At 32.6% G+C, this 230,686-nt stretch carries 210 protein-coding genes, 3 tRNA genes and 20 pseudogenes (2 of these 233 only partly in view); 104 read left to right on the top strand and 129 right to left on the bottom strand.

Annotated elements, in window-relative coordinates; translation table 11 throughout:
• Positions 1 to 1,055, top strand: partial view of a hypothetical protein gene (locus tag ACN1AG_RS05705; RefSeq protein ID WP_417904655.1) — the 3' portion only. 16 nt of this gene lie to the left of the window's left edge; the window shows 1,055 of its 1,071 coding nt (coding positions 17-1,071); its start codon lies off the left edge, out of view; its stop codon occupies positions 1,053 to 1,055.
• A 102-nt stretch (positions 1,056 to 1,157) separates the two neighbouring features.
• Here ACN1AG_RS05705 and ACN1AG_RS05700 read toward each other — a convergent pair.
• The 6 genes and pseudogenes from ACN1AG_RS05700 to ACN1AG_RS05675 form a co-directional block, all read right to left on the bottom strand.
• A pseudogene (locus ACN1AG_RS05700) lies at positions 1,158 to 1,613 on the bottom strand (transposase); the annotation flags it as partial.
• Positions 1,614 to 1,777: 164 nt separating this feature from the next.
• Positions 1,778 to 2,260, bottom strand: a pseudogene (locus ACN1AG_RS05695) (IS110 family transposase); the annotation flags it as partial.
• 618 nt (positions 2,261 to 2,878) lie between these two features.
• Complete coding sequence (recF, locus tag ACN1AG_RS05690; protein ID WP_417904654.1) at positions 2,879 to 3,961, bottom strand: DNA replication/repair protein RecF; 1,083 nt, start codon at positions 3,959 to 3,961, stop codon at positions 2,879 to 2,881.
• A gap of 393 nt (positions 3,962 to 4,354) precedes the next feature.
• Positions 4,355 to 5,692 (bottom strand): DNA repair protein RadA, encoded by a 1,338-nt coding sequence (gene radA, locus ACN1AG_RS05685; RefSeq protein ID WP_417904653.1) that lies wholly within the window; start codon positions 5,690 to 5,692, stop codon positions 4,355 to 4,357.
• 496 nt (positions 5,693 to 6,188) lie between these two features.
• Positions 6,189 to 9,569, bottom strand: a complete 3,381-nt coding sequence (gene mfd, locus ACN1AG_RS05680) for a transcription-repair coupling factor (RefSeq protein WP_417904652.1) — start codon at positions 9,567 to 9,569, stop codon at positions 6,189 to 6,191.
• Between the two features lie 12 nt (positions 9,570 to 9,581).
• Positions 9,582 to 9,851 (bottom strand): succinate dehydrogenase assembly factor 2, encoded by a 270-nt coding sequence (locus tag ACN1AG_RS05675; protein ID WP_417904651.1) that lies wholly within the window; start codon positions 9,849 to 9,851, stop codon positions 9,582 to 9,584.
• Positions 9,852 to 10,022: 171 nt separating this feature from the next.
• Between ACN1AG_RS05675 and ACN1AG_RS05670 the strand changes: the two genes are divergently transcribed.
• The 4 genes from ACN1AG_RS05670 (at position 10,023) to ACN1AG_RS05655 (ending at position 14,387) form a co-directional block, all read left to right on the top strand.
• The gene (locus ACN1AG_RS05670) at positions 10,023 to 10,406 is read left to right on the top strand and encodes a rhodanese-like domain-containing protein (protein WP_417905601.1); all 384 of its coding nucleotides are present in this window, start codon (positions 10,023 to 10,025) and stop codon (positions 10,404 to 10,406) included.
• Complete coding sequence (gene dnaA / locus ACN1AG_RS05665) at positions 10,391 to 11,800, top strand: chromosomal replication initiator protein DnaA (RefSeq protein WP_417904650.1); 1,410 nt, start codon at positions 10,391 to 10,393, stop codon at positions 11,798 to 11,800. The genes ACN1AG_RS05670 and dnaA overlap by 16 nt, the downstream gene beginning before the upstream one ends.
• Before the next feature lie 540 nt (positions 11,801 to 12,340).
• A complete protein-coding gene (gene clpX, locus ACN1AG_RS05660) occupies positions 12,341 to 13,603 on the top strand; it encodes an ATP-dependent Clp protease ATP-binding subunit ClpX (RefSeq protein ID WP_417904649.1) in 1,263 nt (420 codons plus the stop codon).
• Positions 13,604 to 14,114: 511 nt separating this feature from the next.
• The gene (locus ACN1AG_RS05655) at positions 14,115 to 14,387 is read left to right on the top strand and encodes a hypothetical protein (RefSeq protein WP_417904648.1); all 273 of its coding nucleotides are present in this window, start codon (positions 14,115 to 14,117) and stop codon (positions 14,385 to 14,387) included.
• 62 nt (positions 14,388 to 14,449) lie between these two features.
• Here ACN1AG_RS05655 and ACN1AG_RS05650 read toward each other — a convergent pair whose 3' ends face one another.
• From ACN1AG_RS05650 to mutS, 3 genes are all read right to left on the bottom strand, one after another.
• Complete coding sequence (locus tag ACN1AG_RS05650) at positions 14,450 to 15,805, bottom strand: class I SAM-dependent methyltransferase (protein WP_417904647.1); 1,356 nt, start codon at positions 15,803 to 15,805, stop codon at positions 14,450 to 14,452.
• Between the two features lie 66 nt (positions 15,806 to 15,871).
• A complete protein-coding gene (gene recJ, locus ACN1AG_RS05645) occupies positions 15,872 to 17,686 on the bottom strand; it encodes a single-stranded-DNA-specific exonuclease RecJ (protein WP_417904646.1) in 1,815 nt (604 codons plus the stop codon).
• 15 nt (positions 17,687 to 17,701) lie between these two features.
• Entirely contained in the window at positions 17,702 to 20,365 is a 2,664-nt protein-coding gene (gene mutS / locus ACN1AG_RS05640; RefSeq protein WP_417904645.1) for a DNA mismatch repair protein MutS, read from the bottom strand.
• Positions 20,366 to 21,028: 663 nt separating this feature from the next.
• Between mutS and ACN1AG_RS05635 the strand changes: the two genes are divergently transcribed.
• Entirely contained in the window at positions 21,029 to 21,310 is a 282-nt protein-coding gene (locus ACN1AG_RS05635) for a hypothetical protein (protein ID WP_417904644.1), read from the top strand.
• 206 nt (positions 21,311 to 21,516) lie between these two features.
• On the opposite strand, the gene ACN1AG_RS05630 is transcribed toward ACN1AG_RS05635, so the two are convergent.
• The 5 genes from ACN1AG_RS05630 to ACN1AG_RS05610 form a co-directional block, all read right to left on the bottom strand.
• Positions 21,517 to 21,744 (bottom strand): HU family DNA-binding protein, encoded by a 228-nt coding sequence (locus ACN1AG_RS05630; RefSeq protein WP_341753631.1) that lies wholly within the window; start codon positions 21,742 to 21,744, stop codon positions 21,517 to 21,519.
• Positions 21,745 to 21,747: 3 nt separating this feature from the next.
• On the bottom strand, positions 21,748 to 22,662 hold the full coding sequence (gene sppA, locus ACN1AG_RS05625; protein ID WP_417904643.1) for a signal peptide peptidase SppA: 915 nt from the start codon (positions 22,660 to 22,662) through the stop codon (positions 21,748 to 21,750).
• Between the two features lie 175 nt (positions 22,663 to 22,837).
• Positions 22,838 to 23,296 carry an SsrA-binding protein SmpB gene (gene smpB, locus ACN1AG_RS05620; RefSeq protein ID WP_341758213.1) on the bottom strand — a complete coding sequence of 153 codons (459 nt, stop codon included), beginning with the start codon at positions 23,294 to 23,296 and terminating at the stop codon, positions 22,838 to 22,840.
• The gene (gene dapA, locus ACN1AG_RS05615; protein WP_417904642.1) at positions 23,283 to 24,164 is read right to left on the bottom strand and encodes a 4-hydroxy-tetrahydrodipicolinate synthase; all 882 of its coding nucleotides are present in this window, start codon (positions 24,162 to 24,164) and stop codon (positions 23,283 to 23,285) included. Before dapA ends, smpB begins: the two co-directional genes overlap by 14 nt.
• A gap of 27 nt (positions 24,165 to 24,191) precedes the next feature.
• Entirely contained in the window at positions 24,192 to 25,094 is a 903-nt protein-coding gene (locus ACN1AG_RS05610) for a branched-chain amino acid transaminase (protein WP_417904641.1), read from the bottom strand.
• 53 nt (positions 25,095 to 25,147) lie between these two features.
• On the opposite strand from ACN1AG_RS05610, the gene ACN1AG_RS05605 reads away from it, so the two are divergent.
• The 8 genes from ACN1AG_RS05605 to ACN1AG_RS05570 all read left to right on the top strand — a co-directional run bounded on the left by ACN1AG_RS05605 (position 25,148) and on the right by ACN1AG_RS05570 (position 33,705).
• Complete coding sequence (locus ACN1AG_RS05605) at positions 25,148 to 25,828, top strand: response regulator transcription factor (RefSeq protein ID WP_341758210.1); 681 nt, start codon at positions 25,148 to 25,150, stop codon at positions 25,826 to 25,828.
• Positions 25,812 to 27,110 (top strand): ATP-binding protein, encoded by a 1,299-nt coding sequence (locus ACN1AG_RS05600; RefSeq protein ID WP_341753637.1) that lies wholly within the window; start codon positions 25,812 to 25,814, stop codon positions 27,108 to 27,110. Before ACN1AG_RS05605 ends, ACN1AG_RS05600 begins: the two co-directional genes overlap by 17 nt.
• Positions 27,111 to 27,182: 72 nt before the next feature.
• Positions 27,183 to 27,299: a nuclease gene (locus ACN1AG_RS05595; RefSeq protein WP_417904640.1), complete on the top strand. Its 117-nt coding sequence runs from the start codon at positions 27,183 to 27,185 to the stop codon at positions 27,297 to 27,299.
• A 66-nt stretch (positions 27,300 to 27,365) separates the two neighbouring features.
• On the top strand, positions 27,366 to 29,246 hold the full coding sequence (locus ACN1AG_RS05590; protein WP_417904639.1) for an LTA synthase family protein: 1,881 nt from the start codon (positions 27,366 to 27,368) through the stop codon (positions 29,244 to 29,246).
• A 59-nt stretch (positions 29,247 to 29,305) separates the two neighbouring features.
• The gene (locus ACN1AG_RS05585; protein ID WP_417904638.1) at positions 29,306 to 31,321 is read left to right on the top strand and encodes a ComEC/Rec2 family competence protein; all 2,016 of its coding nucleotides are present in this window, start codon (positions 29,306 to 29,308) and stop codon (positions 31,319 to 31,321) included.
• A gap of 191 nt (positions 31,322 to 31,512) precedes the next feature.
• Complete coding sequence (locus ACN1AG_RS05580; protein ID WP_417904637.1) at positions 31,513 to 32,385, top strand: hypothetical protein; 873 nt, start codon at positions 31,513 to 31,515, stop codon at positions 32,383 to 32,385.
• A 153-nt stretch (positions 32,386 to 32,538) separates the two neighbouring features.
• Positions 32,539 to 33,129, top strand: coding sequence for a ribonuclease HII (locus tag ACN1AG_RS05575; RefSeq protein WP_417904636.1), 591 nt, complete (start codon positions 32,539 to 32,541; stop codon positions 33,127 to 33,129).
• 207 nt (positions 33,130 to 33,336) lie between these two features.
• Entirely contained in the window at positions 33,337 to 33,705 is a 369-nt protein-coding gene (locus tag ACN1AG_RS05570) for a M15 family metallopeptidase (protein ID WP_417904635.1), read from the top strand.
• Between the two features lie 248 nt (positions 33,706 to 33,953).
• Here the strand turns inward: ACN1AG_RS05570 and ACN1AG_RS05565 are convergent, their stop codons facing one another.
• The 3 genes from ACN1AG_RS05565 to greA form a co-directional block, all read right to left on the bottom strand.
• Positions 33,954 to 35,282: a DUF2748 family protein gene (locus ACN1AG_RS05565; protein WP_417904634.1), complete on the bottom strand. Its 1,329-nt coding sequence runs from the start codon at positions 35,280 to 35,282 to the stop codon at positions 33,954 to 33,956.
• 168 nt (positions 35,283 to 35,450) lie between these two features.
• Positions 35,451 to 36,074 (bottom strand): lipoyl(octanoyl) transferase LipB, encoded by a 624-nt coding sequence (gene lipB / locus ACN1AG_RS05560; RefSeq protein WP_341754851.1) that lies wholly within the window; start codon positions 36,072 to 36,074, stop codon positions 35,451 to 35,453.
• Positions 36,075 to 36,465: 391 nt separating this feature from the next.
• The gene (gene greA / locus ACN1AG_RS05555; RefSeq protein WP_341754850.1) at positions 36,466 to 36,957 is read right to left on the bottom strand and encodes a transcription elongation factor GreA; all 492 of its coding nucleotides are present in this window, start codon (positions 36,955 to 36,957) and stop codon (positions 36,466 to 36,468) included.
• Positions 36,958 to 37,033: 76 nt separating this feature from the next.
• On the opposite strand from greA, the gene ACN1AG_RS05550 reads away from it, so the two are divergent.
• The 3 genes from ACN1AG_RS05550 to rpoD are packed head-to-tail and all read left to right on the top strand — an operon-like array spanning position 37,034 to position 41,357.
• Positions 37,034 to 37,654, top strand: coding sequence for a diacylglycerol/polyprenol kinase family protein (locus ACN1AG_RS05550; RefSeq protein WP_367364171.1), 621 nt, complete (start codon positions 37,034 to 37,036; stop codon positions 37,652 to 37,654).
• Positions 37,651 to 39,423 carry a DNA primase gene (gene dnaG / locus ACN1AG_RS05545; protein ID WP_417904633.1) on the top strand — a complete coding sequence of 591 codons (1,773 nt, stop codon included), beginning with the start codon at positions 37,651 to 37,653 and terminating at the stop codon, positions 39,421 to 39,423. The genes ACN1AG_RS05550 and dnaG overlap by 4 nt, the downstream gene beginning before the upstream one ends.
• Before the next feature lie 17 nt (positions 39,424 to 39,440).
• On the top strand, positions 39,441 to 41,357 hold the full coding sequence (gene rpoD / locus ACN1AG_RS05540; RefSeq protein WP_417904632.1) for an RNA polymerase sigma factor RpoD: 1,917 nt from the start codon (positions 39,441 to 39,443) through the stop codon (positions 41,355 to 41,357).
• A 374-nt stretch (positions 41,358 to 41,731) separates the two neighbouring features.
• On the opposite strand, the gene ACN1AG_RS05535 is transcribed toward rpoD, so the two are convergent.
• Positions 41,732 to 42,205: a transposase gene (locus tag ACN1AG_RS05535; RefSeq protein ID WP_417904631.1), complete on the bottom strand. Its 474-nt coding sequence runs from the start codon at positions 42,203 to 42,205 to the stop codon at positions 41,732 to 41,734.
• Positions 42,206 to 42,269: 64 nt separating this feature from the next.
• On the opposite strand from ACN1AG_RS05535, the gene ACN1AG_RS05530 reads away from it, so the two are divergent.
• Positions 42,270 to 43,307, top strand: coding sequence for an IS630 family transposase (locus tag ACN1AG_RS05530; RefSeq protein WP_417904474.1), 1,038 nt, complete (start codon positions 42,270 to 42,272; stop codon positions 43,305 to 43,307).
• Positions 43,308 to 43,312: 5 nt separating this feature from the next.
• On the opposite strand, the pseudogene ACN1AG_RS05525 reads toward ACN1AG_RS05530, so the two are convergent.
• The 7 genes and pseudogenes from ACN1AG_RS05525 to ACN1AG_RS05495 form a co-directional block, all read right to left on the bottom strand.
• A pseudogene (locus ACN1AG_RS05525) lies at positions 43,313 to 43,513 on the bottom strand (transposase); the annotation flags it as partial.
• Positions 43,514 to 43,656: 143 nt separating this feature from the next.
• Positions 43,657 to 44,097, bottom strand: a complete 441-nt coding sequence (locus ACN1AG_RS05520) for an IS110 family transposase (protein WP_417904630.1) — start codon at positions 44,095 to 44,097, stop codon at positions 43,657 to 43,659.
• A gap of 159 nt (positions 44,098 to 44,256) precedes the next feature.
• The gene (locus ACN1AG_RS05515) at positions 44,257 to 45,195 is read right to left on the bottom strand and encodes an IS110 family transposase (protein WP_417904629.1); all 939 of its coding nucleotides are present in this window, start codon (positions 45,193 to 45,195) and stop codon (positions 44,257 to 44,259) included.
• Between the two features lie 296 nt (positions 45,196 to 45,491).
• Positions 45,492 to 47,195, bottom strand: a complete 1,704-nt coding sequence (locus tag ACN1AG_RS05510) for a peptidoglycan D,D-transpeptidase FtsI family protein (protein WP_417904628.1) — start codon at positions 47,193 to 47,195, stop codon at positions 45,492 to 45,494.
• Between the two features lie 153 nt (positions 47,196 to 47,348).
• Complete coding sequence (ftsL, locus tag ACN1AG_RS05505) at positions 47,349 to 47,762, bottom strand: cell division protein FtsL (RefSeq protein WP_417904627.1); 414 nt, start codon at positions 47,760 to 47,762, stop codon at positions 47,349 to 47,351.
• The gene (gene rsmH / locus ACN1AG_RS05500; RefSeq protein WP_417904626.1) at positions 47,752 to 48,702 is read right to left on the bottom strand and encodes a 16S rRNA (cytosine(1402)-N(4))-methyltransferase RsmH; all 951 of its coding nucleotides are present in this window, start codon (positions 48,700 to 48,702) and stop codon (positions 47,752 to 47,754) included. Before rsmH ends, ftsL begins: the two co-directional genes overlap by 11 nt.
• The gene (locus tag ACN1AG_RS05495) at positions 48,699 to 49,160 is read right to left on the bottom strand and encodes a cell division/cell wall cluster transcriptional repressor MraZ (protein ID WP_341754196.1); all 462 of its coding nucleotides are present in this window, start codon (positions 49,158 to 49,160) and stop codon (positions 48,699 to 48,701) included. Before ACN1AG_RS05495 ends, rsmH begins: the two co-directional genes overlap by 4 nt.
• Positions 49,161 to 49,517: 357 nt before the next feature.
• On the opposite strand from ACN1AG_RS05495, the gene ACN1AG_RS05490 reads away from it, so the two are divergent.
• The 3 genes from ACN1AG_RS05490 to ACN1AG_RS05480 all read left to right on the top strand — a co-directional run bounded on the left by ACN1AG_RS05490 (position 49,518) and on the right by ACN1AG_RS05480 (position 51,657).
• Entirely contained in the window at positions 49,518 to 49,970 is a 453-nt protein-coding gene (locus tag ACN1AG_RS05490) for a hypothetical protein (RefSeq protein ID WP_417904625.1), read from the top strand.
• 75 nt (positions 49,971 to 50,045) lie between these two features.
• Positions 50,046 to 51,236 (top strand): fatty acid desaturase, encoded by a 1,191-nt coding sequence (locus ACN1AG_RS05485; RefSeq protein ID WP_417904624.1) that lies wholly within the window; start codon positions 50,046 to 50,048, stop codon positions 51,234 to 51,236.
• Positions 51,237 to 51,417: 181 nt separating this feature from the next.
• Positions 51,418 to 51,657 carry an exodeoxyribonuclease VII small subunit gene (locus tag ACN1AG_RS05480; protein ID WP_417904623.1) on the top strand — a complete coding sequence of 80 codons (240 nt, stop codon included), beginning with the start codon at positions 51,418 to 51,420 and terminating at the stop codon, positions 51,655 to 51,657.
• 47 nt (positions 51,658 to 51,704) lie between these two features.
• Here ACN1AG_RS05480 and ACN1AG_RS05475 read toward each other — a convergent pair whose 3' ends face one another.
• The 7 genes from ACN1AG_RS05475 to zapE all read right to left on the bottom strand — a co-directional run bounded on the left by ACN1AG_RS05475 (position 51,705) and on the right by zapE (position 58,783).
• Positions 51,705 to 51,926 (bottom strand): DUF6356 family protein, encoded by a 222-nt coding sequence (locus ACN1AG_RS05475; RefSeq protein ID WP_410520663.1) that lies wholly within the window; start codon positions 51,924 to 51,926, stop codon positions 51,705 to 51,707.
• A gap of 94 nt (positions 51,927 to 52,020) precedes the next feature.
• On the bottom strand, positions 52,021 to 52,893 hold the full coding sequence (locus ACN1AG_RS05470; protein ID WP_417904622.1) for a class I SAM-dependent methyltransferase: 873 nt from the start codon (positions 52,891 to 52,893) through the stop codon (positions 52,021 to 52,023).
• A 367-nt stretch (positions 52,894 to 53,260) separates the two neighbouring features.
• The gene (locus tag ACN1AG_RS05465) at positions 53,261 to 53,551 is read right to left on the bottom strand and encodes a hypothetical protein (RefSeq protein ID WP_367364280.1); all 291 of its coding nucleotides are present in this window, start codon (positions 53,549 to 53,551) and stop codon (positions 53,261 to 53,263) included.
• A gap of 21 nt (positions 53,552 to 53,572) precedes the next feature.
• Positions 53,573 to 53,944: a hypothetical protein gene (locus ACN1AG_RS05460; protein ID WP_367364279.1), complete on the bottom strand. Its 372-nt coding sequence runs from the start codon at positions 53,942 to 53,944 to the stop codon at positions 53,573 to 53,575.
• A 906-nt stretch (positions 53,945 to 54,850) separates the two neighbouring features.
• Positions 54,851 to 57,139: a 3-hydroxyacyl-CoA dehydrogenase/enoyl-CoA hydratase family protein gene (locus ACN1AG_RS05455; protein WP_417904621.1), complete on the bottom strand. Its 2,289-nt coding sequence runs from the start codon at positions 57,137 to 57,139 to the stop codon at positions 54,851 to 54,853.
• A gap of 5 nt (positions 57,140 to 57,144) precedes the next feature.
• Positions 57,145 to 57,768 carry a dTMP kinase gene (tmk, locus tag ACN1AG_RS05450; RefSeq protein WP_417905600.1) on the bottom strand — a complete coding sequence of 208 codons (624 nt, stop codon included), beginning with the start codon at positions 57,766 to 57,768 and terminating at the stop codon, positions 57,145 to 57,147.
• On the bottom strand, positions 57,752 to 58,783 hold the full coding sequence (zapE, locus tag ACN1AG_RS05445) for a cell division protein ZapE (RefSeq protein WP_417904620.1): 1,032 nt from the start codon (positions 58,781 to 58,783) through the stop codon (positions 57,752 to 57,754). The genes tmk and zapE overlap by 17 nt, the downstream gene beginning before the upstream one ends.
• A 124-nt stretch (positions 58,784 to 58,907) precedes the next feature.
• Between zapE and dacB the strand changes: the two genes are divergently transcribed.
• Together dacB and ACN1AG_RS05435 are read left to right on the top strand one after the other, a co-directional pair.
• Positions 58,908 to 60,272 (top strand): D-alanyl-D-alanine carboxypeptidase/D-alanyl-D-alanine-endopeptidase, encoded by a 1,365-nt coding sequence (gene dacB / locus ACN1AG_RS05440; RefSeq protein ID WP_417904619.1) that lies wholly within the window; start codon positions 58,908 to 58,910, stop codon positions 60,270 to 60,272.
• Between the two features lie 193 nt (positions 60,273 to 60,465).
• The gene (locus ACN1AG_RS05435) at positions 60,466 to 61,260 is read left to right on the top strand and encodes an HD domain-containing protein (protein ID WP_417904618.1); all 795 of its coding nucleotides are present in this window, start codon (positions 60,466 to 60,468) and stop codon (positions 61,258 to 61,260) included.
• Here the strand turns inward: ACN1AG_RS05435 and ACN1AG_RS05430 are convergent.
• The 4 genes and pseudogenes from ACN1AG_RS05430 to ACN1AG_RS05415 form a co-directional block, all read right to left on the bottom strand.
• Positions 61,226 to 62,329 (bottom strand): annotated as a pseudogene (locus ACN1AG_RS05430) (MFS transporter); the annotation flags it as partial. The gene ACN1AG_RS05435 and the pseudogene ACN1AG_RS05430 overlap by 35 nt on opposite strands.
• Positions 62,330 to 63,161: 832 nt before the next feature.
• Positions 63,162 to 63,359 carry a hypothetical protein gene (locus ACN1AG_RS05425; protein ID WP_417904617.1) on the bottom strand — a complete coding sequence of 66 codons (198 nt, stop codon included), beginning with the start codon at positions 63,357 to 63,359 and terminating at the stop codon, positions 63,162 to 63,164.
• Positions 63,360 to 63,438: 79 nt separating this feature from the next.
• Positions 63,439 to 64,314: an IS982 family transposase gene (locus ACN1AG_RS05420; RefSeq protein ID WP_417905599.1), complete on the bottom strand. Its 876-nt coding sequence runs from the start codon at positions 64,312 to 64,314 to the stop codon at positions 63,439 to 63,441.
• Positions 64,315 to 64,403: 89 nt separating this feature from the next.
• Positions 64,404 to 64,565 carry a winged helix-turn-helix domain-containing protein gene (locus ACN1AG_RS05415; RefSeq protein WP_417905598.1) on the bottom strand — a complete coding sequence of 54 codons (162 nt, stop codon included), beginning with the start codon at positions 64,563 to 64,565 and terminating at the stop codon, positions 64,404 to 64,406.
• Between the two features lie 45 nt (positions 64,566 to 64,610).
• On the opposite strand from ACN1AG_RS05415, the gene ACN1AG_RS05410 reads away from it, so the two are divergent.
• Positions 64,611 to 65,873, top strand: coding sequence for an IS256 family transposase (locus ACN1AG_RS05410; protein WP_417904616.1), 1,263 nt, complete (start codon positions 64,611 to 64,613; stop codon positions 65,871 to 65,873).
• A 25-nt stretch (positions 65,874 to 65,898) separates the two neighbouring features.
• Here the strand turns inward: ACN1AG_RS05410 and ACN1AG_RS05405 are convergent.
• Positions 65,899 to 66,434, bottom strand: a pseudogene (locus ACN1AG_RS05405) (transposase family protein); the annotation flags it as partial.
• 125 nt (positions 66,435 to 66,559) lie between these two features.
• Here ACN1AG_RS05405 and ACN1AG_RS05400 point away from each other — a divergent pair.
• A protein-coding gene (locus ACN1AG_RS05400; protein WP_417904615.1) for an IS5 family transposase occupies positions 66,560 to 67,323 on the top strand; the annotation gives its coding sequence in 2 pieces (ribosomal slippage) (positions 66,560 to 66,892 and positions 66,895 to 67,323; 762 coding nt in all).
• Between the two features lie 438 nt (positions 67,324 to 67,761).
• Here ACN1AG_RS05400 and ACN1AG_RS05395 read toward each other — a convergent pair.
• The 3 genes from ACN1AG_RS05395 to ACN1AG_RS05385 form a co-directional block, all read right to left on the bottom strand.
• Positions 67,762 to 67,959: a DnaA N-terminal domain-containing protein gene (locus tag ACN1AG_RS05395; RefSeq protein WP_417905597.1), complete on the bottom strand. Its 198-nt coding sequence runs from the start codon at positions 67,957 to 67,959 to the stop codon at positions 67,762 to 67,764.
• 191 nt (positions 67,960 to 68,150) lie between these two features.
• Positions 68,151 to 69,125, bottom strand: a complete 975-nt coding sequence (locus ACN1AG_RS05390; protein WP_417904614.1) for a hypothetical protein — start codon at positions 69,123 to 69,125, stop codon at positions 68,151 to 68,153.
• Positions 69,126 to 69,197: 72 nt separating this feature from the next.
• A complete protein-coding gene (locus ACN1AG_RS05385) occupies positions 69,198 to 69,677 on the bottom strand; it encodes a hypothetical protein (RefSeq protein WP_417904613.1) in 480 nt (159 codons plus the stop codon).
• Positions 69,678 to 69,789: 112 nt separating this feature from the next.
• On the opposite strand from ACN1AG_RS05385, the gene ACN1AG_RS05380 reads away from it, so the two are divergent.
• The 8 genes from ACN1AG_RS05380 (at position 69,790) to ACN1AG_RS05345 (ending at position 78,221) form a co-directional block, all read left to right on the top strand.
• Positions 69,790 to 70,553, top strand: a protein-coding gene (locus ACN1AG_RS05380) for an IS5 family transposase (RefSeq protein ID WP_417904533.1) whose coding sequence is annotated in 2 segments (ribosomal slippage) — positions 69,790 to 70,122 and positions 70,125 to 70,553 — 762 coding nt in all. Because the reading frame shifts where the segments join, the coding sequence is not laid out codon by codon here.
• A 348-nt stretch (positions 70,554 to 70,901) separates the two neighbouring features.
• Entirely contained in the window at positions 70,902 to 71,906 is a 1,005-nt protein-coding gene (obgE, locus tag ACN1AG_RS05375; RefSeq protein ID WP_417904612.1) for a GTPase ObgE, read from the top strand.
• A 433-nt stretch (positions 71,907 to 72,339) separates the two neighbouring features.
• Positions 72,340 to 74,241, top strand: coding sequence for a threonine--tRNA ligase (thrS, locus tag ACN1AG_RS05370; RefSeq protein WP_417904611.1), 1,902 nt, complete (start codon positions 72,340 to 72,342; stop codon positions 74,239 to 74,241).
• A 468-nt stretch (positions 74,242 to 74,709) separates the two neighbouring features.
• Positions 74,710 to 75,165: a translation initiation factor IF-3 gene (gene infC / locus ACN1AG_RS05365; protein ID WP_341753490.1), complete on the top strand. Its 456-nt coding sequence runs from the start codon at positions 74,710 to 74,712 to the stop codon at positions 75,163 to 75,165.
• Between the two features lie 8 nt (positions 75,166 to 75,173).
• Positions 75,174 to 76,421 carry a pyruvate dehydrogenase complex dihydrolipoamide acetyltransferase gene (locus ACN1AG_RS05360; protein ID WP_417904610.1) on the top strand — a complete coding sequence of 416 codons (1,248 nt, stop codon included), beginning with the start codon at positions 75,174 to 75,176 and terminating at the stop codon, positions 76,419 to 76,421.
• Positions 76,422 to 76,478: 57 nt separating this feature from the next.
• A complete protein-coding gene (gene prfA / locus ACN1AG_RS05355) occupies positions 76,479 to 77,546 on the top strand; it encodes a peptide chain release factor 1 (RefSeq protein WP_417904609.1) in 1,068 nt (355 codons plus the stop codon).
• Between the two features lie 10 nt (positions 77,547 to 77,556).
• Positions 77,557 to 78,042, top strand: coding sequence for a hypothetical protein (locus ACN1AG_RS05350; protein WP_417904608.1), 486 nt, complete (start codon positions 77,557 to 77,559; stop codon positions 78,040 to 78,042).
• A gap of 102 nt (positions 78,043 to 78,144) precedes the next feature.
• A tRNA-Ile gene (locus ACN1AG_RS05345) sits at positions 78,145 to 78,221 on the top strand.
• A 498-nt stretch (positions 78,222 to 78,719) separates the two neighbouring features.
• Here ACN1AG_RS05345 and uvrA read toward each other — a convergent pair.
• Positions 78,720 to 81,587: an excinuclease ABC subunit UvrA gene (gene uvrA, locus ACN1AG_RS05340; protein ID WP_417904607.1), complete on the bottom strand. Its 2,868-nt coding sequence runs from the start codon at positions 81,585 to 81,587 to the stop codon at positions 78,720 to 78,722.
• A gap of 100 nt (positions 81,588 to 81,687) precedes the next feature.
• On the opposite strand from uvrA, the gene ssb reads away from it, so the two are divergent.
• The 4 genes from ssb to ACN1AG_RS05320 all read left to right on the top strand — a co-directional run bounded on the left by ssb (position 81,688) and on the right by ACN1AG_RS05320 (position 84,284).
• Complete coding sequence (ssb, locus tag ACN1AG_RS05335) at positions 81,688 to 82,137, top strand: single-stranded DNA-binding protein (RefSeq protein ID WP_367364009.1); 450 nt, start codon at positions 81,688 to 81,690, stop codon at positions 82,135 to 82,137.
• Positions 82,118 to 82,966, top strand: coding sequence for an alpha/beta hydrolase (locus ACN1AG_RS05330; protein WP_417904606.1), 849 nt, complete (start codon positions 82,118 to 82,120; stop codon positions 82,964 to 82,966). The genes ssb and ACN1AG_RS05330 overlap by 20 nt, the downstream gene beginning before the upstream one ends.
• Positions 82,967 to 83,038: 72 nt before the next feature.
• Positions 83,039 to 83,743 (top strand): 7-cyano-7-deazaguanine synthase QueC, encoded by a 705-nt coding sequence (gene queC, locus ACN1AG_RS05325; protein WP_417904605.1) that lies wholly within the window; start codon positions 83,039 to 83,041, stop codon positions 83,741 to 83,743.
• Positions 83,736 to 84,284, top strand: coding sequence for a GNAT family N-acetyltransferase (locus ACN1AG_RS05320; RefSeq protein WP_417904604.1), 549 nt, complete (start codon positions 83,736 to 83,738; stop codon positions 84,282 to 84,284). The genes queC and ACN1AG_RS05320 overlap by 8 nt, the downstream gene beginning before the upstream one ends.
• Before the next feature lie 263 nt (positions 84,285 to 84,547).
• Here ACN1AG_RS05320 and ACN1AG_RS05315 read toward each other — a convergent pair whose 3' ends face one another.
• The 4 genes from ACN1AG_RS05315 to ACN1AG_RS05300 all read right to left on the bottom strand — a co-directional run bounded on the left by ACN1AG_RS05315 (position 84,548) and on the right by ACN1AG_RS05300 (position 89,045).
• The gene (locus tag ACN1AG_RS05315; RefSeq protein ID WP_417904603.1) at positions 84,548 to 85,309 is read right to left on the bottom strand and encodes a 3'(2'),5'-bisphosphate nucleotidase CysQ family protein; all 762 of its coding nucleotides are present in this window, start codon (positions 85,307 to 85,309) and stop codon (positions 84,548 to 84,550) included.
• Positions 85,310 to 85,319: 10 nt separating this feature from the next.
• Positions 85,320 to 86,153, bottom strand: a complete 834-nt coding sequence (locus ACN1AG_RS05310) for a DUF2608 domain-containing protein (RefSeq protein ID WP_417904602.1) — start codon at positions 86,151 to 86,153, stop codon at positions 85,320 to 85,322.
• The gene (locus tag ACN1AG_RS05305) at positions 86,137 to 87,033 is read right to left on the bottom strand and encodes a DUF2608 domain-containing protein (protein WP_417904601.1); all 897 of its coding nucleotides are present in this window, start codon (positions 87,031 to 87,033) and stop codon (positions 86,137 to 86,139) included. The genes ACN1AG_RS05310 and ACN1AG_RS05305 overlap by 17 nt, the downstream gene beginning before the upstream one ends.
• A 116-nt stretch (positions 87,034 to 87,149) precedes the next feature.
• Complete coding sequence (locus ACN1AG_RS05300) at positions 87,150 to 89,045, bottom strand: hypothetical protein (RefSeq protein WP_417904600.1); 1,896 nt, start codon at positions 89,043 to 89,045, stop codon at positions 87,150 to 87,152.
• 426 nt (positions 89,046 to 89,471) lie between these two features.
• Between ACN1AG_RS05300 and ACN1AG_RS05295 the strand changes: the two genes are divergently transcribed.
• A complete protein-coding gene (locus tag ACN1AG_RS05295) occupies positions 89,472 to 90,320 on the top strand; it encodes a DsbA family protein (protein ID WP_417904599.1) in 849 nt (282 codons plus the stop codon).
• Positions 90,321 to 90,962: 642 nt separating this feature from the next.
• Here the strand turns inward: ACN1AG_RS05295 and ACN1AG_RS05290 are convergent.
• The 5 genes from ACN1AG_RS05290 to ACN1AG_RS05270 form a co-directional block, all read right to left on the bottom strand.
• On the bottom strand, positions 90,963 to 92,480 hold the full coding sequence (locus tag ACN1AG_RS05290; RefSeq protein ID WP_417904598.1) for an HlyD family type I secretion periplasmic adaptor subunit: 1,518 nt from the start codon (positions 92,478 to 92,480) through the stop codon (positions 90,963 to 90,965).
• A 9-nt stretch (positions 92,481 to 92,489) separates the two neighbouring features.
• Positions 92,490 to 94,247: a type I secretion system permease/ATPase gene (locus ACN1AG_RS05285; protein WP_367364265.1), complete on the bottom strand. Its 1,758-nt coding sequence runs from the start codon at positions 94,245 to 94,247 to the stop codon at positions 92,490 to 92,492.
• Between the two features lie 299 nt (positions 94,248 to 94,546).
• The gene (asd, locus tag ACN1AG_RS05280; RefSeq protein WP_417904597.1) at positions 94,547 to 95,572 is read right to left on the bottom strand and encodes an aspartate-semialdehyde dehydrogenase; all 1,026 of its coding nucleotides are present in this window, start codon (positions 95,570 to 95,572) and stop codon (positions 94,547 to 94,549) included.
• 294 nt (positions 95,573 to 95,866) lie between these two features.
• Positions 95,867 to 96,217 (bottom strand): HIT domain-containing protein, encoded by a 351-nt coding sequence (locus ACN1AG_RS05275; RefSeq protein WP_417904596.1) that lies wholly within the window; start codon positions 96,215 to 96,217, stop codon positions 95,867 to 95,869.
• A 274-nt stretch (positions 96,218 to 96,491) separates the two neighbouring features.
• A complete protein-coding gene (locus ACN1AG_RS05270) occupies positions 96,492 to 96,857 on the bottom strand; it encodes a DUF2628 domain-containing protein (protein ID WP_367364268.1) in 366 nt (121 codons plus the stop codon).
• A 90-nt stretch (positions 96,858 to 96,947) separates the two neighbouring features.
• Here ACN1AG_RS05270 and hslV point away from each other — a divergent pair, with 90 nt between their 5' ends.
• Genes hslV through ACN1AG_RS05255 form a run of 3 tightly spaced genes read left to right on the top strand, consistent with a single transcriptional unit; the run spans position 96,948 to position 100,389 of the window.
• Positions 96,948 to 97,529, top strand: coding sequence for an ATP-dependent protease subunit HslV (gene hslV, locus ACN1AG_RS05265; protein ID WP_367364269.1), 582 nt, complete (start codon positions 96,948 to 96,950; stop codon positions 97,527 to 97,529).
• Positions 97,526 to 98,866: an ATP-dependent protease ATPase subunit HslU gene (gene hslU, locus ACN1AG_RS05260; protein WP_367364270.1), complete on the top strand. Its 1,341-nt coding sequence runs from the start codon at positions 97,526 to 97,528 to the stop codon at positions 98,864 to 98,866. The genes hslV and hslU overlap by 4 nt, the downstream gene beginning before the upstream one ends.
• A gap of 2 nt (positions 98,867 to 98,868) precedes the next feature.
• Positions 98,869 to 100,389 (top strand): YifB family Mg chelatase-like AAA ATPase, encoded by a 1,521-nt coding sequence (locus ACN1AG_RS05255; protein WP_367364271.1) that lies wholly within the window; start codon positions 98,869 to 98,871, stop codon positions 100,387 to 100,389.
• 453 nt (positions 100,390 to 100,842) lie between these two features.
• On the opposite strand, the gene ACN1AG_RS05250 is transcribed toward ACN1AG_RS05255, so the two are convergent.
• Both ACN1AG_RS05250 and ACN1AG_RS05245 read right to left on the bottom strand, forming a co-directional pair.
• Positions 100,843 to 101,097, bottom strand: coding sequence for a hypothetical protein (locus ACN1AG_RS05250; RefSeq protein WP_417904595.1), 255 nt, complete (start codon positions 101,095 to 101,097; stop codon positions 100,843 to 100,845).
• A 117-nt stretch (positions 101,098 to 101,214) separates the two neighbouring features.
• Entirely contained in the window at positions 101,215 to 101,370 is a 156-nt protein-coding gene (locus tag ACN1AG_RS05245; RefSeq protein WP_417904594.1) for a hypothetical protein, read from the bottom strand.
• Between the two features lie 390 nt (positions 101,371 to 101,760).
• Between ACN1AG_RS05245 and ACN1AG_RS05240 the strand changes: the two genes are divergently transcribed.
• Positions 101,761 to 102,240, top strand: a complete 480-nt coding sequence (locus ACN1AG_RS05240) for an HD domain-containing protein (protein ID WP_417904593.1) — start codon at positions 101,761 to 101,763, stop codon at positions 102,238 to 102,240.
• Between the two features lie 128 nt (positions 102,241 to 102,368).
• On the opposite strand, the gene ACN1AG_RS05235 is transcribed toward ACN1AG_RS05240, so the two are convergent.
• Entirely contained in the window at positions 102,369 to 102,614 is a 246-nt protein-coding gene (locus ACN1AG_RS05235) for a hypothetical protein (protein ID WP_417904592.1), read from the bottom strand.
• Between the two features lie 72 nt (positions 102,615 to 102,686).
• On the opposite strand from ACN1AG_RS05235, the gene ACN1AG_RS05230 reads away from it, so the two are divergent.
• A complete protein-coding gene (locus ACN1AG_RS05230; protein WP_417904510.1) occupies positions 102,687 to 103,049 on the top strand; it encodes a helix-turn-helix domain-containing protein in 363 nt (120 codons plus the stop codon).
• The gene (locus ACN1AG_RS05225; RefSeq protein ID WP_417904591.1) at positions 103,021 to 103,392 is read left to right on the top strand and encodes a transposase; all 372 of its coding nucleotides are present in this window, start codon (positions 103,021 to 103,023) and stop codon (positions 103,390 to 103,392) included. Before ACN1AG_RS05230 ends, ACN1AG_RS05225 begins: the two co-directional genes overlap by 29 nt.
• Here ACN1AG_RS05225 and ACN1AG_RS05220 read toward each other — a convergent pair.
• From ACN1AG_RS05220 to ACN1AG_RS05205, 4 genes are all read right to left on the bottom strand, one after another.
• Positions 103,359 to 104,122, bottom strand: a protein-coding gene (locus tag ACN1AG_RS05220; RefSeq protein ID WP_417904590.1) for an IS5 family transposase whose coding sequence is annotated in 2 segments (ribosomal slippage) — positions 103,359 to 103,787 and positions 103,790 to 104,122 — 762 coding nt in all. Because the reading frame shifts where the segments join, the coding sequence is not laid out codon by codon here. The two genes, ACN1AG_RS05225 and ACN1AG_RS05220, sit on opposite strands and share 34 nt — an antisense overlap.
• Before the next feature lie 222 nt (positions 104,123 to 104,344).
• Positions 104,345 to 106,567 (bottom strand): tetratricopeptide repeat protein, encoded by a 2,223-nt coding sequence (locus ACN1AG_RS05215; protein WP_417904589.1) that lies wholly within the window; start codon positions 106,565 to 106,567, stop codon positions 104,345 to 104,347.
• A complete protein-coding gene (locus ACN1AG_RS05210) occupies positions 106,564 to 107,916 on the bottom strand; it encodes a hypothetical protein (protein ID WP_417904588.1) in 1,353 nt (450 codons plus the stop codon). Before ACN1AG_RS05210 ends, ACN1AG_RS05215 begins: the two co-directional genes overlap by 4 nt.
• Before the next feature lie 378 nt (positions 107,917 to 108,294).
• Complete coding sequence (locus ACN1AG_RS05205; RefSeq protein WP_417904587.1) at positions 108,295 to 109,503, bottom strand: ISNCY family transposase; 1,209 nt, start codon at positions 109,501 to 109,503, stop codon at positions 108,295 to 108,297.
• Positions 109,504 to 109,633: 130 nt separating this feature from the next.
• Here ACN1AG_RS05205 and ACN1AG_RS05200 point away from each other — a divergent pair, with 130 nt between their 5' ends.
• Complete coding sequence (locus ACN1AG_RS05200; protein ID WP_367363772.1) at positions 109,634 to 110,524, top strand: IS982 family transposase; 891 nt, start codon at positions 109,634 to 109,636, stop codon at positions 110,522 to 110,524.
• A 47-nt stretch (positions 110,525 to 110,571) separates the two neighbouring features.
• Here the strand turns inward: ACN1AG_RS05200 and ACN1AG_RS05195 are convergent, their stop codons facing one another.
• Positions 110,572 to 111,462 carry an aminoglycoside phosphotransferase family protein gene (locus tag ACN1AG_RS05195; protein WP_417904586.1) on the bottom strand — a complete coding sequence of 297 codons (891 nt, stop codon included), beginning with the start codon at positions 111,460 to 111,462 and terminating at the stop codon, positions 110,572 to 110,574.
• Positions 111,463 to 111,555: 93 nt separating this feature from the next.
• Here ACN1AG_RS05195 and tatA point away from each other — a divergent pair, with 93 nt between their 5' ends.
• The gene (gene tatA, locus ACN1AG_RS05190; RefSeq protein ID WP_341747719.1) at positions 111,556 to 111,711 is read left to right on the top strand and encodes a twin-arginine translocase TatA; all 156 of its coding nucleotides are present in this window, start codon (positions 111,556 to 111,558) and stop codon (positions 111,709 to 111,711) included.
• Positions 111,712 to 112,072: 361 nt separating this feature from the next.
• Here the strand turns inward: tatA and ACN1AG_RS05185 are convergent, their stop codons facing one another.
• The 9 genes from ACN1AG_RS05185 to ACN1AG_RS05145 form a co-directional block, all read right to left on the bottom strand.
• The gene (locus ACN1AG_RS05185; protein ID WP_417904585.1) at positions 112,073 to 113,956 is read right to left on the bottom strand and encodes a DUF3857 domain-containing protein; all 1,884 of its coding nucleotides are present in this window, start codon (positions 113,954 to 113,956) and stop codon (positions 112,073 to 112,075) included.
• 77 nt (positions 113,957 to 114,033) lie between these two features.
• Positions 114,034 to 114,258 carry a DUF2674 domain-containing protein gene (locus tag ACN1AG_RS05180; RefSeq protein ID WP_341754271.1) on the bottom strand — a complete coding sequence of 75 codons (225 nt, stop codon included), beginning with the start codon at positions 114,256 to 114,258 and terminating at the stop codon, positions 114,034 to 114,036.
• Positions 114,259 to 114,561: 303 nt separating this feature from the next.
• Complete coding sequence (locus tag ACN1AG_RS05175) at positions 114,562 to 115,491, bottom strand: lipid A biosynthesis lauroyl acyltransferase (protein WP_367363985.1); 930 nt, start codon at positions 115,489 to 115,491, stop codon at positions 114,562 to 114,564.
• A complete protein-coding gene (lpxK, locus tag ACN1AG_RS05170) occupies positions 115,475 to 116,587 on the bottom strand; it encodes a tetraacyldisaccharide 4'-kinase (protein ID WP_367363984.1) in 1,113 nt (370 codons plus the stop codon). The genes ACN1AG_RS05175 and lpxK overlap by 17 nt, the downstream gene beginning before the upstream one ends.
• Before the next feature lie 4 nt (positions 116,588 to 116,591).
• Entirely contained in the window at positions 116,592 to 116,909 is a 318-nt protein-coding gene (locus ACN1AG_RS05165) for a DMT family transporter (RefSeq protein ID WP_367363983.1), read from the bottom strand.
• Between the two features lie 4 nt (positions 116,910 to 116,913).
• Positions 116,914 to 117,939: an RP853 family protein gene (locus ACN1AG_RS05160; RefSeq protein WP_417904584.1), complete on the bottom strand. Its 1,026-nt coding sequence runs from the start codon at positions 117,937 to 117,939 to the stop codon at positions 116,914 to 116,916.
• Between the two features lie 14 nt (positions 117,940 to 117,953).
• Entirely contained in the window at positions 117,954 to 119,435 is a 1,482-nt protein-coding gene (locus ACN1AG_RS05155) for a hypothetical protein (RefSeq protein WP_417904583.1), read from the bottom strand.
• 363 nt (positions 119,436 to 119,798) lie between these two features.
• Positions 119,799 to 120,440, bottom strand: a complete 642-nt coding sequence (locus ACN1AG_RS05150; RefSeq protein WP_417904582.1) for a hypothetical protein — start codon at positions 120,438 to 120,440, stop codon at positions 119,799 to 119,801.
• 3 nt (positions 120,441 to 120,443) lie between these two features.
• Positions 120,444 to 122,015, bottom strand: coding sequence for a hypothetical protein (locus ACN1AG_RS05145; protein ID WP_417904581.1), 1,572 nt, complete (start codon positions 122,013 to 122,015; stop codon positions 120,444 to 120,446).
• A gap of 765 nt (positions 122,016 to 122,780) precedes the next feature.
• Between ACN1AG_RS05145 and ACN1AG_RS05140 the strand changes: the two genes are divergently transcribed.
• From ACN1AG_RS05140 to pal, 4 genes are all read left to right on the top strand, one after another.
• Positions 122,781 to 123,923, top strand: a complete 1,143-nt coding sequence (locus ACN1AG_RS05140; RefSeq protein ID WP_417904580.1) for a hypothetical protein — start codon at positions 122,781 to 122,783, stop codon at positions 123,921 to 123,923.
• 493 nt (positions 123,924 to 124,416) lie between these two features.
• The gene (locus ACN1AG_RS05135; protein WP_417904579.1) at positions 124,417 to 125,613 is read left to right on the top strand and encodes a pyridoxal phosphate-dependent aminotransferase; all 1,197 of its coding nucleotides are present in this window, start codon (positions 124,417 to 124,419) and stop codon (positions 125,611 to 125,613) included.
• 127 nt (positions 125,614 to 125,740) lie between these two features.
• Complete coding sequence (gene alaS / locus ACN1AG_RS05130; RefSeq protein ID WP_417904578.1) at positions 125,741 to 128,383, top strand: alanine--tRNA ligase; 2,643 nt, start codon at positions 125,741 to 125,743, stop codon at positions 128,381 to 128,383.
• Between the two features lie 161 nt (positions 128,384 to 128,544).
• Complete coding sequence (pal, locus tag ACN1AG_RS05125) at positions 128,545 to 129,012, top strand: peptidoglycan-associated lipoprotein Pal (protein ID WP_417904577.1); 468 nt, start codon at positions 128,545 to 128,547, stop codon at positions 129,010 to 129,012.
• 467 nt (positions 129,013 to 129,479) lie between these two features.
• Here the strand turns inward: pal and ACN1AG_RS05120 are convergent, their stop codons facing one another.
• The 6 genes from ACN1AG_RS05120 to ACN1AG_RS05095 all read right to left on the bottom strand — a co-directional run bounded on the left by ACN1AG_RS05120 (position 129,480) and on the right by ACN1AG_RS05095 (position 135,919).
• A complete protein-coding gene (locus ACN1AG_RS05120) occupies positions 129,480 to 130,577 on the bottom strand; it encodes a glycoside hydrolase family 3 N-terminal domain-containing protein (protein WP_417904576.1) in 1,098 nt (365 codons plus the stop codon).
• A gap of 9 nt (positions 130,578 to 130,586) precedes the next feature.
• Positions 130,587 to 132,077 carry a replicative DNA helicase gene (locus ACN1AG_RS05115; RefSeq protein WP_417904575.1) on the bottom strand — a complete coding sequence of 497 codons (1,491 nt, stop codon included), beginning with the start codon at positions 132,075 to 132,077 and terminating at the stop codon, positions 130,587 to 130,589.
• Positions 132,078 to 132,087: 10 nt separating this feature from the next.
• On the bottom strand, positions 132,088 to 133,017 hold the full coding sequence (gene trxB, locus ACN1AG_RS05110) for a thioredoxin-disulfide reductase (protein WP_417904574.1): 930 nt from the start codon (positions 133,015 to 133,017) through the stop codon (positions 132,088 to 132,090).
• Positions 133,018 to 133,031: 14 nt separating this feature from the next.
• Positions 133,032 to 133,910, bottom strand: coding sequence for an alpha/beta fold hydrolase (locus ACN1AG_RS05105; protein WP_417904573.1), 879 nt, complete (start codon positions 133,908 to 133,910; stop codon positions 133,032 to 133,034).
• Positions 133,911 to 134,037: 127 nt separating this feature from the next.
• A complete protein-coding gene (locus ACN1AG_RS05100) occupies positions 134,038 to 134,967 on the bottom strand; it encodes an AEC family transporter (RefSeq protein ID WP_417904572.1) in 930 nt (309 codons plus the stop codon).
• 91 nt (positions 134,968 to 135,058) lie between these two features.
• Positions 135,059 to 135,919: a ribonuclease D gene (locus ACN1AG_RS05095; RefSeq protein ID WP_341754923.1), complete on the bottom strand. Its 861-nt coding sequence runs from the start codon at positions 135,917 to 135,919 to the stop codon at positions 135,059 to 135,061.
• Positions 135,920 to 136,159: 240 nt separating this feature from the next.
• On the opposite strand from ACN1AG_RS05095, the gene ACN1AG_RS05090 reads away from it, so the two are divergent.
• A complete protein-coding gene (locus ACN1AG_RS05090) occupies positions 136,160 to 136,411 on the top strand; it encodes a type II toxin-antitoxin system RelB/DinJ family antitoxin (protein ID WP_417904571.1) in 252 nt (83 codons plus the stop codon).
• Between the two features lie 460 nt (positions 136,412 to 136,871).
• On the opposite strand, the gene ACN1AG_RS05085 is transcribed toward ACN1AG_RS05090, so the two are convergent.
• From ACN1AG_RS05085 to ACN1AG_RS05060, 6 genes are all read right to left on the bottom strand, one after another.
• Complete coding sequence (locus ACN1AG_RS05085) at positions 136,872 to 137,513, bottom strand: hypothetical protein (protein WP_417904570.1); 642 nt, start codon at positions 137,511 to 137,513, stop codon at positions 136,872 to 136,874.
• Between the two features lie 243 nt (positions 137,514 to 137,756).
• Positions 137,757 to 138,548: an exodeoxyribonuclease III gene (xth, locus tag ACN1AG_RS05080; protein ID WP_417904569.1), complete on the bottom strand. Its 792-nt coding sequence runs from the start codon at positions 138,546 to 138,548 to the stop codon at positions 137,757 to 137,759.
• Positions 138,545 to 139,933, bottom strand: a complete 1,389-nt coding sequence (gene ubiB / locus ACN1AG_RS05075; protein WP_417904568.1) for a 2-polyprenylphenol 6-hydroxylase — start codon at positions 139,931 to 139,933, stop codon at positions 138,545 to 138,547. Before ubiB ends, xth begins: the two co-directional genes overlap by 4 nt.
• 70 nt (positions 139,934 to 140,003) lie before the next feature.
• A complete protein-coding gene (locus ACN1AG_RS05070) occupies positions 140,004 to 140,654 on the bottom strand; it encodes a dienelactone hydrolase family protein (protein ID WP_367363954.1) in 651 nt (216 codons plus the stop codon).
• Positions 140,655 to 140,720: 66 nt separating this feature from the next.
• The gene (locus ACN1AG_RS05065) at positions 140,721 to 141,458 is read right to left on the bottom strand and encodes a sugar phosphate nucleotidyltransferase (protein WP_417904567.1); all 738 of its coding nucleotides are present in this window, start codon (positions 141,456 to 141,458) and stop codon (positions 140,721 to 140,723) included.
• 1 nt (position 141,459) lies between these two features.
• A complete protein-coding gene (locus ACN1AG_RS05060; RefSeq protein ID WP_417904566.1) occupies positions 141,460 to 142,212 on the bottom strand; it encodes a YebC/PmpR family DNA-binding transcriptional regulator in 753 nt (250 codons plus the stop codon).
• Between the two features lie 177 nt (positions 142,213 to 142,389).
• On the opposite strand from ACN1AG_RS05060, the gene coxB reads away from it, so the two are divergent.
• From coxB to ACN1AG_RS05035, 5 genes are read left to right on the top strand one after another with little or no spacing between them, the layout of a single operon-like run.
• A complete protein-coding gene (gene coxB, locus ACN1AG_RS05055) occupies positions 142,390 to 143,199 on the top strand; it encodes a cytochrome c oxidase subunit II (RefSeq protein ID WP_417904565.1) in 810 nt (269 codons plus the stop codon).
• Between the two features lie 10 nt (positions 143,200 to 143,209).
• Complete coding sequence (locus ACN1AG_RS05050; RefSeq protein ID WP_417904564.1) at positions 143,210 to 143,827, top strand: CatB-related O-acetyltransferase; 618 nt, start codon at positions 143,210 to 143,212, stop codon at positions 143,825 to 143,827.
• 8 nt (positions 143,828 to 143,835) lie between these two features.
• Positions 143,836 to 145,440 (top strand): cytochrome c oxidase subunit I, encoded by a 1,605-nt coding sequence (gene ctaD, locus ACN1AG_RS05045; protein WP_417904563.1) that lies wholly within the window; start codon positions 143,836 to 143,838, stop codon positions 145,438 to 145,440.
• 4 nt (positions 145,441 to 145,444) lie between these two features.
• Positions 145,445 to 145,873 carry an RDD family protein gene (locus ACN1AG_RS05040; protein ID WP_417904562.1) on the top strand — a complete coding sequence of 143 codons (429 nt, stop codon included), beginning with the start codon at positions 145,445 to 145,447 and terminating at the stop codon, positions 145,871 to 145,873.
• A 10-nt stretch (positions 145,874 to 145,883) separates the two neighbouring features.
• Entirely contained in the window at positions 145,884 to 146,627 is a 744-nt protein-coding gene (locus ACN1AG_RS05035) for a gamma-glutamyl-gamma-aminobutyrate hydrolase family protein (protein ID WP_417905596.1), read from the top strand.
• Between the two features lie 351 nt (positions 146,628 to 146,978).
• Here the strand turns inward: ACN1AG_RS05035 and ACN1AG_RS05030 are convergent, their stop codons facing one another.
• Positions 146,979 to 147,605 carry a superoxide dismutase gene (locus ACN1AG_RS05030; protein WP_417904561.1) on the bottom strand — a complete coding sequence of 209 codons (627 nt, stop codon included), beginning with the start codon at positions 147,603 to 147,605 and terminating at the stop codon, positions 146,979 to 146,981.
• Between the two features lie 482 nt (positions 147,606 to 148,087).
• On the opposite strand from ACN1AG_RS05030, the gene ACN1AG_RS05025 reads away from it, so the two are divergent.
• From ACN1AG_RS05025 to recN, 4 genes and pseudogenes are all read left to right on the top strand, one after another.
• Complete coding sequence (locus tag ACN1AG_RS05025) at positions 148,088 to 148,867, top strand: outer membrane protein assembly factor BamD (protein WP_417904560.1); 780 nt, start codon at positions 148,088 to 148,090, stop codon at positions 148,865 to 148,867.
• A 234-nt stretch (positions 148,868 to 149,101) separates the two neighbouring features.
• On the top strand, positions 149,102 to 150,163 hold the full coding sequence (locus ACN1AG_RS05020; protein ID WP_417904559.1) for a hypothetical protein: 1,062 nt from the start codon (positions 149,102 to 149,104) through the stop codon (positions 150,161 to 150,163).
• A 186-nt stretch (positions 150,164 to 150,349) separates the two neighbouring features.
• Entirely contained in the window at positions 150,350 to 151,108 is a 759-nt protein-coding gene (locus ACN1AG_RS05015) for an outer membrane protein assembly factor BamD (protein WP_417904558.1), read from the top strand.
• Positions 151,109 to 151,312: 204 nt separating this feature from the next.
• A pseudogene (gene recN, locus ACN1AG_RS05010) lies at positions 151,313 to 153,024 on the top strand (DNA repair protein RecN).
• A gap of 13 nt (positions 153,025 to 153,037) precedes the next feature.
• Here the strand turns inward: recN and rplS are convergent.
• Together rplS and trmD are read right to left on the bottom strand one after the other, a co-directional pair.
• Entirely contained in the window at positions 153,038 to 153,463 is a 426-nt protein-coding gene (rplS, locus tag ACN1AG_RS05005) for a 50S ribosomal protein L19 (protein WP_341747533.1), read from the bottom strand.
• Positions 153,463 to 154,179 carry a tRNA (guanosine(37)-N1)-methyltransferase TrmD gene (gene trmD / locus ACN1AG_RS05000; RefSeq protein ID WP_417904557.1) on the bottom strand — a complete coding sequence of 239 codons (717 nt, stop codon included), beginning with the start codon at positions 154,177 to 154,179 and terminating at the stop codon, positions 153,463 to 153,465. The genes rplS and trmD overlap by 1 nt, the downstream gene beginning before the upstream one ends.
• A 117-nt stretch (positions 154,180 to 154,296) precedes the next feature.
• On the opposite strand from trmD, the gene ACN1AG_RS04995 reads away from it, so the two are divergent.
• A tRNA-Pro gene (locus tag ACN1AG_RS04995) sits at positions 154,297 to 154,373 on the top strand.
• Positions 154,374 to 154,969: 596 nt separating this feature from the next.
• Here the strand turns inward: ACN1AG_RS04995 and ACN1AG_RS04990 are convergent.
• Positions 154,970 to 156,070: an IS4 family transposase gene (locus ACN1AG_RS04990; RefSeq protein ID WP_417904556.1), complete on the bottom strand. Its 1,101-nt coding sequence runs from the start codon at positions 156,068 to 156,070 to the stop codon at positions 154,970 to 154,972.
• 473 nt (positions 156,071 to 156,543) lie between these two features.
• On the opposite strand from ACN1AG_RS04990, the gene ACN1AG_RS04985 reads away from it, so the two are divergent.
• The 7 genes from ACN1AG_RS04985 (at position 156,544) to ACN1AG_RS04955 (ending at position 166,092) form a co-directional block, all read left to right on the top strand.
• The gene (locus ACN1AG_RS04985; RefSeq protein WP_417904555.1) at positions 156,544 to 158,676 is read left to right on the top strand and encodes a hypothetical protein; all 2,133 of its coding nucleotides are present in this window, start codon (positions 156,544 to 156,546) and stop codon (positions 158,674 to 158,676) included.
• A 198-nt stretch (positions 158,677 to 158,874) separates the two neighbouring features.
• Complete coding sequence (locus tag ACN1AG_RS04980) at positions 158,875 to 161,046, top strand: Ulp1 family isopeptidase (RefSeq protein ID WP_417904554.1); 2,172 nt, start codon at positions 158,875 to 158,877, stop codon at positions 161,044 to 161,046.
• Positions 161,047 to 161,076: 30 nt separating this feature from the next.
• On the top strand, positions 161,077 to 163,482 hold the full coding sequence (locus tag ACN1AG_RS04975) for a hypothetical protein (RefSeq protein WP_417904553.1): 2,406 nt from the start codon (positions 161,077 to 161,079) through the stop codon (positions 163,480 to 163,482).
• 67 nt (positions 163,483 to 163,549) lie between these two features.
• Positions 163,550 to 164,044 carry a hypothetical protein gene (locus ACN1AG_RS04970; protein ID WP_417904552.1) on the top strand — a complete coding sequence of 165 codons (495 nt, stop codon included), beginning with the start codon at positions 163,550 to 163,552 and terminating at the stop codon, positions 164,042 to 164,044.
• On the top strand, positions 163,957 to 164,649 hold the full coding sequence (locus ACN1AG_RS04965; protein WP_417905595.1) for a transposase: 693 nt from the start codon (positions 163,957 to 163,959) through the stop codon (positions 164,647 to 164,649). The genes ACN1AG_RS04970 and ACN1AG_RS04965 overlap by 88 nt, the downstream gene beginning before the upstream one ends.
• 5 nt (positions 164,650 to 164,654) lie before the next feature.
• On the top strand, positions 164,655 to 165,725 hold the full coding sequence (locus ACN1AG_RS04960) for a tetratricopeptide repeat protein (protein WP_417904551.1): 1,071 nt from the start codon (positions 164,655 to 164,657) through the stop codon (positions 165,723 to 165,725).
• A gap of 100 nt (positions 165,726 to 165,825) precedes the next feature.
• Positions 165,826 to 166,092: a transposase gene (locus ACN1AG_RS04955; protein ID WP_417904550.1), complete on the top strand. Its 267-nt coding sequence runs from the start codon at positions 165,826 to 165,828 to the stop codon at positions 166,090 to 166,092.
• A gap of 521 nt (positions 166,093 to 166,613) precedes the next feature.
• On the opposite strand, the gene ACN1AG_RS04950 is transcribed toward ACN1AG_RS04955, so the two are convergent.
• Genes ACN1AG_RS04950 through ACN1AG_RS04940 form a run of 3 tightly spaced genes read right to left on the bottom strand, consistent with a single transcriptional unit; the run spans position 166,614 to position 169,653 of the window.
• Positions 166,614 to 166,775 carry a hypothetical protein gene (locus ACN1AG_RS04950; RefSeq protein WP_417904549.1) on the bottom strand — a complete coding sequence of 54 codons (162 nt, stop codon included), beginning with the start codon at positions 166,773 to 166,775 and terminating at the stop codon, positions 166,614 to 166,616.
• A complete protein-coding gene (locus ACN1AG_RS04945; protein ID WP_417904548.1) occupies positions 166,775 to 168,847 on the bottom strand; it encodes a LysM peptidoglycan-binding domain-containing protein in 2,073 nt (690 codons plus the stop codon). The genes ACN1AG_RS04950 and ACN1AG_RS04945 overlap by 1 nt, the downstream gene beginning before the upstream one ends.
• Positions 168,844 to 169,653 carry a hypothetical protein gene (locus ACN1AG_RS04940; protein WP_417904547.1) on the bottom strand — a complete coding sequence of 270 codons (810 nt, stop codon included), beginning with the start codon at positions 169,651 to 169,653 and terminating at the stop codon, positions 168,844 to 168,846. The genes ACN1AG_RS04945 and ACN1AG_RS04940 overlap by 4 nt, the downstream gene beginning before the upstream one ends.
• Positions 169,654 to 169,807: 154 nt before the next feature.
• On the opposite strand from ACN1AG_RS04940, the gene ACN1AG_RS04935 reads away from it, so the two are divergent.
• Entirely contained in the window at positions 169,808 to 170,062 is a 255-nt protein-coding gene (locus ACN1AG_RS04935) for a hypothetical protein (protein ID WP_417904546.1), read from the top strand.
• Here the strand turns inward: ACN1AG_RS04935 and ACN1AG_RS04930 are convergent.
• Positions 170,008 to 170,400: a hypothetical protein gene (locus tag ACN1AG_RS04930; RefSeq protein WP_417904545.1), complete on the bottom strand. Its 393-nt coding sequence runs from the start codon at positions 170,398 to 170,400 to the stop codon at positions 170,008 to 170,010. The two genes, ACN1AG_RS04935 and ACN1AG_RS04930, sit on opposite strands and share 55 nt — an antisense overlap.
• Positions 170,397 to 171,209: a hypothetical protein gene (locus ACN1AG_RS04925; RefSeq protein ID WP_417904544.1), complete on the bottom strand. Its 813-nt coding sequence runs from the start codon at positions 171,207 to 171,209 to the stop codon at positions 170,397 to 170,399. The genes ACN1AG_RS04930 and ACN1AG_RS04925 overlap by 4 nt, the downstream gene beginning before the upstream one ends.
• A 154-nt stretch (positions 171,210 to 171,363) precedes the next feature.
• Here ACN1AG_RS04925 and ACN1AG_RS04920 point away from each other — a divergent pair, with 154 nt between their 5' ends.
• A complete protein-coding gene (locus tag ACN1AG_RS04920) occupies positions 171,364 to 171,669 on the top strand; it encodes a hypothetical protein (RefSeq protein ID WP_417904543.1) in 306 nt (101 codons plus the stop codon).
• A 90-nt stretch (positions 171,670 to 171,759) separates the two neighbouring features.
• On the opposite strand, the gene ACN1AG_RS04915 is transcribed toward ACN1AG_RS04920, so the two are convergent.
• Positions 171,760 to 172,545: a transposase gene (locus tag ACN1AG_RS04915; RefSeq protein WP_417904542.1), complete on the bottom strand. Its 786-nt coding sequence runs from the start codon at positions 172,543 to 172,545 to the stop codon at positions 171,760 to 171,762.
• Positions 172,546 to 172,813: 268 nt separating this feature from the next.
• Here ACN1AG_RS04915 and ACN1AG_RS04910 point away from each other — a divergent pair, with 268 nt between their 5' ends.
• Positions 172,814 to 174,664 (top strand): AAA family ATPase, encoded by a 1,851-nt coding sequence (locus ACN1AG_RS04910; RefSeq protein ID WP_417904541.1) that lies wholly within the window; start codon positions 172,814 to 172,816, stop codon positions 174,662 to 174,664.
• Between the two features lie 184 nt (positions 174,665 to 174,848).
• Here ACN1AG_RS04910 and ACN1AG_RS04905 read toward each other — a convergent pair whose 3' ends face one another.
• On the bottom strand, positions 174,849 to 175,106 hold the full coding sequence (locus tag ACN1AG_RS04905; RefSeq protein WP_417904540.1) for a hypothetical protein: 258 nt from the start codon (positions 175,104 to 175,106) through the stop codon (positions 174,849 to 174,851).
• 146 nt (positions 175,107 to 175,252) lie between these two features.
• Entirely contained in the window at positions 175,253 to 175,546 is a 294-nt protein-coding gene (locus ACN1AG_RS04900) for a hypothetical protein (RefSeq protein ID WP_417904539.1), read from the bottom strand.
• A gap of 52 nt (positions 175,547 to 175,598) precedes the next feature.
• On the opposite strand from ACN1AG_RS04900, the gene ACN1AG_RS04895 reads away from it, so the two are divergent.
• Both ACN1AG_RS04895 and ACN1AG_RS04890 read left to right on the top strand, forming a co-directional pair.
• Entirely contained in the window at positions 175,599 to 176,489 is an 891-nt protein-coding gene (locus tag ACN1AG_RS04895) for an IS982 family transposase (RefSeq protein WP_367363772.1), read from the top strand.
• Between the two features lie 197 nt (positions 176,490 to 176,686).
• Complete coding sequence (locus ACN1AG_RS04890) at positions 176,687 to 178,231, top strand: recombinase family protein (RefSeq protein ID WP_417904538.1); 1,545 nt, start codon at positions 176,687 to 176,689, stop codon at positions 178,229 to 178,231.
• Here the strand turns inward: ACN1AG_RS04890 and ACN1AG_RS04885 are convergent.
• From ACN1AG_RS04885 to ACN1AG_RS04875, 3 genes and pseudogenes are all read right to left on the bottom strand, one after another.
• Positions 178,193 to 178,283: transfer RNA gene (locus ACN1AG_RS04885), tRNA-Ser, on the bottom strand. The genes ACN1AG_RS04890 and ACN1AG_RS04885 overlap by 39 nt on opposite strands.
• A 114-nt stretch (positions 178,284 to 178,397) precedes the next feature.
• A pseudogene (locus tag ACN1AG_RS04880) lies at positions 178,398 to 178,569 on the bottom strand (DDE-type integrase/transposase/recombinase); the annotation flags it as partial.
• A 193-nt stretch (positions 178,570 to 178,762) separates the two neighbouring features.
• Positions 178,763 to 179,353, bottom strand: a pseudogene (locus ACN1AG_RS04875) (IS982 family transposase); the annotation flags it as partial.
• 749 nt (positions 179,354 to 180,102) lie between these two features.
• On the opposite strand from ACN1AG_RS04875, the gene ACN1AG_RS04870 reads away from it, so the two are divergent.
• The gene (locus ACN1AG_RS04870) at positions 180,103 to 180,567 is read left to right on the top strand and encodes a conjugal transfer protein TraD (RefSeq protein ID WP_417905594.1); all 465 of its coding nucleotides are present in this window, start codon (positions 180,103 to 180,105) and stop codon (positions 180,565 to 180,567) included.
• Between the two features lie 409 nt (positions 180,568 to 180,976).
• Positions 180,977 to 181,549 (top strand): hypothetical protein, encoded by a 573-nt coding sequence (locus tag ACN1AG_RS04865; protein ID WP_417904537.1) that lies wholly within the window; start codon positions 180,977 to 180,979, stop codon positions 181,547 to 181,549.
• A 377-nt stretch (positions 181,550 to 181,926) separates the two neighbouring features.
• On the opposite strand, the gene ACN1AG_RS04860 is transcribed toward ACN1AG_RS04865, so the two are convergent.
• The 3 genes and pseudogenes from ACN1AG_RS04860 to ACN1AG_RS04850 all read right to left on the bottom strand — a co-directional run.
• Complete coding sequence (locus ACN1AG_RS04860) at positions 181,927 to 182,898, bottom strand: Rpn family recombination-promoting nuclease/putative transposase (protein WP_417904536.1); 972 nt, start codon at positions 182,896 to 182,898, stop codon at positions 181,927 to 181,929.
• A 36-nt stretch (positions 182,899 to 182,934) separates the two neighbouring features.
• A complete protein-coding gene (locus ACN1AG_RS04855; RefSeq protein WP_417904535.1) occupies positions 182,935 to 183,150 on the bottom strand; it encodes a hypothetical protein in 216 nt (71 codons plus the stop codon).
• Positions 183,151 to 183,309: 159 nt separating this feature from the next.
• Positions 183,310 to 184,426, bottom strand: a pseudogene (locus ACN1AG_RS04850) (toprim domain-containing protein); the annotation flags it as partial.
• Between the two features lie 95 nt (positions 184,427 to 184,521).
• Here ACN1AG_RS04850 and ACN1AG_RS04845 point away from each other — a divergent pair.
• Positions 184,522 to 185,031, top strand: a pseudogene (locus tag ACN1AG_RS04845) (transposase); the annotation flags it as partial.
• Between the two features lie 165 nt (positions 185,032 to 185,196).
• A pseudogene (locus ACN1AG_RS04840) lies at positions 185,197 to 185,577 on the top strand (transposase); the annotation flags it as partial.
• Here ACN1AG_RS04840 and ACN1AG_RS04835 read toward each other — a convergent pair.
• The gene (locus ACN1AG_RS04835) at positions 185,556 to 185,768 is read right to left on the bottom strand and encodes a hypothetical protein (protein WP_417904534.1); all 213 of its coding nucleotides are present in this window, start codon (positions 185,766 to 185,768) and stop codon (positions 185,556 to 185,558) included. The pseudogene ACN1AG_RS04840 and the gene ACN1AG_RS04835 overlap by 22 nt on opposite strands.
• Positions 185,740 to 185,871, bottom strand: a pseudogene (locus tag ACN1AG_RS04830) (IS982 family transposase); the annotation flags it as partial. The pseudogene ACN1AG_RS04830 and the gene ACN1AG_RS04835, both read right to left, overlap by 29 nt.
• 78 nt (positions 185,872 to 185,949) lie before the next feature.
• Between ACN1AG_RS04830 and ACN1AG_RS04825 the strand changes: the two are divergent.
• Positions 185,950 to 186,713 (top strand): IS5 family transposase gene (locus ACN1AG_RS04825; protein ID WP_417904533.1). Its coding sequence is split into 2 segments (ribosomal slippage): positions 185,950 to 186,282 and positions 186,285 to 186,713, totalling 762 coding nucleotides; the frame shifts between segments, so codons are not numbered across the junction.
• 8 nt (positions 186,714 to 186,721) lie between these two features.
• Here ACN1AG_RS04825 and ACN1AG_RS04820 read toward each other — a convergent pair.
• A pseudogene (locus ACN1AG_RS04820) lies at positions 186,722 to 187,483 on the bottom strand (IS982 family transposase); the annotation flags it as partial.
• A gap of 233 nt (positions 187,484 to 187,716) precedes the next feature.
• Here ACN1AG_RS04820 and ACN1AG_RS04815 point away from each other — a divergent pair.
• From ACN1AG_RS04815 to ACN1AG_RS04805, 3 genes are all read left to right on the top strand, one after another.
• Positions 187,717 to 188,379, top strand: a complete 663-nt coding sequence (locus tag ACN1AG_RS04815) for a CADD family putative folate metabolism protein (RefSeq protein ID WP_417904532.1) — start codon at positions 187,717 to 187,719, stop codon at positions 188,377 to 188,379.
• On the top strand, positions 188,360 to 189,121 hold the full coding sequence (locus tag ACN1AG_RS04810; protein WP_417904531.1) for a coenzyme F420-0:L-glutamate ligase: 762 nt from the start codon (positions 188,360 to 188,362) through the stop codon (positions 189,119 to 189,121). The genes ACN1AG_RS04815 and ACN1AG_RS04810 overlap by 20 nt, the downstream gene beginning before the upstream one ends.
• A gap of 568 nt (positions 189,122 to 189,689) precedes the next feature.
• Positions 189,690 to 190,238, top strand: coding sequence for a transposase (locus ACN1AG_RS04805; RefSeq protein ID WP_417904521.1), 549 nt, complete (start codon positions 189,690 to 189,692; stop codon positions 190,236 to 190,238).
• Between the two features lie 386 nt (positions 190,239 to 190,624).
• On the opposite strand, the gene ACN1AG_RS04800 is transcribed toward ACN1AG_RS04805, so the two are convergent.
• The 12 genes and pseudogenes from ACN1AG_RS04800 to ACN1AG_RS04745 all read right to left on the bottom strand — a co-directional run bounded on the left by ACN1AG_RS04800 (position 190,625) and on the right by ACN1AG_RS04745 (position 196,715).
• Positions 190,625 to 190,795, bottom strand: a complete 171-nt coding sequence (locus ACN1AG_RS04800) for a baseplate hub protein (RefSeq protein WP_417904530.1) — start codon at positions 190,793 to 190,795, stop codon at positions 190,625 to 190,627.
• A 145-nt stretch (positions 190,796 to 190,940) separates the two neighbouring features.
• The gene (locus ACN1AG_RS04795; RefSeq protein WP_417904529.1) at positions 190,941 to 191,564 is read right to left on the bottom strand and encodes a DUF2460 domain-containing protein; all 624 of its coding nucleotides are present in this window, start codon (positions 191,562 to 191,564) and stop codon (positions 190,941 to 190,943) included.
• A 6-nt stretch (positions 191,565 to 191,570) separates the two neighbouring features.
• Positions 191,571 to 191,864: a type II toxin-antitoxin system RelE family toxin gene (locus tag ACN1AG_RS04790; RefSeq protein ID WP_410520702.1), complete on the bottom strand. Its 294-nt coding sequence runs from the start codon at positions 191,862 to 191,864 to the stop codon at positions 191,571 to 191,573.
• Positions 191,865 to 191,877: 13 nt separating this feature from the next.
• Positions 191,878 to 192,069 (bottom strand): hypothetical protein, encoded by a 192-nt coding sequence (locus tag ACN1AG_RS04785; RefSeq protein WP_417905642.1) that lies wholly within the window; start codon positions 192,067 to 192,069, stop codon positions 191,878 to 191,880.
• Between the two features lies 1 nt (position 192,070).
• Positions 192,071 to 192,133, bottom strand: a pseudogene (locus ACN1AG_RS04780) (hypothetical protein); the annotation flags it as partial.
• A gap of 71 nt (positions 192,134 to 192,204) precedes the next feature.
• Positions 192,205 to 193,941, bottom strand: coding sequence for a hypothetical protein (locus ACN1AG_RS04775; protein ID WP_417904528.1), 1,737 nt, complete (start codon positions 193,939 to 193,941; stop codon positions 192,205 to 192,207).
• A complete protein-coding gene (locus tag ACN1AG_RS04770) occupies positions 193,942 to 194,076 on the bottom strand; it encodes a hypothetical protein (protein ID WP_417904527.1) in 135 nt (44 codons plus the stop codon).
• A gap of 23 nt (positions 194,077 to 194,099) precedes the next feature.
• On the bottom strand, positions 194,100 to 194,441 hold the full coding sequence (locus ACN1AG_RS04765) for a hypothetical protein (protein WP_417904526.1): 342 nt from the start codon (positions 194,439 to 194,441) through the stop codon (positions 194,100 to 194,102).
• A gap of 38 nt (positions 194,442 to 194,479) precedes the next feature.
• Positions 194,480 to 194,869 carry a phage tail tube protein gene (locus ACN1AG_RS04760; RefSeq protein ID WP_417904525.1) on the bottom strand — a complete coding sequence of 130 codons (390 nt, stop codon included), beginning with the start codon at positions 194,867 to 194,869 and terminating at the stop codon, positions 194,480 to 194,482.
• A 21-nt stretch (positions 194,870 to 194,890) separates the two neighbouring features.
• Complete coding sequence (locus tag ACN1AG_RS04755) at positions 194,891 to 195,334, bottom strand: hypothetical protein (RefSeq protein WP_417904524.1); 444 nt, start codon at positions 195,332 to 195,334, stop codon at positions 194,891 to 194,893.
• 1 nt (position 195,335) lies between these two features.
• The gene (locus tag ACN1AG_RS04750; protein WP_417904523.1) at positions 195,336 to 195,644 is read right to left on the bottom strand and encodes a head-tail joining protein; all 309 of its coding nucleotides are present in this window, start codon (positions 195,642 to 195,644) and stop codon (positions 195,336 to 195,338) included.
• Positions 195,645 to 195,674: 30 nt separating this feature from the next.
• Entirely contained in the window at positions 195,675 to 196,715 is a 1,041-nt protein-coding gene (locus tag ACN1AG_RS04745; RefSeq protein WP_417904522.1) for a phage major capsid protein, read from the bottom strand.
• A 237-nt stretch (positions 196,716 to 196,952) separates the two neighbouring features.
• Here ACN1AG_RS04745 and ACN1AG_RS04740 point away from each other — a divergent pair.
• The 3 genes and pseudogenes from ACN1AG_RS04740 to tnpB (ACN1AG_RS04730) all read left to right on the top strand — a co-directional run.
• Positions 196,953 to 197,126, top strand: a pseudogene (locus tag ACN1AG_RS04740) (IS982 family transposase); the annotation flags it as partial.
• Between the two features lie 61 nt (positions 197,127 to 197,187).
• Positions 197,188 to 197,619, top strand: coding sequence for a hypothetical protein (locus ACN1AG_RS04735; protein ID WP_417904493.1), 432 nt, complete (start codon positions 197,188 to 197,190; stop codon positions 197,617 to 197,619).
• Entirely contained in the window at positions 197,607 to 197,960 is a 354-nt protein-coding gene (gene tnpB, locus ACN1AG_RS04730) for an IS66 family insertion sequence element accessory protein TnpB (RefSeq protein ID WP_341757307.1), read from the top strand. The genes ACN1AG_RS04735 and tnpB (ACN1AG_RS04730) overlap by 13 nt, the downstream gene beginning before the upstream one ends.
• Here tnpB (ACN1AG_RS04730) and ACN1AG_RS04725 read toward each other — a convergent pair.
• The 5 genes and pseudogenes from ACN1AG_RS04725 to ACN1AG_RS04705 form a co-directional block, all read right to left on the bottom strand.
• Positions 197,957 to 199,066 carry an IS66 family transposase gene (locus tag ACN1AG_RS04725; RefSeq protein WP_417904515.1) on the bottom strand — a complete coding sequence of 370 codons (1,110 nt, stop codon included), beginning with the start codon at positions 199,064 to 199,066 and terminating at the stop codon, positions 197,957 to 197,959. The two genes, tnpB (ACN1AG_RS04730) and ACN1AG_RS04725, sit on opposite strands and share 4 nt — an antisense overlap.
• 302 nt (positions 199,067 to 199,368) lie before the next feature.
• Positions 199,369 to 199,602, bottom strand: coding sequence for a hypothetical protein (locus ACN1AG_RS04720; protein ID WP_417904495.1), 234 nt, complete (start codon positions 199,600 to 199,602; stop codon positions 199,369 to 199,371).
• An 801-nt stretch (positions 199,603 to 200,403) separates the two neighbouring features.
• A pseudogene (locus ACN1AG_RS04715) lies at positions 200,404 to 201,691 on the bottom strand (IS256 family transposase).
• A gap of 370 nt (positions 201,692 to 202,061) precedes the next feature.
• Positions 202,062 to 202,610, bottom strand: coding sequence for a transposase (locus ACN1AG_RS04710; protein WP_417904521.1), 549 nt, complete (start codon positions 202,608 to 202,610; stop codon positions 202,062 to 202,064).
• 568 nt (positions 202,611 to 203,178) lie between these two features.
• Positions 203,179 to 203,721, bottom strand: coding sequence for a coenzyme F420-0:L-glutamate ligase (locus ACN1AG_RS04705; RefSeq protein WP_417905593.1), 543 nt, complete (start codon positions 203,719 to 203,721; stop codon positions 203,179 to 203,181).
• Positions 203,722 to 204,310: 589 nt separating this feature from the next.
• Here ACN1AG_RS04705 and ACN1AG_RS04700 point away from each other — a divergent pair.
• The gene (locus ACN1AG_RS04700) at positions 204,311 to 205,318 is read left to right on the top strand and encodes an N-acetylmuramoyl-L-alanine amidase (protein ID WP_417904520.1); all 1,008 of its coding nucleotides are present in this window, start codon (positions 204,311 to 204,313) and stop codon (positions 205,316 to 205,318) included.
• A gap of 186 nt (positions 205,319 to 205,504) precedes the next feature.
• Here ACN1AG_RS04700 and pnp read toward each other — a convergent pair whose 3' ends face one another.
• The 3 genes from pnp to truB form a co-directional block, all read right to left on the bottom strand.
• Positions 205,505 to 207,754 (bottom strand): polyribonucleotide nucleotidyltransferase, encoded by a 2,250-nt coding sequence (gene pnp, locus ACN1AG_RS04695; protein WP_417904519.1) that lies wholly within the window; start codon positions 207,752 to 207,754, stop codon positions 205,505 to 205,507.
• A gap of 65 nt (positions 207,755 to 207,819) precedes the next feature.
• Positions 207,820 to 208,089, bottom strand: a complete 270-nt coding sequence (gene rpsO, locus ACN1AG_RS04690; protein WP_341758004.1) for a 30S ribosomal protein S15 — start codon at positions 208,087 to 208,089, stop codon at positions 207,820 to 207,822.
• A 2-nt stretch (positions 208,090 to 208,091) separates the two neighbouring features.
• The gene (gene truB / locus ACN1AG_RS04685) at positions 208,092 to 209,009 is read right to left on the bottom strand and encodes a tRNA pseudouridine(55) synthase TruB (RefSeq protein WP_417904518.1); all 918 of its coding nucleotides are present in this window, start codon (positions 209,007 to 209,009) and stop codon (positions 208,092 to 208,094) included.
• 481 nt (positions 209,010 to 209,490) lie between these two features.
• Between truB and ppdK the strand changes: the two genes are divergently transcribed.
• The 4 genes from ppdK to ACN1AG_RS04665 all read left to right on the top strand — a co-directional run bounded on the left by ppdK (position 209,491) and on the right by ACN1AG_RS04665 (position 214,686).
• Entirely contained in the window at positions 209,491 to 212,151 is a 2,661-nt protein-coding gene (gene ppdK / locus ACN1AG_RS04680; RefSeq protein WP_417904517.1) for a pyruvate, phosphate dikinase, read from the top strand.
• Positions 212,152 to 212,306: 155 nt separating this feature from the next.
• Positions 212,307 to 212,891, top strand: coding sequence for a hypothetical protein (locus ACN1AG_RS04675; protein ID WP_417904516.1), 585 nt, complete (start codon positions 212,307 to 212,309; stop codon positions 212,889 to 212,891).
• Positions 212,892 to 213,040: 149 nt separating this feature from the next.
• Positions 213,041 to 213,274, top strand: a complete 234-nt coding sequence (locus ACN1AG_RS04670; protein ID WP_417904495.1) for a hypothetical protein — start codon at positions 213,041 to 213,043, stop codon at positions 213,272 to 213,274.
• Between the two features lie 302 nt (positions 213,275 to 213,576).
• A complete protein-coding gene (locus ACN1AG_RS04665; RefSeq protein ID WP_417904515.1) occupies positions 213,577 to 214,686 on the top strand; it encodes an IS66 family transposase in 1,110 nt (369 codons plus the stop codon).
• Here ACN1AG_RS04665 and tnpB (ACN1AG_RS04660) read toward each other — a convergent pair.
• Positions 214,683 to 215,036, bottom strand: coding sequence for an IS66 family insertion sequence element accessory protein TnpB (gene tnpB, locus ACN1AG_RS04660; protein ID WP_341757307.1), 354 nt, complete (start codon positions 215,034 to 215,036; stop codon positions 214,683 to 214,685). The genes ACN1AG_RS04665 and tnpB (ACN1AG_RS04660) overlap by 4 nt on opposite strands.
• Positions 215,024 to 215,455 (bottom strand): hypothetical protein, encoded by a 432-nt coding sequence (locus ACN1AG_RS04655; RefSeq protein ID WP_417904493.1) that lies wholly within the window; start codon positions 215,453 to 215,455, stop codon positions 215,024 to 215,026. Before ACN1AG_RS04655 ends, tnpB (ACN1AG_RS04660) begins: the two co-directional genes overlap by 13 nt.
• Positions 215,456 to 215,468: 13 nt before the next feature.
• Here ACN1AG_RS04655 and ACN1AG_RS04650 point away from each other — a divergent pair, with 13 nt between their 5' ends.
• Both ACN1AG_RS04650 and ACN1AG_RS04645 read left to right on the top strand, forming a co-directional pair.
• The gene (locus tag ACN1AG_RS04650; protein WP_417904514.1) at positions 215,469 to 215,618 is read left to right on the top strand and encodes a hypothetical protein; all 150 of its coding nucleotides are present in this window, start codon (positions 215,469 to 215,471) and stop codon (positions 215,616 to 215,618) included.
• A gap of 81 nt (positions 215,619 to 215,699) precedes the next feature.
• Positions 215,700 to 216,221 carry a pyrimidine dimer DNA glycosylase/endonuclease V gene (locus ACN1AG_RS04645; RefSeq protein WP_367363737.1) on the top strand — a complete coding sequence of 174 codons (522 nt, stop codon included), beginning with the start codon at positions 215,700 to 215,702 and terminating at the stop codon, positions 216,219 to 216,221.
• A gap of 140 nt (positions 216,222 to 216,361) precedes the next feature.
• Here the strand turns inward: ACN1AG_RS04645 and ACN1AG_RS04640 are convergent.
• Positions 216,362 to 216,737: pseudogene (locus tag ACN1AG_RS04640) on the bottom strand (helix-turn-helix domain-containing protein).
• A 580-nt stretch (positions 216,738 to 217,317) separates the two neighbouring features.
• Entirely contained in the window at positions 217,318 to 219,549 is a 2,232-nt protein-coding gene (locus tag ACN1AG_RS04635) for a tetratricopeptide repeat protein (protein WP_417904513.1), read from the bottom strand.
• Positions 219,550 to 219,803: 254 nt separating this feature from the next.
• On the opposite strand from ACN1AG_RS04635, the gene ACN1AG_RS04630 reads away from it, so the two are divergent.
• Positions 219,804 to 219,986, top strand: coding sequence for a hypothetical protein (locus ACN1AG_RS04630; RefSeq protein WP_417904512.1), 183 nt, complete (start codon positions 219,804 to 219,806; stop codon positions 219,984 to 219,986).
• A 41-nt stretch (positions 219,987 to 220,027) separates the two neighbouring features.
• Entirely contained in the window at positions 220,028 to 220,222 is a 195-nt protein-coding gene (locus ACN1AG_RS04625; RefSeq protein WP_417904511.1) for a conjugal transfer protein TraD, read from the top strand.
• On the opposite strand, the gene ACN1AG_RS04620 is transcribed toward ACN1AG_RS04625, so the two are convergent.
• Together ACN1AG_RS04620 and ACN1AG_RS04615 are read right to left on the bottom strand one after the other, a co-directional pair.
• Positions 220,187 to 220,705 carry an IS630 family transposase gene (locus tag ACN1AG_RS04620; protein ID WP_367363849.1) on the bottom strand — a complete coding sequence of 173 codons (519 nt, stop codon included), beginning with the start codon at positions 220,703 to 220,705 and terminating at the stop codon, positions 220,187 to 220,189. The genes ACN1AG_RS04625 and ACN1AG_RS04620 overlap by 36 nt on opposite strands.
• Complete coding sequence (locus ACN1AG_RS04615; RefSeq protein WP_417904510.1) at positions 220,677 to 221,039, bottom strand: helix-turn-helix domain-containing protein; 363 nt, start codon at positions 221,037 to 221,039, stop codon at positions 220,677 to 220,679. Before ACN1AG_RS04615 ends, ACN1AG_RS04620 begins: the two co-directional genes overlap by 29 nt.
• Before the next feature lie 132 nt (positions 221,040 to 221,171).
• Between ACN1AG_RS04615 and ACN1AG_RS04610 the strand changes: the two genes are divergently transcribed.
• From ACN1AG_RS04610 to ACN1AG_RS04580, 7 genes and pseudogenes are all read left to right on the top strand, one after another.
• Positions 221,172 to 221,351, top strand: a complete 180-nt coding sequence (locus tag ACN1AG_RS04610) for a hypothetical protein (protein ID WP_417904509.1) — start codon at positions 221,172 to 221,174, stop codon at positions 221,349 to 221,351.
• Entirely contained in the window at positions 221,335 to 221,583 is a 249-nt protein-coding gene (locus ACN1AG_RS04605) for a hypothetical protein (RefSeq protein ID WP_417904508.1), read from the top strand. The genes ACN1AG_RS04610 and ACN1AG_RS04605 overlap by 17 nt, the downstream gene beginning before the upstream one ends.
• Before the next feature lie 33 nt (positions 221,584 to 221,616).
• Complete coding sequence (locus tag ACN1AG_RS04600; protein WP_417904507.1) at positions 221,617 to 221,784, top strand: hypothetical protein; 168 nt, start codon at positions 221,617 to 221,619, stop codon at positions 221,782 to 221,784.
• Between the two features lie 53 nt (positions 221,785 to 221,837).
• Positions 221,838 to 222,089 carry a type II toxin-antitoxin system prevent-host-death family antitoxin gene (locus ACN1AG_RS04595; protein WP_341761896.1) on the top strand — a complete coding sequence of 84 codons (252 nt, stop codon included), beginning with the start codon at positions 221,838 to 221,840 and terminating at the stop codon, positions 222,087 to 222,089.
• A gap of 5 nt (positions 222,090 to 222,094) precedes the next feature.
• Positions 222,095 to 222,502 carry a type II toxin-antitoxin system VapC family toxin gene (locus ACN1AG_RS04590; RefSeq protein WP_417904506.1) on the top strand — a complete coding sequence of 136 codons (408 nt, stop codon included), beginning with the start codon at positions 222,095 to 222,097 and terminating at the stop codon, positions 222,500 to 222,502.
• A gap of 116 nt (positions 222,503 to 222,618) precedes the next feature.
• Positions 222,619 to 223,611 (top strand): annotated as a pseudogene (gene traU, locus ACN1AG_RS04585) (conjugal transfer pilus assembly protein TraU).
• Positions 223,612 to 224,115: 504 nt separating this feature from the next.
• Positions 224,116 to 224,955, top strand: a complete 840-nt coding sequence (locus ACN1AG_RS04580) for a hypothetical protein (protein WP_417904505.1) — start codon at positions 224,116 to 224,118, stop codon at positions 224,953 to 224,955.
• Here ACN1AG_RS04580 and ACN1AG_RS04575 read toward each other — a convergent pair.
• Together ACN1AG_RS04575 and ACN1AG_RS04570 are read right to left on the bottom strand one after the other, a co-directional pair.
• Positions 224,923 to 225,813: an IS982 family transposase gene (locus ACN1AG_RS04575; RefSeq protein ID WP_367363772.1), complete on the bottom strand. Its 891-nt coding sequence runs from the start codon at positions 225,811 to 225,813 to the stop codon at positions 224,923 to 224,925. The genes ACN1AG_RS04580 and ACN1AG_RS04575 overlap by 33 nt on opposite strands.
• 103 nt (positions 225,814 to 225,916) lie before the next feature.
• A pseudogene (locus ACN1AG_RS04570) lies at positions 225,917 to 226,483 on the bottom strand (IS110 family transposase); the annotation flags it as partial.
• A gap of 551 nt (positions 226,484 to 227,034) precedes the next feature.
• Between ACN1AG_RS04570 and ACN1AG_RS04565 the strand changes: the two are divergent.
• From ACN1AG_RS04565 to ACN1AG_RS04550, 4 genes and pseudogenes are all read left to right on the top strand, one after another.
• Entirely contained in the window at positions 227,035 to 227,715 is a 681-nt protein-coding gene (locus tag ACN1AG_RS04565) for a GNAT family N-acetyltransferase (protein ID WP_417904504.1), read from the top strand.
• Positions 227,716 to 228,297: 582 nt separating this feature from the next.
• A complete protein-coding gene (locus ACN1AG_RS04560; RefSeq protein WP_417904503.1) occupies positions 228,298 to 228,450 on the top strand; it encodes a hypothetical protein in 153 nt (50 codons plus the stop codon).
• Positions 228,451 to 228,472: 22 nt separating this feature from the next.
• Positions 228,473 to 229,005 (top strand): annotated as a pseudogene (locus tag ACN1AG_RS04555) (transposase family protein); the annotation flags it as partial.
• Between the two features lie 194 nt (positions 229,006 to 229,199).
• Positions 229,200 to 229,963 (top strand): IS5 family transposase gene (locus ACN1AG_RS04550; RefSeq protein WP_417904502.1). Its coding sequence is split into 2 segments (ribosomal slippage): positions 229,200 to 229,532 and positions 229,535 to 229,963, totalling 762 coding nucleotides; the frame shifts between segments, so codons are not numbered across the junction.
• 9 nt (positions 229,964 to 229,972) lie between these two features.
• On the opposite strand, the gene ACN1AG_RS04545 is transcribed toward ACN1AG_RS04550, so the two are convergent.
• On the bottom strand, positions 229,973 to 230,686 hold the 3' portion of the coding sequence (locus ACN1AG_RS04545) for a reverse transcriptase domain-containing protein (protein ID WP_417904501.1). 615 nt of this gene lie beyond the right edge of the window; only the last 714 of its 1,329 coding nucleotides appear in the window; its start codon lies off the right edge, out of view; its stop codon occupies positions 229,973 to 229,975.

Genomic DNA, 230,686 nt, shown 5'->3' with positions numbered 1-230,686 from the left:
TATTATTAATCTCCTTCTATGTGATTCTACCATCCTTATTAACTATACATTTTGTATATGCCACCCCATTTAACCATCCAGAAACATGGAAAAAAGTTGATATCTCAAAATTGCTTAAAACATCTACAATACACCATATAGAACCTATGAGAAAATTTCTCACGGAGAAAGGTAAAAAAGTGGAATTCAATGGAGAAGTTTTTTTAGTTACTTTAGATGATCAGGTAAAAGCTGTTTTTAAAAAATTACCTGCAGATGATTTAGGAGATGCACAAGCTGAAGTAGCAGCATATCAAGCTTCTCTAATTTTAGGTTTCCCTCATATTCCTCCAACAGTAATGCGTAAAATTAATGGAATGACAGGATCCTTACAACTTTACATTGATACTAAAATTGATCCTTTAGTACCTGAAAAGTATGAAAAAGCTCTTCAAGAGGTTTCCATAGAAGATCAAATGAACCTACGAACTTTTTACTTTGTTTTTGGGCAGTGGGATTCTGGACCACATAATTTATTAATATTTAAAGATACTAATAAAACATATTTTATTGCAATAGATAATTCAGGCATTCGTAATCGCCAATATGTTAAGCTTGGTGAACTTCCTTTTGTTAGAGTACTGTATAGTGATAAATTAAATACCAATGATTATGATAAACCATTTCCTTTTAATAAAGCAGAGGTTATTGATCTCCCTAATGAAGAAAATCTAAAACAAAGATTTAAAAAACAAATACCTAATACCTTTTACAAAAATTTTCAGTCTTATAACTACCCTTTTCGGTTTGTTATTTATCAAAATAGCCTATGGATTCAGTATCATGCATTTGATAACAGTTTTATAATATCTTATCCAACACAATGTTATGACGACACTATAAAAGCTATAAAAAAATTAGACTTACCTATTCTTAGAAAGATTTTTACAGCAGCAAAAGGTTCTGATTTTTTAAATAATTCTTACCTTAATGCTATATTAGAACGCCGTGATCAAGTTTTAAGGCATTGCCTTAAAATTAACCGGAAGTTCGATGTAATTTACCTCAAGTATTGATGTAAGACATCGGTTTAATAGCCTAGGGACATATACGATGAAACAATGTCATTCCCGCGTAGGCGGGAATCTACCGTCTTGCTAGTCAAGAAAAAAAGTAGATTAGTATTCATAAATTTTATTATTTTTCACCATAGAATTTAAACAAATAATTACTTTACGCATAACGGCTACTAAAGCGACCTTTGCTTTTTTACCAGCATTAGTCATACGTTCATATAATGCCTTCATTTTGTCATTATGACGCATCGCTACTAAAGCAGCCATATACAAGCTTTTTCGAACAAAAAACCTGCCGCCTCTAATATGAGCCCCATTAGTTTTTTGACCGCTTTGGCTTGTTTTTGGGGCGAGTCCAACTAAGCTTGCAATTTCCTTATTGCTCAGCACACCAAGCTCTGGCAGTTCTATTAGCAAAACACTAGCTGTTTTTTCGCCTATACCTTTATAGCTTATCAGCAAATCATTTTTTGCCTTTAAACTCTTATCTTCCTTTATGGCAGCCTTTATATCTTTTCTAATTTCCTCAAGCTGTTTTTTGCCACACTTTATCATTTCACGTTAATTCGGGATAAGGATTAGTAAAAATAGCAGACATATATACACTACGAAGAGCAATTAATGTATGAATTCACAGAAATGCAATTTATACATATCCAAAATCTTGTATTAGTTATAGCTAAAGCATTTTTACTAATCCTTATCCCGAATTGACGTATTTCCTCGAGATATTTCTTGGCCTTCTCGGATGCAACTTTTGTTCTGCATTGATTAGCATGTATATCTTCTTCTATATTACGTTCTATGCTCCTTAGAGATTGTAATTCTTCTTGTATAACAGAAATTATTTGGTCTCCTTTCTCATCATTAGCAATAAAAGCTGCATATTTCTCAAGTAATAACGCATCCAATTTATCAGTCTTAGCAAAATGGTTACAGACCTTGGCAAAAGCGTGAACTCTATTAGGATGAGCTCTATGCACAGCAAGCCCGGCTTGTTGCAACATCCTCATAACCAAACGTTCATAACCGCCAGTAGATTCCAAAACAGTAAGCACAATATTTCGAGAAGCTATTTCTGATTTTATAAAATCAGAAATAGCTTTATCTGTATTTTTAATCTTACAATGAATATTGTTCATAGATATATCAAGCGTATTTTTTGAAACATCTATTCCCATAAATATCTTGCTTTTTTCAGTCATTTGCTTTACCTATAATTAGTGGTTGTTTTGCAAAGTTTTGATACATGATTGTAAATTCGATCTCTAAAGGATCATCCTACCGTTCGTATTATACTTTGCGATTCAAGGAAGGAGTGCACCAAGATTCCCTCGGTCTTTAAAGACCAATCTAAATTAAACGGCGTCACTCCTTCCGACCATATTAACTCCATATTGAGCTAATATTCAAGATACAATCTAAAGAAATAGACAAAAATGGTGCTTTAAACATTCTATATCCCAGCTTTCGCTGGGATGACATAATGGCGGTGACATCACCCCTAATGGGGATGATTACTTGAGCCTACTATTAATTTATTACATCAATATTTGAGGTTAACTTGTTACATCGAACTTGCGGGATACATATAATCCCAATTCGGGATAAGAATTAACTAATTCTTATCCCGAATTGGCTTTAATATAAGGAAAAATGCATTCTTAAAGCGGCTAACGCGAATGCATTTTAAACCTTTCTAAAGCTAAAAACATGATTTTAAAAGATTAAAATCATGTTTTTAGCAAAATATTAATTTAACAATCAGATGCAGAGCCGCTTCAAATCTGATTGTTAAATATTAAAATAAGAGAAATTTCATCCTATAATTTTATTAATTCTGCTTTTTTTGTTAAAGATTCTATGCCATTTAAGTCAGTTGCAGTCACCCATAGCTGTAATCCTAATTCTAGAAAGAAAGCAATTAAGTACTGCCTCCTTTTGTTATCAAGATGTACAAAAACCTCATCTAACAGTAAAATAGGCATAGCAATGTTTTCTTTAATAGAATAATTAACTTGGGCAAGTATTATGGCAATGAGCATAGCCTTCTGTTCACCGGTGGAACAGTATTTAACTAAGGCATTTTTTTCTCTATGAATAACTACAAAATCACTTTTATGCACTCCAAAATTAGTTCTATTAGATATCTTATCACGAACACGAGACACCATTAACTCATTTTTTATAAAATCAATATCTATTTCAGAATTTCTTAATATTATATCTTCTATAACCCCATTAATCGATAAAATAGCTTTAGGAAAATCATTATCCAAATCATTGATAGCTTTTTGCATATGCTCTAAAATTTTTAGCCTATTAATAGCGATCTCAATTGATAATTCCGCCATTTTTTCTTCAACCACTCTTAGCCAATTTGTATCCACTTGGTCTTGTGCTAGTATTTTGCTACGTTCATACATGTAATATTCGTATTTACTAACTATTCCTGCATGCGATGGATTAAAGTTATAAACAATCCTATCAAAGAATTTACGCCTATCGCTAATACCGGAAGAAAAAATACCTTCCATTTGGGGTGTAAGCCAAATCATAGCAGAGAACTTACTTAGTTCATTATTTTGTATTTTAACACCGTTAAATTCCGTAAAACGTCTATTAGATTCACGCTTTAAATTCGTTGAAATTTCAACTAAGCCAAGTTTACTGTGTAATAATGCATACGCTAAGCAATGATCTTCTCCCCTTTGACAAATATCATCTAATTTGGCTGATCTCAAACCTTTACCAGGTGAAAATAGTGATATTGATTCTAGAATGTTAGTTTTTCCACTACCATTCCCCCCTATTAGTATAACAGGATTATTACCAGCACTAATATCTAAATTCTGAAAATTACGATAATTTAGTAATTTTAATTTTTGTAGGTAAATATTATGCATAACTTATTTGAAATAGTGAGAGAAAAACCAAATCAACCCAATTAGTACTACAGTTGTAGTACTAACGTCAAAACGATGTCTTACATCAATACTTGAGGTTATATTATCTAAATTAACCATATAACCCTAATTCGGGATAAGAATTATAATTCTTATCCCGAATTAGCTGTGATATAAAGAAAAATGTACTCTTGAAGCGGCTGACGCGAGTACATTTTAACTTTTTTATCGTTCAATAGATGATTTTAATAATTAAAATCATCTATTGAACGCAAATGATATTTTAACAATCAGGTGTAGAACCGCTTCAAACCTGATTGTTTCTATATATACAGCCGAATTTGGGATAACTTGTTATCCCGAATTCGCGTATATACAGTATCTCTATTTTAACTATATCAACTCTTTCAATTCTTTTATATTACTAATTGGGCAAATTAGGTTATTACTTAACTTTTCAAGTTTGGAGCAAATTAATTTATTGAATCCTAATTTCGTTGCTTCTTTTATTCTCATTTCTGCTGCATTGACTTTTCTTATTTCACCAGATAAACCAATTTCTCCAAAAAAAACACTATGTTCTAGCACAGCTTTATTATTTGCTGCAGAAATTAAAGCAGCTGCAACAGCTAAGTCTGAAGCTGGTTCTGAAATTTTAAGCCCACCAGCAACAGTTAAATATACTTCCTTAGAAGTTAAGTTAAGACCAAACCGTACATTAAGTACAGCTATTATCATTGATAATCTATTTAAATCCCATCCTACAACCGAACGTCTTGGCATTGGCATATTGGAGGGAGCAATTAATGCCTGAATCTCAATTAATAACGGTCTAGACCCTTCAATTCCAGCAAATACCGTTGTTCCGCTAACATTTTTATCCCTTTTCATCATAAATAGCTCGGAAGGGCTAGAGACTTCCATAAGACCACTAGCAGTCATCTCAAAAACACCGATTTCCCCTATTCCACCAAATCGATTTTTAATAGAACGCAAAATACGAAAATGACTATTATGATCACCTTCAAAATATAGTACGGTATCAACAAGATGTTCGAGTAACTTAGGACCAGCTAATTGCCCATCTTTTGTCACATGACAGCTCAGTAAAATAATAATATTATTTTGCTTAGCATAGCTAACCAATTCATTAGCACAGGCCCGAATCTGCGAAATAGTACCAGGTGGTGATGATAGTGTGCGAGTTACCATTGTCTGAATTGAATCGATTACTACCAAATCAATATTGTTCTTATCAGCATCAATAGTTGAGATAATATCTTCGATATTAGTGGCAGCTAAGATAGATGTTGTTTCATTATTAAGGCCTAATCTTAAGGCTCTTAGCTTTATTTGGTCAATGGATTCCTCACCAGTTACATATAAGCAATTCATTCTAATTTTATCACAAAAAGAACTTGCCACTAAGTGTAATAATAAAGTTGATTTACCAATGCCAGGATCACCACCAATTAAAATTGCCGAAGAGGAAACCAACCCGCCACCCAACACCCTATTTAATTCATTTATAGGCGTAGGAGTACGTAATGATTCCACAACAACACCATCAAGTTTTTGTATTTGTTGTTTATTGCCTAACCTAACTTGTACTTGACTAATTACCTCTTCCTCAATCGCTCCCCATAAGCCACAATCAAAACATTGTCCTGCCCATTTTGATGTACTATTACCACAATTTGTACATATATATTGCTTTTTAATTTTACTCACTTTCCTAATTTTTATTCCTAGTTAACCTAGTACTACAGTTGTAGTACTAACGTCAAAATGATGTCATCCCAGCGAAAGCTGGTATCTAAAAATGTTTAAGCACCTAATCCTCGCTACTTCTTTAGACCCCTGCCTACGCAGGGGGGACATCCGAAAGGGCATGGATCACAACTTTCAACAGTTATGGACATTAACCCTAGCAGGGATGACATAATGACATCCTATATACCCCAATTCGGGATAAGAATTAGTTAATTCTTATCCCGAACTGGCTTTAATATAAGGAAAAATGCATTCTTAAAGCGGCTAACGCGAATGCATTTTAAACCTTTCCAAAGCTAAAAACATGATTTTAATCTTTTAAAATCATGTTTTTAGCAAAATATTAATTTAACAATCAGATGCAGAGCCGTCTCAAATCTGATTGTTTCCATAATTCCCCCGAATTTGGGATAAGAATTGACAAATTCTTATCCCGAATTCGCGTTATATGGTATTATGCCACCAATAATTGCTCCAACAGACTATTCGCTTCCTCTATAATATCCTTTCCTACCAATGTTTTGGTAAATACTAACTTAGTATCCGGTTTTATTTTGGTTTGCTGAGGATATTTTATAACAAAATTTCTAATCTTATCAGCTATATCTGATTCTTTATAAAATTTTAAAACAAATCCTCGATCACCAGAGTCTAAATTTTCAATATTAAGCTTACTGCATTTATGCTTTATTTTTACTATATTAAGTAGATTATTAAACTCTGATGGGATAGGACCAAAACGATCAACCATTTCGTCCTTAAAATTTTCAATATCTATATCATCAATTAAATTTCCAACTCTTCTGTACAAACTTAGTTTAAGAGCAGAATCTGCAATATAGTTATCGGAAATGAAAACAGGTAATCCCAAATTAATTATTGGAACAAAAGCTTTTGGCTGCTCAATAACTTCATCCTTAAGAATTGCTATTTGTTCATCTAACATCTCCTGATAAAGTTCTACTCCTACTTCTTTAATCTGTCCAGACTGCTCTTCTCCTACCAAATTGCCAAAACCACGTAAATCCATATCATGGCTGGCAATGGTAAAACCAGAACCAAGAGTACAGCTACTCTGCATTATTTCTAGACGTTTTATTGAATGTGCGGTCATTTTCTTATAATTAGCTAAGGTTAAATAGGCATAACCTCTGACTTTACTTCGTCCTATCCTACCCCTGAGCTGATATAACTGACTCAAACCAAGCATATCAGATTTATGAATAATCATTGTATTAGCTTCAGCAATATCTATACCTGACTCAATTATTGTGGTAGAAACGAGTATATCAAACTTACCATCACAAAATTCGCTCATAATCTCATCTACTTTGGCAGCTGGCATTTGACCATGAGCAACTTTGTATTTTAGTTCAGGTACAACCTCCTGTAAGTATTTCTCTATATCCGGGATGTCTTTAATTCTAGGCACTACACAGAAACTTCTACCGCCACGGAAACGTTCTCTAAGTAAAGCATCTCTAATAATCACCGGATCAAACGGCATAACTGTTGTCCGAACTTCTAGCCTATCAATTGGTGGTGTGGCAATGATACTAAGGTCTTTTAGCCCTACCATAGACATCTGCATTGTACGAGGAATTGGTGTTGCCGAAAGAGATAGAACATGCATTGTAGTTCTTAGTTTCTTTAAATGTTCCTTTTGAGCAACACCAAAATGTTGTTCTTCATCAATTATTAATAATCTGAGGTTACTAAATTCTATATTCTTACTCAGCAAGGCATGTGTACCAATTATTATATTAGCTGTACCATTTTTGATTTGTTCTTTAACAATTTTAGCCTCACTATTGGTAACTAGGCTAGATAATTGTACTATATTCAGCCCTAAATCCTTAAATCTTTTACGAAATCTTAAATAATGCTGCTTACCCAGAATAGTAGTTGGTACGACAATGGCTACTTGAGGAGGGACGTCACAGTTTGATTTAGCTACCATAAAAGTTGCTCTTATGGCCACTTCAGTTTTTCCAAAACCAACATCACCACAAATTAATCTATCTATTAAAAGACCTGAGTCAAAATCTTTTCTAATATCATTTATGGCATTTAATTGATCTTCAGTTTCGGTATATTTAAATCTCTGACAGAATTTGTCATATTCTTCATGATCAAACTCTATTGGATTAGTTACAGTTAATTTCCTCTTAGCGGCTATTGCTAATAATTGCTCGGCAATTTCTGTAATACGATTCTTGAGCTTAGCCTTACTTCTTTGCCAGCTACTGCTACCTAACTTGGCCAGCTGTGCTTCACTACTACCATATTTCTTAATTAGCTCTATATTCTCAACAGGAATATATAATTTATCATTATTCTCATATAAAATTTTTAGGAAATCATGAGCTTTGCCTTTAACATCTAGTGTTTCAACATTAAGAAATTGACCAATACCATGATCCTTATGAACAACTAACTCCCCTTCACCTAAATTATCTAATTCCATTAGAATGTTTTTAAGCTTACGTTTAGCACCTTGCTGGCGAACGTTTACCGCACTTTTCCCTAAAATATCGTGAGCTGCAATAAACAAATATTTATCACTATAAAATCCTTGACTAAGCTGGACATATGCAAGATTTATCACACCAATTTTTGCCTGTTGTAGATTGTCTATCTCGATATATTCTCGTGAGTAGCTATTTATCAAGTTCTTCAGTCTTTCCAAATTACTTTTAGACTGACAAAAAATAATTGGTATTTTAGTATTATTGTTCTCTATGATCTCAAATAGTTTATCAAAAACTGTCTTATCCTCAATAAAACTAGTTGCAATAATTTTTTCTAATGAATATGCATAAGATGAATCTTCAGGACTAATTAAAATATTCTTATCCTGTTCTAGTAAAGTTTGTATTTCCTGACCGGTAAAGTAAATCTGCTCAGGAGGCAATGCAGGATAGAATGTGTTTAATTTAATTTTATTAGACTCAATGCGGGATCTGTAAAGATCTGTATAATTATTCTCCTGCTCAAGAATTGATTGTAACGACAAATTATCATAAATAATAATAGGATCATCTAAATAATTAATTAAGCTACTGAAAGAATTATAGAATAAAGGAGATAAATGTTCATATCCTTGAAATTTTTTTCCTTCAATTACTGATTCATATAAAGGGCTATTCACGTAATTAACACCAAAAGCTTTTAGGTAATTATCTCTAAAATTCTTTATTGTTTCTAGATTTAATATTACCTCACTGGCAGAATTAATTATTAGCTCCGTGCAGCTATTAGTAGAAATTTGGCTATCAATATCAAATTCTCTTATTGACTCTATGTGATCCCAACTAAAATTAATACGATATGCCTTATACCCTGGCAAAATTATATCTACTATCTCTCCTCTTACTGAAAATTCACCACTATCAATGCTACTACTACTCCTTGTAAAACCATTATGTACTAGGAACTCAGCGAGCTTGCCCGCTGAAAGCTTCATTTTATTATGTAATTTCAGAAAAGACTTAACTAGGAATTCCGAAGGCGGTAATTTGCTCAGTAAATTCACAGCATTAGTAACTACCAATTTTTTTTCATTATTAGTTGCTAAATAACTTAGTGCATTAGCTCTTTCTGATAGAATGTTAGACTGCGGTGAAATGCGATCATATGGTATAGTATCAAAACTAGGAAAATATAATATATTACTAGTCTTAATGCTTTGTGCAAAAAATAATAACTGTTTATGGCTATTAATTGCATCATCTTCACTGGCAAAAATAAGTAAAATATTCTTGGTTGGTTTATTTGAGAAATACTCATTAGCAAAAAAACTTTTTGCACTGAGTGGCAGCGGTTGTTGTATCATTGTTTATTAAGCTTATAGGCGGTTAATATCAAAATTAAGTATTTGTAACATCACTTTTGAATTTAAATGAACAGGAGGAGTTGTTTTATTGGTAATCCAATCATAAATATCTATATCATTTTGATTAAGTATTAAAGCAAAATCTGTTAAACTATCTATATCCATATTAGCAAGAAATTGTTCAGCAAATTTACCTAATATTAACCCGGTTTCTTTGCAACCACGATTTTTGCTTTGGTGTAGTAATTTTTTAGCTAGGAATGCTTTTTTTAAATAGTCCATATTGATAATCTTACAAAAAAATATCATAATATGATTCAGATAGTTTGACAATTACCAAATATAAAATATAAAATGTAAACTGTATATAACTAGTATATACTCAAATTTAATTAGTCTAAATCTTGTCCTTATTCAATAAATTTTAATATATTCAAAAAAATGCAGACGCCTATAAGTATCAAAAATATATCTTCCTTAAAAGCTTATAAGTTGCTAGAAATGGATGAGTGTACCATTGTTGTTGATGTTAGAACTGCTGAAGAATGGCAGAAAATAGGTATTCCAAAGCTTGATAAAGATCAAGTACTTTTTCTTAGCTGGCGTTTATTGCCTGATATGTCATTAAATCGTGAATTTAACAACCAGTTCATGTCGAAAGTCAGTAATAAAAATAATGTATTATTCCTTTGCCGTTCAGGTGCACGATCTCATGAAGCGGCCTTGTGTGCTGGTGGTTTAGGTTATACAAACTGCTACAACATCATTGATGGTTTTGAAGGAGGAGCTAATGGAGCTGGTTGGAAACAAAATAATTTACCATGGCAAGTTCTGTGAATACTAACCAAAATCAATTGACTGTAGGAAAGGAAGTAGCTCATTATAGAGATATTTGGCAGCATGTTTGTTCTGATCTTAATAAACATTACGGTGAGTCTTTGTATAAAAGTTGGTTCAGTAAGATTAACTTTCTAGAAGCTTCTACTACTACTGTTATACTTTCTACACCAACAAATTTTATCCGAGATTGGATAAAATCAAGATATGCACGTGCTATATTGCAATCTTGGCAGTCCTATGACAAAGATATTAAATCAATTGAGATAGTTACTAAAGAATTACTAGAACAAAATCCAAATATACCTGAATATTTAGCAAAAATTCCATCAATAAAAGAAGGAATGGATATCAATTCCGAAGGCATTTTTTCAGCATTAGACTTACGATTTACTTTTGAAAATTTTGTAGTTGGTGGACCAAATGAGTTAGCATATGCAGCCTCTAGAGCAGTTGCTGAATCAGAAAGTGCCGTAGCTGAATCTAACCCCTTATTTTTGTATGGGGGTGTTGGCCTTGGTAAGACACACTTAATGCATGCTATTGCTTGGTATATAAGACATAATAACCCGACTCGCAAAGTAATTTACATGTCGGCAGAAAAGTTTATGTATCAATTCATCAAAGCACTTCGTAATAAAGATGTTATGTCCTTTAAAGAAGAATTTCGTTCAGTTGACGTGCTAATGATCGATGATATTCAATTTATATCCGGTAAAGATAGTACTCAAGAAGAGTTTTTCCATACTTTCAATGCTTTGATTGATAATAATCGTCAAATGGTTATATCATGTGACCGTTCACCGTCAGATTTAGATAATATTGAAGATCGGATTAAGTCCAGGCTTGGTTGGGGATTGGTTGCAGATGTTCACAGTACTACTTATGAACTAAGATTGGGTATCTTAGAATCTAAGCTTGAACAGATGAATATTCACATACCTAAAAATGTTGTAGAATTCTTGGCATCAAAAATAACGTCAAATGTCAGAGAGTTAGAGGGGGCTCTTAATAAAGTTATCGCTCATTCAACTTTAGTTGGTAGGGAGATAACTTTAGAAAATACCCAAAATATCTTACGTGACTTACTACGTTCCAATGAAAGAATTATAACGATTGAAGATATTCAAAGAAAAGTAGCTGATCGTTATAATATTAAATTTTCTGATATGTCTTCTCCTAGACGTATTCGCTCAATAGCTAGACCAAGGCAAGTAGCTATGTATTTAAGTAAAACATTAACCCCAAAAAGCCTTACTGATATCGGTAAGAAATTTGGTAAGAAAGATCATACTACAATAATGCATGCCATCAAAAAAGTAGAAGAATTATGTGAAATTGATGTAGAATTTCGTGAGGAACTTAGTCTGTTAATGAAGATATTGCAAAACTAGATTACTATGAACTTAAAGAAAATCACGTTTCCCATAATAGAAGTATTGCCTTACCCCAATTCGGGATAAGAATTAGTTAATTCTTATCCCGAATTGGCTTTAATATAAGGAAAAATGCATTCTTAAAGCGGCTAACGCGAATGCATTTTAAACCTTTCCAAAGCTAAAAACATGATTTTAATCTTTTAAAATCATGTTTTTAGCAAAATATTAATTTAACAATCAGATGCAGAGCCGTCTCAAATCTGATTGTTTCCATAATTCCCCCGAATTTGGGATAAGAATTGACAAATTCTTATCCCGAATTCGCGTGCCTTGAAAATATATTAGACTTACATAAATAATTTATCTATATTAATTAGATGTATATAAGTAATCTGAGTTTGATATAAAACATTAATTTAATAGCCTAGGTGTCATCCCTACTCGCAGAGGTGACATAGTGGATGGGTAAGGGGAGAGAGACTATTAAATCGATGTCTTACATCGAATTGAGGTTATATAAGCTATATTAAACTCATAAATTAAAAAAGTGGAATCATGTCAGGGGAAGTTGAAAAAAAAGAATTAAACTGTTCTTTTTGTGGTAAAAATCAATATGAAGTAATAAAATTAATTGCTGGACCAACAGTATTTATTTGTAATGAATGTATTGAACTTTGCCGTGATATTATAAAAGAAGAGACTAAAGTAACTCTTAAACAAGTTGCCTCTTCAATTCCAACACCACAAAGAATTTTTTCTACTCTTAATGATTACGTAATTGGTCAGGATCAAGCAAAAAAAGTCTTATCAGTTGCGGTATATAATCACTATAAACGATTAGAATATATCGAGTCAGGTAATAATGATGTCGAATTAAATAAATCAAATATCCTAATTATTGGATCTACTGGCTCTGGTAAAACCCTTTTGGCACAAACCTTAGCAAAAATTCTTGATGTACCTTTCACTATGGCAGACGCCACTTCTTTAACCGAAGCTGGCTATGTTGGTGAAGACGTTGAAAATATCTTGCTAAGATTATTACAAGCAGCAGACTTTAATATAGCTAAAGCCCAACGAGGCATTGTTTATATAGATGAAGTAGATAAAATAGCTAGAAAATCTGAAAACCCTTCCATAACAAGAGATGTATCGGGAGAAGGAGTCCAACAAGCATTACTTAAAATCATGGAAGGAACTATTGCTTCTGTTCCCCCCCAAGGTGGCAGAAAACACCCGCAGCAAGATTTTGTTCAAGTAGATACTTCCAATATTTTGTTCATATGCGGTGGAGCTTTCATGGGGATAGATAATATCATTAATGCCCGTACTGCTCAAAGTTCGATTGGTTTTGCAGCAAATGTCCAATCAAAACAAGAAAAAAACCACAGTGAAATACTCAAGTCATTAGAAATTGAAGATCTAGTAAAGTTTGGGTTAATTCCAGAATTCATCGGTAGGCTTCCAGTAATAGCAACTTTAGATGATCTAGATAAAGCATCTTTGGTGGCAATTTTAACTCAACCAAAAAATGCTGTTATCAAGCAATATCATAAACTATTTGAGCTAGACGATGTTGAACTATCAATTGATCATGATGCTTTAGAAGGAATAGCCGAGAAAGCACTGGCACGAAAAACCGGAGCTAGGGGGCTTAGATCGATAATTGAGACACTGCTACTTGACAGCATGTATAATGTTACCAATCTGAAAAAAATGCATGTACATATTTCAAAAGATGTCATAGATGGCAAAGCTACCCCCATAGTTACACCAAAAAACTACGGAAAAGCTACTAAAAAACGTATCGCGGTTTAGCAGGATAATTTAAAAGTCGGACTGCAAGCCTAATAGATAAAGGAAAAAGTGCTTAATAACCTGAATTCGACATAAAAATAATTATTATTCTAAGCCCCTTCGATGTTACCCCTGCGTAGGCAGGGGTCTAAAAAAGTAGCCAAGAAAACTATTTAGACTTTTCTAGACCCCTGCTTTCGCAGGGGTGACATCCACCCTAATAGGGATGATACTGATAACAAGTTATATCGAACTCAGGTTTAATATGCACTCGATGTCATTCCCGTGCAGGTAGCGGAATCTAAAAAAATAAGCCTGAAAGACTATTAAGTAATATAGATCCCGCACCGAAGCAGGGATGACATCGGTAGTGGTTAAACTTGTATCTATAGCAACTAACGATTGTGATTTTTAAATTACCCTGTGGTTTAGGGTAAAGAATTTGTTAATTCATTTCCTAATTAACAGTTGATATTCTTTTTACAAATAGTTACAATTCTCTTTATATTTCAAAATTAATAGAGGATTATATATGATAAATAATGATAATGATGCAAGAACTATTCAAAGCATAATAAACCGGAATTGTTTGCATCCCGACTATGCAGCAGCTTTAAAAACCGCCCTTATGAATTTCAGAAACAACGGTGGTAATAATTTGAATGCTAACGATAGGGCAGAGGGTAATGATTTAAATGTTAACAACCAAAATGTTGGCAACTTTACTACTACAGAGGTAGCTAGTCTTAATACACCTGATGCCACACTACCACTAGCAGGAGAAGCCGAACATCCTACAGAATAACTACAATACTACCTCTTCAAGAGCTGTAAAAACAGCTCTTGAAATTAGCTATAAATGTCAAATTAGTTAAAAAGTTTTACTGATTTGTCATGAAGCAACATAATTCCCGTAGTAAAAAATGGGGCGAATATGTTCTTTACTTCCAATAATAAGCTTTCGTTACTAATTTCTTGTTGCAACTCTTCTCTAATTAAATCAAAGATTTCCTGCAGACTTTTACCACCATCTATCATTTGTTTAAAAACACATTTGGTATAATTAGAAATTGGTATAGTAATATTGATATCCTTTAATAATGAATTATTTAATGTAAAGTTAACAATATTGCCAGCTACTAAAGCATTAGTTTCTATATGATCATAAATTTGTTTAGAAATAGCCCCAGTAATACCATAAAAATATGGTATATTATCCAAATTATCAAGACTAGCAATAGTATCTTTTTGATTAGAAACAAAAAAACTGTGTTTAATAATATTTCCAACAATTAATTCACAAATTGCTTGCTGTGTTATGATATCCATCCTCTTAATTTTCTGCAGAAGAGAAAAATCACTAATATAATTTTCGATCCTTAGAGCTAATTTTTCGCTAACATCAGAAAATTCCACAAAATTTAAAGCTGCATTATGAATAAATTCATATAATTCGGGAATAGAATAAGCCCTATCCTGTTTATGCAAAAACATGTCATATAAACCTACATCACCGAAAACAACATGGTCACTTAGCAGTTCTTGCCCACGTATATACCAATTAGTTGCAGGGAAACCAGCCATAACAGACTTGGTATTCATTATTTCTTCTATCCTATTGCTAACACCCTGGTTTACCATTTTCATGATATCTTGTACCTGATATAATCCAGTACGACCATATTTAGCATAAACCATTATGTTAATTGCTCCCTGATCAGAGAGAGAATCCTTTAAGATCTTTAAACCATTGGGAGGGTTTTTTAAATGGTGCAATACTCCTATACAATTAATATAATCAAACTTACCTAAATTAAGCTTTGGAATATTTAAAATAGAATCATATACCCATTTAATATTGGTAAGACCACGTTTTTCAGCACGTTTTTGGGCAATTTCCATGCTAGGCTTGCTAAAATCTAAATACACCACTTCAGCATTTTTATCTTTTAGTTGCTCTGCCATATATATAGCAGAATCACCAGTACCACCACCGGCAATTAGCACCCGAAAACCTGAATTAAAATCCTCTTTACCTTTATATAAATAATGATTTAACTCACCCAAAAATTCACCGCTAATTACCAGCAATCTTTTTGTTTCATCTTCAGGATCTCTATAAGGATAGGGGTAATCTTGATAATGCTCTTGAACTACAGCTAAATCACCAGTTTTCTCAATGGGAACATGGCTATTTGTTTTAACTTGTTTAGATTTTGACATGGGGAATTTACATTATACTTGGAGCTGATAAAAAACTTATAATTATAACAAAATAGCTAACAAATATTATATTATCAAGTCCTTTATTTGTAATTGAATAGTAATAGATTCTTTCCAGCTATTCATTTTTAATGAACCAATTACAGAAATATTATGTGACTTAATATTAAGTAAAATATTTTCTATAGGACTAGATACACTATTAAACGCAATAGCAGGAAGTACTTTAGAACCAAAAGCTTCCTTAGAAGGAGCAAGCAAACATCTTATATGTTTACCACCGACTATGTCAGCTTTTAACACAAAAAGATTAGAGAATTTAAATATTGGCTCATGATTTCCTTGACCAAATGGTTCGAGTTTACTCAGCTCATCCATTAGCGGCAAATTTACACTACTTGTAGTAAGTTCCGCATCATATTCTTCATAGGCAATGTCATTTTGATTACTAATATCAATCTTAAAGGCGTGATTTAAGAATTCTTGTAACTCTTGTAATTTCTCTTCCAATACTGTAAATCCAGCTGCCATTGCATGTCCCCCGCCAGCTATGATTAAATCTTTAGCCTTGGCATTGATAATTTTACTACCAAAATCAACATTTTTGACAGAACGGCAAGAAGCCTTACCGATTGCATCATTTAAAGCTATAACTGCAACTGGTTTATTAAATTTTTCCTTTAATCTGCCAGCGACAATGCCGATAACACCCGGATGCCATCCTTTACCAACTATAAATAATGAACTATCATTTTCTTGGGTTAAAGCTATTTGAGTAGCTTCCTCTATCATTATCAGCTCTATTACTTTTCGCTCATTATTATGTTTCTCCAACTCCTGTGCAAGTAGATTTGCTTCTATTGCACATTCGGTAGATAAAAGACTAGCACCCAAGGATGATTTACCAACTCTTCCACCGGCATTGATCCTAGGTCCCAACACAAATCCCAAATGATAACAGTTTGGTTTTTCATTTAAACCAGCAATATCACATAAAGTCTTCATGCCTAAATTTTTTCTTTGGCCAAGGATTTTTAATCCTTGAGCAACAAAAGCACGATTTAAGTGAATAAGCTTCATTACATCGCATACTGTTCCAAGTGCGACTAAGTCTAAATATTGCATTAAATTGGGTAGAGTATTGCATTTTAAATATACACTATTTTGTATCGAGCACGAAGCTATATCGGCAAAGAAATTTTGTTTTTTTAACTCGGATAATAAGGCGGTAGCAAATAAAAATGATACTCCTACAGCTGCTAGGTACTTATATCTACTCGTTTCATCGATACGATTCGGGTTAACAACAGCAACAGCGTCAGGCAATATATCACTACTAATGTGATGATCGATAACTATTACATCAAGCTTTACTTGCGATGCATATTTTAGAGCCTCATGTGCCATTGCTCCACAATCAACAGTAATGAGTAGCTCAGTAGCATTATCCTTAATTTTCTGCATAGCAGCTGGGGTTGGTCCATATCCTTCAGCAATTCGGTCTGGAACATAAATATCAGCTTCTTGCCCCAAATCTCTAAATACATTCTTAAGTAGTGATGCAGATGTAGCCCCGTCAACGTCATAATCAGCAAATATACAGATTTTCTGTTTATTTATAATAGCTTCTATAGTCCTATCTACTGCTTTTTGCATATCAAGTAAATGAAAAGGATCTGGCAGTAAATTCTTGAGCTTAGGTGATAAAAAATCTATAGCTTGTGACAAGTTCTCTAAGCGAGGAAATAGAACCCGTGCTAGAAAATCACTGATTCCTAAAGAACGACAAAGTTCTGAAACATCACCTTCGTTTACTGATCGCTGTTGCCAAATTTTTCCATTTACTGAACGTTTGGGTTCTAGCAACTCTGGTAGTATCATGTAAGGTAACCCTATTTAAAAAATTAGTTCCTTTAATTTATAAACCAACTCCAAGGCTTGTTTAGGGGAAAGTTGATCGGGATCGATTTTATTAATTTCTTCTTCTAACTTATTGAATTTTATCTCTTTTTTGCTCTCTACTGGTAAGTTAAATAAACTTAAATTGTTTGATTCGGTATTTAATATATTCTTATTTTTGTACGTTGCGGTTTTTTCTAGTTTTGTTAAAATGTCGTTCGCCCTAATTATAACAGATTTTGGTAGCCCCGCTAAGTAGGCTACATGAATTCCATAAGATTTATCAGCCGCCCCTTCAATAATATTATGCAAAAATAATATTTCTTTTCCTAATTCCTCAATAGCCACCGTATAATTTTGCAAGGCTGGCAAAAAATTACTCATACTGGTTAATTCATGATAATGCGTAGCAAATAAACACCTACATTTGAGATTATCATGAATATATTCAAGCACTGACCAAGCAATTGATACACCATCATAGGTGGAAGTTCCGCGACCAACCTCATCTAATATGACTAAAGAATTTTTAGTAGATTGTGCTAAAATAGCTGATGTTTCAAGCATTTCTACCATAAAAGTCGATTGACCTGCTTGTAAATCGTCCCCTGCTCCTATCCTACTAAATATCTTGTCTACAATACCTATTTTGGCACTTTTAGCCGGCACAAAACTACCAATTTGAGCTAATATGGCTATTAGGGCATTTTGTCGTAAAAAAGTACTTTTACCTGACATATTAGGTCCAGTAATTAACCAAATTCTATTAGCTTCCGATAAAGTACAGTTATTGTGAATAAAGCTTTTTTTATCATTTGATAAACTTTGCTCAACGACTGGGTGACGCCCTTCAATAATCTCAAAGCTCAAATCATTGCTTAAGGTAGGCTTGACATAATTATATTCATCAGCAATATAAGCAAAATTACAAAATACATCAAGCTGACTCAAGGAACAGCTAAGTAATCGTAAGAATATAGCTTTATCAATAACTTGCTGGCATATTTTATTATATAATTCTAGTTCAAGACTAACCGCTAAACTCCTGCTATTAACCATATCGCTTTCTAACTTTTGTAATTCAATAGTAGTATAGCGACTAGCATTAGCAGTTGTTTGTCGGTGAATAAATTTTGATTCGTACATCTTATCACTATGTCTTAGGGTAACTTCAATAAATAACCCAAGGACATTATTATGCGATATTTTTAGGGTGTCGATGCCAGTATCAAGGCGATATACATTTTTTAATTTTTCTACATGTGCTTTGCCATTGTTAATTAAGTCATATAATTCTTGTATTTTAGGATGATAATGATGATTTATTATCCCACCTTCATTGATAGTATTAGGTGCATCCTCTCTAATTGCTTGATCTATTAAGGAATATAACTGTTCATCTCCGGATAGTGGTTTAATTAAGTTCTCTATATAATCTAGTAAATTTAGCCCATAATGGGAAATAAACTCTCCTTTTATTTCCAGTGCAGCATTTAACGTATATTTAATATTTAGCAGATCTCGTCCGCAGCCACGATTCATGGTAATTCTAGCCAAGCAACGTTCTAAATCCCCAGTTTTTTTGAGTAGCTTTTTAATATTTCCTACTAGTTCAATATTTGAATAAAAAAATTCTGTGATATTTTGTCGATAATTTATTTCATCAATATCTATTAGTGGTGTAGATAAAAAGTGATATAGTAAACGACTACCAGCCTTAGTAACTGTGTGATCAATAGTGGCCAGCATACTACCCTTGGTTTTTCCTAATAAATTATTAGTAATTTCCAAATTCCGCCTAGTTGCCGAATCAATAATCATAAAATTATGGTAATTGACCAACAAGGGCAAAGGTAGCGAAGGTATATTTTGCTTTTGCGTTAAAGATAAATACTCTAAGATACTACCAATACTACTTATTTGACATTCAGATATTTCCCCTATGGCTTTTAGATCATTGATTTTATAAAAATCTAAAATAATTTTATGGCATTTTTTAGGAGCAAAAAAACTATCAACTTGATACGAGACACGGAAATGTAATTGGTGCTGAATACTACTAGCTAATTGCTCTCCCTGTAAATTTTCGCTAAGTAAAATCTCTTTAGGCTTAAGACGTGATAGTTCATTTAGAATCTCATCCTGCGGAATTTCTATAACTGAAATTTCTGAAGTGGAAAGATCAACATAACAAATTGACGCCCTGTTTTTTAGCAAAACTAAGCTTGCCAAATAATTAGGTTCGCATGACGAAATTAAAGATTCCTCGGTAATAGTACCTGGGGTGATAATACGCGTTACATCCCTATTTACTACAGCTTTATAGCCACCGCGTTTCTTTGCCTCTTCCGGTGTTTCTAGTTGATCACAAATAGCAACTTTGTAATTTTCTTCAATTAATTTATTTAAATATGTTTCAAGAGCATGATGGGGGACACCACACATAGCAATCTCAGAGTCTCCATTAGACCCTCTTTTGGTAAGAGCAATACCTAAAACTTGGCTGGCAAGAATTGCATCATCAAAAAACATTTCATAAAAATCACCCATCCTAAATAATAGAAGACAATCAAGATTAGCAAATTTGATGTCTAAATATTGTTGCATCATCTTTGTTGATTGATCATAATTATATTTATGGCGAAATTCTTCTAAAGTCATGGATATATTAGTTGTTTGAATTAGATTTGAGTATATACTCAGGTAGAACTCCAAGAATTAAGGTCATCGTACCCTAAAGATATCAACGCACAGCTAGCTCGACTTTACTGCTGCTAGCTCTTCTTGAAGTTATACTATCGTCTACCCACTCTTGAAATTATAGCAGTATATGTTTAGATTCAAAAGAGCTTTTGATTTTAATTTAACCTCAACTATCGATGTAAGAATAATTATTATTCTCTGCACGCTCGATGTCATCCCTGCGAAGGCAGATATCTAAAAATGTTTAAGCACTTAATCCTTGCTACTTCTTTAGACCCCTGCCTACGCAGGGGTGACATCCACAGCTGTCGAAAGTTAGAAGAGGAAGCGGTTTTAGAAGTCATAATGACAGTTTAAAAGTTGTCGGCTTATAACCGCTGTCATTGCGAGAAGGCGTAAGCCGACGAAGCAATCCACTTATGGTTACTTTTTTGGATTGCTTCGTCGACCTACGGTCTTCCTCGCAATGACGTTACCCTATTTAAAACCCCTTCCTCTTCGAACTTTCGACAGTTATGGGTGACATCCCCCACAATAGAGATGATACTGGGTCTAGTATTAACTTGTTACATCGAACTGAGGTTTGATTTACTAATTTGAGTAAGTAAAAAGTCAAAAAATATGCCAAATCCAATAACTTACACAATAGAAAACTTAAGCGATGCACGAGAGTTCTTATCCAAATTCCATGATCCGGTTATTTTAACTAACAAAAGTGGTAGCACGAGATATTACGGTATGCTAGTGTGGGATTATATTTTTAAAAAACTAATTGAAGAATTTCCCCAAATCGTAAAAATTATTGTTAATGTAGGAAACGATCACGCAGCTTTATTTACCGCTATCAAACTTAATTACCAAAATATAGTTTATACTGGTAAATCAGCAAAGGCTAGGAAGTAACCCCAATTCGGGATAAGAATTAACTAATTCTTATCCCGAATTGGCTTTAATATAACCTCGAGTATCGATGTAAGAATAATTATTATTCTCTGCACGCTCGATGTCATCAACATCACCCCTAATGGCGATGATTACTTGAGCCTACTATATTTATTACATCAAACTGAGGCTAAAGTATATAATTATTCCCTTCCTCTTCCAAAAACCTAGCGATGTCCACGATAATAGACAGTTTTATATGACTGCTCACTATTGGGAAATTTGCGCTCCCTAATTGAGAAGCTACCGAAGCCCCTAATTTCAATACGATTTTGCTCAGCGAGGCTAGACTGTAAATAATCAAATACCAAATCTATAGAATCTTTTATATCTTCCTTAGAAAGATAATTAAGTTCCTTAGATATTTTATCCACTAAATCAGACTTTCTTGCCATAAATTAAAAAACTGCCTTTATCCCTTGAAATTTATTTTTAAAAAAACTTGGTAAAACACTATCAAAATCCTCCATAATAATTTCAAGAAATTTTGATTTCGGTTTTATTTTAAATTCTTTTACCTTCAAATCTTTATCAATTTTTTTGACTTCCTGTAACCATTTAATCGCATCATCCTCAGAACCCACAGCATCAACAAGTTTTAGTTTCAAAGCTTGGCGACCAGAATATATCCGACCATCAGCTATTTTTTTAACTTCTTCAATTGCTAATCCCCTTCTTAAAGCAACGAGTTCAATAAAATAATCATAAGTATCCTGTACATTAGACATTATAGCCTGACGAACAGCTTCTGTAACTTTTTCAGTAGGATTAGGAGCGGCTTTTAATTCCCCTGATTTAAAATTATTGAAGGTAATACCTAGTGTCTTTGCTAAATCTGTGACTTCTAGAGTTTGGAAAATCACACCAATTGAGCCAGTAATCGTTCCATTATGACTAATTATGTAATCCCCTCCTAATGATATCAAATATCCTCCACTCGCTGCCAATGTACCCATAACAATCACTACCGGTTTTTTTGCTGATATTTTTCTGAGTATATTGTAAATTTTCTCTGATCCAACCACAGTTCCACCAGGAGAATTGACATTGACAATTAGAGCATTAATCTTATCATCATCAATGATTTTCTCCAATCTTTTATCACGTTTTGTGTCCTCAAAAATTATATCTTCTATTGAAACTGTAGCTATATAGTTACTATTAGTAGTTACATATTCAGAACTTGTCAAATCAAATTTCTTAATCATCACAACAATTAAAACTATAAACATTAAAATTGTTGCTAACTTCCACAACCTTAATTTTAATTTATTTTGCTTTCTTTCAATTATGTAGTCAGGAGTTATTGTCATTAACTTTACCTATTTGTTTATATGGAAGTATAATGGGTGCTTTAGTCTCTAAGAAGCCAAGGTACTGTGCTAGTTTTTGGTAAGTCTCCCAAAGAACTGGGTAATAAACTTTGATATTCTCAAAAACTTTTCTTACATCTTGCCATTTGTAAACATACGATGTATTATTTTCACCCTATTTCGCACGCATAATCCGCCCCTGATCCCTCTTCCAATCTTGTTCTTTAATAGACTGTCTTTTATCATGTAATTTTTTACCTTTTGCTATGCCTAACTCAACTTTTACTTTATTTTTTTTATTGAAATATAAAGAAAGAGCAACAAGAGTGTAGCCTTTTAGGCGAATTTTACCAATTATTTTCTTTATTTCACTAGAATTAAGAAGCAACTTACGTGTCCTTCTAGTCGAATGATTAAATCTGTTAGCTTTGTCATATTCCGCAATATGGCAATTATATAAAAACACTTCATTTGCCGAATTTTCTGCATGACTATCTTCTATACTAGCTTTTCCTTGACGCAGCGATTTAACTTCACTCCCGGTTAATATTATGCCAGCTTCAATTTTTTCTTCAATAAAGTAATTGAAATATGCTTTTTTATTTTGTGCTATTATTTTCTTATATTCCGACATAGTCCATAGCTTTATTTATTTTCTCCTCAGTAGCTTTGCTAACTGAAGTTAAAGGAAGCCTTAACTCATTAGCACATAATCCCAATCTTGCAGCAGCATATTTTACTGGTATTGGGTTTGTTTCTACAAATAATGCTTTATATAAGGGTAGTAATTGCTGCTCTATTCGCAGAGCTTCTTTATAATTACCAGCATAACAATTATCCTGTAATTTCTTGCACAAACTAGGTGCTATATTAGAGGCAACAGAAACGCACCCTACTCCCGAGTGAACATTATAAGATAAAGCTATTCCATCATTACCACACAATAAGTTAAAATCTTTGCTTACAGCATCCTTAATTCTCAAAGGACGTTCTAAATCAGTACCTGCATCTTTAAAAGCTACAATACGTGGTAGTTTACTGAGCCTAACTATCGTATCATATGAAAAGTCAACCACAGTTCTACTAGGTACTGAATACAGCATTATGGGCAAATTACTTACATTATGTATAGCTTCAAAATGTAAATAAATTCCTTCTTGCATAGGTTTTACGTAAGAAGGAATACTACACATAAGCCCATCAACAGGAATTTTTGTACATATTTTTATCATATCTATGGCTATACTGGTAGTAATAGCACAGCAACCTGCTATTACTTGGGTACGGTTTTTAGTAATTTCTACAGCCATTTCTAACAAAGATTGATATTCCTGTAAACTTAAGCTAGACCCCTCACCAGTAGAACCAGCAATCACTACTCCATCAACTTTATTATCAATTTGATAGTTAAGTATTTTCTCCAAAGAGACAAAATCTAATTTATTATCCTTAAAAGGGGTTATAATGGCTGTAATAAGCCCTTTAAATATATTATTGTTCATCTTGCATCAGTTCCATTATATCACTATTTACCTACGCACTAAGCTATTATATTCTTTTTTTAACAAATTAGTAATTTTACTATCTTCAAAGATAATATTTTGATCACCACGGTTAATCGATTTAATCCCCTTAACTTCTGCAGCTGTACCAGTCATAAAACATTCATTAAACTCCCCTAACCTATCTAGAGTTATGTACTCTTCCTTAACCTCAAGATTTAACTCTTTAGCAAGTTTTATAACTGTTTGACGCGTTATGCCATTTAAAAAACTATCAGCTATCGGTGTAAATAATTGCTCTCCTTTAACAAAAAAGATATTTGTAGTAGTACATTCAGCAATAAATCCTCGCCAATCTAATAGAATTGCATCATCATAACCCAAAGACTTAGCTTCTTTTTGGCATACTATCATCATATTGTAATGTCCTGACGATTTACACTGCGGCGGCAGCGAGTTTGGATGACATTTCCGCCAACGTGCAATATGCAAACTTAAAGCATCAGAAGGTCTAGGAGTTGATGGAATAGCAGCAATTAATAAATTAACTGATAAATTTACATTAGTTAGATTAAGAGATTCACTACCATACCAAATTAAAGGACGAACATACGCATCTTTAATATTATTTTTTTCTATAAGTAAGTGATGGGCTTTTATAATGTCTTCAAAACTATATGGCATTTCCATAGCTAAAGTTTGTGCCGATTCTATCAAACGCTGCGTATGTTCTTCTAATTTAAAAATTTTTCCATCGTAGGCTTTTTCTCCTTCAAAAACTCCACCAGAATAATGTAAACTATGAGTAAGAACATCTACTTTAGCTTCCTGCCAAGCAATAAAATTACCGTTAATCCAAATATAACCTGATAATTGTTTAAGGTTTCTAGGCCGCTCTTCTACAATTATATTTTCTTGTGTTATTATCATTGTCAACCTTCCATTATTCAGTTAGTATAACCTCAAATACCGAAACTTTATTTATGCAAAGCCCTAAGCCTCACATTCTTGTAGTCGATGATGATACTCGAATACAAAAACTTTTAAAACAGTTTTTGTATAAAAACGACTTTTTAGTATCAACAGCAGCTTCTGTCCAAGAAGCTGAGGAACTATTAAAATCCTCTATTTATGACTTAATTATTCTAGACGTTATGTTGCCGAATGTTACAGGGCTTGATTTTGCCCATACTATAAGATCAAGTAAAAACCTTATACCAATTGTTATGCTAACTGCACTATCACAACCAAGTGATCGTATCAAGGGATTAGAATCCGGTGCATCTGATTATCTAACCAAACCTTTCGAACCGAAAGAATTATTACTCAGGATTAATAACCTATTAAATAGCTATAATAATTATAAAAAACAAGATAAAATCAAGCGATTAGGCAATAATTATTATAATTTAGAATCAAAGGAATTTATAAAAAATAATCAACTTGTACAATTGAGTTCTACAGAACAAAAATTGCTAGAAGTATTATTAAAACATAATGGACAAGAAATGAAACGTGATGAGTTGTCAAAAATAATGGGAGGACTTAGCCCTCGCTCTATCGACGTACAAATTGTCAGAATAAGAAGTAAGATTGAAGATGACCCTAAAGAACCAAAATATCTAAAAACCATTCGGAATAGCGGTTATGCTATCTATACATAAACTTATACCACAAACTTTACTGGCTAGATTTGTTCTCATCATTATTGTTCCAACATTAATAGGACAAATTCTAGCAGTGTTTTTGTTCTATGATCGTCACTGGTATAATGTCTCTTACTATACTAGCAATATTATTGCTAATGAGATTATTTCCCTTCTTGAACAAGACGACAATAATCTATTAGAAAAAAACACAACAGAAACAAATTATTTAAATTTGTCGTATCAGTTTCATCAAGAATTAAACTTGCCACGCAAACAACCTAGAATTAGTGAAGAATTAGAGATTTTTAAAAATATTATTAACGTAAAAATTAATAAGAAAAATATAGTAAAGATTAATGATTCAAAAAGAATTGAAGTATTATTCCAATTAACCGATGGTTTACTAAAAATAACTTTCCCCGCAAAATTATTGATGAATCCAACTGCTTACATTTTTGTTCTATGGTTAATCTTCTTAACTATTTTACTACTTTCTGTCTCCTTAATCTTCTCTAAAAAGCAAATTAACTCTATTTTAACTCTTGCAGATGCTGCTGATCAATTCGGACAAGGAATCACAAGATTACCAACATTTAAACCTTCTGGTGCAAAAGAAATCAAAAAGGCTGGTATTGCTTTTCTGAAAATGAAAGAACGAATTGAACAACAAATTTCTAAAAGAACTAGAATGCTGGCACAGATTTCGCATGACTTATGTACTCCCCTAACTAGAATGAAGTTACAACTGGAGTTAATGAAAGAATCTGAGGAAACAGAAGGTCTTAAGGAAGATATACTTACCATGCAACAAATGATAAAATCATACCTTGACTTTGCTAAGGGTGAAAATGGTGAAGAAGCTCAAATAATTGAATTATCTTCTTGGCTGTCTACTATCATAAATAAATGGCCTGTTGCCAATATTGAGCTGCTTGCAACAAAGCAGATAACAGCACAAATCAAGCCTATCAACTTTGAACGTGCAATATCTAACGTAATAAGTAATGCTATAAAATATTCTACAAAAATAAAAATTACTGTATGCTCTACCTCTACTAACGTAATAATAAAAATTGAAGATAACGGTATTGGCATAAAGGATGCAGAGAAATTATTAGTGTTTAAAGCATTTTATCGTTCAGATAAGTCACGCCCACTTAATAATTCAGGTAATGTTGGACTTGGTCTTGCTATTACTAAAGAAATAATCATTGATCATAATGGAACAATATCCTTGCAGGATAGTAAAATTCTAGGTGGTTTATTGGTTGAAATTTCACTACCTCTAATAACATGAATTCGATGCTCAAAGGTTTTACTTCACGGTATAATTGTATAATATTTAGTCTTTTATAAAACCTTAGATACAATGAATACTGCTATTGTTAGAGAAAAACAAATTAAAGCTAGAAGCAGAGCTAAAAAGTTACAATTAATTGAGATAATGAATCCAGGATGGCATGACTTATATGAAGATATTGTTTAACCGATTTTTCTTGGATTGCTTCGTCGACCTTAGGACCTCCTCGCAATGACGTTAATTTAGATATATATGATAAAAACACTACTACATTTTCCTATTGTTAGAATTTACCTAATATTTCAGTTTATTACTCGTATTCTATTAAGCTCATATGCTTTATGGCAACAACAAATAACCATATCTGATCTAGTATCAACTTTTGTTATTGGTACATTCAATGATCTAATATCTCTTTGTTATTTTTTACCAGTAATGTCGCTTGTTATCATTGGCTTCTACAAGTTATTGGGTCGGTATAAATTTTTGTATGTAAGCTGCTCTTTTATCGCTTATTTTTGTACTATTGCACTACTAATATTTATTGCCATCGCAGAGATTACTTTTTGGGATGAGTTCGGCGTTAGATTTAATTTTATTGCTGTAGATTATCTAATTTATACTCATGAAATCATTGGTACTGTAAAAGAGTCTTTGCCCTATATAGAAATATTACTAGGCATTATAATTATTACACTACTGATTGTTTTTTTCTTGAGAACATACATAATTGATCAAGCAAGTACTCTAAATGGCAAGAAACATATTTTTTGTGTGATAATGCTATTTTTGTTTAGCCTACTTGCTTTTAATTTTTATAACCCTAATAAAATTGCTTTTAATTATAATAAATATGCTATCGAGCTTGCTAAAAACGGTCCATATGAGTTCTGCTCTGCCTATTTTAATAATAGCTTGGACTATAATAGTTTTTATCCAGTAATTGATAAAAAGCGGGCTTTAGATATTGTCCACTCCAATTTATCGAAAGATAAACAAATATTTTTAAACGATGCTACTATAGAACGAAATATCAGAGCTAATTCTTCTAATAATAAAAAATATAATATTATTTTTATTACTGTCGAGAGTCTGAGTAGCGAATTCATGGGTAAATTTGGCAATCAACAAAATATTACTCCAAATTTAGATAGATTAGCTGATGAAAGCATATTTTTTACCAATCTATATGCAGTAGGAACTAGAACAGTAAGAGGTTTGGAAGCTATTACTTTATCAGTACCACCAACTCCTGGTTCTTCCATTATTCGTAGGCCTGATAACCAATCGCTATTTAATATAGGTACTATTTTTAAGAATGAAGGTTATGTTATTAACTTCATATTTGGTGGCTATAGTTACTTCGATAATTTTGCAAATTATTTTCATGGTAATGGTTATAATATAGTTGATCGAGGTAATCTGAAATCAAATGAAATAAGTTTCTCCAATATTTGGGGAGTAGCTGATGAGGATATACTAATAAAATCACTAGAGTTAGCCGATCAAAGTCATAAGGAAGGCAAACCCTTCTTCTCATTAATTATGACTGTCTCTAACCATCGTCCTTATACTTTCACCGAAGGTAGAATTGATTTGCCATCTGGTAGTGGACGTAATGCAGCTGTTAAATACACTGACTATGCTATTGGTAAGTTTCTTGAATTAGCAAAAACTCGCCCTTGGTTTAATAATACTATCTTTGTTATTACTGCTGATCATTGTGCATCAAGTGCTGGTAAAACTGATTTGCCTATTAACAAATATCATATACCTCTATTAATATATGCTCCTAATATATTAAAACCACAGATAATTGATAGTTTAGCCAGTCAAATTGACATTGCTCCTACTATTTTTGGATTATTAAATTTCTCGTATAATAGTAAGTTCTTCGGTCAAGATATATTAAGCATGCCGGCAAACAGAGCTTTTATCAGCACTTATCAATTGCTTGGTTTTATGAAAGAGCATCACTTAGTTATCTTACGACCACAGGAGAAACCAAAAACTTATAAATTAGTTGGTAAAGATAAAATAGAGACTGAAAATATTCCTAACTTAGTAGAAGAAGCTATTAGTTTTTATCAGATAGCTCATGATTTATATATTCAGGGTGAAATGAGGGAATAGATTTCTTGAATTACATCTAATAGTAGCTTATTTTAAATAAAAATCTACTATTAGATGTAATGACCCTAAGAGATTATAAATTAATTTTTAAGCTTGCCAAAAGCATTTTAGAACAAGAATATCACAATCTCAGCCTTTGGTATTTCGTTAGTTTCATTTATGGTATCGTTATTTATTTTACTTTAAGTAACGAACCTTCCTTTATATCTATTCTAGCTATTTTTACAATTTCTTTATCACTAATAATCTTAAGAAATAACATATTTGGGCGATTTATTTCGGGCATAATTATCGCTTTTTCATGTGGTATGTTAGTGGGCAAATATCGTATATCAAATTCACATGTTGTTAGCATTAAAAAGCCGATAATTTCACAAATAGGTGGCACTATAGAATCGATGAAACCGACCACTCATGGTATGCAGGTTATATTATATCAGGTAAAAATTCAAAAACTTAAGCAGGTTTTACAAAAAGTAAGGATAAGCATGCCAGCAAAATATGCTCAGGAAATTAATATTAACGATAGTATTAACCTAGTGGCTCAGCTTTATAAGCCTCAAAGTAGTATCCTACCTAGTGGTTATGACTTTGGCTTTTATGCGTATTTGGCGGATATTAACGCCACTGGCTATGCACTATCACCCCCCAAAATTATAGCACATAGTAATCTCTACACTAATAGTTTTATCTATAAAATTAAAAAAAATATTTACAACCGCCTAATCCAAATACTTGGTCCTATTAAAGGTAATTTCGCCGCAGCAATATTACTAGGAGAAAGCAAAGCCATCGATAGAAAATTAATGAAAGAAATGAGACAAAGCGGTATATCTCACATACTTTGCGTCTCTGGTTTACATTTGTCATTGGTAGCTATGCTGTTTTTCATATCAGCAAGATTCTTATTAAATCTATCAAATTATATTGCTTATAATTACAACATAAAGTCAATTGCAGCAATTTGTTCTTTAATAGGCAGTTATGGTTATTTGGAACTAAGTGGCATGCAAATTGCTGCCACAAGGGCATTCATTATGACGGCAATTTTTATTTATGCAGTTATGATAGGACGGAAGCCCTACCCCCTAAGATCCCTCGCGATTGCGGCTTTCATAATATTATCGATAAATCCCGAATATATATTTCACCCAAGCTTCCAATTATCTTTTGTGGCAGTATTATCGCTAACTGCTGGTTACGAATTTTATATAAGAAATCAATGGATTTTAGGTGAAAGCAAGGGCATCTTTTCTTCCATAAAATTTTATATTGCCTCTAATATTTATTCAAGCTTCCTTGCAAGTATAGTAACCGCTCCTGTGGTAATAAACCAATTTTATACATTTCCTACTTATTCTATTCCCATGAACCTTATTGCTGTACCGATAATGTCTTTCTTTCTGATGCCGTTATCTATTATCTCATTATTCTTAATGATATTTGGTATAGATCAATATTGTTTAAAATTAATAGGTTTTTTCATTAATATAATTATTGCAGCAGTGAAATTTACTAATACCTTACCATTATCAGTATGGTATTTTGGTTATATAACCAAAATTAGTTTAATTACTTTCTTATTTGGATTTTTTTGGACTTGTTTATGGAGAACAAAGTGGCATTTTTTAGGTCTGATTATAATGATTATATCTGTAATCTTAATGCTAAATTCTCCTAAACCTAATTTCATATTTGATATAAATTTAAATGCTATTGGTATAAAAAATAACAATGGTGAACTTGACATTTATGTGAATGAGATACCAGAGTTTAAACGTATATATTGGGCTAACTGGTTTGGTCAAAAGGATGCTAAAATATTTCCTATAGAAAAAAATATTTTTACTTCCGATGGATACACTATTTTGATAAACTATAAGCCAATTGCTCCAAATAAAATATGTGAAAATGTCGATATATATATTAACATGTCAAGTAGAAACCAATGTAAAGGTAACAAAATTACTATTACTAGAGAATTTTTAAGAGAGTTTGAAGTAATAATGATATTTTGTAATCAGCATGAATGTACAATTGAAACAAATAATAAAAAAAGATTTAGTTTTCAATAAAATTATTACAAACTACTATAATGTTAGTTATTATGGGTATATACTCGAATGATCCTACGAATTGGATTTGAAAATGAGGGGCGAGCGAACTAGGTGTACATTTAGTACATGAGTACGCAAGTTCCTGATATTTTCAAAAAACAATTCGTAGGATCATTCGAGTATACCCTCATTCCTAGCTAAAAGCGGGAATGACATCAAACGTAATTAAAGATATTTTTATGCCCAAATTAGAGAAGTTTAAATCAGATATAGCTAATATTATTGGTGAACCAAAGGAAGGCTTTGTAAAGGATATAGATAGGTTCAAAAGTCTACTCAACTTTAGCTTTGATTCGAAATATACTCCTGAACTTGCTGAAGCTATGGAAAGCATGGGAATAGAGAAAGAAGTAAAAATACAGGTGTCGTTGGATGATGACACAACAAATGTACTTTCACAAACTGTTGAAGCTACTGACCAGAAATTTGGTGAATTTAAAGGCAATATTAGCACCACCCTTAATGCTCATGGTGAACTTGCTAAAGGATATTCTGCCGAATATGTTAAAGGACAACCTAATTTAGATAAATTTGGCCAACAAGCTAAACAAATGGATACATTGATAGAAGAGTTTCCACATAAATCCTTACAAGAAACTGAACAAATTGAAACAATTGCAACTATAGGAGCTGGTACAGAAAAAATGTATTCGGCATTGGAATTTTCACCGGCTGATCCAATGCATGTTAGAACCATTACAGATTTAGGTACAAAACTGAGGCATTATATTAAATCATTTGCTAAATCACCTGAGGAACAGAAAGAGGCTTTTATTGAAAATGGTGCTGGGACAATCCAAGCTATTGATAAAGCAAATAGAAGTGATGGATTGCAAACTAGTAAGACTGCATTAGAAAAGATATTAAGCAAACTTGAGAGTACAGCCGGATCTCAAATATATCACCGTCTGAGAAAAACTCTCAATAAAAACGATATATCTATGGGAGATGGTAGTAGTACTATTAAACCCAATACTACCCCTTCTAACACAAAGCATTCTAATAAAGATAAAGGACGGTAGATTCCCGCCTACACGGGAATGACAGCTCTAGGTAGTAACTACAACTGTAGTATTAGCGTAGTTAATAATGGGAAATGGTATTACTACAATAACAATAGATGATAGCGATGATGAGGAACTATATATAAGTGGAAATACATAGAGTGTCATTTTATGGGAGACGTGATGTTTAAATTAGAACAGAAATATTCAGGATTAGTAGCTGGAGTAGATGAAGCTGGCAGAGGACCACTAGTTGGTCCTGTAGTAGCTGCATCTGTTATCATTGATCAAACAAAAATCATACATGGTATTAAAGATTCTAAAAAACTTACTAAAACAATGAGGGAGTTGTTATATAAACAAATAACCCAAAATTATATTTGGTCTGTTGGTATAGTGCATCACGATGAGATAGATATAATTAATATCCTTGAAGCAACTAAAAAAGCCTGTACTATATCAGTAGCAAATCTTGCTGTTAAACCGGATACGGTACTAATAGACGGTAACATGAAATTTCACGATCCAAGATTTATTAGTATAATAAATGGCGATAATTTATCAATTTCTATTGGAGCAGCATCTATTATTGCGAAAGTTACTAGAGATCGCTTAATGCTTGAATATGCCAAAGAATTTCCGGAATATATGTGGCACAAAAACTCCGGTTATGGTACTAAAGAACATCTAAATGCTATAAGCCTTCACGGTCTTTCACCTTATCATAGAAAAAGTTTTAAGATAAGAAGTTCTACATTATAGGCTATAGAAGGCAGGGTAATTTAAAAGTCACAACCATTAGTTGCTATAGATACAAATTTAACCGCTACCGATGTCATCCCTACGAAGGCAGGGATCTATATTACTTAATAGTCTTTCAGGCTTATTTTTTTAGATTCCCGCCTACGCGGGAATGACAGCTTTGGGTAGTAACTACAACTGTAGTATTAGCGTAGTTAATAATGGGAAATGGTATTATCTAATGACTCTAAATACCTCAACGATCCTGGGGGAACATTTTATTGGAGAGTTGTTGCAGGAACTAATCGACTAAGTTTACATAGTTTTGGTATAGCAATTGACATAAATGTAGAATATTCTAACTACTGGTTATGGGATTATAAAAAAGCATTAGGTATTCCTAGCTCTACTAATGTTAACGCAGAAGATGTTGATTATAGTAAATTCCCTGCTTATCGTAATCAAATACCTTGGAAAATTGTGAAATTTTTGAGAAAAATAATTTTATATGGGGAGGGAAGTGGCATAGTACCCTACATTTTTTATATCACCACTATTAAAATGGCTGCTGATCGTCTATTAGCGAGGAGTCGCTGAAAGCGGCGATGCGGCAATCCAGGATACGCGAAGCGTACTAGAAAAAACAGCTTCGCTGTTTACCTAGATCGCCACGGCATCTAAAGATGCCTCGCGATGACGATTATAGAAAAATGTAGGGTACTAGACATAAACGGGAGACATAAACACTACGATGTCTCCCCTGCGTAGGCAGGGGTCTAAAAAATTTTAACAAATCCTCTCGGTTTATTTTTCTAGATCCCTGCCTTCGCAGGGATGACATAAACCTATACTTCTCTGACTTGTTTAAATACTAACTTTTTTTTACTAAATATATTTATTTTACGAAAAAAATTAGTTAGAGACCTTGGCTTTGACATATCACGTTTATAGCTTTGCTTAGTCATTAATACATAGTTAGAAATTAAGGAAGGTATAACTTCGGAATAATATACTTTATATAATCCTTCCATTGTTGCCATAGTCGTTAAATATCCCCATTTCATCACCTGTTGGGGTACTCTTGCTAGAGCTTCTATACAGGCAATTGTTTCTTCGATCTCAGGATTACTATTTTTATAAACATCTGCGACTGGTGCTAAATTAAACTTCATATCTTCAATCATAGCTCTAATCATCAGCCCCATATATTGCTCTTTTATGAATCTCTTAATAAAAAATAATTTTCTTCTATTAACGGAAAATAAAAATTTCTGTTTATATATAAAGCCAAGTAATCTTGCCCAATAAGCCCTTATACCCCGTACCTTGTTTTTATTATAAAATTTTACCTTTTCTTCATAAGTAATCATTTGCCTCATCCCTATAGAGAGCAGCTTGGCTAATAGTTTATCACAATTAATAATATCATCTATTCTAGCCTGTCTTACATGGGGTGTTGCTTTTGTTCCAGAAAAATTTGCTGAATGACGACTAATTTGACGACCACTTGCATCTCTTTTAATATCAGCAAAATGCCCAAGTTCTTGCCCAGCTATAATTTGCAATCTAGCAACTGCTGCCCATCCATCACCATAAGTTGGGTGATTTTTATCATTTTCAGCAAATGGATTTCCACCGCAGGAAACAAAGACTGCTACATTCTTACCGTCAGTACTTTGCATACCACTATTAGAACCCGAACGTTGCCAATCAACTATATCCATCATATCACCGATATTATGGGAATAAGTAATAAATATCTGAACCTTATCATGCAATAACCACCTAATAACTATAGGATGGGCTGACTGAACAAAAAGCCTTGTTAATTTTTCAGTAACGGATTGGTCAACTGGTTGTAATTTTTGAATTTGTTTTTTCAGATCTGTATAAATCGATGCCAATTTTTTATCTGATATAGAAGATTTGTATAGAGATCTGAATAACTGATTAGTTTGTTCAATTAAATTTGGCTCGGTTATTTCCTCTTTACTTACCATCAAACTAATATTGAACTTTGGATCAGAAAATCTTGCAAAATTACAACTATTATCGGTATCTATCCTAAGTTTTCCTGATTTGATTAATTGCTGAGCTAATTGTTCATATTCTATTTGCATGTCCTCAGGATAAATAGCAGGAATCTTATCAAGTATATGATAAATTGAACTCATAGGAGTATATACTACTTGTAAATGAAGAGTTGGTAGACGATAGAATCAAAATCAACAAGTGCTAGGAGTGTCCAAGCCGAGGAACACAGCGTACATTAGTACGTGAGCACCGCAGGTCTTGGACAACGACAACGCAATTGTTGATTTTCATCGAGTATACTGAATATTTTAAAAAACCTCAAAGAATTTATCCTTAATAACTTCATCAAACTGATCTAACGTTATATCAACACCAAGTTTCTTAAACGAGGTCACAGGCATATCTCTCAGACCACAAGCAATAATTCCGGAGAACATATCAAGATTTGTTGAAATATTTACAGCAACACCATGATATGTAACCCATTTTTTAACTCTAATACCTATTGATGCAATCTTTGCGGGTACACCATTTTCTTCTACCCATATCCCCACTATACCACTTATAGTAAAAGCTTTAATCCCAAAATATAAAAGGCTATTTATAATCCATTCTTCTAATAGTTTAATATATAGTTTTAAATCCTTTTGCCTTCGTTCTGAGACTAAATCAAGAATGGGGTATATTACTCTTTGTCCGCTACCATGGTAGGTAAGCTTCCCTCCCCTACCAGTATAAATTACCGGTATATCTCTAGGATTTAACAATTCATTTGCCTTAAAACTAGTACCTGCGGTATAAATATCCTTATATTCAACTAAATAAACAATCTCTTGTGAAGATTTATTGATTAAACTTGTAACCTTATCTTCCATTAATTTTACTGTGTCTTCATATTCTAAAAAGCCTGATAAGGTAACAAATTGAACCATAATATTAACTAGGGGTGACATCAATTCTATTATTATGCCTAAAACCTTCTCACGCGAATTCGGGATAAGAATTTGTCAATTCTTATCCCGAATTGGGGTTTCTCGGGTTAGCTATAAGGAGTATTATAATATATAAATAACCTCAAGTATTAATGTAAGACATCGGTTTAATAGCCAAGGTGTCTCTGCTTCTTCGAATGTCACCCCTGCGTAGGCAGGGGTCTAAAAAAATAGCATAGAAGGTATGTTATATAGTTTTAGATACCGCACCGAAGCAGGGATGACATAATGGGGGTGACATCACCCCTAATAGCGATGATTGCTTGAGCCTACTATTAATTTATTACATCGATACTTAAGATTAAATAGGCTAGCACTAATAGTTAATATCTTAAATATCTACTAATTCTTGATAGGATACTTCTAAAACCTCATAAGATTTTGAACCTTTAGGAGTGGTTACTTCTACTATATCTCCGACCCCTTTACCGATGAGAGCCTTAGCAATTGGCGATACTATGGATACCCTCTTTTTGGTTATATCTGCTTCATACTCTCCAACAATATGATACATAACTATTTCCTCTGTTTCATCATCGATCAACTTAACTAACGCCCCAAATTTTACGGTATCACCGGAGAGTTTTGAGGTGTCAATAATTTTAGCTCTTGCTATTTTATCTTCAAGATCCAAAATGCGACCTTCTATAAAACTTTGTTTTTCTCGTGCTGCATGGTATTCTGCATTCTCAGATAAATCTCCAAAATCTCTAGCTGTTGCTATAGCTTCAATTACTTTTGGTCGTTCTATATGTTTAAGATGTTTAATTTCTTTTTCTAAACTATCAAACCCTTTATGTGTAATAGGAAAATCTGCCATAATAATATGTCTTGTCTAAGTTAAGTTTTCTAGTATATTTGTTGTGTCAAACTTTGTCAAATAGGCCTTTTAGGTTATTATGCAAACTAAACTCTTTAATTTTGAAATACAACGTAAAACTTTCCACTTATACAGCTTGATTATACCACTTTTTTATTTATTTTCATCTAAATTAGTTGTTACCACACTATTACTTCTACTTATAGTATGTGTATTATATATAGATATTACAAGGCATTATAATTTATATGTTAAGAAATTGACAGATAAATTTCTTGGAAAGTTTATGAGACCTGAAGAACAGAGTGGTTTATTCAGACTAAGTGGTAGCAGTTTTATGGTGGTTGGATTTTTCTTAACTGCTCTTTTATTTTCAAAAGGTTTAGCGATTTCATCTTGGCTTATATTGATAATAGCTGATTGTCTTGCTGCGTTAGTGGGTACAAAAATAGGTACTCCTCTAAAAAATGGCAAATCATTGGAAGGTTCTATTGCCTTTCTAATTTCTGCAATTTTTATTAGTATATTAGTGTATTTTTTCATCGGCTATCACACTAGTTTTACTGTTATCATAATTAGTTCTATAGTTGCTACTATTAGCGAATTCTACTCAAAAGAGTTATCAATAAACGATAATTTATTAATACCTCTTAGCTACTGCTTCTCTACAATCATATTCACCTTTATTTTAAGTTTATGAGAATTCCATTAGAATTTTATGAACTTCTTAGAACTCGGATTAATTTATCAGATGTTGTTAGACAAAAAGTAGTCTTAACTAAAAAATCTGGAAATTACTTGGGACTATGTCCTTTCCATGTTGAAAAATCTCCATCATTCACTGTAAATGATGCCAAGAAGTTTTATTATTGCTTTGGCTGTGCTGTTCACGGGGATGTTATAAAGTTTGTTTCCAACTTTAGTGGTTTATCTTATAAGGAAGCAGCCATTAAACTTGCTAATGATTATGGCATTGAATTGCCTAAATTAACAGCAGCACAACAAAAACTCTATGAAGAATCGGATGAACTATTTGATATCTTAGAGATGGCTGAAAGATTTTTTACATCACAATTGTCACAAGAAGTATGTAGCTACTTACATGACCGCGGTATTAGTAAAGAAACAATTAAGGAATTCTCCATCGGTTTTGCTCCTCCATCTAAAGCATTACAGAAATTTTTTGAAAAAAAATCAATATCTTTGATAAAACTTCAAAAAGCAGGCTTAGTGGGCAAGCGAGATGATGGTACAATATATGAGATATTTTATAATCGGATAATCTTTCCGATTAAAAATGTTTATAATAAAGTAGTTGGTTTTGGAGGACGAGTGCTTGGTGATGGGTTACCTAAATATTTAAATTCTCCGGAAACCATATTATTTCAAAAAAATGAAACATTATATGGGGAGAATAATGCGATTAGTGTTGCCTATAAGAAAAATCATTCAATCTTAGTTGAAGGGTACTTGGATGTTATTGCCTTGCACCAAGCTGGTTTTAAAGAGGCAATGGCAAGTCTTGGTACTTCGGTTACAGAGAATCACCTACAAAAATTATGGCGTGCCGGAGATGAAATAGTACTCTGTTTAGATGGTGATATAGCAGGAATAAAAGCCACCCATCGGGTAATTAATCTAGTACTACCTCTGATAAATGGTAATAAGAAAATTTCCTTTGTGATGTTACCTAGCGGAAGTGACCCTGATGATATGATAAATAAAGATGGTGCGGGAAGTTTCACACAAATTTTTGATAAAAGAATTAATCTATCTGAAATGATTTGGCGTTCCGAATATGAAGGTAAGACTTTCTCAACTCCAGAAGACAAAGCTATTTTGGAAAGAAATCTTGAAGATTATTGTAAACAAATAAAAGATAAGCTACTTAGCCATAATTATTATAGATATTTTAAAGATCAAATATGGCAAAATTTAATTAAACGTCAAAGTAAAGTAGCTGTAAAAAATTCAAATGTAACATTTTCAGCTCCGGATTATTCAGAAATTGAGATGTTAGAACAAGTCTTTTGTATAATGTTAGTAAAGTGTCCAAAGATAATCAAAAAGCAAGAAATAAAGGATTTCTTATTAACGTTAAATTTCCAAAATAAAATGCTTGAAGCTTTTCGTGATTGGTATTTTGCAGAAATTATTAGCAACGATATCTTAGATCAGGAAAATATTATTGGTTTGGCAAAAAAAACTGGATTTTATGACACTTTTTCAGTATTGTCAAAATCCAATAATCTATTTCTAGATTTGTCATTTAATAAGGATGACATAGACTCTGACTTACTTTGGCAATGGTTGCATAAAAAACATCACCTAGTACTATTAAAACAAGAATGTAGCTCAATTATTCAAAATGGCTCAGACGAAGAGCTAAAAAAGGCTATATTATATCGAGAAGAGATTATAAAAATCTCTAAAGAGATTTATAATCTAAACGAATCTTTTACTAATTGACCCAAGGTTTATAAATTATGACAGAAGCAAAAGAGAAAATAGATGTAAAAGGTACTGCAGTTGATAACCTAGTTAAAACAGCTAAAGAAAAAGGCACTGCAGTCACTTATTATGATCTAAATAAAGTCATTCCAATGACTAATAATATATCAGTAAACGATCTAGAAAAGGTAATATCAAAGTTTTCTGAGGCTGGAGTTGATATTATAGAAGGTGATGATGACGAGATCAAACTTGATATTAATGTAGATGATGAATTTAAACTGTCTAATAATGTTGATCGTGAGCCTGAAGACGAAAGTGAAGAAGAAAATTTAGGTACGACCGATGATCCAGTAAGGTTATATTTACGAGATATGGGAGGAGTTGGACTTTTTTCTCGTGAGACTGAAATAGAAGTAGCCCAAGATATTGAAGAAGGCAAAGAGATAATGGTTAAATCACTTTGTGAAAATCCAATATCGATGAAATTCTTTATAAAATGGCATGAAGATTTAGTTAATGAAAAAATACTACTCCGAGATTTGATTGATCTAGAAGCTAATATGGTCAACGGGGATGATAGTAATTCTGAAGAGAGTCAAAATAATTATATAGAATCAGATCATGAAGAACATGAAGAAGCTAGCAATTTATCAATAGCTACTATTGAGTTACAGTTATTACCTAGTGTTGTCAAGCGTATGGAAAAAGTTTCTAAGCTTTCTGAAGAGTTGTTAATTGAAGCAAAGAAACATTACACACGTTATCCTCAGCATAAGGGATTGCATGATAACAAGAAATATGACAAGAATCTACAATTACTAATTATTGAAATTTCTAGTATCCATTTTCACTCTAAAAGGACAGAAGAAATTCTTAATAGAATATATAGTTTAAATAGAGAATTAGTAACTAAAGAAGGGAGCTTCCTTAAATTAGCTGAAAAATATGGCATAAGTCGTCAGAACTTCCTAAATGAATATATGGGAGCAGTAATTGATGAAAGCTGGAAAAGACAAATGCAAAAAAATAAGCACTCTAATTGGAAGAATTTCCTTGCTAAAGAATCTGATGCTATTGATCAAATGATTAGTGAATTAAAAACCATGGAAATGACTATTGGTTTGCCAATTATTGAATTTAAAAAGTTAGTACATACAATACAAAAGGGTGAAAGACAAGTCCTTAGGGCAAAGAAAGCTATGATAGAGGCTAATCTGCGTCTAGTTATCTCAATTGCTAAAAAATATGCAAATCGTGGATTACAGTTTTTAGATTTAATTCAGGAAGGAAATATTGGGTTAATGAAGGCTGTTGATAAATTTGACTATCGTAGGGGATATAAATTTTCCACTTATGCTACTTGGTGGATTAGGCAAGCTATTACTAGAGCTATAGCTGATCAAGCTAGAACCATACGTATTCCCGTGCATATGATTGAAACGATCAATAAAATTATTCGTACCTCTAGGCAGATGCTTAACGAGCTAGGTTATGAACCGACTCCGGCAGAAATTGCCGCTCGCCTTTCTATGCCAGTTGATAAAGTACGAAAAGTAATGAAAATAGCTAAAGAGCCAATTAGCTTAGAAAATCCAATAGGCGATGATGATGGTAGTTATCTTGGAGACTTTATTGAAGACAAAAATGCTATATTACCGCTTGACGCAGCAATTCAATCAAATTTACGAGAGGTCACAACTAGAGTTTTAGCAACTCTTACTCCTCGTGAAGAAAGAGTTCTAAGAATGAGATTTGGTATAGGAATGAGTACTGATCATACACTAGAAGAAGTTGGACAACAATTCAACGTTACTAGGGAACGTATTAGGCAAATAGAGTCCAAAGCACTACGCAAATTGAAGCATCCGACTAGATCTAAAAAACTTAGTAGTTTCCGGGGTGGTTCTAGAAAGCAAAACAATTCTTCAGAATCTGCTTTTGGAGGCTGATTTTCTATAGGTCTTATACCATTTCCCATTATTAACTACGCTAGTACTACAGTTGTAGTTACTACCCAGAGCTGTCATATATGGACGAGTAAGTAAGTCAATAAGAAAAATGATGCGGGAGTAATAAAAAAATAAGCTGTCATATATTCGGCATCTAGTGCCATAATAGTTTTCGCATTCCACGCAATCCTTGGAGTTATCCACTCATTCTTACGGCTTCTAGAGCCTTGACATAAAATCTCGGTCTTGTTTTTGGAATGCCCATTTATTATCTCCAATCACTTTCGCTTATATCGTACCTCTTAAATCCTATTTACTTACTTCTTCTTTTTATATAGATAAAATACAGATAAATCTATATACACCACCAACTATCAAGCATATGCACATTTTCTTGTAACACATACATACGCTATTCTAGCTAATTTGTTTGCTATTGCCACAGCAGCCTTATTAAAGCTCATCCTTTCCAGCAATTTCTTTGCACATTGCACTAAATGATCAGTAGGATCCTTTTGTATTTTTGCTCTGATTGCAATAGACCTTGCTCCTTGTATCAGCATAGTTCTAACATATCTCTCTCCTTTCTTAGTGATAGATCCAAGACTTGTTTTACCACCTGTGCTATTTTGCTTAGGCACTAATCCCAAACTTGCAGCAAAACTTCGACAATCATCATAATTTTCATAAGCTGCTATGCTTAGTATATTAGCATTAATTTCTCCAATATCTGGTATTGTTTTTAATAAAGTAGCTGTTTCAGATTCTTTATTTATTGCTATTAGCTGTTTATCTATTGCTGATTCTTGTATTAATAACGTAGCAATTTCTTCAGCTATTACCTTCATTTCCTTATATACTGCTCGTAAATGAAGAGTTGAAAGAAGAGAAGAAAGAAGCTAGAATATGATTATGGGAAATATTTTAACATCTGAACAAAGAACGGCACTGAAGTCACGTCATGGTAATGAACGAGATAGGAGAGTATGTGACCGAATTAAGGCAGTTTTGCTGTATGATAAAGGTTGGAGCTATGAAGAAATAGCAGAAGCATTGCTGTTAAGTGAAGAAGCTATAAGAAAGCATGTAAGAGATTATCAAAAATTTAATAAATTAGAGACAGCTAACGGTGGTAGTGCAAGTAAGCTAAGTGAGCTAGAAGAGAAAGAGTTAATAGAGCATTTAGAAGTATGTAATTATGTTTATGCCAAAGATATTAGCAATTACATAGAAAAAAAATACGGTGTTGCCTATACAATAGCAGGAATAACAAAGCTATTAAGGAGATTAGGCTTTGTATATAAAAAGCCAAAGATTGTACCCGGCAAGCTTGATGTAGATAAGCAAGAACTATTTAAGCTAGAATATAGTTTGTTAAAAGGTAATCTCAAGGCTAAAGAAGCTATATATTTTATGGATAGCGTTCATCCTCAGTATCAAACAAAAGCCCGTTATGGTTGGATCAGAAAGAATCAAAATAAAACTTTACCAACATTTAGTGGTTGGAAAAGGAAGCATTTAATAGGAGCAATTAATTTATCTGATTTGCAATTAGTTAGCACAGATAATCCTAAAGTAAACGGTGATTATATAATCAATTTTCTACAAAAATTAGAAGCAGAAAATCCTAATAAAGAGAAGATATATTTGATTTGTGATAATGCTGGGTATCATAAGTCAAAGAAAGTAAAGGAGTATCTAGTAAATAGCAAAATAGAATTAGTATTTTTACCTCCCTATAGCCCTAATCTTAATCCGATTGAACGATTATGGAAATTTATGCATAGAATTGTAACAAATAATAAATTTTACCATAATTTTGCTCAATTCTCAGAAGCTATAGATAGATTTTTTGGTAATATTGATAAATACAAAGGTAATTTGCTTACTCTTATCACTGACCAATTTCAGACTATAACTTTTAATCATTTTGCCAACTCTTCAGGTTAATTGAGTATATATCCTTTATCTGCATACATAACTCCAGTTAAACCATCTGTTAACTCAGGTACTGGAATCCTATCATCAACGTTTCCTTTAGTCATTTTTAATGCTATAAACTGTCCTTTTTCATTAATAATTAAGTGTAACTTGAACCCATAAAAATAACCCATCGATGATTTGCTATGTTTTGCTAGCCCTTTAAATATTTTATTACTATATCACGTTAATTCGGGATAAGGATTAGTAAAAATAGCAGACATATATACACTACGAAGAGCAATTAATGTATGAATTCACAGAAATGCAATTTATACATATCCAAAATCTTGTATTAGTTATAGCTAAAGCATTTTTACTAATCCTTATCCCGAATTGACGTATATTGTACTCTTTGTCTAATAATATGTTGCCGACGTTTATGTAACCAACTAATCTCTTGTTGTGATATATTTTTTATACGAACCGATTTTAACTCCGGATCTTTTCCTGCTCTTGCTATTGCCAAAGCATCATTTGTATCATTTTTTTGCCGAGTTTTTGCAAAAGCTTTTACATCACATGGTTTAAGTAATTTTACTGTAAAACCTGATTCCATAAACTTATTGCTCCAATAATGACAACTGCCACATGCTTCCATTACCAATAAACTATTCTTGGGAATGTTTGTTAAAATGTAGTCTTCAAATTCTTCTCTGTGTAATTTTTTAGCTAATATTTTTTCACCATCTTTATTTAATGCAACAATATGAAAAATTGTTTTTGCTAAATCAATGCCTAGTATGTTAATATCTTTCATGGTATGGACTCCTTTTTAATTATTAAATAGTATAATTATGTGACCGAATTATATTCGTGATCACGGGAGTAAGTAAAGTTTCTTTTACTTACTCGTCCATACCATCATTCTTAGCAACGGCGGGAATCTACCGTCTTGCTAGTCAAGAAAAAAAGTAGATTAGTATTCATAAATTTTATTATTTTTCACCATAGAATTTAAACAAATAATTACTTTACGCATAACGGCTACTAAAGCGACCTTTGCTTTTTTACCAGCATTAGTCATACGTTCATATAATGCCTTCATTTTGTCATTATGACGCATCGCTACTAAAGCAGCCATATACAAGCTTTTTCGAACAAAAAACCTGCCGCCTCTAATATGAGCCCCATTAGTTTTTTGACCGCTTTGGCTTGTTTTTGGGGCGAGTCCAACTAAGCTTGCAATTTCCTTATTGCTCAGCACACCAAGCTCTGGCAGTTCTATTAGCAAAACACTAGCTGTTTTTTCGCCTATACCTTTATAGCTTATCAGCAAATCATTTTTTGCCTTTAAACTCTTATCTTCCTTTATGGCAGCCTTTATATCTTTTCTAATTTCCTCAAGCTGTTTTTTGCTACACTTTATCATTTCCTCGAGATATTTCTTAGCCTTCTCGGATGCAACTTTTGTTCTGCATTGATTAGCATGTATATCTTCTTCTATATTACGTTCTATGCTCCTTAGAGATTGTAATTCTTCTTGTATAACAGAAATTATTTGGTCTCCTTTCTCATCATTAGCAATAAAAGCTGCATATTTCTCAAGTAATAACGCATCCAATTTATCAGTCTTAGCAAAATGGTTACAGACCTTGGCAAAAGCGTGAACTCTATTAGGATGAGCTCTATGCACAGCAAGCCCGGCTTGTTGCAACATCCTCATAACCAAACGTTCATAACCGCCAGTAGATTCCAAAACAGTAAGCACAATATTTCGAGAAGCTATTTCTGATTTTATAAAATCAGAAATAGCTTTATCTGTATTTTTAATCTTACAATGAATATTGTTCATAGATATATCAAGCGTATTTTTTGAAACATCTATTCCCATAAATATCTTGCTTTTTTCAGTCATTTGCTTTACCTATAATTAGTGGTTGTTTTGCAAAGTTTTGATACATGATTGTAAATTCGATCTCTAAAGGATCATCCTACCGTTCGTATTATACTTTGCGATTCAAGGAAGGAGTGCACCAAGATTCCCTCGGTCTTTAAAGACCAATCTAAATTAAACGGCGTCACTCCTTCCGACCATATTAACTCCATATTGAGCTAATATTCAAGATACAATCTAGATACCTGCGAAAGCAGGTATGACACAAAATTTGTATCACCTAATTCAATAGGTTTCACTATACTGTAGGAGAAAGATCACAATCCCTCCCCTTTTTCAACTGGCTCTATTCCATATAGTGATACCATTCGCTCAAGGACTCTTCCAACAGTAGGAGCTGCAGTCCAGCCAGCAGTAGCAAAGCCAAAGGTTTCTTTTGTTCCTTTTGGTTCATCAAACATTATAAAAATAATATATTGGGGATCAATGGCTGGTAATAAACCTAAAAATGATGACATTCTGCTATTCTTAAGATATTTTTTCTTGCCATGCCCATCTGAAGTTAATTTTTCAGCAGTACCAGTTTTACCACCGACAAGATATCCTTTAACATCGGCTCTACGTCCTGTCCCTTCTTTTACCACCAAACGAAATAACTCACTCATTTGTTTAGAGGTTTTCTCACTAAAAACACGTGTGCCAACAAGAGGCTCATCGTGCCTTTTGATTAGAGTCAGATCATATAATATCCCTCCATTTACTATTGGTAATACTGCTTGAATAAAGTGTAAAGGGCTAATTGAAATGCCATAACCATAGGCCATGACAGCAGTAGTAAGATCACTCCACCTCTTGTCAGATGGAAACAAAGGAGTGCCTCTCTCTGGTAACTCAATTTTAAGCTGATCTAATAAACCTAATTTCTTTAAATAGTTTTTAAAATCATTCTTCCCAACTTCAAGCATAATTTGGCTAACACCAATATTTGATGAATGCAAGAAAATTTCTGGAACACTGTGCCACCCTTGCCTTGGATGATAATCTTTTATATTAAATCCCCCTACCTTCATATAGCTAATATCATAAGCATCGTTTATTGCTATAGCACCAGTATCAAAAGCTACGGCCATAGTCAAAGTTTTAAATACAGACCCCATCTCATAGATACCAAGACTTGCCATATTAAACAGTTCTTCTGGTTTTGCTCTACTTGGATAATGTGGATTAAAATCCGGCTTACTAACAATAGCTAAAATCTCACCATTATTAGGGTTAACAATTATTCCCACCGCTCCTATTGCACTAAACTCCTTTAATGTCCTATCTATTTCTTCATTTAGGATATTTTGTAATCTTACGTCTATAGATAGTTCAAGAGGTTTTTTAAGTTGATCCGGCTGTATAAAGTCAGAATTAGTTAGAAACTTATCATAGGTTCTTTCTAATCCAGCAAGACCAACCAAATCCCTACCCACATATCCTATAATATGTGACAATAAATTGGAAAAAGTATAGATTCTTTTTTGTTCTTGTTCAAAACTAAAACCTGGCATCCCCAAATTTGATATCGCCTCTTGCTCTTTTGGCAATAAATCCCTTTTGATCCATACGAAACTTTTGTTACTTTGTAGCTCTGCAAGTAACTTCATTTTATCAACATCAGGCAAAATCTTGGATAATCTTTCTAAACATTGTGAAGGATTAATTACTTTCTGTGGATTGGCAAACAATGAGGAGGAAGGCAAATTTACTGCTAATAAGTTACCATTACGATCTATTATCTCTTTCCTAAAGTCACTATTTTTTACTTGATATTCTGGCGTAACATAGCCATTGGTCGCAACAATTATTAAGCGATATGATAAACCACAAAAAAACATAGCAAAACAACAGCTGACTATTAATAATCTGATTTTGGTATTGTTAGCACCTACATCCCACAAAATAATATTACCAAAATTTTTCTTCATCTTAGTTAGAGTATTTTTTAGAAATACCAATAAAAATATATCGTTACCCATCTACATACTGCTGCTAATGGCTCAATAGTATGTCATTCTGCGGAAGTAGCGGATCTATAATACTGAATAATCTTTCAAGGTATTTTTTTAGATCCCGCACCGAAGCAGGATAACATCTTTCTTGCCATGTAAGTACCATACTAATGTTGATTTTCATCGAATACACTCTGTTTTTTTAGTTGAAACAGTTTGTATATATTTATTATTAGCAATTGTTTTATAACGCCATTTAGTGTTGGTTTTACTAAAATACGAACCACTTACTTCATTAGCCTTTGCATATTTTTTACTCTCATCAGGTGCTAAAGGGTCACTAATCATTTGTTTAACCTTAATAGTATCTAATTGTAAATAAAGTGATGATAATTTTCTTAGTCTAGCTGGGGAAGTAAGGTATGATTGTTCGACTTTTAACACGTGAATCATGTCTTGCTCATCAGTTAGTTGTTTTGAAACTTCCCCAAGCTGATAATGCAAACTAATGACCTTATCTTTGACTCTAAATAAGCCATAAATAGAAAGAATTATAGTACCTACAACTATATAACTAAATACTCTAACTACCATATATATTACCTATTTTCTGTCCAGCCCTCAACTTTGCAGACCTTGCTCTTGGATTAAGTGCAACTTCTTTAGGTGATGGACATAATGGTTTTTTTGTAAGAATTTTAAGCCATTCTTTAGAACTTTCTTCAGGCGGAATCTTTACACTGTATTTAGACCTAGCGACTACCTTAGCAGAATTTGCTTTTAAAAAATTCTTAACAATTCGGTCTTCTAATGAATGAAATGAAACAATTACTAACCGACCATTTGGTGCTAAAATATTCTTGCAATTATCTAAAAATCTTGCTAATTGACCTAGTTCATCATTGATATGAATACGAATTGCTTGAAAAGTCTTAGTAGCGGAATCAATTTTACCTTTTCTAAAACCTATACTACTACGAACAATATGGGCAAATTTTGCTGTATTAGTAATAGGCTCTAATAACCTATGTTCTATAATCTTTTTAGCGATTCTTCGAGAATAAGTTTCATCTCCATATTTATAAATCACATCTGCTATTTCTTGTTCATCAGCCTCATTTATAAAATCGGCAGCACTATATCCCGTACTGCTCATCCTCATATCAAGTGGACCATCATGGGTAAATGAAAACCCCCTATCTCCAGAATCAAGTTGCATAGAAGAAACCCCTAAATCCATAACTATCCCATCAAATTTCAACGAACCTAATTTTGAAAAACTTTCAGCAAAACCTGTCTGAATAAAACTCACTCTGCTAGGATAATCGTTTACCAATTGATTAGCGTAAGTTCTAACATTTGGATCACAATCAATTGCTACTAACTGACCATTACAAGAATCTAATATCATCCTGCTATAACCACCAAAACCAAAAGTGCAATCTAAATAACTTCCTCCATCTTTAGGACATAAGACTTCTTTAACTTCATTCAACATAACCGGCGTATGAGACGATGCGAACTCTTGTATCATACAACTACATCCTTAATGTTTTTCAGTGTTAAACGGTTACTTTGAGCAATTTGCCGAGCTGAAGAAAGATACGTTTCAAAATTTTGTGGCTGCCAAATTTCAAAGACCAATCCCTTCCCTACAAAGCAAGCTTGATCTGATATACCAGCGTGATCTATTAAAGATTTAGGTAGAATCACCCTCCCCTCACTATCAAAGCTAAGCTGGATAGCTTCACCAAGAATGATCGTTTCGAAAGCATCTCGCTCCTCAGAATAGGGATCTAAGGTTTGGATTATTTGACTTAGCTCCTCAAGCCTCTTCAAACTACAGCCTTCAATGCACTTATTTCTAAAAGACGGATAGGCAATAATCCCATTAAACGACTGACTAGACAAAGCTAATCTATAGCTGGCAGGTATCGAAACCCGACCTTTCTTATCAAGATTGTTTATATATTTTGATAAAAAAATATTCATTTACCCTTTACCTTTCAATAATTACCACATGGGGTATCAGATCCCAGCCTACGCTGGGATGACAGCAAAATTGCTTAAATATTATCCCATAATTAAGTTATAACTAATTTTTGGTTATAATTGGGATAATTTGGGATTATATGGAATTTTCAGGATATTGTACTATAATTATAGAGTCAAGAAGGTTTTAAACAGTTGACAAACAAATTATAAATTTTTATCCATTGTGACTTATTTGACGTATATATGTGATTCAAAGAATTAATAATAAAATCTTTAAAAAAAGTGGATGACGAGTATTAGTGCAGAAAAAAACTTTACTATAATTACATTATAGTAAAACTTAATGAGCATTTTATGATTACACTACTTGCTTCAATAACGGGCTTTATTAGCTCAATTATTCCGGAGATTTTAAAAATTCTAAAGGATCAAAATGATAAAAAACATGCACTTAATCTTTTAGATCGACAAATTGAAATCAATAAACTAGGACATACAAAGCTACTGACAGAGCTTGATGCCTCAAAAGACATTGCTGAAAATAATACTTTATATTCAACATATAAATCAGGCGTTAATTGGGTTGACGCATTAAATGGCTCAGTTCGCCCTGTCCTTGCCTATAGTTTTTTTATTATGTATGCCTACGTCAAATATATGCAATATAGAACCATACAGAGTATGGCGATCCTTGTAGAATATCTTGATGTTTTATGGAATATAGACGATCAGGCTATTTTTGCCGGTATTATTAGTTTCTATTTCGGACAACGGATGTTTAACAAATTATGGAAACGTAAAATGTAATATTGCAATATGTTGCAATATGTTATATTGTAACTATGGAGTTAAGGACATTTAATTTATTTAAAGATTAGATATATGCTAAAAAGAATTTCGTGGCTTACTTTTTTTGTGCTTATCATATACCCAATTTTACTTGCATTTTTGGTTATAAAATATCACATTAGCCACAAGATAGGTATATTCGAAATAGGTTTACTGTTAGCCGGTTATTATGGTTCTAATATTACTGTTGGTGTTGGTTTGCATAGGCTTTGGTCACATCATGCCTTTAAAACAAATACAGCGGTGGAGTTTATTCTTGTTATAATGTCAGCCGCCACTTTACAAGGACCAGCCTTGTCTTGGGCTTCAAATCATCACAAACACCATACTCATACTGACAAAGACCAAGATCCTCATACCCCACTAAAGTTTGACAATAAAATCTTGGGATTCCTATGGTCACATATTGGATGGATGATAATTGATGGAAGCTACAAGTCAATTGACCGGATTACTATGGTTAAACTTGGTAAAAGTAAATTGCTAAGATGGCAATTAAAATATTATTGGCAAATTGCTGCGTTTATGAATATTGTATTTCCAGCATTAATAGGTTACTTAATAGGTGGTACTATCAATTCTGCCTATGCTGGTTTCCTGTTTATTGGTATGGGAAGAGCATTGCAACAACAGGCAACTTTTTGCGTCAATTCTCTATGCCATTTCGTTGGTAGTAAACAATATTATAAAGGTACTGCAGGAGATATTTGGTGGATGGCGTTATTCTTGTTGGGTGAAAATTGGCATAATTTCCACCATGCATTCCCATCAGATTATCGTAATGGTGCTAAATGGTATCATTTTGATGTCCATAAATGGATAATATACGTGATGAGCAAACTTGGACTAGCTTGGAATTTAGAAATTACTCCTAAAATCAGAATACAAGCCAAAATAAATGAGACTAGTAAATACCTAATAGAGGGACGCAAACAGCAATTAAATTTACTGCAAGACAAAATTAATCAATTGGTAGAACGGGTGTATGTAAAGCTTAATGAGCTTGAGAATTCTTCTATATCTATTAAAGCTCAATTAGAAAAATCTTTTATGGAAATTCAGGAATCACTGAAGAAGCTTGCTGAACAACTACATTCATCAATTCAGTTAACTGAAAAGTCATCAGAAAGATTACTAAAAATTGCTAGTAAAAAGATTAAAGATCGAGAAATGGCAATTTATAGATTATATAACGAGCTAGATAGAAAGTATATTAGGAACTAATAGAGTTGGCTAGGCGTACGAGTGGCGAGCAAGCGGAGCGTAGTCAAACCGTTGTTCCTACGCGAAGTCCCATCGTACCACAACGCCACACTTGAAAGGCGAATTGTATACGCTAACTGACCAGTTGAAGGTCAGGATTGGCAAATTCTTATCCCAAATTCGCGTAAAGAGGTAAATTATTATGCTAGACTTAAAATCTATTGAAAATATGAGCTTTGAAGCCGCCTTAGCTGAACTAAAAGAAATTGTAAAAAAAATTGATACGGGAGAGGAAAGTTTAGATTCATCAATTAATAGTTTTGAAAGAGGGGTCTTACTAAAAGATCACTGTGAAAAGAAACTACAAGCCGCCCGCTTAAAGATTGAAAAAATTACTAAGATGCCAGATTCAACCATCGCTATAGACAAGGTAGAGTCCTAATTTAGTATGTCCAGCGTAGATCCGAAACACCTGTCAGCTATTGAATGTTATTGAATGTTATTGATAGAACGCTTATTTTTTTGCTGCAGTTCTATTGATAGTTTAAGGATCATATCACTAGAAGTGGTCGTAAATAAAAAAGGTAACAAACCGTGAACAAAGATAATAAGACTTATCTTTATTAATGTATATCCAAGATAAAATGTATGTTTAAGATGTTGTAAGTAACTCTCGCCTACTGAATTAGGGTGTTGAGTAAATAATTTCATTTTTTGATCCCTTACCTTACAAAATTTTAGCTTAAACTCAGGTTATATCAATTAAAATTTATTTTGGCAAGTAACATGTATACTGCTATGATTTCTACTCGTCCTGACATGTGTAAGATTTCTTCGCGACTGTAACTATACTATCTGCTTCACTTTCGACAAGTTTTGAGCCGTTAATTCCACATTGACTCAAGACATTAAATCCATTCCTATGCAGCATTTCCCTGAGTTGTTTTGCGGTGTAAATTTGTAAGGTTTGTACGCTTCTAGTTATCTTAGGTTTGTCGGGGCTTTTTTGAACATGAGAAGTAGTATAAGAAGTCAGAATGCCATTTTCGTCTATTGTACTATACTGAATGTCACGAACCTTGGTATCACCCTCAATTTTTTGCCAATCAATGGTTAGTTTGGTTATATTATCATTTTTCATTAAATAACTTAAGTTATTTATGTCGAATATATACAATCCATTCTCTTTTAAGTTTCCATTTATATTTCGCATAACTTGTTCAAAATCAAGTTTTGTAAGATGACCTATAGCATTGAATATTGTAATAACAGCATCAAACTTGCCGACTTGTATAGTACGCATATCGCCTTTAAGAAATTTTACAGCTAATTTTTCTTTCTCGGCTTTATTCTTTACAATTTTTAGCATATTTGAGTTGATATCAGATCCAACCACTTCATATCCACGTTTTTCTAACCAAAAAACCTGTGAGCCAGTTCCACAGGTAAGATCAAGAACAGTTTTAACTTTATATTTTTTAAGTATATTTTCTATAGTTTGATTTATTACCATGGAATTTTTTTCGTTAAATGTATCATAGTACTTAGCCGTTTTGTTATAGTGCGATGACTTAGCAGTATGATGAACATATCGACAAAATAAAACGTTCATGGATTTTGCCGCTAATATCCTCCCATTTGTACTATAATCTCCTAACCTTAGCCGAGTAGGAATCATAAGCTCTTAGACTCCTTTAATTAATAAACATACTTTTAATGATTTGAATTATATTATATCTTTTTCGAAACTCGCTTATGCTGAGGAATTTAAAGAAGCTACGGAACGCAGAACCGCAGCGTACTAAATGTACGTGAGGATTCGAGTGCCGGTGCGACGAATAAATTACCAGCAGAAGTAGAGTTGTGAAAGAGATATATTGAGATTATACCTTAATAACATGGCTAATGTACATCAGGAATAAATTTTTATCAGGGCAAGGTTATTTGGACTTGTTTATGGGATCATTAAAATCAATTTTCAGGTTGGGTAGTTCGCTATACTCCGTTTGATCACCCCGTGTCTGTTGTTGTTCCCGTTCTTCAAATCATTCGAGTATACTAGTTACCAATAAAGGTACAGTCTCTAATATCTTTACTTTCTCTTCTAGTTCTACTAACCCACCTATTACTTCACCTAATTTTTCATCAAACTCATCTATTTCATCTTGTAAAAATTTAATGTGTTTTTCTATACTATCTTTATCTATACCATCAATGCTATGATGTAATCTCTCCTTTTCATTGTTAAGTATTAGTACTAAATCTTCTCGCCTTTGTTGATATCTCTTCAAAGTCTCTGATTCAGTTTGACATAGATAATTTGCTGTAAGCTGCATCTTAATATAATTCTCTTCATCTTATTTGTGCAAGGCTATTTTTTCCAGTATCTTCTGTAATTTGGCCTTTTCTTTGGGGTTGCTAAACTGAACAATTCCCCTAAACTCATCAAGTAACATTTTTATGCACATTTCTACTTCATTTAAATGAACAGTCATGTGCAAAATATGATGTTCTTTCTTGGTAGTTAGAGTGGTTAACTCTTTTAATTCTTTATGTAACAAAATTACTTCTTCTTTGGCTGTAATGAAACTATTAGAGAAATCCTGACTCATAAGCCAAATATTGGTACATGCCAGCCTAATACTATATAACCACTTAATACAAGTTACTATCAATAGCATTTCAATAATGATTAAAATAATTGAAGAAATTACTAATAGTTGAATCATTTCATTCCTCCTTTTGTTGCCTTCCACGAGATAAGCTCTATATTCGAATGCTCCTACGAATTGGCTTCGTAAGATTGCGAGGTATTCAAGTATACTTTTTTGATTGTTTATTACTTGTAATGCCACTTTTAGCTCTAATGTCTTTATACTTTCTCTTTGTTGTAATAAAATTTTATCTTTTTTATTATTGTTATTTTATCCTACTATTCTTGGATATAACATTTTCTTGGTCTAATTTATGGGTACATTATAACTAACCTCAGTTTGATGTAATAATCATCGCCATTAGGAGTGATGTCACCGCCATTATGTCATCCCAGCTTTCGCTGGGATATAAAAACTATCTAACATAACCTGAATTCGATGTAACTTGTTACATCGAACTTTCGTGTTATAATATATTTTAACAATCAGGTTTGAAGCGGCTGCTCACCTGATTGTTAAAATATAACACTCCATTCAATATGTGATTTTAATAATTAAAATCACATATTGAATGATGAAAAAAGTTAAAATGCACTCGCGTCAGCCGCTTCAAGAGTGCATTTTTCCTTATAACAAAGCCAGTTCGATATAAGAATTATTAATGCTTATATCGAACTGAGGTTAACATACCTTCTATGATATTTTTTAGACCCCGCACCAAAGCAAGGGTGACACCCTAGGCTATTAAACCGATGTCTTACATCAATACTTGAGGTTAACTACCTTGTATAGGAATCCCCTTTAATTTTAGAGCTGTATATTTTATATAGTATAATAGATGTTGTGATGTGTAAAGTGTTTTTAATAAAAAAAATTTGTGAGGATATTAAGTTTATTGAGAATTTTACTAACTCGCCACCTCTAGCAGAGATAATTCTTGAAATTCATTGGATAGGTTAGTGTGTTATAGTAAACTTTGTTCTAAAAACCAAAAATCTTTTTGGGGTTTTTGGCAAGTTCTAAAAATATCTCTCGTTCAAATTGCAATAATTTTTGCTCATCAATTTGTTGCATGGAAATGATATCTTGAAACTTTGACAATAGCCATCCTTGAAGATTATCATACTCAGCGATACTCTTCTGCTTTGAAGAATTGCTTTCTGCAAATACTATCGGGGAATTCGCGTACTCACGTACCTTATTGTACTGCTTGAGTTCGCTTACCCCTTGTTTGTTGCTCCCATTCTCCAAATCATTTGAGTATACATCTAATTCTTCAGCTAAAGTAACTTTAGATAAAATAACTTGCTTGCTTACTTTCTTTATTTTTTCTGGTAAATCCAAGGCAAAGGCCTCTTGCAGTATTAAATGTTTATTCATATTTACTTGCACGTTAGTAATATCATAATCAGCTATAAAATAATCAGCAGAACTTGATTTATTGTGCAATAGGATATTTCTTAAATTTTTTACTAGCTTACTTTTATCGCTACTTGCACGATAAAACATTTCCTTAATGCCTCCCCAACTTGGAACTAAGCCAACCGATACCTCAACAAGACCAGCATTTAATTCCTGATTAGCTACAATAAAATCAGAATGTAACAATATTTCACAGCCCCCACCTAACGCAGCACCTAAAGCACAGCTAACAATATTAATATGCGAGTATTTTAACCTTATCATGGTTTTTTGACCAAGTTTTAAGAAATCTTCTAATTTAGCAAAATCTTGATTTTTTATACAGGAAGCAATGAATTTTAAGTCAGCACCAGCTGAAAAATTATTGGTTAATGGCATAATATATAGTGTTTGCTTCTCATTTTCTGCAATATCAACAGATTCTAACAAAAGTTTAAAAACATTTTCATTGAGGCAATTCATTTTAGTATTAATAGTAAAAACTAACCTATTTTTATACAGAATTAGTTGAGCCGAGTCATTCTTCAATAAAATCTTACTTTCTTCTAATCTGACTCTAATCAAATGAAACTGACTCAGTTCAATAGTTTCATAGGAATTATTAGCGATATATTCCGGTAATGTTAAATTCATGAGCATTGCTTGTTTTTTAAGCCACTCAAATCCTCCTCCTATGTGATTAATTAACAACTCAAAAGGACCAATCTTCCAACTATAACCAAGCCTCATAGCTATATCTATATCGTAAATATTGTTAGTAATCGATGGAATTAAAGATATTATATATAAGTAAAACTTCACTAGGATCTTATGAAAAAATTTACCATAGCGAGAGTTGCTATTTAACAACTGATCAATAGAACTATATTCAATCTTGGGATCTTCAAATGCTACATAAGTTAAAGTTGTAAAATCTATGACTTCTTTAGTTTTTATGCCATTTATCTTTGATATGCGGTAAAAACCTCCTAAAGCTTTACGACCAATCAAGTTATTCTCTATCATCTTATCAAGGATAGAAGATGCTGAGTAAACTTGGTGATAATCATCATGATTCGGTAGGGAATTAACTAGTGATGTAGAAATTAATCTCATTACGTCGTGACCTATTAAATCATATAAGCCAAAGATTCCTGTACTTGGTAATTTACATAAATCAGTAAAAATTTTATCGATAATTACTGGACTTAAATTTTCATCTATGCTGCTGCGAACAACCAGCTCAAGTAGATAACAACCAACTCGATTTGCTATAAAACCTGGAGTATCGTGACATTTAATAATAGTTTTCCCTAAATCTCGTGTTAGAAAATCTGATATCCTCTCTATAACCCCTGAGCTAACCTCTGAATCTACAACAAGTTCAAGTAATTCCATATATCTTGGAGGATTAAAAAAATGACTAATGACAAATCTAGACCTGATGGTAGATTTTATAGAATCAGGCATTTGCTCTTTTAATTTCCTTAAAGGTAAGGTTGAAGTATTAGAAGCTAAAATAGCATCTGCTTTTAGGTAGGGTAGAATCTTCTCATATAGCTGATGTTTTATTGCAATTTTTTCAATAATAACTTCAATGATCAAATCACATTCTGTAATCAGCTTTAGATCATCTTCTAAATTACCAATGGTGATAAACGCTAATTTACTTGGATGCGATAAAGGAGGTGGTCGTTGTTTCTCTATATTTTCTAGAGCCTTCGTAAGGATTGCATTCCTATCATTAGGGTCGTTGCTTACTACATCTAGTAAAACAACTTGGTGAGAGGAGTTAGCTATCAAGGCAGCTATTGCTAGGCCCATTACTCCAGAACCAATAACACATATTTTTTCTATTTTATTTTCCATCTTATTCACCAAACCTTTGCAACGAGCATCGCAACTATTATATCATGAATTTCTTGTACACTAAGAGTTGAAGCATTTATTTTTACTATTCTATTTGGAAATTTAGCTGATATATATTGAAATCCGTTATGGACTTTTTGATGGAATTCAATATTTTTGCTTTCAAATTTGTTATTATTCCCTCGCACTAATGCCCTTGGTAAGGCAATATTTGGATCTATATCAATAAAAAATGTAATATCAGGCATCACATCAGATATTAAAGACTTATGAAGATCATAAACTAAATCAATCCCTATATCTTGCCCCTGATAACAAGCAGTAGAGTCTACAAACCTATCACAAATAACTGAGATCCCACAATCTAGTTTAGGAATAATCCTTTTATGGACATGTTCGTAACGTGCTGCCATGATTTGCAGCAATTCTGACATAGGTAGTAAATCTTGATTAACTAAAATGTCACGCATTTTTTCAGCAGAAATAGTTCCCCCTACTTCACGTGTTAAATCTACGGGAATATTTTGTGATAGTAAATACTGATATAACATATTACTTTGGGTGGATTTTCCGCACCCTTCCCCACCCTCAAACGTAATAAATTTACCCTTTTTAATTGACGTAGCTATCACTATTCATCTCATATAATCTTGAAATAGTTCTGTTAAATTCATCTTTGCGAAAACCATTCTGATATATTTTTATAGGTTCATCTTGTAATGTCATGAATAATACAACCTTATAAAAATAAGCATTATCAACAAAATTAATAAACCTAACTGCTAAGTCTGTGTTATCAGAATCTATTATACGAATATTTTCTACTATTATGATAGAAAATTTTTGGCAAATATTTACATAATCAACATAACCTAATTCTCTTACAAATAGCTCTTCAAAATCTGTCACTAATATTTTTTCACTAGCCATTTTAAAAGATATTTTACGTCCAAAAACTAGGATATCCTTAGAAACTAATCGGTTATTACTATTTAACTTGCTAATAAGGTTCTGTATCTCAAGCTTATTATCTTCATTAATAGGGTATATTATGCGTCTATTAGTCATGTGTATAATTTTATCTAATCGATAATCATGATCACTATCCAAGTGCATAACTTCAAACTTTTGATAAATCTCTTTAATTATTGGCAAAAAGGAATTTCTTTGTAAACCATCTTTATACAAATCTTTTGGCTCGATATTACTAGTAATAAAGATAAACACCTTATGTCTTATGAGTTCAAGGAGCAGCGACCCTATTATCATAGCATCAGTTATGTCTTTAATTTCAAACTCATCTATGCATATTACTTCCGCCTGCCTTGCATAATTTGCAGCAATTCTTTTGATAATATTATTTTTAGATTGTGATTTATCTTGCAACTGATAAATATCTTTATGTACCGATTGCATAAAGTTTTGGTAATGTATCATTAATTTCTTAATTTGCAATATTTGGAAAAAATGTTGCATTAATACAGTTTTGCCATTACCTACATTACCATATAAATATATAGCTTTTTTTGCTAATAAACTGCTATTAAAGAATCTAAAAAACGACTTATCTTCAATTTGTTTAGCAAACTCTTTAATTCTGCTGAGCAAAAGCAACTGCTTTTCGTCAAATTTTAATTCAGGCAATATATTACATTCTCATTTTAGATTTAGTATAACCTGAGTTAGTATAGTCTCTTAATAAAAAACCTTTACTTTTATAGCTAATTAAATCAGATTAGCTACAAAAGTAAAAAATAAAATAAAGATTATGCAAAAAATTATTTCACTATTCTTGCTTTCAATATTTTATAACTTTTCATATGCTTGTGACTATAATTATAAAGAGACAATTAATCAAGAAATACAAAAAATAGATTCTAACATTAATATAGGAATAAAAATTAGAAATTTATTAACAGGCGATGTAATTTATGAGCAAAATGCTGATAGGTATTATACTTTCGCGAGTGCTTTAAAATTCATTACTATAGGCACTTTAAGTCAATATTTTGGCAATGATTATCTTTTTATTAATAAGATTTTACAAAATAAAGATGATTATTATTTAGACATTAATGATCCTAATTTTTCCACCAGTGATCTTGATAGTATGATAAGCATGCTTAAAGAAAAATCCCATAAGACTATTGCTAATTTTTATATTATAAATTCTCAGTTTTCTCTTCCTGCGGTTATAGAAAGTGGAATGCTTGAAGACTCTAAACGTAGTTATGGTGCTCCAATTACACAAGTACATATTAATAAGAATTATATAAAGTTACAGTTACATACAAGTGAATTAGTAAAGAATAAACTACATGTAGATAATCAAGAGTTAATACCTTATAAAATTGTTAACAAGGCTATAACTATTCCAAATGGTGATAAAAATAAACTAAATATAGTGATTAAAGATAATAATTTACTAATAAATGGCACATTAAATGAAGGGGTCAAGAATTTTATTGCAGACGTAGTAGTTAATGATAATCTAAATCATATAAAATTAACATTACGACAATTATTAAATAAACATAATATTAAAATAACAGGCAAAATTTTATATAGTTCTAAACCAAAACTAGCTAAAGAAATTGTTCAAATTGAAAAAAAATTCAATCAGATTGGTAGCTACGCTTTAAAAATGTCTGATAATTATATTACAGATTACTTACTTGCTAAATTTGCTACTATATGCAAAGTAAGTGATTGGGCAGAGGCAGGGCTTTTATTAAAAAAATATGTAAATAAAAATTTTGCAGTAAATTTAGATAATACAGTAATAGTTGATGGCTCTGGTTTATCTCGATATAATCTGCTTACTCCAACACATTTTGATGAGTTTTTAACTAGCATTTATAAAGATAAAAACTTTGAAACTATTAAGTTGATGCTAGCTAGACCTAATGAACCAGGCACTTTGGAAAAGCGTTTTCAAGGCATAAATATTTTTGCCAAAACGGGTAGTATGTCTGGAGTATCTTCATTAATAGGTTATGTATTTGATAAAAATAATGTACCCTATAGTTTTGTTATAGTTAGCAATAATTATTTAGGGTCAAAACTGAAATATAAAAATCTAGAAGAAGAAATAATAAGAATATTATTAAATAACCTCAATAATTCGATGTAACAAGTTAATACTAGGCTCGGTATCATCACATGCGAGTAGAATATTGGATATTATTTTATGGGAAAGAAACTGTAATTTATACAACATAGGTTAGAAAATATCGCATCTTTTTAAAAATAAAAAGTAGTAAATGCTTTAAATAATCAAAATTTTAATTTATAATAACTTTATAATTAAAATATTATGATTTCTTATGGAAGATATTAATAACTATTGGGATAATTCAAGATACCAGTTTTGTACATATGCTGAGAGGTTACTTAATGAATTAATTTTGCTAAATACAAAAGTACAGCAACCAATAAACATTTATGAAGTCAAAAAAGGCATCTACTATGCTAAAAAATATCATGGCAGTCAAATGAGACAATCCGGCGAGCCGTATTATTCCCATCCGATTGAAGTGGCTTGTATGGTTGCCCAGTACACAGCCCTAGAAATTCCAAGATTGTTTAGGACTGACATGATTGTTACCGCATTACTGCACGATACCATTGAAGATACAAAACTGACCGAAAAGATGATTGCCTATATTTTTGGGGATCAGGTTGCCAGTCAAGTAGAAGATTTGACTAGGGTTAAACCTAGTGGCAAGATTAGCTCGGCAGAAACACTAGATTTATTATTTCAACAAAAAAAATACGATGTAGCACTGATTAAACTTTTTGATAGAATTCACAATTTAGAAACTCTAGGAGCTAAATCACTGGAAAAAGCTAAAAAGATAGTAGAAGAAACTGTAATACATTTTTTAACTTTAGCTATGCATTTAAGAATACCAACAGTAACAAAACAAATTATTACATTATGTTGTAAACATTTATCTATACCTCTACGCGAGGCTTTTGTGGATAATTTCCAATCTCTTTCTCCAATTTTTCAAAATGAAATAGTCCGAATGCAAAACCTATGCAAACTGGAAGCAATATCATCATTATCCCCCAATGATGCCAATACTCAGTTAAGTAAACAATTGAAAAAGAGGTAACTAAATATATCAAGGCACGAGATATGGCAAAGGTAAGACTAGCACAGCTAAACCGTTTAAAGACAGGAAAATGTTTATAAAAGATCGACAATCCTATGTCAGGGCCGGTAGGTACAAATAACATAACGAATAATTGAATTAAAAATACATCAAATGAGTTATTAATATTATTTAATAAATAAGGGCAAGCTAAAACAAATATACCAAATATTAATAACAAAGTTTTTACAATTTTTAACGGATATATTGTATAACTTAAATATGTTAATACCAAAGTGCTTAAGAAGGAAAATATTGAAATAATAAAATTTTGATGAATAACCTGTTCAGCAGTGTAGCCAAAAGCAGTTTTTAAAATATTTCCGCAATAGATATAAGTAAAATAAAAACATACGGGACACATACATTCTATTAAGAACAAGGCTATTATTGTTACTTTATTAGCTTTTTCCTTCCATATTGGATTATTTTCTAGTTTTTTGAGATCTATGCTGGCAACATTTGAAGTTTGCTGAAAAGTTTTTTTTAGTTGACGTTTGGCATCAGCAAATTCCGGCGTTTCTCTAAGACTCCTTCGAGCTACTGTGCCAACCATTGCTACGCCCGCTCCCATCCAAAATGCTATACGCCAATTAAATCCATAGGAGGTCACTAACGATGCTATTCCTAAAGCAACAACTCCTCCTAAAGTAGTAAAAACCGCAACTAATGAAACAGCTGGATATTGGATTGGTGGATTTATAAGTTCGGTTAAATAAAGTTTTGCTCCTACTGCCTCTCCCATAGAGGACATTCCTTGTAGTATACGGCATATTGTAACCAACCAAGAAGCTGTAATACCTATTTGAGCATAAGTAGGTAGATTAGCCATCATAATACATGATAAAGCCATTATAAAAGTCGTTATGATAACAGTAGTCTTACGCCCTATATTATCACCTAACCATCCAAATATCACTGCACCAACCGGTCGAAAAATAAAGCTAGAACAGAAAGCTGTAGCTGAATAAAGAGCGGTAGTATGAGGATCATATTTTGGGAAAAATAGCTCATTAAGAAATACCGCCATATGTACATAAAGCATCAGGTCAAAATATTCTAGGAATGTTCCAATTGAAAGCAATCCAATAGCTGATTTTTGCTCTTTAGTTAGGCTTCTTTGTTCTTGCTGATATCCTATCATTTTTTCACCTTAAGTAATATATTTATATAATAACCAATGTCTTACATGTCATTCCCGCGTACTATGTCATCCCTGCGAAAGCATTGCCCGCGTGGATCACTAGTATGTCATTCCCGCGTAGGCGGGAATCCATAATATCTAATAGCCTTTACAGGCTATTTTTTTAGCCCCCTGCCTACGCAGGGGTGACATCGGGATTGTTAAACCTAATGTCTTACATCGAATTGAGATATAACATATACATATTGATGACTTGGTTGAACGATAGCAAGAAATAAATAATACAGAAAATTGAAATAATAAATCTTGGTTGTAACAATATCACGGTTCTATAAACAAATTAGAAAGGGAAAAAGAGATATTGGTAAAAATATAGGCTGAGATCAAAGAGATGTTGACTATCAAAACTGCATCGCTATTTTAAGAGTGAAATTAGTAGCCCTAATTATCCTATTTTTAAGTTGTCCGTACTTATTAAATAACCTTAGAAGTTCTTTAGATGTTTTCCTACTTCAAGCATTTGTTGTTTTGTTCATGTCTGATAATATGCCGACTACCCCAATTTTTTATAAGCATTTTCCTGTATTTAAACGTTTTACCTGTGCCACTCTCACATATGCCCTATCACGTGCTTTTATGTATGTCATTGTATCCTTTGGGTCAATATATCTAACTGAATATTTTGGTCATTGGGGGTTGCTCATCCTATTTTGTTTAATCAGTCTAGGATTCGCATTTGGGCTATTTCATTTTGAAAGGTTGGAGAAAATAATGCATCCTTAAAAGATTTTTGATTTATATCCTGCGACAAAGATTTTGTATTTATAGGTGGTAAATGTTGATAACATAACTGCAGTAATTCTTCTGTTAGTTGCGGTATTTCTAGGTGCATACTGATTATTATAAATGCCCTCATACTTTCTTGTATAATTTTCCTCACTTTCTCCGGAGATTTAGCCTTTAGAGTTTGCAAGTTACGTCAATTCGGGATAAGGTTATAATTTAGAGGGAAGTTGAAATTGCAATTTATGGATAGGTTTATTTTTCTTAAGAGAATAGGCAACTAGTGTAGAAAGTATATGAACAAAAGCATTTATAGGTGATCTGTGTCTAGTATGCTCAAGGTTCATTTTGTTCTTTAAATAATCAAAAACTGTTTCAATTAAATTACGTTTTCTTAGCATAATCTTCTCCTTTAAATCCATTAATTTATTTGGCATATTTTTCTTAATCCCATGCACCATTTTTAATCCTCTTTCATATAAACTGACGAATAAGTTTTGCTTAATATATCCTTTATCTGCATACATAACTCCAGTTAAACCATCTGTTAACTCAGGTACTGGAATCCTATCATCAACGTTTCCTTTAGTCATTTTTAATGCTATAAATTGTCCTTTTTCATTAATAATTAAGTGTAACTTGAACCCATAAAAATAACCCATTGATGATTTGCTATGTTTTGCTAGCCCCTTAAATATTTTATTACTATATCGCCTTTTATTATGGCAAGCCTTGATTGTCGTTGCATCAATAAAATAACTACCTGTTTCCTCGCCAAATAACAAATGCATAAGAATATTAAGTGGGACAAACAATCTAGGCATTAACTCGACAAAACGGTTATAGCTCAATGCTTTTGGGAAATCACCTTTGTGGATATATTCTATACAAGTCTTATAAAAATATTTAAAGTTTTTAGCATAAGAAGTATGATACATTACCATAATTGTCATAATCTCGCTTAAACTCATATCACAACGGCGATTCCTTTGTTTTTCTGTTGGTAATAATTTCTTTTTTTCGTATTCATAGTAAATTTTACAAAAATCGTCTATAAAACTATATAATTCTGTGATATCTTTTTTCATGCCTGTGTTTATTTCTTTTTCCACAAAAACATTTATCACAGGCATTAACTCCTTGCAACTCTTATATCTACACTATTCTTTCTTATCCCTTATCCCGAATTGACGTAATTCAAGTCCCTGTGATTTAGATTGTGTATTTGCAGCGGTAACCACTGAGCTGAAGTTTTTTTAAAAGCTTCCATCTCATCTTTATTGTGCTTTGGATGATGGGGACGAGGGAAAACTTTACGCCAACAATGACGATGTAAAATTTTGTAGATTACTGTAAAAAGAAGTAACTAAAACAAAGGGAAATTATGGCTAAAGAAATAGGTAAAGATAAAGAAAAATTAAACATAAGTAATCATCTAGTAGAAGAATTATTATCAAAAGCAAACCCATCAGAGTTATTTGGTCGAGATGGTTTATTTCAACAGCTAAAGAAACAAATAGTTGAGAAAATATTAGCAAGTGAGTTAGATCATGAATTAGGCTACTCAAAACATAGTAAAGTAGAAAAAGTAGATAATAATCGTCGTAATGGTAGCTATGAGAAGACAGTAATTGATGATGATGGTCGTAAGTTGACATTAGAAGTACCAAGAGACCGGGAAGGTGAGTATAATCCACAATTAATACCAAAAGGGCTGAGGAGATTTAATGGATTTGATGAGAAGGTAATTTCACTTTATGGTAGAGGAATGACAGTCAGTGAGATTCGTGGTCACTTAGAAGAAATATATCAAACTGAAGTATCTAGTGATTTAATATCAACCATAACAGATGGAGTACTAGAGGAGGTAACTAGGTGGCAAAATCGCTGTTTAGATAGGATATACCCAATATTGTATTTGGATTGCATATATGTTAAATCTAGGGACAATCATATAGTAATAAATAAAGCTGTATATTTGGCAATTGCGGTTAATATAGAAGGCAAGAAGGAGTTATTGGGCATTTGGATAGGAAAAAATGAAGGCTCTAAATTTTGGATGCAAGTAGTAACTGAATTAAAGAATCGAGGTGTAGAACAAATTTATGTTGCTTGCGTTGATGGTTTAAAAGGCTTTCCTGAGGCTATCAGTAGCATATTTCCTGCTACTATAGTACAACTATGTATAGTGCATATGGTACGCAATTCAGTAAAGTACGTGTCATATAAGGATTTAAAAGAGGTAACATCAGATTTAAAACAAATTTACACGGCAAATAACGAAGAAATGGCTTGTTTAAAACTGCAACAATTTAGTGTAAAATGGGATAAAAAATATCCAGTAATTTCTGATATTTGGCAGCGTAGTTGGTCAGGAATAATACCATTTTTTGCCTTTCCTGAGGAGATTAGAAAGGTGATTTATACCACGAATACTATAGAGTCTATAAATCGTCAAATTAGGAAAATTATTAAAAATAAAGGTGTATTTCCAGATGATAAATCAATTCAAAAGATAATATTTTTAGCCTTACAAAATGTGGCTAAAAAATGGACTATGCCTATAAAAGATTGGTCATTAGCTTTAAATCAATTTGAAATACTTTGTGGAGATTTTAAATATGATTTATTGGAAAATAAAAAATGAACTTACACAAAAAAAATTATTGACTCTTGGATTTCTTAAATAATCTAAAGTCATGTTTTTTACCGTTAGAAAAATCTGTACATATTACTTGGTGTGTTTTCTTGTCTACCACTATTTGAGTTTTTAGTGTATGCCTTTTCTTCTTTCCTGAATAATAGAATTTTTGTTTTTTTTAGGTCTTTCTATAGGACTCTCAGTAGCATCAATCAAGACTACTTCATAATTCATATCACTCTTCATTAGAGCTTTACGACCTGGAAGAGCAAAGTTTGGGTGTTTAACTAGGGTGTCTTCTACCCATTTAACAGCTTTATATGCTGAACTTTCACTAATCCCATAGTTCTGACCTATATGGAAATAAGTACGGTATTCTCTAAGGTATTCTAATGCCATCAGCAACTGTTCCTCCAAATTGAGCTTATTTTTACGCCCACCTTTTAATTTCTTAAGATTATCAGCATGCCTCAGAATATCCACCATCTGTGAAAATGTTAGCTTCTTTACTCCTGTTAACCGACGAAATTTTTCATCCTCTAACTCTTTAATCTGCTCGAATTTCATTACTACTTCAAATCAGATATTTATAACACCATTCTACATCATTGTCTAGGGTGTGTCATCAATTAAGTTGACAGGAGCGTTTATTTGTTGTGTAATAGAGAAAAAATTAAGAATAAATTTTCTCTATGCGTCGATATGCTCTACGTGACGATCAATGGGATCGGATTAAAGATAACCTACCTGGAAGGAAAGAGTCTGTTGGTGTAACAGCCAAGGATAATCGCCTATTTGTAGAAGCAGTCTTGTATCGATATAGGGCTGGTATACCTTGGAGAGACCTACCTGAACGTTTTGGAGATTTTCGAGTGATTCACCTACGTCATTCAAGGTGGAGCAAGACAGGTGTGTGGAAAAAGGTTTTTGAGATGTTGTCTGAAGATGCTGATAACGAGTATGCCATGATTGATTCAACCATTGTTAGGAGTCATCAACATAGTGCTGGTGCTAAAAAAAAGAGTTAGAGGATGACCAAGCAATTGGACGAGGTAAAGGGGGGCTGAGTACTAAAATCCATGCCACATGTGACGCTCTAGGGAATCCAACGGGATTCCATCTTACCCCGGGTCAAGCTCATGATTTGCAAGGATCTGATGTTTTGATGAATGAATTGACGAAAGCGGATGCTGTACTTGCTGATAAGGCTTATGATGCCGATGCACGTATGCGAGATAAGCTGAAAGATAAGGGATGTATAGCTGTGATTCCCCCAAAGAAGAATCGTGTGAATCCAGCTAAGTATGATAAGAACCTCTATAAAGCTAGGCATTTGATTGAGAACTTTTTTGCAAAATTGAAGCAATATAGAGCTATTGCAACACGATATGACAAAACATCTCAGAACTTTTTGGGTGCTGTTTATATGGCTTCCATGGTAATTTGGCTCAATTGATGACACACCCTAGTTTCGAAAGAAGTCTAATGAAAAAAACTGACAAAAATCGTACAAAATCTTGCCAAAATAGCTATCAACAATCAATTTATGGTAAGATATTCTAATATGATAGAAGAATATCGATCTCTTACAACCCGTATTACTCTCAAGATTTCTAAGTTCTTGTAGTGCCATATGTTGGTTATATGCTGGTTTTCTCTTGAATGAACAATTATTTATTATTATTAACCTTATCGTAATCATTTTTTTTCTCAACTAATACAATTAGTTTCATCAACTTAACTGCCAATTTAAATTTTTGTTTGTTATTGAAATAATACCTTAAAATTTCGCAAATACAGACTCGTACAATAGTGTTATTTGTTTTTAACTATAATAAGTAAAAATTAAAATCCTCTTATAAACATATTTAAAATAGCTTCAAGTGCTATTTCTCTACATTGCTCTTGCACCCTTATCAGCTTGTATAAACTCAAAAGTGAAATTATAATTGCTAAAAGCATCCAACAGATATCTGCCATACTTATGCTTAATCCAATCACCGATGAAGGTAGTTGCTGGTTTGAGAATGATTTTTTTACAAGTCATATCCTCTTCAACTGCTTCTAACTGGCTAAACCAAGATTTATCGATAAGCTCACCATGTAACTTGATTAGATATTTCCGTACTTTGTACCATATTACGTTAATTCGGGATAAGGATTAGTAAAAATGCTTTAGCTATAACTAATACAAGATTTTGGATATGTATAAATTGCATTTCTGTGAATTCATACATTAATTGCTCTTCGTAGTGTATATATGTCTGCTATTTTTACTAATCCTTATCCCGAATTAACGTATATTGACTGAGGATTTAGCTGGCTGAGTCCTAAATAGCTCGATTGCGATTTATCAGCAGTTGTTGTAGTTTTTTTGCTAATAATCTCTAATTGTTGAACCTTGTTGCCGTATACCGCTTGTACTTGATGGAGTAATTTTGTTTTCTCATGCTCGAGTAAGCTAATATCCGGTGTTAGTTTGATCCTGTAGGCATCACCAAAGACCCCTAGGAAACTACAATTAATCAGCAACTTATAGGCAGTATCACGCTCAAAGACTCCAGCAATTTTGCGTTGCAGCTGATGTGTTGGACGAGTATCATCTTCTACCTGCTGCAAATAGCTCTCTCTAGCCCTAGTAGTATCATCCATCTTGAAATTAAAGCTTTCGTTATTTGCCGAAGCCGGTGGACGCATTTCCTCTTGTAAAGCCAAAGTCATATAGTTTAGCACTGCCTTCTTGTTACGAAAGCGATTATTAGGACGTTGCTCGCTTAGTCTAATCATCAACTTATTGATGAAATTTAGGTTAAAATCACGGTTTGATCTGATTCTTAATATTGATCCATCTTCTTCGGTCAACGGGTGAAACTCCTCTAACTTCTGAAGAAAACCCCAGCCTTTAACCGTGCTGGCAACTTGACTAATCACACTAGGCAATTTTTGGCAAGATTGTCGATTAACCCCACCACTACTTGCATCATCATCTTTTGAGTCAGAGTCTGAGTCATTGCCTAAATCGCTGATTGGAGAGGCATTGCTAGAATTGAGGTGTGATATCTTACTTACAGAACTTACCGCTGCTTCTGATTGAAAGTTTTGCTCTTGCGTTGACTTACTTTCTGCCAAGTTTTGTTCACAATCTTTTTCATTTTCCTCACAATCATCGCTAGAATTTAGGATGGGTATCTTGCTTACAGAACTTACCGTTGCTTCCGATTGAAGATTTTGATCTTCCGTTGATTTAATCTCTGCCAAACTTTGTCCACAATTTTCCTCAAAAAATTTTTTTTTGCTGTATCTAGATATAGATATATAATTATATATCTATTATATTGTGTGGTGGAAAATTTTTTCCGGTTGAGTGGAAACTTTTTTCGAGTTAGGTTGAATATTTTGACCTATTGAGTTATGGTTTGTTTCAGATTGCTTTGAAAATTCTTGTTGGTTAGAATTATAATTATTAGTTTGGCAATTAGTTTTACGGAAACTGACAAAATTTTTAAGGAGTTTGATACATTGAATATTAGGACATCTCATATTATGTATAATCAAAGTAGTTGAATGACAATCAATTAAACCACTGTCTTTCAGTTCTTCTAGACATTGCTTTACCCGTTTTTGACAAACTCCTAACTGTTGCTGGAAGAAAAGATAGCCTTCTTGTAATTCTTCTGCTGGCTTACCTATCTTGTTATAAAATTGTAAACGAGAAACTATCAACGACAAAAGTTGACGAGAAGTTGTACTTAATCGCTTACCACAATTGTTAGTAAGATTTCGCCACTCAGGTGGGATAAAATTATCCACAAAATTGTAAAAAATGGTATCAGGATTTTTAACTAGGGCGTGTCATCAATTAAGTTGACAATAGTGTTTGTTTGTTGTGTAATAGAGAAAAAATTAAGGATAAATTTTCTCTATGCGTCGATATGCTCTACGTGACGATCAATGGGATCGGATTAAAGATAACCTACCTGGAAGGGAAGAGTCTGTTGGCGTAACAGCCAAGGATAATCGCCTATTTGTAGAAGCGGTCTTGTATCGATATAGGGCTGGTATACCTTGGAGAGACCTACCTGAACGTTTTGGAGATTTTCGAGTGATTCACCTACGTCATTCAAGGTGGAGCAAGACAGGTGTGTGGAAAAAGGTTTTTGAGATGTTGGCTAAAGATGCTGATAACGAGTATGCCATGATTGATTCAACCATTGTTAGGAGTCATCAACATAGTGCTGGTGCTAAAAAAAAGAGTTAGAGGATGACCAAGCAATTGGACGAGGTAAAGGGGGGCTGAGTACTAAAATCCATGCCACATGTGACGCTCTAGGGAATCCAACGGGATTCCATCTTACCCCGGGTCAAGCTCATGATTTGCAAGGATCTGATGTTTTGATGAATGAATTGACGAAAGCGGATGCTGTACTTGCTGATAAGGCTTATGATGCCGATGCACGTATGCGCGATAAGCTGAAAGATAAGGGATGTACAGTTGTGATTCCCCCAAAGAAGAATCGTGTGAATCCAGCTAATTATGATAAGGATCTTTATAAAGCTAGGCATTTGATTGAGAACTTTTTTGCAAAATTGAAGCAATATAGAGCTATCGCAACACGATATGACAAAACATCTCAGAACTTTTTAGGAGCTGTTTATATGGTTTCCATGGTAATTTGCCTCAATTGATGACACACCCTAAATTGCCGGAGGAAATTAACGTTTTTGTCATATTTTCCTCCTCTGAAAATCAGTTAGAAAGAGACTTTTTTTGTGGTTGTATTTCTGCAACTTTGGTATAAAATCAACAGAAAACCAACAGAAAAGTTTTTGTGCAGAATCACATAATGTTCTGAATCCCTGATAAGTATCTGATAAAAGTGGTGAAATTTGATCCAGCGATACTCTGCTCGCGTAGGCGAGGATCTAAAAAAGTAGCCTAGAAGACTATTTAAACCTTTTTAGATACCTGCTTTCGCAGGGATGACATCAGAAGAAATAAGTAGGACATACTAATTCAACTTACAATAATATATTATGAATTTTATCGATGAAGCTAAAATATACTTAAAAGCCGGTACTGGTGGTGATGGGGCGATTAGTTTCCATCGAGAAAAATATATTGATATGGGTGGACCTGATGGTGGCGATGGTGGTCGTGGTGGTAGCATTATTTTTAAGTGCAATTCTCATCTTAATACTTTAGTAAATTTTAGGTATAAACTGCATTTTAAAGCAGAAAATGGTGAGAATGGTAAAGGCTCGAACCGTAGTGGTAAGTCTAAACCTGCTTTACTCCTAGAAGTACCAGTAGGAACACAAATATTCTCAGAACATGGCGATGTTCTACTATATGATTTCACTTCCGATGAACAAACTTTTGAAATTCTTAAGGGAGGCAAAGGCGGGCTTGGTAATAGCCATTTTAAGTCATCTACCAATCAAGCTCCGCGACGTAGGACTGAAGGTGTTGTGGGAGAAGAGATGTGGGTAAATTTACAACTCAAACTACTTTCAGATGTTGGTCTTATAGGTCTACCTAATGCAGGGAAATCGACTTTCCTTGCAGCCACGACATCAGCAAAACCTAAAATTGCTGATTATCCATTTACCACACTAAGCCCTAATCTTGGTGTGGTTTATGTAGATGATGAAGAATTTGTGATAGCTGATATCCCAGGTTTAATAGAAGGGGCTCACTTAGGACATGGACTCGGTGATAAATTCCTAAAACATATTGAGAGATGTAATTTATTGATTCATTTGATATCAGCAACAAGTGATAATTTGATTGCTGATTATAGAACTATTAGGAACGAGCTTGAATCATATTCGAGCTTATTAAAAAATAAGCTCGAAATAATTTGTTTGAATAAGTGCGATGTTTTGTTAGAAGAAGAAATTAAAGATAAAATTACAGAATTGCAAAAAATTACTAGTGAGGAAATTTTTGTAGTGTCTAGCTATACAAGAACTGGATTAAATAGGGTAATTAAAAAAGCTCTTGAAAACGTAAAAAACACAAATCAAAGGTTTGCATAATTGATTATATATAACCTCAACTATCGATGTAATAAATTAATAGTAGGCTCAAGTAATCATCGCTATTAGGGGTGATGTCACTTCTATTCGCCATTATATCATACTTTTATCTTACAACCCCTGCTTTCATCCCAGCCCCTTCGGATGTCACCCCTGCGTAAGCAGGGGTCTAAAATAACTCAACACAAGCTATCTTGGTCATTTTTCTAGATTCCTGCCTACGCAGGAATGACATAAGCACTATGCAGGGATTGTAAGATGACACCCTAGGCTATTCCGATGTCCTTACATGAGGTCATATAGTAAAATCTTTAAACAAAAAATAGGCAAGACAAAATCGACCATTAAATAGAAATCTTCACAACCTAAAAATTAAGTTGAATATAAACTATTAACAAGCTAATATGAAGGTGCTAAAATTAGATAAAATAAAATGATTAATATTACTTTTCCAGATAGAACGCAAAAACAATTTGAAAAAAATATTACGGGATTGGAGATAGCTAGTAAAATCTCTACTTCTCTAGCAAAAGATGCCTTGGTTATTGAAATAAATAATGAACTAAAGGACTTAAGTTTACCTATAGAATCTGATTGTAATGTAAGGATTCTGACCCATAAAGATCCTGAATGTTTAGAGATAATACGTCATGATGCCGCTCATATAATAGCAGAGGCAGCTAAAGAATTATTCCCAGATATCCAAGTAACCATAGGTCCTGCTATTGAAAATGGCTTTTTTTATGATTTTGCTAAGGATAAACCTTTTTCATCTGAGGATTTGCTTAAGATAGAAGCAAAGATGCATGAGATTGTCAAAAGAAATGAAAAAATTACTAGAGAAGTATGGAATCGTGATAAAGCCATAGAATTTTTTAAATCAATTGGTGAGCATTATAAAGCTGAGATAATCTCGGAAATTCCTGCAAGTGAGGAGATTACATTATACCGCCAAGGTAACTTTGTTGATCTCTGCCGTGGTCCGCATAGCCCGTCAACTGGTTTTATTAAACATTTTAAATTAATGAAAGTGGCTGGGGCGTATTGGCGTGGTGATAGTAAAAATCCTATGCTACAAAGAATCTATGGTACAGCTTGGGCAACAAAAGAACAGTTAGACAACTACCTTTATATGATTGAAGAGGCAGAAAAGCGTGATCACAGAAAATTAGGTCGAGAGCTTGGATTGTTTCACTTTCAGGAAGAAGCTCAAGGTATGGTATTTTGGCATGATAAAGGTTGGAGTATATATCGCATTATCGAGCAATATATCAGAAATAAAATCAGAAAAACTGGATATATCGAGGTAAAAACTCCTGTGCTTGTCGATAAAAGCCTGTGGGAAGCTTCTGGTCACTGGGAAAAATTTAGGGAGGATATGTTTGCTCTAAATCTCGCTGATGATAAAACACTAGCTATGAAGCCAATGAACTGCCCATGTCATGTGCAAATTTTTAAACAAGGTATCAAGAGTTACCGAGACTTACCGTTACGTATGTCTGAATTTGGTTTATGTCATAGAAACGAAGCATCTGGTGCATTGCATGGTCTGATGAGAGTGAAGGCTTTTCGGCAAGATGATGCACATATTTTTTGTACTGAGGAACAAATTAACAGTGAGACAGTAAAATTTTGTAGCCTCTTAACCGAGGTTTATAAAGATTTTGGTTTTTCTGATATTAAAATTAAATTCTCAGATCGTCCTAAAATACGGGCTGGCAGCGATGAAGTTTGGGATAAAGCAGAAAATGCTCTAAAAGAAGCCGGTTATTCTTACATATTAAATCCGGGTGATGGTGCGTTTTATGGACCAAAACTAGACTTTTGTCTTAAAGATTCAATAGGTAGAGAATGGCAGTGCGGCACTCTGCAAGTTGATTTTGTTTTACCGGAACGTCTTGACGCTCATTATATTACTGTAAGCGGTGAGAAAAAAAGACCAGTAATGTTGCATAGAGCTGTAATTGGTTCTTTTGAACGGTTTATTGGCATATTAATTGAAGAATATGCTGGACGTTTTCCTTTATGGTTAGCCCCTGTACAGGTGGCTATTGCCACCATTACAAGTGACTTAAATGACTATGCACTGGAAGTACACAAATTGTTGATTAGTGAAGGAATACGGTCAGATGTCGATATTTCACCTGAAAAGATTAATTATAAAATACGTTGTTTTTCTAATAATAAAGTACCTATAATAGCTGTTGTTGGTAAACAAGAACTGGCAAATAATACTGTGACTATAAGACAACTAGGATCAAATGAGCAGGAAATTATTTCTCTACAAAATCTAGTAAAGCTTGTAAAAGATCAGAATACCCGCTATTTAACGTAAGTAGGAGAAGGAAGGCAATTTAAAAAAGCATAAACCTAGTACTACAGTTGTAGTACTAACGTCAAGACGATGTCATCCAAGCTACGGCGGGATTTAAAACGCTAACGTTAGTATGGTAATCTCAGTTTGATGTAATAAATTAATAGTAGGCTTAGCATCATCCCCATTAGAGGTGATGTCACTCCTGCGAAAGCAGGGGTCTAGAAATGTTCAACAGTACCTCGATCTACTTTTCTTAGATCCCGCACCGAAGCAGGGATGACATCGGGGCTATGTGATCTACGCGGGAATGACAGCTCTGTGTAGTAACTACAACTGTAGTACTAGGAAAGGTTATGCTAAAGATGATTTTTATTTAAACAATAATTATGGAGAAGTTTTATTTCTGGATTTAAAAATAGTAATTTTCCTAAGGCTAATAGGGAAATTAGGGCTAGTCAAGTTCGTTTAGTCGATGAAAATGGTGAGATGCTTGGCATCGTTAATATTAGGGAAGCTTTGGAACGTGCAGAAAAAGTTGCTTTAGATTTGGTAGAAATTTCACCAAATGCCGAGCCACCTGTTTGTAAGATTTTGGATTTTGGTAAATTTAAATATGAGAGTAAAAAGCGTGTCCAAGACAGTAGGAAAAAACAAAGGGTTGTTGTCCTTAAAGAAATGAAGTTTAAGCCAAACATTAGTCAAGGTGATTTTAATGTGAAACTTCGCAAGATCAAAGATTTTTTGAAGGAAGGTGACAAAGTAAAAATTTCTCTATGGTTTAAAGGCAGAGAGATTATCCATAATGATATTGGTATGAAGTTATTTGACCGCATATCGTTAGAACTAGAGGGCTTAGCTAAGATTGATTCTGCTCCTAAAATGGAAGGTAAACAGATAATTATGTTAGTCAGTCCTGATCCAACCAAAATACCAACTAATTAGAACTATTTATGCCAATTAAAATTCTAATGCCAGCTTTATCTCCAACTATGACTGAAGGAAATATTGCAAAATGGCTTAAAAAAGAAGGAGATAAAGTTGTTCCAGGAGATGTTATAGCGGAAATAGAAACAGATAAAGCTACTATGGAAGTGGAAGCTGTAGAAGAGGGAATTCTTGCTAAAATAATTGTAGTGCAAGGTACAGACAATGTGCCGGTGAGTTCGCTTATCGCTGTATTACTTGAAGATGGTGAAGATGCAAGCTTATTGGATAGTTTTATAGCAAGTAGTGATAATTCTGTTAAACCATCTACAGAACCAATAATATCTATAGAAGAAACTAAGCCGGTTAAGTACGATCAGCAACCGCAAACAATGAATGTGAAAGCTTTAGGCAGGATATATGCTTCGCCTTTGGCTAAAAGACTAGCTGCTATTGATAATATCGATCTGTCAAATATTCAAGGTAGTGGACCTCATGGAAGAATAATAAAAAAAGATGTGTTATCATACTTAGTGCTACCCACAAATAGTGGTAAGATTAGGGCGGTGAACAGAAATAAAGAGGAGTACAGGTGCGTCCCCAATAATAATATTCGTAAAATTATTGCTAAACGTTTGCTTGAATCTAAACAAACCATACCGCATTTCTATCTCTCAGTAGAATGTAACATGGATAAGTTATTGGATATTAGAGAAGATATAAATAAATCGCTTATAGAAGAGAGTAAAATTAAAATTACTGTTAATGATTTTGTTATTTTAGCAGTGGCAAAAGCTTTAAAAGCTGTACCGGAAGCAAATGTTAGCTGGGATGAGTCTGCTATTCGGTATTATAATAATGTTGATGTATCAGTTGCTGTGGCAATTGATAATGGTCTTATAACGCCTATAGTCAGAAATGCCGATCAAAAAGATATAATTACATTATCGCAAGAATTACAAACTCTTATAAAAAAGGCTCGAGATAATAAACTAACTCCTGAAGAATTTCAGGGAGGAAGTTTTTCCGTCTCTAACTTAGGTATGTACGGTGTTAAGAACTTTAGTGCTATAATAAATCCGCCACAAAGCTGTATCCTAGCAATAGGAGCAAGCTCAAAACGTTCAATAGTTGAAAATAATCAGATAAAAGTCGCTACTATCATGGATGTTACTCTTTCTTCTGATCACAGAGTTGTTGATGGTGCTGTTGGAGCTAAATTTTTAGCTTCATTTAAAAAATTTATGGAGAGTCCTGCGTTAATGCTCATATAACGTTTGATTGGCATCCTATCCTCACCATAACTTAAAACTTAAATCATAGAATAAATTATGAGTTTTTCCGATAATCTAGCAAAAATCTTGAATAAACATGAAGAATTATCAAAAAAGTTGGCCACTGGTATAGTCGGAGATGAGTTTATAAAAGCATCGAAGGAATATGCCGAGCTAGAGCCTATTGTTCAAACAATTAATGAATATAATAAATATGTATCTGAATTGCATGACATCAAAGAGATGGCTCAAGAAGCAAATTTGGACAATGATACACAGACGATGATATATGATGAGGTGCATCGTTTAGAGATACTGATGCCTAAATTAGAAAGGGCAGTAAAACTCTCTTTGTTGCCAAAAGATGAAGCTGATACAAAAAATGCTATTATCGAGGTAAGAGCTGGTAGCGGAGGAGAAGAAGCGGCGTTATTTGCTGCAACTTTATTTAATATGTATCACAGATACGCAGAATTAAAGAATTGGCGTTTTGAAATATTATCAATCTCTGATACTGGTATTGGCGGATATAAAGAAGCATCAGCACTAATTAAAGGACGAGATGTGTTCTCTAAACTTAAGTTCGAATCAGGCGTCCACCGGGTGCAAAGAGTTCCTGAGACTGAGTCAAGTGGTAGGATACATACTTCTGCAGCTACTGTTGCTGTCTTGGCTGAAGCAGAAGATGTAGATGTTAAGATCGATGACAAAGATTTACGAATTGATACATATCGTGCATCGGGAGCCGGAGGACAACACGTAAATACCACAGAATCAGCGGTAAGGATTACCCATTTACCAACTGGTATTGTCGTTGCATTACAAGATGAAAAATCACAGCATAAAAACAAAGCTAAGGCTATGAAAATTCTTCGTTCTAGAATTTATGAAGCAGAGCGATATAAAAAGGATATGGAAAGAGCTGAGGTACGCAAAGGTCAAGTTGGTTCTGGTGATAGATCAGAAAGAATTCGCACCTATAACTTTCCACAAGGCCGAGTTTCTGACCATAGAATCAATCTAACCCTCTACAGAATAGAGGATATCGTAAAAAACGGGCAATTAGATGACTTTATTGAAGCTTTGATATCGGCTGATGAAGCAAGAAAACTTTCAGAAGTTTAGGTTATATACAATGCAAATCATATATTTTTTGAAGGCTACACCATTTTGGGTATACTTATTATTTGGTTACTTAATTTTTAGAGGGATTAAAGCAAGTAAGCAAACAGTTATATTACCATCAAGGTTATTTATTGCTCCTGTTGTTTTCTTGTTACTCTATATAAAAGGATTTTCTAATAATGTACAAGACTTAACATTATTTTGTATATTACTAATTATCTCAATTATTATTAATTGGCGATTTTTTGAAAAACCTCTTATACAGGTTAATAATAATTTAATAATTATTCCAGGCTCATGGCAACCTCTTATATTGATAATCATCATCTTTTCAATAAAATATTTTTTTGGATATATGAGAGCTGTAAATCTAGAACTAGCCCAGAAATATAAAATAATGGAATTAATAATATCAAGTTGGGTGTTGGGGGTCATGTTTTTTAAAGCAATATATTGTTATAGCTATGCAAACAAAATAAATAATCAGAAAAATTGACCCAAAAAGTCCTAAATTAATTAAAACTTTTTCAAGTGTTATAAAAATTTTACTAGACTTAGAAAGCTAATAATTATATAAACCTTAACTATCATTATAAGAGGGCCTGTAGTTCAGTTGGTTAGAACCCACCGCTCATAACGGTGTTGTCGCAGGTTCAAGTCCTGCCGGGCCCACCATTCTTCGATTTTAGTGCATTTTACGAATGCGTTAAATGGTGAACGTAGCGTAAAGTCTAGCTTTCCGTCTTTTAATTCTAGGTTACCAAACACTAAATTTATCAATTTACGTTTTCTCTCAATAGTAGTGATGTGGTTATACTTTTCCGGACAGTTAATACGAGACAATAAATTAACCTCAGTTCGATATAAGAATAATTATTATTCTCTGCACGCTCGATGTCATCCCTGCGAAGGCAGGGATCTAAAAATGTTTAAGCACTTAATCCTTTACTTCTTTAGACCTCTGCCTACGCAGGGGTGACATCACCCACAATAGAGATGATACTGGGTCTAGTATTAACTTGTTACATCGAATTCAGGTTAGGTAGTATTTACGAACAATACTACCTATAATCAAATATTATGAGCTGTATATTTTAATAATAAATGTCAAAAAGTGTTAACAATATTCTTTTAGGAATTTTATATTAAATGTGGCGGCTCATCGCAGCTACCTTAACACTGGTCTAGATAATGCTTTAAATATTGTCCAGTATAGCTCTCACTACAAGCAGCTATATCCTTTGGAGTGCCGGTAGCTACTATTCTACCGCCTTTATCTCCCCCTTCAGGTCCAATATCTATAACATAATCCGCTGTTTTGATAACATCTAGATTATGCTCAATAACTATAACAGTATTACCCATATCAACTAACTTATGCAGCACTTTAAGCAATTTATTAATATCATCTATGTGCAGCCCTGTTGTTGGTTCATCAAGTATATATAAAGTTTTACCGGTTGAGCGTTTTGATAACTCTTTAGCTAACTTTATTCTTTGTGCTTCGCCTCCAGACAAAGTGGTAGCAGATTGTCCAATTTTTATATAACCAAGTCCTACCTCATTTAAAGTAACAAGTTTTTCGTAAATTAGTGGTACTTTAGCAAAGAAACTCATTGCATCCTCAACAGTCATCCTAAGAACGTCAGCTATAGACTTATCCTTATATTTAACTTCAAGGGTTTCTCTATTATATCTGTCACCATTACAAACATCACATTTTACATAAATATCAGGTAAAAAATGCATTTCTATTTTAATCAGACCATCACCTTGACATAATTCACACCTTCCACCTTTAACATTGAATGAAAACCTACCAACTTTATAACCCCGTGCTTTTGCAGTGGGTAGTTCAGCAAACCAGTCTCTAATATGGGTAAACGCACCAGTATAAGTTGCTGGATTTGACCTTGGTGTGCGACCTATTGGTGATTGGTTTATATCAATAACCTTATCAATATATTCAAGACCTTTAATTGACTTATATTCTCCTGGAAAATTTTTTGAAGAGGGTTCTAAAAATTTTAAAGCTGCTTTATATAAAGTGTGAATTATTAAACTTGATTTACCGCTACCTGATACCCCCGTTATTGCTGTAAAACTGCTCAGAGGAATTGTAATATTAACATCCTGTAAATTATTAGAAATAGCCCCAGTTAATGCTATGACCTTACCCGCAGGTGATACTCTAGTATTTGTTGGCACTTCAATAGATTGTTTACCGCTTAAATAGCTACCCGTTATACTATTGGGACATTGTTTAATTTCCTCAATTGTTCCTTGAGCTATTATATGTCCACCGTGAATACCGGCACCTGGTCCGACATCTATAATGTGATCCGATTCGTACATTGTCTCTTCATCATGCTCAACAACAAGCACTGTATTACCAAGGTCTCGAAGATTCTTTAGAGTTTCTATTAATCTAGCATTATCACGTTGATGCAAACCAATTGAGGGTTCATCAAGTACATACAACACACCACTAAGCCCTGAACCAATTTGCGATGCCAAGCGAATACGCTGACTTTCTCCACCAGACAGAGTTCCTGATTCTCTAGACAAAGCAAGATAATCAAGACCAACATTCATAAGAAATTGTAATCTTTCCTTGATTTCCTTTAATATGCGTTCGGCGATAGTCATTTGTCTTTTATTGAACTGTTTGTCTAATTGATTAAACCATTTTTGTAGTTGTAAAATACTCATGGTAGATACTTGTCCAATATGCATATCAGCGATTTTAATACAAAGAGACTCCATTTTTAGCCTATAACCTTCACAAGATGTGCATTTGTACTCTGCTTTATATTTTAATAATTCTTCTTTTACTAAAGAAGAATCAGCCTTACGCTCCTTTTCTTGTAAGCTAGGTATTATTCCAGCAAAAGGTTGCTGTACGACCTGAGATTTAGAACCATCATGATACTGAAATTTTATAACATCGTCACCTGATCCATGGAATAATACTTGTTGTATAGTATTTGGTAGTTCTATAAAAGGAGTGTCTAATGAGAACTCGTAATGATTTGCTAAAGCTTTTAATGTTTCTAAAAAAAACTTTGAGGATATTTTTCCCCAAGGTGCTATAGCTCCATCTTTAATACTAATTCTGCTATTTGGAATAATTAATTCTTTATCAAGACACAATTCTGTGCCGATACCCTCACACTTAGGACAAGCACCAAATGGGCTATTAAAGGAAAAAATTCTTGGTTCTATTTCAGTAATTTGGAAACCAGAAACTGGACAAGAATATTTTTCTGAAAAAATGATTCTCGAGCCTTTAGTAAGGTTGGTTTCTAATCCGTTTGGTAGGTCAACAATTTCAACATATACTATACCATCTGCCAACTTAAGAGAGATTTCCAAACTATCTGCAAGCCTGTTACCTAAATCATCTTCTAGAGAAATCCTATCAACAATTACTTCAATATTATGTTTTTTATTCTTATCAAATTTTGGAAGATTATCGATTTCATAAATTTCATTGTTAATGAATAATCGCCCAAAACCCTGTTTTTTAAGATCAAGCATTTCACGTCTGAATTCACCTTTTTGTCCTCTGATAATTGGAGCTAATATGTATAATTTAGTACCCTTAGGAAAATTATGAATGGCATCTATCATCTCTGAGATGGTCTGATTCTTGATTGGTAGACCTGTCGCTGGAGAGTAGGGTACTCCTACCCTTGCATATAATAATCTTAAATAATCATAAATTTCAGTTATAGTACCCACTGTAGAACGAGGATTTTTAGATGTGGTTTTTTGATCAATAGCTATTGCAGGTGACAAACCAGAGACCGATTCAACATCAGGTTTATCCTGAAGGTGTAAGAATTGCCTAGCATATGAAGATAAACTTTCAACATATCTACGTTGTCCTTCTGCATAAATAGTATCAAAAGCTAGTGAAGATTTTCCAGAACCACTAAGCCCTGTAATTACTACAAACTTATTTCTTGGAATATCAACATTTACATTTTTTAAATTATGCTCCTTAGCACCACGGACTTTAATATATTCTTGTATCATAATTTGTTATAAATTTTTAAGGAACTTTCAAAAAACTTGTAGCATTATAGGTTGTTTTGAATTACTATTGCAATAGTAATTTTTAAATAGGTAATGATCTGTGGCTGGTAGTTTAAATAAGGCAGTATTAATAGGTAATTTAGGGCGTGATCCAGAAATTAGGCACACGGCTGATGGTAAAGAGATAGCAAGTTTCAGTATTGCTACTTCTGAGACTTGGAAAGATCGTGCTACTGGAGAGAAGAAAGAAAAAACCGAATGGCATAGAATAGTAGTATTTAACGAAGGTTTGGTGTCTGTTGTAAAGAATTATGCCAAGAAAGGCACTAAAGTTTATTTAGAAGGTAATTTACAAACTAGAAAATGGGTGGATAACCTTGGTCAAGAAAAATATACAACAGAAATAGTATTACAAAATTTTAACTCACAATTTATATTGTTAGACTCTAAAGGTAGTGGGGCTAACTCCCTAGATTCTATTGTACCAAAAAGCACAGTTGGTAATAGTAACTTTGACCATAGTGATCTAGATGATGAAATACCTTTTTAAAATTGTTCTACTTTCTATATCCCTGTTGTTTTCTGCGTGTGTTTCATCTATAGATACTAGGATTGAGGAGGCAGATAAGGTAGCCTCAATAAACCACTTTGAGAAAAGACTAGTTAAGGCTGGCGATTTTGTTATTACAACTTACCAACGTGTTTCAGATAAAGATAGCCCTTACGTATTTTATATTGAGGGTGATGGCAGCATTAGTATAGGGCGTTACGCAGTTTCTAGCAATCCAACCCCTTCCAAGATTATGTTGCTTAAGCTTGCAGCTCTTGATACTAGACCTAATATAGTTTATATAGCTCGTCCGTGCCAATATACGCCAGTAGAACTTAACCCCAATTGCAGTCAAATTTATTGGACAGACAAAAGACTTGCCAAGGAGGTTATAGAATCAACAAACATAGTAATAAATAGTATAAGTAATGGTAAACCAGCTAGTTTGGTTGGTTTTTCCGGAGGTGGTGGAGTTGCTGTCTTGGTTGCAGCAAGAAATAAGCATATTAAAGATATAATAACTATAGCTGGTAATCTTGATATTGAGAATTTCAGTAAACATCATGGGATATATGCATTAAAGGAGTCATTAAATCCCATAGATTATGCCATAAAAATTAGCAATATTCCGCAATTACATCTTTCGGGAGCTAAGGATGCAATAGTACCGAGTAAAATTATGCAGGGCTATATAAAAGCTAGTTCTTCAGATTGTATACAACAAAAGAGTTTCCCTAATATTACTCATACCAAAGGTTGGGATAAGGTGTGGCAGGATGTGCTAAAAATTAATCTTACCTGTGGGTATAACAAGAAAATGGGGGCGTAAAATAACAAAACCAATTCGATATAAGAATTATTAATTCTCATATCGAATTGAGATTAATCATGGGAATTTTTTATGCAGAAGGCAGTAGCTTTAGTTAGTGGCGGTGCAGATTCAGCCACAGTACTAGCAATGATGGAAAAAATGAATTACGAAATTCATGCCATAAGTTTTAACTATTCTCAACATAATAATATTGAACTTGAGAAAGTTAAAGAGTTAGTTAAGGACTATAATATCAAACAACATAAAATTGTAAATATTGATTTACGTAGCTTTGGCGGATCAGCTCTTACTGATGATGCCATAGAAGTACCAAAATATAAAGATCATAGTGATTTAGAGGATAATATACCAATCACTTATGTCCCAGCACGTAATACTATATTTTTAAGTTATGCTTTGGGATTTAGTGAAATAATAGGAGCCTTTGATATTTTTATGGGGGTACACGCAACTGATTATGCTAATTACCCAGATTGCCGTCCAGAGTACCTAGACGCTTTTGAGAAGCTTGCTAATCTTGCAACTGCGGTAGGAGTATTGGGTACACGAATTACCATTCATGCTCCCTTAATAAATATGACAAAAGGGCAAATTATCAAAACCGGCCTAGAATTAGGAGTAGATTACTCCAAAACAATTTCTTGTTATGACCCATATAATGGGTTATCTTGTGGGACATGTCATGCCTGCTTACTTAGACTTAAGGCCTTTGAAGAAAATAATACAATTGACCCAATTAATTATAAAAGTAAATTCGCTTCTACGTATGCTTAATCGTTCTATATACCATCAATTTCCTATGTTAGACCTAGACAACATAGTGCTGAAAGAATTAACTAGTGATGATTCAGAAGACTATTTTGGTTATATGAGTAAATTAGAGATGCTCCCTTTCTTGACAGATAGCAACAGTCCATCAACTATCCCACAAGCTGCTGATGAACTAAAATATTGGTCTAGCTTATTTCATCACCAGAGAGGATTTTACTGGGGTATTTCCCTTAAAGATAATAATAAACTTATAGGTACGGCTGGGTTTAATACTGTTTCTACAATGCACCTCAAAGCAGAAATAAGCTACGATCTTGATCCTGCATTTTGGGGTAAAGGAATTATGCTAAAATCTATCAAAGCTATTTTAAGATTTATAGAATATGCTGGTATTGTTCGAACCCAAGCTACTGTAATAAATGACAACATACGTTCAATTAATGTTTTGGAACGATGTAATTTTGTCAAAGAGGGGTTGCTTAAGAAATATGAAATTGTTCAAGGAGTGCATAGGGATTATTATATTTACGCTAGAGTGCTTTAGGTTTCTGATATTTTCAACCTAAAACAAATCACCTTGATGTAAGATATCGGTTTAATAGCCTAGGGTGTCCCTGCACCTTTGGATGTCACCCCTGGTGTAGGGCAGGGGTCTAAAAATTGCCAAGAAGACTACTCAACCTTTTTAGATCCCAGCTTTCGCTGGGATGACATAATGGCGGCAGGGGTGACATCACCCCTAATGGCGATGATTACTTGAGCCTACTATTAATTTATTACATCAATAGTTGAGATTATAAATCAATATCAAAACGAAGTAAAGATAGGGAAATATCGACTATAGGCATAGAAATGAGGATTTTGGAAGTTATTCTTTTGATAAACTAATTCATTTCCATCTAGATCCACAATATTTCCACCACTAGCTTTAATTAACGCATGCCCCGCTGCAATATCCCATTCCATAGTTGGGCCAAACTTGGGATAAATATCCGCCTTTCCTTCTGCTACTAAACATAATTTAATTGAACTTGGTATAGTAACTATTTCAGTAATTAGATGTTTCTTTAGGAACTGCTTGGTATCTGCATTTGACGTATGTGAGCTAACAACAGCCCTATAATGAGTTTTAGGTAGGGCATCAAAGCTTGTTTCTACGCCATTTTGTTCAATTCTTAAAGCATTATTAGCATCTGTATAATGTAATTTTTGCACGGATGGTTGATAGATAAAACCAATGATAGGCATACCATTTTTTATCAATGCAATATTTACTGTATACGTATCCTCACCTTTTATATAACTTTTTGTACCATCAATCGGATCAATCAACCAAAATTGATTGCCATTCAAAGCAATTATATCTCTTTCTTCACAAATTACAGGAATATTAGGTGCTAGGTCCTTTAAACCATTATATATAAAGCTACTAATTTCCTTATCAGCATTTGTCACGGGAGAATTATCATCTTTATAAGAAACTATTAACCCTAAATCTCTTCTAATTAGAGCAATCCCACCAGCTTCAGTAATTAAACTTTTTAAAGACTTAATTAAATTAAGCATCATTTATTATTCATCATTTGCTATTTGTTATAAATTGTTTAGCCTCATCATCTTCTAACCACTTTCCTGTTTTTAATAATATTTCCTGTTGAAATTTCACTATATCCTCCTGTGGAGTGCCTTGTAATTCTGTAACGGCTAAATATTCTACCCCATAACAATCTAGATCAATTGTTCTGAGAAAATTATCTATGTTATCTAATTCACTTTGTTTATTCTCAAAGATTATAATGTTATTAGGTAAAATATTTGTGATACTCATAAACTCACGTAGTGCCTGAGCTTTATTTAGATAGTCGGTAAATATTATACCTTTATGAAAAATTGGTGACCTTTTATCAGTTTCATCAAATTTTAATATTTCTTTATTATTAACTTTATCAGTAAATTTAATACCGAGGCTACTTAGCTGCTCATATTGCCATTCCTCATAATTTTTAATCAGTCTACATGCTGGGTTAATTTTAGTAAACCCAAAAACCAAAGCCCCTGAACTTTTCAGTTTATCGATAAATTTTGGCCAACTAGCTTCTACTAACATAACTTGTCTTTGCAATAACAACTTAGCAATTATCTCATCCATATTAGAATGATATTTTGCCAAACTTGCCAGCTCTTCAACAAACCCTCTATAAGGATTAGCATAACGAAACATCTTAGACTTAGGCGTAACTATTGTATCATCAATATTGATTAGCACTAAGCTAGATGCATCAATTTTTTCAAGTAAATTTTTTATCGTAACAGAATCTATAGAATAAGTGGGAATCATTATTGCATAACCTGTATATGGTAACATGATAAAAATTAACAATAATTTTAATAAAAAGTTATTTTTTATTATCATACGGATTTACACTCTCTTGATTCTTAACTTTGATTTTGCCATTGCTTCTTTTTACTGCATTTACCTTATTAACCAATTCATTAAGTGATTTTTTTAAATCACGAGAATTGAATAGTGATTCTTTTTGGTCAGATAATTTATAATTATAACCAATAAACATCACATTATCGTCATAATTTCTTAGTTGACTTTCCATTGCGGTCAACTCATTGGAATTTCCATCAACCATTATTAAAACTTTTGGCATAAACTTCACTTCTATTAAAAAATTTAATATCAACTGAAATGAAGCATTATTATTACTACTCAATATACCCTGATAAAACGTCGGATAAGTATTATCAAAAGGCTTCATATCATTAAAAATAAGATAATTATGTTGTGGGAAACTATTGGACAAATCAATATTAAATTTCTTTAAATACTCAGCCTCCCATATTTCTAGCTTCTTTATATTGTTAAAGTTACCAGTTAAACCATGATCACTCACAATTACGGGGCTACCTTTATCCATTATATTCTTTATAAAATTAGGCAAATTGACATCTAATAACTCATTTTTATACTCTGTAAGCATTATTGTATCAAAATAAGTATCCTTTGATGGTCTAACTGATTTGAATATTTCCTGTAGCTTAGATAATTCATTTTTATTCAATTGGATAATTGGGGGGAAAAATGATTTGAATATAACTTTTTCTCTACCCAAAACCATTAAGATATCTTTAGGGGAATAATTATTGCATAATTCTTCATAGTCCTTATTTATTTGGTCTAAACTATCAGTATCAATAATCTTACCATTTGCTATTAAAGGCAATAGTAATATTATGTAAGCAATGAGTTTATATGTTTTAAATTTAATTCTTCTAATTAGCATAGAAATTGCTCTTATTTTTTGTTTATAGCAAAAGTAGTTGCCCTACATCTTTTTATGTCATGCGTAGGTCATCGTTTTTAAAACCTTCAATTATTAATTCTTATCCCAAATGGGGGTTAATTGAGGTTAGTATATTCATTTAGAATTCTCTTGATATTATTGAGCATGGTAAGTTCATTTTTCTTTCTAGTAAATACATAATATATTATTTTACTTATAGTGGTGCGTTTTTTAACTTGCATAACCAACTCTTGTTGAACAATTGTTCGAATTGTAGTTAGATTACCATTCATTAAAAATTGTGATAAAAGTTGAAGCTGTTCAACGCTAAAATTTGTTAGTAATATTCTAATAATTATCGTAACATAACCTGAAGGAGTTGTTATACTAGTTCTCCTGACATGTTTTTTAAAACTTAAACTAGATGTTTTATTTAAATATTTGTCACTAAAAATTTCTACAAAATTTATTTCACATAATTGTTTTTTTACTTCTAACCTTTCTTGTTCAATTAGTCTTAACGTTTTAACTGAAATAACATTGCTATTTATCTTATAATCAGCTGCGATTTTACATGTTATTACCTGTTGTACAAACTCTGCATAATTTAGATCTTTTTTTAATAATGAAATAATATTTTTAAATAGCAACTGATACCTAGTTTTTAAAGCATTTTTAGTAAAACTATCTAAAGAAGCATATCGTTTGATAATTTTAACTTCAAGTTTTGCAGAAAATTTAGACTCAATAGAAGAAATCATTAAAGAAATAGTATGACCACTTTGGATATTTTGAGTTAACCTTTTTCTAATCTGAGCTAGTATATAATTCAGATCAGAATCTTCTGTTATATTGAGTATCCTGATAGCATCTATATGCTTTGTAATATTAATTAAAATTTCATGCATAAAGACATTTTGCTTGAGTAAAAATCTTTCTATTATAGCGAACTCTGCATTTTCTATCTGATGTATTATTGCATTATAATTTTCAAATAATACTGAAAGCTCATACCCTGAATTATTAAGTTTACTGAAACTCTTCCTAAATTTTGACTCATCATGTATTCTTAGCAAAATATGGTTTATAGTCTGAGATTTAATACATAAATCTTTTATCCTATTATATAAGCAAATTAACTTAGCATTGGTTAACTCCATCAATACATTGTGATCATCTATTAAAAATTTAGTAATTTTTTTAAAAATGTATCTGTAATCTATTGTGTTCTCTTCTTTCAGTGTTAATAATAGACTTCCTGCATAAATCAATCTAGTTGGTGATTTTGTCGTCGAAACTCGCCTTCGCTCCTCACGTACGTCTGTGTACGCTGCGGTACTCGGCTTCGTTTCTTCTAAAAATCCCTCAACTATTTTTGACTTATGCAGGAAGTCTAATATATTGGCATGAAATAACAATGGAACAGATTCTTTCTTTATGTCAATGGTAGAATCAATTTGCCATAATTCTTTAATGAGCAACAATTGATCTAAAAGTAGATTTTGTTGCTCAAGCGATAAATTATCTAAATTCAAAACAATTGCAGTCGCCTGTAGATTATTTATAACATCTTGATTTTTAACATCTTCAGTTATTAATATACAACAATGCTGTACAAAGTTTCTAGCTAAATCCATTACTGGTTTTAGTGCCTTATTATTTTCTTCATGATATAAAGTGGAAGAACTTTTTAAGCAATCAACCAGTTGATTAAGAGAAGTAACAAAATTTGTTACCTCTTCCATTTGATATTTTTGTTGCTTTAATGCCTCAATAGAGAGAGGTCCGTAATGCTCAAGAACAGAAAGCAAGTTCTTTTGACTATCTAGACTAAGATAATCAAGCAAGTCACTATTCTGTTGTAGAATCTTTATAATATTAAAAGTACGCAAAGACTTTTTTAAAGTACTAGGATACTTGTAAGACAGGATGCATTCAGAGCTTAAAGAGACAAAACAGCCTTTTAATCTTTCTGCATACTTACTAATAACCTTAGTATTAAAATCTTTCATAATTAATTTTCTTATCGTGTTATTCAGTATCTAGGGAGGAGAATCAATTAACTAATCGGAACATAAATTATACGGATGTATACCAATTTCATGCTTCCATCAAGCATTATATCAGTATCATCATGGTATCCAAATATATTTCTCACTTCTTGGGGTTTTTCGGGTTAGCTATATAAAAGCCCACATTACTCGAAAGTTATGCGGGGGTTCAAGTCATTATAACAATATTTTTATTTTAACTAATAGTATTTTTGCATTTATTAGAAAAAATATTTATAGTATACAAATTAATTATTTTGTTACGAAAAGTAAAATTTTTATTGCTTAAACACCAGTAAAACCTTATTTTTATAAGGACTTCTCATAAGAAATATAAAATCCTGAAGAGTAAAGTATTTAATTTAACTTAAAACTATATCCAAACTTATGCATAATATCCTTATCATTATAATTTCATTATTGTTAATATCATGTTCGGAAGAAAGTGATAAATCTAATAATAAGAACGAGCAACCTGATAATAAGGTTGAAGTGACTCAGGAAAAAGCTCCACAAGAAGAAAATAATGACAACCTTGCCAATGATAAATGGAACACAATAGTAAATCCTCAAGATAGTCCGGCTTCAACTAATACGGAAGAACCTCTAGATATGGTAGAGGATTCTGCTACTAACTCTACTGATATAAGTGATGTTAGCTTGAAACAGATGCCTTATAAACCAACTTTCAATGTTAGCCAAAACGATATAGTTCTTGGTAATATTAAGGCAACTGTAGTGGTAGTTGAGTATTTTTCTCCAACTTGCCCACATTGTGCTTATTATCATGAAAAAATTCTACCTGAACTTAAAAAGAAATATATTGACACCAATAAAATTGCTTATATAATTCGTGAATTTATCGGTAATAAGCAAGATTTAGATGCAGCAATTTTAGCACGTTGTCCAAATGATCTAGATAGTTTTCTTAAATTCCAAAGTGTAATACTAGCACAACAAGATAAATGGGGCAGTAGTAATAGATATCGTGAGTTACTAACAAATATAGCTCAAATTGGTGGAGTATCCGCAGAAACTTATGCTAAATGTCTTAGTGATAATCAAATTGTTGAAACATTACTTGCCAATACTAACCTTGCTGCTAGTTCACAAAGTTTTGTTGGTACACCCGCATTTTTTGTTAATGGCATACTAACAAATGGATATACTTTAGAAATCCTTTCTAGGGTAATTGATAAAACGTTAGAAAACTCTAGTATCAAATCCGAAAATTAATATATACTCAAATGATTTGAAGAATTGGGACAATAAACAAGGGGTGAGCAAACGGAGCGTAGCTGATACCATAGTACCCTACATTTTTCTATAATCGTCATCGCGAGGCATCTTTAGATGCCGTGGCGATCTAGGTAAACAGCGAAGCTGTTTTTTCTAGTACACTTCGCGTATCTTGGATTGCCGCGTCGCCGCTTTCAGCGACTCCTCGCAATGACGTATAGGGAAGCTGTATTTACTAACTTTCGACAGTTATGGCTGAATACCCCGTAAGTATTTGCTAAACCAATGCTTCAAAGCAGAAGAGTATACACTTACTTAATCTCAAATATCGATATAACAAGTTAATACTAGGTTCAGTATCATCCCTGTTAAAGGTGATGTCACCCCTACTCAGCCATTATGTCATCCCAGCGAAAGCTGGGATCTAAAAAAGTAGCCTAGAAGGATGTTATACCATTTCCCATTATTAACTACGCTAATACTACAGTTGTAGTTAATACCCAGAGCTGTCATTCCCGCGTAGGCGGGAATCTAAAAAAATAGCCTAAAAGACTATTAAACATTATTAGATCCCAGCTTTCGCTGGGATGACATCGTTTTTGGCTAAGAACATTAACATATAGCTACCCTCTAGCGATATCATTTCTCTTTAAATGCTCTAAACATCGTATCAGTAATAGGATCAAGTAAATATTTCAGGAGAGTCCTTGTGCCAGTGACAATTTGAACTTCCGCTTGCATACCAGGATGTAACTCTAACTTTTTAGCTTTTGCAATCTTATTAAACTCATCCATATCAATCTCAATTCTAGCGATATAATAAGTGGTAGGATCTTGAGTTGGATTTTTGTCTTGTACAATATCAGGAGATATTTTAACAACTTTGCCAGTAAATAACGGCGTTGTTCTAGATTTAAAAGCACTGAAGCGAATTTTTGCTACCAAGCCTTCATGCACTGAATCTATATTCTTGCTTGGAACTTTTGCTTCTATTACCAAACTATCATCAGTTGGAGAAATCTCTAGAATCGGATAACTTGGTGAAATCACCTGTCCTATTGTATGATAGTTCAATACATTTATAATACCATCAACTGGTGATTTAATAACTACTCGATTTAAAGAGTCCTGATGTGCATTAAATGCCTCTTTAAAACGAGCTACTAGCTCTTGTGTCTCTTTTAGTTCAGTCAGAGTTTTCTCTGTATATTTATTTTGTAAGCTAATAATGCTAATCTCACACTCTGTAATCGAATGTTTAATAGATGCAATATCAGCTTCTGCCATAGCTATGTCACTTTTGTACTGTGCTTCTTTAGCTTCGAATTCCAATAAAGCGGCTTTATTAGCAAAACCTTTTTCATGCAATGTATGCATTGCCTTTAAACGATCCTTAACAACCTCTAGAGTTTTTATATTTGCAACTTTTTTAGCCTGCGTACCTTCGATTTTTTTATTTAATTGCTCGATCCTTTGATGTAAGGCATTTTTTTCACTTTTATATACTTCTTTTTTAGACTGAAATAAACTTTCTTGGGTATGTATAATCCTTGCTATTTCAGGTAAATTATCTTTGGTTAATAATTCTGGAAATTCAATCTGAGCTTGATTATCTCTCTCGGCAATTAAACGACTTTCCGTTGCTAAAGCATGTCTATATTGGCTTAAATTACTTTCATATGCTGACTTAATTTTTGTATCTTCTAGCTCTATTAATTTATCACCTTCTTTAACTTGATCACCTTGTTTAACAAAAATATTAGCTATAATCCCACCTTCTTGGTGATTAATTGTCTTCTTATTACCACTCGTTATAACAACACCCAGTGCTGTAGCAGCACTATCAAGGGGAGCAAAACTGCCCCATACTCCTCCAACTAATACAAAAAAGATTATTACATATACCCCAAAAAGAATGGGGGATCTAGCAATTTGCACTACATCATTGCGATCAACATCATTATTTTTAGTAACAAAATTGACGAAACGATCAAGATAATATAATGTATTTTTAATGGCATTAGAAATCTTTACTATTACCTTTTGTGATACAATAGCTCCCTTTGTTTTTTTCGTGTGTGTTAAATCATTTTGTAGCGACAAAAGCTGTTTAAGTTGCTCCGCTGTAAATGCCGGCTTATTGTTCTTTTCTTCCATATTTAAAACTTATTCATTAATGTGGATTACACCACTTTGTAACAGTTTAACTCGATTTTGCATTTCTTCTTGAGTGCCATAAAGAGCTACCGCCCCATCTTGTAATACCAAAATCTTATCTACCACCGATAATACAGAAGGTCTATGAGAGATAACAACTACAGCAATACCCCTAGATTTTGCTTGCTTTAAGCAATTTGACAGGGCTATTTCACCCGCTTCGTCAAGATTTGCATTAGGTTCGTCTAAAATAAGCAGTTTAGGATTACCATAAAATGCTCTAGCAAGACCAACACGTTGTTTTTGTCCGCCAGAAAGATTAGAACCTGCTGTTCCAATATCTGAATCATAACCATCAGGTAATCTTAAGATCATTTCATGAGCCCCAGCAATTTTAGCTGCCTCAATTACTTTTTCCGGATCAGCATTTTCAGTCATCCTAGCTATATTCTGCTTTATACTACCACTAAATAACTCTATTCCTTGCGGCAAATACCCTACATGTTTGCCAAAGTCTTCCCTGTTCCAACGGTAAATTTCTCCACTATCAAGCCTAACAGTCCCTGACGATGCTTTCCATACCCCAACTAAAACTTTTGCTAAAGTTGACTTACCTGCTGCAGAAGGCCCTATAATTGCTAATATTTCACCAGGCTGCACCGCAAAGGACACTCCCTTTAAAATATATCTTGGTATTGGTGGTTGTGGTATATGTGGAGGAATTGGTATCGAATAATAAATATTTTCCACAGTTAAATGTCCTTCGACATTTGGAATTGGCATTGCTTCTTCTCTTGATTTATACGAAGCAAATAATTGATTGATATTTTTATAAGATTTTATAGCCCCGCTCATACTTTTCCATAACTCAATAGCGTTATCAAAAGGGGCTAAAGCTCTACCAACTATAATGGAACTCATAATCATACCACCAGTAGTCATATCTCTTCCTGAAGTATGAACAACAACATAAGCACCAATACCAGTTACCAGCATTTGCATAACATTACGGATAAATCTTGAAAAATTAGAAATAGCACCATTACGGTAGCTAGCAATTGATTGCTTCTCCAAAGAAGCAATATTAAATTGATGCCAATTTGCCGTAACATTTTTCATCATGCCCATAGCTTCTACAACTTCTGAATTTCTATTGGCGATGTCAGCTTGCGTCATACCCTTTATAGAAAATTCAGTAGCTTCACCGAGAGTTTTATTAGTTGCAGCTGCATTAAAGAAAGCCGTAGATACAATAATAATAGCCCCAACTAATGTAAGGATTCCAATATATGGATGAATTAAGAAAATTACTATTATGTAGACAATACTCCAAGGAGCATCAAATAAAGTATTAATACCAGTGCTAGTTAGAAAGGTTTTTACTGTTTGGAAATCACGAAGTAACTGACTAGCACCCATATTAGTACGAGTTGCAGAGGCTGAAATAGAGTGACCAAAAATTACAGGAGCAATTGTTTTATCCAACCATTCACCAACTTTAATTAGGGTGAATGATCTAGCAACTTGCAATAACCCATAAATAAAATAGATCGTACCAATAATAATAGACAACCACATTAATGTAAATAAGTTACCACTTCCTATAACCCGATCAAGAACTTGCAAGGAATAAAGAGGCGTTATCAACATTAACAAGTTAATAACAAACGCAAAACTAAAAACTATCCAAAATGCAATTTTGCACTTCTCAAGAGCAGTAGTTAGGGGATTTATTACTTGAGATACTAATGCACTATTATTTCTCATATTACCATTGTTATATTATATTTTTCTGAATTATAATCTATATCATCTAACACAAATTAAATTATCCTGTCCTGATAATAGTAGTTATCCGAACCTGACGGCTTCCCAGCTCTATTATATTTTTTTACTGCTGATTAGTAAAAATTATACTATTTGTAATATTTTTATTGAACTCTACACTATACGCAAAATAAATAATATGGCAACCTCTTTATTAGACTTAGAGCCTAAAAGTAATATAAATAACCTAATTAACCTGAATTCGATGTAACTTGTTAAATCGAATTCAGGTTAATTAATTACTTTTTCGATAAATATCCTTTTATCAATTCCTCAGCGATTTGCACAGCGTTTAAAGCTGCTCCTTTACGTAAATTATCTGCTGTAATCCATAAATTAATGGTATTTTTTTGACTATGATCATTTCTAATTCGTGAAACATAAACAAAATCTTTACCAACAACATCTATGGGAGGAACATATTGTGTTTTATCCAAATGAGAATTAACTACAATAGAGTCTGATTCTTTTAGTATTTCTTCTATTTCTTTAGCATCTATCTTTCCACTAAACTCAACATTAACTGAAATAGAATGACCAACAAACACCGGCACTCTCACGCAAGTTACACTAGATTTAGCATGTGATCCTATAATTTTTTCTAATTCCAAGGAAATCTTAGATTCTTCACTAGTAGAACCATCTTCATTAAAACTACCTATATAAGGAAATAAATTAAAAGCTATTTGCCTAGGAAAAATTTTAGGAGTGATGTCACTAAAAACATATTTTGCCTTAGTTTGCTCGTAAAGTTCATCCATTCCTCTTTTCCCTGCTCCTGAAACCGACTGATAAGTCGATATCACCATTCTCTTAATCTTTACTGCATTATCCAAAGGCTTTAATACAGTAGCTATAGGAGCAGTACAACAATTCGGATTAGCTATAATATTTTTAATAGTATAATCTTTTAGGCTCGCTAGATTGGCTTCTGGAACTATCAAAGGAACATCAGAATCAAGTCTGAAAAATGACGATTTATCGATAGCTATGCAACCTTGCTCGACAACCTTGGGTATATATTTCATTGATATTTCTGATCCAGCTGCAAAAAAAGCAATATCTATTTTACTAAAATCTACACTATCTATATCAAATATTTTTATACTATCTTCCCCAAAACTAACCTCTTTACCTTTAGATTCACTCGATGCTACAGCATAGAGCTTATTAATTGGAAAACACCTCTCAAACAAAATCTCTAAAGTCTCACGTCCAACATTACCCGACGCACCAATTACCGCAATATTATATTGTTTTGTCATCTACATTTATCTTTTTATCATTCTTATATATCTGTTAGTATATGTCATTCCCTAATTTTTAACCTATAGTTAATTCAGTTGGATTTGCTACTAGGCGTGAGGAACACAACTGTCGAAAGTTTACAAATACCTATACCACAGCGTCATTGCGAGCGTAAGCGAAGCAATCCAGGAAACAATCTATAGATAAATGATGTTACTGGATTGCTTCGTCGGTCTTGCGACCTTCTCGCAATGACGTATAGAGAGGCTGTATAGCGATCGAACAACGACGTAGCAAACCAAATCAATTGACTATATCAGCTTAGAAATAGTTTTCCCCCCTATAATATGGAAATGAAAATGGAACACACTTTGTCCAGACTTTACCCCTTTATTAGTAATCAAACGATAGCCATCTTGATCTAAACCAACTAGCGAGGCAATATAGGATAGTTTGGTGAAATAATCTTTAATTTCATCGCTAGAAGCTTTAAGGATAAAATCACTATAGTCAATATACTCCTTTTTTGGTATAATTATTATATGTATTGGTGCTACAGGATTTATATCATTAAATGCTATTAGATTATCATCTTCATATATTATATCTGCTGGAATATCTTTACCAATAATTTTTATAAAAACATTATTCTTGTCATACATAAATCATTATACTCTCATTATTTATTATTTACTCCCAAATACTATTAGCAACACAGATGTTGGTAATAGTTGACCTCAAGTATTGATGTAATAAATTAATAGTAAGCTCAAGTAATCATCACCATTAGGGGTGATGTCACCCCTGTTGCCATTATGTCATCCCAGCTTTCGCTGGGATGACACCCTAGGCTATTAAACTGATGTCTTACATCAAACTGAGGTTAGTTGATGACATCGGGCTATTAAATTGATGTCTTATATCAAACTGAGATTACTATAACACATTTTTTTCATCCACTAAGCGTTCTAAAAATTTTAATTCAGCTTCTATCTCAGATTTTGCTAATATTATGTCTGTAAGCTGGTATTTCTTTTTTTGCAAATCATATTCTCTCATATCATCGCTGAAAAAACCAAATATTAACATAATGGCGAATTGACTTACAGAAATAAAATTAGTACAACCTAAATTTGATATAATAATACTTAATATCAAAGTAATTATTAGTGGTAACCACATTCTATGATAGAATGCCCAAAACACGCTTAAAAACGCAGCAAATAATGAAAAACCTTGCTTGATAAGAATAAAATCGTTATCCTTTTTTTGAGGATTAACATATATTGAATAAATATTCATAGGAAAGTCTTGTAATTACGATATTAAATGATTACTTAAATACCATAATAATAAACAAATAGCCAAACATCAATATTTAAAAGATTCTTTATGTCAGATAACTCGCCCGGCCCTGTCACATTACACGGGACTACTATACTTTGTTTAAGAAAAGGGGGGAATGTTGTAATCGCAGCGGATGGTCAGGTCTCCCATGGTAATACAATTTTAAAATCTACAGCAAAAAAATTAAGAGTCATGTTCAATAATAGTATTATTGCTGGCTTCGCTGGATCTACTGCAGATGCTCTAACTTTATTTGAAAAATTAGAATTAAAGTTGGAGAAATATTCGTATCAGTTACTGAGAAGTGCTGTAGAACTGGCAAAAGATTGGCGTAGCGATAAATATTTACGTAAACTTGAAGCAATGATGATCGTTGCAGATCAAAAAAATATATTAATTTTAACTGGTAATGGCGATGTAGTTGAACCTGATGGTGATGCTGCTGCCATTGGCTCTGGTGGATTATATGCACTGTCTGCTGCTAGAGGTTTAATGTCTTTTGACAATGACCTAACTGCAGAAGAGATTGCTTTAAAATCAATGAATATTGCAGCTGATATCTGTGTTTTCTCTAATCATAATATTATTCTAGAAAAAGTTAAAGTAGAAAAAGTTAAAGTTATATGAGTATTAATCTTAAAAAAAAATCTATGGGATTAACTCCCGCTAAAATCGTAGCTGAACTTGATAGATTCATTGTTGGGCAATATAAAGCTAAAAAAGCTGTTGCGATAGCGTTGCGGAATCGCTGCAGACGTAGGAATGTAGACGAACCACTTCGTCAAGAAATCGTGCCAAAAAATATTTTAATGATAGGACCAACTGGCGTAGGTAAGACTGAAATCGCTAGGCGACTTGCTAAGCTTAGCGGCTCACCATTTCTTAAAGTAGAAGCAACAAAATTCACTGAAGTAGGATATGTTGGACGAGATGTTGAGTCAATAATACGAGACTTAGTGGAAATAGCTGTTAACACACAAAAAGCTAATGCTAAAAAAGCAGTGATTGCTAATGCAAATTTAAAAACTGTAGAAAGGATTTTGGATGCTTTAGTCGGCAAATCAGCATCAACTGAAACTAGAGAAAAATTCTGTCGCAAGCTTGAAAAAGGTGAACTTGACAATACTGAAATTGAAATAAATATAACAGATTCAGGGGGCTTATTTGGTAGTAGTAATTTTGAAATTCCTGGTATGCCAGGAGCGGCCATGGGCGTCTTAAATATTTCTGATATGATCGGCAAAGCTATCGGTACTAATAAAACAAAAACTAAGAAAATGCTGGTTAAAGATGCTCTTTTAATTATTTCTGCTGAAGAGTCAGAAAAATTGATCGATCAAGAAAAAATTACTCAAGATGCCTTAGTGCTAGTACAAAATGATGGTATAGTATTTTTGGATGAAATAGATAAAATCACCTCAAGATCTGAGGGAAAAAGTTCAGAAATTAGTAGAGAAGGAGTGCAGAGAGATTTATTGCCTATTATTGAGGGTACAACAGTTAATACAAAACATGGTCCTATAGAAACTGCTCATATATTATTTATAGCATCAGGTGCTTTTCATTTATCAAAACCATCTGATTTATTACCTGAATTGCAAGGAAGGCTACCTATTAGAGTAGAGTTAAGCTCACTCACTAAGGACGATATGATAAAAATTTTAATTGAACCAGAATCAAGTTTAATAAAACAATATTCAGCCTTAATCGCAACCGAAGGGGTAAAATTAAAATTTACTGATAATGCAATAGATAAAATTGCTACTTATGCAGCAAATGTTAATTTAGAAGTTGAAGATATTGGAGCAAGAAGATTACATACTATTCTAGAAAATTTATTGGAGGAGATAAGCTTCAATGCAAGTGATACGAAAGAAAAAGAGATAGTTATTGACGAACATTTTGTCGACCAGCAATTATCAAAAATTATCAAAAATCTTGATCTAGTAAAATTTATTTTATAGAAATGATAGTTCACCTTGGTAGTTTAACTTTTAGCGGTATAGATATTATCGATGTTGATGTGCAAGTACAGATATCACCAGGGATACCTAATTTTACTATAGTAGGACTTGCTGATAAAACTATTGGCGAGTCTAAAGAACGAGTTAGAGCAGCACTTTCTTCAATAGGTCTTGCCTTGCCTGCTCAAAAAATACTGATAAATTTAGCTCCAGCTGATTTGGTTAAAGAAGGTAGTCATTTTGACCTTGCTATTGCTTGTGCTATACTTAGCAGCATGAAAATTTTGCCAGCTGAGGAAATACAAGAATATCTAGTAATAGGAGAATTATCTCTAGATGGTTCTATTCTGCCTGTCAGCGGGGCTTTACCTGCTGCTATTGGAGCTTTGGCTAGAAATAAAGGGCTAATTTGTTCAAAATCTAATGGTCAGGAAGCTGCATGGTCTGGCAATAATAATATTTTAGTAGCAGGAAATTTAATAGAGTTAGTTAACCATTTTAAAGGCTCACAAATATTATCATCACCTGAATTAGAAATTGACACTACTATAATAAATTACCCTGACTTTAAAGATATCAAAGGACAGAAAGTAGCCAAGCGAGCTTTAGAAATAGCGGCCTCTGGTGGTCACAATCTATTAATGCTTGGTCCACCTGGTACTGGCAAATCTATGTTGGCACAATGTATACCTGGTATATTACCCAAAATGCGACCCGAAGAAATATTGGAGTGCAGTACTATAGCAAGCGTTGCAGGCAAGCTAGCAAACGGGAAACTATCAAGAGCTAGACCTTTTCGTACCCCCCATCACTCATGCTCGATAGCAGCGATGGTCGGCGGTGGAGTCGGTAAAAGAGTAAAACCTGGAGAGATCTCGTTAGCACATAACGGAGTGTTGTTTTTAGACGAATTACCAGAATTTCCACCTAACGTTATCGAATCTTTAAGGCAGCCAATTGAAACCGGAGAAATACTAATTGCTAGAGCAAATTCGCATATAAAATATCCGGCCAACTTTCAGCTAATAGCAGCAATGAATCCTTGTAAATGTGGTTATTTAAGCGATCCTCATAAAGCATGTTCTAAATCTCCAAAATGTGGGAGTGATTATCAGATGCGAATTTCCGGCCCTATCATGGATCGATTTGATCTACATATAGAGGTAGGATCTATCGACTCATATAACTATAATTTAATAGAAGATGATACAGAAGAAGAATCAGGGCAGATAGCACACAGGGTCGAAATGGCTCGTAATATTCAACAAACTAGATATGAAGGATATAATATTAAAACAAATAACCGTTTGGACGGGCAGTTGCTGATCGAATATGCATTACCAGTGGATGATGGTAAGGATTTACTTAATGAAGCCGCGACAAAATTTCGTATATCCATGCGTGCCTATAACCGTATCTTACGGGTTGCAAGAACCATAGCAGATCTAGACGCTTCTTCCAACGTCCACAAGATACACATTGCTGAAGCACTAAACTATAGAAGAATGGGGAATAGCTTTTGAATTAACCATTAGTTGCACTTCTGTATACTGCTATGATTTCAAGAGTTGATAGACGATAGTATAACTTCAAGAAGAGCTAGCAGTAGCAAAGTCGAGCGGCGTAGCGTATATGAGTAACGGAGCAGCCTCGATCTTTAGCGTGGGAACGCCAATTCTTGAGGTTCTACCTGAATATAAGATGAAAGTGCGACATGAAAAGTCGATTAAAGTAATTGATTAATGGAGGAGAGCAAATGCTTAATTCTAATTAATCCTGACGTTCTTCCGTCAGAGCCTATCATATCTAGCGTCCTTGCTAACTTTGCAATTTTTACCTTTTTCCTAAAAATACCATCTGATCTAAAGCGTTTCTAAAGTAACAAATTTTAAATCCATATAACAACTCTATCGCTTTTAAAAACAGCCTTATGTTGTCCTTTCAACCAATAAACTAATTTCTTTAGCCAAATCTACCTATTTTGCTGAGCTATTTGGTGTTGATATATTTTGGCTTGTTTGCTCTTTTAGTAGTTTACTTTTTTCTTCTATTGAATTAAGAAAGAAATAAGTGAAGGTTAGGAAACCAACTAAAAGTGGTATAAACACAAAGAGAATTGCTTTTAGTTTTCTAGCTGATTCTTCACGATCCAGTCGTTTTTCTCTTTCTTCTTCTGTTTTAACAAATTTATTATCGGTATTTCTGCCAGTATCTAAATTATCTTTTGACATTTCTATAATCTAAGAATCTCATTAGTTGCATAGTAGCATAATATTATTATCTTGCAAAATGTTTTCTACATTTCTTTTATTTATCCTAAAAAGCTGATAATAATTGCTAAATCAATGTCACAGTGCATAAGATGATTCCTTTCTATAATCAATACCAAATTGATCAATTCTTTGTAACATAGCACTAGTATTTTTATAAGTATAATCACTAAAATATTCATCCTGCATTAAAGCAACACGTTTTGCAATATTATTCGCAGCTTTTATTCCCATAAACTTGTAGTTTTCTTATTATTGCATAATTAAGCAGTTTTTAGCTTTTTAACTTCTGCTGTTTAATTTGGTCTTCACTTTTTACTAGAGTCGCCAAATCCGCTACCCACTCAAATTTACGCAATTCTTTCATAATCGGTATTACAAACTTAATATAGTTTTATTATAAATTGAAATATTATTATTGTTTTTCTAACAAAAATTCTATATAATTTGTAGTAATTTTACTGAGACTTAAGGCTAGGTGAACATAAAGGAAGCAACTGTCTGTTTATATAACAATAAAATTAAAAAATATTGCATCTTTTTTAAAAATAGATAAAAATCCTTGGTAATAATTTATATTTTAGTTTAATCTATAAATTGAATATAAAAATATTATGGTTTTTTATGGAAGAAGAAGAGATTAATTATTGGGACAACTCACAATATGAATCTTGTCAATATGCTACTAGGTTACTGAGTAAATTACGTAAGATAAATGAGGAAGTAAACCGACCAATAGATATTGATGAGGTTAGAAAGGCTATTTATTACGCCAAAAAATATCATGGCAGCCAAATGCGGCAATCAGGAGAGCCTTATTACTCTCATCCAATAGAGGTAGCATATATGATTTCTGATTATCTTTTTCGCACTGACATTATTGTTACCAGCATACTACATGATACCATCGAAGATACAAAACTTACCGAAAAAATGATTGCCTATATCTTTGGGGAGAAGGTTGCTAGTCAAGTAGAAGCTTTGACTAGGGTAAAGCCTTATGGAAAGATTAGCTCGGCGGAAACATTAGATATATTACTTCAACAAGAAAAATATGATGTGGCATTGATTAAAATTTTTGACCGGATTCACAACTTACGTTAATTCGGGATAAGGATTAGTAAAAATAGCAGACATATATACACTACGAAGAGCAATTAATGTATGAATTCACAGAAATGCAATTTATACATATCCAAAATCTTGTATTAGTTATAGCTAAAGCATTTTTACTAATCCTTATCCCGAATTGACGTTGTATGTGCGTCAAGATAAGGTGCATTAATCTTATGGGTGAAAGTCCTGTTATGGAAGGAGTAGCTAGCTCCACCATATAGCGAGTCTTGTGCTGCTGAAGGTAACGACAGTAGTAAAGCGTAGACAGCGAAACAATCGAGCCGAAACCAAAAGGTGAACGTGATAGCCCCGAAATAGTCGGTAGTAGTGAGAGCTGATACTTGATACAGGGTAGTAAGCAATAGAATACTGGAGGTTATATAGTGAAAGACATTGAATTAGGTGAGTTTATATGATATAAATAAGAGAAAAAAATGTCAACAAGCCCATATAGTCAAGATTTAAGAGAAAAAGTAATAAATTATATAGAAAAAGGTAATAGTCAAATATCTGCTGCTAAGATATTTGATATACACAAGAATACAATTAATCGTTGGAAGGTAAGGAAGAAAAAAGAAGGAACAATATTAGCAAAAGCGAGATTAGGATTTAAAAGTAAAGTTGACAAGCAACAATTAGAAGAATTTGTCAAAAATAATTCAAATATTACGCTAAAAGATATTGGTAAGAAATTTGGGATTACAGGCACTCAAGTTGGAAGAATATTAAAGAAGTTAGGCTATAGTTATAAAAAAAACCTTCAGCTATTTGGAAGCAAGTGCAGAGAAACGATCTGAATATTTAGAAAAGGTCAGTAAATATGACAAAGAGCAAATGGTGTATCTTGATGAGAGTGGTATAGATAGGACCATTTGCCAAGATAGAGGTTGGGGTAAGATAGGAGAATTGTTGGTTGGACAAAAAAGTGGTAAACAGTATCAAAGAACTAATATCATAGCTGGTTTGGTAAATAATAAGCCGATAGCCCCTTTTGTGTTTAATGGAACTTGTAATACAGAACTATTTAATAATTGGGTTGAGAAGTTTTTAATTAAAGAATTAAAAGCAGGACAGGTTGTAGTACTAGATAATGCTAGGGTGTGTCATCAATTGAGGCAAATTACCATGGAAACCATATAAACAGCTCCTAAAAAGTTCTGAGATGTTTTGTCATATCGTGTTGCGATAGCTCTATATTGCTTCAATTTTGCAAAAAAGTTCTCAATCAAATGCCTAGCTTTATAAAGATCCTTATCATAATTAGCTGGATTCACACGATTCTTCTTTGGGGGAATCACAACTGTACATCCCTTATCTTTCAGCTTATCTCGCATACGTGCATCGGCATCATAAGCCTTATCAGCAAGTACAGCATCCGCTTTCGTCAATTCATTCATCAAAACATCAGATCCTTGCAAATCATGAGCTTGACCCGGGGTAAGATGGAATCCCGTTGGATTCCCTAGAGCGTCACATGTGGCATGGATTTTAGTACTCAGCCCCCCTTTACCTCGTCCAATTGCTTGGTCATCCTCTAACTCTTTTTTTTAGCACCAGCACTATGTTGATGACTCCTAACAATGGTTGAATCAATCATGGCATACTCGTTATCAGCATCTTTAGCCAACATCTCAAAAACCTTTTTCCACACACCTGTCTTGCTCCACCTTGAATGACGTAGGTGAATCACTCGAAAATCTCCAAAACGTTCAGGTAGGTCTCTCCAAGGTATACCAGCCCTATATCGATACAAGACTGCTTCTACAAATAGGCGATTATCCTTGGCTGTTACACCAACAGACTCTTTCCTTCCAGGTAGGTTATCTTTAATCCGATCCCATTGATCGTCACGTAGAGCATATCGACGCATAGAGAAAATTTATTCTTAATTTTTTCTCTATTACACAACAAATAAACGCTCCTGTCAACTTAATTGATGACACACCCTAGTCAATATTATGTTAGAAGTGTTTAATTACTCGAAACCCGAACCCAAAAAAGAACTAGAGAAAAGGTTTATTAATTGGATATTACAACAACGCATACAAAAAAAGTAAATTTGGGGCAAAAGTGAATATTTTATCAAATTTTATTAGTTCTTACACTTACTCAAAATATCTATACTTCTAAAGTGGGTTGCACCAAATTTTTCTATGAGTTGGGTGCTAAATTTTATATACCAAAATTTATTTGGTAAATTGCAAGTCGCTTTTGCTGCAGCCCAATACAGGTAGCTTACTTCATCGACATTTTTCATATTGTTCCGATAATTATTATAATATAATACTTCTGCTGAAGCATAGGATTCAGCCGCCTTTTCATTCTGACCAAGAGCTGCTAATGCATCTCCTTCTGCAACAAAAGCCTTTGCTAAATATGTGTCTGATGAAATGCTGATATCTTTATTAGGTCTAGCTGGGTCATTAATGAATATGGTTTTAGCCTTGCTGGCATAGTCTAGAGCTTTATTAGTATTACCTAAACCTAGCTCTGCTCTTGACATTTGGATAAAAATGCGACCAAATACTTCATGATCATCTTTTTTAGAGGGTTTATGCATATTATATAATTGTTCAACTTGAGCATAGGCTTCTTTATATTGGCTAAGAGCATTTAATATCTCAGCTCTAAGTACATAACTATTCGTAAATAATAAATTATCTTGGTGCAGCCTATTACTGAGAAATACATTTACAGCACCATTGATTTGTTCTAATGCTTTAGTATATTCTCCTAAAGTAAAAAGCAATTTTGCTTTCGCAACATATATATAAAAAAGTTCACTTTCGTCTACTAAACCATCACTAAACATCTTTTCAATTATCTGAATATTTTCTTGTGCCTTTTGAATTTGTCCTAATATAGTATAGGTCGATGCTAAGTTATACAATATATTGTATCTATAAGAATTATACCCTTTTATACCTTTAAAAACTTCTTGTGCTTTTTTATAATATTCAAGTGTTACATTGTAATCTGAATATTTGCTTTTATAATATGCAGCTATTAATCCTAAATACCCAGCATATATGCGTTTCTCATTATTATTCATAAATAATAATTTTAACTTACCCTCTTTATCATTTTTATTAAACCACTCAACTAGTTTTTCTGCATTATAATAATCAAAAATATTAAGATAACTATTAAGTACATGAAATCTTAATTCCATCACTTTATACATATTTATATTATATTTTTGTGCGTTCTTTAGAATTATTTCCATGTTTTCCCTAATGGTTTTTGTGTTTCTAAAAATACGTCCCTTAAGTACATTTTTTGGTATTCCATCCATTAACTTAGTAATAATATCTTCTAGATAACTTTTATTATTCTTATTTCCATTTAGTTCCATGATCTTATTAGCAATAACATCATGCATTTCAAAAACAGGATTGGTTTCATTTGGATCAGTATTAGAAATTAAAGCAAATTTAGACAGTTGATAAATATCATCATCAATGGTGTTTTTGTCATCAGCAATAATCTTCAATAGTGCCTTGGAAAAAGCTTGGTTATTGATTAAAGCTATCTTATTCAGTAATCTTTTAGCATTTGGTTTTAATTCCTTAATTGCTAAAACAATGTTTGATTTAATTTTATCAGCAGAATCTCGTATCCTCTTTTTATATTCTTCTTGATTTAAACCCGGTACTTGGTTCAATAACTGTGTACCTTGTACTATCAATATAGGATAACCAACAAATTCTTGAACTAAAAATTCTGCTAGTTTAGGATCATCTTTTTCTAAAATATTATTAGCAAGAGTAATAGCATCATTTTTTTCAAATGCCGTCATTTTGACTGTATTAGGTAATAGCTCATAATCCTGGGAAGCAAAAATAACATGACCATTATGTTCCCAATTAATAAATTCTTGCACCTTATGATTTTCTTTGATCTTTAAATTATCAAATACTAACAACCATTTATTCTTACTAGATAAGTAAGACAATACTTCTTTTTTTGCTGTTCTTACATCTTCTGATATTAAAGTCTTAGTTTTTTCATTAATTGATTTTGCTAGTTTTAGAAACTCTTCATTAATATCTAAATTACAATCAATAAACCAAATTACATCATAATTATTTTTATGCTCATAGGCATACATTCTTGCAAGTTGAGTCTTGCCCATACCACTAATGCCAACGAAACCTGTTTGTCTATATTTGATCAAATTATTCTTAGCTAGAGTTAATTGTTTAACATGATCAACAAAATAACTAACTGGTATAACAAGATTAGATATTGCCGCTTGAGCAACTGATGTATAAGGCATTATTAATACCATTATTATTAATAAATATTTTTTCATTTTTTCTTTCTAATATTATTCACATATTTAGTAAAATCTAACACTTGCTCTTGTTTTTGTACTGATTTATTTATTACTATAGGATAAATAATCTCAACTATATTAGATTCATCAGTAGAAGATACACTGTACTCAAACTTATGCTCCTTTAGAGATTTGAATATTTTACGACAGCTAAGTAGAAATACATCCATATATTCTAACACTATAGTTTCAGATATATCAACCATTCTTTCTTCATTTAAAGGGAAACTGTCATATTCAATAATAACTTTTTTTTCGGTAAAGCTTATTTCCATTATTTTAGGAACTTCACTTTGTCTATCCATAAATTCCATTAAATTAAAAATAAGGCTAAAAATTAACTGATAAAAAACTTCGGTCGCACAATTAATGTTAATTGTATCTATAGTTTTTTTTATCTTTAAAGCTACTCTAATAAAATAAGGTGAAAAATATTCTTTTAAAGACTTAGTTAAATTTACTATATTTATTTTTTCAGGAGATGTATCATATAAGCACATTGGAAATAAATAGTTACTTGGGGATATATTCTGAATTATTTTCTCATCACCTAGTATTATCCCCATTTCTTGCTTGATATACATCTCAGTTGCTTTTTTTATAAAGAGCTTCTTTAGTTTTTGATTAATTTTTTTGTTGCTCAGTAGCGTATTATTAATCTTCCTTTCTTCGTGTAGGTCATGTTCTAATATGGACAATCTTTCTTCTATTATTTTTGTTATTTTTAAATACAAATACAAAAATAACAAACAAATAAAAAAAGTTGAAATAGCCGTTATCAAAGTATTTTTATATATTTTTCTTCTATTCAAAAGATAAAAACTAGAATTTTTGTTAACTCCGACTTTTATGGTTAAAACTGTGTTTAAATCAATTGGATAATCTTTTATTATATTAAAATTTTGCTTATAGTCTAAACCAAATGCAACACTATAATCATTGATTATGATTGCATAACCTATGAAATTGGGGAATATTCTATTTAAATTCTCCCTTAGTTCTTGTAAATCAAATATAAAATCTTCTGCTGAATTTCTGATAGAAATTGTATATGGTTTATTTTTTATTGTATTCTCGCTTATACCATTATTTGTTCTTGAAAAATTTTTAAATAAAAAAAAAGTTTTATTATCGCTAGATTTATTGAAGACTGTTGTTAAATCATGAAATAATAAACTACCAACACTATCTAAATAACCAGTAAGCATTAATTTCTCTTTTTCTTTTTGTAGATGTAAAAGGTAAATATAAAAACCAATATTAAAAAATAAAAACATAATAATAGCAATAATGAACGGTTTGAATTGTTGTATTAATTGTTGCATAATATTAGTTTGAATCAAAAAGACTTGTACTCGATCTATTGCATTTGATAGTTTATAACTTACTATAACAATTTACAAGTTGTTAATTATATCAATATATGTTGTAAATATATTCCATCAATTGCAATGTGATAAATTGTACAGCAAATTAGCAAGTTTGCAAGTCATAACGTCCTCGCTGTCAATAACATTCTAAAATGTCCGGGTTTTGTAACAAGGTAATTGTCCGTTTTATTGTGAATCTTTTTTTTAAAATTCTTAAAAAATATTTTTTAAAATTTAGATGGTTGTGGTTGTGGAATTGTGGGAAACTTCGTTAGAAGTTATCCATAATTCCACAACCAGTTAAAGTTAGTGATTCACAATAACTAGCTCCCTTTACGCTGCAATATTGACGCTATCAGCCTTTTTGCTTAACTCCACAATTACCTTGCCACTTGCATCATATTTTGCTACTCTCCTAGCACCATGGAAAATAGCCAGTTCTCCATTGGTGTATTCATGTATCATTACTCTACATTTTACATAATGATACCTCTGGTCATTACTTGGGATTTGCAAGAGCTTTTTGTTATAGGAAACAGTATTATCTTTTGCTACTACTCTTTCCTCTTGAATCGATAATACATCTTGTAAATCCCTCCCAGTATAGGGGATAAACGCACTCTCCTTAAGCTCTGGGGTCACGCAAAACTGCTCATTATATTCTGGAACAAAAACTTCCTTGAGATAACAATTTGCCTCTCTAATCGTTCTAATACCAGCTACTCTGAATTCTTGTGGTAACCGCTTCTGAAGAGAGCCAAACATCCTCTCTGACCTACCTCTCGCCTCTGGGGAATAGGCATGGATAAGCTGAATGCCAAGTTGCTTGCACGCTCTTCCTACTTGTGTCGGGTTATTCTTATCTACCTTACCACCGGCTATTGCCGTGTAAGCATAATGGCTACCTCTATCCACATACAGAGAACTAAATAACCCTTTAGCTTCTATGACTTCTGTCAGGGCTATAAAACAACTTGCTGTTCCTTCTTCCTCTATTAAAAATGCTGAATATATTTCATTGCTAGCATCGTCCATTGTCACTATCAAGTCCGGATGATACCCTAGTCCATAAATCCACTCATGGGTAGAACCATCCTGATGCAGCATCATGCCAACCATGGACTTCCTAGCTCTTTTAAGACGATGGTGAGGCTTCTTATTAATAAGTTTACTTACTAATCCACATCCTTGCAGCGATATCCTAACAAAATTATAACTATGCTTAAATTTATGTTTCTTTACTAGCTGTTCATGAAAATGCTTAGATGTAAAATCATAGTATGTTTCTTCGTATAATTTTAGCATTTGCTCTACTTCATCTACTGCTACTTTGTTAGGTGGCATATGACCTATCCTTCTATCTAACAGACCAAAAAATCCACTTTCTTCATACCTCACTTTCTTTCGTCTAAATGTTCTCTCTCTACATCCTAATAAATCTGCTGCAACTTCGTTGCTAATTTCTCCTCTATCGTATCTGTCGTATATTTCTTCAAATCGCATTTTTATAACCTCTTGTAATATTTTTGTCTTACTTGGCATAACCTCTCTCTTCTATTGTTATTACGTCAGTTCGGGATAAGATATAGATGAAATAGTAATAGATAAAAGGATTGTCAAAAAGGAGTGCCTGCAGTATTTATATTTTTAAACAAAAAAACAAACTACAGGCATGAAAAAAGATATCACAGAATTATATAGTTTTATAGATGATTTTTGTAAAATTTATTTGGAGTATGAACAGAGAAAGTTATTACCATCAAATAAGCAGAGAAATCGCTGTTGTAGCATGAGTTTAAGTGAAATGTTAACAATAATAATTATGTTTCATACATCCTATGCTAAGAATTTTAAATTTTTCTATAAAAGTTATATAGAGTGCATGCATAAGGATGATTTCCCTAAAGCCTTGAGTTATAATAGATTTGTTGAATTAATGGCACGATTATTCATACCGCTAAATATGTTGATTCATTTGTTGTTTGGTGAAGAAACAGGTATTTATTTTATTGACTCTACAACGATTAAAGCTTGTCACAATAAAAGGCGTTATAGCAATAAAGTTTTTAAAGGATTAGCCAAACATAGTAAATCCTCTATGGGGTATTTTTATGGTTTTAAATTACATGTAATAATCAATAATAAAGGGGAGTTTATGGCATTAAAAGTGACCAAAGGCAATGTAGATGATAGGGTTCCAGTACCGGAGTTAACAAAAAGATTAACTGGAATTATAGCAGCTGATAAAGGTTATATTAAGCAAAATTTGTTCTTAAATTTATATGAAAGAGGCTTAAAAATGATTCATGGAATTAAGAAGAATATGGAAAATAAATTAATGGATTTGAAAGAAAAAATCTTACTTCGAAAGCGTAACTTAATTGAAACAGTTTTTGATTATCTAAAAAATAAAATGAACCTTGAACATACTAGACATAGATCACCAATAAATGCCTTTGTCCATATATTATCTACTCTTGTTGCTTATTCATTAAAGAAAAATAAACCTTCAACAAAATTTGATTTTAATCTACATGTTCTCAATATCCTTATCCCGAATTGACGTAATGTTCAGAAAGACAAAATTATTTTTTTCACTACCAAACAACTTCAGCTACCAATTACTTTCGTATTAACAAGCAGATTATCAAAAATTTTTGTAAGATCTGCTAACATAAGCCCGTCAAAACCATCTTCCAAAGCCCAAACCCAAGAAAGTACAGATTGGACAAAACACCAATCGCTAATTCGCTCCGTATCTAAATCCAAGAGAGTCGCAAACTTAGTGATGCGATTTGCAATAATACTCTCAGCATCTTCTAAAGCAAGAAGTTCAGGGAGAGGATTACGAATAAATGCTGCTACCTCATATGCTTGCTCGCCGATAACTCCTTTAGGATCAATAACCACCCAATCATCACCATTTTGTAGAATATTATCATGATGTAAGTCACCATGAAGTAAAACTAACGTTGACGATGTACCTAGTAATTTATCTCGCAATTGTCTAGCTTTTTCTAAGTAGTAAGTTGGCACATCCCATTCTTTATCTAATACTGCCAGCCAATCTGTGACATAAGGAAAACCTTCTGATGGCAAAGGTGCATAGTGTAATCTTTTCATTACATTACATGCTATTTTAATAGCCTGATAATCTTCTGCAGGAAAATAGGATTTTAATGATATACCAGGAATAGCCCGCTCAAGTAATAGTAAGCTAGGGCTTTCAGCTAAAACCTTAACACTGCCAAATCTAGACAAAACCTTTAAAGCTGCTGATTCTCTCTTAAGTCCAGCAATATCTAGCCCCAACTTTAAGATAATTGGCTGATGACCTTGAAAGCCTGCTAAAACATAGTGGTAACTCAAGTTTTTAATAGGATTTAAACTAGACAAACCGTACTCCTTAGCCAATTCATCCACAATTCTTGGTAAATCATCTAACCAAACCTTACCTTGATCGCCATAGATATTAGTGATGTTAGTTTTTAATCTTTTCATGCTGATAAACTTATATTTTTTTATGCTAGATCAAATTAACTATTTACTATAGTATTACAGTAGTTTTAACTTAAAACTTACAAAATTGATATTATGGGAATGAGCTTCAGTCACTTATTAGTGATCTTGTTAATTATCTTAGTGTTATTTGGTGCTGGTAAATTGCCTCAAGTGATGTCAGATCTTGCAAAAGGTCTTAAAGCTTTCAAGGAAGGAATGAAAGACATTGATAAGAAAAAAGATGAATAACCTGTTTTGCTAGGTGATGTGAAGATTTCTATCTAATGGTTTTATCGATCGTTATTTTCGTTCTCGAATCCGTAACGGAATTTAGTACGCTACGGTTTTGTGCTTACTATTACCCACATCTTTGGATTCGTGGGACGTCATCCTGAATTTATTTCAGTATCTAGAAAATCAAGTAGTTAGTAAAAATTATCGTAAGTAAGATTGACAAATCATCCTTACGACAATTTTAAGTCCTTCGATCCCGGATCGAGCGTTCGTACCGAAGGCTCTCACTTGCCTAAGATGACGCCGCTGACTTAAACCGGACACTAGTGTACCGAAGCGGGAATGACATTACCTTGACAGCAAGGGATAATTATATTCATTCAATAACTATCGCAGCTCGCTCAAACTTATTCTCTAAATTGCTTTTAAGGTTTTTATACTGAGGAGTTTTTAACTCTTCATTGGTAATCAAACTTTTTCTTATGGAGATTATATCTGTAAATTCGGTATCTTTATTTTGATATTTACATGATCTATTGACATATATCCACGGAGTATCAACCTCAAAGTTTAATTTTTTACAGTCTTTAATTATAATATTTTTTATAATTATATGTCTTGTGTTAGTGTTAGGTATACCTATAAAAAGGTCTGATACTTGGTCAAAAGCTGTATTTGTAATATCCTTCATTTCATACAATTTTAACCTTAAACCAGACCCCTTATTGGTTTTAAAAATTCGGTTTTTTTGCTGAAATGCATATTTAATTGTAAGATCCTTAACAATACGAGAAGTAAGGTCAGGTAATTCTAAAAATTTCTTGTCTTCTTCATCAAGATATACTCCTGTCAACATGTGGAAAGTAATATCTCTTAGCTGTTCATTTGATTCATATAACCCAGCACCTGTTATATTTACTGCTTCTTCTCCTTTCAAATCAAGCTGACCTTGCACATCTACAATATTATTTCTTATTACGAACTCATTGTGTATTATAGCTTGTGAATTTTGATAGGCTATTTCAGGAATTTTGGTATAACCTGCTTGTTGAATATCTAATACCAAGGCTAACTTACCTGCAACATCCGGAAAAATTCCTTGTGCCATACTAACAAAGTTTGTTGGGTCAATCCAATATATTTTTCCATTTTTATTAGCTATTTTAAGCATCACATGATTAAAATTTCCTATGTTAGGTAGTGCATTTGGGTTAGAAAAATTAGTAATACCTCGCATTACTAAAATGGGTTGAACCTTAAACCCAAGCTTTTGCAAGATAGCAGCAGTACTTGCAGAAAAATCTTTGCAATCACCAATTTGAGAAGTAGCAATCTTTTCTAAATCTCTAGGAAAATATTGACCTGATACTGTTCGCCAATCACCCATATATTGGATTTTCTCAGCTAATGAAGAAGTGACAAAATTAATTTTTTCTTCATCGGTATTTTTATCTAGAGCAGATTCCGCTATATTCATGAAGATTGTAGGAAGTGGTTGATTGATTACCTTAAAATAGCCAGGAGCAAGTTGTTTAGCCAAATCTTGCCATTTAGTTAAGCTTGATAAAGATACCCAAGTGCTGTGCTTAATATTTAATATACCCTTACCTGGTTCATTGGTCAATTGATTATAAACAGGTTTCTCTAGGATAATCTCTGCCGAATGAAAGTCACTTTCAGCATCGGTAATAACTTTTAATACGCCTTTTGGGTCGTTTACTTTGATATTTAGAGGTAATTTGGAATTAATCTTAGTATGATCTGCTCGCAAGTAGCCTTCTGTACCATAAAATAAAGTAGTACCATAAAAATGGTCTACAGGAACTTTCGTTTTAACAAACTTATATTTTAAGTATATTTCTGCACCAAGTTCCACTTTAGGGAATGAGATAGTTATCTGATTTAATTGATCAAAACCTTGTCCAAAACTAGCTAGCGGTTTATCCTCAATCATATCTTTAGAAACTACATATTCTTGTCCATTATAAATAGTCCTGGCTTCTAATATAGAGATATGGGAACTATAGTTATTATAAGTCAATCTATATTGAGAGAACTCACTACGCCCTGATTCTTTTAGTATTTTTGCGTGCATTTCCGTTATTTCTTCAGAAGTACCATCTTGGTTAATAGTAATATTGTTGTTACACAATTTTATTTCAACAGGAGCATCTTCGTAGTTACTCCATCTTCCTTGAGCGGAGTAGTTTATTAAAAATACCAATAATATTAAACGAAGACAAAATTTTAAATAAGTCATTATAAATAATCCTAAAAGAGTATAGTCTAGTTAATAACAAAGCCCATAAGGTTTTATACACTAAAAAATAGAGACCACTAAGTAAAAATGATCTTTTTTCTTGGAGGGATATAAACAATTTTTTCTTGGTCATTTATATTATTGTCATAATTCATTTTTTCCATGACACCAATAAAATAATTACCATGTGGCATTAGTTTTACTATTGCCCAACCGTCCATAATAGATTGAGTAATTTTATCTAAATCAGATTTGTTTTCAGCGAAAGATATAATCTTTTGATGGGGTTTTACCCTTGTCATAATCTTATTTTTTATTAATTTTAATTTCTTATATAGCTAACCCGAAAAGGTTTAAGGCATAGTAATGGTAATAGCCGATGTCATTCCCGCGTAGGCGGGAGTATAAATACGATCTTACGATGTCACCCCTGCGAAGGTAGCGGGGTCTAAAATAACTTAATACAACCTATCTTGGTTATTTTTTTAGATTCCGCACCGAAGCAGGGATGACATCGCTTCTAGCTAAGCTAAGATTAACATATATCTAAAACCTTTTCGGGTTAGCTATAGGCTGATTATTGCATATTTGTTAAGTAATTGCAATTACTTAACCTTCGGATATTTATTATGTTTCTTCTTCCATCTATTATGAAACCAAAACCATTGACCTGGATTTTCTTTAACCCAATTACCTAAAATTTGGTTAATGGTAAACATTATATTATAACAATCTGTTTTACTATTATTAGTTTTTTGTAATTGTATTGGTGGATGGATAATAGCTTTAAAATAACTATTATTACTATTAGTGCGAACCACTTGTAATGGTACAATCGGGTAGCCGAATTGTAAGGCAATTTTAGCAATTGCGTGAGCAGTCATGGCCGGCTGGCCTAAAAATGGTACTTCAATGCCATTATTCATTTTTTGATCTACAAGCATGCCAATTGCATATCCTGATTTGATTGCAGATATGAGATCTCTTGCCCCCTTTTCTCCTTTTGGAATTAGCTTTATATCACTAGTTTTACGCGTATTATTAATTAGCTTATCAATATAAGGATTATTTAATTTACGATAGATAATAGCAAACTTAGGATAAAATTTATTTATAATTTTAAGTGCAAAATCCCAATTAGCAAAATGCCCCGTAAATAATAAGAAAGGTTGGTGTGATTTCTGAAATTCTATTATATTATCAAGTCCGCTTATTTCTACCCTTCTAGATAATTCTTCCTCTGACATATTATTAATATATGGAAATTCTCCTATAAAACTGCTAAAATTATCCCATACTTGATTAATTGTTGTTTGAGTCTCCACGCTTAGACCATTTGTCTGATTCTTGCCAAAAATATTTTGAACATTTTCTTTTGCAATTTTATTGACTGGCAATAGAGGTCCTATTTTCCTTGCTATATACCGACAAATTTGTACAGATTTGTCGATACCAAATGCTCCTAGTATCTTTAGTACTATTAAAACGAAAAAATACTCAAGCAAATACCTAATATTTTTAAAGAATTTTTTCATATATTAAATCTACTAATAATTTTTGATTATTTAGTAATAAATGTACATCACAACATATTACTGACAAGTCAGTATCACATATTTTTACGTAATCTTTTCTAGTTGTTATTAGAAGAGAATTAGATTTTTCTGATTGTTCTTTTAAATAGTCTAAATCTTCTTCACGATATTGATGATGATCCGGAAAAATTTTATTACCGACTAACTGCAATCCATAATTTTCTAATGTAGAAAAAAACCGTTCCGGATTACCTATACCACTAAAGGCAAAATAGCTCTTTGTTTTATCTATGTCTATAGCTGGAACTATTTGGGCTTGAAAAAAGGGAAGCTCCTTATGTAAGAAAGAAGAAACAACATTAGACTTATTGCATAACTCTACTTCTGTTGGTAATTTATACGTCGATCCGGTACTCAAATCCTCACGTACACTTGCCGTACTGCTTGCGGTTTTCCGCTCCGTATCTACTATAAATTCCGGAGCAGCAGCGAATTCTGCAAGAAGTCTATTACTAGAACCGACGAGAATAACTATATCCGCTTTTTCAATAGCTTGTTTAGGATACTCACGCAAAGGACCGGCTGGAATTAACAATTCGTTGCCAAATAACCTGTCAGCATCAACTGACAGAATAACAATATCCTTATAAAAATTAGGATTCTGCATTGCATCATCTACTATAATCACCTTTGGTTTAATCCTTTTTATAAAAGGTAGTATATATTGAATTTTCTTGCTAGCTATGACTTTACCATATTTTAATAGCATTACTGCTTCATCCCCGACATCTAGTACTGTATGATGTGGTTCAACTAACAACGCTGTTTGCAGTTTACTGCCATAACCTTTAGTAATAATTATAAAATCAATATTAATAGCCTTCAACATTTCCGCAAGGAAGATCACTATTTGAGTTTTACCAGTACCTCCAATGCTTATATTACCGACACAAATTACTTTACAAGGAAATATTATAGGGCGTGCAATTATTTTTCTTAAATAACTAGCAAAAAGATATAACCAACTTAGTGGTAATAATAAATATGCTATAATGTTCTTGGTGTGCCAAAATTTAGGATAAATAAGCCTGATCATAAGTTTAAGACAACTTAAGCCCTATCATAGAAATTATCATAGTCGTAATAAAGAAAACTCGTATGGCAGAGTATGACTCGTTAAAACACACCATCCCTACTATTACTGTTCCTACAGCTCCGATACCAGTCCATATAAGATAAGCAGTACCAAGAGGAAGTTTATCTAGAGTTTTACTTAGACAAACAAAACTCAATATAGAAAAAATAATAAAAGCTATAATGGGTTTTACTTTGGTAAAACCATCTGACAATTTCAGCGATATAGAGAAACCTACCTCAAATAATCCTGCAAGTATAAGGAGAACCCAAGTTACTAGCATATTGTTACCTTTGTTTAATTTGCCCTGAAGATTTGCTATTTTTGTTATTTTGTAAAGATTTTTTACTAGGTAAGTTAACCGATACCTGATCTTTTATTATATTTAATTTGTTAGATTTTAGATCAACTACCGACTTTATTTGACTATCTAATTTTTGTATGGATACATTATGCTCTACTGCTTGCTGTTGAGACAAGAATTCCTTATTATTTTTCCATAAATTAGCTTTTAGAGTGGTAATTTTTTCTTCTTGGACACTCATGGATTTATCCTGACTCAGAATTACCCCGCCAATTTTCTCGCCGATTTTGGGAGCATATTCTATGGCTAGAATAGACGCTGGTACTACCATAAAAGCAAATGTTGCACCAGCTGTTGCAACACTGATAGCCCCAACTGCTAGAACAGAAATGGCAGTTATAATTTTACTAGTTGCTTGTTTAAATATTTCAATTTTCTTATTATGTTTTACTGCAACATTTACTATTCTATTAATTTCTAATCTAGCATTAGTGCTGACTTCCTTTGGGTTTTGATATTTTTTCACCGCATGCATTACCGTTGTACAAAATATTTCTGGTTCAAGCTGTATAAAATTTGTTAATTCATAACTATTCCTTGCTGCCAGTAAATCTTTTAACACTTGTTTTATTACTTTTCTCTCTTCAGAATTTGCCTTACCAAAATTTGTACTTATTAGTGTATCAATTATTATATCTTCTGATTTGTTTAGAATATTATCTCTATCTTGATATTCTACTGCATCAGGAGAGATTGCTACCGAAAATAACATTAAAACTGTTGAAAAACTATCATCCGTAATAACTTTCTGACCGAGAAAAACTCTTAATTTACCAATACAATTACTTATATGGACATCAATCTCAGGTGTTGATTTAAGTCTAATTTCGTAATCAATAACTATTATATTAGCAAGTGTTAAACACGCATGTTTTGTTATATTATTAAATAACTCTTCACTTATTCTTTTTTTACATATAGAAATGTTTATACTGCTAAAGATGTTCATTAGTCTTTGACTCTTTATTTTTTAACATGAGAGTGTTTTTTTACAAATGAAGCTATCGTATCCTCAAAAAAAATAAACTTTTCATTTAGTAAATTAATTTGCTTTATTTTTTCATCTTCAGTTAAGAAAGAATATTTAATACTATTAGACACTATTTCTTTTAGCTTATCATAAGATGGCTTGTAGCGAGTGACAAATTTTAAATATTCATCCGTTAAATTATTACGTGATACCCCTGGATCATCAGTAGAAATTGCAATTGGTACTCCATACCGCATATAAAGTCTCACTGGATGATCGTTACCTTGTACTCCTAGTAACGTTTCATTACTAGTCAAATTAATTTCTACAAGTATATTTTTGTTTAATAATGTATTTATTAATTGGTAGGGGTTAGATTCGTGCATAATATCGACACCATGTCCTATACGGTTTGCCTCTGCCACATTAACCGCATCATTAATATGATAACTCAATTCTTCAGGAGTAACTTGCCCTAAAGTAAGCTCTCCCGCGTGCAGCGACAATTTTACGTTAGGAAATTTTTGTTTTAAGAAACGAAACATTTTCATATGCAACTTATAATCACGTAAAGCAATAGGATGAGCCTCATTACCAACAATGTTAACTCCAACAAATTTGGTATTATTTTTGACCATTAAAAACGCTGAATATAATCCGGAAAATATCAGCGATGGTTTGTTGAAACGTAGTACATATGGTTGAAATCGCATACTAAAATCATCATCATCAATATCTTGGGAGTTAGATACGATTTCACGTAAATTTTGAACAATTTCATTTTGTATAATGCTATCTTTATCTAAAACATCAACAGCCTGCCTTAAAACGCTATTGATAGTAGTATCATCTGTATTACTTGTTAGTTGATTAATCTTATCAAGTGCAGGATTGAAACTAGTTGGGGCTAGGAACAATATAGTTTCAACATATTGGATATTTTCTGATTTAGCTCTTAGCTTCAACAAAGTCAAACTACTTTTGACATCTACTGCTTCTATTGGGGCTAAATATCCAAAAACATTAAAGAAATGTTTTAATCCATCTTCTTGAGTATAATCATGGTCGTAAAAGAATTTACCATATGACCAGTGACGTAAAATGGTGGTATATAGATCATAATTATCTTGCAGAGCAGTAACACTAAGGCATGTTTTATTTGGTTTATTTTTTTGCACTTGATAGCTATTCTTATCTATATAAAAACCGGCCTTACTAATAAAATCTAAATAATTTTCAGCATATATAGCTCCACTAAAATGATGATGTAACTCCCCTCCTTTGGGTAATAAACTTAAAAACATATTAAGCTCTGCCATATCGTTACCGGATATTAAATTATGGTAATATTTACTAGTAGCGATATAATCTTTTGTTTCTTTTGATGAGGAGTTACTAGCCATCGTCACTTCTGCAATAAAAATAATATTTAAAATAAAAATAACTCTTATTAACTTTTTTACAATAATATTCATATACTTCTCTAAGATTTATTACTCGATAATCAAGTTTTTTTCTGAAGGCTACAATTCATGGCAGTTTATGTCACCCCTTCCTACGATGTCACCCCTTCCTACGATGTCACCCCTTCCTACGATGTCACCCCTGCGAAAGCAGGGGTCTAAAAAAGTCTAACAAACCCTCTTGGTCTATTTTTCTAGATTCCGTACCGAAGCAGGAATGACATAAACCCTACATCCCCCTTCACAGGGATGACATCTTCTCAGCTTCTTTTCATGACTTCTAACATGCCATGAATTATAAACTTCAATAAAAACTTGATTATCGAATATTAATAATTTTGTTATAAAATATATAATAACTACTTAAGGTTACAATTACTTATTTGCCGTTATTTCTCTTATACGCATGTTAAGTTTTGTAAATATCATATCAGGTGTTCTTTCTGTTGATAGTTTATAAACAACCTTGGGTTCTAATACATCTTCTTTCTTTATGTCTATAGATAATACAATAGTATTCTCCGGCATACAAGAGTAGATTTCTCTTATAATTGTCAAGAAAGTTGCAAAATCTTTAGTAGCAAATCTTATATAAACATCATAATTCTTTATCCTTATAGTATCCTGCTTTGTTCCCACCATTGGGTTAATACCACTTAAGAATTCTTGTTTAATTAATATAGTAATAGGCTCATTTAAGTTGTATTTTTTTGAAAAACTATCAATTGTTGTTATTAACCTTGCTCGTGCTAAACAACTTTGTCTAGCAGAAATAGATAATAATTTCGAATATCTTGCATAAGTTTCTAGTATTTTATTTTTGGAATTTATTATAGAATACAACTTTAACGTTTCTTGAGCTAGAGATTCTTCTATATTTTGATTCTTGGCAATTGACTCCATATAATCTTTATTAATACTTTGCAGTAACCAAAAAATAGTAGAAATACACAAACAACACATAATAAACTTAAAGAATATAACATTTTTTAGATGAACAATAAAATTTTTAAGCATCTCTTATCCTTTTTTCTTAGTAATAATGACCTCAGCAGGTATTACTACTCTATTAGGTAACTCTAATATTTGATCAGTAAATATTGTAAAATTAATATCCATATTGCTAAATATTTTACTAAAATTTGCAATTTCTTGTTTTAATATCTGAGTAGCATCTTCAACTAGCATATCAGTAACGATAAGTTTTAATGATATCTCGATTTGTATATACTGATTAGATGATAATAACGTATTATCTAGATCTGACCTTTGCCATTTAATCTCCTCTAGGTGCAGATTAGGTGGTAAATTTGTTAAAAACTTTTCTAACGAGTCAAATGGCGTTGGTACAGGGATTTGCAATAATGCTTCAAATACGTATAAATCAGCTAAATTAGTGGTATTTTGAATATATGGATAGGTTTGCTTAACATTATAATAATCTTGTTCAGCACTAAAATAGTGTGAATTTAAAAGATCCAATTCCCTGTAATTTGCTATGGTTTTAATTTTGATAACGCATGCAGCAAATATCAATACTATTATTATAGTGATAAATGGTTTAAAAATTAAAGAACTGATAATATTGAGTTTAGCTATGGATTCTAAATATTTGTTAGAGGCTAGAAAGCTTTTTTGTTCATTAAATAACTTGATAACCATTTCATCTGAAAATTTGCTATTATCATCTAATATACTGTTAGACTTACATATTACTGGATGTTCACCAAAACTGGATTGTTCTAATAACAACTTTAGACTTTGGTCTGCTATAAGAATTATACAAACTTTAAGGGTTAAACTATCAATATAGCTTTTATAAGATATCAAACAATCTTCCACTTCTTGTTCAATTATACCTTGAATATATAAGTCTGACTTATCAGCTGGATAATCAAATGTTTGAATTGAGATTATATTACCTTGTTGTTTAACAACAAGTTTAATACCGTTTGTACTTAAAATACATACAAAAATTTGTAAATATTCACTATATTTATTATTTTCAACATTTTTTACAATTTTATCTATAATTGTTTTCCATTCCAAAGCTAAAAAATAAATCCCACCAAACTTTTGCCTCTTACTTGCTAGAAGATTCTCAAGTAGCTTACTTAAAGGTGGGGTATAAGGAGTAGATACCAGCAAGGTATTCCACACCTCACTATATTTGGTATTGATGTTATAGACATTGTAAGCAACTATATCATCTATAGAAAAATACTCCTCAATAAACTTTTCTACAGGATTGGTTTTTACTATTGAATGTAGTACAGGTACTATATCATGGCGTACTTCACATGCAGAACCGCTTAATAAGAAGAAAACGTAACAGTTTTTGAATTTACCAAAAAATTCTTTATAGGAGTCTAAATTATCTTGGTTTTCAGCAGGGACAAATAAAGTATCCACAACTTTATCGTGTATTAAAGCACAAAGAAATGTACCTTTACCTCCTATTAAAATAATAATATTTCTTTTATATAAAAAATATACCACCAATTCATGTAGTTTTTTTAGTAAAACTTGTAGTTTGGGTAGTTTGGATATGTTAATCATGTAACTAATACTTAGACTTAAATATTTAAACATAGACTATTATAACAGCAATTATCTTTCCACTAAGCGGATTTAGTATTTTTTTACGATTTATCTATAAAAAAATATTAAACATTGATTAAATAATTACAATATTATCCGTTTTAAACGGATAATAGCTATATGAATGATATAGATACAAAATCTTAAATTAACCTCAGTTTGATGTAATAAATTAATAATAAGCTCAGTATCATTAGGGGTGATGTCACCCCTGTCTACGCAGGTGTGACATCCGAAGGTACAGGGATTGACAACCCTAGGCTATTAAACCGATGTCTTATACCATTTCCCATTATTAACTACGCTATTTAGCACTACAGTGTAGTACTAATGTCAAAACGATGTCATCCCAGCGAAAGCTGGGATCTAATAATGTTTAATAGTCTTTTAGGCTATTTTTTTTAGATTCCCGCCGTTGCTAAGAATGACAGCTCTGGGTAGTAACTACAACTGTAGTATTAGCGTAGTTAATAATGGGAAATGGTCTTACATCAATACTTGAGGTTAAATTACTATTATTTTAATATAAATTTTTATTTTTGTAATATTTTGTTGAACATTCTTAAATAATAAATATACTTTCCTTGAGTTAGGTTATTATAAAGGACGATAACCTAATAAAATTCTAATGGTTTTAATAGTTGAAAAATGAGCATACAAAATATAAATACAGCTTTTAGGTAAGAGTAGTATATTTTGTAGTATTACAAAATCAATTATTAGTAATATGTTGAACTAATTGAGGATTATATTATTATGTCTAAACAACAAAATGATTTGGTTACAAAACAGGATGTAGAGGAAGCTTATTTGTTTACAAAACCGAATGTAGAGGAAGCTAAGAAGATACTTATATCTGTGCAAGACCAAGATATTGAGGCTGTATACAAAGTAGATTTACCTAGTAGAATACTACAGAAACTGATAGTAGCTTTACCTAGTAGAATACAACAGGAACTTATAGCAGCTTTACCTAGTAGAATACAACAGGAACTTAATGATCAAAATATTAAAGCAAATGCTGTATACAAAATAGTAAGTTTACCTAGTAGAATACTACAGAAATTTAATGCTAAAACTAGTGACGCTAAAAAGATATTGACTAAAGCTGAAAAGATAAAGATATTGACTAACGCTGAAAAGATATTGACTAAAGAACTCTCAGACTTAAAAACGAGTTACGCTATAGACGAAGAACAATACAATATTATAGACTCAAAATCGCAAGAACTAAACAAATTATGCACAAAATTAGCTACGGAAAAAGAAGAATTAGAACAAGTACAAAAATGTCTAAATTTGATTCATGCCATGAATAATATAAATGTATCTATTAAACAAATACTTAATATGAGCGACGTATCTTATCGTATAATAGAAAAACTGCATTTAGACGAGGATACACCTATATCTGAAGTTGTACAACAATTGGAAAACTTATTGTCTACATTTGATGCTCCAGTATCAGATAATGCTCCAGTATCAGATAATGATCCATTGTTAGATAATGATCCATTGTTAGATAATGATCCAGTATCAGAAAATGATCTAGTATCAGATAGTGATCCAGTATCAGATAATGATCTAGTATCAGATAGTGATCCAGTATCAGATAGTGATCCAGTATCAGATAGTGATCCAGTATCAGATAATGATTCTGATTATACATCTAGCGATGATGATCTTAGTATATCAACTAGCAAAACACAACACACAGTGAAGTTTCTAAGTTATATATTAACAAATAATCCAAAGCATGAAGTATTGTTAAAGATCAAGGAAATATCAAATGCATTCACTCTAACGAGAGGGCTCGACAACACTGAACATCATATTAATAATAATACTGATGACTTTAGCGTAGCAGGGGGACATGTAGAACATAATGATACGTATTAAACTATAGCTAACACGGAAAGGTTAGTTGCAGTAATGGGATAGAATCAATGTCATTCCTGCGAGGGTTTATGTCATTCCTGCGTAGGCAGGAATATAAAAACATGACCAAGATTAGGTTGTGTTAAGTTATTTTAGACCCCTGCTTACGCAGGGGTGACATCGTAAGATCGTATTTGGATTCCCGCCGTTGCTAAGAATGATATACTAGTGTTCCACGTGGGCAATACCGTATCTAGGAAGACATCTCTTCAAATTCTTTTCATAACTTTTAAACTACCATGGCGGTTATATACTAAAAAAAGTTATTATTTGCAGTAGACACCACACCCCCTATTCTCTATAATACTGCTATCTTCAAGGATTTTACAATATTAAGAGCCTAAATTACACCCCAAATTTAAGATTGCTAAGTTTTAATAACTCTTGATTTGCAAGTATGTAGAGTCAGTATAATTCCCAATTGAAGAGGTGAATTTAATAAAGAGAGTTTAGTATGAATAAATTGTTGAATATAATTCACCCCCATCCTTCTAAAGACATATCAGATAAAATTGGGGACAAAGAGAATTATATCAATATGACGGTAGGCAATCCAAATTTCAACTTTCCTGAAAAACTTTTGAATAGTTTAAAGGCTACAATAGAAAGCAACGATAATACTCTTAATAAATATGCAGATTCAAGAGGTTTTTACCCTTTACGTACCGCGATTGCAGAAAGATACAAGATAAAATACAACATTAAGCTGCAACCAAATAACCAAATACTTGTTACTAACGGTTGTGCTGAAGCTATTTGGTTAACAATCTTTACTGCAACTAACATAGGAGATGAGGTAATAATTCCTGATCCATGTTATATGCTTTATGAGCCTATTGTTATTTCATTAGGACGTTTACCTGTAAGAAGTGCTACTTCGCATCTTAATAGATTTGAATTAGATTTTGACGATATTTTAAAGTGTATAACTCCTAAAACCAAATTAATCATCATTAATACTCCGTGTAATCCAACGGGTACAGTTTATACTTTAGAAACATTAAAAAAATTGTACCAAATTATAGTAGAAAAAGATATTTATCTTATGCAAGATGAAGTTTTTGATGATTTTATCTTTACAGGACAATCTCATATACCAATAATTAAATTTTGTGATAACATGCATAATTTAATTGTTGTAAACAGCTTTTCAAAAAGATTAGGAATTACTGGTTGGAGATTAGGATGGCTAGTTGCATCAGAGAAGTTTACTGCACAAGCACTAAAGGCTCATACTTATAATTGTTTGGCTGTTAACACATTGATACAAACAGCAATAGCTGAGGTAATGAATGATCAAGAGGTTATAAATACGACCCAAAGTAATGTATCACTGTTAGAGAAAAAGCTAACTAGCTTTTTCTCTTCACTGCAAAAAATTGATGGTTTTGAGCTTGATAAAGCTCCAGATTCAGGTATGTATTTATTTCCTAACATTAGTACCTTATACAAAAAAATTCCTAATAGCTATCAGAATAATTCTGTAAGTGAATCTGTTGCTAATTTTCTTTTAGATAAAATTCATGTTGCGGTTGTCCCTGGGACAGCCTTTGGTAAAGCCGGAGAAAATCATATAAGAATATCTATAACTGGCTCAGAAGAAAGTTTATTAGAAGCGATAGCAAGGCTTAATACACAGTTAATAACATAATAGACTTCCTGCATAAGTCAATTCTCGCTGGTGATTTTATCGTCGAAACTCGCCTCCATTTCTCCTAAAACTCCTAGGAGTATCTTTGATTTATGCAAGGAAGTCTAATTTTTAAGGATCATTATTAATGACTAAACTTACCACTGAAGAAATTAGAAGTAAATTTATAAGTTATTTTGTTGCAAATAATCATATGCACGTTCCAGCTAGCTCCCTAATTCCTCATAATGATCCTAGTTTAATGTTTGTTAATTCCGGGATGGTACAATTTAAAAATGTTTTTACCGGTCAGGAAACTAGAAACTATCAAAGAGCCACTACTAGTCAGAAGTCACTACGGGCTGGTGGTAAGCATAATGATCTTGAAAATGTTGGTTATACTGCAAGACATCATACCTTCTTTGAAATGTTAGGTAATTTTTCTTTTGGTGATTATTTTAAAGAACAAGCAATATATTATGCTTGGAATCTTTTAACCAAGGAATTTGCTATCGCCAAAGAAAAATTATATATAACTGTTTATCATACTGATGAAGAAGCGGCTTCATATTGGAAAAAAATTGCTAATTTAAGTGATGACCGAATTATTAAAATAGCAACCAATGATAATTTTTGGTCAATGGGAGATACTGGACCTTGTGGACCGTGTTCAGAAATTTTCTATGATCATGGAGATAAGATACCAGGAGGCTTACCTGGTACAAAAGATCAAGATGGCGATCGCTATATTGAGATTTGGAATATGGTCTTTATGCAATTTGAACAATTGGATAGCAATACTAGGATTGCCTTACCTAAACAATCCGTTGATACCGGCATGGGGCTAGAACGTATTAGTGCTGTATTGCAAAATGTATATGATAATTATGACATAGATTTATTTAAGGAAATAATTGCTTATACGGAAAGTATAGTAAAAGTTAAAGTAGAAGGGGAAGCAAAATTTTCTTACCGGGTTATTGCTGATCATTTACGAGCTTGTGCCTTTCTAATTAGTGATGGTGTCATGCCGTCTAATGAAGGCAGAGGATATGTGCTAAGACGTATTATGCGTCGGAGTATGAGGCATGCACATATACTTGGTAGTAGTGAACCTTTAATGCACCGATTGCTAGCAAAATTAGTAGATCTTATGGGTGCAACTTATCCTGAACTGAAGAGAGCTGAGGCTTTTACCCGTAGTATCTTGGAACAGGAAGAATTAAGATTTAAAGCAACTCTTGAACGAGGTCTGAAACTGCTTGATGATGAAACAAAGCAACTCAGTAAGAATTCACAGCTTTCAGGAGAGATAGCCTTTAAATTATATGATACATATGGTTTTCCTCTCGATTTAACTGAAGATATATTAAAAAGTAAACAGATATCAGTTGATCTTGATAGCTTTAATAATAGGATGCAAGAGCAAAAAGAAAGGGCAAGAAAAGCTTGGTTAGGTTCGAATGAATCTAAAACAGATAAGATATGGTTTGATATTAAAGCAGAATTTGGTAGTACTGAATTTTTGGGTTACTCTTTGGATAAGGCAGAAGGTAAGATATTAGCTCTAATTAAAGATAATAAGTTAGTCAACAATATAGAAACTAGCGAAGAGCAATTTATTCTAATTAGTAATCAAACTCCTTTTTATGGGGAGTCTGGTGGACAGATGGGGGATATAGGATTTATCAGATCAGCAGGCAATAAAATTAAGGTAGTAAATACTTTAAAGCATCTTGGTTCAATAATTGCTCATATATGCGTTTTACAGGAAGGAACAGCTATCCAAGTGGGAGATAATGCTGATTTCACTATTGACGTCAAATATCGTAAAAATTTAAGAATTCATCATTCTGCAACTCATATATTACATGCAGTATTACATGAAGTGCTGGGGAAACATGTAACACAGAAAGGATCTCTCGTAGCACATGATCGTCTGCGTTTTGATATTAGCCATATGACACCACTAACAAAACAAGAAGTTATATTGATAGAAGATAAGGTAAATCAAATTATCACTGATAATTTTAAGGTTACTACAACATTAATGTCAACAGATGAAGCTATTAAGGCAGGTGCTATGGCTTTATTTGGTGAAAAATACGATTCTGAAGTAAGAGTGGTAGCAATGAGCAACTCGCTTGAGTTATGCGGTGGCACGCATGTTAATAGAACTGGGGATATTGGAATATTTAAAATTACTAGCGATAGTAGCGTTGCAGCTGGCGTTCGAAGGATAGAAGCTGTTTGTGGTGAATTTGCATTAAAATTAATTAGACAAAACGATACTGTAATTGATGACTTGTCTTCAACCTTAAAAATAGGTAAGAATGAACTTACTGATAAAGTAAATAACCTGATTGCCAGTAAAAAACAATTAGAAGATAAGTTAGTAGCTACTCAGGTCTCTATGCTTGATTTGAATATTGAGCAAATTGCCAAAGAATCAATCCGTGTATCAGGTATAAATTTTGTTTATAAACTAGTACAAAACTTGGATAGTAAAATATTACGCTTATCTGCCCAACGAATAGCTGATAAGTCGAATAATCTAGTGATTGTATATATAGGTATGCCTGATTTGCAGGGTAAATTATCTATTACTATTGCGGTTAGTAAAGAAATTAGCAACAAGGTACATGCAGGTAACTTAGCTAAAGAAGTGTCTGTATTCCTTGGCGGTAGCGGTGGTGGTGGTCAGGCAAATATAGCCCAAGCTGGTGGCACGGATGTAAGTAAAGTAGGAAAGTTACAAGATATGATAAGGGAGTTGTTATCTAAGTTCTGAATTATACGATATTTTTACCACATTTATTCAAGAGTTTAATGCTAAAACTATTTTAGGCTTTTAAGTGGTAGCATGATAATATATAATACATAGATAAGGTGTTTAACATTTTCTGTTAAGCAAATATAATCAATAGCTTTATTTTAATTAAGGAGTTTATTATGCTACTAAAAAAAACTGCAATAGCTTTTTTAGCACTATTTGTGCTTTCTGGATGTAATACTAAAAAGAAACCGGCAGAAACGGGGGTAATAACTCCTATTGTCGAGGAAAGTTCTTTAGCTGCTGATTTCGAAAGAAATGTTGGTGATAGGATATTTTTTGGTTTCAATAAATCAGATCTTTCAAGTAAATCAAAAGAACAGCTAAATAAACAAGCCGTTTGGTTAAAAAAACATTGTCATACTAAAGCTACTATTGAAGGACATTGTGATGAAAGAGGTACAAGAGAGTATAACTTAGCACTTGGTGAAAGAAGAGCAGAAGCTGTACTAAAATACTTGGTTGGTCTAGGAATTGAGAATAACAGACTTGATACTATCTCTTACGGTAAAGAGAAACCAGCTGTTATGGGTTGTGACGAAGCAGCTTGGGCACAGAACCGTAGGGCTGTAACCGCTATAAAATAAAGCATGCTACTGTTTGTTATTTCAAGAGTTGTAAAAACAACTCTTGAAATAAGTAGTGTGTCTTCTATGTCATCCCCACTTTTAGCTAACCTCAAGTATTGATGTAATACCATTTCCCATTATTAACTACGCTATTTAGCACTACAGTTGTAGTACTAATGTCAAAATGATGTCATCCCAGCGAAAGCTGGGATCTAATAATGTTTAATAGTCTTTTAGGCTATTTTTTTAGATTCCCGCCGTTTCTAAGAATGACAGCTTTGGGTAGTAACTACAACTGTAGTATTAGTGTAGTTAATAATGGGAAATGGTATAAGACATCGGTTTAATAGCCTAGGGTGTCATCCCCGCCTCTTTGGATGTCACCCCTGCGTAGGCAGGGGTCTAAAAAAATAGCATAGAAGGTATGTTGTATAGTTTTATATCCCAGATTTCGCTGGGATGACATAATGGCGGTGACATCACCCCTAATGATCCTGACAAACAGCAGTCATTTCTTGTATATCACCACTACAATGTAGCACTAAGTCGCAACCAGCTGCAATAGTTTGCCTAGCAACTTCAGCTATACTTGTAACAAATTCTGCCTTCAGTTTTGGGAATTCTTCTACTAAATATTTTTTTAGTCCGGTCTGGTCGGATTTGTCTTTAATAATTCCGTATTCAATAAGTTTTTCTAAATCTTGATCACTTAGCGTAGTCGTAGAATCCTGCTTTTCAAAAATCGTCAGAGGTTTTTTAACTATTGAGTATTTAGCTCCAATTTCACCATGCAGGGCAAGCATACAAATATCATCTGAAACTAACATACCTTTAAAACCAATGTCATTTCTAATGAACTTTATGGCAATTGGCGATAAAGTCACTGGTAAATTGGGATCTAAAGCCTCAAATACAATGTGAGCTGTCATAGCCCATCCTGCCTTAGCATTTTTAGATAGTTGTCTAAACACTTCAAAATCTGTATTATTTAATTCAGCAAGCGAACTGGTAACACGCGGCAACTTATAATGACTATCACACGTAGCTCTACCATGCCCTGGTATATGCTTAATAATGGCAATGCCCCCCTGCCCTTCTATCGCCTCTATTGTTTTTGTACATAAGTCAACTACTTTTACTACAGAATCTCCAAAGCTACGATCTCCAATAGCATTATCAGTATAAGGGTAACGCAAATCAGCAACTGGACAACATGGCGAGTCTATTCTATATTCTTTTAAACTCTTCATCAGGCTTGAATAATTTGCAAAAACTTTTAAGTATGCATTCTCTGCACCTTCTTGATCATATATTTTACCGAAATCACCAGCAGGGGGATATTCTAGATCAATGATAGGTGGCTTCAACCTCGCAACCCTGCCCCCCTCCTGATCGACAAAAATCAATATATTATAGTCATATAAGCCTCTTAAATCTTGTACTAACTTCAGTAACTGTTCTCGATCTACAATATTTCTCTTAAAGAGAATAAAACCATATATTGGATTTTTTGACAATAATTCCTTTTCTTGCACCGTCAAACTAGTACCAGCAATACCAAATATTAAAGGTTTCTTGAACATTTATTATCCCTATAGTGTTTTCTGTAAATTACTAAATTTTGAATACTGACTATCATATTGAAGTTTTACGCTACCAACACGACCATTACGATGTTTTGCTATTATAATATCGGCAATATTATATACTTGATTTAAATTACTCAACCATTCTGCGTGTTTTTCTGCGTATTTTGCATCACTCAAAGAAGGCTCTTTACGAGTTAGATAATATTCTTCTCGATAAATAAACATCACTATATCCGCATCTTGTTCAATAGACCCAGATTCTCGCAAGTCAGATAACATTGGTCTCTTATCTTCTCTAAGTTCTACAGCTCTAGATAATTGCGATAAAGCAATTACTGGGATATTTAATTCTTTTGCTATAGCTTTTAATCCTTGAGTAATTTCCGAAATTTCATTTACTCTATTATCAGATTTATTTATCCCTCTAATCAACTGCAGATAATCTATAAATAATATACCAAGATTATATTTACGCTTCATTTTTCTTGCCCTAGTACGAATAGCCGCAATGGATAAAGCTGGCGTATCATCAATAAAAAATGGTAGGTCAAGAGCTATAATTTCTCTACGTAATCGATTATAATTCTCTTCTGTCACATGACCAGACCGTAAGGCTGAAGAGTCAATGTTAGTATGCATGGAAAGAATACGAGTAGCAAGCTGCTCAGATGACATTTCAAGAGAGAAAAAACCTACTGACTTATCTTTTTCTTGTTCCTTATTTTTTAACTGCATAGAATTACAAGCATTTATCGCAAGATTTATGGCAAAAGCTGTTTTCCCCATTGATGGGCGTGCAGCAATGATAACTAAATCTGAATTATGAAAACCTGATAACTCCCTATCTAAATCAATTAATCCTGTAGAAATACCTATTACGTGATTAGAATTCTTCATCGCCCTGTTAATACTAGCAAGAGACTCTGAAAGAGACACAGCAATTTTAACAAAACTCTTGTCATTAATTCCTTCACTAGCAAGGTTATAAAGCTTACCCTCTACATGCTCTATTTGTTGAGTTGCATCATATTCTAAAGAGGAGTCATAAGCATTATTAACTACCTCCTCCCCTATCTGAATTAAACTACGCCTTACTGCCAAATCATAGATTATTCTTCCATAATCAAGAGGATTAATTACCATCATTGACAGAGTAACTAACTTATTTAGATAGTCACTGCCACCTAATTGCTGAAATAATTCATCTCGTTCTAACATACTTCTAAGCGTTACCGGAGTAGCAATTAAGCCTTTTTCGGTAATAACTTCAATAGCATTATAGATCTTTTGATGTATCGGCTCAAAAAAATGATCTAGTCTTAGGAATTCTGAGACAGTATTTAAGTAATCATGGTTGACTAAAATTGCTCCTATTAACATTTGCTCGGCCTGAACATTTGCCGGCAAAGTTCGAGCAACAGGCAAAACTATACTTGTCTCATTTGATCCACTTAACTTATCTGCTTTATCACTCTCTTTTTTACTACGAAGCATAATTTTTTATTTAATGGTTTAAAAACTTTTCTACTTCTAAAGCTGCCATGCATCCCGTACCAGCAGCGGTAACTGCTTGTCTAAAAATTTTATCTTGTACATCTCCAGCAGCGAAAACACCTTTAACACTGGTTTCCGTTGAATTTGGTTTAGTAATAATATAATTATCACTATCTATATCTAGTTGTCCTTTGAACAAACCAGTATTCGGCATATGACCAATTGCTACGAATATACCAGTACAATTAATTGAACTAAGCACACCTGTTTGAGTGTTTTCAAGCTTGGCTGAATTAACCGATTTAGGATTATCAGTACCAATGACCTCAACCAGTCTATGATTCCACATGACCGATATTTTGGGATTTTTAAATAATCTCTCTTGTAAAATCTTCTCAGCTCTAAAACTATCCCGGCGATGAACAATAGTCACCTGACGTGCATGATTAGTTAAATATAATGCCTCTTCAACAGCACTATTCCCCCCACCAATAACTAATACATCCTGATTCTTGAAAAAAAAACCATCACAAGTAGCACAAGCTGAAACACCATACCCTTTGAATTGTGCTTCGGAAGGAATATTAAGCCACCTTGCTTCTGCACCGGTACATATTATAACGCTGTCCGCCCTAATTATACCAGACGAGGTGGTTACCACTAAGGGTTTTTTTGAAAAATCAACCTTTTCTACATAATCATAGATAATTTCTGCACCAACATTTTTTGCCTGTTGCGTCATTTGCTCCATTAACCATGGACCTTGAACAGGCTCTGCAAAACCTGGATAATTTTCAACATCTGTAGTAATAGTTAGCTGCCCACCTGGCTGCATACCATGCAATAATATCGGTTTTAGTGCTGCCCTAGCTGTATAGATTGCTGCACTCAGTCCAGCAGGACCTGAACCTATAATAAGTACTTTAGTAGAACGATTCATAGCAACCTAAATTTTTATATTTTCAAAGCATTTACCCAAGATTTTATATAACTAATCTGATCATCGGTCATTAATGAAGGTGTATGACCAGCATAATCAACAACGAAAAGATCAAAATCTCTAGTTTTTTTCATCTTCTCAATAGTATCTTGTTGTAAAATTTCTGATTTAGCCCCGTGGATAACCAACAATTTACAAACAATCTTATTCCATATAGTCCATATATCAACATTTTTTGGCTTATCTGCATTAGCATTCATACCTTGTATGATGCCAGGATCATAATTCATTTTATATTTTCCATCTTGGATTTTTATAAAGCTATATTTGGTAAGATGATCCCAATCTTCCTCACTACTAATACCGAATTGGCTATATATTAGCTTTAAATGTTGCTTGGCACTAACTAAATCAACAAATGAGGGAGTTTGACCTGCATATTGACCGATTTTAACCAAAGGAGCTGCTGGAATAAAAGGTCCTACATCATTTATAATCATTGCCTTGATAAGTTCCTTATATTTACTAGCCAGCACATAACCAATTATTCCACCCATGGAAGTACCAAGCCAAATACAGTTGTTAATAGCTAATTTTTTTAAAAAAAGCACCGTATCTTTTACATATACTTGATAATTATAATGCTTTTTCGTTTTAAAAACATCACTATCCCCACGTCCTGGATAATCTATAGCAATTACTCGAAAATTATCACTTAATGCCATAGCGATTTTATCAAAATCATGAGCATTCCTAGTTAAACCATGGGCACAAATTATTACATTTTCATTATTAGGGTCACCAAACTCAAGATAAGCTATTTTATGAGCTGGAATATATTGTGAGCCTAACCAATTAATATAAGGCCCAACTTGGATAAATTTTTGTATCATTTTTTTCTACTAATTAATTTTAAGTCGGGAATGACATCGTTTTTGATCCTGTAAGTACCATACTAACGTCGGTGTTTTTGATACACACAACAAAGCCTTCCCGCATTGCACACACTATGTTCATTGGTTAATTCAAATCGCTTAAAAATATAGTTACCATAACTGGTATATATACTACACCAAAAAGCAGGGAAAGAAATACTGTGGTAGCAACTTTTTCTGGGTAGAATTTTTGTAAACTGGCTATGACAATTACGTTTGCTGCCATAGGAGCAGTTGAAAGAAGCCTTAAAGCATTGTAATAATTCTCATCATACCATCCTAAAACAAACTTATCCAAAAGAATAAATATGTTAACCCCTAGTGGATAGAATAAAAATTTTGCCATGAAAGTAGCTAAAGTAAACTTTATGTCTATTTCAAACTTTTTCAAAGCTGAAAGAGCTAAACCAACCATAACCATACCAAGTATAGAAAATGCCCCCCGCATGTTATATATAAAATCATCTAGGAAATCAGGTAAAGTAAAACCAGCAAAACTAAATAAACAACCTAGTAAAAAACCGTTTAAAATTGGTAACTTCACAACCTTCAAAATACTTTCACTACTATTAGCAAAGCTCCTAGCACAAATATAAAAACCTACTGATGATTCGAAAATATTTATTCCTATAACTGCCATCATATAGATGCTTAAAACATAATCATCAAAGAGAGCAGCGGCTATTGGCAGCATAAAATAACCACCATTAGCGGTACCCGCAGATAATGCTATAATGTTTCGTGTATGATCAAGCCAATATCGCCCAAAAAAATAGTAAGAAAATATTGATAACAAAGTGGCGATGAAAAAAACAACTACAGTAACGCTTAATGCCGATAAAGTCAAAGTAGTACTGGCGGGAATAGCAAAAAAAACAATAGGAGATATAAAATAGAATAACAAAGAAGCTATACTATCTCTCTCAACTTTAGAATATTTTCCTGCTAAAAAACCAATTACTACACTCAGTAATACAGAAATGGTTTTAAAAAAAACTATAGTAAAAATTGCCATGCAATAAAAGCCAAAAGATATCAGATGCTGTTTTACTTAACCTTTTAGAAAATAGCAAATTTATTCCACAATTAACATAAATAAAGTACCTTTATTCACCTAATTCTTGTATAGCAAGACACAAATCTGCTAATTGAGTTCTATATTTTTGTTTACTAAGATAGCGACTATTTAATTTAAGATTTTCAAAATCTTTATTACTGGTAGGTAAATATTGACAAATCTGTACTAATTCCTCATCAGAAATAAAATGTCTCCTTGGTAAATCTATTGTACTGGCTTGTTCTTCCCGATAAGCTGCCATAATTTTCATTTTATGAATAAAAGACTCTGAATGATTATCGAATCTGACTTTTTGCCAAGCTTTTTGTACATTAACAATATAATTTTCAATATTAAGCAAAGATTTTATTTGCTCGTCATATTCGTTTTGTAAGTTATTATCTTGAATTATTTGTTGCAATACCTTGTAAACCGGTTCTAAATATTCAACATCTTTAATAGCATAATTTAACATATTAGCATTAATTGGACGCTTTAACCAATCAGACCTTTGGTAAGTTTTATCAATGTGAACGAAGCAAATTTTGCTACATATATCCGCATAACTCAAATATTTACCAAAATCACAAATACCAGCTGCAATTTGTATGTCAAAAACATTTTTTGGCAGTTTCTTAAATAAATGATAAAATATCTCAAAATCCTCTCTAGGGGCGTGAACTATTTTAAGAATCTTATCGTTCAAAAATATTTCGTTAATAGGAGAAAGATCCAAATTACTCAAAGTGTCAATTATCACTTTGTAACTACTGGTCATAATTTGAATTATGCTAAGCTGAGCAAAATAGGTATTTTTACGCAAGAACTCAGTATCAACACTTATAGTCTTACAATCCAATAACTGTCGACAGAATTCATTTAATGCTTTCTGATTATCAATAATAAGTATTTTTGAAGTATTAGTAATTAAATTGCTCCTATCTAATAAACTTACGCGAATTTTGGATAAGAATTAACTAATTCTTATCCCGAATTGGGGTAACTTGGTATTTTTCTATGCTTTTTTGTGCTTAAAAGTAGCGTAACACTTTTACACTACTTTGTCAAAGATGGAATCCTTAATTTATAAAACTTATCTTGTATAAGTGTCTCATAAGTGCTACAATTAAAAAAACAATTTAAAATCATTATGAACAAATCTGTATTTGTTAGAGCAAGAATAGAGCCTGAAATAAAAAAAGATGCAGAAGAAATATTGTATGAGTTAGGTATTACGCCATCTCAAGCGGTAACAATGCTTTATAAATATATAGCTCGTAAACATGAATGGCCTATTGAATTAAAAATACCTAATGCAAAAACAATTAAGACATTTAAAGAAACAGATAAAGATATTGGGTTAATAAAGTGCAGGAATACTGACGAAATGTATAAAAATTAGGTATATAGAGCTTGTGTTAACACCTGTATACACCACTAATTTTAGCAAAGATATAAAACACGCGAATTCGGGATAAGAATTAACTAATTCTTATCCCGAATTGGGGTAAAACGTATAAAAAAACGCAGAAAAAACTTAGATAAATTAAAATTAATTATAGAATTATTAGTGCAACAAAAACCTTTACCACAAAAAAATCATAATCATGTATTAATAACCTCAATTCGATGTAACAAGTTAATACTAGACCCAGCATCATCTCTATTGTGGGTGAGTCACCCCTGCGTAGGCAGGGGTCTAAAGAAGTAGCAAGGATTAAGTGCAAACATTTTTAGATCCCTGCCTTCGCAGGAATTGTAAGATCATATTTAGATTCCGCTACCTACGCGGGAATGACACCAAGGCTTATCACCTGCCTTAAACGTGTTAGCTATACCTAAGATTATTTACTTAACCTTGCTTAAGAATTAACTATTCTGCGTATTTCTTCTTTGACTCTTTCTATTTTTTGAATCACATTAATCACTCCATTTTTTGTTTTTTGATTATATATCGTAATATCGGCAACAACTTTTGTTCCATTTCTGTAAGGATATATTTTTATAGAAATGTCAAATTGCTCATCATTAAGGTTTAATCTGTAATTAGTGCTATCTTTACCTAACAGGCGATCAAAGTTTGCTTTTATTGAATCACCATTATATTCTGAATTGAGTTCAAATACATAATCAAATACAGCACTTGATAAATAAGATTCTATATCAAAATCAGGCACAGGAAATGGCAAAACTACACCCTGTTGGTATGTTTCTTGAGTCTTAGGTGTTAGTATAACCCATGTGCTATCAGGCTTAGATATAGTATTTACGTCAACATTGTAAATCACACCAGAACCTGCCACCCCATTGTCAGTCCTTCTTTCTATTAACAAACCATTATGTTTAGAATTAATATGTAACCTTTCTCTTTTACTCTCAGGTCCACAATTATATTGCTTGAACCTTAGTCCATTAACTGCCCCAGCATTTTGTTTAACCCCATGTGGTAAAATATATGTTACTTGGATACCTGTAATGTCTTGGGCTAAATTAGCCTTCGGCATCAAAACCCCATCTCCAACACACCCTGTTAAAAATAGAAAAACAGATAATATCATTATTAGTGTACTTAAACGCACATTTCCCTCTTATTTACATAATTAAGATATTTTTTATAATTTAAACGTAAAAAGCAATTTTTATATTAAACAAAAATAATTGTATATATCTAATATAATTAGAGATGGACTCATGTCAACAATTTTTAAATTATTAATAACACGAATTTAACATAACAGTTTTACCTTTTACCCAACATTCCCCAATGTTAAAAAATAAGGTACATGATCAGAGGGCATAAGCCAATTCCTAGCTTCTGATAAGGAACTGACAGATAGCATCTTATCTTGTAAGTTAGAACTAGTCCAAATATGATCTAATCTACGTCCCCGATTAGATTTTTGCCAGTCTACATTTCTATAACTCCACCAAGTATAACATTTTTCATTATACGGTACGAAATGGCGGCTACTATCGATAAAACCTAAGGAAGCCTGTAATTCCAACAGAGTTGAACGCTCTATGTCTGTATGGCTGACAACATTACGTAATTGACGGCTAGACCATACATCATGTTCATGAGGGGCAATATTTAGGTCTCCTGTTATGATCATCTTACTATCTTTACTCCGATTATTGGTTAACCATTCTTGCATTAATTTGACGTATGCCAATTTATGTTTAAATTTTTCATTAACATTCACATCAGCTATATCACCACCAGCCGGTACATAAAAATTATGTATCTCAATACCTAAAACTTCTACTGCTACATGCCTTTTATTGCTATTATACAATTCAAGAATGAATTTATTGGTAAAAGGAAATTTTGATAAAATTGCTACTCCATTATAAGACTTCTCCCCTGAACAATATATATGCTGGTAACCCATATCATTAATAGCTTGGTGAGGGAATAATTCATTAATTGTTTTAATCTCCTGCAGTGATATAATATCAGGCTGATGTTCATCAATTAGCTTTTTAAGCAAACTAAGTCGCAAACGTACCGAATTAATATTCCAAGTTACTATTTTCATTTATTAAATCTCTCCAATATTTCCACTACAACATGCTTTAAAATTCTAAGAATTTTTGCCTCTGGGCTAAGATTCTTAGCCGCCCATTTCTTAATCCATGGTTCTATAAGTTGCCATACGTTAATTTCTGGATCAAGCTGCTGCCCTACCCCTTCAACTACTACTATAGTTTTCTGTAATAATAGCAATTGTGGTTGTACCTCCATGCCAAAATCTTCGGTGATTTTAAATAATTGTGCAAGTAACCTACCTATAGAAATATTTTTGACGGCATATCCCATAATCGGTTCACTCACTGCTCTGCACGCCTGAGCAAAAAGATCAAGATCGGTATTCTGAGGAATATAACCAGCCCTAAGATGGACAAGTGCTACTAACTTATAGTTTCTACTTAAAAAACCAAATAGGCTTTCAGCAATTGCCATTCTATCTTTATCAGATAACCTACCCATAATACCAAAATCTAGTAACACTATGCTACCATCCGACTTAACTAAAATATTGCCGGGGTGTAAATCTGCATGAAAGAAACCATCTCTATATACTTGGTTAAAAAATATTGTAGCAAATCTTTGGGCTATTTTAGTTAGATCTAAGCCCTGCTCTATAAGCTTATCTCGAGCATAAATTGATATTCCCTCTACCCATTCTGTGGTTATTATATATTCATGAGTCAGTTGCCAATAAACTTTAGGAATATATATATCAACATCATTTTGCAGATTATCAGAGAGTTCTGAAGCTGCCGCTGCTTCTAAACGTAGGTCAAGCTCAAATTTCATAGTAGTATTAAATACATCTATTACCGCTACTGGTCGCAATCTTTTAAATTTTATAAATATTCTTGCTACTAGTTTAGCAAGAATATATAAAAGTTTAATATCCTTATTATATGTATAATGAATTCTCGGGCGTAATATTTTTACTGCAACGAATTCACCGGTCTTCAACTTAGCTCTGTGTACTTGAGAAATCGAAGCTGCTGCAATTGGTATATCCTCAAAGACGGAGAATAACTCATCGGTACTTTGACCAAAAGACTCATCAATAATCTGTCGTGCTATACTACTACTAAAAGGTGGCAACTTATCTTGAAGAGTCTGCAAATAATTGGCAATCTTAACTCCTATAAGATCCGGTCTTGTGGAAAGAGTTTGACCAAATTTTATATAAACAGGACCTAATTTTTTAAAACAATCGGTTAACCTTATACCAAAATCATCTTTTGGTGTTTTAAATAGACCAATTGGATAAACTACTATGGTTATCATCCAGCCAAGAATTTTCAACCTAGATGGTAATCTTATTGTACCAGGATAAGTCAGTATTTGCTGCTTGCTTATCACTCTTAATATATATAAAAAATTCAATAATAAGCTAATCATATATACTACACTATTGATTTTGACGATTATAGTTCTTTACAATAGGGGGGCTGACACTGCTTACAATTTACTATGCTTTAGTATTTATAAACTTGACGGCAAATTGTAGACCCCTATCATCAATAGAATGCATAAGATTTGGTATCTTGTAGTTACTATGAGCAATATTATATTTCTGTAAATATTCTATTATCTCGTCCATGCTACTTACATCAACCACATCGTCTAATTCGCCATGTATTACGCAAACTGGCGTAGTTTTATTGATACATTCTAGTGGGGCAATTAATTTACCAGAAAAGCCTACCATACAAGCAAAAGGCTCTTTTTGTACCAAATTTAAATATAATCCCATCATAGTGCCTTGTGAAAAACCAATTATGATAGTATCTTTATTAGTTAAATTTAGTTCTGCTTGTTTTTTTTGAATTATCTTTGTAACTAAACCACTATTTTTAGCAACTAATTCCCCTATTACATGAGGGGTACGATCATTTATACTAAACCATTGTCTACCATACGGTGCATTATCAAATTTTTCAACTCCATGCGGCGAAATAAAATGACAATCTAGCAATTCCTTAGATATAAAGGGAACTAAACTTATTAAGTCATGCCCATCTGAACCAAGCCCATGTAACAATACAACAAGCTTTTTACATTGACCATTCAAACTTTTTACTTCTGGGTAAGATAATATTTCACTTTCAATTTTAGTCATTTTTAACACTCTTAGGATTAATCTGAGTTCGATATAACATTGCTATTAAAATATCTTACATCAAATTCAGGTCATGGTTAACTTAGCAATAGTTTTATTAGCTTCTTCTAGCTCCTGTTTAGTATTTACTCCAAGCACTATGTCATGGTCTGAAGATAGCAAATATGATACTTTTTCTCCGCTATCCTTAGCTATTTTTACAAGGGCGGTCAAATACAACTCTTTTGATCTATCAACCTTACCTAAAAAAATAGTAGGTAGATATTTTTTTAATATACCAGCTTCAAAAGCCATAATACCAGAATTACAAATTGTTATAGCTTGTTCTTCATTCGTTGCTTCTTTAAATTCTACAATTTTTAAAAAATTTCCTAGTTTATCAGTAACTATTCGTCCATATTGCCCGGGGTTATCACGTCTAAAGCATAACGTTGTAATGGCTGAATTTGTAGAAACTAGGTGGTCTAGTAAATCATTAATAATATTTGCGGTGATTAAAGGATTATCTCCGTAAAGCACTGCTACAATTTTATTGTCATCAACTAAGTCTAAAGCAGTATATACCGCATGAGCAGTACCCAATCGTTCTAGCTGCAATGCAAATTTACACCCCTCTTTATAAGAAGGAATATATTCTTCTAATTGTAATGAGTGAACTAAGATAACATCGTTAGTCACTTTCTTGGCATTTGTTAGCACCCTATCAAGCATAGGTCTACCACCAACTTCGTGCATTACTTTTGGTAACGAAGATTCCATTCTTCTACCATTACCAGCAGCTAGAACAATAATTTGGCAGTCCATATTAAACGTCCTTCATAGTTTCATAAATTGCATCAGATAATTCATAATTACCAAAAACTTTTTGTACGTCATCGCTTTCTTCTAAAAGATCCACTAATTTTAATAGCTTCTCTGCCTTATCTTTATCTTCTATAATCATGATATTCTGAGGAATCCAACCGATGTAGGATTCCTCAGGAGTCCCATATTTATTAGTCAAAAATTCAAGAGTTTGTACAAAATTCTCAATATCTGTATAGATTAAATACGCATCTTCTTCAGAAATCACATCTTTTGCCCCAACCTCTAGGCTACTTTCCAATATAGACTCTGCCGATATTAATTCTACTGGATATTGTATTACTCCAAGATGATCAAACATGTAACTGCTACTTCCAGTCTCACCTAAATTACCACCAAATTTAGTAAAAGCCGACCTAATTTCAGCAGCTGTGCGATTTTTATTATCAGTTAAAGCCTCTACTATTATTGCAATACCGCCCGGAGCAAAGCCTTCATATCTAATCTCTGTATAATTTTCGTTATTATTCGAATCACTTGCTGCACTTATTGCCTTATCTATTCGATCCTTTGGCAAATTCTGACTGCGTGCTGCAGCTATGCTACTCCGCAGGCGTGGATTATTGCTTACATCAGTTCCCATTTTAGCAGCAGTGATAATTTCTCTAATTAGCTTAGTAAAAACTTTCGCCCTTTTCTTATCTTGTGCACCTTTTCGGTGTTGAATGTTTTTAAATTTCGAATGACCGGCCATAATGCTCCCATAAAACCTAAAGCTATCAAAGCCGGATCGTATCAGAAGGCAATTTAAAGTCAAGAATAAATTCTTCAAGCTTTTCCAACATTAGAGTCATTTTTTACTTTAATAAAACTGCATATCCTTTTATATTAGCTAAGTATAGCACATAGAACAAACCCACTAATACCAAATATGAAAAAATTTATAATTTTATATCTGTTATTTGCTCACGATTGCTTAGCCTCAGAACCTCAGGCGTGGCAAATGTTGTTGCAAACTCCAGCAAGCCCTCTTATGGAAGAGCTTCACGGGTTTCACAATTTCTTACTGTTAATATCAGGAGGAATAGTTGTCTTTATTACCATTCTACTAGTCTATGTTTGCATTAGATTTAATGCCAAAGCCAACCCTATTCCAGCAAAATTTTCTCATAATATCTTAATTGAAGTTATTTGGACGATAATCCCTATAATAATTTTAGTTATTATTGCCATACCATCATTTCGTATTTTACGTTTTGCAGAAAAGATTCCTGAAATAGATATGACTGTTAAAGTCGTGGGCTATCAGTGGTATTGGCATTATATATATCCTGATCACGATAATATCGAATTTGATAGTTATTTAATTACCGATGAAAAATTAAAACTTGGTCAAAAACGCTTATTAGATGTCGATAACCGTATTATCATACCAGAAAATACTACTGTGAAATTTCTAATTACGGCGGGAGACGTCATACATAGTTTTGCAGTACCAGCACTGGGCATAAAGATGGATGCTGTTCCTGGAAGAATCAATGAAACCTGGACTAAAATTAGCAAAAAAGGCGTGTATTATGGTCAATGTTCAGAACTTTGCGGTGTTAATCACGGTTTTATGCCGATTGCCATTGAAGTAGTAAGTAAGGAAGAATTTCAAAACTGGTTGATTATGGCAAAATCAAAATTCTCTATGAATATAAAGGCTAACAAAAAATTAGCCTTCAAATCAATTAAATAAAAGAGTTACTATGGTACATTTTAACAAGCATTATCCACATACTTACCCAAAGCAGGTTAAAGAGATTATATTTTTAAAGCATTTTATTCACAATCCTAACATAATGGTAGGTGATTATACTTACTATCATGATAACCAGCACCCAGAATATTTTGAGCGTAATAATATCATAGGATGCCATGAGTGTAAATTAATTATCGGTAAGTTTTGTTCTATCGCCATGAGAACCACTTTCATCATGGATGATGTGAATCACTCAATGGATGGCTTTTCTACTTATCCATTTTTTATTTTCGAGAATTGGAACAATTATACGCCAACTCTTGATAAAAGAAGAAATACTGTAGTTGGTAATGATGTGTGGTTTGGTGCTAATGCAGTCATTATGCCAGGAGTAACAATAGGAGACGGAGCAATGATCGGAGCATATGCAGTGGTTACCAAGGATGTACCCCCCTACTCTATCGTTGCAGGTAATCCTAGTAAAATTATTAGAAAAAGATTCTCCGATGATACAATCAATGAGTTAGTACAAATAAAATGGTGGGACTGGGATTATAATAAAATTACTAGAAATATCGAAGTCATAGTAGGTGCAGATATTGATCAACTTAAAGAATGTAAATAGTAACCATTATGACACTAAAAGATCAAGCCTCTACTGAATTAATATCTGATCATCACGAAACTCCTACGGGTTTACAAAGATGGATTTTTTCCACTAATCACAAAGATATTGGCATAATGTATATTATATTCGCCATATTTGCTGGGCTTGTTGGTGGATTATTTTCTGTTATTTTTAGGTTAGAGCTAGCAGTACCCGGTGGAAATCTACTAGGTGGTAATTATCAGCTATACAACGTATTAATTACCGCTCATGCTATAATTATGGTGTTTTTCATGATTATGCCAGCTTTATTTGGCGGATTTGGTAATTACTTCATACCAATTTTAATAGGTGCCCCGGATATGGCTTTTCCAAGGCTAAATAATATAAGTTTTTGGCTACTTGTCCCTGCTTTTATATTATTAATGCTGTCAGGTTTGGTTGATGGAGGAGCTGGTACTGGTTGGACATTTTATCCTCCTCTAAGTAGTCTAGTAGGGCATCCTGGGGCTGCTGTGGATATGGCTATTTTAAGCTTACATCTTACAGGGCTTTCCTCCATTCTTGGTTCAATTAATATGATTGTCACTATCTTTAATATGAGAACTGATGGTATGGGGTTATTTGAAATGCCCTTATTTGTTTGGTCAATTTTGGTTACTGCCTTCTTGTTGATACTGGCAATTCCTGTGTTAGGGGGTGCAATAACCATGTTACTGACTGATCGAAATTTTGGTACTACTTTTTTCAAGCCTGATGGTGGCGGAGATCCAGTATTATTTCAGCATTTATTTTGGTTTTTTGGTCATCCAGAAGTATATATTGTAGTATTGCCGGGATTTGGTATAGTCAGTCAGGTTATTTCTACTTTTTCCCGTAAGCCAATATTCGGTTATTTTGGTATGGTGGTAGCTATGGTAATTATCGGGTTTGTTGGTTTTATAGTTTGGGCTCACCATATGTTTACTGTTGGTCTTTCGTACAATGCATTAATATATTTTACTGCTGGCACTATGATTATCGCTGTACCTACTGGTATCAAAATCTTTAGCTGGATTGCCACAATGTGGGGAGGATCAATTACTTTTGAAACCCCTATGTTATTTTCCATAGGGTTTATCTTGCTATTTACTATTGGCGGAGTTACCGGTATAATATTATCAAATTCAGCAATCGACAGAATTTTACACGATACATATTATGTTGTAGCACATTTCCATTACACTATGTCACTTGGAGCGTTATTTACTGCATTTGCTGGGTTCTATTATTGGTTTGGTAAAATGTCAGGGCGGCAATATCCTGAGATGATGGGCAAAATTCATTTTTGGGTTACCTTTATTGGCGTTAATTTGACATTTTTCCCTCAGCATTTTCTAGGATTAGCTGGTATGCCAAGAAGAATACCGGACTATCCAGATGCTTTTGCCGGCTGGAATATGGTTTCATCTATCGGAGCTAGTATTTCATTTGTTGCGGCTCTTTATTTTGTATTCATTGTTATTTATACTCTGAAATACGGGAGAAAATGTCCAAATAATCCTTGGGGAGATGGGGCGGATACTCTCGAATGGACAATCTCCTCTCCACCACCATTTCATACTTTTGAAACATCACATAAAGGAAACTAATTTTATGAATGGATATATCTATTGTGGCTTTTGGCGGAGATCTATTGTTGTAGTTTTGGATCGAATTTTCTTAATTATTTTTCTTCTAATTTGTATAATTATGATACTAGTAAGTAATCCTACACTAGCCGATACACTATCCGATTCTTTCATTTCGACATTAATAATACTATCATTAACAATACTATATGATCCAATATTTCAGTCATCTTCAATGCAAGCAACTCTTGGCGGTTATATATTGGGCATGAAGATCATAAACGAGGATGGTACTCGAATAAGCTTTTTAAAAGCGTTTATTAGATTTATTATATTAGCACTAATAAGTAGTACTGTAATATTAGGGATTATAAGTGTTTTCTGCATGATATGTACTGATGAGAAAAAGTTTCTACATGACATGATTTGTGGTACTCGGATGGTAAAAAGATAAGGTTAGTATGATACAAAAAAAACCAGTAATAGGAATAACACTAGATTTGGCTAATAATTCTGAAAAATATGCCTATGCTACTTTTCCTTGGTATGCAGTTAGACAAAATTATGCAGATAGTGTGATAAAAGTTGGGGGAATCCCCTTAATGCTACCCTATCAATATGATACAATTGAAGTAATGCTGTCAATTATCGATGGGCTAATTATTCCAGGCGGTGATAAGGATATTCACCCTAAATTTTATGGCCAAGAATTCACTTCTGATAGAACAGCTACCAACGACCAACGTGATAATTTTGAGTTACTACTTACCCAAAAAGCTCTAGAAAAGAACATGCCCTTCCTTGGAATATGTCGTGGCATGCAGATGTTAAATGTAGTATGCGGTGGCAACCTTATCCAGCATATACCTGATTACATAAAGTCACAAGCAGGAGTAGCTACGGCTATTAACCACGAGCAACCTGCCCCCAAAAATACATTATCGCATTCTATAACGATAGAACCAAACACTATTCTCGCAAAATTATCGGGAAATAAGCAAACTTGTATGGTTAACTCGAGCCACCATCAAGCAGTAGGAGAAATAGGCAAGGGACTCCGAGTTGTAGCAACAGCACCGGACGGTATAATTGAAGCAATCGAGTCAATAAATCACAAATTTGTTATAGGAGTAGAATGGCATCCTGAATATTTAAACCCTAATGATTTAGATTTAAATTTATTTAAAGGATTAATCGAAGCTATATAGTCGAATAATTTGCAGAACAAATCCATATAAGAGTCGATGTGATATACTCAAATGATTTAAAGAATTGGATTTGAAAATGAATGGTGAGCAGGCGTAGCGTACATATAGTATAGTTACGCATGCGAATCCATGATATTTTCAAAAAACAATTCTTCAAAGCAGAAGAGTATACCATTTCCCATTATTAACTACGCTAATACTACAGTTGTAGTACTAATGTCAAAACGATGTCATCCCAGCGAAAGCTGGGATCTAATAATGTTTAATAGTCTTTCAGGCTTTTTTTAGACCCCTGCCTTCGCAGGGGTGACATCGAAGGGGTTTTTACTCGATCCTTCACCCCACATAGTCTCAAAGATGACTTTCAGCAAATTGCCAATTAATCATATGTTCTATATAAACTGAGACATAGTCCGGACGCTTATTGCGATAATCTATATAGTATGCATGCTCCCAAACATCACAGGCAAGCAGAGGTTTCATAGATTTAGTAATAGGAGTTTCACCATTACTAGTTTTTACTATTTGTAATTTTCCATTATTAGAGACTAACCATGCCCAGCCGCTACCAAATTGACTTACTGCTGCTTGCTTAAATTCAGTAGCAAAATTCTCATAACTGCCAAAATCTTTATTTATCTGTTCCAATATCTTACCAGTAGGCTTTCCTCCACCTGAAGGCTTAATAGAATGCCAAAAGAAAGTATGATTCCATATTTGTACTGCATTATTAAATATGGCTGCTTCAGTTGGTTTTATGCTTGTAGAAATTATTAATTCTTCTAAACTTTTTTTCTGCAACTCCTGATTATCTTGTAGGAAATTATTCAGGTTAGTTACATATGTTTGGTGGTGTTTCCCATGGTGGTAGTCAAAAGTTTCAGGGGAAAAATGCGGAACAAAATCACTTTTACCATAAGGCAATTCCGGCAAGACAAAAGGATAAGATGTTTGGTTAGATTGTTTGCAATATATCATAATTTCCTCAATTTTAGTATAAAATACTTACTTTTTTATTAAGCACTCTCGTTGTCATTCCGGCTTCAATACACTACTGTTCGGTTTAAGTCGGCAGTCATCTAAAACTTGACTATTTGTCACCCCTAACGAGTGCCACTTACTTTCTTAGTATATCATAACCATAATTATATCATAGTTTTATCTTACAACCCCTACGAAAGCAAGGGGCTAGAAAAGTCTAAATAGTTTTCTTGGCTATTTTTTTAGACCCCTAAAATCATGATAGTAGCGGGAGGGACTAGGCGTACATTTGTGAGTACCGCTAGAATTTTGGATAATGACGACGCAATTCTTGATTTTCTATTCTAGAGTATACTCAAATGATTTGAAAAATTGGAAATGATACTTACAAGGCCAAAAACAATAATTTTCAAAATAATCTTGTATAATCCTTAATGTTTCGTGTATAAATTAAGTTTTAAAAATTTTGTAAGCTCTATATGAAATTAGCAAAATTATTATTTTGTACAATCACTACCTGCTTAGCTTTATCTAGCTGTAAAACTAAGAAGATAGATGAAGATTTAATTATTCCAGCTCCTGAATTATACAATGATGGTCTTGTTTTGCTGGAAAAACAAAAATATTTGAAAGCTGCCGAAGAATTTTCTAGAATTTTTTATCAAGATCCTGGTAATAAAATGACTCCTCAAGCTGAGTTAATGCAAGCCTATTCTTTATTTTTAGCATGTCAGTATGAGGAAGCGGTAGATGTACTTGATACTTTTATTAAGCTTCATCCAATGCATGAAGATATTGCATATGCGTATTACCTAAAGGCATTATCGTATTATATGCAAATCTCAAACGTACAGCTTGATCAATCAAGGACTTTTTTAGCTAAAGAAAGTTTTGAAGATGTTATAAAACTGTTCCCTAAAACAAAATATTCAATTGATGCATCTTTAAAAATTGATTTAGTAAATGATCATTTAGCCGGTAAGGAAATGGACGTAGGTCGTTATTATCTCAGTAGAAATAACCCGATAGCTGCTATTAATAGATTCCAGCTTATTGTGAATAATTACCAAACTACATCACATATACCAGAAGCACTTTATCGTTTAGTGGAAAGTTATTTAATGCTGGGACTTAACGTTGAAGCAAAGAAATATGCTGCAGTACTTGGTCACAACTACCCAAACAGTAACTGGTATAAATATTGTCAACCGTTTATTAACAACTTTCCAAAGGGACCAAATAAAACGCCATCTCAATAATAGAATTTTTTCACAATTCTACTTTTGCTGGTAAATTTTACGTCGCTCCTAGGCTCAAATCCGTAATGCAGACTTGCATACAGCTTACGGTTTCTTGCTTTTCTTGCCTCTTCTACAAATTCTCTAGCATAAGTACCTTATTTAGGCTCTATATATCTTATAGGACTGTTGCAACAGTTTCATGATATAGAATAAAGCCTTTATCATTCATTATTTAATAATCTAGGTATTTTTATGAAGCAAAAAGCTTACTTTTTATTTTTTTTCTATATTTTCTTTTGTTTTTCTGCTTATGCTAAGAAAGAATTATATACTATATGGCAGGATACTGTAGTAGTTGACGATCCACTTATAGAGGAAATAATTGATAGCAAAGCAATGCAAAGATTAAAATTAATTGATCAATCTGGACCCGCACCTTATATAGGGCTACTTCCATATTTTAGTAGATATGATCATAGTATAGGGGTATTTGTATTACTTCAAAAAGCACAAGTATCCAAAATTGAACAGATAGCTGGTCTATTGCATGATACTTCCCACACTGTTTTTTCTCATTTAGGAGATCATTTATTTTATAATCAGGAGCAAGAAAAATCTTATCAAGATACTATTCATTTATGGTTTTTACGTTCTATGAAAATAGATGAAATTATAAGTAGATACAATATTGCAATCAAAGATCTTGATCCAGATGATCCAAAATATACGGCTCTTGAAAGACCATTACCTGAGCTTTGTGCTGATAGAATACAATACAATATTCATACAGCAGTAATACTTAACAAAATATCTAAATTAGAAGCAAAGGAAATAGTAGATGATCTGAAATTTAGCAATGGAATCTGGTTTTTTAGTAATAAAGATATTGCCAAGAAATTTGCAATGATTCCTCTATATTTAATTAAAGAATTATGGGGAACACCATTTAATGCTGTAGTTTATGATTATTTTCATAAAATTTTAAAGCGTGCTATAGAAATAAAACTAGTTTCTAAAGATGAGTTACATTTTAGCGTAGATCAAAATGTAATGCAAAAAATAGAAAATAGTAATGATAAAATTATAAAAAATTTATTAAATAAATGCAAAAAAGATGCAAAATCTTTTAGACTAGCTAAATATGGTAAAGGGCAAATAAATATAAAACCAAAATTCAGAGGTATTGATCCTTTAATTCTTGATAACAACAAATATAAAAAATTATCTCAATTAGATGAAGATTTTTCAAAAAAATTTAAAGAAGTGCAAAATTGGTGTAAAAATGGTTATGGAATTAACCTTCCTAATTTATAGGATTAAATTTATTAGACTTCTTGCAGAATTCTACTTCTGCAAGAGATCTAAAAGATCATTTGAGTATATTTAAAGAATTCGAATATACTGCTTAAATAATAATTTTCAAAATAATCTTGTATAATTCTTGATGTTTCGTGTATAAATTAAGTTTAAAAAACTTGTAATCTCTATTGTAATCTCTATATGAAATTAGCAAAATTATTATTTTATATAATCACTACCTGCTTAGCTTTATCTAGCTGTAAAACTAAGAAGATAGATGAAGATTTAATTGTTCCAGCTCCTGAATTATACAATGATGGTCTTGTTTTGCTAGAAAAACAAAAATATTTGAAAGCTGCCGAAGAATTTTCTAGAATTTTTTATCAAGATCCTGGTAATAAAATGACTCCTCAAGCTGAGTTAATGCAAGCCTATTCTTTATTTTTAGCATGTCAGTATGAGGAAGCGGTAGATGTACTTGATACTTTTATTAAGCTTCATCCAATGCATGAAGATATTGCATATGCGTATTACCTAAAGGCATTATCGTATTATATGCAAATCTCAAATGTACAGCTTGATCAATCAAGGACTTTTTTAGCTAAAGAAAGTTTTGAAGATGTTATAAAACTGTTCCCTAAAACAAAATATTCAATTGATGCATCTTTAAAAATTGATTTAGTAAATGATCATTTAGCCGGTAAGGAAATGGACGTAGGTCGTTATTATCTCAGTAGAAATAACCCGATAGCTGCTATCAATAGATTCCAGCTTATTGTGGATAATTACCAAACTACATCACATATACCAGAAGCACTTTATCGTTTAGTGGAAAGTTATTTAATGCTGGGACTTAACGTTGAAGCAAAGAAATATGCTGCAGTACTTGGTCACAACTATCTAGACAGTCATTGGTATAAACATTGTTACCTACTTATTGACAACTCTTTAAAAGAATAAAATATAATAGACCTCTTGCATAATTCGCTTATGTTAGGGAATTTGCAGTAGGTCCTTCACTACGGAACGCAAGCAGTACGGTAAACGCGAATTCGGGATAAGAATTTGTCAATTCTTATCCCGAATTGGGGTGGTAAGTTACGGCGTTGAGTCTAGCCTAGATGCCCAAATCACCAGCAGAAGTAGAGTTATGCAAGAGGTATAATGTTACAAAGTCTTTCGGTGAAAAATTTTATTTTGATAGACGAATTGGACATAGAGTTTGAAAAAGGACTATGTGTGATTACCGGCGAAACTGGAGCTGGTAAGTCTATTTTGCTAGATGCAATTTTGTTCTCTTTAGGTAACAAATTCTCTGATAATGTAATAAAACATGGATGCGATTATTGTACAGTTGCTACAACATTTACTCTCAATAATGATTTAAAAAAGCTTTTGGAACAATTTAATATTGAGTGTGACCAAGAATTACTGATAAAACGTATCCAAAAATCTGGTAACCGCAAAAAATTTCTTATAAATGATCAAGCGGTGACAGTAAATACCTTGCAACAAGTAGCAGATTATTTATTTGAACTTCATGGACAAAATAGCCCTACTACCCTTCTTACCCCCTCCTCCCATATTAATATTCTAGACGATTATGGAAACCTTCTAGGTTTAAGAGACGAATTATCCAAGCATTTCAATATTCTACAAACAACTACTAAAGAAATCAATAAAGTCACAAAAGATAAAGATACTATAGAACGAGAGATAGATTATTTAAATTTTGTAACCAAGGAATTAAAAATTCTTGACTATCAAGTAGGAGAAGAAGAAAAACTTACCATTATAAGACGCAGTTTACAAAATCGTGATAAAGAAATACAAGCAACTCAAGATATATTATCACATCTTGAAACTCCTGAAATTAATAAGTCCATTACTAATGTTCAACGTTTAATAGCCCGTAACTTACAGGGAAATGAAGAATTTGCCTCTATTTCATTAAATTTAGATGATTGTTATAATAGTCTAGAAGAAGCACGTATAAAATTACAAAACATTATTAATAACTTCGATACAAATGAATTTAACTTAGATGAAGTGGAAGAAAGGCTGTTTAAAATCCGTGACATAGCACGAAAATATAATATTTCTTGCGATAAAATACCTGAATTTGTTGACAATTCTAACCAACAATTAAATGCCCTGAAAGATAAAATTAATAACGTTAAAATCCTAGATATTAATAAGCTAGCTGACCATAAAAATATTTTGAACTAGCTGAAGCTTTATCGCATCAGCGTTCTAAAGTAGCCAAGAAGCTAGAGTTAGCTGTGCAAAAAGAGCTTGAACAACTTAAAATGGAAAAGGCAATTTTTAAAGTAGAAATAGTATCTAAGGATAATATTGCAAACCAAACTGACAATAAGCATTTTTTAGAATACAGGGATACTTCTCAAATAATGTTATGTAAGGTATCAGATAATGGTATCGATAATGTGCGTTTCGTTGCCTCAACTAACCCTGGTATGCAACTTGCTCCTATTGATAAAATTGCTTCTGGTGGTGAATTATCAAGATTTATGTTAGCACTAAAAACTTGTCTTTTTGATAAACTACTTAAGGAAACTATTATTTTTGATGAAATAGATACAGGAATTGGTGGTATCGTAGCCGATAAAGTAGGAGAAAAACTAAAAAAGCTTAGCTCTATTGCCCAAGTTATCGCAATTACCCACCAACCGCAAGTGGCAGGTAAGGCAGATCAGCATATTATCGTTAACAAGCTGCAATTGAATGAAAGCACTAAAATTACTGTAAAAAATCTAAATCTTCAAGAGAGGCAAGCTGAACTTGCTCGCATGATCTCAGGCAAATCTATCACCGATGCGAGCTTGAAGGCGGCTAAAGAGCTTCTACATCCTTAGCCCCCTTCCCCTTTTAAGCAACCACCTTTTTCTTAATTACTTTATTAGGATTTACTTGAAGTTTTTCTTTAATTCTAGCTGCTTTACCACTTAGATTTCTTAAGTAATATAGTTTAGCACGACGTACTACACCATATTTAACAACTTCAATCGAATGTACAATTGGTGAGAAAATCATAAATCGTCTTTCCACACCTTCACCATGACTAACCTTACGAACTACAAAAGAAGATGCAACACCACTATTCCTTCTAGCAATTACTACGCCTTCATACATTTGAAATCTTTCTAGTAATTTTTCCTTGCCATCTTTCTCAACTGTTCGGTCAATTATCTTTACAGTAACTTTTACAGTATCCCCTGCTTTAAAGTCAGGAATCTTTTTATTTTCCGTTAGTTTCAGAATTTGCTGTTGCTCAAACTCTTCAATAATATTCATTACCTTAAACTCCTATAAATATTTAATAAATCCGGTCTACGTTTTTTAGTAATCTCTAAAGATTGCTTGCTTTTCCAATCTCTAATTAACTGATGATTACCAGACAACAAAATACTCGGAACTTCTCTACCTTTCCACTTTGCCGGTCTCGTATACAGAGGACATTCAAGCAATCCAGCAAACTCTCCATTTTCCTCAAAAGATTCTGATTGTAATGTGTCTTGATTCAGTAATACATTCGGAAGTAATCTAATCAAGCAATCAAGAATAGCAAGAGCTGCCACCTCCCCACCAGATAAAATATAATCCCCTATACTAATTTCCGTTACATTATACTCTTCAATTATACGTTCGTCAACCCCTTCAAAGCGACCACATAAAATTATTATTTGCTTTTCTTGTATAATTTCATGAGCAATATTTTGGTTAAATAGCTTTCCTCTTGGTGAGGGATAATATATTTTGGCATTAGGGGTTGAAGACAAAACATGATCTATACAACTACCAACCACATCTGGACGCATGATCAGCCCGCTACCACCACCATAAGGCTCATCATCAACATTTTTATGCCTAGTTAATCCAAAATCTTTTATATTAACCATATTATAAGACCAAATACCCTTTTCTAAGGCTTGCCCTGCAAGGGAATATTGCAAAAATCCAGGAAACATTTCTGGAAATATGGTTAATATTGATGCATGTAATGAAGACATTTAATAAATATGATGAAATTTTTAAACAAAAAAATTGATTTGACTTATATTATAGTTTATATAATTAGGCAATATGAATCCACTAACACTTATTGTTAATCTTCATCATTTATTTTTCGGAGCATGGCGCAGCCTGGTAGCGCATCTGGTTTGGGACCAGAGGGTCGGGAGTTCAAATCTCTCTGCTCCGACCACTTTCTTATTATATCTAACATTTAATACCTCCTTTTTAGTCATTAAAACCCTAACACTTATAAGATTTCTTCATTTACTCAAAATTCAAGATTTAAAAGTATCTAAATTTAATATATTTGTCAATCTGTCATAAGAATTAAGGTCATTTTTCTTAAAACATAGCATATAATTAGCATGAGAAATGCTACTTTTTCCTCCATATTTTCATTGAAATTGTTATTAATATAAACAAAAAAATTAATAATTAGAACAAATGAGTCAATACTTAAAATTGAAAATTAATATTTATAAATAAAATAAATCCATAATTATAAATAAAACAGGTTAATACTTGTAAACAAGAAGATAAATTAAGACTTGCTTTGTTTTTATTGACGCTATTTAATCATCTATTAAGTCAATCTGAAATTAACTATCTAGCCAACTTTTGAAACGATAGAGTGGGTTAGGTTATATTAATTATGCAATAACTTAAATAAGAGGATAATATGGCAACCTATTCATTTAATCTTACTAAAGAAGCTATAGATAAAATTGCTTACCCTAAAACCAAACGAGATATTTATGTTGATACCCTTAGTACAGGACAAAGAGATTAACAAGGTGATAATCGGAGTAAAGATGGTATCATTGGCTTAATAAATTTTGTTATAACTTCCATCCATTTTCCCATCATTTCTTCAATATTCAAAAATATTCTCTGCAAGTAATCTAAGCCATACCTGAATAAGGAGATAGACTTTCTGCCATGTTTTTTAAGCTTTATAGGTTTGATAGAATTTTGCCATTGACCCACAACATAAGCAAAAGTAAATGCTATAGCAAGTAAACCAAGCAATTTACTAATTCTATCTAAATGTATTATATGGGTATTTTCAAAATTGAAGCCTCGAGTCTTAAGGCAAGCAAAAAGGTTTTCTATTTCCCATCTTTTTTTATATATATTTAGTGCTATATTAGGGTTATCATTGGTAGCTATGATTACTAATTCTCCTTGATCATTACGCAATGCCGCTACAGATACTTTAGATCCTTTATAATTCTTACCCAAATATCTTTTTCCTTTAAACAACATATATTCACCATTCTGTAACTTCTTAATTAAATGATTAGCAGTAACTAACTCATCTTCTGCTCTACCAATGGTAAGATTGGCTTTGATTCTAATATAAAATGGTATCATTTTATCGGCTAAAAACTTTAGCCATAAATCACCAATAAACTCCCGATCCCCAAGCAATGCTGACATCTTCTCTATGCCAAATACAGTAACAAACCTTTCCATTAATTGCTGACGTTCAATGTTATTAGAAGTTCCTGCTTTTGGCAACATATCCCACATAATTGGTATAGCAATGCCTTTATGGCAAATAGATAATACTAAAATATTGATGTCAAGCTTGCCAAATTTCCAATTTGTCCGATCAAGCACTAGTAACCATTGTTCAGCATCAATTCCAGCCAACCTAACCAGTAACTTGGCTAAGGACGTATATGATAATTCACATTTGGCAAAAAATCTCTGTAATTTCTTATAGCGTGATTCTTGCTTATCTCCTTTTATCGTTAAGGCAAGCTGGGTAAGATTTACATCTCTCACTTGCAGTAATCCTAATATTATTTGTTCTATTAATTTTATGCTTGCAAAACTATTAAAAAAGTAGTCTCCTATTAATTGTGATAACGCTGTACTCATTCTCTTGCCTCTTAAGTCTTCAATAACCTAAGTAATAGAGCTTTGGCTACGCGTTATCTACTATTTTTTATTCTCTCCTTAATCTCTTTGTCCTGTACTGAGGTTGATACCAAGGAAGATGGTTTAATTTTAATTGTATCCTATGGCGGAAGTAAGGTTTTTTATTTGCGGAAAACAGTTGATGGTATAAACCGCAAAATTAGATTAGGTGACTTCCATAATACGTTAATTCGGGATAAGGATTAGTAAAAATAGCAGACATATATACACTACGAAGAGCAATTAATGTATGAATTCACAGAAATGCAATTTATACATATCCAAAATCTTGTATTAGTTATAGCTAAAGCATTTTTACTAATCCTTATCCCGAATTGACGTTTATTAGGAAAATTTAGGGACATTTATCATGAATATTAATACCGTAACATACGGGATAAGCAGATTTTTATCACAAAATATAGGAGGATAGTATGAAGAAAGTAATAGACGATTATCACAGGGAAATGATGAAACGGAGTAATGAACTGGATACTACACTGCGATCTAGACTTAGTACAATGGCAAATAATGCTCAGAGACATCATCAAGAAATAATTAAGAAAAATAACGATATTGTTGAAACTATGAAAAGTTCTCAGACACGAATTATGAATGAGTTTGGCAAGGCAAAGGATGATAGAAGAGATAAGTTTGCTGAAATGATGACAGGAAATAACCTAACGCGGGAGATGTTAAATAACTTTCAGGAAGAAAATAGGGAAAATTTTAAGCAAGCACAAGATAATAGAACTAAGATTTGTGACCGAACATTAGATGAGATAAAGGAGGTTAATGTTGATGTTTCAAATATCACAAAAATAGCAGAAGACAAGTTTAGTGCAGTTTCAAGTAAAATGTTTGACAATCATTATGAACTTATGGAACAAGCTAAAGAGTTAGAGAAAACGATTTTAACAACACAAGAAAAAGTAGAAGAAGAATTTAAAAAGGCAAATGATGCAAGATCAAGGAATCAACAAGAATTGCAAAATTCTGTTAAAAAGGTCGGAGAAAAAGTCTCAGAGTCAAGAAAGAAAATCGATGAAAAACTTAATAGATCAAGTAATGAAATACAAGCGCTTTGTAAAAAGCAAACAGATAAAGTATTGGAATTAAGGAAAGAGCAGAAACAAGGGTTCGAAGCAGTAATGCTTGATAGGCAAAAAAAATCTAAGGAAATAGAACAAGAAGTACTAAAATCAAGGGAAATAGCCAATGAACAATTTGATAAGACTATACAGGGGACACAAAATCTATCTGCACAGCTGGATAAGGAATTACAAGAAGTACAAGCAGAAGTATTAAAATCAAGGGAAGAAGCTAATAAACGATTTGATGCGGCTAAACAAGAGAGGAAAGATTTATCTGAACAAGCAAGAAAGCAATTTGACCAAGTACACGAAGCCGTACTAAAATCAAACGAAGAAGTCAATAAACGATTCAGTGATGTTGTAAAACAAAGACAGGATTTATCTCAAGAATTAGCAAAGAAATTAGGAGAACAAAAAAATTTACTAGAATCAATAGAACAAGCAGAGCAGAATTATGAGATAGCTTGGTTAGCAAAAAATCAGCTTAATCAAGAGAATAAAAATAATATAGGGGTGTTGAACTCAGAATTACAAGGAACAAAAGAAGAAATCGAAACAAATTTTGACAAAGCAAAAAAGGATAGAGATGAAATTGATCGTAAAATAGCAGCAGTAGATAATGATGTAAATCAATTAATAGATAAATATAATAAAAGTAATACAGCTGTTCAAGAAGCAGAAAAAAATAGAGAGGACGTTTATAGTCGAGAAACGGAGAACCTAGAAAAAGCAAGCTATAAGTTTAATACTGAAATAGAAAGAATTAATACAGAATTTCAAAAGAAAGCAGAGCAGAGAGATAGTCAAGCAAAAGAAAAAATAAATAACAAGATGAGTCAATTGCAAGAAGATTATATAACCGTTAATGAAGAATTTAATAAAGAGCTAGAAAAAATTGATAGAGAAATAACCGATAAAATGGATGTGATAAAACAAGCCAATGAAGAAATCAAAGCTCTAGAAGATAATAAGCAACAATATAATAAGTTAAAAAAATTAATTGCAGATGGTACTCATCCAGTAATTCAGGGAATAAAAGACAATCAAGATAGTCAATGGTTGAATTATGAAGACATAAAGAAAGTCTACCAAAAAGCAACAACTGCTTTGCAATCATTAGATAAATCTAAGGTAAATGCTGCCTTAAACACGAGTATTAAATTTGCTAGGATTATAGGTAATAATTATCAATTTCAAGAAGATATACTACAATTAAAAAAAGCAATAAAGGCAGATATATTTCGAATAAAAGACCTTTTGCTGGCACAAGCTAAATTGAATTTTGAAAAGAAAAATGAAGAAATCTTGGCTATACCAAAGTTTAGTAGCTATATACAAGAACTAAAGGATGTATCAGAGGAAACTAAAAGATTGGATGAACAGATTAATGATAAAACACAAATGTTGGAGTACAATGAAACTGCTATATGCTTTGCTCTTGAAGTTGAGCTAGGGGGTAATCACACAGATTAATAGGCTTTTTGCATAATTCTACTTCTGTTGGTAATTTGTACCTCGAGTCAAAACTCGAATCCTTAACGAAGTCTATGTATGCTGTGGTTTTCCGTTCCGAGTATCCTACAAATTCCCTAGCAGAAACAAATGTTGCAATATGTCTAATACTAAATTTGACTTTCGTGTATCAATTATTGAAATTACAGTGGTGTATTTATGAAGCAATCAACTATAAATCAAGATACTACAGATCAAAACACTCCATATCCAAAAAAAATTAACGTTATAAAAGTTATAAAAGACGCTTTTCAAGATCAAAACTTTCGGAAATATTATCAAAGTTTCCATGAAAATAAGAAGGTAAAGGATATTCAGGAAAGCTTTAAAAATCTTAGGACTCGTAATAATCCTGAATTAATAAAATCTCAATCTAGGGAATTAGAGCAAGAAATAAAAAAAATTAATGAAGAATTTAAAGATAATGAGCATCTGCAAGAGTTTAGAAAACTTTATGAGGGGAAGAGCAACGTTGATGTTAATGTTATTAATTCCTTTGTAGAAAAAGAATATAAAAAAACTATTGGTAATACAGAAGAAACCACTGATAGTACTACACAAACTCTAGCGACTACAAATCTAGTGACTGAATTTCGAGTTATTACAGGCAATTTAAAAAAACCAAAAGACTCAAGTGTTTGTAGTAAATTAAAGGAAAACAAGGAAATAGAATTAACCCTAGATGATTTAAAAAATCTTAGAAAAGTTTATGAATTGTATAATAAAGTCCCTCCTGAAATGCGAAATTTACCTAATTTTAAACAATCTTTTAAAGATTTCAATATTAACCAAATAAAGACAATTGTTGATCCTCAAGCTATTGATACAGTAGTACAAGATAGATCTTGGTATACAGATGATCAGATGCGTATTATAGGAAAAAGTAATTTAGCTCCACATTGTGATACTGGATCTTATCAATATATAGAGAGGCTAACATATACATTGATAGATAAAGATTTTGTAGAGCATATCCGTAAGGAAGATAAGCCGATATTTATCTCTTGTAATGTTAATAATAATCATTGGATCGCTATCTGTATTTTAAAAAACAAAAATGGGGTATTGAAAGTATTATTTAAAGATCCATTAGGTCACTCCCATAAATATATTTTTGCAAAAATTAAAGAAGAATTTGGCAAAGTTGGTATTAACGACATTGGTATGATCTTTGATCAAAGGATAGATCAGAAAGATAGCTACAATTGTGGACCTATGACTTTGCATAATTTGGTAATAATAGCCAAGACAGTAAAAGAGAAGGGTAATGATTATTTAATTGATAATTTTAGAAATATTGAATTTTGCAATTCAAGATTAGCTCATCAATTAAGAAAAGAACATAACAAAATTTTAAATGAGAAAACTCAAGAAGAAAGAGTAGAATCAAGAAAATTACTTGATGAAGTCAAACGAACACTAAATATTGCAGATAATGAATTAAAACCATTAGAAAAAATCTTAGATATTCAATTAGAAAATGGTAAAAACCAATTATTAAAACTTGATAACGCAATTAAATTAGATATAGGTAATGAAGAAGCAAAAAAACTTAAATCTGTCATACTTTATAAAATTGCAGAACAACACTTTAAATCAGGGTATATAGATACAGCACATGCATATATTGAAAAATCTATTCTTGCTAATAAAGCTAATGACTTAGCTAAGTTACTTAAAAAAGGTATCAAAGATAAACTTGTGCAAAATATTACTCTCAACGGAGAGAAAACTCAAGAAGAGTTACTAAGAGAGATAAAACAAAATGGTGATATAGATAACGAACAATTAAAAAATAATTTAAATGAGATTAAAAAGTTAAGAGCAAAATACGAAAATTATACTAAGGAAGAAATAAAAGAATGGGCGACTAAGGAAAAAGAAAACTGGTTAACTAAGGGGAAAAACTATTGGGAAGATGATAAATCTAAACTACTGGACTATATAGCGATTATAGATCGAGCCAATTATATAGATACTTTTGAAAGAACCGGAGATGGTCATCATTTGAGAGATACTCAGATATTATCGATATTATCATGTTTTAATTGCCCTAACGGTAGTAACGGAAGATTAAACCAAGTTAGCACAGGAGAAGGAAAATCTACTATAGTGTCAGTGCTTGCTATTATTAAAGCATTACAAGGAAAGAAAGTAGATATTTTAACAAGCTCACATATCTTAGCTGAAAGGGATGCTAAAGAAAAGGCTAAATTATATGAACTGTTTAACCTTACCGTTTCAGATAATGGGGTAGATTTAAATTATGTAAGAGGTGAAAAGGAATGCTATAAAACCAATATATTGTACGGTAGTATTAGTAATTTTTAGTTTGATCTATTAAAACATGAACACCAAGATTTGGAAACAAGGGGCAAAAGAGGTAAGGAGAGACAATTTGATACAGTTATAATAGATGAAGCAGATAGTATGCTAATAGACAATGGTGGTCATTTAGCAAAATTATCAGAACCTCTACCTAGCATGGAATATTTAGAGCCTTTACTTATTTATATTTGGCATAAAATAAAAGACATGTCAGGTATTTTAACAATTCTAACAACATTAGTCAATAAGGATCTCAATGAAATAGAAAGTTTTAAAAAAATTAAAGATGATTTAGCAGAAAAAGTTAATAAAGCAATTGATGAAGGTAAAATTACTTTACCACAAATAAAAGAACAGCAAAAAGAGATAAAAAATGAACAAGAAAGCTTAGTGGTAGAACAAAAAGATGTTAATATCTTTATTCCTAAGCATCTAGAAGATTATGCAAAAACACAAGTAAATAAATGGGTAGATAATGCTTTTAAGGCTGCTTTTCTTTATAAAAAAGATAGGGAATATACCATAGAAGAAGCCAATGGTCATACAATCATTGTTCCTGTTGATGCTAGTAATACAGGAAGTTTACAAAAGGGTATGATTTGGTCAGATGGTTTACAGCAATTTTTGCAATTAAAACATGGTTTACGATTAACAGCAGAAAGCTGTAATACAAGTTACATTTCCAATATGGGTTACATAAAAAGATATACCGTAGATAAAGACAAAAATGACCCATCGATATTTGGTTTTACTGGAACATTAGGTGGAGAGCAGGAACAAGATTTACTTAGTCAATCTTATGAGCAGCTAAGTTTTTTAAAGATTCCTACTTATAAAAAGAAAAATTTTACTAAAGAACCAACTTTATTAAAATTTTCGCAAGATGAGTGGTTAAAATGTATAGTAGAAAATACTATAAAAATAATAGAAACTAGAGCGGTACTTTTAATATGTGAAACCATAGAAGAAGCAAAATTAATATATGAAGCTATAAAAAAAACAGGGCATGATAGTAAAAATTTAAAGCTTTACTTAAAAGATGACCAGTCAAATGTTACTGAAGAAAGAATAGAGGTTGGCGATATTTTAGTGGCAACTAATTTGGCTGGACGTGGTACTGACCTTAAAATATCAGATGAGTTAGCGAGTAATGGTGGTATGCATGTATGTGTAACATTCATTCCAGCTAATCAAAGAGTAGAAGAACAAGCATTAGGGAGAACTGCAAGGCAGGGTAACCCTGGTAGTGGGCAACTTATTATAAAAGAAAATAAATTCGTTAAAGAATTAAAAAAATATGTTGATGAATATTTAAAAACTAACGGGGAAGAAAGCTCTTCAGAAGCTAATTATATAAAATATATAGAAGCTATGAGAGATATATATGAAAAACAAAGGGTTGAAGAAATTATTGAAGTTAAACTGAAATCGATAGATATTGCAGATAAGTTATTTAACAGATTTTCTGAGTTATGTCAGGATTTAAAAAAACAGAATGCTGATATTTTTTGGTTTCATATTGTTATAAAAGCAATAGAAGAACGCTGGGGGTTTTGGTTAAAAGAGCAAGGTCTAGATAATAAAACACAGATTGGGGAACGTGAAGAACAAGAGATTGATAATAAATTTAAAGAGTTTGAACAGGGAATAAAGTCATCTTTTAAAGTTAATCCTGATAAAGAAGAAATTTTAGAAGTAATAAGAAACCCTTATTATTTAATAGATATCGGTAGATATTGTTTAAAGGATAGAGATTTTTATTTTGCTAAAAAAGCTCTTGAAAAAGCGATATTGTTAGCCAATGATGATGTTGTTGCAGCAGGAGCTTATTACTTATTAGCGTTTGTAGAAATTGAATTAGGTAAAGCAGCTGAAAATATATTAAAGAAAGCGGTAGAGTCGCTTATTAGATTTCTAAAATTTGATGATGATGATAATGACAGAAAAGCCACTATAGACAAATCTACCGAAAATTTAAATAAAGCAAAACAAGGATTAGAAAAAATTCGAGATTTGTATACTGATATTTTCAGAGCTTGTATTCTTCTTTTCCCTGATCAAGATACGGAAGAGAAAAGTAAAGCTTCATTATTAACAGAACATTTACTTTCTAAAATAACATTATTAAATGTATATCAATTATATATTGGTTGTAATAAAACTAATATAGAAAAGTACAAAGAAGATGGTGAAGGATATATAGCAGTAAAAGAAAAAATTAAATTTAAATTACAAGCTATTGATTTTGGTGGAAATGTAAATATAGAAGAGATGAAATTTAAGAATGATACAGAAAAAAATGAAGCCAAGGAGAATATTAAAAAAGCTAAGGAGGTAGAAGATAATCTAAAAAAAACGATAAAGATACTAGAGATACAAGAAGTGTCAGGACTTGGGTTTAACCCTCAGTACAGGACAAAGAGATTAAGGAGAGAATAAAAAATAGTAGATAACGCGTAGCCAAAGCTCTATTACTTAGGTTATTGAAGACTTAAGAGGCAAGAGAATGAGTACAGCGTTATCACAATTAATAGGAGACTACTTTTTTAATAGTTTTGCAAGCATAAAATTAATAGAACAAATAATATTAGGATTACTGCAAGTGAGAGATGTAAATCTTACCCAGCTTGCCTTAACGATAAAAGGAGATAAGCAAGAATCACGCTATAAGAAATTACAGAGATTTTTTGCCAAATGTGAATTATCATATACGTCCTTAGCCAAGTTATTGGTGAAGTTGGCTGGAATTGATGCTGATCAATGGTTACTAGTGCTTGATCGGACAAATTGGAAATTTGGCAAGCTTGACATCAATATTTTAGTATTATCTATTTGCCATAAAGGCATTGCTATACCAATTATGTGGGATATGTTGCCAAAAGCAGGAACTTCTAATAACGTTGAACGTCAGCAATTAATGGAAAGGTTTATGAGTGTGTTTGGCATAGAGAAAATGTCAGCATTGCTTGGGATCGGGAGTTTATTGGTGATTTATGGCTAAAGTTTTTAGCCGATAAAATGATACCATTTTATATTAGAATCAAAGCCAATCTTACCATTGGCAGAGCAGAAGATGAGTTAGTTACTGCTAATCATTTAATTAAGAAGTTACAGAATGGTGAATATATGTTGTTTAAAGGAAAAAGATATTTGGGTAAGAATTATAAAGGACCTAAAGTATCTGTGGCTGCACTGCGTAATGATGAAGGCGTATTAGTAATCATAGCTACCAATGATAATCCGCATGTAGCACTAAATATATATAAAAAAAGATGGGAAATAGAAAGCCTTTTTGCTTGCCTTAAGACGCGGGGCTTCAATTTTGAAAATACCCATATAATACATTTAGATAGAATTAGTAAATTGCTTGGTTTACTTGCTATAGCATTTACTTTTGCTTATGTTGTGGGTCAATGGCAAAATTCTATCAAACCTATAAAGCTTAAAAAACATGGTAGAAAGTCTATCTCCTTATTCAGGTATGGCTTAGATTATTTGCAGAGAATATTTTTGAATATTGAAGAAATGATGGAAAAATGGATGGAAGTTATAACAAAATTTATTAAGCCAATAATACCATCTTTACTCCGATTATCACCTTGTTAATCTCTTTGTCCTGTACTGAGCTTTTTTACAAACTAGGTCAATTTCAAAATGCATTAGTATCTATTGCTAATGCTACTGCTATTGAAAAAACCGGTGAGATGTATTATTTAGAAGGTCAAATCTATCAAGAGCTAAGCCAATATCCTCAAGCAGAATTATCTCTTAAGAAGTCACTGGAACTTCAAGACAACTCTGACGTACGTGATGCTCTTATTTTTGTTTTAGCACAGCAAAGCAAATATTCAGAGGTAGACTTAATTAGTGGTAATAGTACAATAAATCAGCATAATACCTTAGATATAGATATAGATATAAATACAACTCAAACTGATTTATACGATACCCCTACTGAAGCAGAGATTAATAATGAAAAATATACGCATTATTACAATAATAGTATTTGGTCACTTCGTACAAAAGGCTATGATAAAGCGTTAAAATTTATTCAGCAAGCTTTAAGTGAAAAAGCAACCGGTTCAGCATATTATATCAAAGGTCTTATCTTAAAAGAGCAAGGATATTACGATCAAGCGTTAGCCGATTTTGATACGGCTCTATTATCCGATAATGATAATAGAGATAAAGCTTATAGTATACATTGTCAACGAAGTATGGTCTATTCCAAGCTATCTCGTTATGATGAATCTTTAGCAGCAGTTAATAAGGCTTTACAGAGAAAAAAAACAGGTTTTTTAGCTAATTGTATCAAGGGTAAAATTTTATGGATACAGGAAAAAGACACGGAGGCATTATTCTTTTTAGATAAGTGTTTAGACTTTCAGCCTGATCCAGAGATATATTATATTAAGAGCTTAATCTTAGACAAACAGCAAAACTATGAAGGGGCGTTAGAGGCTATTAATATGTGCCTAAAACATAACGGTGGGAGTTCTGAGGTTGTAGGGGATCATAGACATAATGTTCAACAGACCGCCGTAGCTTATAAGTTAAAAGAGTTAGAGTATTTCACTAGTAAATTAGGTACTATAGATCGTCCGTTTAAATATATTGAGATGTTTAATCATGATATTGATTTTTCAGTAGAACTCACAGGGGATATAGACATGAACCCATAAAATTGTATACTTGCAGTAACACTGTGCAAAATCGGCATGTAATATAGCAGCTTATGAAAATTATGATGATTGTCGAAGTTTTGCTGCAAGTTTGGGATTAGTGCCTAAGCAAAATAGCACAGGTGGTAAAACAAGTCTTGGCTCTATCACTAAGAAAGGAGATAGATATATCGGAACTATGCTAATACAAGGAGCAAGGTCTGTGGTTGTTAGGGCAAAAATGCAAGAGAATCCTACTGATAGTTTAGCAAAATGGGCAAAGAAATTAATGGAAAGGATGAGCTTTAACAAGGCTGCGGTGGCAATAGCAAACAAATTGGCTAGAATAGCGTATGTATGTGTTATAAGAAAATGTGCATATGCTTGATAGTTGATGATGGTGGATATAGATTTATCTGTATTTTATTTATATAAAAAGAAGAAGTAAGTAAATAACCCCTGTTGCCAATTAATTTTGTATATCAAAAAGTTCTATAGGAAGCAAACTTTTGATAGAAGGTTTGTTTTCTAGGATATTGGGAACATTGTTACAATTGGAACAGACCACATAGCTCTTTAGGCGGTAAAACTCCAAATGAAAAATATATAGAATTGATTTATCAAACTCCACTTTATGAAGAAGTTAGTGAAAAATATGATCCTTCTAAAGAGGAGATTTTAATCCATGGGTACAATAAGAATTTAGCAACAAAAATGTTGAAACGATGTCTGTGAATCCCACACAATTTATTTTATCTAACAATGCCCCAAATGACAAAATATGCAAAATGACAACATGTAGTCATTAAAAAAATTTAGTTTTCTATCCCATACATCGCATACTAAGCCCATTTTATGGCACAATTTTGATCCTACCCATCTCGAAGATAAGTTGCGTACTCACGTACTTCATATATGCCTAGCACGCTCAACCTTTGTTTTACGTTCCAATTTCCAAATTATTTGAGATATATACCTGTTTAGTCGTATTTTTATATATAGACTAGCAATAATTAGTACTTCTAATAACTCATGCCTTTTAGATTTTTTAACCGAATGACATTGTCCCATTAGCTACCCCCTAATAATTCTATATCTTGTGTGTGATTTTCTAATACATTCAGATTACTCTCATTACTATTAACTACTTGACCTTTAGGGACATATGCACTATATGCAAGCTTGCTAGCATATTCCCGGTTCACATTCTCATTTATTTCAACATTATTATTAACAACTAGTTTCCGGTGATATTTTTCTCCAGTCATCATACGCATTACTACATCTGCTAGTGTTAATGTACTATTAACATCCACTTCATAATTTTTAGATACAGAATTTATACCTGAATCATCCGACGACAAGCTAGGAAGACTTTCTGGAGCATGCTTGTTGCCTAATACATTATCTCTACGCACTATATGATGTGAACTATTTTCTCCATGATGATGACTATGTTTATGATGAGCCAATCCTAAATCAACAGATGGTGTCGTTAGTGCAGATACACTATCTTGATCAATTGCTGTGGTTTGTATCTGACTATTCAATTCAGGTTTAGCACTTAGTAGCTCTATCACATTATTACTCTCAGTACTGCTTGTATTAGGTTGATCACTATTAAAATATTGAGATGCAATACATGGACTTTTAATTGAAGGATATAGCTTTTCTTTTATACTTGTGAAAAGCTCCTCATCTACAATTATATTAAATTCATCATTTACTTCAGACATAGTAGCTACTTTGCTAACTTTATTTACAGGCATGTTTAATCTTGATGCCACGTCTTCTACGGTCGTTTTTAGCTCTTTGTTAAAAGAAATTCCAGGCAGAATCGTCTCCTTTTTAATATAAGGCACTGTTACATTGCTACTTACCATGTTTTGTATATTATTTAATTCTTCCAAAGAATAAATCATATAAAAGTATAAGGGGAATCCAGCGGCGTTATATATCAATTGTAAAGGGTGATTTATACAATTGTTTATAACAGGATTTATACAACCAGTCATAGCATAATATTCTGTTCTACTAGATGTATCTTGGTTATGTGTCTGATCTTGTAGTTGTTTTGCATGTCCACTCTCTATTTGAGAGTCTATATACGCTAATATCTTGTTATATTGATCCTTAGTTAAATCTAATGCTTTGGTATGAATAAATGTATTATTATCTGCTCTCTGTATACTCTTAAAATTACCTATCATTTTCTTTTCTTCAGCATCTGTTAGTTTTGTTTTACGTTGTAATATATTCAAATCTATAGGAGATTGACCAATATATTTTGTCGCTTTGTTATCTTCTTTTACACGAACAACAAAGTTTTCTATAGAAAACTCTGTTGACAATTGTTCTGTATTATTACCTGATAACCTTTGTACACTATATATAATTTCTAAGACATGATGGTCACAAGATGCAACATTTATTTTTTGTAATACAGAGATTTTATTTGGATCGTTAACATTTGGATTTAACGTCCTTAACTCTTCTGCTGACATATTATGAGCTTTCGCAATAGTGCCAAAGGTATCTTTTCTTTTTACTATATAAATTCCTTTAAATTCCATTTCCCCGCATTCTACGAAATCAGCTCTTAGTTCTGCCCTATCTTTCCAAGCAGGCTGAGCATTTCTCATTATTTTTGCTGTTTGAACATAATCCCCAGCAATCAGAGATTCTTTTAATGCGGAAATATTGCCTTTTTGGAAAGCATGATCCATCACTCCAATCTGACGTGCTAGATTGAGCTGATCCCAACACTCCTCTCCTATTTGTTCTTTAATTTCCTTATATTTCTGATTAATGGAGTATTCTAATAAACTTTGAGAAATTGTAGTGTCAATGGTGAAATCTAAATTCTCTAACTGCTTCTTCAAATGTGATGTATCACGACCTCGAGATTTTGCATCTGCATAATCTACAATAATTTGATATTGGTCAGAAGTTAACTTGATTCCTCTTTCCTTTAAGAATTTTTCTGAATATGCTTGCCATCCATCTGGCACTTTATTAATTAGAGCAAAACCAATACCAATGGTTGGTACTCCATAACCATCATCATAGATTTTGAGCTTCTCACCACCCTCAGGTTCTGTTACAAACTCGGCAAATTTCTTATTAAACTCTTCTGTAATCATTTTAACCTCCCTTTGGTTCTTGCACTAAAAAATTTAGCATTTGATACACCTTCTTTACGCTTTAAGAAAATTTTACTTACTTCACCTTTTGATTTAAAATTGGTTGTCCTTATTTCATAAAAATAATTTTTACCTTGATACTTAAAAATGCCACTTACCGCATCTCCCCAAAAAGGATGGGTAGAAAATATTTTTTGACTATATAAACATTTATTAGGGTCAAAATGTAGGTAAGATCCTACTATACTAAAATCTTCTATTTGCCTATTTATATCATGTAATTTACCATTCATTCTAACCTCTCTATAATCATCACAATACAAAATGTATTCTTGCTTGTTATTGCTAGTATTGAATAAATTAAATCGATAAATCTTCATTTTGCCATTACATCGATCTATATCAATAGCACTTGCAAACTCATCCCTTTCATCTTCTAGGGTTTTTTCTATTTCTTCAGGTGAACCTTCAAGAATCACAGTAGGCCACCATTTATACATGTCAATAGGTTTTTTATCTGGGCAAGCTTTGTTATATTGAGCTATTTCTGGGTCTGTAAGTGTTTTACCTCTTGCTATTGGCTCAATATGTTCAATGCTATTTTGGCTAATAAAGTCTTTTATTATTTGTCGCTCAAACTTTTTTTCCTCTTCAGTAGCTTTCATCGGGTATTCTATTGGAGCCATTTCTTTATCTTTAAAGAAATTCTTAATCCAAACACCTTTTTCTTTTTCTGTTTTAAAATCTATAGCAAAAACATTACTGTTTATTAAGAATGCTATAGAGAACATTAATATTTGTAACATTTTATTACTTATCTTCATCTAATAATCTCACTATAATTTATTATTCCAAATACGTATAAATAACCATAGTACCTTACAATTTTTGTTGTAATGCTGAAGAGAGGTGGATTTATGGAGAGGTGAAGTAGTATAAGGTAGGTATTTTTGGAACAGAATGCACCAAATACTACTTCGAGAATTGATTTTATATATAGATGGAAATAAATCAAGATTAAAATGTTTAACTGGCATGGTAATTAATTTATTAACGGGAAGTTCAATTTATCAAAAAGGTTTAGCACTTGGTATTTTAGGTAATGCAGCAACGTCAAAAACTCATAGAACTTATCATTTTTTAAAAGACTTTATTTTTGATTATATGAAAGTTGCTTCTTTGCTATTTTGTTCTTTAATTTCCTTATATTTCTGATTAATGGAGTATTCTAATAAACTTTGAGAAATTGTAGTGTCAATGGTAAAATCTAAATCCTCTAACTGCTTCTTCAAATGCGATGTACTAAGACCATCAGATTTTACCTTTGCATAATCTACAATAATTTGATATTGGTCAGAAGTTAAATTGATTTCTCTTTTCTTTAATTCATCTTCTGAATATGCTTGCCATCTATATGGCACTTTATTAATTAGAGCAAAACCAATACCAATGGTTGGTACTCCATAACCATCATCATAGATTTTGAGCTTTTCGCCTCCCTCAGGTTCTGTTACAAATTCGGTAAATTTCTTATTAAATTCTTCTGTAATCATTCTAACCTCCCTTTGGTTCTTGCACTAAAAAATTTAGCATTTGATACACCTTCTATACGCTGTAAGAAAATTTTACTTACTTCACCTTCTGATTTAAAATTGGTTGTCCTTATTTCATAAAAATAATTTTTACCTTGATACTTAAAAATGCCACTTACCGCATCTCCCCAAAAAGGATGGGTAGAAAATATTTCTTGACTATATAAACATTTACTAGGGTCAAAATGTAGGTAAGATCCTACTATACTAAAATCTTCCATTTGCCTGTTTATATCATATAATTTACCATTTATTCTAATCGCTCTATAATCATCACAATACAGAATATGTTCTTGCTTGTTATTACTAGTATTGAATAAATTAAATCGATAAATCTTCATTTTGCCATTACATCGCCTTATATCAATAGCACTTGCAAACTCATCATCTGCATCCTTTTCTAGGGTTTTTTCGATTTCTTCAGGTGAACCTTCAAGAATCACAGTAGGCCACCATTTATACATATCAATAGGTTTTTTATCTGGACAAGCTTTGTTAAATTGAGCTATTTCTGGGTCTGTAAGTGTTTTGCCTCTTGCTATTGGTTCAATATGTTCAATGCCATTTTGGCTAATAAAGTCTTTTATTATTTGCCTTCTAAACCTTTTCTCCTCTTCAGTAGCTTTCATCGGGTATTCTATTGGAGCCATTTCTTTATCTTTAAAGAAATTCTTAATCCAAACACCTTTTTCTTTTTCTGTTTTAAAATCTATAGCAAAAACATTACTGTTTATTAAGAATGCTATAGAGAACATTAATATTTGTAACATTTTATTACTTATCTTCATCTAATAATCTCACTATAATTTATTATTCCAAATACGTATAAATAACCATAGTACCCTATAATTTTTGTTGTAATGCTGAAAAGAGTTTGATTTATGGAGAGGTGAAGTAGTATAAGGTAGGTATTTTTGGAACAGAATGCACCAAATACTACTTCGAGAATTGATTTTATATATAGATGGAAATAAATCAAGATTAAAATGTTTAACTGGCATGGTAATTAGTTTATTAACGGGAAGTTCAATTTATCAAAAAGGTTTAGCACTTGGTATTTTAGGTAATGCAGCAACGTCAAAAACTCATAGAACTTATCATTTTTTAAAAGACTTTATTTTTGATTATATGAAAGTTGCTTCTTTGCTATTAAGCTTTTTTGCTTCAAAAAACTATGTTGTAGCAATAGATAACCCCAGTTGCCAATTAAATAGGAGAGATGAAAGGTAGATTTTAAAAGGGATATAGGTTATTTTATCTTTTTCAACCAATAACAAAATAACCTATGAAAAAAGATTTTGCCGCAATTTACTGCAAAACTTACGCTATGTGAGGTTCTAAATAGCGTAAAGAGGGTGAACGCAGCTGCTGTTGCATATAATGATCTAAAAGCCCTAACTTTATTTGACAAACCGTCTTACCTATTTTGTGTGCAGTTCTTTTTAGAAAAGCCCACACTAAAAATACACAACTAATGTGATTACGCTGGATGCGTTGTTTTCTACATTGGCATCGTTCTATACCGGTAAGTTGCTTGATTTCTCTATGCATGCTCTCAATTACCCAACGAAAGCCACACTCATCTTGTACGGCTTTAGAAGATTTTTGAGTTTTGTTATTGGTAACAATATAATCAACTCTGTTGGTAGAAACAGTAAGTTTAAACAAATTAACATGCTTACCTTTTGCAAACCCCTTTATATGAATCTCCACTCCGTTCTTAATTTCCTCATCTGAAAACGTTAACTTGCTAACAGCTTTATAAGGCTTAGAAGAGGAGGTTTTAGTAACGTTTCTATTTGCTTTAATAGGAGCATAATAATATTTACCCAAGGAATCAACATGTTGCATAATTTTATGCGTAGCATACCATGTGTCAAAAAGCACAGTTTGAAAAGGAATCTTTTTGCTATACACAGCATTATTTAACATATTTAATAGGTGTTCTACTTTTGTCGCTCCATCATGTTCGGGCGAAAAAATTCGGTAATCTATTACCCAAAACTTATTAATATCCGGATTATAGTATACCAAACTTACTACTCCTATACCAGTAGTAATACCACCTGTGTCGATAACAAGGTGTAAGACCGTATTTGGTAACAAGGTAATTGTCCGTAAATACTGTAAAAATGGGGTGGATCAAGCAGCCTACTTTAGAAAAAGATATTAATATTTATCCAATATTTTTTAAAATGAGTACAATATGACGTTTATTATGGATAAATTAGGCAATGTTGTCACGAGATGTAATTCTGTATTGAATCAAACTTATCTATACTATATCATATTTTTATCGAAACAGCATACTACCACATTTTATAAAAATTTAACTAAGAATTTCACTACTAGAACATAAATATAATCGAATAATATGATAGTTGAACTTTCAAACACTAACACACATCTCAAGGGGGCTAACACTGTTAAGGAGAGTAATAAGCTGCCTAAAATGCTAGTAGGTACGGATGAATTCTATGACTTAGTAGTTAATAGTGATGTATTTGTTGATAAAAGTCTAATGATCAAAGAATTATTAGAAGATAGCGGTAAGGTTATTCTAATCACTCGGCCAAGACGTTGGGGTAAAAGCCTTAATATGGATATGATTAGGAGGTTCTTAGAAATCGAAGTAGATGAGATAGGTAAGCCTTTAGCTCAAGAAAAGAGAGTAAATCATAAACTCTTTACTGGAGGCATAGTAGATTTGGGCTTTGATGAAACCAAAGAGCTACAGCCTTTAAAAATATCCATTCATAAAAATATAATAAAGCGTCAAGGCCAATTTCCAGTAATATATATAAATTTTAAAGAAGTGAAGGGGAGTAATTATAAGGAAATTGTTAGTAGCATTATAGATCAAATAATAGAATTATACGAAAGATTTAATTATTTAGAACAATATACTCAAGAAGGTAGTAAATTTCTCAGTATCCCACAAAAAGTAAAGTTAAAAAATTATCTAAGTGGTGATATTAATATAAGCTATTTAAAAAATAGCCTGAAGTTTTTAAGTCAAATATTGTATAAACATTTTAAACAAAAAGTATACATATTAATAGATGAATATGATACACCAATTAATAATGCATATTTAGAATTTGGTCATAAAACAAAAGAATTTGAGCAGATTCTTAAGTTGTTTAGAGGAATATTTGGTAGCAGCTTAAAAACGAATCCCTACTTAGAGAAAGGAGTAATTACTGGCATATTACGGGTTGCTAAAGCTAACTTGTTCTCAGACTTGAATAATGTTACTGAATATACTTTACTTGATGATGATTTCTCTAAGTTCTATGGCTTCACTCAAGCAGAGGTAGATGATTTGCTTACAAAAGTACCGCTCGACACTAATACTGAACAAATTAAGGATTGGTATAATGGTTACACCTTTGGTGGAGAGGTCATTTACAATCCGTGGTCAATAATGCAATGTTTAGCACATAAAGGTAAGCTTGATCACTACTGGCTTGATAGTGGTGGTACAGGTTTGATAGATAAAGTATTGTTATCAGATGAAATGCAAGAAGATTTACAGAGTTTAGCTGCGGGCAAAATCATTATTTCACCTATTACCAAACAAATAAGTTTTGCTGATATCAATAAACCAGTAGGATTACTCAGTCTATTACTGTTCAGTGGTTATTTAAATCCTACGGTTCAAAATTCAGAAGAAAATATATATGAATTGTCAGCACCAAATCGGGAAGTAAGGCACATATATAAGGCACGGATGCTACAATGGGTAACTGATCAGTTTAAAATTGATAGTTCTAGATATTACTCATTTGTTAGCTTGCTACCAGCAGGTAAAATAGAGGAATTTAAAGAACGGTTACAAGAATTGTTGGTAAATTCTACCAGTTTTCATCAAACAGGGGAGAAAAAGGCAGAATTATTTTATAGTGGCTTTATGTTAGGGCTTATTAACATGTTATCACCTAGTTATATAATAGCAAGTGAACAGGAGTCAGGAAGTGGAAGAGCTGATATTATCATGATTCCAAAAGCTGGTAAAGGAGATAAGGCAATTATTATTGAGTATAAGATAGCAAAAAATGCAGAAGATTTAGTTTCAGTAGCTAAAATAGGATTGAACCAGATTATAGATAAACAATATGATGTAAAAATAAGACAGTATCAATATGTTAAGCAAATACTAAAAATTTCTATGGCTTTTTGCGGTAAGAATATGGAGTTACAATACCAAGTTACAGAGCTTTAGTAATAGACTGTAAGCGTTTGAATAACTAATAATTTTACGTCTATCGTGGTTCTGAAATTGTCCACTACGCCCCGCCATTCGGTACAAGTTGTCGTTTTTTCAAAAATATTGCAGCGGGAAACGTAGGGAGGTCTCAAGTTTTTTGCCCCTGACGTTTAAGGTTCTGAAATACGAAATTTATCATTCAGATTGCGTTTTTGAGGCATTTACCTTTAAAAGTTTCATAGGCCTCAGATGCTAGAGTTATTAGCGTTGTAGCGGTATCAGTAAATTTATCGTCTGCTTCATCATAAGTTTTCAGTAAACGATCAATTTCATATTGGCGATCTTTTAATTGTTGTTTTTTTCTTTGAAATTCTTCTGTACTAAGTTCTCCATTGAGTCGCAAATCTATTAATGAATTTAATCTATTCTCATTTTCGGTATGTTCTTTCTTTAACATAGAGACGTTAATTCGGGATAAGGATTAGTAAAAATAGCAGACATATATACACTACGAAGAGCAATTAATGTATGAATTCACAGAAATGCAATTTATACATATCCAAAATCTTGTATTAGTTATAGCTAAAGCATTTTTACTAATCCTTATCCCGAATTGACGTGTATTCTTACTCTTACAGTGTTCTTCAATATATTTATCAAAAAAAACTGTTTAAAGGTTAGCTCAGTTGCCTTAGTTGGTTGATGATTTATTTCATTGTTTAAAATAGGTGACTTGTTAAAAGGGTGAATGCCTTTGTTGATCTGACCCTTGATTTCAACGGCTTTTTCTCTAGCTTCTACAAGAGAAATATCATTAGGTAACTTCTCGAATCTATCATTATACGTCAGTTCGGGATAAGATATAGATGAAATAGTAATAGATAAAAGGATTGTCAAAAAGGAGTGCCTGCAGTATTTATATTTTTAAACAAAAAAACAAACTACAGGCATGAAAAAAGATATCACAGAATTATATAGTTTTATAGATGATTTTTGTAAAATTTATTTGGAGTATGAACAGAGAAAGTTATTACCATCAAATAAGCAGAGAAATCGCTGTTGTAGCATGAGTTTAAGTGAAATGTTAACAATAATAATTATGTTTCATACATCCTATGCTAAGAATTTTAAATTTTTCTATAAAAGTTATATAGAGTGCATGCATAAGGATGATTTCCCTAAAGCCTTGAGTTATAATAGATTTGTTGAATTAATGGCACGATTATTCATACCGCTAAATATGTTGATTCATTTGTTGTTTGGTGAAGAAACAGGTATTTATTTTATTGACTCTACAACGATTAAAGCTTGTCACAATAAAAGGCGTTATAGCAATAAAGTTTTTAAAGGATTAGCCAAACATAGTAAATCCTCTATGGGGTATTTTTATGGTTTTAAATTACATGTAATAATCAATAATAAAGGGGAGTTTATGGCATTAAAAGTGACCAAAGGCAATGTAGATGATAGGGTTCCAGTACCGGAGTTAACAAAAAGATTAACTGGAATTATAGCAGCTGATAAAGGTTATATTAAACAAAATTTGTTCTTAAATTTATATGAAAGAGGCTTAAAAATGATTCATGGAATTAAGAAGAATATGGAAAATAAATTAATGGATTTGAAAGAAAAAATCTTACTTCGAAAGCGTAACTTAATTGAAACAGTTTTTGATTATCTAAAAAATAAAATGAACCTTGAACATACTAGACATAGATCACCAATAAATGCCTTTGTCCATATATTATCTACTCTTGTTGCTTATTCATTAAAGAAAAATAAACCTTCAACAAAATTTGATTTTAATCTACATGTTCTCAATATCCTTATCCCGAATTGACGTGATATGACAAAACATCTCAGAACTTTTTGGGTGCTGTTTATATGGCTTCCATGGTAATTTGGCTCAATTGATGACACACCCTAAATTCTTTTTTAAAGATAATAAGTTATTTGTAAATTAAAGATTGAAAAGTTAGTTTTAAATGCTAATATTAATGGACGTAAATATAAAAAATTCTGTGGAGGAGTCTATTAATGATTGATCGTTATAAAGCTACAAAAGCAATTATCTTATCACGTGTTTCATCAAAAGATCAACAAGAAGGTTATTCTCTTGAGGTACAAACTGATAGATTGGAAAAATATTGTGAGCGTAAGGGGTTATTTATTTTAGACCGCTTTAAGCTTGTTGAATCATCGACCAAAGGTGATCGTAAACATTTTATGGAAATTATCAAATTTATAAAAAAGCAACGTGAGCCTATTGCTTTTGTAGCTGATAAAGTTGATCGTATTCAAAGAAGCCAAAAAGAAACACCTATTTTAGATGATCTAATAAGGCAAGGCAAGTTAGAACTACATTTTAACAGTGAGGGTTATGTAATCCATCAGCATTCCAGCGCACATGAATTAATGATGTGGGGTATGAGTGTTGTATTTGCCAAATCTCATACTGATCTGCTTAGCGAGAATGTTAGGAAAAGTTTTAAACAAAAAATAGAAGTACATGGAGAGTGGTATGGTCCAGCTCCTATTGGCTATGTAAATAAACGGGATGAAAGGGGGAGAGGACTAATAGTGGTAGACCCAATGAGTGGTCCAATAATAAAAAAAATCTTTGAAACTTATGCTACAGGAGTTTATACTTTGTCTGAAATGGTAGCCAAAGCCAAAGAGTGGGGTTTAAGGAGTAAAAAGGGTTTTCATTTTACTAAATCACCTTTGCATCGACTTTTACAAAATCCATTTTATTACGGAGAAATGAGGATTAAAGAAGAATTGTGGCCTCATAAGTATGAACCACTTACCACAAGAGAGATTTTTATGGCATGCGAAACAGTAAGAAATGGCTGGAATAAAACACCTTTTCAGTATAGAGGTAAAGAATTTTTATTTAGGGGTATTCTCAAATGTGCTGTTACTGATAAACTAATTACTGCTGATACTAAAACCAAAAGATACAAAAATGGTAAAGTATCAGAATGGACTTATTTACGTACTTGGGATCCACAAAATCCTGAAAAGATGATTTGGGTCAGAGAAGATCAAATAGTGCTGCAGCTTGAAGAAGTACTGAAAAGCTTAAAAATCAAAGATCCTGAAATATTAAAACAGACGATGGAATATCTTATGAATGTTAATCACGGAAAAGCACATGAATTTAATCGTGAAGTTGGTGCATTAAAGCAAGAACATACCCAAATTCAAAATAAACTTGACTCGATTGTAGACTTAGTTACAGAAGGGGTTTTAACTAGAGAAGAATTTTTGCGTAAGAAAACACAATTAAGAGATAGGCAATATGAAGTAAGTGAACTGATTAAAAGTTATGATAAGGTAGATGACAAATTATCAAAAAAGCTTGTAGACCTGATAAGTATTACTACAAACGCCTATGAAACTTTTAGGGATTCGACGATAGCTGAAAAACGGGAATTACTAAATTTTATGTTTGCGAACCTAAATCTTAATGGTTCAAACCTAGAGTACACCTTGGCTTTTCCCTTCACAGAACTAGCAAAATTAACCAATTGTCCCATTTGGCGGAGAGAGAGGGATTCGAACCCTCGATACGGTTAACCCGTATAACGGTTTAGCAAACCGTCGCCTTCAGCCTCTCGGCCACCTCTCCAAGTCATAATATGATTATATTATGAGTCACTTATAGCATTGAATCGTTTATATTTCTATAATTATTTTATATAAGTTCAACAGGTATAAGTATACAATTCGACTTTCAAAATATACGAAAAAATGCTTTGACCGCTGCTTTATCTCGGTATTTCCTTAGTAAAAAATCTATAGTGTTACCCAATGAATCAACTGCTCTGTAAAGATTTTACTTTAATATAAGTTTCGTCCATTCTCCAACTGTTACCCACTGGCTTTTTGCCTTTCCGTACTCGCATATCTATTAACTTGTGATACTAATTATCTTTCAATATAGAATGAAGATACGTCAATTCGGGATAAGGATTAGTAAAAATGCTTTAGCTATAACTAATACAAGATTTTGGATATGTATAAATTGCATTCCTGTGAATTCATACATTAATTGCTCTTCGTAGTGTATATATGTCTGCTATTTTTACTAATCCTTATCCCGAATTAACGTTTAATATAACCTTTATCAGCTGCTATAATTCCAGTTAATCTTTTTGTTAACTCCGGTACTGGAACCCTATCATCTACATTGCCTTTGGTCACTTTTAATGCCATAAACTCCCCTTTATTATTGATTATTACATGTAATTTAAAACCATAAAAATACCCCATAGAGGATTTACTATGTTTGGCTAATCCTTTAAAAACTTTATTGCTATAACGCCTTTTATTGTGACAAGCTTTAATCGTTGTAGAGTCAATAAAATAAATACCTGTTTCTTCACCAAACAACAAATGAATCAACATATTTAGCGGTATGAATAATCGTGCCATTAATTCAACAAATCTATTATAACTCAAGGCTTTAGGGAAATCATCCTTATGCATGCACTCTATATAACTTTTATAGAAAAATTTAAAATTCTTAGCATAGGATGTATGAAACATAATTATTATTGTTAACATTTCACTTAAACTCATGCTACAACAGCGATTTCTCTGCTTATTTGATGGTAATAACTTTCTCTGTTCATACTCCAAATAAATTTTACAAAAATCATCTATAAAACTATATAATTCTGTGATATCTTTTTTCATGCCTGTAGTTTGTTTTTTTGTTTAAAAATATAAATACTGCAGGCACTCCTTTTTGACAATCCTTTTATCTATTACTATTTCATCTATATCTTATCCCGAACTGACGTATTACACAACAAATAAACGCTCCTGTCAACTTAATTGATGACACACCCTAGTAAAAATGCTTTAGCTATAACTAATACAAGATTTTGGATATGTATAAATTGCATTTCTGTGAATTCATACATTAATTGCTCTTCGTAGTGTATATATGTCTGCTATTTTTACTAATCCTTATCCCGAATTAACGTAAATTGTATTGCCATAACAAATATTTCGTTTAGTGTAATCTGACATTACATTACCATGTAAAATTTAACTCTGCGAGTGAAAAATGTAAGATACGAGTGAAAATATGCAAATGAACAAGCAAGAAACGTAGTTTCTATATTGCGTATAGCCTGATTCTCTGGAATGCAGTCTATAACCGGGGGTTCCTTGTGCTTAACCTGTCTTCGACTCTTGTACTAGTTACTTTTTGTATCGTTTATTGTTGGTTTGGTAGGCTACGGGGTTATTATAAATAGATCGCTGTCGCTGTTTATTACAGTTAATAAGGCTGATTCAGAAAAAAATTTTAAGAAAGTTCATCTAATGCTTGACTGTGTTTTGCAATTTTAGCATCATGACAAATTAAGTAACTTATATGGTATGGGAAATTTATGTTAAGTAGTGAAGAACAAAGCACTAATACAACAACAAATCATATGCACGAAGCTTTGCAACAAAAACAAAAACTTCAGCAAAAGAAAGCTAGATTGATTATTGAAGAGATCAACTTTAAAATTAAAGAACGAAAGATGCGTACTCGTCATTTGATAGAAATGGGAGGATTAGTTGCTAAAGCTGAGTTGGACAACTTACCTACTAATAGCTTATTTGGTGCTTTAATTTCTTTAAAGAATGAGATAACAAAACACCCTGATACTGAAGAACGTTGGACAAAAATTGGCAAAGATATTTTTGATCAAGAAGAGAAAAACAGATCGGCTGTTATATTAAAGTTTACCTCTAAACCCGAAGAATCCATTCGTATTCATATCAGGCAACACGGACTGAAATGGAATGCCCTGCGAAAAGAGTGGTATGGCTATATTACCGATATGCAATCCTTGAAAAATGGCTTGCTTGATATAGAATATCAACTAGAAATAGTGTCGTCAGAAACATAAAATATGCCTAGGTGAACATTTCTTTTTAATGGGTGATTTCATCGTTGTTTTCGTCCTCGAATCCTCATGTACATTTAGTACACTGCGGTTTTTGCTTAGCACGTTAATTCGGGATAAGGATTAGTAAAAATAGCAGACATATATATACTACGAAGAGCAATTAATGTATGAATTCACAGAAATGCAATTTATACATATCCAAAATCTTGTATTAGTTATAGCTAAAGCATTTTTACTAATCCTTATCCCGAATTGACGTTTAGCGAAAACGCCTATAAATCTCCACATTAAAGAGAAATGTTTACCTAATTGGTCTCAAGTTTTTTTTGTAATGTAATTTAAATCTTGAGACTAAACTTCAATTTATAATATAATATATAGATAATCATAACTAATAGTAAAATAGCGTATGATCAATGGAGTACAAATAATATATCCGCTATTAATTACAGTAATAATAATTCTTGTAGTAAAATCATTAGAATATAAGGTGAAATTGTATGATCAAGGTCAAAGACTATATCAATTTTACATTGATAGCAAATTTATCAATGCCTTAATAGTTAGTCATTTACAGCAATCAAATCATTTTAAGTCATCAATAATCAGAAAAATTAAGGATTATTTTCAATTAGACGATGTTTTGATAGTAAAATATAGTGATTTGCAACAGGGTGATATAATAAACAAAAAAAGTTGTTTGTCACAAGAACAGTTACAAGAAATTATGTCATCCTATTATGATGATTATAATAAACAAGTTAAGCAACTAGATAACTCTCCGGTTCTCCTGAATTTTCTAACAACTGATTATGCAGAATATATATTATATATATTTTTTGCCCAAAAAATTGACCAAGAAAGTATTATTTGTATTCAGAAACAAGCTAATGAAATTAGTAGAGCTGAAATTGTTCCTTTAAGCACTGCTATTCATCTGCTTAAAATATTTCTCGATTTTACTTACAAAAAAGATATTTAATGTCTGATAGACCGATACTGTTACTAAATTAACTTATAAAACTTTAATTTTCTAGAATGACACAAGAAGCAATTATAATACCTGAAATACAGGAAAATAATTATAGTTTTAGTGAAGTTGTAAATAAGTTGTCTTGTCAAAAACAAATTATTCAAATCCGAAAATAAATTAGCTTTAGCAACCTGTTGTTTCAACGCTTATTGACAACTACCATGTCTGTCGAAAAAAGACCTGTTCTTATCAAAAATATCAAGTAATCGAATTAAAAATAAAAAAAACTTAGTGACATCATTTCTAGTGTTCGCTACTCATCTTCGAGACGAAAAAGTGCTTGAAACGTCTAAAGATTTATTTTTTATAACTATTTGCTCATCGGCTTACTCTTCTTTTAATACTTCTATTTCTTTTTTTAACTGTTCTATTTTTTCAAGGGTTAGTTTTGTATATTTAGCTATTTTTTCCATTGGCTCATTATCAATTAACATTTCTTTTGCTGTAGCTATAGCATTTTCTTCAATACCTTCAGCTTTACCTTCAGCTTTGCCTCTAGCTTCACCTCTAGCTTCACCTCTAGCTTCACCTCTAGCTTCAGCATCTTCAATTTTTTGCAGTTCTACCGCTAAATTATCAAGACGAGTTTTAACTATTTTCTCATAGGTACGTAATTCTTCTTCACTCCAGTTAGCTTGGTCTACAGCATTAAAGGCTCTCCTAATAATTTCATCCTTACCTATTAACTGCTCTATTTCTTCTAATGTTAATGTACTATCTCCTGCATGCTTAAAAAAATACATCCACTTCTCTTCAATAGTTTTTAGCTCTTTAATAGTTTTTTTAAATTTTGCCAACTCTAAAAAAACAAAATGAAAATCTTTTAAATCATTGGCATAGGTCTCTGTCTCTAAAATACGATGTTCTGATTTCCAATGTTTTCTATCGCTAAACATCACAAAATCCGCTATTGCTAAAAATATTACTCCTTTTAATTTAGCGTATACTGCCATTTTCTTGTGTTTCTCATCTTCCTCTAGTCTTTGCTGAGAGTATGCTTTAGCTGCATAATATTGCGCTCTTTTTTCAAATCCTATATGTTTACTTACCTGCATCTCTACGATTATTTGATTGCCGTTTTGATCTTGACATAGCACATCAATAATAGATTGCCTATATGCAGCAATATCAGGGTCTTGGATAGTTGGTAAAAACGTTACACTAGTTATTTTCTCATTTCCTTCAAACTTTAGAACATCATTTAAAAAATGAACAAGTATATCTTTATTCTTTTCCGTACCAAAGATTTGATGAAAACAAAAGTCATTTTTAGGATCAAGAAACTTTTCTAAAGCCATATAATATAACCTCGTAATTATTACTAAATGTTGCCTTTATTTATCTGATTCATTAGTATTTTTAGCACCATCGATATTATTAACTCCATCATCTCTTGACGCCTGCGAGCATATATATAGGAACAATGCCCGGTATCCTTCAAGAAAGGCAGTGTAATCACTTTCTTGCCGAAAGTTGCTGCGATACACACCACTTAATTGAGCCAAATCTTCTAATACTATTCTACCATCTTTTCCACTAAAAATCTGCAAATAAATTGATTTTAATTGCTCTTTTGTTAGTAAATTTGATGGGGATGAGGAGTTAATTGTTAATAATGTTCCAAAAATTTTTTAGCTGCTATTTGATTGACCATTATCTTTTTAAACAATGCATCATGTTTTAGTTGATTTGACATATTTTTTTTGTTCTTATTTAATAACTCTTATTCCACGATTTTGCTTTATTTCTGATGCTTGCTTTAGCTCATTACTTATTTCCTTACCTATTATTGATTGTGGGTTGATATATTGCATCACTCGTTTATCTTTGGCTATGGCAGCTAAGTAATCTTCTGCTACTGGATAGAGTTTACCTTTAAAATCATCTATTACTATATCACAAAATTTAACAGCACTAAGATTATAATTAGGATCAAACTTATTTTTCATTATTTGTAAGTCTTTTGTTATTTTCTGCTCAATAGCTTTAGAACAACTATCATTACTATAGCTAATAAAAGACTCTATGCCTTTTTCCTTATATATTTGTAAGGCTGTACTGATATTCTCTTTGGTAGTAAATCTTTCCAATGATTTTATCTGCTGTTGAAACTCCTGCAACACATTATTATTTGTTGATTTTCCAAGTTCTAGTTCTATATATTTGATTTGTGATTGATTATTATCAGCCTTACTATTGTCAATTGGTTTTAATGACTCAGTAAATTTAATTGTTTTTTCGTTTAGTGTTTCATTTGTTGTTAATTTTGCTATTTCAGGTTCTATAAGATTTTTAATAGACTCTGTCCCTTTAGTTTTGAGCATATCGTTAAAATCCCCTATATCTTGCGGCATTATTACCGATACTACTGCCCCTTTATTTGCTAATTGTTCTTTAGCTTTAGTGGCAATATTAACTGATATGGCACTTTGTCCATCATTATCGGCAGCAATAATTATCTTCTCGCCTGTTGTAGGCTGATAATTCTTGATATTATTTATCCCTAAGCTACAGATGATTTTACCTTTAATGCCTGCTTCCTGCAAGCTTAAAGCTGTTTCTTAAAGCTGTTTCTACTCCTTCTGCTATAATTGTTATATTATTCCTTAACTTATACTCCTGTTGATTATCTTGTTGAATTTCCACAAAAGAACCACTAATTTTACCAAATGAACGTTTATTAACGGCAATATCAGCTTTAGCACCTGTTTCTTTATTTAAATAGATCGATTGTCCACCAGTGATTCTACCTTCTTGATCTCGTGCAAAGGCAATTAAGGCTGGATAATATTGTTTGCTTCCATTATCCCACATCACGTCAATTCGGGATAAGGGATAAGAAAGAATAGTGTAGATATAAGAGTTGCAAGGAGTTAATGCCTGTGATAAATGTTTTTGTGGAAAAAGAAATAAACACAGGCATGAAAAAAGATATCACAGAATTATATAGTTTTATAGACGATTTTTGTAAAATTTACTATGAATACGAAAAAAAGAAATTATTACCAACAGAAAAACAAAGGAATCGCCGTTGTGATATGAGTTTAAGCGAGATTATGACAATTATGGTAATGTATCATACTTCTTATGCTAAAAACTTTAAATATTTTTATAAGACTTGTATAGAATATATCCACAAAGGTGATTTCCCAAAAGCATTGAGCTATAACCGTTTTGTCGAGTTAATGCCTAGATTGTTTGTCCCACTTAATATTCTTATGCATTTGTTATTTGGCGAGGAAACAGGTAGTTATTTTATTGATGCAACGACAATCAAGGCTTGCCATAATAAAAGGCGATATAGTAATAAAATATTTAAGGGGCTAGCAAAACATAGCAAATCATCAATGGGTTATTTTTATGGGTTCAAGTTACACTTAATTATTAATGAAAAAGGACAATTTATAGCATTAAAAATGACTAAAGGAAACGTTGATACGTCAATTCGGGATAAGGATTAGTAAAAATGCTTTAGCTATAACTAATACAAGATTTTGGATATGTATAAATTGCATTTCTGTGAATTCATACATTAATTGCTCTTCGTAGTGTATATATGTCTGCTATTTTTACTAATCCTTATCCCGAATTAACGTGTTGATGATAGGATTCCAGTACCTGAGTTAACAGATGGTTTAACTGGAGTTATGTATGCAGATAAAGGATATATTAAGCAAAACTTATTCGTCAGTTTATATGAAAGAGGATTAAAAATGGTGCATGGGATTAAGAAAAATATGCCAAATAAATTAATGGATTTAAAGGAGAAGATTATGCTAAGAAAACGTAATTTAATTGAAACAGTTTTTGATTATTTAAAGAACAAAATGAACCTTGAGCATACTAGACACAGATCACCTATAAATGCTTTTGTTCATATACTTTCTACACTAGTTGCCTATTCTCTTAAGAAAAATAAACCTTCCATAAATTGCAATTTCAACTTCCCTCTAAATTATAACCTTATCCCGAATTGACGTATAACAGAAGCTTTACCACGTTTTCCTTTCATATACTGAAAGAGGTCTTTAGATAATGCCTGCTTGGTTTCGTATTCCAAACCATGCAAGGCTACATTTGCAAGCAACGGTGAAATTACCCCTCCTTGCGGAGTTCCTTTATCACTTTTATAAAATACGTCAATTCGGGATAAGGATATTGAGAACATGTAGATTAAAATCAAATTTTGTTGAAGGTTTATTTTTCTTTAATGAATAAGCAACAAGAGTAGATAATATATGGACAAAGGCATTTATTGGTGATCTATGTCTAGGGCGTGTCATCAATTAAGTTGACAATAGTGTTTGTTTGTTGTGTAATAGAGAAAAAATTAAGGATAAATTTTCTCTATGCGTCGATATGCTCTACGTGACGATCAATGGGATCGGATTAAAGATAACCTACCTGGAAGGGAAGAGTCTGTTGGCGTAACAGCCAAGGATAATCGCCTATTTGTAGAAGCGGTCTTGTATCGATATAGGGCTGGTATACCTTGGAGAGACCTACCTGAACGTTTTGGAGATTTTCGAGTGATTCACCTACGTCATTCAAGGTGGAGCAAGACAGGTGTGTGGAAAAAGGTTTTTGAGATGTTGGCTAAAGATGCTGATAACGAGTATGCCATGATTGATTCAACCATTGTTAGGAGTCATCAACATAGTGCTGGTGCTAAAAAAAAGAGTTAGAGGATGACCAAGCAATTGGACGAGGTAAAGGGGGGCTGAGTACTAAAATCCATGCCACATGTGACGCTCTAGGGAATCCAACGGGATTCCATCTTACCCCGGGTCAAGCTCATGATTTGCAAGGATCTGATGTTTTGATGAATGAATTGACGAAAGCGGATGCTGTACTTGCTGATAAGGCTTATGATGCCGATGCACGTATGCGCGATAAGCTGAAAGATAAGGGATGTACAGTTGTGATTCCCCCAAAGAAGAATCGTGTGAATCCAGCTAATTATGATAAGGATCTTTATAAAGCTAGGCATTTGATTGAGAACTTTTTTGCAAAATTGAAGCAATATAGAGCTATCGCAACACGATATGACAAAACATCTCAGAACTTTTTAGGAGCTGTTTATATGGTTTCCATGGTAATTTGCCTCAATTGATGACACACCCTAGTATGTTCAAGGTTCATTTTATTTTTTAGATAATCAAAAACTGTTTCAATTAAGTTACGCTTTCGAAGTAAGATTTTTTCTTTCAAATCCATTAATTTATTTTCCATATTCTTCTTAATTCCATGAATCATTTTTAAGCCTCTTTCATATAAATTTAAGAACAAATTTTGCTTAATATAACCTTTATCAGCTGCTATAATTCCAGTTAATCTTTTTGTTAACTCCGGTACTGGAACCCTATCATCTACATTGCCTTTGGTCACTTTTAATGCCATAAACTCCCCTTTATTATTGATTATTACATGTAATTTAAAACCATAAAAATACCCCATAGAGGATTTACTATGTTTGGCTAATCCTTTAAAAACTTTATTGCTATAACGCCTTTTATTGTGACAAGCTTTAATCGTTGTAGAGTCAATAAAATAAATACCTGTTTCTTCACCAAACAACAAATGAATCAACATATTTAGCGGTATGAATAATCGTGCCATTAATTCAACAAATCTATTATAACTCAAGGCTTTAGGGAAATCATCCTTATGCATGCACTCTATATAACTTTTATAGAAAAATTTAAAATTCTTAGCATAGGATGTATGAAACATAATTATTATTGTTAACATTTCACTTAAACTCATGCTACAACAGCGATTTCTCTGCTTATTTGATGGTAATAACTTTCTCTGTTCATACTCCAAATAAATTTTACAAAAATCATCTATAAAACTATATAATTCTGTGATATCTTTTTTCATGCCTGTAGTTTGTTTTTTTGTTTAAAAATATAAATACTGCAGGCACTCCTTTTTGACAATCCTTTTATCTATTACTATTTCATCTATATCTTATCCCGAACTGACGTAATACATAAATTATATTTTGGTGATGTATATTTGGATCTTCGGTATTTCAAAAGATGGACAAGATATGTACTAAAGAAATCAAATGATTATACAATTTATTTATTAAAAAACCCTGAGGAGGTTTCATGGAATTTATAAATAATTTAGATGATGCATTGGAAAAATGGTCTTTACTTAAACATCCATTTTATCAAGCTTGGAATAATGGTATTTTGAATAGGAATACACTGAACGTTTATGCTCAAGAATATTATCATCATGTTGCTGCTTTTCCTAGATATATCAGTCAGATTCACGCTTTATGTGCTGATATCCAGGCTAGACAAGTCTTATTAGAGAATTTAGTTGATGAAGAACAAGGTGACAATAATCATCCGGAGCTATGGTTACGTTTTATCGAAGGATTAGGTGTTTCTCGAGATGATGATAAGAATCCAAAATTTGAGTCAACAAAAAGATTGGTTAATGTTTTTTTTGAGTTAACTCAAACAGATTATTCTACTGGGCTTGGAGCATTATATGCTTATGAAAGACAAACTCCAACCGTATCAAAAGTCAAGATTGATGGTCTGAAAAAATATTATAATATTCACAATCAAAGAACCTTAGAATTTTTCGTTGTTCATGCAAAAACTGATATATGGCATACCAATGAACTTATTAAGCTGATTAACAAACTTAATAGCATAAAACAAAAACAAGTACATTATGGAGCCGTGAAGGGAGGCAAATTACTTTGGCAATTTCTTGATGGGATGGAAGGGTTATATGCAAATTCATGCCATTAAAACTCATAAAATCCAATATGGTGAGTCATTACAAACTATATTGACTCAGTATATTGCGGATTTAAAAGAAGGGGATGTTGTAGCTATAACTTCAAAAGTAATTAGTATATTAGAGGGGAGGTTTGTTAAAAAAGGTGATATTGATAAATATACATTAATTCTACAAGAGGCAGATCAAATATTAGAGACAGAAGAAAATATATATGATATTTATTTAACTCTAAAAAATGGCTTACTAATTCCATCTGCGGGTATTGATGAATCTAATGTCGATGGTGTTTATGTATTATATCCTCAAGATGTTCAGAAAACAGCCTATTGGATTTGGCAATATTTGTGCAGTAAACATAATATTCGCGATCTAGGAATTGTTATAACCGATAGTCATGCAACTATTATGAGACGAGGTGTAACTGGAATTGCTCTTGGTTGGTGTGGTTTTAGCCCCTTATATTCCTATATTGGTAAGCATGATATTTGTAATCAATCTTTAAATGTCACACAAATTAATACATTAGATTCATTAGCAGGAGCAGCTGTTTTTGTTATGGGGGAAGGCAATGAGCAAACCCCTATAACTATTATTAAGCATGCTCCTCGTATGACCTTTCTTGACAGGCCTCCATCGGAAGAGGAAAAACTTAGCATTGTCATTAGTATGGAAGAAGATTTATATGGTCCATTATTAAAATCAGCGAAATGGGTGATGAACAAATTAGGTCGCATCTGTTGTAAATGGTAGAAAATTAGGTATAGTCAAATAAAAGATATAGCTATACCATTTCATATTGGTCTATCGGCGTTATACATGTCAAAAATCACCATAAGGCATTATACGAACTTTGAGATTGTAAAAATGGCTTACTAATGCTAGGTTAGTGAATTTAGCTTCAGAATTAGCAAACAAACCTTCCTAATTTTTAATGATTTTTATTATTAATATTCAAATTTAAGTTGAGTGATTTTGCTTATTCTTTATAGGGCATCATCAAGTTAAGTGATAAAAATTTATGGATTGCATAATAGAGGGTTCTATTCTATAGAATAGTTTAATAATCACGTAACCTATTACTTATTCCTATGTACATTAGTAAGGATTCAAAGAGACATCGTTTTCCAGTTAGTATTATAAGTCATGTAATATGGTTATATCATAGGTTCAATAATAGTTACCGTGATATTCAGGAACAGACAGCTTATCGAAGAATACCATAAATCATATAATGGACTGAAGAAATTAGACAAAAAAGAGAGTAGTTAAGTTTCCGTAATAAGTTAGAAAAAAAGAGTTAAACTTAAAAGAAACAAATATGAAAAATAAGGTAAGAATTTTCAGTGCCGAAGAAAAAACAAAAATAGTGCTAGAATTATTAAAAGAGGATATTACATTATCTCAGCTATCATCGAAATATGAAGTTAATGCGAAGAGTATCCGGAATTGGAAGAGTCAATTTGTAGCAAATGCAGCATTAGCTTTTGAACCTTCTAAAGTATTGAGTGAATATCAAGAGCAAATTAATAAGCTAAAGGAACAAAATGATGAACTTGCTAAAGCACTCGGGAAAACTACTGTTGAGAGGGATTGGGCTGTGGAAAAGTTAGAAAGCTTGGACTTATCAAATAGAAAAAGTCTTGTCGAATCCAAGCTAAAGCTGTTACCAAAGGCAAGACAGTGTGAATTATTGGAAGTTAATCGTGCTTCAGTATATTATAAAGCTAAGCCCTTTAGTACAGACAATTTGAAGGTTTTAAATAATAGAATAGATGAGATATATACAGAAAATCCTGAATTTGGTTATCGTTATATTCATCAACAATTATTGGAAGATGGTTTTCTGTTGGTAAGGATCGAGTACTGAAATATATGAGGATGATGGGGATAGAGGCTATTTATCCACACAAGAAACAACTTTTCTGTAAAGGATAATCAACATCAGATTTATAGCTATTTACTTGATCAATATTGGACTAAATTTGGCACAACAAAAGAGGTACATATAGCTCAGAGTCTATAATATAGTTTGTGTAAGTTGCAAAAGAAGCAGTAAGAGATTACTGTAAAAAGAAGTAACTAAAACAAAGGGAAATTATGGCTAAAGAAATAGGTAAAACGTCAATTCGGGATAAGGATTAGTAAAAATGCTTTAGCTATAACTAATACAAGATTTTGGATATGTATAAATTGCATTTCTGTGAATTCATACATTAATTGCTCTTCGTAGTGTATATATGTCTGCTATTTTTACTAATCCTTATCCCGAATTAACGTATATTGCAAATCATTAATCAGTAAATTTTGGTCATAATCAGTAAATCCTAAAATTATTTTGTCTAGTCTAGTAATTTTCCAGCAAGTAGCAAGGCTTGTCACCTCAGATTTTAAGTGATGAGTTAATGTTGGCGGTAAATTTCTCATATTACGTTAATTCGGGATAAGGATTAGTAAAAATAGCAGACATATATACACTACGAAGAGCAATTAATGTATGAATTCACAGAAATGCAATTTATACATATCCAAAATCTTGTATTAGTTATAGCTAAAGCATTTTTACTAATCCTTATCCCGAATTAACGTATATTCTAATTTCAATGAGAGGAATATTACCCCAAGAGCCTATGTCAAAACTATCCATCGATAAATCAAGGTGATCCGTATCAAACCTAACTGGTACATCAAATTCAAAATCTGCCTTTATTTCTTCATCTCTTCTCGGAGGCTGAGCAAAGACAATTGAGCCAGTGGTAAAATCAATATCAATTTCTTCTGTTTGAACTGGACATGAATCAAGATAAATCTTGCAAAAACTATTTTTTACTGGTTTAGTTATAATTCTAGCATAAATATATCCACCACTAATATAATTTTTAACTAATTGGAATTTTTTTGTTTGACCGTCCCCTTTGCCTAATAACTGATTTATACCTTGATAATCAGACCAGTCTTTATAACGAAAACCTATAGCTCTGCCACGTCTTGCCCGGAAAAAACTTATTAGCTCTTGCCACTGGGCTTGCGTCTTGATACCACTACCAATATCATATCTGCTTCTTGCCATTTGCCAGTTAATATTACGTTGCTCATGACCACTAAATGTTGTAACTATATTAGTTGAGAATATTGGACCACCCTTAGAACCATAAGATATCTCAGGCGGAAATTGCACCTCAGCAAAACCTATCATAAATGATTAAATTAGCTTGTTAATCAGAGAGTTAAGATTATTATATATATCTTTTCTATGTCCTATTTTTAAAACTAAAATAAGCAAGATGTTATGTTGAATTTTATAGATTACTCTGTAATCACCAACTCTTAATCTATACAAATCATCCATCCCACTTAATTTTTTTATTCCAAGATTAGGTATTTTGGGGTTTAGATTTTCGAGATTTTTGATAATGTCCTTTTGTAATTGTCTTGGTAATTTCTTGAGTTGTCTCTGAGCTAGTGGTGCTAGCTCGATATTGTATTTAACACTCACAATTTAATATCTTCTAAATATCTTCATTTTTCTTAAAGTCAGCTAGAGATAGAGTGCCATGTTGCTTGGCTTCTTCTAGGGATTTTCTTGCATCCTCAACATCTAATTTATCTTCAAGAGCTTCAAGCAAATTTAAATCTTCCATAGGTATTATAGCAACAAGTTTTTTTTCCTCGCCTTGTAAAAATGATTCTTTCTTTCCCATAAGCACTACGATTCAGTACTTCAGAAAAATGTTCTCTTGCTTCTACAGTGGTAATAAAATTCATAGTAGGATTGTAACCCTCTTTAATCTACTACTCAAATGTACGTTACGTACAAATTTTTGTCAAGTTATATGTCACAAATTCCTAGAACTCCTTGCTATCTGTCTTGCCATATCAGCGGCAATTTGACTTCTGCTTTGGTTAAATGAGCTAATATCCGGGGTTTGAATATTCATGTTAACTACAATATTGTTGTTGCTAGCACCCGATGCCTCCAGTTTGCTAAAGGGTACAATGCTACCAACACTATTGGGAATAAACAACTCAGGCTCACCACCATCACCAACCACATGTGCTTTACCGGGCTTTACCGTACCACCACTTGCAAACAAACCTCCAAAAATGGAGCTTATCCCACCCAAACTTCCTCCACCGCCAAACATTTCACCAAATGTACCTCCGCTAGCCGAAGAGAAAGCCTGTTTAAGCGTCATCTTTAATATATCAACTTGCAACTGTTTAAAAAAATCACTAAAAGTATCTTTCAAACTTTTTACCTGATCACCTACACCAAAGGCAGCCTTGGCAAAATTATCAATTAAACTATCTGCTGCATCTTTGGAACGATCTTTAATCAAATTAAATGCATCTTCGGATTCATTTGCCATATTACCAAGTAATTGTTTATTTTGTTCCATAGCTCTGTTATATGTATCTTGGTCAATTAAACCTTGCTTAAGCAGTTTATTTAGTTTCTCCATTTCTATGTTATACTTTTCCAGCGGTGTTCTAGTTTGTTCAAATATCCGTTTTGCTTCGTTTTGCAATTCGTTCCTTTTACTCATTACTTCAAGTGACGCTTTAGGGATGGTTATTGCTGCTAATGTTTTGGTTTCCTCTAAAGTTTGATTAAATTCTTTAGTTACTTCAGTTGATCTGTTAAACCATTTAGTTAAGGTAACTAATCCAGCTACCACAGTTGATATTGCCACTGCTACTAAACCTAATGGATTTGCTATAAGAGCTGCCGTAAAAGCCCTAACAGCAGTAGTAGCTGCAATAAACCATACTGCTAATCTCAAAGCTAGCAAAGTAGATATTGCAGTAATTATAAAAGTTATGGCTGGGTGTCCTTCCCTAATAGCCGCAAAAAAACCTATCAGTAACGGTAATATAGGCACTAATACTGAGGTTATTAAACTGGTCATTATTGCCTGTAATTTTGATAGTTCTGCGTTGAACTTAGCCATTGCCTCACATTCTTCCTGTGACAATGATAGCCCTAGATTCCTTGCTTCTTCTCTAAGCCGTCTTATACCATCTTCACCTTGTTCAAGTATTGGTAGCAGGGCAGCTCCAGCAGAACCAAACAACTTTATTGCTAGCTGTGTTCTATCTGAAGCATCTCTGACTCTTAGCAAGTTTTCAGCAATTTGTCCAATCTGTTCATTGGGTGCTACTTGATTCAATTCTTTAGCTGATAAACCCAATAACCTCAAAGCATCTTTTGCCTCCCCGGAGTTTCTTGCTGCATCTGACACCCTCATTGCCATTTGCTCAAGACCTGAAGTAAGGGTACTAAACTCCACCCCGCATCTCTCTGCAGCATATTTTAACTCTGATAAACTATGGGTGCTAATATCTAGCTTATTAGCAAGTTTACCAATCTCCTCACCGCTATCAATAATCTTCTTTAAGGTTGCTACACTAAATGCCGCAGCTATTGCCGTACCGATTCTACCAAAGCCTAGTTTAATTCTGCCAAGCTGATCTTGTAGTTTCTTGAAATTCTGCTTGATTCTGCCAAATGCTTCTTTGGTTTTATCAACTCCTCTAAAAGTTACTCTGACTTCTTTATTGTTAGAACTCATTTACCTTGTTAATTTGTGTTTATGTTGATACTGTTTTTTAATTTTAAAATATGCCAGCCAATGATACCACTCATCTATTGTCATTTGTTCGATTTCAGCTATGGTTTTTCCTAAATGCTCAGCTAAAGCAAACATGTTAAGCAATGCTGGCTGGTTAGTTAGTTTTTTTCTGCTACCTCAGTATCATTGCTCTCCATGATTGAGGTTGCAACACGAATTAACACATCAGGGTCACAGTTTCTCATTAAATTTGGTTTATCTGATCTGCTAAACAGGCAATTACCTTCAGTATCTTTAGCCTTCATAATCAATGCTTCAACCATTAAGCCTAAATCATCTTCTTTAGCCATTTTATATAGACGATTCTTTTGAGCTAAGGTCAAAGGAGAACAGTGAATATATAACGGATTCTCACCATCTCCCCACTCAGCTACCTCAATTATCTTGATCTCCTTAGCATCAAAATGGGCTTTAATCCTGTCAATAATTTTTTCAGTCATTATTGTCTTCTCCTACTTTCTATTAGTATTGTTAAATTTTACTGTTTTACTTCTAATAATTTACCATTGCCCTGAAAGGTAAAGGAACTTTCAACTAACCCATCAAAGGAAGCTTGCCGAGAAATGCCAGTAACAATTGCTAGACCAGTAAAATATATCTTTTCTTCATTCTCACCTTTTGGGTAAAGACTTAGCTGTACGGTCGCCCCAATGGTAAGCCTGCCTTGACCTTCAGTATCAGCTTCATCCCAAAAGGCCTCTATCGAACCTGACCAGCTTTTGATAGTAGCCTGAGACTTACGCCACTCAGTGCCAATAATGCTGGCATCTACCGTATCGCATACCTCTTCCAGCGACCATGATTTAACTTCGGCTACCTGTGTTGTACCAATTCTAACTATTCCTTCTGATCCTGCATGTGTTGACATATTGGTTTCTCATTATTGGATTTATATTATTATATTCGGTGAAGTCTCTTTAGTTTGGTATATTACTGTAAATACTAGGCTTGCTACTGCTACTGGTTGATCGCCATCTGAATTTAGATTAATATCGGTTGATTCCAAACGGCAATCTTTGCAAAGCTTCTTTAGTTCAGGATTATTTAACACTAAACTTTCCACTTCAGCTGTCATATTATCAACTATGATATTGACCGAAGTAGTAGCCTTGGCATAACATTCTACGGTTATTCGTGCCGTCCTGTTCTGACATCTTGGTGGACTGATAGTGCTGGTTACTATTTCTTCTTGGCTAGAAAATATGATAATCCCCGGCAAAGTGCTGTCATTCATGCTATATAACCGGCTATCGTAAACTTTATCTTTTGCTGCCGTTTTTCCTTTAAGGATATCCACAAAAGTTTGCCTTATGCTGGTTCTAGCATGTAGCATATCAGCTTTGTCGCTCTAATCCCAGCACTACCCAGCCAGTATCATCTTGTTTGATTTCAACAATTTTGTACTTTGTTTGCCGGATAGTTAGTATATCTCCATCATTGATTTTTCTTGCCTCTTCCTCACAGCACTCAAAGCTTGGATTGAATCCGACAAAGCCACTTGTTCCAATATCTATAGGGTAGTAGTTGTTAACAAATATCCCTTTGAGTTGGTAAGCTAGTCCATCTTTTGGCGTTACGATCGCCTCTACTGCAAATCCTTGTTCTGTATCTAAAAACTCAGCAAAATCTTCTTGAAATGCCATAACTATTTATGTTACTCTAGATATCAATAATTATTGTCTAGTTAGCACTGCAAAACTCTCAGAGTGTCTAACTGCAATGTCTACATCTTGCATGACTCTTATTCTAATGCCACCGCTAGTTCCTAAAGTGTAAGGGTCTACTAATACATCCAGCACTCCCCATTGTCCAATAATTAGATCAGCAAAATTGCCAAATAATATAGTATCAGCTGGTATTTGGTTGGTTGTTCCAACTCTATAGCCGTTAAGGTAACCAAAACCTAGCTCACTACTACTTTCCCAAACAAATTGGGCAGTTCCTTCAGCTTTTTCTGTTTGTTTTAAAATTCCCCGTATGTTGGCATTGCATAAATAGCCAAGCGTGCCAATATCAGCATTCCTTGCAGCAATTAGGCTTTCAAGGTCTACGATCTTACCCCAGCTTATTGGATTATCGTCATCAAAAGTAACATTACCAATGCCAGTTGTGTTAAGAATACCTAATGGCTCAGCCCCAATGCCCCTACCACTTATCGCAGCCCGATCAATTTCAAGAGCAATAACGGTAGCAAGGTCACTGCGTACTAGATTTTCTATATCAGGACTGGATTGTAGCACTAATTTGCGGGTAAAATCAGTATATGCCGCAATGCTTTTAGGGGAGAGTGTTACTTGGGCAAAGGCTTGCTCGCTATGCTCAGGGCTTCTCCCTTCTGACACCCAAAAAGTAGTAGCTCCACCAGTTTGTTTTGGTATTGCTACATCGCCATGCAAGCCGCTCATTACTTTAGCTCCCATTTGCTTAACAAGCATTTTGTTACGCAGCAGTTCAATAAAATTGTTGCTTAGGTAATCGGTACTAACTAGGTAACCACCGGCAACATTTGATAATTTTTCCAGCGTTCTGCCTACATAACTTCTTTGCTCTAAATTGACATCAAGAGGTACAAAAAAGCTAGAAGGCTCTCGATTAATTTTTTTAGCAACTGCCATTGATGCTTCTTTTTCCAGCTCAGCGTCACTCCAGTTGCCTGTTACCGTTGCTCTAATGGCTCTTAAAATAGAGAAGCTTCTTGTCTCCTTTGTACTCATTCCGATAATAGCTGATTTTGGTGAAGTAGTGTTGATAATTGGATTATTACTCAATACACGTCAATTCGGGATAAGGATTAGTAAAAATGCTTTAGCTATAACTAATACAAGATTTTGGATATGTATAAATTACGTCAATTCGGGATAAGGGATAAGAAAGAATAGTGTAGATATAAGAGTTGCAAGGAGTTAATGCCTGTGATAAATGTTTTTGTGGAAAAAGAAATAAACACAGGCATGAAAAAAGATATCACAGAATTATATAGTTTTATAGACGATTTTTGTAAAATTTACTATGAATACGAAAAAAAGAAATTATTACCAACAGAAAAACAAAGGAATCGCCGTTGTGATATGAGTTTAAGCGAGATTATGACAATTATGGTAATGTATCGTATACTTGCAGCAAAACTGCATAACTTTATCTAATTTTTTTGCTAGTATGAATTTTTTATACATTTGGGTTCCTACTATGCAAATACCATCAATTACTATTGAGCAAGTAGCTCAGCAATTTAAAGCTTGGCGTCAAACTAAAACTAACAAGTTTGATCCCATACCAAACCATCTAAAGGAATTAGTTCACCAATTACTCCATCATTATTCTTACCAAGAGATAGCTAAACATCTTAATATTAATATTAATAAAGCAACAATTAGTTCAATTAAAAAAGCCCATGAACCTACCCTCAAAACTTCTCCTGTCTCAGCTTCAAATCAAGCTCTACAACAAAATATTAATTTTGTCCCATTTCAACTAGTAAATTCTATAGCTACTGATCCTGTAGCGAACCCCAAACAAAATCACTATACTTGTCACATTATTAAACCAAATGGTACCAAGCTTATTATCCAAACACTAGAGCCAAAAACCATAATTCAGACATTTCTATGCTGCAACTAACCCCGGCGTCAGTTATTTTTGTTGCCACTATTGCCATCGATTTTCGCAAGGGTATAGATGGCTTAATCGCTGTTTGTAGACAAAAACTTTCTTCTGACCCTCTTAATGGTTCCTTGTTTTTATTCTATAATAAAAACAGAACTGCCATTAAAATTTTGTCCTTTGACGGTCAAGGCTTTTGGCTATGCTCTAAACGCCTATCCAAAGGTAAATTTACGGCAAAACTCTTCCCTTCTGATAATTTATCTTATCAGATTTGCCATAGAACCTTATACATTCTTATTCATAATGGCGATCCTAGTTCTGCCAAACTCTCTAATGATTGGCGTTCTGTCATTTAAGCTGCTGTCTTGATTAATTCCGTATTATTCATATATCTTGCATAGGCAAAAGGGCTATAATTCGCAGGATGCTTCTTTGCTTTGCTACTCTGCTCTTGTAGCCAATTTAAATATTTAAAGGCATTGATCTCGTTCTCACTACAAGTCTTTACTATACTATATAGACCACTATGTATCTCAGCACTATTGATTGTTTTAAAGAATAATGAATTCTTCCTTTGTAAAATAATGGTACGCAGTGATCTCTCAGCCCAATTATTATCAAGACTGCTAACTGGAATTTTTAAAAATTGGGTCAAACCTTCTTTATTATTTAACCAATATCTCATAACTTGTCCAAGCCTACTATTAGGCTCAACTTTCTTGTCGTTAAATAATTCGTCTATTTTGTTATATATGTTTTCTATATATTTACTGCTATGTTCCTGATGATACCCCAGTTTTTCTTCAGGGCTCATCTCTTTACATTGATGTTCATTGTGGTAAATACCACGTGTTTGTTTGAGAAAATATCCGCATTCTTCAGGGTAATATAGTTCATTCTCTGTAAATTTTCTCTGACCATGTGACAAACAATTGATCATCACTATTATTGCTAGTAATTCTTTATCTGCTTCTGATAATACCGGGTTATTATTGTTACTTGCGTCAGTCATTAATTGGATAGAATCTGTTCTATTCTTACGATTCTTTAGTACGTTACCAATATTCTCCCCGCCATGCTTATTACCTGTAAAATATAAAACTATCACCTCATTATTTGTAGTCTTAGCACATATAGTAGTAGTATAACAGCTGCGTCCTTTCTTATTTTGAGTACGTAATTTTTTATTGGCTATAGTAATTTCTAAAATCCTGGCTCTAGTATCATCAAGATTCAGTGAATTACATTCGGCAGCCATTTCCAATAATACCCCGTAAATCTCAGCTCCACCACCTTCTTGCCAAACATCTAAATATTGTTGCCACAACGAACTATATGCTACAGGAAACCCACTTAAACTTTGCAACCTAGATAAACGGTAGAAAGGAGTACCATAGGTCTTTTGTAACACTATTGCACTTCTGCTACTATTTGTCCATTTGTTGATATTTTTATTGTTCATAACTTTATAGTCGCAAGCATTACAGCGTAGCGTTTTCTTTACATATCTGTTGACTGTAATTGGAGCGTTACCTGTGAATTGTAGCAATTTTCTAGCTTCACTATTATATAGTTTGCCATTATAGCAGTGAGGACAGCTATCACCACTACAAAAATTCTCAGGAGCTAAATAGCTGGTATTCGCATCCTTATAATCATCAAACCCATATTTACCTTGCCAATTACTACGATCTATCTTTTTGGGCTTATCGCACTCTTCTTCATTACCACCATTCCCGTTATCAGATTCACTTGGCGGTTCTTTTAATGAATCTGAACTATCTTTTTTTTGTTATCTGCCTTAAAACCAATCAGCATTTCCTTAAGCTTATTTATACTGATATTTGATGATGCTAGCTTGTCTATTAGTTCGTTACAAAATTTCACAAGTTCTATTATCGCTTGCTGATCATTTCCTGTTAATGAATTTGCCTTAATATGTTGTATTAGTTCTTCTCGTTCTTCAGCACTTAAGGTCGCTACTTTTGGCTTTTGCATTTCGATTAATTATCATTATTGTTAATATTTCAGATGTTATAATATGACTGGTACTTTTTCAACTAGTTTTTTTATTAATCGGTGATATTTGCATAGTAGAAACCCAAATTTATAAAATAAATTTATACTAGCAAAAAAATTTAATAGTGTTATGCAGTTTTGCTGCAAGTATACAATTCAATTAAAAGCTCGAATGAGGACGCACTTACCAACTGCTACCATGAGCTTGATGCAAAGAGAGCGGTTGGTGTAGACGGAACGGATAAAGTTAAGTATGGCTCAAGACTTTTGTAATTAATCCTAGCCAAAATTTGTCAACGATTGCTGGAATTTGTATTTATTATTGCTAGCTGATACAACTAACGACAGTAGAATTTATCCAATCTGAAGTACTACTAATCTCCCTATTGATAAATAAACTATAGCTTTATAATAGATATAGTGTATATATAATATATAATTAGCATATTTACCATATACTAATCATAAATATATAATAAAGTTATAGTTTACTTATTTCATATATAAGAAACTAGATTATAGTTGCAATTAATCTTAGCCAAAATTTGTCAATGATTGCTGGAATTTATATTTATTATTGCTAGTCGATACAACTAACGACAGTAGAGTTTATCCAATCTGAAGTACTATTAATGCGAGTTTAGGATAAGAGAGAAGGCTGATTAACAGAAATAACTGATTTTAAGCTAAGTTTTTTAATAGCATATCCTACAGCACACAAAATATGGACTAAAAAATTAACAGGCGATCTATTGAGTCAATAATTTTTTTTGTGTAAGTTCATTTTTTATTTTCCAATAAATCATATTTAAAATCTCCACAAAGTATTTCAAATTGATTTAAAGCTAATGACCAATCTTTTATAGGCATAGTCCATTTTTTAGCCACATTTTGTAAGGCTAAAAATATTATCTTTTGAATTGATTTATCATCTGGAAATACACCTTTATTTTTAATAATTTTCCTAATTTGACGATTTATAGACTCTATAGTATTCGTGGTATAAATCACCTTTCTAATCCCTTCAGGAAAGCTAAAAAGCGGGGCTATACCTGACCAACTACGCTGCCAAATATCAGAAATTACTGGATATTTTTTATCCCATTTTACACTAAATTGTTGCAGTTTTAAACAAGCCATTTCTTCGTTATTTGCCGTGTAAATTTGTTTTAAATCTGATGTTACCTCTTTTAAATCCTTATATGACACGTACTTTACTGAATTGCGTACCATATGTACTATATATAGTTGTACTATAGTAGCAGGAAATATGCTACTGATAGCCTCAGGAAAGCCTTTTAAACCATCAACGCAAGCAACATAAATTTGTTCTACACCTAGATTCTTTAATTCAGTTACTACTTGCATCCAAAATTTAGAGCCTTCATTTTTTCCTATCCAAATGCCCAATAACTCCTTCTTGCCTTCTATATTAACCGCAATTGCCAAATATACAGCTTTATTTATTACTATATGATTGTCCCTAGATTTAACATATATGCAATCCAAATACAATATTGGGTATATCCTATCTAAACAGCGATTTTGCCACCTAGTTACCTCCTCTAGTACTCCATCTGTTATGGTTGATATTAAATCACTAGATACTTCAGTTTGATATATTTCTTCTAAGTGACCACGAATCTCACTGACTGTCATTCCTCTACCATAAAGTGAAATTACCTTCTCATCAAATCCATTAAATCTCCTCAGCCCTTTTGGTATTAATTGTGGATTATACTCACCTTCCCGGTCTCTTGGTACTTCTAATGTCAACTTACGACCATCATCATCAATTACTGTCTTCTCATAGCTACCATTACGACGATTATTATCTACTTTTTCTACTTTAACTATGTTTTGAGTAGCCTAATTCATGATCTAACTCACTTGCTAATATTTTCTCAACTATTTGTTTCTTTAGCTGTTGAAATAAACCATCTCGACCAAATAACTCTGATGGGTTTGCTTTTGATAATAATTCTTCTACTAGATGATTACTTATGTTTAATTTTTCTTTATCTTTACACGTTAATTCGGGATAAGGATTAGTAAAAATAGCAGACATATATACACTACGAAGAGCAATTAATGTATGAATTCACAGAAATGCAATTTATACATATCCAAAATCTTGTATTAGTTATAGCTAAAGCATTTTTACTAATCCTTATCCCGAATTGACGTTTTACCTATTTCTTTAGCCATAATTTCCCTTTGTTTTAGTTACTTCTTTTTACAGTAATCTCTTACTGCTTCTTTTGCAACTTACACAAACTATATTATAGACTCTGAGCTATATGTACCTCTTTTGTTGTGCCAAATTTAGTCCAATATTGATCAAGTAAATAGCTATAAATCTGATGTTGATTATCCTTTACAGAAAAGTTGTTTCTTGTGTGGATAAATAGCCTCTATCCCCATCATCCTCATATATTTCAGTACTCGATCCTTACCAACAGAAAACCATCTTCCAATAATTGTTGATGAATATAACGATAACCAAATTCAGGATTTTCTGTATATATCTCATCTATTCTATTATTTAAAACCTTCAAATTGTCTGTACTAAAGGGCTTAGCTTTATAATATACTGAAGCACGATTAACTTCCAATAATTCACACTGTCTTGCCTTTGGTAACAGCTTTAGCTTGGATTCGACAAGACTTTTTCTATTTGATAAGTCCAAGCTTTCTAACTTTTCCACAGCCCAATCCCTCTCAACAGTAGTTTTCCCGAGTGCTTTAGCAAGTTCATCATTTTGTTCCTTTAGCTTATTAATTTGCTCTTGATATTCACTCAATACTTTAGAAGGTTCAAAAGCTAATGCTGCATTTGCTACAAATTGACTCTTCCAATTCCGGATACTCTTCGCATTAACTTCATATTTCGATGATAGCTGAGATAATGTAATATCCTCTTTTAATAATTCTAGCACTATTTTTGTTTTTTCTTCGGCACTGAAAATTCTTACCTTATTTTTCATATTTGTTTCTTTTAAGTTTAACTCTTTTTTTCTAACTTATTACGGAAACTTAACTACTCTCTTTTTTGTCTAATTTCTTCAGTCCATTATATGATTTATGGTATTCTTCGATAAGCTGTCTGTTCCTGAATATCACGGTAACTATTATTGAACCTATGATATAACCATATTACATGACTTATAATACTAACTGGAAAACGATGTCTCTTTGAATCCTTACTAATGTACATAGGAATAAGTAATAGGTTACGTGATTATTAAACTATTCTATAGAATAGAACCCTCTATTATGCAATCCATAAATTTTTATCACTTAACTTGATGATGCCCTATAAAGAATAAGCAAAATCACTCAACTTAAATTTGAATATTAATAATAAAAATCATTAAAAATTAGGAAGGTTTGTTTGCTAATTCTGAAGCTAAATTCACTAACCTAGCATTAGTAAGCCATTTTTACAATCTCAAAGTTCGTATAATGCCTTATGGTGATTTTTGACATGTATAACGCCGATAGACCAATATGAAATGGTATAGCTATATCTTTTATTTGACTATACCTAATTTTCTACCATTTACAACAGATGCGACCTAATTTGTTCATCACCCATTTCGCTGATTTTAATAATGGACCATATAAATCTTCTTCCATACTAATGACAATGCTAAGTTTTTCCTCTTCCGATGGAGGCCTGTCAAGAAAGGTCATACGAGGAGCATGCTTAATAATAGTTATAGGGGTTTGCTCATTGCCTTCCCCCATAACAAAAACAGCTGCTCCTGCTAATGAATCTAATGTATTAATTTGTGTGACATTTAAAGATTGATTACAAATATCATGCTTACCAATATAGGAATATAAGGGGCTAAAACCACACCAACCAAGAGCAATTCCAGTTACACCTCGTCTCATAATAGTTGCATGACTATCGGTTATAACAATTCCTAGATCGCGAATATTATGTTTACTGCACAAATATTGCCAAATCCAATAGGCTGTTTTCTGAACATCTTGAGGATATAATACATAAACACCATCGACATTAGATTCATCAATACCCGCAGATGGAATTAGTAAGCCATTTTTTAGAGTTAAATAAATATCATATATATTTTCTTCTGTCTCTAATATTTGATCTGCCTCTTGTAGAATTAATGTATATTTATCAATATCACCTTTTTTAACAAACCTCCCCTCTAATATACTAATTACGTTAATTCGGGATAAGGATTAGTAAAAATAGCAGACATATATACACTACGAAGAGCAATTAATGTATGAATTCACAGAAATGCAATTTATACATATCCAAAATCTTGTATTAGTTATAGCTAAAGCATTTTTACTAATCCTTATCCCGAATTGACGTATATTGATGTTCCTCACTTACTAATTCTTCTAAACTCACCAGCGTTACTTGACTTAATGACATTACTAAACCTACTTTGTTTTTTGTTTATTATACCTCTCTTATCCTTATCTCGCAACAGTCCCTTTTTGGATTCCCGCCTACGCGGGAATGACATCGATGGTGGCTGAATTTATATCTATAACAACTATTAATTGCGACTTTTAAATTGCCCTGTTTGTGAAACAATAAATTTAATCTAGACAAATAGTAGTGGCTTGGATAGAATTAAATAGTACTATTTAATCATGGCAGTTTAAAAGTATCAAAATCATTAAAAATAGGTATATCATGAAAGATAAATTAACATTCAATCTTAGATATCTACGTGAGAATCAGGATACTCAATACCCAGAACAATCTCCTGAAGAAGGAAAATGTAATAATTATAATTTACGTAATAATGTAAGAAATCCAGAAATACCAGATGCAAAATTTAAACAAGATCAGTCTGTTCCCTATACTGTTCATAATTACACAGTATCACCAACTGTTGAGACAACTTTTAATGCTTATCAGCAAAATAAAACCTCTGTTCATTTTCTTATAGATAAAGAGGGGGAACTTATAGATAAAGAGGGAGAAATATTTAAATTGGTGCCTGTGACCTGTAGGGCTTACCATGCAGGAGCTGGTGGATTACACTATCCAAGTAAGTGGAATCCTCACTTACCGGAGAACATTTTAAAGAATGATATGAATAGTTTTTCGGTAGGAATTAATTATGTAAATACTGGATTAGAAGATTATCCCGAGTCACAGATAAATGCTGGGCTTAGGTTGCAAGAATGGTTAACAACTAACATACATTCTAATCCAAAAATGTTATTGGCTCATAGTGATTGGGCTCCTGGAAGAAAAATAGGACCTGGACCGTATTTTCCATGGCAAACATTCGCCAAGGCAGAAGAAAAAGGGTTTTCTCATAATTTTGGTGTATATTGCTTTAAGGAAAGGAAAGAAAATTCGGAGATAATAGTTTCTTATAAAGACGAGAGTAAGCAAGATAAAGATACAATTGAAGATATACAAAGGCAACTTGAGGAGTTAGGACATAAAGTACTAAATAATGAAGGTACGAATCTAGGAAAACTAGATGATCAAACTATTTCTGCTATGTTATCGATGAAACTGCATTATAGAGGACAGGATATTGTAAATGATCTAAATCAAAAGATTTTGTGGGAAAACTTGTGGCATAGTAATACCAAAGAGAATAGAGAAGCTCTTGGCGGTATATGGGACGAAAATGACGCAATGGTACTTGGAGATGTGTTAAATCAGCTCTCGGGAGATTGATCGCTTCAAATTTTTGTAATAAACCATACAAAACAACTAGCCTCTATAAATATCACAGAGGCTAGTTGAGTTATAGTCAATTGATGAGAAGTTGATGACGTCGTCACTCGTCGCTCGCCTATTACATATAGGCGTCGCTCCATCGCTCCTAGCACCAAATCCTCCTGAATTGACTATAGTTTGGTTTTAATTAAAATACTTTCGCTCCTTAGTTACAACTTCATCTTCATTAGAAGAGGATGGTTTACTATTTTGCCATTTCTTTGCAGATTCGCGTTTATTACCATTATTATCGCTGTTATCTTTATAAGACTCAGATTTTTGATTACTTGTAACGTCCTGAGTAACTTCAGCATCGATATTTTTTATGGTTAATTTTGCTTTGCCTTTATTGTCAAAACCAATAAGTTTAACTTTTACTATCTCTCCATGTTTTAAAACACTAGATACAGATTCAATACGTTCTTTTGAAATCTCACTAATATGTATGAATCCATCACGATTACCTAAATAATTGATAAACGCTCCAGAGTCTAATATTTTAACAACAGTTCCATTGAATATGCCACCAATTTCAGGATCAAAAGCAATTGACTTAATTTTTTCGATAGCCATATCTAGCTTTTCTTTGCCTATAGCCGAAACAGTTACATTGCCATCGTCACTTATGTCAATTTTAGCCGATGTCATATCACAAATTTCGCGTATTACTTTGCCACCCGGTCCTATGACGTCTCTAATTTTATCTTTATCAATTTTAAAACTTTGAATACAAGGTGCATACTGGCTAATATGGTTATTGGTTTTATTAATAGCCTTATCCATTTCTTGTAAAATATGAACAAGACCAAGCTTTGCTTGAACTAAAGCATGTTTCATTATTTCAAACGTTACTCCAGATATTTTTATATCCATTTGTAGTGCGGTTATGCCGTGTTTGCCACCAGCTACTTTAAAATCCATATCTCCAAGATTATCTTCATCCCCCATAATATCGGATAACACTACAAACTTATCACCTTCTTTTATCAAACCCATAGCAATACCTGCTATAGGAGTTGTGATGGGTACTCCAGCATCCATCAGAGCCATTGAACTACCACAAATAGTAGCCATAGATGACGAGCCATTACAGGAGGTAATTTCTGACACTACTCTAATAGAATAAGGGAATTGTTCTTTAGTTGGCAGTATGCGGTTAATGGCTCTCCATGCTAGTTTACTATGCCCTATTTCTCTACGACCAGGAGCTCTTACTGGGGTTGCTTCGCCTACTGAATAAGGAGGAAAAATATAGTTAAGCATGAAACGCTCTTTATATTCCCCGTCTAAACTATCAACAATTTGTTCATCTTGACCAGTACCTAGTGTTGTAACTACTAAACTTTGTGTTTCTCCTCTAGTAAACAAGCTTGAACCATGTGTTTTTGGCAACAAAGCCACTTCACAAGCTATGTTTCTTATATCTGCCGGTTTTCTACCATCGATACGAATATTGTTCTTTAATACGTTTTGCCGTAATATTTCTGATTCTACTTCTTTAAGAGCGAACTCAATCTGAGCATTAGTAAGATTATTATTAGCAATATCTTCGGCAAAATGTCGCTTAATTATATCAGAAACATGTCTTACCGCTAAGACCCTTTCTTGTTTTAATTTGATAGAAAAAGCATGCTGAATATCTTCTGATGCGATACTTCTAATTTGTTCCTTTAAGCTAGTAGGGAATAAATCGGTAAGCTGTAATTTAGGTTTCCCAGCACTTTTTACTAAGTCATTAATCAATTCAATTACAGGCTGTAATGCCTTGTGACCAAACTCAATAGCTTCCAACATTTTTTCTTCGGACAATAGATCAGCTTCAGATTCAACCATCATAACTGACGTCTTAGTTCCTGCCACTACTAAGTCTAGCTTACTAGTCTTTAATTGGTTAAATGAAGGGTTTAATATGAATTGATCATTTATCAAACCAACTCTGCTAGCTGCTACTATATCTTGATAGGGTGCACTAGACAAAGCCAATGCAGCCGATGCTCCGATAATTGCTAATATATCTGTATTACATTCAGGATCATATGAAAGAACAGTACAGATTACTTGCGTTTCATTAAGAAAGGCTGGGTGGAATAATGGTCTAATCGGCCTGTCGATCAAGCGTGAGACTAATACTTCTTTTTCTGACCCTTTACCTTCTCTTTTAAAAAATCCTCCTGGTATTTTACCAGCAGCAAATGCCATTTCTTTGTAGTGTACAGTAAGAGGAAAGAATCCTATCCCTTCTTTTGCTTCTTTGCTACTCACGGCAGTACATAATAAGACACTTCCTCCCATTTTTACCATAACTGCTCCATCAGCTTGACGAGCAATTTTACCAGTAGTTAATTCTAGTAGTTTCCCACCTAATTCTATCGTTTTAGTTATTTCTTCCAACATTCTTATTCCTTATTTAATGAACAAAAAACCCGGCTAAAATTTTAATTTTTTGACCGGGCTTTATTTTACTTTCTTATTCCTAGTTTATTAATCAACGACAAATATCTGCTTAGACTTTGCTTCTTGATATAATCCAACAATCGACGCCTACGACCAACTAACATCAATAATCCTCTTCTCGAAGAAAAATCTTTGTGATTAGTTTTAAAATGCCCTGTTAAGTTATTGATTCTTTCGGTTAGAATTGCACATTGCACTTCACTAGAACCAGTATCGTTTTCTTTAGTAGCATATTCTGTAATTAATTGCTGCTTACGCTGTGCTGTAATCGACATCATTAATCTCCATGTTTATTTTTAATTAGGTTAAATACTCGAAAAGAATTAAAGCAATTTTCACTCAGGCTACCAATTGCTAAAAGAGAGTCATGATATCGAATCCAAATTAATTCAATATTTTCAGGATAATCAAAATAGCATTTCTGACCATGAATGATTTTCTTAGCTTGGTCAGTAGTAGCATCAAGCACCAGGATGTCGTCCAGTACTGCTTCAATCTTTATAGCTTTTTCTGCAAGAAACTGTTTCATTTCTTGCTTTTGTATATCAAGTTCTGTTAATTTAATAGCATTGCATGCTGTAAATATTCCAACTTTAGTACGCTGTAATTCTACCACAAATCCTAAACTTTGCAAGGATAAAGCAATATCTTCTGCTAGCGTCCTTACATAAGTCCCTTTAGAGCATTCAACCTTATAAGTAGCTTGATTATTTTGGTGATTGAAATTAAGACATTCTAAATTATATATTTCAATATTTCGAGGAGTTAATTCTACTGCCAAATCTTCTCGTGCTAATTTATAAGATCTAATACCGTTAACTTTTATAGCAGAAAAGGCAGGAGGACGTTGTTTTATTGTACCTATGAATTTTTTACATATATTATGGCAATCAATTGAAGTGGGAATATTATCAGTAACCTTTATTATTTTACCTGAAGCATCTGCTGTATCAGTTTGCCTACCAAACTGCACCGTAAAAATGTAAGTTTTCTTTGTATCTACTAGAACTCGTACTAATTTTGTTGCTTCACCAATTGCCAAAGGTAATACACCTTCAGCTTCAACATCCAAAGTCCCACAATGACCAACTTTAGCACCTAAAAGGTTTTTCTTAATGATAGAAACAAGCTTTGCTGAGCTTATACCTTTAGGTTTATAAATATTAAGCCAGCAATTATTAAGGTGAAACGTCATTTGTCCGGTTATTTACGAATACTGTTAGCATAAGAGTAATTTAAATCTTAGCATAACCCTATCCTATGAAAAAAACACTATTTTTCTTTTGCATATATAGTAATAATGGTTCGTATGTAGCCTAAACTTTATGATTTGGGTACACAGGGCATTTAAACATTGCAGCTTATCTAGCCATATTATATAATAGCTATCTTAGAAGTTACCCCAATTCGGGATAAGAATTAGTTAATTCTTATCCCGAATCAGCTTTAATATAAGGAAAAATGCATTCTTAAAGCGGCTAACGCGAATGCATTTTAAACCTTTCTAAAGCTAAAAACATGATTTTAATCTTTTAAAATCATGTTTTTAGCAAAATATTAATTTAACAATCAGATGCAGAGCCGTCTCAAATCTGATTGTTTCTCTAACTTCACCGAATTAGGGATAAGAATTGACAAATTCTTATCCCTAATTCGCGTAAATTGTTTCGGTATTTATGAACAAATGGATCTATTATTTTGGTACTAACGGCGGGGAAGGCAATGCCCAAATGAAAGACATACTTGGTAGTAAAGGAGCTGGTCTTGCTGAGATGTCTAACTTAAATTTACCTATTCCCGATGGTTTTACTATTACTACAGAACTTTGTAATTATTTTTATAAAAATAATTACAATTTGCCTGAAAATTTTAATAAGGACTTAGTGGTAGCTGTTAAAAATTTAGAAAATACTACTGGTAAGATTTTTGGGGATCATAAAAATCCACTACTACTATCCGTCCGTTCAGGCTCAAGAGCTTCTATGCCCGGCATGATGGATACTATACTTAATCTTGGGTATAATGATCAAGTTTGCGATGTGCTATCCAGTACTGGAAATGAAATTTTTGCTCTTGACAGCTACCGAAGATTCTTAGAAATGTACGGATCAACAGTATTATCCGTTTCAAACGGATTATTTAAGAATGCATTTGAAATGCATAAGAGCAAATGTAATATTTATCAAGAGAACGAAATTACTGGGGATTTCCTAAGAATAATAGTTGAAGAATTTAAAAAGATAATCTTTAATCATTGTGGTGAATCGTTTTTTGATCCATATACACAACTAGAAGAATCAATAAAAGCCGTATTAAAATCTTGGACAAGTGATAGGGCAATAACTTATAGAAAGCTACATAATATACCCAATGATTGGGGTACAGCAATTAATGTACAGTCAATGGTTTTTGGTAATCAAAACAATAATTCTGCAACAGGTGTAGTATTCTCACGTTGCCCTGCAACTGGTGAAAATAAACTTTTTGGCGAATATCTAGTAAACGCCCAAGGTGAAGATGTAGTGTCAGGGACAAGAACTCCAAGCCCTATTATGTCAAACGATCATAATCTTGATTGCTCAATGCAAACAGTTATGCCACAAATATTTGATCAATTACAGGGAATTTGTAAGAAGTTAGAACTACATTACTTGGATATACAAGATATAGAATTTACCGTGGAAAATGGTAAATTCTATATCTTGCAAACACGTACTGCTAAAAGAACAGCTTTAGCCAGTATTAAAATTGCCACGGATATGGTACAAGAAGGACTGATTACTAAACAACAAGCAATAATGCGTGTAGATCCGGAATCGCTAACTCAGCTTTTGCATACGGCTATTGATTATAGCAATACTCTAAACCATATCTCTAAAGGGCTGCCAGCATCTCCAGGGGCTGCTACTGGTATAGTAGTTTTTTCTCCATATGATGCTGAGAAAATGTCGCATCACCATAAAGTAATTTTGGTACGCCATGATACTAGTCCTGAAGATATAAATGGCATGTATGTTTCAGCCGGTATTCTTACAGCTAGAGGTGGAATGACATCACATGCGGCTGTAGTCGCTAGAGGATTAGGAAAACCATGTGTTTGCGGGGCAAGTGATGTGGTAATAGATGAAAAAAAACAGCTCTTTAAAATAGGGGAAACTATCATTAATTATGGTGACTTAATAACTATAGATGGTGGAACAGGAAAAATTTTTTTAGGGGAAGTCCCACTTATTCAGCCTAGTTTTACTAAGGAATTTCAAACAATTCTAGATTGGGCAGATGAATTTGCTACTTTAAAAGTTAGAGCCAATGCTGAAACTATTTTAGATGCTGGTGTTTCCATGAAATTTGGGGCATGTGGAATTGGGCTATGTAGAACAGAACATATGTTTTTTGACCCTGATAAAATTCCATTAGTACGAGAAATGATAATTGCTCCTGATATAGAACGGAGAAAACATGCGATAAATAAATTATTGCCCTTACAAATTCGAGATTTTAAGGCATTATTTCGAATTATGCATGGTAAAGCCGTAAATATAAGACTGCTTGACCCTCCTTTACATGAATTTTTGCCAACAACAGAGATTGATAAAAGAAACTTAGCAGATGTTATGAATCTACCTTTAGCTGTTGTGGAACAACGTTTGCACGCATTATATGAAGTGAACCCCATGCTTGGACATAGAGGATGTCGCCTAGGTATTTCTTATCCTGAGATTTATCAAATGCAAATAATGGCAATTTTTACTGCTATCAGAGAATTACAAATTGAAGAAAATATAAATATTGTTCTAGAGTTAATGATTCCTTTAATCAGTGACGTTAATGAGCTAAAAGCTTTAAAGATACATATACAAGATGTGATCATTGACATGGAGAATACTAACCAATGTAAGTTTGATTTTATTCTTGGTACTATGATCGAGTTACCAAGAGCTGCTTTAAAAGCTGGAGAAATTGCCAAGCAGGTAGATTACTTTAGCTTTGGTACCAACGATTTAACACAAACAACTTACGGCATTTCTAGAGATGATGTAGCGTCATTTTTTCCAGACTATTTGGAAAAAAAAATCTTTGCATTTGATCCTTTTAGTAAATTGGATGAGGAAGGGGTTGGTGAGTTAATAGAAATTGCTATAAAACGTGGGCTAAAAAACAACCCTACATTAAAACTTGGCGTATGCGGAGAACATGCGGGCAATCCTGATTCTATAGAGTTTTTTCATAAAATTGGTTTACATTATATATCCTGTTCACCATACCGTATTCCTATCGCAAGGATTGCTGCAGCTCAAGCAGAAATAAAGGCGGAGCTAGCTAACCTCAAGCACTGATGTAATAAATTAATAGTAAGTTCAGTATCATCGCCATTAGGGGTGATGTCACCACAACTGTCGAAAGTTTGAAGGTAGAGGGGGTTTTAGAGGATTTTCATAAGTAAAAAAGTAGATATAATCAAGTATTAGTAAACATAAAGAGGCTAATACAAATGAATATATCGGAAATAATGAATTTAATAGATAAGGAAAAATTAGAGGAATTAGGAACATTATATAAAGTTGATAAAATCAATAACAAAATTACAGGAAAATTCATTGTTAAAAATTTTGTAAAATGCGTTCTTATGAAAAGAGCTGTTAGTTTACGCTCATTAGAGATGCTATGTAATAATAGCAAAGAATTGTCTGAGTTGTTAAAATCAAAAAGACCAAACAAGAAGCAAGTAGATCATAGTTCTATTGGTAAGAGGTTGGAAAGTATAAACGTTAAATATTTTCAAGGAATTTATGAAGATTTAGTAAATAAATATAACAATAAATTTGCAGGAAATGATAAACAAAAATTTAATATATTTGATTCAACAATTATTAGTTTATCTAGTAAATTATTGAAAGATGGTATAAATGCTGGAGGGAAGGAAACAGCTAGGCATATTAAGATTAGTGTTGGATTAAAGAATTCAATAGCAAATAGTATAAGATTTTGTAATGGACAATCGGAAGTCAGCGAAGATATAGCATTAGTTAAAGCGATTAACGAAGCTAAGATGTATACTTGCAGCAAAACTGCATAACACTATTAAATTTTTTTGCTAGTATAAATTTATTTTATAAATTTGGGTTTCTACTATGCAAATATCACCGATTAATAAAAAAACTAGTTGAAAAAGTACCAGTCATATTATAACATCTGAAATATTAACAATAATGATAATTAATCGAAATGCAAAAGCCAAAAGTAGCGACCTTAAGTGCTGAAGAACGAGAAGAACTAATACAACATATTAAGGCAAATTCATTAACAGGAAATGATCAGCAAGCGATAATAGAACTTGTGAAATTTTGTAACGAACTAATAGACAAGCTAGCATCATCAAATATCAGTATAAATAAGCTTAAGGAAATGCTGATTGGTTTTAAGGCAGATAACAAAAAAAAGATAGTTCAGATTCATTAAAAGAACCGCCAAGTGAATCTGATAACGGGAATGGTGGTAATGAAGAAGAGTGCGATAAGCCCAAAAAGATAGATCGTAGTAATTGGCAAGGTAAATATGGGTTTGATGATTATAAGGATGCGAATACCAGCTATTTAGCTCCTGAGAATTTTTGTAGTGGTGATAGCTGTCCTCACTGCTATAATGGCAAACTATATAATAGTGAAGCTAGAAAATTGCTACAATTCACAGGTAACGCTCCAATTACAGTCAACAGATATGTAAAGAAAACGCTACGCTGTAATGCTTGCGACTATAAAGTTATGAACAATAAAAATATCAACAAATGGACAAATAGTAGCAGAAGTGCAATAGTGTTACAAAAGACCTATGGTACTCCTTTCTACCGTTTATCTAGGTTGCAAAGTTTAAGTGGGTTTCCTGTAGCATATAGTTCGTTGTGGCAACAATATTTAGATGTTTGGCAAGAAGGTGGTGGAGCTGAGATTTACGGGGTATTATTGGAAATGGCTGCCGAATGTAATTCACTGAATCTTGATGATACTAGAGCCAGGATTTTAGAAATTACTATAGCCAATAAAAAATTACGTACTCAAAATAAGAAAGGACGCAGCTGTTATACTACTACTATATGTGCTAAGACTACAAATAATGAGGTGATAGTTTTATATTTTACAGGTAATAAGCATGGCGGGGAGAATATTGGTAACGTACTAAAGAATCGTAAGAATAGAACAGATTCTATCCAATTAATGACTGACGCAAGTAACAATAATAACCCGGTATTATCAGAAGCAGATAAAGAATTACTAGCAATAATAGTGATGATCAATTGTTTGTCACATGGTCAGAGAAAATTTACAGAGAATGAACTATATTACCCTGAAGAATGCGGATATTTTCTCAAACAAACACGTGGTATTTACCACAATGAACATCAATGTAAAGAGATGAGCCCTGAAGAAAAACTGGGGTATCATCAGGAACATAGCAGTAAATATATAGAAAACATATATAACAAAATAGACGAATTATTTAACGACAAGAAAGTTGAGCCTAATAGTAGGCTTGGACAAGTTATGAGATATTGGTTAAATAATAAAGAAGGTTTGACCCAATTTTTAAAAATTCCAGTTAGCAGTCTTGATAATAATTGGGCTGAGAGATCACTGCGTACCATTATTTTACAAAGGAAGAATTCATTATTCTTTAAAACAATCAATAGTGCTGAGATACATAGTGGTCTATATAGTATAGTAAAGACTTGTAGTGAGAACGAGATCAATGCCTTTAAATATTTAAATTGGCTACAAGAGCAGAGTAGCAAAGCAAAGAAGCATCCTGCGAATTATAGCCCTTTTGCCTATGCAAGATATATGAATAATACGGAATTAATCAAGACAGCAGCTTAAATGACAGAACGCCAATCATTAGAGAGTTTGGCAGAACTAGGATCGCCATTATGAATAAGAATGTATAAGGTTCTATGGCAAATCTGATAAGATAAATTATCAGAAGGGAAGAGTTTTGCCGTAAATTTACCTTTGGATAGGCGTTTAGAGCATAGCCAAAAGCCTTGACCGTCAAAGGACAAAATTTTAATGGCAGTTCTGTTTTTATTATAGAATAAAAACAAGGAACCATTAAGAGGGTCAGAAGAAAGTTTTTGTCTACAAACAGCGATTAAGCCATCTATACCCTTGCGAAAATCGATGGCAATAGTGGCAACAAAAATAACTGACGCCGGGGTTAGTTGCAGCATAGAAATGTCTGAATTATGGTTTTTGGCTCTAGTGTTTGGATAATAAGCTTGGTACCATTTGGTTTAATAATGTGACAAGTATAGTGATTTTGTTTGGGGTTCGCTACAGGATCAGTAGCTATAGAATTTACTAGTTGAAATGGGACAAAATTAATATTTTGTTGTAGAGCTTGATTTGAAGCTGAGACAGGAGAAGTTTTGAGGGTAGGTTCATGGGCTTTTTTAATTGAACTAATTGTTGCTTTATTAATATTAATATTAAGATGTTTAGCTATCTCTTGGTAAGAATAATGATGGAGTAATTGGTGAACTAATTCCTTTAGATGGTTTGGTATGGGATCAAACTTGTTAGTTTTAGTTTGACGCCAAGCTTTAAATTGCTGAGCTACTTGCTCAATAGTAATTGATGGTATTTGCATAGTAGGAACCCAAATGTATAAAAAATTCATACTAGCAAAAAAATTAGATAAAGTTATGCAGTTTTGCTGCAAGTATACAGTTGATAAAGCTCACGATATTCATACAGAAGGAGTAGTACAAATATTTGATATGAAAGGTAAATTCTGTAATAAAGCAAAGTAATCAAGGATTAAATATGCAAATAAAGACCAAATTTGATGAAAACGGTAGATCAAATTAAAGAAATTGAGTATAATTAATATTATGAACATTTTTATTACTAATATTTGTCCAATATTATCAGCACAGGCACTTGATAATAAACGAGTCCTAAAAATGATAGTTGAGTCTGCTCAATTACTTAGTACTGCTATTTTCTGCAATAGTCAAATTGTATATCCTGATATTTATAAACCTACCCATTTGAAACACCCTTGTACTATTTGGACATCTTCAAATAGAAATAACTGGTTTTGGCTTTCTGAACATCTTATAGCTCTTTGTCATGAATATACACATCGTTATCATAAGAAACATAAAACTCAACAATTAATCAGCAACTTACTTAAATATTCTTCGCATTTAATCGACGATAATAATATGACACCATTCGTCAATTGCACTAAATCAGACTATTTACAAATTGATTTTTCTAATCACTCTAATACTTTTAAAGCATATCAGCAATACTTAACTGTAAAATGGAATAACGATATAATAAAACCAAAATGGACAAATCGTTCTATTCCAGAGTGGTATACTCAGAAATATATTCAAAATTATTAACTGATGTTACGCAGCTAACCATTCTTGCCTTTACACTGCCTAATTTTATAAAAATACTTAGTTGTTGTAAATCTTGTGTCTGTTTATCGCTTTCTCTTATTCCATATCTTGTTTTTAAAGCACTATTACTAATTATAACTTTATGATGTTTCAACTTCTTTAGTAATTAAAGATCTTATCAATGCATTAACCGCTTGCTGCTGCTCTGAACTACGAATTTTCATAAAATTCTTTGAAACCTCTATGTACATATGCTGATTTTCAACAAATACTGGCTGTACAGTATCAGCATCTTCTAAATCTTTATAAAAATACTCTATATTTTTATCTAGTGCTTTAGCAATAAGAACTAATCTACCTATTAATGCCTCTTTCGTATTTTTGTAACTGCTGCCCCGTTACTTCTATTATATCCGCCAGTTGTTGTCGTGACAATCCTTTAGCAAGGCTTAGAGAATAAATCTTTTCTCCAATAAGTTGATCGATCTTATGTAAATAGTCATTTCTTCTTGCTATCATTTTTTTAACATTGATGGTATCATATCTTAAAAGCCTTCATTATACTCTTCAAGTTTTCTAAAATTATGTTATGATAAGTTACTTAACGTGTCAATAATTTAATTTATTATTATAAAAGTAACCTTATTTTTACCTTTGATATATAACTAATAAAGCAATAAAAAAGTCGAACTTATTGATCTATATTAAAATTTAATCATTCGTTACCAAATCTATAAAAGTTTTTATAATAAGTATAGCTGCTGCATGCAGTAAATCATCGTTTTCTATATCTACTCAAGTATCCCTAGATGAAATGGTTGGTAGAATTGCCCCTACTAAAGATACTGACAAATCTTCTGAACAAAGCTTTAATAGTGATCCTAATCTGAATAATTTGTAGCAATTGTTTTTTTAATCTTACATATTACTAACCATCATACCCTAAAACTAAACATTTAGTGAAGTTACAGGAAATAAAATATAACTTTACAATCGTAATTGGGGTAAGGCTAAAAATAATAACCCATCTTTAGTAAGTTGTTTAAAACCTGTTCCTTAGTCCTAGGTCTATATAAATCACACAGCTTATATCTCCTTAATGATTTTTGCCCCACAAATCCATGTTATATTGTTTGCAATATTCAAACATATCAACTGTGTTAGGATGGTGTATGCCAAACTCCTTAATTTGTGGCTTGCCAAAGAATTTATAATTATATAAATCTTTGCTTTTACAGGCAGCTTTTGCTCCATGATTATACAAATCACTTACTTGAACAATATTTTTACTTCTATCTCCATATAAATAATGGTATATAACAAACGCTTTTTTATAAGATTCTATAGATCGCTTAAGGTCATCTTGAGCAAAAAAAATATCACCTTGTACTACATAAGTAGCTGCTAAATCAGAATTTTTAGAATAATTTATGTTCTCCGAATTGTTGTTTTCTTCTGCTAACAATATAGCCTTATTAATGTATTCAGAAGCTTTATATACTTTACCTAAACCTAATTTACTTTTTGCCATTTCTGTATAAATACATGAAAATTTAATATCATAATCATACCCTATGAGCTTCTTATGTGTGTTATATAATTGTTGAGCTTGAGCATAAGCTTCTTGATATCTACTAAGACAATTCAGTACCATTGCTCTATAAATATAAGTTCTACTAAGGTATAAGTCATTAGCATGGAATCCATTTTTTATAAGAAGCTCAATACTTTGATCTCTATATTCTAAAGCTTTGTTATATTTTCCTTGTGCATAAAACAAGCAAGCCTTTAAAAAATATATTGTAAATATATGTTCTACTTCTTGAGTTGCTAATTTTTCAATCTTTATAAGTAATTCTTCAGCCAATTTTATCTCACCTATGTCTATATATGTTATACATATTTGATGAATTAAATTAAATTTTAGAGCATCATTGCCTTCATCATTATCAAGTGTATATAAAACTTCTAATGATTTAGTAAAATAAGAAATCGCTGTTTCAAAATTTCTTATTAACCTATTATAGATTCCTATTGCCCCTAAATATCTACTGTAATAAAATTTGTAATTCTCAGGCATTTGCCATAATTTAATTTGTTGATTTTTTTGATTAAACCAATCAACCATTTGCTGGATTTTGCTATTATCACCAACATTTACATATAAAGACAATAACTCACTTCTTAATTTAAGTATTGTATATATGTTAGTATTATATCCTTCAGAATTTTTAAGAATAATTTCTAAGTTTTCTGCTATAGTCTGAGCGGTTCTCCACAAATATCCTGAGAGAGCGCTTGTAGGTTTAGGTAATTTGGCAATAATATTTTCTAAATATATTTTATTATTATCACCATTTAGTTCCATTATTTTATTGCTAACTATGTCATGCATTTCAAAAATAGGGTTATTCTCACTAAAATTAATATTGCTAATTAGCATAAACTTAGATAATTGATATATATCATCATCAATGGTATCTTTATTATCAGTAATGACAGTAAGAAGTTGCTTTGAAAAAGCTTGGTTATTTAGTAAAGCTATTTTATTCAGTAAATTTACTGCACTAGGACTTAATTGTTGAATAACCATATTAATATTTGTTGCTATTTTATCAGTTGATTGATAGATTTTCTTTTTATACTCCTCTTTATCTAAACCTTTAATTTTGTTAAGTAATTGAGCTCCTTGCACTATCAATATTGGATAACCACTAAAAGATTGCGTTAAAAATTTGATATTATTGTTATCCTTATTATCCAATAAGTTATTAGCTAAAGCTACAATAGTAGGCTTATCAAGTATGGGCATTGCTATAATATTATGTAACTTTTCACTATCTTGCGAACAAAACACTATATTACCATTATGTTCCCAATCAATAAAATCTTGTACTTTTTTATTTTCATTAACTTTTAGATTATCAAATATTAATAACCAGTTATTAGCAGAAGTTAAATATGATATTACTTCTTTTTTTGCTAAAGCAACTTCTTCAGATATATTAGTTTGTTTGATAGTATTGAGTTGTTTGGCTAATTTAACAAATTGTTCATTAAAATCAAGGTTACAATCAAAAAACCAAATTAGATCATAATTATTTTTATTCCCATAACCATACATCCTAATCAGTTGCGTTTTACCTATACCACTAGTACCAACTATACTTGCTTGTCTATATTTACTTAAATATTCATCAAGGATTTTAAGTTGTTGTTCATGATTGACAAAATAACTAACTGGGGTGATTAAATTAGATACTTGTTCTTGAGCAAAAGTATTACTATAAATAATTAGTAATATAAATAATGTTAAAAATTTTTTCATACACTGAGCTTCTGCATATATCTTTTATTTGACTATACCTAATTTTTCTACCATTTACAACAGATGCGATAGCATCCCCCAAGACATCGATTTAGTAAACATTTTCAATGCTTCAAAATAAGATAATAAAACGTCTTATTTCAACGTTATTTTAGCAACTGATTTTAGTTGCATTAACCTTGTTATACTAATTATCTTTCAATATAGAATGAAGATGGTATAATTTAAGTTATAGAATAAAAATAAAAAAGCTAATGTCAGGTTATCAATATGTTTATCCATCAGAAACAGTTTGTCGGATGGAATTTTTGTTAAAATCAGCCTCAGATATGATAGCATTTCGTAAGATTCAATGTATTTATTTACGTGCCAAGTCTTCATATTTACCTAAACAGATTTCTGAAATTACCGTCAGTATCCGTTTTATAACAAAGTAAACAGAGACAATATGAACACATATAACAATTACAGGTACAGTATGAATAATCAAAGTACTAATTATTTAGAACGCAAACAAGATACTAGAAAAAAGATTATGCTGGGTGGGCTGATAATAAAAGCAGGATTAGATTACTTACATCCAAAAGATACCCAAGCTCTGTATGGCATGTTGCTAGTTATAGTAAAATACATTGAATTAGGTGACAAAGAACATAGAAATAGCTTCGAATAATTTACTAGTTTCTGTTATCTTATTTTTAATCCATTTTTTCATATTAGCCCAAAATTTTTCTATTGGATTTAAGTCTGGTGAATATGGGGGTAAAAAAATAACCTTACAACCTACTGATTCTATTAATTCTTTCGTCTTCTTTGATTTATGGAAACTAGCATTATCTAGTACTACAACCTGTCCTGCTTTTAATTCTTTAATTAAAAACTTCTCAACCCAATTATTAAATAGTTCTGTATTACAAGTTCCATTAAACACAAAAGGGGCTATCGGCTTATTATTTACCAAACCAGCTATGATATTAGTTCTTTGATACTGTTTACCACTTTTTTGTCCAACCAACAATTCTCCTATCTTACCCCAACCTCTATCTTGGCAAATGGTCCTATCTATACCACTCTCATCAAGATACACCATTTGCTCTTTGTCATATTTACTGACCTTTTCTAAATATTCAGATCGTTTCTCTGCACTTGCTTCCAAATAGCTGAAGGTTTTTTTTATAACTATAGCCTAACTTCTTTAATATTCTTCCAACTTGAGTGCCTGTAATCCCAAATTTCTTACCAATATCTTTTAGCGTAATATTTGAATTATTTTTGACAAATTCTTCTAATTGTTGCTTGTCAACTTTACTTTTAAATCCTAATCTCGCTTTTGCTAATATTGTTCCTTCTTTTTTCTTCCTTACCTTCCAACGATTAATTGTATTCTTGTGTATATCAAATATCTTAGCAGCAGATATTTGACTATTACCTTTTTCTATATAATTTATTACTTTTTCTCTTAAATCTTGACTATATGGGCTTGTTGACATTTTTTTCTCTTATTTATATCATATAAACTCACCTAATTCAATGTCTTTCACTATAGTAAAATGGTACTCGCTAGTAAACCAGAGATACTTGAGCAATGGAGAGAAATTGGTAAAGATTTAAAGAAAATATAAATGAAACGAATACTAACAATGATTTTAGTAATTCTACTACCACAAATAACTATTGCTAAGGATTTTGGCATATATGGAACAATTTTTGAGGTTAAAGAAGAAGGATTTTTAGCAATGATCGAAAGAAAACTAAAATTAGTTGATATAGAAGGAGAAAAGCAAGATGTTAGAAATCGCTAAAACTCGAATAGAGCAGCCAGTAGCAGTTAGCAATATCAAACGTACTCAAAAAGCACAAGATTTTACTTATGATCCAAGCTACATAATAAAAGAGGATATTATTTTGCCAGATGGCAAGCTACTTTACAAGCTAGGCACAAAAGTTAACCTACTAGATCATATAAACTTGGACAAGAAGTTGATATTTATTGATAGCAGAGATAAAGAGCAGGTTGAGTGGTTTAAGCAGTAACAAAGCAGCTCAACAATAAAGGCAGAAGACAAGTTGATATTAGTAGCTGGTAGACCACTTGATTTACAGAAAGAACTTGATAGAGAAGTATATTTTGATCAAGCAGGAGTTTTAACAACAAAATTTAAAATTAAGCAAGTACCAGCAATAATTCAGCAGGAAGGAAAAGTTTTAAGAATAAAAGAAGTAAAAATTGATTAGTGGTCGTAAAAAAACAGTTATAATATATAAATAAACAAAATTAGAGGTGAATTATGCAAAAATGGCAGTTACAAGAAGCAAAGGAACATTTTGAAGAATTAGTTGATAGTGCATTGCATGGTGAAATGCAAAAGATAGTAAAGTCATCTAGAGACGTAGTATATATAGTTTCTGCTGAAAAATACAAAGCAAGAGTTCCAAAGAAAAGTTTTAAAGAAATGCTTTTATCAATACCTAAAACTGTTGACGACGAAGAAGATTTATTTGAAAGAGCTCAAGGCAAAGCTAGAGATGTTGAATTATGAGATATATGCTTGATACCAATATACTTTCAGAATTAAACAGAAAGATACCAAATCCTAAAGTGCTTGCATGGATTGATAAAATTCCTACGAAGTTATTATATATTAGTTGCATTAGTGTTGGGGAGATAAAAAAGGGGATACTAAAAAAAGCTAAAACTGATAAATCAACAGCGTTAAATTTAGAGAATTGGCTAGAAGAAATACTAATAACCTATTCCAATAAAATATTAAATGTTGATTTAGCTGTCTATCAAAAATGGGCTGAGTTATTAGTAATAGATGGAACAAATGATATAGATAGTCAATTGGCTGCCCAAGCAATAGTTCATGATATGGTTTTAGTTACTCGTAATACCAAGCATTTTACTAAATTTGCAGTAAAATTACTAAATCCTTTTGAGGAATTTGAATAATGTAAGAGGTAGAAACATTGACAAATATCAATAATACGGCCTTGAGCAAAAAGTTTGGCGACCCAGCTCAAGGCACAAAGACACGGTTAAGTATCCTACTGTTAGTGGCTATTTTTATGCCATTTTCAGTATCTGCAAGTATTACATGTAAGGGGCATTTTGTCAATCCAATTACTGATATTTGTTGGAGTTGCATATTGCCAATAAGCATAGGTAACGTAATTAATATTGGTAGTGGTGTAACGCCTAAAAAAAGAGATACAAAAAACCCATCATCACCTATTTGTTTATGTACAAAAGCCAATGTTCCAGTACCAGGTATCACTATTGGCTTTTGGGAACCAGTAAGACTTATTGATGTTACAAGAACACCTTATTGCATGACTAACCTTGGTGGTATCTCTCTTGGATCTGATAGCAAAAGGATTAGTAGTTTTAATAGAAGCTATGATGGCAGGCATGTTCACGATAGTTTCTATCACGTTCATTATTATATTTATCCACTAATTTATTGACTTGAACTTATTACTGATTTTATTTGTTTGGAGCAGAGTACTTTTGACGTGGCTTATATGAGTGAGTTTGACGTTACTTGGAATGATGAAAAGTTGCAGAGTTTGCTTAATCCAGAAAGCTATTTGTTTGTAAGTCCCATAGCTCAAGTAGCTTGTGGTCTAGATTGTGCAAGTAGCACAGCTAGGATGCCACTAGATAGTATGTTTTGGTGTGCTGGTTGCTTAGGTAATATGTATCCATTTAGTGGAGCAAATGCTGATCATGTTGGAGGAGTGCAATCAAGTAGTTTATTAGCTATTCGAATAATTGCCAAGATGCACCGAATAGGATTAGCCCAAGAGACTTCAACTGATGAAAACACTCGGTTGACAGGTGGAGGTAAATTGTGCCGTAAATCACGAGCATTAAAGATTAAGAAGAGTCAGTATAAACTACAGATGGTAAATCCAAAGTCAACATCGGATAGCATTGGTTGCTGGCCATTAGGTTTAAGTGACATGATGTATTCAACATTTAAAGAATATCCATATGATGGACAAGATTGGGGGTATTTAGTATGGCGAAAAATCAACTGCTGTGCTTGTGCGATGTGAAAGTCGTCTATTTGATTGTTTAACGGCAATAATGCTGATTAAACCTGTTGTTCTACCAACAGTAGCCTACTGATACAAGCATTGAAGTGATTCTTTGTTTGAAGATATCAGGACAATGTACTTGGCTCGTAAGAGAGTTAAAACCGTGAGGGAATAACTAGACTGCTAGCATCAAAGCAGTTAGAGGCTAGGCTTGAGTGGTATGGTTAACATATGTGAACTACTGATAAATGTCGTAATTATTAAAAAGCCAAAGATGTTGATAGGCTTTGTCCAAAAGGAAAGTGATCGGGATAACATTTTGTAGTTTAATGTTACGTAGACCAAGAATCACCGGCAGAAAGGTAGAACCTAACACATCTATATCATATACTTATTCACGGAACATGGTACTTAACTTGACGATGCCTATAATTTTTATCTAGACAAATAGCCCTACCTTAAGTTACACTTTAATTATTGCTTATCAATTACATTTACTGCACTTGTTAAATGGAGGCTAATATGCAATTATTAAATAAAACCTTTATAAGACTTGATAAGATATTGATTCCAATAAAATACTTTATATTAATTTCTCTTCATATTAGCATATTTTCTGCTTTTACAGCATTAGGAGAGCCAGATCCTCCCGATAAGAGAGTAGGAAAACCTTTGGTAGATACTTATAAAAAAACAAAAGAAAAAATACTACTTATTGAGCCTAGTCCCTATACTACAAAAGCATTTTTAGTACAACCGTCTGCCACTAGAAGTGAGGCATCTTTAAGTCCTGTTAACAGCAAATCAATAGATCTACAATCTAATAAACTGAATAAACAAAAACAGATAATAAAGTTAGAAAAAGATATATTAAAAAAACCTGAAGACATTCGTAAACAAGCCTCACTGAGACGTATGCAACATAGTCTCGAGCGTCACAAAAAATCTCCCTATCTATTATCTACTACGCCGGAAGTAAAACAGCAGAATATACTAGGGGATAAAAATAACAAGAGGGTAAAACGTCTTAACACAAGAGAGTTACCTTTATATCCTAATATTCCAAAGATACAAGGCATCCAAATCACTGAACCGTCAATATCACAACAATCCACTGCTAATATCACCCCAATTGCTACGACAAGTTTAGTGAAGACAATAGTAAACACAAAGACTGGAACTACAACATCACCTAGCTCATCAATTGAAGATCTAATGGAACAGGTAAATGGATTTAAAACAGCTGAGAAACAATTAGAGACAAAACGTATCCTCAAAGAAGAAAAGCTTATAAAAGAAGAAGAATTTTTTAAAGAAATAGATAATACGTCAATTCGGGATAAGGATATTGAGAACATGTAGATTAAAATCAAATTTTGTTGAAGGTTTATTTTTCTTTAATGAATAAGCAACAAGAGTAGATAATATATGGACAAAGGCATTTATTGGTGATCTATGTCTAGTATGTTCAAGGTTCATTTTATTTTTTAGATAATCAAAAACTGTTTCAATTAAGTTACGCTTTCGAAGTAAGATTTTTTCTTTCAAATCCATTAATTTATTTTCCATATTCTTCTTAATTCCATGAATCATTTTTAAGCCTCTTTCATATAAATTTAAGAACAAATTTTGTTTAATATAACCTTTATCAGCTGCTATAATTCCAGTTAATCTTTTTGTTAACTCCGGTACTGGAACCCTATCATCTACATTGCCTTTGGTCACTTTTAATGCCATAAACTCCCCTTTATTATTGATTATTACATGTAATTTAAAACCATAAAAATACCCCATAGAGGATTTACTATGTTTGGCTAATCCTTTAAAAACTTTATTGCTATAACGCCTTTTATTGTGACAAGCTTTAATCGTTGTAGAGTCAATAAAATAAATACCTGTTTCTTCACCAAACAACAAATGAATCAACATATTTAGCGGTATGAATAATCGTGCCATTAATTCAACAAATCTATTATAACTCAAGGCTTTAGGGAAATCATCCTTATGCATGCACTCTATATAACTTTTATAGAAAAATTTAAAATTCTTAGCATAGGATGTATGAAACATAATTATTATTGTTAACATTTCACTTAAACTCATGCTACAACAGCGATTTCTCTGCTTATTTGATGGTAATAACTTTCTCTGTTCATACTCCAAATAAATTTTACAAAAATCATCTATAAAACTATATAATTCTGTGATATCTTTTTTCATGCCTGTAGTTTGTTTTTTTGTTTAAAAATATAAATACTGCAGGCACTCCTTTTTGACAATCCTTTTATCTATTACTATTTCATCTATATCTTATCCCGAACTGACGTAAACTCTTATCTTCCTTTATGGCAGCCTTTATATCTTTTCTAATTTCCTCAAGCTGTTTTTTGCCACACTTTATCATTTCCTCGAGATATTTCTTAGCCTTCTCGGATGCAACTTTTGTTCTGCATTGATTAGCATGTATATCTTCTTCTATATTACGTTCTATGCTCCTTAGAGATTGTAATTCTTCTTGTATAACAGAAATTATTTGGTCTCCTTTCTCATCATTAGCAATAAAAGCTGCATATTTCTCAAGTAATAACGCATCCAATTTATCAGTCTTAGCAAAATGGTTACAGACCTTGGCAAAAGCGTGAACTCTATTAGGATGAGCTCTATGCACAGCAAGCCCGGCTTGTTGCAACATCCTCATAACCAAACGTTCATAACCGCCAGTAGATTCCAAAACAGTAAGCACAATATTTCGAGAAGCTATTTCTGATTTTATAAAATCAGAAATAGCTTTATCTGTATTTTTAATCTTACAATGAATATTGTTCATAGATATATCAAGCGTATTTTTTGAAACATCTATTCCCATAAATATTTTGCTTTTTTCGGTCATTTGCTTTACCTATAATTAGTGGTTGTTTTGCAAAGTTTTGATACACGTCAATTCGGGATAAGGATTAGTAAAAATGCTTTAGCTATAACTAATACAAGATTTTGGATATGTATAAATTGCATTTCTGTGAATTCATACATTAATTGCTCTTCGTAGTATATATATGTCTGCTATTTTTACTAATCCTTATCCCGAATTAACGTGATACATGATTGTAAATTCGATCTCTAAAGGATCATCCTACCGTTCGTATTATACTTTGCGATTCAAGGAAGGAGTACACCAAGATTCCCTCGGTCTTTAAAGACCAATCTAAATTAAACGGCGTCACTCCTTCCGACCATATTAACTCCATATTGAGCTAATATTCAAGATACAATCTAGATACCTGCCTTCGCAGGGTTGACATAGTATGCTGGAATAACATCGTCCCAGCGAAAGCAGGGGTGACATCTGAAGAGGTAGGGATTGTAAGTAACCTCAGTTCGATATAAGAATTAATAATTCTTATATCGAACTGAGGTTACATTAGCATAAATATTGAGAAAAATATGGAAAATTTTAAGTTAGCCTTAGCTAAGAATAACGGTAGCTTTTTTGAGTATGATATTCTCTGCAACAATGAGTTAGCAAGATTAAGACCATTAAAAACAGAGGATATGGCGGCTTTTGCTCGATTCATTTCTGATTACGCGGTTTGGAAATATTTTGCTATCAAAATGCACCAATTACAAGATATGAACGACTACATTGATGACGCTGTACAACAAAGAAAGCTGGGTTTGCGATATCATTTTGCTATTGAAGATCAAAAAACAGGTGAGATTGTTGGATCAACAGCTTTTGGGAATTATTCTCCAAAAGACAGCAGGATAGAAATAGGTTGGAGTTGGGTAGAAACATCGTTCCAAGGCAGTGGTATTAATAAAAATGCAAAGTTTCTTTTGTTAAATTTTGCGTTTCATTACTTGAATATGGAAAGAGTGGAATTTAAAACAGATGTACTCAATGTAAGGGCTAGAGGTGCACTTATTAAAATTGGTGCAACGGAAGAAGGCGTATTACGAAGTCACACTCTCATGCCAGATGAGAGACGCCGAGATACAGTATACTATAGTATACTTAAAGATGAGTGGGAGACAAAAATATGGTCAAAAAACTTTTCTGATCACTCTAGTGACGTTCAAATTTTAATGGAATCTTGTAATTCAGTAGACTTCTTTCGAAACTAGACAATGATGTAGAATGGTGTTATAAATATCTGATTTGAAGTAGTAATGAAATTCGAGCAGATTAAAGAGTTAGAGGATGATGGTGCTAGGCAAAGCGGATAAATTACAGTTGGTGGGAATCCAACCTACGCAAAGTTTAGCCAACAGCGTAGAAGCAAATTTCACACATAGGGAGGTAACGAATTATGTGAAGCTGAGAGGAGGGATGTAGTGGGTTGTAACGCAAGTGAAGGATATAAGCTCCGAAATCTACAACATCGTAGAGGTTGACATGCTTCATCCCATGGAAAACAGAATGTGTAGTTGCGATAAGGCAAGCAACTATTGCTCTACCGGAGTCTCAGGCCACGACACGCTACAAGATGGAATTTATCTGAACCTAGGAGATCCATTGTATTCTTATGCAAGTGAGTACTTTAAAACAAGCTGTCAAGAGCAAGGATTAAAGGATGATACAATGGAAGTCGGACTGGCTCATAGTACTCTGAGCATGGGAAAGCCATGTACATGGGGAAGGGGTCAGCAATATAGCGTTAGTGTAAGTACGCTTAATTCACTAATACACAGAGGTTAGAGAGTAGAATGGAAAGTAAACTTAAACTTATATCTGCTAAGGCTAAGGAAGATAGGTTGAAGCAGAATAGCTATATTGAAGAGCCGTGTGTGGGAAAACCACAAGCACGGTTCTGTGAGGGCTATCATAGCAATGAAACTTTATTAATTAAAGGATGGTAAGAGCTATGATTTCTACTCGGCAAAATTTCGTCGGTTAACAGGAGTAAAGAAGCTAACATTTTCACAGATGGTGGATATTCTGAGGCATGCTGATAATCTTAAGAAATTAAAAGGTGGGCGTAAAAATAAGCTCAATTTGGAGGAACAGTTGCTGATGGCCTTAGAATACCTTAGAGAATACCGTACTTATTTCCATATAGGTCAGAACTATGGGATTAGTGAAAGTTCAGCATATAAAGCTGTTAAATGGGTAGAAGACACCCTAGTTAAACACCCAAACTTTGCTCTTCCAGGTCGTAAAGCTCTAATGAAGAGTGATATGAATTATGAAGTAGTCTTGATTGATGCTACTGAGAGTCCCATAGAAAGACCCAAAAAAAACAAAAATTCTATTATTCAGGAAAGAAGAAAAGGCATACACTAAAAACTCAAATAGTGGTAGACAAGAAAACACACCAAGTAATATGTACAGATTTTTCTAACGGTAAAAAACATGACTTTAGATTATTTAAGGAATCCAAAATTCTTATCCATCCTAAGGTTAAAGCGATTACTGTGTGAGTAGACCTAATCAATCACTCAATTAGGTCCCTCCTCAGAACCGGACTTGCAGAACTACCGCATCCGGCTCCCGAAAAGCAAGATAAGTTTGACACTTTATTTGTTGCTCTAGGGCGTGTCATCAATTAAGTTGACAGGAGCGTTTATTTGTTGTGTAATAGAGAAAAAATTAAGAATAAATTTTCTCTATGCGTCGATATGCTCTACGTGACGATCAATGGGATCGGATTAAAGATAACCTACCTGGAAGGGAAGAGTCTGTTGGTGTAACAGCCAAGGATAATCGCCTATTTGTAGAAGCAGTCTTGTATCGATATAGGGCTGGTATACCTTGGAGAGACCTACCTGAACGTTTTGGAGATTTTCGAGTGATTCACCTACGTCATTCAAGGTGGAGCAAGACAGGTGTGTGGAAAAAGGTTTTTGAGATGTTGTCTGAAGATGCTGATAACGAGTATGCCATGATTGATTCAACCATTGTTAGGAGTCATCAACATAGTGCTGGTGCTAAAAAAAAGAGTTAGAGGATGACCAAGCAATTGGACGAGGTAAAGGGGGGCTGAGTACTAAAATCCATGCCACATGTGACGCTCTAGGGAATCCAACGGGATTCCATCTTACCCCGGGTCAAGCTCATGATTTGCAAGGATCTGATGTTTTGATGAATGAATTGACGAAAGCGGATGCTGTACTTGCTGATAAGGCTTATGATGCCGATGCACGTATGCGAGATAAGCTGAAAGATAAGGGATGTACAGTTGTGATTCCCCCAAAGAAGAATCGTGTGAATCCAGCTAATTATGATAAGGATCTTTATAAAGCTAGGCATTTGATTGAGAACTTTTTTGCAAAATTGAAGCAATATAGAGCTATCGCAACACGATATGACAAAACATCTCAGAACTTTTTAGGAGCTGTTTATATGGTTTCCATGGTAATTTGCCTCAATTGATGACACACCCTAGAACATTGAGACTGTCTTCCACTTCTCTGGAAATTCCACTCTTTTAAGTATTTTGCTTAATCTTAACCAATTCATCTTACGTTTTCCTCCCATTCTATTAAACCACCCATATATTGCTCGCTTACTTTGGTAGATAAATGAACTTTCTCGTCTTTGATTATCTGATATACCATGATAATTGATCCATCCCTTTGTAGCTCTAATGACTTGCAATAATATCTGTTCTTTGTCCCTCTCATTAAGGTGACTTCGTAGATATTTTCTTAGCCCTTTAAGTTTCTCAGTAAAACGATCTCTCCTTGTGGTATATTTTAGTCTCCATGTTGTGCCAAATCTTGATTTACCCCAATAGCAAGTAAATCCAAGAAAATTATAGCTTGCAATCTTCTTGCCTTGTTTGGCTAAATTTGCAGCATGGTTTCTACCAGATTTGATCATTTGCGATTTTGCTTCATTGATGTTCAGCCCATACTTAGCTAACCTTTTAGGTAGAACATCATAAAACCTTTTCGCATCTGCTTCATTTTCAAAGACAAATACCATATCGTTACAATACCTCACCATTCCTGTTTGTCCCATTAAGTTTTCTTTGCTGATTTTGGCAAACCAGCTATCTATAACATAATGCAGGAAGACATTAGCCAAGATTGGCGAAACTATTGAGCCTTGACGACAACCTTCTTTGTTAGTAACTATAGTGCCATTTTCTAT

Origin of the sequence: Candidatus Tisiphia endosymbiont of Micropterix aruncella, from assembly GCF_965178575.1 — a bacterium.
GTDB lineage: Bacteria > Pseudomonadota > Alphaproteobacteria > Rickettsiales > Rickettsiaceae > Tisiphia.
This window is presented reverse-complemented; position numbering and strand designations above follow the sequence as displayed.

Bases quoted from the DNA above. Each gene is read 5' to 3' on its own strand.
- ACN1AG_RS04725 (WP_417904515.1), bottom strand. From the start codon at position 199,066: ATGAACAATAAAAATATCAACAAATGGACAAATAGTAGCAGAAGTGCA.
- ACN1AG_RS04950 (WP_417904549.1), bottom strand. From the start codon at position 166,775: ATGGGACAATGTCATTCGGTTAAAAAATCTAAAAGGCATGAGTTATTA.
- ACN1AG_RS05025 (WP_417904560.1), top strand. From the start codon at position 148,088: ATGAAATTAGCAAAATTATTATTTTGTACAATCACTACCTGCTTAGCT.
- coxB (WP_417904565.1), top strand. From the start codon at position 142,390: ATGAAAAAATTTATAATTTTATATCTGTTATTTGCTCACGATTGCTTA.
- ACN1AG_RS04920 (WP_417904543.1), top strand. From the start codon at position 171,364: ATGCACCAAATACTACTTCGAGAATTGATTTTATATATAGATGGAAAT.
- ACN1AG_RS05460 (WP_367364279.1), bottom strand. From the start codon at position 53,944: ATGATTCAACTATTAGTAATTTCTTCAATTATTTTAATCATTATTGAA.
- pal (WP_417904577.1), top strand. From the start codon at position 128,545: ATGCTACTAAAAAAAACTGCAATAGCTTTTTTAGCACTATTTGTGCTT.
- ACN1AG_RS05470 (WP_417904622.1), bottom strand. From the start codon at position 52,893: ATGATTCCTACTCGGCTAAGGTTAGGAGATTATAGTACAAATGGGAGG.
- tnpB (WP_341757307.1), top strand. From the start codon at position 197,607: ATGCTGCAACTAACCCCGGCGTCAGTTATTTTTGTTGCCACTATTGCC.
- ACN1AG_RS05180 (WP_341754271.1), bottom strand. From the start codon at position 114,258: ATGACAAGGGTAAAACCCCATCAAAAGATTATATCTTTCGCTGAAAAC.
- ftsL (WP_417904627.1), bottom strand. From the start codon at position 47,762: ATGGTAGTTAGAGTATTTAGTTATATAGTTGTAGGTACTATAATTCTT.
- ctaD (WP_417904563.1), top strand. From the start codon at position 143,836: ATGACACTAAAAGATCAAGCCTCTACTGAATTAATATCTGATCATCAC.
- ACN1AG_RS05030 (WP_417904561.1), bottom strand. From the start codon at position 147,605: ATGATATATTGCAAACAATCTAACCAAACATCTTATCCTTTTGTCTTG.
- ACN1AG_RS05495 (WP_341754196.1), bottom strand. From the start codon at position 49,160: ATGAATATTTTTTTATCAAAATATATAAACAATCTTGATAAGAAAGGT.
- ACN1AG_RS04650 (WP_417904514.1), top strand. From the start codon at position 215,469: ATGTATAAAAAATTCATACTAGCAAAAAAATTAGATAAAGTTATGCAG.
- ACN1AG_RS05565 (WP_417904634.1), bottom strand. From the start codon at position 35,282: ATGAGTTCAATTTATCATATACTTGATAAGATTCCTGCTATTTATCCT.
- truB (WP_417904518.1), bottom strand. From the start codon at position 209,009: ATGACGTTTCACCTTAATAATTGCTGGCTTAATATTTATAAACCTAAA.
- ACN1AG_RS05590 (WP_417904639.1), top strand. From the start codon at position 27,366: ATGATAAAAACACTACTACATTTTCCTATTGTTAGAATTTACCTAATA.
- sppA (WP_417904643.1), bottom strand. From the start codon at position 22,662: ATGACAATAACTCCTGACTACATAATTGAAAGAAAGCAAAATAAATTA.
- xth (WP_417904569.1), bottom strand. From the start codon at position 138,548: ATGAAAATAGTAACTTGGAATATTAATTCGGTACGTTTGCGACTTAGT.
- hslU (WP_367364270.1), top strand. From the start codon at position 97,526: ATGAGTATTAATCTTAAAAAAAAATCTATGGGATTAACTCCCGCTAAA.
- ACN1AG_RS05065 (WP_417904567.1), bottom strand. From the start codon at position 141,458: ATGGACTGCCAAATTATTGTTCTAGCTGCTGGTAATGGTAGAAGAATG.
- obgE (WP_417904612.1), top strand. From the start codon at position 70,902: ATGAATTTTATCGATGAAGCTAAAATATACTTAAAAGCCGGTACTGGT.
- ACN1AG_RS05510 (WP_417904628.1), bottom strand. From the start codon at position 47,195: ATGGGTAACGATATATTTTTATTGGTATTTCTAAAAAATACTCTAACT.
- ACN1AG_RS04670 (WP_417904495.1), top strand. From the start codon at position 213,041: ATGCAAAAGCCAAAAGTAGCGACCTTAAGTGCTGAAGAACGAGAAGAA.
- ACN1AG_RS05275 (WP_417904596.1), bottom strand. From the start codon at position 96,217: ATGTATGACAAGAATAATGTTTTTATAAAAATTATTGGTAAAGATATT.
- ACN1AG_RS05675 (WP_417904651.1), bottom strand. From the start codon at position 9,851: ATGGACTATTTAAAAAAAGCATTCCTAGCTAAAAAATTACTACACCAA.
- ACN1AG_RS05200 (WP_367363772.1), top strand. From the start codon at position 109,634: ATGAAAAAAGATATCACAGAATTATATAGTTTTATAGATGATTTTTGT.
- ACN1AG_RS04775 (WP_417904528.1), bottom strand. From the start codon at position 193,941: ATGAGTTCTAACAATAAAGAAGTCAGAGTAACTTTTAGAGGAGTTGAT.
- ACN1AG_RS05435 (WP_417904618.1), top strand. From the start codon at position 60,466: ATGGAAGATATTAATAACTATTGGGATAATTCAAGATACCAGTTTTGT.
- ACN1AG_RS05050 (WP_417904564.1), top strand. From the start codon at position 143,210: ATGGTACATTTTAACAAGCATTATCCACATACTTACCCAAAGCAGGTT.
- ACN1AG_RS05360 (WP_417904610.1), top strand. From the start codon at position 75,174: ATGCCAATTAAAATTCTAATGCCAGCTTTATCTCCAACTATGACTGAA.
- ACN1AG_RS04645 (WP_367363737.1), top strand. From the start codon at position 215,700: ATGAACATTTTTATTACTAATATTTGTCCAATATTATCAGCACAGGCA.
- ACN1AG_RS05145 (WP_417904581.1), bottom strand. From the start codon at position 122,015: ATGTTTAAATATTTAAGTCTAAGTATTAGTTACATGATTAACATATCC.
- ACN1AG_RS04610 (WP_417904509.1), top strand. From the start codon at position 221,172: ATGAAACGAATACTAACAATGATTTTAGTAATTCTACTACCACAAATA.
- ACN1AG_RS04765 (WP_417904526.1), bottom strand. From the start codon at position 194,441: ATGACTGAAAAAATTATTGACAGGATTAAAGCCCATTTTGATGCTAAG.
- ACN1AG_RS05060 (WP_417904566.1), bottom strand. From the start codon at position 142,212: ATGGCCGGTCATTCGAAATTTAAAAACATTCAACACCGAAAAGGTGCA.
- ACN1AG_RS04635 (WP_417904513.1), bottom strand. From the start codon at position 219,549: ATGAAAAAATTTTTAACATTATTTATATTACTAATTATTTATAGTAAT.
- ACN1AG_RS04710 (WP_417904521.1), bottom strand. From the start codon at position 202,610: ATGAAAAATAAGGTAAGAATTTTCAGTGCCGAAGAAAAAACAAAAATA.
- ACN1AG_RS04595 (WP_341761896.1), top strand. From the start codon at position 221,838: ATGCAAAAATGGCAGTTACAAGAAGCAAAGGAACATTTTGAAGAATTA.
- ACN1AG_RS04745 (WP_417904522.1), bottom strand. From the start codon at position 196,715: ATGAGTACAAAGGAGACAAGAAGCTTCTCTATTTTAAGAGCCATTAGA.
- ACN1AG_RS05475 (WP_410520663.1), bottom strand. From the start codon at position 51,926: ATGAAATTATTTACTCAACACCCTAATTCAGTAGGCGAGAGTTACTTA.
- ACN1AG_RS04735 (WP_417904493.1), top strand. From the start codon at position 197,188: ATGCAAATACCATCAATTACTATTGAGCAAGTAGCTCAGCAATTTAAA.
- ACN1AG_RS05020 (WP_417904559.1), top strand. From the start codon at position 149,102: ATGAAGCAAAAAGCTTACTTTTTATTTTTTTTCTATATTTTCTTTTGT.
- ACN1AG_RS05100 (WP_417904572.1), bottom strand. From the start codon at position 134,967: ATGGCAATTTTTACTATAGTTTTTTTTAAAACCATTTCTGTATTACTG.
- recJ (WP_417904646.1), bottom strand. From the start codon at position 17,686: ATGATACTACCAGAGTTGCTAGAACCCAAACGTTCAGTAAATGGAAAA.
- ACN1AG_RS05595 (WP_417904640.1), top strand. From the start codon at position 27,183: ATGAATACTGCTATTGTTAGAGAAAAACAAATTAAAGCTAGAAGCAGA.
- ACN1AG_RS04970 (WP_417904552.1), top strand. From the start codon at position 163,550: ATGAGTACAGCGTTATCACAATTAATAGGAGACTACTTTTTTAATAGT.
- rplS (WP_341747533.1), bottom strand. From the start codon at position 153,463: ATGAATATTATTGAAGAGTTTGAGCAACAGCAAATTCTGAAACTAACG.
- ACN1AG_RS04990 (WP_417904556.1), bottom strand. From the start codon at position 156,070: ATGAGTACAGCGTTATCACAATTAATAGGAGACTACTTTTTTAATAGT.
- ubiB (WP_417904568.1), bottom strand. From the start codon at position 139,933: ATGATTAGCTTATTATTGAATTTTTTATATATATTAAGAGTGATAAGC.
- prfA (WP_417904609.1), top strand. From the start codon at position 76,479: ATGAGTTTTTCCGATAATCTAGCAAAAATCTTGAATAAACATGAAGAA.
- rpoD (WP_417904632.1), top strand. From the start codon at position 39,441: ATGACAGAAGCAAAAGAGAAAATAGATGTAAAAGGTACTGCAGTTGAT.
- ACN1AG_RS04835 (WP_417904534.1), bottom strand. From the start codon at position 185,768: ATGTTCTCAATATCCTTATCCCGAATTGACGTATTTTATAAAAGTGAT.
- ACN1AG_RS04605 (WP_417904508.1), top strand. From the start codon at position 221,335: ATGTTAGAAATCGCTAAAACTCGAATAGAGCAGCCAGTAGCAGTTAGC.
- ACN1AG_RS04700 (WP_417904520.1), top strand. From the start codon at position 204,311: ATGAAAGATAAATTAACATTCAATCTTAGATATCTACGTGAGAATCAG.
- ACN1AG_RS05570 (WP_417904635.1), top strand. From the start codon at position 33,337: ATGGTATTATCTAATGACTCTAAATACCTCAACGATCCTGGGGGAACA.
- ACN1AG_RS05185 (WP_417904585.1), bottom strand. From the start codon at position 113,956: ATGACTTATTTAAAATTTTGTCTTCGTTTAATATTATTGGTATTTTTA.
- ACN1AG_RS05165 (WP_367363983.1), bottom strand. From the start codon at position 116,909: ATGCTAGTAACTTGGGTTCTCCTTATACTTGCAGGATTATTTGAGGTA.
- ACN1AG_RS05120 (WP_417904576.1), bottom strand. From the start codon at position 130,577: ATGTTCAAGAAACCTTTAATATTTGGTATTGCTGGTACTAGTTTGACG.
- ACN1AG_RS04755 (WP_417904524.1), bottom strand. From the start codon at position 195,334: ATGCTACATGCTAGAACCAGCATAAGGCAAACTTTTGTGGATATCCTT.
- mfd (WP_417904652.1), bottom strand. From the start codon at position 9,569: ATGATACAACAACCGCTGCCACTCAGTGCAAAAAGTTTTTTTGCTAAT.
- ACN1AG_RS05290 (WP_417904598.1), bottom strand. From the start codon at position 92,480: ATGGAAGAAAAGAACAATAAGCCGGCATTTACAGCGGAGCAACTTAAA.
- ACN1AG_RS05550 (WP_367364171.1), top strand. From the start codon at position 37,034: ATGCAAACTAAACTCTTTAATTTTGAAATACAACGTAAAACTTTCCAC.
- ACN1AG_RS05585 (WP_417904638.1), top strand. From the start codon at position 29,306: ATGACCCTAAGAGATTATAAATTAATTTTTAAGCTTGCCAAAAGCATT.
- ACN1AG_RS05135 (WP_417904579.1), top strand. From the start codon at position 124,417: ATGAATAAATTGTTGAATATAATTCACCCCCATCCTTCTAAAGACATA.
- ACN1AG_RS04945 (WP_417904548.1), bottom strand. From the start codon at position 168,847: ATGATTACAGAAGAGTTTAATAAGAAATTTGCCGAGTTTGTAACAGAA.
- ACN1AG_RS05610 (WP_417904641.1), bottom strand. From the start codon at position 25,094: ATGATAATAACACAAGAAAATATAATTGTAGAAGAGCGGCCTAGAAAC.
- ACN1AG_RS04890 (WP_417904538.1), top strand. From the start codon at position 176,687: ATGATTGATCGTTATAAAGCTACAAAAGCAATTATCTTATCACGTGTT.
- ACN1AG_RS05600 (WP_341753637.1), top strand. From the start codon at position 25,812: ATGCTATCTATACATAAACTTATACCACAAACTTTACTGGCTAGATTT.
- ACN1AG_RS05310 (WP_417904602.1), bottom strand. From the start codon at position 86,153: ATGATAATAAAAAATAACTTTTTATTAAAATTATTGTTAATTTTTATC.
- alaS (WP_417904578.1), top strand. From the start codon at position 125,741: ATGACTAAACTTACCACTGAAGAAATTAGAAGTAAATTTATAAGTTAT.
- ACN1AG_RS05580 (WP_417904637.1), top strand. From the start codon at position 31,513: ATGACATCAAACGTAATTAAAGATATTTTTATGCCCAAATTAGAGAAG.
- ACN1AG_RS05270 (WP_367364268.1), bottom strand. From the start codon at position 96,857: ATGAATATTTATTCAATATATGTTAATCCTCAAAAAAAGGATAACGAT.
- ACN1AG_RS05655 (WP_417904648.1), top strand. From the start codon at position 14,115: ATGATAAATAATGATAATGATGCAAGAACTATTCAAAGCATAATAAAC.
- ACN1AG_RS05195 (WP_417904586.1), bottom strand. From the start codon at position 111,462: ATGAAAAGATTAAAAACTAACATCACTAATATCTATGGCGATCAAGGT.
- ACN1AG_RS05155 (WP_417904583.1), bottom strand. From the start codon at position 119,435: ATGAATATTATTGTAAAAAAGTTAATAAGAGTTATTTTTATTTTAAAT.
- ACN1AG_RS04750 (WP_417904523.1), bottom strand. From the start codon at position 195,644: ATGGCATTTCAAGAAGATTTTGCTGAGTTTTTAGATACAGAACAAGGA.
- ACN1AG_RS05250 (WP_417904595.1), bottom strand. From the start codon at position 101,097: ATGTCAAAAGATAATTTAGATACTGGCAGAAATACCGATAATAAATTT.
- smpB (WP_341758213.1), bottom strand. From the start codon at position 23,296: ATGTCGGAATATAAGAAAATAATAGCACAAAATAAAAAAGCATATTTC.
- ACN1AG_RS04810 (WP_417904531.1), top strand. From the start codon at position 188,360: ATGCAAATTCATGCCATTAAAACTCATAAAATCCAATATGGTGAGTCA.
- ACN1AG_RS05635 (WP_417904644.1), top strand. From the start codon at position 21,029: ATGCCAAATCCAATAACTTACACAATAGAAAACTTAAGCGATGCACGA.
- dnaG (WP_417904633.1), top strand. From the start codon at position 37,651: ATGAGAATTCCATTAGAATTTTATGAACTTCTTAGAACTCGGATTAAT.
- ACN1AG_RS04935 (WP_417904546.1), top strand. From the start codon at position 169,808: ATGCACCAAATACTACTTCGAGAATTGATTTTATATATAGATGGAAAT.
- ACN1AG_RS04980 (WP_417904554.1), top strand. From the start codon at position 158,875: ATGAAGCAATCAACTATAAATCAAGATACTACAGATCAAAACACTCCA.
- ACN1AG_RS05300 (WP_417904600.1), bottom strand. From the start codon at position 89,045: ATGAAAGATTTTAATACTAAGGTTATTAGTAAGTATGCAGAAAGATTA.
- ACN1AG_RS05420 (WP_417905599.1), bottom strand. From the start codon at position 64,314: ATGAAAAAAGATATCACAGAATTATATAGTTTTATAGACGATTTTTGT.
- ACN1AG_RS05320 (WP_417904604.1), top strand. From the start codon at position 83,736: ATGCTTAATCGTTCTATATACCATCAATTTCCTATGTTAGACCTAGAC.
- rsmH (WP_417904626.1), bottom strand. From the start codon at position 48,702: ATGATACAAGAGTTCGCATCGTCTCATACGCCGGTTATGTTGAATGAA.
- pnp (WP_417904519.1), bottom strand. From the start codon at position 207,754: ATGTTGGAAGAAATAACTAAAACGATAGAATTAGGTGGGAAACTACTA.
- uvrA (WP_417904607.1), bottom strand. From the start codon at position 81,587: ATGATACAAGAATATATTAAAGTCCGTGGTGCTAAGGAGCATAATTTA.
- trmD (WP_417904557.1), bottom strand. From the start codon at position 154,179: ATGTCTTCATTACATGCATCAATATTAACCATATTTCCAGAAATGTTT.
- ACN1AG_RS05070 (WP_367363954.1), bottom strand. From the start codon at position 140,654: ATGACTAAAATTGAAAGTGAAATATTATCTTACCCAGAAGTAAAAAGT.
- ACN1AG_RS04565 (WP_417904504.1), top strand. From the start codon at position 227,035: ATGGAAAATTTTAAGTTAGCCTTAGCTAAGAATAACGGTAGCTTTTTT.
- ACN1AG_RS04580 (WP_417904505.1), top strand. From the start codon at position 224,116: ATGCAATTATTAAATAAAACCTTTATAAGACTTGATAAGATATTGATT.
- ppdK (WP_417904517.1), top strand. From the start codon at position 209,491: ATGAACAAATGGATCTATTATTTTGGTACTAACGGCGGGGAAGGCAAT.
- dacB (WP_417904619.1), top strand. From the start codon at position 58,908: ATGCAAAAAATTATTTCACTATTCTTGCTTTCAATATTTTATAACTTT.
- ACN1AG_RS04940 (WP_417904547.1), bottom strand. From the start codon at position 169,653: ATGTTACAAATATTAATGTTCTCTATAGCATTCTTAATAAACAGTAAT.
- ACN1AG_RS05480 (WP_417904623.1), top strand. From the start codon at position 51,418: ATGCTAGACTTAAAATCTATTGAAAATATGAGCTTTGAAGCCGCCTTA.
- rpsO (WP_341758004.1), bottom strand. From the start codon at position 208,089: ATGTCGATTACAGCACAGCGTAAGCAGCAATTAATTACAGAATATGCT.
- ACN1AG_RS04575 (WP_367363772.1), bottom strand. From the start codon at position 225,813: ATGAAAAAAGATATCACAGAATTATATAGTTTTATAGATGATTTTTGT.
- lpxK (WP_367363984.1), bottom strand. From the start codon at position 116,587: ATGATCAGGCTTATTTATCCTAAATTTTGGCACACCAAGAACATTATA.
- ACN1AG_RS05210 (WP_417904588.1), bottom strand. From the start codon at position 107,916: ATGCAACAATTAATACAACAATTCAAACCGTTCATTATTGCTATTATT.
- ACN1AG_RS04655 (WP_417904493.1), bottom strand. From the start codon at position 215,455: ATGCAAATACCATCAATTACTATTGAGCAAGTAGCTCAGCAATTTAAA.
- ACN1AG_RS04860 (WP_417904536.1), bottom strand. From the start codon at position 182,898: ATGGCTTTAGAAAAGTTTCTTGATCCTAAAAATGACTTTTGTTTTCAT.
- ACN1AG_RS04625 (WP_417904511.1), top strand. From the start codon at position 220,028: ATGAATAATCAAAGTACTAATTATTTAGAACGCAAACAAGATACTAGA.
- asd (WP_417904597.1), bottom strand. From the start codon at position 95,572: ATGACAAAACAATATAATATTGCGGTAATTGGTGCGTCGGGTAATGTT.
- ACN1AG_RS05315 (WP_417904603.1), bottom strand. From the start codon at position 85,309: ATGATGCTTAATTTAATTAAGTCTTTAAAAAGTTTAATTACTGAAGCT.
- queC (WP_417904605.1), top strand. From the start codon at position 83,039: ATGCAGAAGGCAGTAGCTTTAGTTAGTGGCGGTGCAGATTCAGCCACA.
- ACN1AG_RS05350 (WP_417904608.1), top strand. From the start codon at position 77,557: ATGCAAATCATATATTTTTTGAAGGCTACACCATTTTGGGTATACTTA.
- trxB (WP_417904574.1), bottom strand. From the start codon at position 133,017: ATGAATCGTTCTACTAAAGTACTTATTATAGGTTCAGGTCCTGCTGGA.
- ACN1AG_RS05410 (WP_417904616.1), top strand. From the start codon at position 64,611: ATGGCTAAAGAAATAGGTAAAGATAAAGAAAAATTAAACATAAGTAAT.
- ACN1AG_RS05535 (WP_417904631.1), bottom strand. From the start codon at position 42,205: ATGAAGGTAATAGCTGAAGAAATTGCTACGTTATTAATACAAGAATCA.
- ACN1AG_RS04630 (WP_417904512.1), top strand. From the start codon at position 219,804: ATGTCAGGTTATCAATATGTTTATCCATCAGAAACAGTTTGTCGGATG.
- ACN1AG_RS05455 (WP_417904621.1), bottom strand. From the start codon at position 57,139: ATGGAAAATAAAATAGAAAAAATATGTGTTATTGGTTCTGGAGTAATG.
- ACN1AG_RS05175 (WP_367363985.1), bottom strand. From the start codon at position 115,491: ATGAAAAAATTCTTTAAAAATATTAGGTATTTGCTTGAGTATTTTTTC.
- ACN1AG_RS04985 (WP_417904555.1), top strand. From the start codon at position 156,544: ATGAAGAAAGTAATAGACGATTATCACAGGGAAATGATGAAACGGAGT.
- ACN1AG_RS05230 (WP_417904510.1), top strand. From the start codon at position 102,687: ATGTCAACAAGCCCATATAGTCAAGATTTAAGAGAAAAAGTAATAAAT.
- ACN1AG_RS05115 (WP_417904575.1), bottom strand. From the start codon at position 132,077: ATGCTTCGTAGTAAAAAAGAGAGTGATAAAGCAGATAAGTTAAGTGGA.
- mutS (WP_417904645.1), bottom strand. From the start codon at position 20,365: ATGACTTTAGAAGAATTTCGCCATAAATATAATTATGATCAATCAACA.
- lipB (WP_341754851.1), bottom strand. From the start codon at position 36,074: ATGGTTCAATTTGTTACCTTATCAGGCTTTTTAGAATATGAAGACACA.
- ACN1AG_RS05205 (WP_417904587.1), bottom strand. From the start codon at position 109,503: ATGCCAAGTAAGACAAAAATATTACAAGAGGTTATAAAAATGCGATTT.
- ACN1AG_RS04930 (WP_417904545.1), bottom strand. From the start codon at position 170,400: ATGATTACAGAAGAATTTAATAAGAAATTTACCGAATTTGTAACAGAA.
- dnaA (WP_417904650.1), top strand. From the start codon at position 10,391: ATGGCAAGTTCTGTGAATACTAACCAAAATCAATTGACTGTAGGAAAG.
- ACN1AG_RS04770 (WP_417904527.1), bottom strand. From the start codon at position 194,076: ATGTTTGCTTTAGCTGAGCATTTAGGAAAAACCATAGCTGAAATCGAA.
- ACN1AG_RS05305 (WP_417904601.1), bottom strand. From the start codon at position 87,033: ATGCTAATTAGAAGAATTAAATTTAAAACATATAAACTCATTGCTTAC.
- ACN1AG_RS04590 (WP_417904506.1), top strand. From the start codon at position 222,095: ATGCTTGATACCAATATACTTTCAGAATTAAACAGAAAGATACCAAAT.
- tnpB (WP_341757307.1), bottom strand. From the start codon at position 215,036: ATGCTGCAACTAACCCCGGCGTCAGTTATTTTTGTTGCCACTATTGCC.
- ACN1AG_RS04805 (WP_417904521.1), top strand. From the start codon at position 189,690: ATGAAAAATAAGGTAAGAATTTTCAGTGCCGAAGAAAAAACAAAAATA.
- ACN1AG_RS05295 (WP_417904599.1), top strand. From the start codon at position 89,472: ATGCATAATATCCTTATCATTATAATTTCATTATTGTTAATATCATGT.
- ACN1AG_RS05140 (WP_417904580.1), top strand. From the start codon at position 122,781: ATGTCTAAACAACAAAATGATTTGGTTACAAAACAGGATGTAGAGGAA.
- dapA (WP_417904642.1), bottom strand. From the start codon at position 24,164: ATGAACAATAATATATTTAAAGGGCTTATTACAGCCATTATAACCCCT.
- ACN1AG_RS05650 (WP_417904647.1), bottom strand. From the start codon at position 15,805: ATGTCAAAATCTAAACAAGTTAAAACAAATAGCCATGTTCCCATTGAG.
- ACN1AG_RS05575 (WP_417904636.1), top strand. From the start codon at position 32,539: ATGGGAGACGTGATGTTTAAATTAGAACAGAAATATTCAGGATTAGTA.
- ACN1AG_RS05015 (WP_417904558.1), top strand. From the start codon at position 150,350: ATGAAATTAGCAAAATTATTATTTTATATAATCACTACCTGCTTAGCT.
- ACN1AG_RS04925 (WP_417904544.1), bottom strand. From the start codon at position 171,209: ATGTTACAAATATTAATGTTCTCTATAGCATTCTTAATAAACAGTAAT.
- ACN1AG_RS04720 (WP_417904495.1), bottom strand. From the start codon at position 199,602: ATGCAAAAGCCAAAAGTAGCGACCTTAAGTGCTGAAGAACGAGAAGAA.
- clpX (WP_417904649.1), top strand. From the start codon at position 12,341: ATGTCAGGGGAAGTTGAAAAAAAAGAATTAAACTGTTCTTTTTGTGGT.
- ACN1AG_RS05160 (WP_417904584.1), bottom strand. From the start codon at position 117,939: ATGAACATCTTTAGCAGTATAAACATTTCTATATGTAAAAAAAGAATA.
- ACN1AG_RS05240 (WP_417904593.1), top strand. From the start codon at position 101,761: ATGGAAGAAGAAGAGATTAATTATTGGGACAACTCACAATATGAATCT.
- ACN1AG_RS04800 (WP_417904530.1), bottom strand. From the start codon at position 190,795: ATGAGAAATTTACCGCCAACATTAACTCATCACTTAAAATCTGAGGTG.
- ACN1AG_RS04665 (WP_417904515.1), top strand. From the start codon at position 213,577: ATGAACAATAAAAATATCAACAAATGGACAAATAGTAGCAGAAGTGCA.
- ACN1AG_RS05285 (WP_367364265.1), bottom strand. From the start codon at position 94,247: ATGAGAAATAATAGTGCATTAGTATCTCAAGTAATAAATCCCCTAACT.
- ACN1AG_RS05255 (WP_367364271.1), top strand. From the start codon at position 98,869: ATGATAGTTCACCTTGGTAGTTTAACTTTTAGCGGTATAGATATTATC.
- ACN1AG_RS04760 (WP_417904525.1), bottom strand. From the start codon at position 194,869: ATGTCAACACATGCAGGATCAGAAGGAATAGTTAGAATTGGTACAACA.
- ACN1AG_RS04905 (WP_417904540.1), bottom strand. From the start codon at position 175,106: ATGTTAAAGAAAGAACATACCGAAAATGAGAATAGATTAAATTCATTA.
- ACN1AG_RS04870 (WP_417905594.1), top strand. From the start codon at position 180,103: ATGCACGAAGCTTTGCAACAAAAACAAAAACTTCAGCAAAAGAAAGCT.
- ACN1AG_RS05090 (WP_417904571.1), top strand. From the start codon at position 136,160: ATGAACAAATCTGTATTTGTTAGAGCAAGAATAGAGCCTGAAATAAAA.
- ACN1AG_RS04560 (WP_417904503.1), top strand. From the start codon at position 228,298: ATGGAAAGTAAACTTAAACTTATATCTGCTAAGGCTAAGGAAGATAGG.
- recF (WP_417904654.1), bottom strand. From the start codon at position 3,961: ATGCATAATATTTACCTACAAAAATTAAAATTACTAAATTATCGTAAT.
- ACN1AG_RS05330 (WP_417904606.1), top strand. From the start codon at position 82,118: ATGATGAAATACCTTTTTAAAATTGTTCTACTTTCTATATCCCTGTTG.
- ACN1AG_RS05515 (WP_417904629.1), bottom strand. From the start codon at position 45,195: ATGACTGAAAAAAGCAAGATATTTATGGGAATAGATGTTTCAAAAAAT.
- ACN1AG_RS05150 (WP_417904582.1), bottom strand. From the start codon at position 120,440: ATGCTTAAAAATTTTATTGTTCATCTAAAAAATGTTATATTCTTTAAG.
- hslV (WP_367364269.1), top strand. From the start codon at position 96,948: ATGTCAGATAACTCGCCCGGCCCTGTCACATTACACGGGACTACTATA.
- ACN1AG_RS05215 (WP_417904589.1), bottom strand. From the start codon at position 106,567: ATGAAAAAATATTTATTAATAATAATGGTATTAATAATGCCTTATACA.
- ACN1AG_RS04895 (WP_367363772.1), top strand. From the start codon at position 175,599: ATGAAAAAAGATATCACAGAATTATATAGTTTTATAGATGATTTTTGT.
- ACN1AG_RS05520 (WP_417904630.1), bottom strand. From the start codon at position 44,097: ATGAAAGATATTAACATACTAGGCATTGATTTAGCAAAAACAATTTTT.
- ACN1AG_RS05465 (WP_367364280.1), bottom strand. From the start codon at position 53,551: ATGCAGCTTACAGCAAATTATCTATGTCAAACTGAATCAGAGACTTTG.
- ACN1AG_RS05245 (WP_417904594.1), bottom strand. From the start codon at position 101,370: ATGGGAATAAAAGCTGCGAATAATATTGCAAAACGTGTTGCTTTAATG.
- ACN1AG_RS05105 (WP_417904573.1), bottom strand. From the start codon at position 133,910: ATGATACAAAAATTTATCCAAGTTGGGCCTTATATTAATTGGTTAGGC.
- ACN1AG_RS04615 (WP_417904510.1), bottom strand. From the start codon at position 221,039: ATGTCAACAAGCCCATATAGTCAAGATTTAAGAGAAAAAGTAATAAAT.
- ACN1AG_RS05530 (WP_417904474.1), top strand. From the start codon at position 42,270: ATGGGAAATATTTTAACATCTGAACAAAGAACGGCACTGAAGTCACGT.
- ACN1AG_RS05605 (WP_341758210.1), top strand. From the start codon at position 25,148: ATGCAAAGCCCTAAGCCTCACATTCTTGTAGTCGATGATGATACTCGA.
- ACN1AG_RS05490 (WP_417904625.1), top strand. From the start codon at position 49,518: ATGATTACACTACTTGCTTCAATAACGGGCTTTATTAGCTCAATTATT.
- ACN1AG_RS05085 (WP_417904570.1), bottom strand. From the start codon at position 137,513: ATGCCGAAGGCTAATTTAGCCCAAGACATTACAGGTATCCAAGTAACA.
- ACN1AG_RS05630 (WP_341753631.1), bottom strand. From the start codon at position 21,744: ATGGCAAGAAAGTCTGATTTAGTGGATAAAATATCTAAGGAACTTAAT.
- ACN1AG_RS05425 (WP_417904617.1), bottom strand. From the start codon at position 63,359: ATGAGGGCATTTATAATAATCAGTATGCACCTAGAAATACCGCAACTA.
- ACN1AG_RS04785 (WP_417905642.1), bottom strand. From the start codon at position 192,069: ATGGGAAAGAAAGAATCATTTTTACAAGGCGAGGAAAAAAAACTTGTT.
- tatA (WP_341747719.1), top strand. From the start codon at position 111,556: ATGGGAATGAGCTTCAGTCACTTATTAGTGATCTTGTTAATTATCTTA.
- infC (WP_341753490.1), top strand. From the start codon at position 74,710: ATGCTTGGCATCGTTAATATTAGGGAAGCTTTGGAACGTGCAGAAAAA.
- ACN1AG_RS05485 (WP_417904624.1), top strand. From the start codon at position 50,046: ATGCTAAAAAGAATTTCGTGGCTTACTTTTTTTGTGCTTATCATATAC.
- thrS (WP_417904611.1), top strand. From the start codon at position 72,340: ATGATTAATATTACTTTTCCAGATAGAACGCAAAAACAATTTGAAAAA.
- ACN1AG_RS04910 (WP_417904541.1), top strand. From the start codon at position 172,814: ATGATAGTTGAACTTTCAAACACTAACACACATCTCAAGGGGGCTAAC.
- ACN1AG_RS04865 (WP_417904537.1), top strand. From the start codon at position 180,977: ATGATCAATGGAGTACAAATAATATATCCGCTATTAATTACAGTAATA.
- ACN1AG_RS04795 (WP_417904529.1), bottom strand. From the start codon at position 191,564: ATGATAGGTTTTGCTGAGGTGCAATTTCCGCCTGAGATATCTTATGGT.
- ACN1AG_RS04815 (WP_417904532.1), top strand. From the start codon at position 187,717: ATGGAATTTATAAATAATTTAGATGATGCATTGGAAAAATGGTCTTTA.
- ACN1AG_RS04675 (WP_417904516.1), top strand. From the start codon at position 212,307: ATGAATATATCGGAAATAATGAATTTAATAGATAAGGAAAAATTAGAG.
- ACN1AG_RS05040 (WP_417904562.1), top strand. From the start codon at position 145,445: ATGAATGGATATATCTATTGTGGCTTTTGGCGGAGATCTATTGTTGTA.